The following is a 230,686-nucleotide window of genomic DNA, read 5'->3' on the forward strand; positions in this document are numbered from 1 at the left end:
CTGGCTCGGTTAGAATAGCGTTTCCTGATTATTGGTGTATGTGAATTATGAGTAAAAAATCCGGTTCTCGTTCGCGCGCTGTGTCTGCCAAATCAACGTCGGCATCAGCCAATGTTTTGTCAACGATGCCTCGGGCTGGTTTTCGTCGCCGGCTCGGTGCGTGGGTTATCGATAGTTTGTTGGTGACACCGTTGGTTGTTTTAGCTGGTTACGTAGGATATGGATTAGGTCATCTATTGGTGATCAGTGGGCTCTTATCGTTAGATAAAAATGTCACTACCATAGGCTGGTTGGTGCATCAGTTGTGGTTCAGCCTCTGGTTAGCGGGAGTGTTGTGCAGTTATTTTGTCTGGTTCTGGTGCCGCGAAGGGCAGACCCCCGGAATGCGTCAATTCCAGATCCGTCTGCAAAATACGGATACGAGTTTGCTGTCGATTGGCCAGGCTTTCGTGCGTTTGGGGACATCGGCATTCGGTTTAGGCAATTTGATGGTTGTGTTTGACCGTCGAGAATTTTTGGCATTTCAGGATTACTGGGCGAATTGTGAAGTCGTGGTGACAACGGCGGCTACCGATCATTAATATCCGCGTTGATAACAGGCCGGTCTCAGAACTCAGAGACCGGCCTTTTGTTTAGTGGCGGCGTCGCAGCAGATAAAGGGCTATGCCCATGAAGAAGAGACTGGGCGCACTGGCTCCGACCAGCGGCGGGATGTTAAACACCAGACTGAATTGCCCGAGCACTTGATTACAAACAAAAAATGCAAATCCCATCATGACACCGGATATCAGACGAGCGCCCATACTGACCGAGCGCAAGGCACCAAAAATGGTGGATGCGCCCAGTAACAACATGGCAATGATGCTGATAGGTGCTAGCAATTTACGCCAGAACTCCAGTTCATAATCATCCACTTGCTGACCATTACTCTTCATGTAATGGATGTAGTTATATAACCCTTGTGCAGACAGCTCGTCGGGAGATACCGAAACCACACCCAATTTGTCTGGTGTTAAATTCGTTTGCCACATCCAATCGGTGGGGTGCTGAAACTCGATTTGCTGCTTGTTTTGCAATTGCGTGATTTGAATATCTTGCAGGTGCCAGGCTTTTGCTGTGGGCTGGTAATTAGCTATTCCGGAACGGATGATTTCTTCCAGATCCCCATTCGGATTAAAGCGATATAACGTGATGCCATGCAGACTGCCATCGCGAAACAAGGTATCAATACTGATGAAGTTATGCCCTTCCTTGATCCAGATCCCGTAGCCGGAAGCAGTGATTTTGCCACCCGTGACGGCACTGGTTTTAATGTCATGCGCTTTTTGTTCTCCCAGGGGGGCAACATATTCACCCAGTAACATCACGAGCAACATGGCTGGGATCACCGTTTTCAGTGCGGAAATGACCACCTGGGCACGTGACATACCGGCTGCCTGCAACACCACCAGTTCACTGCTACTGGCTAATTGCCCCAAACCAATGACACCACCCAATAACGCGGCCATCGGGAAAAAAAGCACGATATCGCCGGGAATGATGTAGATCACTCTTAATGCGGCCTGCAGCGTGCCGTAATTACCATTGCCGACACTTTGTAACTGATCGACAAATTTGATCAGGGATGAAAGGCCTACCAAGGTGACGGTGCACATCAGGATTGCCAAAATAACAGTACGGCCGATATAGCGATCGAGAATACCGAACATCAGCATTTCTCCTTATGCCAAAACAGGCGAATACGCTGCCAGAGTCGGGTATTCATCAGGTTCAACGGAACAGAAAAGATCAAGGTAAAGACAAGAGGGATAAGATACAGCCCGGGATGCGTGGGCAGTTGGCCGCGCTCGATGGCAGATTCACCCGCACTCAATAAGAGGAAGTAGCTGAGATAGAGCATGACGGCCGGCAGCAGTTTGGCATAGCGTCCTTGTCGCGGATTGACTGTGGCCATTGGAACGGCAATCAGGGTCAGTATCGGGATGGAAAGCGGGAATGCAATTCGCCATTGCAATTCCGCGATCTCTTTCCGGTCTGTGCTGTGATAAAGCTGAGACGAAGGAATTGCAGCCAGTTTTCGGCTGGATGGTTCGATATCTTTACGTTGCAGTTGTGCCCGGTATTCTTCAAATTCAGAAATACTGAATTTGGTGGTCGGAGGTGTACCGGCATAGCGTTTGCCGTTGCTCAATGTGACCCATGGCGTACCGTGGGCGTCGGTGGTCAGGTGACCACTGCTGGCCACGACGATGGCAGCTTCTTCTGGATCGGTGCTTCGCTGCAAGAGGAATATATGCTGCAGACGTTTCCCATTTTCCTGAACATCTTCCACATAAGCGGTGAGTTGTCCGCCATCCAGACTTAAAAAGCGTCCGCTCTCAAGTGGAATGGATAAGGGGTCGGCCTTGGCGGCATCTAATAATTCTGATTGTTTTTCACGCGCCATGGGGGCCAGCCACAGGGTATTCACAACAGAAACGGCGGTGGTGAGCAATGCCAGCACCAGCGTGATCCGCATGATGTAAGACGGACCAACACCGACAGCCCGCAATACCGTCATTTCGCTGTCAGCGTATAAACGACCATGCGCAAATAAAATGGCGACAAAGAGACTGATTGGCAGCAGCAACAACCCCATATAGGGAATGTTGAGCAGCATCATCTGACCGATCAGTGATGTCGGAACTGAACCATCGGCGGCTCTCGATAAGATCCGGATGAATTGCTGGCTGGTGAAAATGAGCAGCAGGATCAGCAGGATCGAAAGCTGAGTTTTGAGCGTTTCTTTAAATATATAACGGAAAACTATCACGCAGGCCTCGGGAAAACTTGTAATTACTGGCGAATCGCTAAAAAATAGTTGCCTTAATTCCATTTTATAATGTTTTGCGTACCGAGCCTGTTCATCCTGAACAGGTGGGTCGGCCTCTATTATCGACCAATCGGTGGGCTTTGTCTTTAGTAGCAAGGAGTCCTCATGGAATTCGGCGTTAAAAGTGGCAGCCCGGAGAAGCAGCGCAGTGCCTGTATCGTGGTGGGTGTTTTTGAACCACGACGTTTGTCTGCCGTTGCTGAACAACTGGATCGTGTCAGTGACGGTTATATCAGCTCTTTGCTGCGTCGCGGGGATCTGGAGGGTAAAACCGGCCAGATGCTGTTGCTGCATCAGGTTCCCGGGGTGCTGAGTGAACGCGTATTGCTGGTGGGCTGTGGTAAAGAACGTGAGCTGGATGAACGCCAATTTAAACAGATCATCCAGAAAACTATCAGCACGCTGAATGAAACCGGATCGATGGAAGCGGTCTGCTTTTTAACAGAATTGCATGTGAAAGGACGGGATGCCTACTGGAAGGTGAGACAAGCGGTCGAAACGGCGCAAAACAGCTTGTATACCTTTGACCAATTTAAAACCAACAAGGCCGAGCTGCGTCGTCCGTTGCGCAAACTGGTGTTTAATGTCGCAACCCGTCGTGAGCTGGCGATTGGTGAGAAAGCCATTGCGCATGGACTGGCGGTGTCTAACGGTATGAAAATTTGCCGTGACGTGGCCAATATGCCGCCAAATATCTGTACGCCCGCCTATCTGGCTTCGCAGGCGCGTCGTCTGGCGGACAGTTGCCCCTATATCACCACCAAGGTGATTGGTGAGCAGCAGATGGCTGAACTGGGTATGAATGCCTATCTGGCTGTCGCCCGTGGTTCTTCGCATGAAGCGATGATGTCGATCATGGAATATAAGGGGCATCCTGATGCCAAACCGATTGTCTTGGTTGGCAAAGGGCTGACCTTCGATTCCGGTGGTATTTCCATCAAACCAGCCGAAGGCATGGATGAGATGAAATACGATATGGGCGGTGCGGCTTCTGTATTGGGCACGATGACGGCGCTGGCGGAGTTGAAACCGCCGATCAATGTGATCGGGGTGCTGGCGGGGGCGGAAAATATGCCGGACGGTAAAGCCTATCGGCCTGGCGATATTCTGACGTCGATGTCAGGGCAGACCATTGAGGTATTAAATACCGATGCCGAAGGTCGTCTGGTCTTGTGTGACGTGCTGACCTATGTGGAGCGTTTTGAGCCGGAATCGGTGGTTGACATCGCGACACTGACTGGGGCGTGCGTCATCGCACTTGGCAGCCATGCCTCCGGCCTGATGTCAAACCATAATCCACTAGCACATGAACTGCTGAATGCGGCGGAATTGTCGGGTGATAAGGCTTGGCGTTTGCCCTTGTGGGATGAGTATCAGGAACAGATCGAAAGTCCGTTTGCCGATATGGTGAACACCGGTGGCCGTCCGGCAGGTGCCATTACCGCCGGTGCTTTCCTTAGCCGCTTTACCAAAAAATACAACTGGGCGCATCTGGATGTTGCCGGAACGGCCTGGAAGTCAGGTAAAGAAAAAGGATCCACCGGTCGGCCGGTGCCATTGCTGACGCAGTTTTTACTCAACCGCGCCGGTATCGAAGTCGAAGACTAACAGGACGGGGCGGTGACGCCCCTTTACTTTATGCCGCAAGTCACTTTTTATATACTACCCGACGAAACACAGAATTCGGCTGTGGGTGATGCTGGTCAGCAGGTTGCGGCGGCGTTGGCCTGTCGGTTGACCACTGAGCGTTTTAGGCAGAATCAGACCGTATTTATTCTGGCGCAGACGCAAGAACAAGCCGAATTTTTGGACGAAATGTTGTGGCAGCAAGACCCGCACAGTTTTGTGCCACATGGACTTTCCGACGAAGCGACGGTGACACAGGCGCCGGTCGAAATAGGTACCGGTGCACCGAAGCGTCATCGCCAGATCCTGATCAATCTGGCCGACACTATTCCGGCCTTTGCAAATCGTTTTACTCAGATCATTGATTTCGTTCCTGCGGACGAATCACAAAAACAACAGGCGCGCGAACGTTACAAGCAGTATCGGGCGCTGGGTTTCACGCTGGAGACGGTGCCTGCACCGACACTCCCATAATCAGACAGATGAAGACAGATGGAAAAGACGTTTAATCCAAACGCCATTGAACAGGCGATGTATCAGCACTGGGAAAGTCAGGGCTACTTCAAACCGAGTGGCGACACCAGCAACGGCAGTTATTGCATTGTGATCCCGCCGCCAAACGTCACGGGTAGCCTGCACATGGGCCATGCGTTCCAGCAGACCATCATGGATGCGCTGATCCGCTATCAGCGCATGCTGGGTAAAAACACACTGTGGCAGGTTGGTACTGACCACGCAGGGATCGCCACGCAGATGGTGGTCGAGCGTAAGATCGCAGCGGAAGAAAATAAAACCCGCCACGATTATGGCCGTGATGCCTTCATCGACAAGATCTGGCAGTGGAAAGAAGAATCGGGCGGCACCATCACTCGTCAGATGCGTCGTCTGGGTGCGTCGGTGGATTGGGATCGCGAAGCCTTTACCATGGATCCGGCGCTGTCTCATGCGGTGCAGGAAGTGTTTGTACGTCTGTATGAACAAGATCTGATCTATCGCGGTAAACGTCTGGTGAACTGGGATCCGAAACTGCACACCGCGATTTCTGATCTGGAAGTAGAAAACAAAGAAGTCAAAGGCCACATGTGGCATCTGCGTTATCCGCTGGCGGATGGCGAGAAGACGGCTGAAGGCAAAGATTACCTGATCGTGGCAACCACGCGTCCGGAAACCATGCTGGGTGATACCGCGGTGGCGGTCAACCCGGAAGATCCACGCTACAAGGCACTGATCGGTAAATTTATCGAACTGCCGCTGGTGGGCCGTCGTATTCCGATCGTCGCGGACGAACATGCCGACATGGAAAAAGGCACCGGTTGTGTGAAGATCACCCCGGCGCACGATTTCAATGACCATGAAGTGGGTAAACGTCACCACCTGCCAATGATCAACATCTTCACGCTGGATGCACACATTCGTGCCGAAGCGGAAGTGTATGACAGCAAAGGCAATCCAAGTGAGGCGTATCCGGCGACATTACCTGCTGAATTCGCTGGTCTGGAACGCTATGCGGCGCGTAAGGCGATCATTGCCGCGCTGGAAGCCAAAGGGCTGATGGATGAAATCAAAGATCACGTGCTACAGCAACCATACGGCGATCGTGGTGGTGTGCCGATTGAGCCGATGCTGACCGACCAGTGGTATGTACGTGCCGATGTGCTGGCGAAACCGGCGATTGAAGCGGTGGAAGATGGCCGTATTCAGTTCGTACCGAAACAGTACGAAAACATGTACTTCTCCTGGATGCGTGACATTCAGGACTGGTGTATCTCCCGTCAGTTGTGGTGGGGTCACCGTATTCCGGCGTGGTATGACGTCAACGGTAAAGTCTATGTTGGCCGCAATGAGGCGGAAGTGCGCGCTAACTATGCGCTAGCGGCCGATGTCGCACTGCGTCAGGACGAAGACGTGCTGGATACCTGGTTCAGCTCTGCGCTGTGGACCTTCTCCACGCTGGGCTGGCCGGAAAAAACACCGGAACTGGATATGTTCCATCCGACCGATGTGCTGGTGACTGGCTTTGACATCATCTTCTTCTGGGTGGCCCGCATGATCATGATGACCATGCATTTCGTGAAAAACGAAGATGGCACACCGCAGGTGCCGTTCAAGACGGTCTATGTCACCGGTTTGATCCGTGACGAAGAAGGTCAGAAGATGTCGAAATCCAAGGGCAACGTGCTTGACCCGCTGGATATGATTGACGGTATTTCACTGCAGGATCTGCTGGAAAAACGCACCGGCAACATGATGCAGCCGCAACTGGCCGAGAAGATTGGCAAACGTACCGAAAAGCAGTTCCCTGAAGGGATCGAAGCGCACGGTACTGATGCACTGCGTTTCACGCTGGCGGCACTGGCTTCAACCGGTCGTGACATTAACTGGGACATGAAGCGTCTGGATGGTTACCGCAATTTCTGTAACAAACTGTGGAATGCCAGCCGTTATGTGCTGATGAACACCGAAGAGCAGGATTGCGGTTTCGCTGGTGGCGAAATGCAGTTCAGCTTGGCAGATCGCTGGATCACCTCACAGCTGCAGCTGACTATTCAAGAGCTGCGTCATGCGATGGATACCTATCGCTTCGACCAGGCGGCGGGTGTGCTGTATGAGTTTATCTGGAACCAGTTCTGTGATTGGTATCTGGAGCTGACCAAGCCAGTTCTGTGGCATGGCAGCGAAGCCGAACAGCGTGCGACCCGTCATACGCTGGTGACCGTGCTGGAAACTCTGCTGCGTCTGGCGCACCCAATCATGCCATTCATGACCGAGTCTATCTGGAAATCGGTAGCACCACTGGCCGGCATCAACGAAGACACACTGATGCTGATGCCATTCCCGGCTTATGATGCGGCGAAAGTCGATGAAGTCGCGCTGGCGGATCAGGAATGGGTGAAGCAGTTCATTGTCAGCGTGCGTAACATCCGTGCTGAAATGAACGTGGCACCGAGTGTGCCGCTGACCGTCCTGTTGAAATCGGATGCGACCGACAGCCAGCGTGCTGCCGACAACGACGCGTTCCTGAAGTCACTGGCGAAGCTGGAGAGCATCACCGTGCTGGCTGCGGGCGAGGTTGAGCCGTTATCCGTGAAGAAACTGATCGGCAACACTGAGCTGATGATCCCGATGGCGGGTTTGATCGACAAAGAAGTGGAGCTGGCGCGTCTGGCGAAAGAAGTCGAGAAGCTGGAAAAAGAGTGTGGCCGTATCGAAGGCAAGCTGGGTAACGAGGCCTTTGTGGCCAAGGCACCGGAGGCGGTGATTGCCAAAGAGCGTGAGAAGCTGGCCGATTACCACTCGCAACTGGTTAAACTGAAAGAGCAGCAGGAAACGATTAAAGCGTTGTAATCCCTGTGCTGACCAACGCAAAGCCCCGGCCAAATGCCGGGGCTTTTTTCTTTATCCTGCCAGCAGATTAACGCTTAAAGAGCAGATGATGGTGCGGGGTTACTCGTGCTGATCCGTTTCTTTGTTTTGTCCGGTTGGCGGTTGTGTCATCGCCGTACCTTCCTGCTGCTCCGTTACTACTTCTGTGTGGGCGGCTTCGGATTGCGTTTCCGGTGGTTGCTTTTCCGCTGGCTGATTTTCTTGTTGCTCTGCTGCTTGCTGTTTGGCTTCTTGTTGCTCAGCAGCATTTAGCTTGGCCAACTCTGCGCGCAGTGTTTTCAGTTCCCGGCGATAGGCTTCGGCATCACCGTAATCGACAAAACCATCATAGTAGGGGTGAGAGTGCAACACCCGGCGGGCATGTTTGATCGGGCACCAGTACTGCTCTGTTCTGCCGACCACCTCTTTGGCGTAAGACATCAGGCCATTGCCGTAAGAGCAGTACGCGCAGTTGATCTTTTCGATGATATTGAGATAGCCCAGATGGGCGCGGTCGAACACAAAATAATCCCGGCGCCGGACGCGGGGAATGCCATAGATGGGAAAGCAGATATATTGGTAGAGCGTAACGAACAGATCCATCAGCAGCATCGGGAAGAAAACGGAATAAATCACCGGTGCCGAGAGGATATTCCGTAATTTGGCGCGTTTTATATATTTCCGCAGCCCCATCTTGAAGCGGCGCTGCTGTTCCAGTACCTCATGCTCAAACCGAACACGTTTATTTTCAAAGTCGATGTGCAGCTCTTTACGCCGCCGCTCGATTTCTTTTTCTATCTCGTCTTCCAGCTGACGGATACGTTCCAGCAATTCATTGATTCTTGGGTTCATGGTATTCCCTTTTATCGGATTGTCTGGATGAGATTGACGATCTGCTCAGTGACCTTTTCTTCTTAATTGTTGCTGAGTTATGTCTGTTTGTCGTCGGCGGATGTCTGACTTTGTGTCATTTGTTTTTTCCGCTGTTTTTCTGTTCCATTTTTTTAGCCAGAAAATCGAGTAAAACCCGTACCCGATGGGGGATGTAACGATTGCTGGGCAGAATGGCATAAATACCCAATTCTTTGGGTGTGAAGGCTTCCAGTATGCTTTCGACCTGCCCACTGGCCAGATAGTCATTGACGATAAAATCCGGCTGTCGGGTGATGCCTAACCCTTTGGCGGCGGCCTCGGTGAGGGCATCGCCGTTGTTGGCTTTGATGCGGTTATTGATATAGAAGGTTTCATGACGGCCGTTGATGTCAAATGTCCAGCTGGCGCCGCCACTGGTCAGTGTGTAACCGAGACAGTCATGCTCACTCAGTTCACTCGGGTGCGCCGGTCGGCCGTGTGTGTTGAGATAGTCGGGGGAGGCAATGGTCAGTAATTTACAGGTTCCCAGCTTACGCACGATATCGCCGGGTTCCAGTTGTCCGGCGATGCGGATAGAGATATCCATCCCTTCTTCAATCAAGTTCATTTGCCGGTCGTCAAAATCCATTTCCAGATGGATATCCGGATAGAGCTGGGTGAATTCCAGCAACAACGGCGAGAGCTTTTTCAGACCGAAACTGAGTGGCAGGCCAATGCGGATATTCCCTCTTGGCGTCAGACGCTCTTCCATGACGCTGGCTTCGGCGGCCTCAACCAGATCAAGGATCACCCGGCATTTTTCCAGATAGGCACTACCTGCGGAAGTTAGTGACAAGCGGCGGGTGTTGCGCACCATCAGTTTGACACCCAGGTGTGTTTCCAGCGCCGCGATCTGACGGGTCACCACCGAACGGGCCAGATTCATCTGTTCTGCTACAGCGGTAAAACTGCCTGATTCTGCAATTCGCACAAACAGGTGCATGGCATCGAGTCGATTCATTGTTGCTATTCCGGCAATAGATTGTTCGAGTTTGTCTGCTATTTGGCATCAATCATACAGCTTATAGTGTATTCACAAAGCGATAACAAACCTTTTTCACTGTTTTTTGTAAGGAGATTGATGATGCAAGCTATTAACCGTTTTGGCCCTCTGGTTGGCCGTGTACTGATTGCGCTGATTTTTGTCTGGTCTGGTTTCGGCAAGATCATGGGGTTTGCCGGTACTGTCGGTTATATCGCCAGTCAGGGGTTGCCATTACCACAACTGGCCGCGATTGCTGCCATCATTGTTGAACTCGGTGGTGGCATCATGCTGATCCTCGGGTGGAATGCCCGTCTGGCTGCCGCCGCGATGTTTGTGTTTACTGCGATGGCCGCCTTTATTTTCCATGCTTACTGGGCTGCTCCGGCTGCAATGGCGATGAATCAGATGATTCACTTCATGAAGAACATTTCCATGATGGGTGGACTATTGTTTGTAGTGGTGCATGGCAGCGGTGCGCTGAGTCTGGATAAAAGTGCCTCAACTAACTAATCAATGAAGCAGTACGGGTTTCAGGTTAAGCGTTACTGACCGGAACTCGTGACTGGTTCCTCTGCTTTCTGGAGTTTCACTATGCTGGAAATAAGAGCGTCATCAGACCGTGGCCATGCCAATTTTGGCTGGTTACAGTCCAACCATAGTTTTTCTTTCGGGAATTACTACGATCCTAAACAGCTTGGGTTTTCGGATCTGTTGGTGATTAACGATGACAGGGTCAAACCCGGTAAAGGTTTTGATACACATGGTCATCGGGACATGGAAATCTTCTCTTATGTGCTTGAAGGGGCATTAGAGCATAAAGATTCGATGGGAACGGGATCGGTGATCCGCCCTGGTGATGTCCAGATGATGAGCGCCGGGACGGGGATCCGTCACAGTGAATTTAACCATTCACGCGAAGAGCTGGTGCATTTTCTGCAAATCTGGATTGTGCCGGACCAAAAAGGTGTCGTGCCGCGTTATCAGCAACAGCATTTTTCAGATGCCGATAAACGGGGAAAGCTGCGCCTGATTATTTCGCCGGATGGCCGTGATGGTTCGCTGTCGGTTTATCAGGATACACGTGTGTATGCGGGGTTATTTGATGGCGAGGAAACGCAGGACTTCAGTTTGCCGGAAGATCGCTATGCGTATCTGCATGTGGCCCGCGGCAGTATTGAGGTAAATGGTCAGGTTCTGACAACCGGTGATGGTGCACGCATTCGCCATGAACCGTTACTGAGTTTCAGTCATGGCCGTGATGCCGAGGTGTTGCTGTTTGATCTGCGGCCGAATGAATTGGCCTTGGTCTCCTGATAATTCATGTGGTCACCTGCACCGACACCGTGTCGGTTGCAGGTGCCATGATCAAATCGTGCCTGCTTGTGCTGGGATCGCCGCCAGTGTAGCAATCAACAACTGCCAGAAACGTTCGACGGAAGGGATCGATACCCGTTCATCCGGTGAATGGGCTCCTTTGATGGTCGGGCCTATCGACACCATATCCAGCGCCGGATACGCTTTTTTGAACAGACCGCACTCCAGCCCGGCATGGATCACCATGATATTAGCCTTATTACCAAACAGACGCTGATGTTGTTGCTGTGCGATCTGCATCGCCGTTGAATCCGGATCGGGCGCCCAGCCGGAATAATCGCCGGAGAAAAGGGCCGTTGCCTGACAAAGTTCTGCGAGAGCGGCAAATACATTTTTTAACTGCAACCGTCCTTCGTCAGTCAGTGAGCGGACAAACGAGATGGCACTCAGTTGTTGCCCTTCAAGACGGATGATGCCGAGGTTGGTGGAGGTTTCGACGACTCCTTTCAGCGCGTGACTCATGCGGATGACGCCATTGGGCAGTGAGACTAAACCGGCCAGCAGGGGTTTCTGGCTTTGTGGCGTCAGCACCGAAGCTAAGGTCGCGCAGGGTGTGCAATTCAGAGAGATAGCGGCATCGGTCAACTTGTATTCCTGCTTCAGCAAAGCGGCTTCGTCCTGACACCAGCGGACAAACTCGGATTGTTGCCCGGCCGGTATGGCAATCTGGGCTCTCGCTTCCCGTGGGATCGCATTGCGCAGGGTTCCGCCATGGAGCGTGCCCACCTTGAGTGGGAAACACTGTTGCAGGCGAAAGAGAGTCCGGCAAAGCAGTTGATTGGCATTGCCACGCTCTTCATGGATGTCCAGACCGGAATGACCACCTTGTAACCCCCCTATGGTTAACTGATAGCCCAGATAACCGGCGGGCAGCGCCTCATAATCAAGTTTGAAATCCAGGCGTGCCTCCAGACCTCCGGCGCAACCCATGTAGATATCCCCATCCTGCTCGGCATCGGTATTGATCAGCAGTTTGCCTTGTAGCCAGTCGGGTTGCAGCGCAAAAGCGCCGCCCATGCCGGCTTCTTCATCCACGGTAAAAAGCACTTCCAGCGGGCCATGTCTGACGGTCGGATCGGTTAATACGGCAAGGCAAGCGGCAACACCGATACCATTGTCGGCACCCAGCGTGGTGCCTTTGGCCCGCACCCAATTCCCATCGATGTAAGGCTGGATCGGGTCGCGGGAAAAGTCATGTGCGGTGTCATGATTTGCCTGCGGAACCATGTCCAGATGCGCCTGCAGGATCACCGGCTGGCTCTGTTCCATGCCATCGGTGGCGGCTTTACGGATCAGCAGATTGCCTTTGGCATCTTGCAGCAGGGTAAGTTTCTTGGCGTTGGCCAGATTGATGATCCAGTTGCTCAGTGCTGCTTCCTGCTTGGATGGATGCGGGATCTGGCAGATCTGGGCGAAAAAAGTCCAGAGCCGGGATGGCTGTAATCGGGTCAACATCGTCATATATTAGTTCCGTACTCTTAATTATCTGATTATCCGGTTTTTAGTATGTGTCGGGCGACGCGGCCTGTGATTTTGATGACCAGTTCATAAGCAATGGTGCCGATATGACGGGCAACCTCTTCCGCGGGTAAGCCGATGCCCCACAGCGTGACATCATCCCCCACCTGATCCTTGCTGTCAGGCCCCAAATCCACGGTCATCATATCCATTGAGACGCGCCCGACTAACGGTACCTTGCGACCATTGACCAATACGGGGGTTCCTGCCGGTGCCGTGCGTGGATAACCATCACCGTATCCCATGGCAATGACCCCGATCCGGGTATCCCGTTTCGCGATCCAGTGGCCGCCATAACCAATGCTTTCGCCGGCCTTGTGCTCTCTGACCGAAATCAGCGTGCTTTTCAGCGTCATCACAGGCTGCAATCCTTCTGCAATTCCTGTGCTATCTGCACGGGGTGAGATGCCGTAAAGTGCGATACCCGGGCGAACCCAATCAAAGTGAGCGTCGGACCAATACAAAACCCCGGCTGAATTAGACAGGCTTTTTTCACCGGGAAAAGGTGCAGTCGCGTTAATGAAGCGTGCTAATTGTTCCAGCGTCGTAGGCTGGTTCAGTTCATCTGCCTGATAAAAATGACTGACAAAACCGACCTCATCACGCACGTTCGGGGAGTGGGATAATTGCGTCACGTAGTGGGCTACCTGCTCTGGAAATACGCCGATCCGATGCATGCCGGTATCAATTTTCAGCCATACTTTGATGGGGTTAGGCAAAGTGGCTGACAAGATATCCGCGAGTTGCCCGGCATGGTGGATCACCGGCTGGAACTGATGTTGTGCGGCCAGATAGAGATCTTCCAGACAGAAACAGCCTTCCAGCAAGACAATCGGCTGTGGGATCCCGGCTTGACGCAAGGCGACCGCTTCTTCGATGCGAGCCACCGCGAAGGCGTCGGCCTGTTGCAGGGTGTGCGCAACCAGGCTGGCGTCATGTCCATAGGCATTGCCTTTGATGACCGCAATCAGCCTGCTCTTCGGGCTCAAGGCTTTTAGGGTCAGAAAATTATGCTGTAGTGCATTTAAATTAATTTCTGCTCTTGCGGTTAACATGGTTCACTCCGACAAATGATCTGACTATAAATCTGAAATAATATAGTCATACATGCTTACAGATTTTTGTTTGTCATGTCAAAAATGCTGGTTTTTTCGCTCTTAATTTGTTGTTTATTCTGATTTGTTGTGAAATAAAAAATAAAAATCTTATTGGAATGCTTTTTTTATTATTTATTAATTTAAAATATCGAAATAATCTATTTTTTAGCAAAATCGAATAATGAAGCTAAATAGGCAATGGTTTTAAAAATCAATTTTGCACCATATTGGCGATCCGTCTTTGTGTATTTTCCTCTTTTTGGTTAGAAAGTTCATGTAATGCCAGATTGCAATGCGTTTCAATAAAGTGATTTAAAATCAATATGTTGTTGTTTTTGTAAATTATAAAAATCTGGAAATATATATTCTTTAAATTATTTTTGGTTTTTTATTTTTATTTTTTGATAGTTTATGGATGTATGTTCTGGTGTTTTGTTTGTTGATTGGTTTTTAGTTCTGTATTTTTGTTGATATTGACAATATTGTTTTGCTGTATTTATTATTTGCATAACAAAGTGCGACGAGGTTTTTAGCCGACGATATATTTGCCGGTGAGGCATCGCTTTGTCAGTCAATAATATTTCTCTGTGAGGATAAACAATATGGAAATTAAAAAACCTTATCTGCTGTTCTTAGGTGATGCCCATGATGTATTAGCAGCAAAAGTTGCTATTGGTATTAAACAGTGGCACCCGGAATATTGTGTGGGGCAATTGCGCATGGAAGATTGTCATGCCGATTGTGAACTGCCAGATATGGATATCGCCGCAGCCAAGGCCGCTGGGGCAAAAACACTGGTGATTGGTGTTGCCAATCGCGGCGGGATCATCTCGGATAAATGGATTTCCATTCTGAAGGAAGCATTGGAAGCCGGTATGGATCTGGCGTCTGGTCTGCACAATCGTCTGACTGACGTGCCAGAAATCAAAGCACTGGCTGACAAGCTGGGTCGTAAACTGTTTGACGTGCGTCATCCAACGCAGACTTTCCCGGTTGCCAACGGTAAAAAACGCGAAGGCAAACGTCTGTTGCCGGTGGGTACCGACTGCTCTTGCGGCAAAATGTACACCGCACTGGCGATTGAAAAAGAGATGCTGGAACGCGGCATGAAAGCAACGTTCCGTGCCACTGGCCAGACCGGTATTTTGATCAGCGGCGCTGGTGTCAGCATCGATGCCGTGGTGTCTGATTTCGTGGCGGGTGCGGTGGAAGTGCTGGCGCCAGCGAACGATGCCGATCACTGGGATGTGATCGAAGGTCAGGGTTCCCTGTTCCACCCCTCATTTGCAGGTGTTACGACCGGTATTATTCATGGTGCACAAGCGGATGCACTGGTGCTGTGTCACGAACCAACTCGCACTACTATGCGTGGCGTCGATTACCCAATCGTGGATCTGGGTGAGTGCATGGCGCTGAATCTGGCGATGGCCAAACTGACCAATCCAAATGCTCGTTTTGTGGGTATCTCGGTTAACACCGCTAAATTGTCTGAGAAAGAGGCGATTGCACTGATGGCCGATATCGAAGAGAAATATGGCCTGCCTACCGTCGATCCATTCCGTCAGGGAATGGGCCGCATCGTCGATCAACTGTAAGCCAATGGGTGGATGAGTATGGAAATCCGGGTATTTAGCGAAAGCTGGCCGATCCGAGGCTCATTCACCATCTCGCGCGGCAGCAAGACGGCCGCCGAGGTGGTGGTGGTAGAACTCACGCAAGAGGGCGTTACCGGACGCGGTGAATGTGTGCCGTATGCCCGTTACGGTGAGTCTGTATCGGGGGTGATGACGCAGATTGAAGCGTTGATCCCGGCCATTCGCGATGGGTTGGATCGTCAGGCTCTGCAATCGGCGTTGCCGGCTGGGGCGGCGCGGAATGCACTCGATTGTGCCTTCTGGGATCTGGAAAGCAAACAGTACCGGCAGCGGATCTGGCAGCGCCTGCAACAAGCAGAGCCCGAGCCTTTATTGACGGCTTATACCTTGTCGCTGGATACACCGGAAAATATGCAGCGCGCGGCCGAAGAGAACGCGTTCCGCCCCTTGTTAAAGCTGAAACTGGCAGGGGCCGGTGATTTGGAACGTGTGGCGGCGGTGCGGAAAGGTGCACCTGCTGCACGTATCATCGTCGATGCCAATGAAGGCTGGAATGAGCAGATTTACCGCGAGCTGATCCCCGAATTACAGCAGCTGGGTGTTGAGATGATCGAACAACCGCTGCCCGCGGGTGACGACGCCATTCTGGCGGTATTGCCGCGTCCCATTCCCATTTGCGCCGATGAATCTTGTCACGACAGTTCCACCTTGCATGAATTGGTGGGGCGTTACGACATGATCAACATCAAGCTGGATAAAACCGGTGGTCTGACCGAAGCACTTGAGCTGCGTAAGCAAGCGGAAGCGGCTGGCATGAAGATCATGGTGGGTTGTATGTTGGCAACCTCGCTGGCGATGGCTCCGGCCTTTGTGGTGGCACAGGGGGCTCAGGTCGTGGATCTGGACGGCCCGTTACTGCTGCAAAAAGATCGGGAACCCGGTTTTGATTATTCCGATAACCTGATGCAGGCACCCGATGCGGCATTGTGGGGCTAAATTAAATTGAATATTAAGGAGTCGGCCATGAGTCGCATCGTTTATGTTGATGGTCAGTATGTTAATGAAGCCGATGCCAAGGTATCGGTATTTGATCGTGGCTTTCTGTTTGCCGATGCTGTGTATGAAGTGACGGCGGTGTTGAACGGTAAACTGGTGGAATTTGACGGGCACCTTGAGCGTCTGCAACGTTCCTGTCGGGAATTGTCACTGGCAATGCCGGTTGCCGCCGCACAGTTGAAATCGATCCATGAAGAGCTGATCCAAAAGAATCATCTGGTGGAAGGCGGTATTTATCTGCAGATCAGCCGCGGTAATGCCGGCGATCGTGATTTTGCGTTTCCGGGCGCCGAGGTCAAACCGACACTGGTTCTGTTCACTCAGTCGCGGGCAGTGATTGACAGCCCGAAAGTGAAAACCGGGATCAAGGTGGTGACCATGCCGGACATCCGCTGGCATCGCCGTGACATCAAAACGGTCGGCTTACTGGCGCCGTGTCTGGCCAAAGAGTATGCCCACGCCAATGATGCCGATGATGCCTTTCTGGTCGAAAACGGCTTTATCACCGAAGGCAGTTCCAGCAATGCCTACATTGTGCTGGCTGACAACACAGTGGTGACCCGTCCGTTAAGCAACGATATTCTGCACGGTATCACCCGCAAAGCCTTGCTGGAACTGGCGGCGCGCGATGGCATCAAAGTGGAAGAGCGTCTGTTCACACCGGATGAAGCCTATCACGCCAAGGAAGCCTTCATCAGCTCCGCGACCACCTTTGTGTGGCCGGTGGTCAGCATCGATGGCAAACCTGTTGGCGATGGTAAACCCGGCCCGATCGCCTTGCGGTTGCGTGATATTTATGTGGAACTGGCCAAAGCCCAGGTCGCTTAATCGTTATTGCTTGATTTTGTATTCAAAAAGCTCCGTTATGGAGCTTTTTGTGTTTGTGGCGTCAGTCGATTATTTGGTGTATTCAAAGGTTTAAATTTTTATTCTTTGTTGTTACATAGGTAAAACCTATTAAACAAATAGTTCACAACTATTGGCTGAAATTGTCATTCTGGTTCAGTATTAATTCCATCGAGATGCGACGCACTCGAATCGACTAGATAACTCAATGAAGGAGCTCCACATGTCTTTGATTAACACTGAAGTTAAACCATTTGCTGCTACCGCTTATCACAATGGCAAATTTGTACCCGTATCTCAGGAAGATTTGAAAGGCAAATGGTCTGTTGTCTTCTTCTACCCAGCTGACTTCACCTTCGTTTGTCCGACTGAGCTGGGCGATCTGGCTGACAACTACGCTGAATTCCAGAAACTGGGCGTAGAGATCTACGGTGTGTCTACTGACACTCACTTCACTCACAAAGCATGGCACGACACTTCTGACACCATCGGTAAAGTACAGTACCCACTGGTTGGCGACCCAACTGGCGCGATTACCCGTAACTTTGACGTGATGATCGAAGAAGAAGGTCTGGCACTGCGTGGTACCTTCGTGATCAACCCAGAAGGTCAGATCAAACTGTGCGAAATCCATGACAACGGTATCGGTCGTGACGCCAAAGAACTGCTGCGTAAAGTTCAGGCTGCTCAGTATGTTGCCTCACATCCGGGTGAAGTTTGCCCAGCTAAATGGACTCCAGGTGCAGCCACACTGGCGCCATCTTTCGACCTGGTTGGGAAGATCTAATCTAGCGCAACAAAATGCCGGGTTAGCCCGGCATTTTTTTCTTAGCCGTAATTCACGAGACGAGACTCATTATGTTAGACGCAAATGTAAAAACTCAATTAAAAGGCTATCTGGCCAATGTGACTCAGCCGATCGAAATCATCGCGTCCCTTGATGACAGTGATTCCTCTCGCGAGTTACAGTCACTGCTGAACGATATTGCTGAACAATCCGATAAGATTTCCCTGCGTGAGTCTGCTGATGCAGCAGCGCGGAAGCCTTCTTTTGCCTTAAACCGTATCGGTTCCGACATGGGCGTGGCCTTTGCCGGTTTGCCGATGGGGCACGAATTTACTTCTCTGGTACTGGCGCTGTTGCAAGTCGGGGGGCATCCACCGAAAGCCGATGCTGACTTGCTGGAACAGATCCGCACTTTACCGGGGGAATATCATTTTGAAACCTATATTTCGCTGACTTGTCAGAACTGCCCGGATGTCGTTCAGGCGCTGAATATGATGTCAGTGATCAATCCCCGCATTCGTCACACGATGATCGATGGTGCCTTATTCCAAGATGAAGTGAGCGCCCGTCAGATCATGGCAGTACCGACCGTATTTCTGAATGGTCAGGTGTTCGGTCAGGGACGTATGAGCGCGGAAGAGATCGTTGCGAAACTGGATACCGGTGCGTCTGAACGTGAAGCCGTGAAGATCAATGAAAAAGCGCCGTTTGATGTATTAGTCGTGGGGGGTGGCCCGGCTGGTTCTGCCGCTGCTATCTATGCTGCCCGTAAAGGGATCCGCACCGGTGTTGTAGCGGAACGCTTTGGCGGTCAGGTGCTTGACACCATGAGCATCGAAAACTTCATTTCTGTTAAAGAAACGGAAGGCCCGAAACTGGCTACAGCGCTCGAACAACACGTTAAAGAGTATGACGTGGATATCATGAATCTGCAGCGGGCTGCCAAACTGCACCGCGGTGCGGAGTTTGTCGAAGTCACGCTGCAAAATGGGGCTGTACTGAAGAGTAAATCGGTCATTCTGGCCACAGGTGCCCGCTGGCGTGAAATGAACGTGCCGGGCGAGAAAGAGTACCGCAATAAAGGGGTTGCTTATTGCCCACACTGCGATGGCCCGCTGTTTAAAGGCAAACGTGTTGCGGTGATTGGAGGTGGTAATTCCGGTGTCGAAGCGGCCATCGATCTGGCAGGTATTGTGTCGCATGTGACGCTGCTGGAATTCGACAGTAAATTACGTGCCGATGCCGTATTGCAAAGCAAGTTACGCAGCCTGCCCAATGTCACGGTGATCACCGAAGCGTTGACGACTGAAGTGTTAGGCGATGGCAATAAAGTCACGGCCATTACCTACACCGATCGGGCCAGCAACGAAAGTAAAAAGGTAGAACTGGAAGGGATCTTCGTGCAGATCGGTCTGTTGCCGAATACAGATTGGCTGAAAGGCAGCGAAGTAGAATTAAGCAACCGTGGCGAGATCATCGTCGGGGCACATGGTAACACCTCAGTGGAAGGCGTTTTTGCCGCCGGTGATGCGACCATCGTGCCTTACAAACAGATCATCATCGCGATGGGTGAGGGTGCCAAAGCCTCTCTGGGCGCATTTGATTACCTGATCCGCGCTTCAGCGCCGAAGGCATAAATCAGTAATAAAATCAGGGCCTGGACATCATTCGGTGTCTAGGCCGCTTATTTTTCAGGAACGGTGTGTTTTTATTATTCTTGGATTTATTAAAAATAGATGGTGAATTAACTCGCTATTAACAACTACGTGTGTTCTAATCTTCCTCGGCCTGTACATCAGACCTATTTATGAAAGACATTTTGATTGAAGTTAAGACCCTGCCCATTCTTATCGATTGTGCCGTTGTAGTAATATTTTCTCAGTGCCCCATAAGTATCGACAGATAAATCTGGCCATTATTGCCTTTGCGGCACCAATTTATTTCTTAGGAAAATGTTATGTCTAAAGTAACTGGTTCAGTTAAATGGTTCAATGAAACTAAAGGTTTTGGCTTCCTGTCTCAGGATAACGGTGGTAAAGATGTGTTCGTTCACTTCTCTGCTATCGCGTCTACCGGTTTCAAAACTCTGGCTGAAGGTCAGGCAGTATCTTTTGAAATCGAAGAAGGCCAACGTGGCCCATCAGCAGTGAACGTAACCGTTCGCTAACTGATACTGACGTAAGTTTATTACGTTATAAAAAACCTGCTGCGGCAGGTTTTTTTATGGGCGAGTTACAGCTCCGTGAGTAATTGTTTTACATACCCTTCCAGATATTTTCGACGTTGTTTGGCCATGTCCCGACCGGCCTGGGTTTGCATGCCATCGGCCACCTTATAAAGCTTCACAAAAAAATGATCGAGCGCGAATTGCATGTCATCCAGTTGACGATGTTTTGCCAATGGGTCGTACGGATCAAACATATCCCGTTCCATCCGGCCGGAGGTATAAAATACTCGCGCCAGCCCGATGGCACCAAGCGCTTCCATACGGTCGGCATCTTGTAATAATTTGGCTTCCCAGGTTTCTGCTGGCAAGTTGGCAGAAAAACTGTGTGTTTCGATTGCATGGGCCACCGCATTAATTTTTTTCTGCGGGAACCCTAGCTCCAGCAAAATGACGGCGGCTTCCCGGGCGGCCAGACGGGAGCTTAAGTGACGCTCCGGGTGATTTTTCGGCAAACTAACAATATCGTGCAGATAAGCGGCCGCCAGCAAGACCAACTCATCGCCTTGTCCACCCTCAGCCTGATTCAAGGCGCGTGCGGTTTTCCAGACACGGCGGAAATGGGCAATATCGTGGGCACCATCAGTCTCGGTGTGATGCTGCTCCAGCCAGTTTTCCAACTGCTGCTGCCAGAACAAGATTGGGTTTTCGTGAGTTATTTGCATATCCGTCATCAAGTGCACCAAAGTTGATAGAGATTATACGTCGTTATGATTCCGACAGTTTTTTGAACTGGTTAATTTCTTCCGTCAACCAGGCGATAAACAGCTTCAATTCCTTGTGATGACGCGAACGTGGTGGCATGACGAGATAATAAGAGAACGGGCTTTTCAGTTCCTGTTCCTGTGCAAACGGGCGGCATAACAAACCGGAAATCAGTTCATCCTGCACCAGACTGCGTCTGCCCAGAGCAATGCCTTGTCCGGTCATTGCCGCTTTGATCATCATACTGCTGTCGAAGATGGTCAGATAGCGTTTCGGCTGCAAATCGGCTTTGCCAACCAGTGCCAGCCAGCCTTCCCAGTTAAAGTGTTCGCCTGAGTTATCGCGGATCAAGGTGTAATTCGTTAACTCATCCAGCGTTAAATTCTGTGGAAACTGACAGCTCATGACAGGAAAAAGATAGTCATCCATCAGATGGCGGGTGATCAGATCTGGATAATTGCCCAAACCATAGCGGATGCCGGCATCAATATTGGCGCGTTCAAAATCCACCTGCTGGTCGGTCATCGACAGGCGCAGCTCAATCTCTGGATGTTGTGTGCTGAAACGTTCTAAGCGGGGGATCAGCCAGTTGCTGGCAAAGGAGGGCAACACCGAAATCGTCAGTACTTTCTGTGCCGGCTGGCTGGCCTGAGCCCAGCCTTGTTCCAGTTCCGTAAAGCCTTTTTGCAAATGTGATTGCAGATGAACGGCAAGCTCCGTGGGCTGCAGCGACCGGGTTTGGCGGATAAACAACGGCCCTAATTCATCCTCCAACTGCTTGATGTGCTGGCTGACCGCAGACTGCGTCATATAGAGCCTTTCTGCGGCCCGGCTGAATGAGCCGGTTTGCAGCACGGAATCGAGCACATAGAGCGACTTCAGGCGATGGAATAATTTTGACATATAAGTTTATCTTATAGTTTGTTTAGTTAATCTGGTTTGTCTGCATTCTGCCTTGTTTCTATGCTGATTGCCTCTGCACATCAGTAACAAGGAGTCAGTGCTATGCAGAACTGCAAGACAGAAGACCGTATCCACGGCGTCAATACTCACCGCATTATCGGGCATTATATATTAGATAAGCTAACAAAATTTCGCGAAAGGCTATCCCGGTGGCAGCACAACAGAAGGACTCGTTATTATCTGGCTGAAATGCCCGATCATCTGCTGAAAGATATCGGTATGACAGAATCTGAGCGGCAGGAGGAGATAACAAAAAAATTCTGGCAGAAATAATGATTTAAGCCCTTTGGATTGGATCACAGAACAAATTCGACTGATCGTCCAACCTTAAAACGACGTCATTCGATTCTGGATCTTGCTGAGGGAACGCCCATGAAAAAACATGTGTTACTGAATGCGCCTTTGTCTCATGTGATTGCCACCATGGGACATACCGATCAGTTGGTGGTTTGTGATGCCGGGCTGCCCATTCCTGCCGCTCCCGAACGGATTGATTTAGCTGTCAGCCGTGGGGTGCCCAAATTTATGGACGTCGTTCAGGCCGTGACGGCTGAAATGCAGATTGAACAGGTGATCCTGACGCATGAATTTGCAGAAGTCAGCCCGGCGCTGCATATCGAACTGGTGGCTCATCTTGAGCATCTTGCTGAGGAACAGGGGCATACTATTACCTTTGAGTATGTCAGCCATGAGGAGTTTAAAGAGCTCACGCATCTTGGCCGCGCAGTCGTCAGAACGGGGGAGTGTACGCCGTATGCGAATGTGATTTTTGTTTCCGGGGTGGTGTTTTAAGGAGTGGACATGAACAAGAAACTGGTAGTCATGGGCAGTGTTAATGCCGACCATATTCTTTCCGTTCCCCGTTTTCCGAAACCGGGCGAAACGCTGAAAGGGCAGGATTATCAAATCGTGTTCGGTGGTAAAGGGGCCAATCAGGCCGTGGCCTCCGGGCGGCTGGGCGCGGATGTGTCGTTCATTGCCTGCGTGGGCGATGATGATTTAGGGCAGCGCATGTGGACACAATTTACCCTTGATGGCATCGACACTCAGGCGGTCATGTCTGTTCCCGGCATGAATACGGGCGTGGCCATGATCTGGGTGGCCGACAGCGGTGAGAATTGTATCGGTATTTCAGCGGGTGCGAATGCCGCACTGACCATCGAAAGGCTGGAACCCTATTTACCTCTGATTGCCGATGCGCAGATGTTACTGCTGCAACTGGAAACGCCGCTCACCGGTGTGGAGGCGGCGGCAAGACATGCCAGAGCGCATGGCACCCTGGTGGTGCTGAATCCGGCGCCGGCCAGTTCATTGCCGGCCTCGTTGCTGAAATTGGTCGATGTGATCACACCGAACGAAACCGAAGCGGAAGTGTTAACCGGTGTGGCCGTGAAAACCGAGCAGGATGCCCAGCGCGCCGCCGATGTGCTGCATGACTATGGCATCAAAGTCGTGCTGATCACCCTCGGTGCGAAAGGGGTCTTTTTAAGTGAAAATGGTGTCGGCGAACTCATTCCCGGATTTAGTGTCAGAGCTGTGGATACTACTGCAGCAGGGGATACCTTTAACGGCGCGCTGGTGACACGCTGGCTGGAAGGCCGACCGATCCGTGAGGCGATCCGTTTTGCACATGCCGCCGCCGCGATTTCGGTGACGCGAAAAGGCGCGCAACCGTCGGTTCCGACGCGACAGGAGGTGGATGCCTTCTTGCTGGAACAGTCGAATTAATCCCTCTGTCAGAGATGTTGTTCACCCCGACATCTCTGCTCTTTAGCTTCCATCTGCCTCATCAGACCGTGTCTCTTTTTTGAGCAGGTTCCGTTCACCTTCTTTTCCTTGGTTTTATCTTGGCTGTTACATTTTGCTAACACGATTCACCCTCTCTCTTCATCGAAACGTTTCGATGATGATCACAATTCTAAAAATGGAAGGTGGAAAAGCATTTTCTTCTGGTCGAGACTCTTCATATTGCTGTTGCGATTGCTCGATTTAACGATTTTGCAAACTTATCAGGAGAGTCATGGATCATGAAAAAACATGCGTTGTTGAATGCACCGATGTCTCATGTGATTGCCTGCATGGGGCATACCGATCAACTGGTGATTGCCGATGCCGGCTTACCCATCCCGGCGGCCCCGGAACGTATCGATCTGGCGGTTAGTCAGGGCATTCCAAGTTTCATGGATGTGGTACGGGCGACGACCGAAGAGATGCAGATTGAACGCGTGATCCTGGCGAAAGAGTTCAGCGAGGTGAGCCCGGCGTTACACGCTGAATTGTTGGCGCATATGAATCACATCGCCGAAGCGCAGGGCAAACCGATCCACTTTGACTATGTGCTGCATGAAGAATTCAAACAAATGACCCACGCCAGCAAGGCGGTGGTGCGCACCGGTGAGTGCACGCCGTATGCCAATGTGATTTTTGTCTCTGGCGTCGTGTTCTAGGAGGCGTTATGCAGACCTTGCTTCAAATGCAGCGTATCGATAAACAATTTCCCGGTGTGAAAGCGTTGTCCGGTGCATCACTCAGCGTTTATCCCGGTCGGGTGATGGCATTGCTCGGGGAAAACGGCGCCGGTAAATCGACGCTGATGAAAGTATTAACCGGCATTTACAGCAAGGATGCAGGCTCTATCCATTATCAAGATCAGGAAGTGAGCTTTAGTGGCCCGAAACAGTCACAGGAGGCGGGGATCAGTATCATTCATCAGGAGTTAAACCTGATCCCCGGTTTAACCATTGCGGAAAACATTTTTTTAGGCCGTGAATTCGTGACCCCTTTCGGGCGGATTGATTGGAAAAAAATGTACGACGAAGCCGATAAATTGCTGGCGCGTCTGAAAGTGCCTCATTCCAGCCGTAAGTTGGTGGGGGAGCTATCGATTGGCACACAACAGATGGTGGAGATCGCCAAAGCGCTGAGCTTTTCTTCCCGCGTCATCATCATGGACGAACCGACCGATGCCCTGACGGACACCGAAACGGAAGCGTTGTTCTCGGTGATCCGTGAATTGAGAGCCGAAGGGCGGGGCATCGTGTATATCTCCCACCGGTTAAAAGAGATTTTTGAGATTTGCGACGACGTGACGGTGCTGCGAGACGGCCAGTTCATTGCGGAGCGCAGTGTGACCTCGCTGGACGAAGATTCCCTGATTGAAATGATGGTAGGGCGTCGGCTGGAGGAACAATATCCCCGGCTTGAGCTGCCACAGGGTGAACTGCGTTTGCAGGTGAATGGTTTTTCTGGCGCGGGTGTTAAAGATGCCTCTTTTGCCTTGCATCGCAGTGAAATATTAGGCGTCTGTGGCCTAATGGGCGCGGGTCGCACGGAGTTGATGAAGCTGATCTATGGCGCCTATGCCAAAACCGAAGGCGAATTAATTCTGGATGGCGAGCTGCTGCAGATTGGTTCGACTCAGGATGCCTTGGATCACGGCATTGTTTATATCTCGGAAGATCGCAAAGGTGACGGGCTGGTGCTCGGCATGTCGGTGAAAGAAAACATGACGCTGACCGCACTGAATTATTTCAGCTCGGTCTGGGGGCTGAAACATGCCGCAGAACAACAAGCGGTTCAGGATTTTATCCGTCTGTTTAATATCAAAACTCCCAGTATGCAGCAGCCGATCCGCCTGCTCTCCGGTGGCAATCAGCAAAAAGTGGCGATTGCCCGCGGTTTGATGACCCGGCCGAAGGTGCTGATTCTGGATGAGCCGACCCGCGGTGTCGATGTGGGGGCCAAGAAAGAGATTTATCAGCTGATCAATCAGTTCAAACAAGAAGGCTTGAGCATCATTTTGGTTTCGTCGGAAATGCCGGAAGTGCTGGGCATGAGTGATCGGATCCTGGTGATGCATGAAGGCAAAATTTGCGGTGATTTTGATCGCGCTGACGCGACCCAAGAACGACTGATGGCCTGTGCCGTTGGTAAAACGGAAGGACAACAAGCAGCATGAGTACTCAAACCATGAACGTTAAACCTATTTCTGATTCATCCCGCTGGTTCAGCAAACAATGGTGGTTAGAGCAGAAAGCGCTGATCGCGTTGTTAATACTGATCGTGGTGGTATCTGTATTAAACCCTAATTTTTTTACCGCCGATAACCTGCTGAACATTCTGCGGCAGACTTCGGTCAATGCCATTATGGCGGTCGGGATGACCCTGGTCATCCTGACCGCAGGCATTGATTTGTCGGTGGGATCGGTGCTGGCGTTAACCGGCGCTTTTGCTGCCGCGATGCTGGATAAGGAATGGTCGATCTTCCTGACCATACCGGTGGTATTACTTGCCGGCGCGTTTCTGGGAGGTGTCAGCGGCATCATCATTGCCAAAGGCCGGGTGCAGGCATTCATTGCCACACTGGTCACTATGACCCTGTTGCGCGGCGCTACGCTGGTCTTTACCGAAGGACGCCCCATCAGCACCGGCTTTTCCGATGCCGCGGATGCGTTCGCCTGGTTTGGGACCGGTTATCTGTTCGGAATCCCGGTTCCTGTGTGGCTGATGTTGTTCGTGTTCGCTGCCGGCTGGTATCTGCTGAATCATACTCGTATTGGTCGCTACATTTACGCCTTAGGGGGTAATGAAGCCGCGACCAGTCTTTCCGGTATCAATGTCGACCGGATCAAAATCATTGTCTATGCCGTGTGTGGTTTCTTGTCTGCGCTGGCGGGGATCATCGTGACCTCCCGTCTGTCATCAGCACAACCTACCGCCGGTACAGGCTATGAGCTGGATGCTATCGCTGCCGTAGTTCTGGGCGGTACCAGTCTCGCTGGTGGTAAGGGCCGTATATCAGGAACCCTGATCGGTGCCTTCATTATCGGCTTTCTCAATAACGCTCTGAACTTGCTCGATGTTTCTTCTTACTACCAGATGATTGTCAAAGCGACCGTCATTCTGCTGGCAGTATTGATTGATCACAAGAGCAGTAAATAACCCCCCGAATCGAGGATAAACGCTATGAATATGAAAAAATTAGCAACTCTGGTTTCTGCTGTGGTGTTGAGTAGTTCCGTATCAGTTTCCGCTATGGCCAAAGATACAATGGCACTGGTGGTTTCTACCCTGAATAACCCGTTCTTTGTCACCCTGAAAGACGGGGCTGAGCACAAGGCGAAAGAGCTGGGCTATAACCTGCTGGTGCTGGACTCTCAGAATGACCCGGCCAAAGAGCTGGCTAATGTGGAAGATTTAACGGTTCGGGGCGTCAAGATCCTGCTGATCAATCCAACTGATTCTGATGCCGTCGGTAATGCCATTGCTATCGCCAACAAGGCGAAAATGCCGGTGCTGACGCTGGATCGTGGAGCCAATAAGGGCACCGTCGTCAGTCATATTGCTTCTGACAACATTGCCGGCGGTAAGATGGCGGGTGAATTTATTGCCAAAAAATTAGGCGATAAAGCCAAAATCATCGAGCTGGAAGGCATTGCCGGAACCTCTGCGGCCCGTGATCGTGGCGCCGGATTCAAACAAGCAGCGGATGCGCACGGCTTCCAGATTCTTGCCAGCCAGCCTGCCGATTTCGATCGGACCAAAGGGCTGAATGTCATGGAAAACCTGTTAGCTGGTCATGGTGATGTACAGGCGGTCTTTGCCCAGAATGATGAGATGGCGTTGGGTGCACTCCGGGCATTGCAGGCAGCCGGTAAGAACAAGGTGCTGGTGGTCGGTTTTGACGGCACAGATGATGGTGTGAAAGCTGTGCAGAAAGGCAAGATGGCGGCCACAGTGGCACAACAACCTGATCAGATTGGGGCCATTGGTGTTGAAACGGCCGATCAAGTGCTGAAAGGCAAAACTGTACCAGCCAATATTCCTGTCCCACTCAAAGTCGTTTCTAAATAATCACAACCCGTACCCGCCGCAGTGCGGGTACTTTTTTTGCCGGAGCCGAAGATGAGTAAAAAATTGGTCGTTCTTGGTAGTGTGAATGCCGATCATGTGCTGTCTGTTCCCCGATTCCCTAAACCCGGTGAAACCTTGGTCGGACATGGCTATCACATTGCCTATGGTGGAAAAGGCGCTAATCAGGCCGTGGCTGCAGGACGAGCCGGTGCAGACATCGCCTTTATTGCCTGTGTGGGAGACGATGATATTGGTGCCAGAATGAAAGCCCAATTCGCGGCTGACGGCATTGATACCCAGGCGGTGATGGCGGTGGCAGGCAGCACGACCGGGGTCGCCATGATCTGGGTTTCGGCAGATGGCGAAAACTGCATCGGTATTTCCGCCGGTGCCAATGCTGAACTGACGCCGACACACGTCCAACCGCATTTATCATTGATTTCCGAGGCGGATGTGTTGCTGATGCAACTGGAAAGCCCGCTGGATACCATCGAATTTGCCGCACAAGCGGCCAAAGCGGCCGGAACCCAAGTAATTCTGAATCCGGCACCGGCGCAGCATTTGCCTGAGTCGCTGTTGCGTCTGGTGGATGTGATCACTCCGAATGAAACTGAAGCGCAGGCGCTGACGGGGATCGAAGTCAAGACAGAACAGGATGCACAAAAAGCATCCGAGATCCTTCACGCCTATGGTATTACTAGGGTATTAATTACGCTGGGCGCAAAGGGCGTCTGGCTGAGTGAACAGGGAAGAGGCGAACTCATTCCGGGCTTCCGGGTTCAGGCGCTGGACACGACAGCGGCAGGCGATACCTTTAATGGCGCATTCGTCTGTGCACAATTAGATGGGCAGCCCGTACATCAGGCGATCCGTTTTGCCCATGCGGCGGCGGCTATTTCCGTGACCCGGTCCGGTGCTCAACCCTCGATCCCGACACGATCTGAGATAGACGCGTTTTTAGCTGCAAGGAGTTAGCTGCTTTGGCCACCATGAAAGATGTCGCTCGCCTGGCGGGTGTTTCAACTTCCACCGTATCGCATGTGGTGAATAACACCCGTTTCGTCAGTGACGAAATTCGTGAGCGCATCTTGAAAGCGGTGGCCGATCTGAACTATTCGCCATCGGCTCTGGCGCGCAGTCTGAAGCTCAATCAGACGCGCACCTTGGGTATGATGGTGACCACTTCCAACAACCCGTTTTTTGCAGAAGTTGTCGCCGGAGTGGAACGGATCTGCTATCAGCGCGGCTATACGCTGGTGCTGTGCAACACGGAAGGCGATCCTGAGCGGCTGAGTCATAATCTGGAAGTCTTACTGCAAAAGCGGATTGATGGCTTGCTGCTGATGTGCACCGAAGCGCGTTCGGCGTCTGCGGAAGTATTCGGTCGTCATCCGGCGGTGCCTATCGTAGTGATGGACTGGGGGCCGCTGAACACCATTGCCGACCGGATCCAGGACAATTCAGCTCTGGGGGGATATCTGGCAACCCGTCATCTGATCGAACAGGGACACAGTCGGATTGGTCTGATCACCGGCCCGTTGGATAAATTGCCGGCCCAGTCTCGTCAGCAGGGCTATCGTCAGGCGCTGGAAGAGGCGGATATTCCATTCCGGGCCGAATATGTGGTGGAAGGCGACTTTGAATTCACCGGCGGCATCAGCGGAATGCATCAGTTGCTGGCGTTGGCTGAACCGCCGAGTGCTGTGTTTGCCGGTAACGATGTGTCTGCCGTGGGTGTCTATCAGGCGCTCTATCGTGCCGGATTACGCGTGCCGCAGGATATTTCCGTGGTGGGGTATGATGATATTGAACTGTCTCGTTACCTCACGCCACCGCTGACCACCATCCATCAACCGCAGGCTGAGCTGTGTCGACAGGCAGTTGATACCCTGTTGGATCGGATTCAAGGCGCCGATGATGCACCGCGTCTGATCACGCTGGAGCCGAAACTGATTGCGCGTGAATCGGTGCGCTCTCTGAAATAACAAATCTAACAATAAACACGTTTTTTGCTGTTTAAAAATTAAACATTTTCCGCCGTCCGCCGATAACTGAAATGCAGCCCAGTATCTGCATGTCGTATCGCGGGAGCGGTTATGCAAATTACCCAGCAATCATTATCATTCAAGACTCGTTATGAACATCAGCAATCCTCCGTCCGGGAACAGGAAACACTGCCCACCATCGCCAAAGCAGGTCAGCAAGATGTGAGTGTCTCCGTGCATCTGCAAAACCGTGATGAATGGGGTGGCAGTTTAAGCCGGAGTGATTTGCAAAAAGCTGCCGCGAAAAACCGTCAGCCCGCCTTATCATTACCGGCAGGGGCGGATGCCAAGCTGACAAAAAGCAAAGCGACGGCGGGAACATCGGCGGAAACAACCGAGTCAGATGCCAGTCAAAAAACTTCAAATGATGAGTCAGACGACGACTTGTCTCTGGATTCGCATACCCGATTGATGAAAATGCTTCTGGAGTCACTGTTTGGCACCAAAATTCAACTGATGCACCCGATCCGTCAAACGGCAGACAGTGGCAACGGGGCGACCAGTGATGCCAGTGCTCCTGCCTCGCAGCAAACTGCTCCGGCAGAGCCTGATCATCAGGTAAAAATCACGGAAATGACCGCAGAAAATGAACAATTACGGTTTTCTGCCAACGGCGAGGTGCAAACGGCCGATGGGCGAACAATCAAGGTTAATCTCGGGTTTGCGATGTCTTACCAAGACCTTAAATTATCGGAACGGTTAACCAAACAATCTGCGTTGAAAGATCCCTTGGTGATCAATCTGGAAGGGCAGGCGGCCGGTTTAAAAGAGGCTCGGTTTAATTTTGATCTCGACAGCAACGGTACCAAAGAGTCGTTACCGACGTTATCCGAGGGTTCCTATTTTCTGGCATTAGATAAAAATGGCAATCAACAAATTGATAACGGCAGCGAACTGTTCGGTGCACAGAGCGGGAATGGTTTTGCGGAGCTGGCGCAATATGATGAAGATGGCAATGGTTTTATTGATGCTGGCGATTCCATTTATGGACAGCTTTCCATCTGGCGTCCGGGTCAAGGTTTAACGGCCTTGGCGCAGGTGGGGGTGGGGGCGATCTATCTGCATCCGGTCGAGACACAGTTCCAGAATGTGGGCAGCAATACCCAAGGTGACAGTCTCGGGGTATTGCGTTCGAGCAGCGTCTATCTGAAAGAAGATGGTTCATCTGGAACAATCCAACAGCTTGATTTGCGAGCTTAATTTACGCGGATCCCATATTTCGTATGACAATAATTCATCTATTTTGAATGATCTTTTTCCATCTGCTATTCGTTTTATGAATAGTCTTTTTCTATAGGATGGAAATTAATGATGAAAAATAAGTACAAAACGGTTGCAGCGTTTTTGTGCGGTATGTTGTTTACCACCTTTAGTTGGGTTCAGAGTGCTAAGGCGAACGTTCCAGAAAAAGCAGTATCACCGGTTATTTTGACGATAACTGATCAGGCTAGTAAAGATTTTACCCTCGCTGAATTACAAGCGTTGCCACAAAAAACGGTAGTAACCACCACACCATGGACGGATGGTTCGCACTCGTATACGGGGGTGTTATTACGCGATCTTCTCGACAAAGTGGGCTTGCAGCATGCGGTTAAACTGAAAGCGACCGCATTAAATGATTATGTGACGACATTGGCTGTCGCCGACGCCTATAAATACAATGTGTTACTGGCATTCTCCCAAGATGGCAAATTAATGTCCCGTCGGAACAAAGGGCCAATCTGGGTGATTTATCCATTAACCGAACACCCAGAGTTAGACAAGCCGACTTACCACAGTGCGATGATCTGGCAGTTAAGATCTATCAGTGTGAGTCATGAATGAATTTCTACTCTAAATTCATCATATTAGGTGTTCTGATCATCGGTATGGCCGGTGGTATGGTCAGTACGCTGTTTTCTTTTCAAAAAGTGTCGCAGGATATTACTGCGCACACCAATTTAAGTGCCTGGTCATTGGCGCAACTGGAACTCGAATATCAGAAGTTCTGTTCGGAATTACAACTGTATCGGGCGGGGCAGAGCTCTTCGGAAAAATTGAGTCTTGCCTATGATGTAGTCTGGAATCGCATGGATGTTTTTTTGCACGGCTCTGAAAATGAGGCCGTCAGAAAAGCGTTTGGTGCGGAAGTTTTGGTCCAGAACGTATTGAAATCAATTCAGGCTCATGAAGCGTTAATTGATTTACCCGCCAAGCCTGATTCGCCGCAGTTAGCTGAATGGGAAAAGCAACTTCTGCTCTATGAACCAGCCATCCGTCAGTTAATGATACAAAATTTTACTGGCCCGGGCGTGACTCACGGTATTGATAATATTGCGGTGACGATTAAACAAATTTCCTGGGTTTTATCGGTTGTCTCCTTGATCAGTTTGCTGATGAGTTATTTATTATTTCGTGAATCACGCAAACATTGGTATTTATCATTGCATGATCCGTTAACAAAATTAATTAATCGTGCGTATTTTCAGCAACTGTTAAAAGAACGTTGTCACCAGGCAAGAATTAATAAATATTCCGTAAATCTTTGTTTGATTGACATCACTAGATTTCATGAGATTAATAATCTGTTTGGCTATCAGAGTGGTGATGAATTATTACAACAGATCAGTGAAAAACTTAGAAAAACCTTCAGCTCTCAGACGTTAATTGCACGCACAGGGGGTAGTGAGTTTGCACTGTTGCTCACCGATGATGAAATTTATCATCTATTACCGCTGACCTTGCAGCAATTAAAAACAGAAGTGAAACGGTATGATCCGGCCAACCGAATACACCTCTGTTGCGGAATTAGTTTTTTCCCTGAACAATCATCATCTTCTATTGAATTATTCCAGTTTGCTGATTTGGCCTTATCGGCGGCCAAAAAGAATCCCACCCATTTGCAATATTTCAATAGCGTTATGCTGAGTGATTTTCAGCGCCGCCGCGAGCTGGCGACACATCTAAATGTCGAATTAACGAACCCTGACACAACCAGTCTCTATCTGTGCTATCAGCCGATCCATTTACTGGATAATAAAGACAAATTAGGTCTGGAAGTGTTATTACGTTGGAATCATTCATTATTCGGTTATATCGCTCCGCCAGAAATTATTGAAATTGCAGAAGAGCATGGCATGGGGAATGCGTTAGGTGATTGGATATTCCAGCGAATAAAATCAGATTTATCCAAGTTGCCTTTTTGGCAGTTGGAACGATTATCGGTGGCGGTTAATCTCTCTAACTCTCTGTTTAATCTGGATCTGCCAGATCGGATTCAACAGTTAATGGCGCACAGCCCGATAGTTTATGAACAATTAGTTCTTGAGCTAACGGAAACTATTGCATTAAATGATTTTTCGGTGAGTCAGCAAATATTAAAATCGCTCCGCCAAATGGGGATCCGGATTGCGTTAGACGATTTTGGTACCGGGTTTTCATCGCTGGCTTATTTGAAGGATTTATCGGTTGATAAATTGAAAATCGATAAGTCTTTTATTCAGCAGGTTCATCTTGATAGTCGTCAGTTGTCTCTACTGAAACATATCACTGAATTGGCTCACGATCTCGATCTGACTGTGGTGGCCGAAGGTGTAGAGTCGTCTGCAGAGCTGGAGATCGTAACCGCAATGGGGATTGAAGAGATACAGGGTTATCATTACGCCAGACCTCTCGAATTACCTTCCTTGATTAATTATCTGTCTCGCTCTTTTAAACAGGAAACGTCGGTGTAAACCTTGCATCTCCCTCTGATACATTGGATGTTGTGAGGGAATGACATGCACAGCGAATTGGATCGCGCGCTGGGTTGTCTGGTCGGGCTGGCCGTCGGTGATGCGGTTGGCACCACGCTGGAATTCCGGCCAAGAGGTTCATTCAAACCGTTAACCGATATGGTGGGGGGCGGCCATTTCTGTTTACAGAAAGGATACTGGACTGATGATACCTCGATGGCGTTGTGCATGGCACACAGCCTGTTGGCGCGGGGAGGATTTGATGCCGCCGATCAGATGAACCGCTACTGTGACTGGTATGACAATGGCTATCTCAGCAGCATCGGTAACTGTTTTGATATCGGTACCACAGTGTCCAGTGCCTTAAGACGCTTCCAGAAAAGCGGCAATCCCTTTTCCGGCATGACCGCCAGCTGGACGTCAGGCAACGGTTCTATCATGCGGTTAGCGCCGATCCCGATTGCCTTTTCTCAGTCACCGCAACAAGCCATCCACTTCGCCAAACAAAGTTCACGGACAACACACGCGGCACCACTGTGTGTCGATGCTTGTGGCTGGTTGGCCGCTCATCTGATCAATTTGCTGCAGGGGGGCGATAAGGAAAGTGTGTTATCTGTGTCTTATCTGCCACAAACTGATGCAATTGCGACATTGCAGACGTTTGAATTTATCGATAAAAACTACCGGGATCTGAAAGGCACCGGTTATGTATTGGAGAGTCTGGAAGCTGCACTCTGGTGTTTCTGGCATACCCACTGTTATGCCGACTGCATTCTGGCCGCTGCCAATCTGGGCGATGATGCCGATACTACCGCGGCGGTAGCCGGCCAACTGGCGGGGGCTTATTACGGTTATCGGGGCATTCGCGAAGACTGGCGTCAGCATCTTCACTGGCATGATGAGATCTGCGCATTGGCAGAGCGGTTGCACTACCTGCAGCCGAGTATGCAGGAATTAACGCCGGAGTGGCCTGATGCTGCCATTACCTGAAGAACGGAGTTTATTGGCAAAACTGACGTTACCGCTCAATCGCTGTAATGTGCCGGCACCGGTACTGGCCAGTCTGGCGTATCAGCAATATCCCGTTTCATTACAACTGGATGGTATTGAAACTTTTTATCCTGAGTTATTTGAACGACTGGTGGTATGCCCTGATGCGCGTCAGCGGGTCGATATTTTCAACGACTACATGGCGGTTCGTTTTCGGTTGCCGGAGGCACAACTGGCCCCACGTCCGGATGCTGACCCTGTTCCGCGACCACAGAGTCACTACCGGAAGCTACTGCTGGGCTGGTTGTTTGATTCCGACAGTGATGCCGGTGCAGTTTGGCGCCAGTGGGTCGAATCCCGTTTCGGCTTGCGAACCGTTTATCACCATCAACCCATTTCTGATTCTGAATCAGCAGCTTATCTGCGTTATATGCAGGCGTATGCCCGCGCCTCCTACCAGACGAATGATTTGGTGGGACAGTTGGATCTGCTGTATTGTTTTTGCCAATATCAGCTGGCTCATTTGTATCCACTGCAACAACATCTGACCCTCTATCGGGGCAGCACTGAAGCACCGAAATACCAGGTTCAGCAACAGCCGGTGTTATTACTGAATAACCTCAGTTCCTGCAGCAGTGATGTCGACGAAGCATATCGTTTTGGACCCAAAGTGGTCGAGTTACAAGTCCCCCTTACAAAAATCGTCTGTTTCGATACCTTGCTGCCCCGCGGGTTAAATGGTGAGCAGGAGTATATGGTTTTAGGCGGGATCTATAAGGCCAAACAGGTCTGGTGAGCAAATCTGCGTGATCCAGTTCATAACATCATGATTTAGCAGTGAAGCATATACGGTGTTTGCAGCTAACGTTATGTGGCTATCTGTTTTCGTCTTGAATCAGGGAATTTCTATGCGTAATTTTTCTATTCAGTGGAAAATCACTCTGTTGTCTGCTGTCGGGTTATTTTCTGCCGTTGTTCTGCTCATCGGTTTATCTGTTTATGCTTTGCAATCAACCAAAGGTCTGGTGTTGGCGCAGACTGATAAAAAAATCAAAGAAGATGCGGTGCAATTAGTGGAGGGGCGTGCTGAGGCTGAAGTTTCTCGCGTCACCAGCTATCTGCATGAGGCCAGAATTCGAACCTCCATTCTTGCTGCCAGCTTGACCGCTCAAAAACAATATGCGGAACAAAATTATCTGGGTTCCGGCATTTTACGTCGTTCACTGAACAGTCTGGTATTACAGACTGCTAAGAGTACGCCTTATGCGCTGGGCGTTTATAGTGTCATGTTGCCTGCCGCATTAGGCCATGCGGATGATACCTATGCGGGTCAGGGTGAGGATGGTGGTAATGAATCTGGGCGTTTTTCGGTGTACTGGAGTCGCAATGACAAAGGTGAGTTAACACTCGAAAACTTGACGGAAAAAGACATTAAAGACTCAACCGCTAATGAAAATGGTTTTGCTAAAAATGAGTGGTTTAATTGCAGTATCCGTGTGCATGGCCCCTGCTTGCTGAACCCTTATAAAGATACCAGCAACAAAAAAGAACTGCTGATGGTGACCGTGACACAACCGGTGGTCGATGGTGATAATGTGCTTGGCGTGGTCGGGATGGATATTGCGTTAGATTCCATGCAGTCCGCCATCAAGGAACTGGATTCGCAACTCTTCTCCGGCCACGGTAAAGCAGCATTAATTTCCTCTGAAGGCATTGCGGTTTCAGTCAGTGATATGCCGTTTGTGCCTGGCGACAGCATTGCCAAAAAAGATCCAAAACTGGCCGAACAACTGAAAGGATGGCTGAAACAGGCAAAAGTTCAGGTCAACTGGCAGAACGATACCTTGCAGTTGTTTATTCCGGTTAATAATGATGGTTTACCAACCTGGGGTATGCTGCTGGAAATTCCAGGACAAGATGTATTGGCTGCAGCCCATCAGATCAGTGCTTCACTGGATCAGCAAATCAGCAGTGCAGTTTCCCGCCAGATCCTGACCGGGGGTATTGTAACCTTGCTGGTGTTACTGGCGATGTGGTTGAGTGCCAACCGCATTGTGGCACCGATGCGCATGGTGGTTGAACGGTTGAATGAAATTGCCAGCGGGGATGGTGACCTGACACAACGTTTACAGATCCAAAGTAACGATGAAATGGGTGCACTGGCTCGGGCATTTAACCTGTTCCTGGATAAACTGCGCGGCACCATTACCCAAGTGGTGACTGCGGTAGACGGAACTCGTGATACGGCGCAACAAGCCAATTATGTGTCGGGCCAGACCCGCGATCGATTGCAATATCAGTTCCGTGAAATCGATCAGGTCGCAGCAGCATTTGAAGAAATGCATGCCACTTCCGCCAACATTGCGGATCGTGCTGGTCAGGCGGTAGACGCAGCTGATGAAGCGGAACATGCGGCACAGCAGGGTAAGGCCGTTGTCGAAGAGAGCCTGGAGGCCATGGATTCACTGATGCGTTATATCAGTGATGCCAAACCACAGGTTGAGCGCTTGGCGGAAAACAGCAACAACATCAATAAAATCTTGGATGTCATCAAAGGTATTGCTGAACAGACCAATTTATTGGCATTGAATGCGGCCATCGAAGCGGCGCGTGCGGGTGAGCAAGGCCGTGGCTTTGCGGTGGTCGCTGATGAAGTGCGCAATCTGGCTTCCCGTACTCAGGAATCTGTCGGGCAGATCCACGGTGTCATTAATGAACTGCAAACCGGTACTCATCATGTGGTGACGGCGATTCTGGGAAGTCACAAACAAGCCGATGAAACCTTGCATAACGTACAGCAATCGGTTGGTGTGTTGGAGCAAATTACCCGTTCCATCGCCGTGATTCAGGATATGAACACGCATATCGCCCATGCGGTACAAGAGCAAAGCAAAGTCAGCGGTGATATCAGCAGCAGTGTGACGAATATCCGTGATGTCAGCAGTGATATCACCGGTATGGCAGATACTTCTGCAGAAAATGCTGAAAAACTGAATGACCTGGCAAATCAGCAGCAACAGCTCATGTCGCACTTTAAGGTGTGAGGCAATAGTTCAAAGAAAAGGCGTGATGATTCACGCCTTTTTTATTGCCGCTTGAAAAGCGCCCTCAGATTGAAACGCTCTCAGGGGAAATGTCGGCTTATTTTTTCATTTGTGCAAAACAACGTTCGGCGGCCGCAAGTGTTGCAGCAATATCGGCATCGCTGTGAGCCAATGACAGGAACCCGGCTTCATAAGCGGAAGGTGCCAGATAAATACCTTCTGCCAGCATCAGATGATAAAACTGCTTAAAGGCGTGGATATCACACTGTTTGACTTGTTCAAACTGGGTGATTTCAGGTTCGTCGGTAAAGAAGAAACCGAACATGGCACCAACATAATTGACAGCCAGTGCAATACCATATTTGGCGGCCGCCAGTTTCAGACCTTCGGCGACTTGTTGGGTTTTGGCGCTGAGTTGTTCGTATAAACCGGGTTGCTGGATGGCGGTGAGCATGGCCAGACCTGCAGCCATCGCGACCGGGTTCCCTGACAGGGTTCCTGCCTGATACACCGGGCCGGTTGGCGCGATATAGGCCATGATCTCTTTCTTGCCACCAAAAGCGCCGACCGGCATACCACCTCCGATGATCTTGCCCAGAGTCGTCAGATCCGGCGTGATGCCATAATAACCTTGTGCACCCTGCAGGCTGACCCGAAAACCGGTCATGACTTCATCGATAATCAGCAGTGCGCCATGTAGATCACAGAGAGCGCGTAACCCTTCCAGGAAACCGGGAACTGGTGGAATGCAGTTCATGTTGCCGGCGACCGGTTCAACAATGATACAGGCGATATCCGGGCCATAATTGTCAAAGGCGGCAGCGACAGAATTCAGATCGTTATAAGTACAAGTGAGGGTGTGTTTGGCAAAATCGGCAGGAACGCCCGGTGAATTGGGTTGACCTAAGGTCAGCGCGCCCGATCCTGCTTTGACCAGCAGGCAATCGGCATGACCGTGATAGCAACCTTCAAATTTGATGATCTTGTCGCGACCGGTGTAACCGCGTGCTAAACGAATGGCACTCATGGTGGCTTCGGTGCCAGAGTTAACCATGCGCACCATTTCCATGTTCGGCATGATCTCGCGGATCATCTCAGCCATCCGCACTTCATTTTCTGTCGGCGCACCATAACTTAAGCCGTTTTCCACCGCGGCCAACACGGCTGCTTTAATGGCGGGATGATTGTGACCTAACAGCATCGGCCCCCAGGAGCCGACATAATCAATGTAACGATTACCATCGACATCATAAAGATAGGCACCATCTGCCTTTTCGATAAAACGAGGGGTTCCGCCCACGCCGTTAAAGGCTCGCACCGGAGAATTGACGCCACCCGGAATAGATAATTGAGCAGCAGCAAAGAGTTGTTCAGAGCGGGATGTACTATTAGCCATGAAAGATCAGTCCGTATTTCAGTGTGAAATAATCCTTCGACTATAACGCAAAAGCAGATAAAGCAGAAAAGATCTCCCAGTGATACATTATAGGGAAGCGCAAAACTGAGTAATACTTGAACTGTTTAGTCGGGTATTAGATAATTTGCTGAATTGAACGAATAAGTTTACAGCGTTGTTTCTGGCCACAGGCCGAGTGAGGTAGTTATGAGTGAGGTAGCAGTGCAGTTTCCCATTGAGATGACCGATGCGGCGGCGGCGAAAGTAAAAGCGTTGATCACCGAAGAGGAAAATCCGGAACTGAAATTGCGGGTCTATATCACCGGCGGTGGCTGCTCTGGCTTTCAGTATGGTTTTACTTTCGATGAGAAAATCAATGAAACCGATACGGTTGTGGAAAAGAACGGCGTGATCATGGTGGTTGATGGTATGAGCCTGCAATATCTGGTGGGTGGTGTGGTTGACTACATCGACGGTCTGGAAGGTTCGCGCTTTACCGTTAGCAACCCAAATGCGACTACCACCTGCGGTTGTGGTTCCAGCTTCTCAGTTTAATCCTGTACACGGAAACCTGTCAGGCAGTTGGCCTGACAGGCTGATCAGATAGGTTACTTCTTGGTTGCTTCAGTAGCCGGAGCAGCAGAGGTAGCAGTTGCAGCAGAAGTAGTCACTGCAGCAGACGTTGTGGCTGCTTCAGTTTTTGCTGGCGCAGCAGTTGGTGCCGCTGCGGCTGGTTGAGCTGCCGGTGCAGCGGCTTCTTCTTTCTTTTCACACGCAGTCAGAGCTACAACCATCAAACCAGCCAGTATCAGCGCTTTTTTCATCTTGGTATCCTTAGATAAAATTATATTCCCAGTGTTATTTATATTCCGTAAGTTGTGACTCTAATCACAGACTCCGGTAGCGCCATTCTACGCCAACGTTTGATTGCCCCTCAATGGTGCGTTCTAAAATAGTCATTGATACTGTCTGTTGATTAATTTGCCGGATAAAGTGCGCCCAGAATGGTTTTTTGACGCGCTCCTGTCACGGCAGGCAAGTTCCCCGGCCGTTGTTCGCAAAAGCAATGCGCCAGCCAGGCAAAGGCAATGGCTTCGACCCAGTCTGGATGCATTCCCAGTTTTTCCGTCGAATCAACCTGCCAATCGGGTAACAAAGTTGCAATACGCTGGCAAAGTAACGGGTTATGTGCGCCACCGCCACAGAGATAAAGTGCTGCGCTGTCAGATAAAGGGCGGACGGCATCGCAGATGCTTAGTGCCGTCAGCTCCAGCAACGTTCTTTGGATATCAGCCGGCATAATAGACGGATGGGCCGCCAGTTGTTGCTGTAACCATGTCAGGGTGAACGTTTCCCGCCCGGTACTTTTCGGGTAAGGCTGGGCAAAATAGGGGTGCGCGAGCAAATCAGCCAGCAAAGGTGGATGAATGTTGCCACTGGCAGCCCATGCGCCAGAGGCATCATATTGTCCACTCTGATGCTGACGATACCAGTTATCCAACAGGGTATTGCCGGGGCCGGTATCAAAACCGAACACCTGTTCGGCCTGTCCCGGTAAGACAGATACATTGGCAATCCCGCCAATATTCAGAATACAGCGGGCTTCATCGGCCTGGCCAAATACCGCCTGATGAAAAGCCGGCACCAGTGGCGCACCTTGCCCTCCCAAAGCGACATCCTTCATCCGAAAATCGCAGATCACGTCAATCCCTGTCATCGCTGCTAATCGGGCACCGTTACCGATCTGCAGGGTAAAGCCTAACTCCGGACGATGCCGGATGGTCTGCCCGTGTGAGCCAATGGCACTGATCTGGCGGTGATCCACCCCCTGCTGTGCCAATAATTCATGCGTGGCGGCGGCAAATTCTTCCGCTACCCGTTGATCCAGCCAGCCCATACGATCGATTTCGTTTTCACCGGGCGTACAGATGGCGTGAAGTTGTTGCGCCAAATCGTCAGGCCAGGCTCTGGCGTGGGTTCCCCGCAAGACAGGCCGATCATGTTGCGGATCAAACTCGACTAAAGCGGCATCAATACCATCCATGCTGGTGCCGGACATCAGACCAATATAGAGCGCCATATACCTATTCTTTCACCATGAATTGAGTTACCGGCAGTTTACTTGCTTTTCATGTGGACAGCCATTTCGTAAACTGTGCCCCATTTGCAGAATGTATTGGAGTAAAAGCATGTCCGAGTTGGAAACCGCATTAGCTGAAATCAAACGCGGTGCAGAAGAGATTCTGGTTGAAGAAGAGCTGGTAGCGAAATTGAAAGAAGGCCGCCCGTTACGTATCAAATTGGGAATGGACCCTACAGCGCCAGATATTCACCTCGGGCATACGGTTATTCTGAATAAACTGCGTACCTTTCAGGATCTCGGACATGAAGTGATCCTGCTGATCGGTGACTTTACGGCGCTGGTAGGCGACCCTTCAGGTAAGAATGCAACCCGTCCGCCATTGTCGGAAGAGGCGATCAAGGTGAATGCCGCAACTTATGCGGAACAAGCCTTCAAGATTTTGGATCCGGCGCGTACCCGTATCGAATATAACTCTACCTGGCTGAAAGAGCTGGGTGCGACTGGCATGATCAAGCTGGCCGCGAAGCAAACCGTTGCCCGCATGCTGGAACGTGATGACTTCAAGAAGCGTTATGCCAACGGTCAGTCGATTGCGATCCATGAGTTTCTTTACCCGTTACTGCAAGGCTACGATTCCGTTGCATTGAAAGCCGATGTCGAACTGGGCGGCACCGACCAGAAATTCAACCTGCTGATGGGCCGTGAACTGCAAAAAGATGCAGGTCAGCCAACGCAATGCGTTTTGATGATGCCATTGCTGGTGGGTCTGGATGGCGTGAAGAAGATGTCTAAATCGGCGGGCAACTACATCGGTGTGCATGATGCGCCGACAGAGATGTTCGGTAAGATCATGTCCATTTCTGATGAGCTGATGTGGAGTTACTACGAACTGCTGTCGACTCGTCCTCTGGCCGAAATCACCCAGTTCAAGGCCGATATTGCCGACAACAAATTGAATCCGCGTGATGTGAAAATTTGGCTGGCCAAAGAACTCATTGCCCGTTATCACGACGACGCGGCGGCGGAAGCGGCGCACAATGATTTTACTCAACGCTTCTCCAAAAACGCCATTCCTGATGAAATGCCGGAAGTGACCGTAGCGGCGGCCGCAGAAGGGATCGCTGTAGGTAATTTGCTGAAAGAGGCGGCGCTGGTGGAAACAACCTCTGAAGCGCTGCGTATGATCAAGCAAAATGCGGTCAAGCGTGATGGTGACGTGGTGACTGACGGAAAGCTGTTGGTAACAACTGGCACCTCAGTCTGGCAGGTTGGAAAACGTAAATTTGCCCGCGTTACCGTTGCCTGATCCATTACTTTTCTTTGTTAAATCCCGCGTCATGCGGGATTTTTTGATCTCGGTTTTTTAAATCAGCGTAAAATGGCGCTTGGCATTTAAGTATTTTCTCTTATCGGTCGCTGGTTATCACTATAAATGGAGATTTTATGACCCTGAATATCAAGAATAAACTGCTGCTGGCGTTAGTGACGCTACTGGTAGTGATGTCGGGTGTACAACTTTGGTCCAGCAGTCGGACGCAGGCTGAACAGGCAACACACACGGTCGATAATTACGCGCAAACCGTGACGGCTGCGCAGGTGAATTATCTCAAATACTGGTTGGACAACAGCGCGAGCATTGTCGATGCCGCGAAACAGGTTTTTTCCAAAACAGATGCTGATCCGGTACCCGCGCTGATGCAGGCAGAAGCGGCGGGCAAATTCGATATGGTTTATGCCGGAACAGCCGACGGTCGTATGGTAGTGTCTAAGATTGGCTGGAAAGCACCGGAGGGTTACGATCCTCGGCAACGCCCTTGGTATCAAGACGCCGTCAGTGCCAACAAGCTGACCGTGACTGCCCCATATGAAGACGCATCCAGTCATGCCTTGATGATTAGTGTGGCGGAGCCCTATGATTTTGGCGCCAATAAAGGCGTTATCTCAGGTGATGTCGTCATTACCGATCTGATCAACAACGTCAATAAAATTCAGTCTGATGGTGTGAGCGGCCTGTTGGTCGATGGCAGCGGCAATATTGTGGCTTCGAAAGATGCCGCATTGACGCTTAAACCGATTTCTCAGTTGGCAGCGGAACTCAATTTATCCTCCGTTCAGCAAATGGCTCAGGATGGCGCATTACATAAAATCTCGCTGGCCGACCGATCTGCTTTTGTTATTTTCAAACAAATTCCCGGTTACAACTGGTATTTCGGTTTGTTATATGACGAATCGGTTGCGTTACAACATATGAAAACACAACAGATGCACACGCTGGTGTTTGCGCTGATTCAACTGCTGGTGGTGGTGGGAGCGGCATTTGTCATCATCCGCAGCACCTTGCGTCCATTAGACTCGATGGCAGCAGCGGTGGCAGCACTTTCTCGTGGCAATGGCGATTTGACACACCGTCTGGCGATTGCCCAGCATGATGAGATCGGCGTTGTTAGCCGGCATATCAATACGTTTCTCGATAAATTGCACAACATGATGATGCAAATTGCCAATTCGTCGAAAGAGCTGGACAGACAAGCCGGACAATCACGTGACATGGCCGCGCAGAACAATACGTCGTTGCAGCATCAGCAGCAGGAAATATCCCAGATTGCGACTGCTGTGCATGAGATGTCGGCAACGGCCAATGAAGTTGCCAGTAATGCGGAACAAACCGCGCAGGCGGTGCGTGAGTCGGCCCACAGTTGCGAAGAAGGCAAAGAAGTGATTGCCCGTAACCAACAGTCGATTACTCGTCTGGCCGGTGAAGTGGAACAGGCATCGGGCATTATTCGCGAGCTGGAGCAAAACGCGCTACAAATTAATACTATTTTGGCCACGATTCAGGGGATTGCTGAACAGACTAACCTGCTGGCACTGAATGCGGCGATTGAAGCGGCGCGTGCCGGTGAACAAGGCCGTGGCTTTGCGGTAGTGGCGGATGAAGTTCGTGTGTTATCCCAGCGGACACAGCATTCCACCGGAGAAATTCGGGCCATGATCGAGACTTTACAGCGCAACACGCATCAGGCGGTCAGCACCATGGAGCAAAGCCAGACTCTGGCGCAAGACAGTGTTGAAGATGCGCAAAGTGCAACTGCAGCCTTGGAATTGATCACCCATGCGATTACACAAATTTCGGATATGGCGATGCAAATTTCCAGCGCCGCCGAAGAACAGCGTGCAGTCACGGAAGAGGTGGGGCGCAATATTCAGGCGACCAAAGATGTGTCTGACGAGCTGAGCCATATGGCTCGTCGCTCCAATGAACTGGCTGCCGATCTGCACGAAATTTCAAGTGATCTGAACAATCAGGTGAATAATTTCCGCGTATAGCCGATTCAAAAAATTTTTGCTGAAGCGCAATTATTTATTCGTTTCTTTATAAAAATCCCGGACTTTGTTCGGGATTTTTTTTATCTCATCTACAGTTAATAGAGAGGGTTTACATTTGAATTTTACTCTGTGCCGGGGTTGGTTTGACCATTAACACCAAATATAAAATGTGAAACTAAAACTATAACAGCATTTTATATCGTCATGTACAAAGGGAGCTTCTATGACACTGAATATCAAGAACCGGCTATTACTGGCGCTGGTGGCGTTGCTGGTGGTGATGACGGCGATCCAACTGTGGGGCATGAGCCAATCATTGGAGGCACAGGCAAAAACAACGGTCAGTAATTATGCGCAGACGGTCGCCAAAACACAGGTGAATTATCTGAAATATTGGTTGGATAACAGCGGCAGCATCATTGATTCCGCCAAGCAGGCTTTGTCTAAAGCTGGCGGCGATCCGGTGCCAGCTTTGGCTCAGGCCCAAGCGGCAGGCAAATTGGAAATGGTGTATGCCGGGACATCGACCGGGCAGATGATGGTCTCCAATGACTGGAAAGCGCCGGATGGCTATGACCCCCGCATACGAGGCTGGTATAAGGATGCTCGCGCCGCCGGCAAGGCCATACTGACAACTCCGTATGAAGATGCCGGAACCCATAAACTGCTGATCAGTATTGCGGAGCCTTTTGATTATGGCAATAACCAAGGGGTTATCGGTGGCGACATTGTCATTCAAGAACTTATTGATAATGTTAATAAAATTCAATCGGAAGGGATTAGCGGATTGCTGGTCGACAGTGCGGGCAACATTGTGGCGTACAAAGAGGCTGCACTCGCGCTGAAACCGGCAACGGATCTGGCTCCCGAATTGAATTTAGCAGCCGTCCAGAGCATGTCTCAGAATAATGAATTGCATGAAATCACGATCAATGGGATGACCACCTATGTGGTCTTTAAGCAGATCCCGGGTTATGACTGGTATTTTGGCTTGCTGTATGACAAAACCGTGGCCATGCAGAATATGACTCAGCAGCTAGAACACACGGTGCTGTTCGGTTTGATCCAACTACTGGTGGTGGTGGGTGCTGCCTTCGCGATCATTCGGGGGATGCTGCATCCGTTAGATACGATGGCGGAAGCGGTGGCGGCCTTGTCGCGGGGGAATGGCGATTTAACGCAGCGTCTTGCGGTGACCAAGGACGACGAAATCGGTGCGGTGACCCGCAATATCAATGCTTTTCTCGATAAACTGCATGACATGATGCTGAAGATCGCTGACTCCGCCAAGGATTTGGATCGACAGGCGGGTCAATCGCGCGATATGGCGGCGCAAAACAACACTTCGCTACAACATCAGCAGCAGGAAATTTCACAGATTGCCACGGCTGTGCATGAGATGTCGGCGACGGCCAATGAAGTTGCCAGCAATGCCGAGCAGACCGCACAGGCGGTGCGTGAATCCGCGAACAGTTGTGAAGAGGGTAAGGGGGTAATTGCCCGCAACCAGCAATCCATTACCCGTCTGGCCAGTGAAGTCGAACAGGCATCGGGCATTATTCGTGAACTGGAACAGAATGCCCTGCAAATCAATACTATATTGGCAACCATTCAGGGGATTGCAGAACAAACCAACCTGCTGGCGCTGAACGCGGCGATTGAAGCGGCGCGGGCGGGGGAACAGGGGCGAGGGTTTGCGGTGGTGGCAGACGAAGTTCGTGTGTTATCCCAGCGAACACAGCATTCCACCGGTGAAATCAGGAGCATGATCGAGACACTGCAACGTAATACGCATCAGGCCGTGAGCACGATGGAACAAAGTCAGATGCTGGCTCAAGGCAGTGTCGACGATGCCCAGAATGCGACCTCCGCGCTGGATATGATCACGCATGCCATCGCACAAATTGCTGATATGGCAATGCAAATCTCCAGTGCGGCAGAAGAACAACGCGCAGTGACGGAAGAGGTCGGCCGCAACATTCAGGCAACCAAGGATGTGTCGGATGATCTGAGTGATATGGCTCGTCGCTCCAATGAATTGGCGGCCGATCTGCACGAAATCTCGCGGGATTTGAACCAGCAGGTGAACCATTTCCGCGTATAAGCGTTATGTGTTGTACATCGCTATGACCGGCCTCTGCCGGTCATTTTTTTAAGCGGGAGGGTTATTCGTCAACTGTTTCCGTTGATGCGCCTTGCATCATCCGGTCAAACAAACGAACCGGACAATCGGAATGATAGCGATAGATCGTGGCGGGCGAGCCGCGTCCCTGCACGCGTCTACCGGTATCCTGCAAAACATCGGCACTGAGGATCCGCTCGCGGAACGCCCGTTTATGCAGCGGGTTACCTAATACAATTTCATAAATCCGCTGTAGCTCGGGGAGCTTGAGTTCCTGTTCTGCCAGATAAAGTGGCAACGTGCTGTAACGGGCTTTGGTATTCAACCGCTCCAACGCTTTTGCCAGTAATACGGCATGATCAAAGGCCAGTTCCTGCGATTGATTCAGTACGTTCTCGACAGGAACCCAATGTGTATCTTCATGCGTAGAACTGGAACAACTGAACCGGAGCAGAGCCAGATGTAACACCGTCATCGACCAGCCATCTGGATCGCGCTGACGATTGCCGATGGTGGCCACCTGTTCAATGTAATCCGGTTTTAAACCGGCTTTGCGTTCCAGAATTCGGCAGGTTGCCTGTTCCAGCGTCTCGTCGCGATCTTCAAAGACCCACCCTCCTGGTAGCGCCCAGAAACCGGGATAGGCCCGGCTATCCGACGGTCTTTGCCAAAGCAAAACCTGTAATTCGTTATCCGCGATACGCAGTAATACGGTATCAATGGTGGTGATCATGACGTGTGCTCACTGTAAACCGGGTGCGTTGACAGGAATGAGGCAACGCAGGATGTGGTCATGCCGGTGATCGGTTTATGCTGCTTCAATGCGGCACGAAGTTTGGTGCTGCGCACCGAAATGCGCTCTTTGACGACGAGCAACTGCCAGCGACGACGAATGTCATCAGCGCGATAAAATTTATCAAACGAGGCAGCATTATCGGGGCCGATCACCAGAAAAAGCTGATCGTCCGGCTGGATCTGCGACTGCAAAGCAGCCAGCACATCAAAGCTATAGACCGGCTTTTCACCGGCAATTTCATGTTCAAGGGCATGCAGGGTGACGCGAGGATCGGCGAGATCCTGCGTAAACAACTCCACCATTTGGCAACGTACCGGGTAAGGTGCCATCTTTTTCCCCCAGGCATGGCGGAAGGCAGGAACCAGCCATACCTGATCACACTGTTTCAGTGCTTGTTCAATGACATCTTTATGACCCAGTGTGGGCGGGTTAAACGCCGAGCCCATCACAGCAATACGCGACATTCAGCAACCTTCTCTGTTTTTCATCCCGGAAATAATAATTGACATATTGGTTCCTCTGCAATACCTTTTGCGATATTGGTATCTTACAGGAACCAATTCAGGGAGCAAAAATGAAAATTGCCGCAATCGATGTGGATGTGCAAAACACCTTTACCCCCTTGTGCCCGGATGAATTGCCTGTGCCGGAAGGCCACCTGATTGCACAGGCACTGAATGCACAGGCGGGATTAGCCGACTACCGCATCATGACGAAAGATGCACATACCCCGTTAGCTCCCTGGGTCGTGCCATCGCATGCAGAGATGTTTCAACCGGTCGGTTTACCTGAGGCCGATGTAACCTGGGTGGCACATGCAGTACCCGGCAGTCACGGTTTTAACCTCATTGAGGGCTTACCGGCCGTTACGGATTATGATTTTCTGGTCTATAAAGGGGTCGAGCCGACACTGCATCCGTACGGTGCCTGTTATCACGATTTGTCGGAAAAACTCTCGACCGGGCTGATTGAATGGTTAAATCAGCACCAGGTGTCCTCGGTGATCGTGGGTGGTCTGGCGTTGGATTACTGTGTCAAAACGACGGCATTGCAGCTGAAAAAGGCCGGGTTCAATGTGCTGGTCAATCTTTCTGCCAGCCGGGGCATTGCGGATGACACAATACAAGAAGCAATAGAACAAATGCGGCAGTCAGGCATCTTATTACCCGGTGATCTGAACGAACTGAAATGGTTATTGAACACGTAATTCTGTAAAAACGGGAGCAGCCCATGTCTGACACTCTCTGTATCCAAAGTCTCATTGATACCGATTTTTATAAACTCACCATGCAGCAAGCCTATCTGCATCAGTTGCCCAATGCGGAGGGGGTCTGGGAGTTCTATTGCCGCAGTCATGAAGACCTCACGCCCTATATTTTTCAGATCCGCGAGCAATTAGAGGCTTTGGCGGATCTTCAGGCCACCGAATCCCAACTGGCTTTTCTGCACAGCCGGGCACCTTATCTGAAAGACGATTATCTGGCCTTTCTGCGTCTGTTCCGCTTCAATTTGGATCAGCTCGATGTCCGTATTGAAAAAGGGCGCCTGATCATCAGGGTGAAAGGGCCGCAGTTGCATGTATCGCTCTTTGAAATTCCGGTGATGGCCACGGTCAGTGAGATCCGAAATAAAATGCTGTATCCGGGGCTGAGTGAAACGCAGATCCGCAACAGCACCCAACACAAGATTGAGCAACTGAACCGGTTGGGCGATAGCGTCGATTTAGATGATTTCCGTTTTTTTGATTTTGGCACGCGGCGCCGTTTCAGTTATCAGGCGCAGCACATTGTGGCCGAAATGCTGCAACAGGCGGTGCCCAAACAATTTGGTGGTACCAGCAATCCGCATCTTGCCCAGGCATTACAATTACCCTTTTTAGGCACTATGGCTCACGAATGGCTGCAAACGCACCAAGGACTGAATTACCGTCTGGTCGATAGCCAGAAGGCGGCGCTGGAAAACTGGGTGCGGGAATATCGGGGCGATCTCGGTGTGGCGCTGACTGATGTCATCGGCGTCGATGCTTTTTGTCGCGATTTAGATCGTTATTTCGCCAAACTGTATGATGGATTTCGTCATGACAGTGGCGATCCGATCCTTTGGGGTGAGAAAATCATCGCGCGTCTGGAAGCGCTGCGCGTCGATCCGACCCGCAAGATGCTGGTGTTTTCCGACGGACTGGATTTTTCACGGGCTGTACTGATCTATAAACACTTCAAAGGGCGGATACAAACTTCGTTTGGGATTGGCACCTGGCTGATGGCCGATTTTGAGGTGAACAAACCGTTGAATGCGGTCATGAAAATGGTCAGCCTCGGTGGCCAGCCGGTCGCCAAGATTTCGGATAGTCCGGGTAAAACCATGTGCCATGACCGGGCGTTCCTGACCTATTTAATGGACGTTTTTGCAGTTGATGCCGGTGTTCGCGAGCATGTGTTGCTCAACGCCGGACAGGGAGTATAACGAATTATGCGTCAAACACTGACAATCGCTACCGCCAGTATTAATACCACGCCACTGGATCTGGATGGCAATCTGGCCTTGATCCGTGCGGCGGTCGCCGAAGCGGTGCAACAGCAGGCCGATCTGGTTTTGCTGCCGGAACTCGCACTGACCGGCTATGGCTGTGAAGATATGTTTTTCTCGGCGGACTGGGTCGAGGTCATGCCCGCTTATCTGAGTCAATTAGCCGAGAGTTTGCCTCCGTCGCTGATGGTCGCGGTGGGCTTTCCATTGTTGATCCCCGGCGGGCAGGTCTTTAATGCCGTGGCGTTACTGAGTCAGTATCAGATCCACGGGGTAGTCTGCAAACAACATCTGGCCCGTAACGGTATCCATTATGAACCTCGCTGGTTTACTCCCTGGCCTGCGGGTGAAGTGATGACGCTGGATCTGGCCGGACAGAATGTCCCGGTCGGCGATATCGTGTTTGAAGTGGAAGGGATCCGTCTCGGTTTCGAAATCTGCGAAGATTCCTGGGTGGCCTCCCGTCCGGGCCGTAGCCTGTATGAACGTCAGGTCGATGTGATCATGAATCCGTCTGCCAGCCACTTTGCATTGGGCAAACAGAAAACTCGTCGTCAGTTTGTCTGCGAAGGTTCTCGCGCTTACGGGGCGGTGTATGTGTATACCAACCTGCTGGGGTGCGAAGCAGGCCGGGCGGTGTATGACGGCGATGCCATGCTGGCCAGCAACGGCGAACTGGTGATGAGTTCAGATCGTTTAAGTTTTGCGCCGTGGCGCGTGCAGTCAGCCACCGTGGATATCGGGCTGAACCGTTCACAGCGCCTGATCAGCAGCCAGCGTCTGCAACCTTCCGAACAACACGGTATTATTGAAATTCCTTTTAACTGGCAGGCGGAAGACTACTTCCGTGAGCTGTCACCACAAACCACGTTTGCCGATGAAGATCCACATGCGGCGGCTTGTCGCGCGATTGCACTGGGACTGTGGGACTGGCAACGTAAAACCTACACCAGCGGTTATGCATTAAGTCTGAGTGGCGGCGCTGACTCGGCCTTGTGCGGTACGCTGGTCTGGTTTGCACAGGTGCAGGCCGCATTGACGTTAGGTGAAGAGGCTTATCGTCAGGTGCTGGCCCAGGGGCGGATTGATGTGGCTATGCGGGGGGATAAACCGCTGCTGGCTTGGATCCACGATGATGTCATGCCGCATGTTTTAACGACGGTCTATCAGGGCTCGGCCCATAGTGGCAGTGTGACCCGTAATGCGGCGGCAGGTTTGGCCGATGAAATGGGGGCACAGCATCACGACTGGTCGATTGCTGAGCTGGTGGCCGGTTATCTGAAACTGGTCAACGACCTCACACCGGATAACCCGATGACCTGGGAAAAAGACGATCTGGCATTGCAGAACATTCAGGCGCGGGTTCGTTCTCCCGGGATCTGGCTGATCGCCAACCGCCAGAATAAGCTGCTGATGGCCACCTCGAATCTATCTGAAGCCAGTGTCGGCTATTGCACCATGGATGGCGACACCTCCGGGGTTTTGTCACCGATTGGCGGTGTCAGCAAATCCCGCGTGTTACAGATCAATCGTTACATCATGGAGCAGGGCATTCCGCTGCAGGATAGCCCGGATCTGCCGCGTCTGGCGTTAGCCGCGATGGAAGCGATCGTACATCAGGCTCCTACGGCAGAGTTACGCCCGGTTGAACAAACGGACGAAGCTGATTTGATGCCCTATCCGGTAATGGATGCTATCCGTCGCATTAACCAGACGCAGAATGTCACGCCCAAAGGGGTGCTGCAGGTGTTGTTACGCGGTGAATATGCGCAGATGTACAGCAAGGAACAACTGGTTGCCTGGATCAAACGTTACTTTGGTCTCTACTGCCGTAACCAGTGGAAGCGTGAACGTATTGCCGCCAGTTTCCACATTGAAGCTGACAGCGCCGATCCCAAAACCTACCGTCGTTTCCCAATTTTGGCGAATCAGTTAAAACGAGAGCTGGCAGAAATGGAAGCCTTTGCCCGTCAACTCTGATCATCATTGCAGCCTGCCGAATCCGTGCGGGCTGCAACGTTTATGCGGTTAAGCCTTACAGTTCGCTCGGCGTGTAACCGGCTTCATCCAGTAATGTGATCAGCGCAGGCGCGTCGAGTTTGCCATCCACAGTCACTTTATGTTGGCTCAAATCGATCTGTATCTGTGCCGACTGATCCGCCTGTTGGATCAGTTTAGTAATCGTCGCCACGCAATGCTGGCAAGTCATGTCCGGGATTTGCAGTGTGGTCGTCATCAGTGTTTCTCCTCAATACGTTGCTCTGTGATTTTCTCTTAGTCTGAACCTTACCATTGTTGGAAGGTCAAGCCGGAATATTGAATAAATTGTTTAAATAATCAGCTTGACCTTGCCATGATGTCAAGGTCGAAGCTATTACTAGAGTAGATGCAACAGGAGCACAAAAAATGACCGGACAGAAAACAGAACGGCTGGTGTTGCCGATTCAGGGGATGTACTGCGCCGCTTGTGCAACCCGACTGGAAAAAGTATTAGGCAAAATAGACGGTGTGGATCACGTCAGTGTGAACTTGGCGAGTGAGAAAGCACAAATAGAAAGCGCCGTAAAAATAGCACCGGCTTTGCTCATGAGTGCTGTGGAAAAAGCCGGGTTCAGCGTGCCGCAACGTACCGTGACATTGCAAATCAAGGGCATGCACTGTGCAGCCTGTCAGCAACGGCTGGAAAAGGTCTTGAACAAAGAGCCGGGCGTCATTTCGGCCGTCGTGAATCTCGCTAGCGAAAAAGCACGCCTGCAGGTCTTGCCGCAGGTCGATGATGCCCAGTTATTGCGGGCCATTGCGAAGGCGGGTTATGAGGGCATTGTCCCTGATGCAAACGCCAGTGCTGCCGAGCAGGCGCAACCTCCGAGCGATACAGATCGGTATTGGTTGATTGTCGGGGCATTGTGCGTCTTGCCGTTGTTATTCCCGATGATCGCAGGGTTGTGGGGCGCACAGCTTGAGTTACCGGTGTTCTGGCAGTTCCTGCTGGCGTCGGTTGTGCAGTTTGGTTTGGGGTGGCGATTTTATCGCGGAGCCTGGGCAGCAGTGCGGGTCGGCAGCAGTAATATGGATGTGCTGGTGGCGCTGGGAACAACGGCCGCCTATGGCTTATCGCTCTATCAGTGGTTGTTACAGCCCCATCATGCTCATCTTTATTTTGAATCGTCAGCAACTGTGATCACGCTGGTCTGGTTTGGTAAATGGTTGGAACAACGCGCGAAACGCCAGACCAGCGAGGCGATCCGTGCCTTACAGGCCTTGCGTCCGGATCAAGCCTGGGTCGAGCGGGACGGCATCGAACAATGGCTGCCCTTGGCCATGATCCAACTTGGTGATCGCATTCGGGTACGTGCTGGGGAGCGGGTGCCGGTAGATGGCGAGATCGTAGAGGGGAGCAGTCATCTGGATGAGTCATTGCTCACCGGAGAAAGTTTGCCGATCAGCAAAGCCGCAGGCGATAGCGTCAGCACGGGCGCCATGAACGGTGAAGGGTTGTTATGGATCCGCACTGCTGCATTAGGTGAGAAAACCCTGCTGGCTCGGATCATCGCGCGTGTCGAACTGGCCCAGATGGCGAAACCGCCGATCCAGCGAAAGGTGGATCAAATCAGTGCGGTATTTGTTCCGGTGGTCTTGGTATTGGCACTGCTGACCGTGACCGGGTGGTACGTATTCACCGGGCAAGGTGAGGCTGCGCTGATCCATGCGGTGTCGGTGTTGGTCATCGCCTGTCCTTGCGCCTTGGGGTTGGCAACACCAGCGGCGATCATGGCCGGGACGGGAACGGCTGCCCGGCACGGTATCTTGATCCGTGATGCTGAAGTGCTGGAGCAGGCCGAAAAAGTCGACATGGTGGTGTTTGATAAAACTGGCACCCTGACGATAGGCCATCCGGCGTTAATGGCCCAGCATTCTCTTCAGAACCATGATGAACAGGCGTTGCAGATTGCGGCTGCCTTGCAGCAGGGCAGTGCTCATCCGCTGGGTATTGCCTTGCAACAGGCCGCGCAGCAGCAGGGGCTGACATTGCCAGACTTAACGCAACTCACGACCGTGGCCGGGATTGGAGTGCAAGGTCAATGGCTGGCCGATCAGTATGCACTGGTTGGTGCACAGGGTTTAAGCCGGTTCCAAATCACGCCGGATGCGGCATTGCAAACCAGCGTAGAAGCGCAATATCAACAAGGCCGCACGGTTTCTTGGCTCATTGAAAATAATAACGCCGTCGCCTGGTTTGCGTTTCAAGATCCGCCAAAACCGGAAGCAGCTACTGCGATTAAAACGTTGCAGCAAGCGGGTATTAAAGTTGCGTTGCTCAGTGGCGATCATCGGCAAAGTGTAGAGCAAACCGCGCAGTTACTGGGCATTGATGATCTGGCGGCACAGGTATTGCCGGAACAAAAAGCCGAGGCGATCGTGAAATGGCGGAATCAGGGTTTTACGGTAGCCATGGTGGGGGATGGTATTAACGATGCCCCGGCATTGGCAGAGTCAGATCTGGGGATTGCCATGGGGTCGGGTACCGATGTCGCGATGGCCAGTGCCGCCATGACGCTGATGCGTAACGATCCGCGTTCGGTCGCCGATGCGCTGAACATCGCCCGACTGACCAGTCGCAAGATACGGCAAAATTTGTTCTGGGCTTTTATCTATAATGTGGTGGCTTTGCCACTGGCAGTATTTGGATTTCTTGACCCCATGCTGGCTGGGGCTGCGATGGCCTTCAGTTCCGTGAGTGTGGTAACCAATGCCTTGTGGCTGACGCGCTGGCGTCCGGCGCAGTCGAAAGATCAGGAGTAATGAACGATGTCTGATGTTTTTCTCACCATCGGTGAAATGGCCAAACGGAGCGGATTGACGGCGAAGATGATCCGCCATTATGAAAGTTTAGGCTTGTTACCACCGGCGCATCGCAGCGATGCCGGTTACCGACACTATCAGGAACAGGATATTCGTCAGTTACGTTTTATCCGTCAGGCGCGGGAACTGGGTTTTTCCCTGCCGCAAATTGGCGAGCTATTGTCACTTTGGCATGATGAACAGCGTTCCAGCAGCAAAGTGAAACAACTGGCACTGGAACACATCACGATTTTAGATCAGAAAATTGCCGAATTGATGCAGATGAAAGCGGGTCTCGAAAAACTGGCCAGCCAGTGTCATGGCGATGATAATCCGGATTGTCCTATCTTGGATGAGTTGTCCTGCTGTCATTCAGCGGCTACGACGGAGTAATTATCAATGGCATTGTCATCAGCGAACGTTTGACCACCCAATAGAGCATTGGAGCCAAAGGTTTCGCGATATATGGCATAAAAAAAGACAGGCAGATTAGCAATTTACATTGCAGCATCTGCCTGCAGATTGAAATTATTAGTATTGAAATGCTCAGTGATGATGAGCCGGTAACGTGTATTTTCTCACCATCTCATCCATGACTTGAGCGTGCTGGCTGAGTACTTTGCTCGCTTGGCTTAACTCAGTCACCACCTGTTCGGTTTCTTCGACGGAATCGCGAATGGCCACCAAACTGTCAGTGACCTGATTGGCTACGACACCTTGCTCTTCTGAGGCCGCTGCAATCATTTCACTGCGTTCAGCCAGATGGCTGGTTTGTTCTGCAATTTGCTCAAATCCGGTACTGGCTTTCTGGGCATTTTCAACGGCAGTATTGGCGGCATCAATGCTGTTTTGCATCAGAGAGACTGCCTGACGGGTACCTTGCTGCAGACCCGAAATCATATCAGCAATTTCCTGTGTCGCTTGCTGGGTTCGGCTTGCCAGCGTGCGAACCTCATCGGCAACCACGGCAAAACCTCGGCCTTGTTCTCCTGCGCGAGCGGCTTCAATTGCAGCATTTAATGCCAGCAAGTTAGTCTGTTCTGAAATACCACGAATGGTGTCGACCACAGAACCGATCACGGAAGCCTTTTGTTCCACCCCGGTGACAGAATCAGCGCTGGTGGATAAATTATCAAACAGGGTATTCATAGACACGATGGCTTCTCTGATTTGAGCCACACCAGACGCCGCCAGTGAATCGGTACTCCGGGTTGCATCAGAGGCATCATTGGCATTTTTTGCGACATCCCGGATGGTAGTCGCCATTTCTTCCATTGCGGCAGCGACAGAATCGAGGCGTTGACGTTCATCACGTACGGCATGTTCAACCTGATCCATCCCACTATTCATTTGTGATGATGCACTAGCAAGCGAAAGTGACATATCGCGTTGCTGCAACAGCATATTCGCAAGGGTATTACGGGTATCTTCCACGGCATGGTTGATCTGGGCAAATTCATCTTTACCGTTTATGTTCTGTTTCTGACTCAAATCGTGACGGGAAATGAGATTCAAGGCATGCAGTGAGCTTTTTACCTGCTGGCCAATGGCTTTACTGAATAAGGTGATAACGCCGCCGATCAATAACAGCATGATGACAATCAGGATGCCACTTTGCTTGAGATAATCTGCAAAGGCTTTATCGGCACGATCAACATAGACACCTGACACCAGCATGTAATCACCCATTGGGTAGACATGTGCTACTTTCAATATACGTTCTGAAGTGCCGGGTTTGACATAGGGATAAACAATAGATTCTGGAGTATTTCCCTGTCCTACACGGGCGAAAGACTGATTAACATTTTCATCCCGACCTTCCACTTGAACAGGATCTAAAAAACCCCCTTCACGACTGGCATCCGGTGGATAAATGATCAGTTTGCCTTGTCGATCAACCAGGAATGCATAACCGGATTTATCCTGTTCCCAGCGTGAGTCGGTCAATATCTGGCGGGCATTCGCCATAAAATGCGCAGGGTCTCGTTGTTGTGTAGCTTCGAGTTGGGCATGTAACGCAGTAAGCTGATTGATCATGCCATGGACAATTTCTTCACGAATAACATCTCTGGCGGAAAATGCGTTCCAGATATTACCAGCAATGGTGCATAAGATGACTAACCCTAGCAGCAGCATCATTTTGCCAGTAAAACGATAGTTAGCGATAAACCGGTTTATTATTGATTCATGTTGGTTGGAGGGTATTGTGTATGATACCGTCCCATATGAACCTAAATCCCGTGTGTTATTCATGTGATTTCCTTTGTTTATAAAAAATGACATTTGTTGTTGTTTTGTTATGTGCCTTGGTGTTAACACGAATATTCGCTAAGCAACTATTAAGTATAATAATGTTTTTATTATTTATTTTTATCGCACCATTATGGCGAACTCTTAACAAAAGAGAGCTGGATTGTTACAATCCTATGATTTATCAGCTATTTTTGAATAAATCGCATACAGTTTAACGCGGCAAGCTTAAGCGAGTAAAGATCGAATTATATGTTACTAATAGCTTTGTGATCTAAAACTAATCACTGCTTTTTAGTGTCTTGATAGTCGTTAAATCTGAACGTCTTTATTTAAAAATATAAGCTATAACTCTATTTCATAATATCATTACAATATATTTTATTATTTGTTTGTATTGTTTCAATTTGTCACAAATAAAGGTTATTAACATTACCGTTTAAATTTGTCTCTAATGAAACCGTTTACATGGTTTCATGCTATAACATTCGCAATGGATCACAAAATTACGCATGAAACTTTCATTTTTGTTGGTGCCTTTGTTTGACAGCGATAAACTTAAGTTGCAATAGGTAGTGGGTAGTATAGTGACAAGGGCGTAGGCGATGAAACAAAGTAAATCAGGCCAATTTAGTTACGATCTTGAGAACATGTCTTACGCAGAAGAACAGCAATTCTGGGTAGAGTTTGAAACTATGCTGCAACGCTCCAGAGACAGTGGCGCGTTTATGTCAAATACCGATGTAGAAGAAAGTTATACACCGGTAATATTCAGTTCTAACGTGATTCTTCATTAAGTTTTAGTCTATACGGCGCAGCCTCCTCCAATTCATCTCATCTCCATGTTTCGCTAACCTCCCCAAAAGCTGATGCTTTTGCTATTTGTCACGGGACATGGAGAATTATTCTCTGTGAATCAATGCATTATGCTATGTAAATACGCTTATTTATTGTTGTCAGTACAATAAAGTGAAACGGCTCGCAATGGTGATAACATCACTTAAGCTATAACTATATAAGCTTAAATAAAATAATTAGCGGGGGCCTTGGGATGGCGGCTGATAATCCTGAAGTGGTGATCATCATTGCGGATATTTCGCGGCAACAATGGCTGTATGCCTTATTAAGTCGTTATTACCATGTGCGAACTAAACTACCAGATGATGATGCTGTTCGAAAAATAGCATTATATTTGTTCGATGAGCCTGCATTACAGCTGCATCTGCCATGGTTAGAACAGTGGCGACGGTCAATTCAGCCCGATTCACCATCGGTTTTATTATTGAGTGATACTAACCAAACCTCGTTAAGTGAAGAACTACAGGGGCTGGTCGATGAAGTGTTACCAGCGGATATGGAGGCTGAACATTTGCGGGAACACATCAATCAATGGCTTCGCTTACGTGACAGTGTTCAAATCTGGATGAAAGCGTCTAGCAGCAAACAGATACTCGCAGAACCACTCTCTCACCCCACCTCGGTACTAAATAATGTACCAATTAAAAGAAACACCAACGACTCTCTGTTAACTGACATATCGCTACCTGATGGTCTCAAGTCAGATTTGTTGACGTTATTCTTTGAAAGTTCATCGCAGGGAATGTTCATCTGCGACATGCAAGGATGTCTTATTGCCGTCAATCCGGCATTTTCTGCAGTCGTGGGCTATACCCAAGAAGAATTGAAAGGTTCTCAGCCTGATTTTTTATTACCACTGCGGGGTAACGATGATTATTACAAAGAGTTTCGGCGCTTGGTTTATGAACAGAATGGATGGGATGGGGAACTGTCCGGTCGGCGTAAAGACGGCGATATTTTTCCTCTGTGGTTAACATTGCGTTTTTATCCGACACAGCCAGAACTGGTAGAAGGCGTCAAAGAAGGCTATTACATCGGTATTCTGACCGATCTCAGTGTCAGCCGCATGCTGGAAGACAGCGTGATACAACTCTCGCGAACCGACTCCCTCTCTGAACTGAATCGCGTGTTATTGGAAGAACGGTTAACACTCGATATCCGACAAGCTGAACGTCATCAACAAAAGGTCGCTGTTTTTTATATCAATTTACGTCGATTCCGTGCCATCAATGACCGTTTTGGATATGCCATTGGTGATTGGGTGTTGATGGCTCAGTTGCAGCGTCTCCGGAATTTGGTTGGTTGCAACGGCATGGTGTGCCGCCTGTTTGCTAATAATTATGTTCTGGTGTTGCCTGAATTGAATGACCTGGTCCCTGCAATGACGTTGGCAGACACCATTATGGAACAGCTCTCACAACCCTTGTTTTATGATCGCAAAGAAATTGTGTGCCATCCGGTCATTGGGATTGCGGATTATCCGCAACATGGCAATAACGCAGCCGAACTTATTCGAAACGCCGACACGGCCATGGATTGGTGCCGACATAACGGTGAATGTCATATTCAACTCTTCAGTGCCGATTTGCATGCTGATCTGCAACAACGTCTCAATTTGGAACGCGAGTTAAAACAAGCGTTACAAAACAAAGAGTTTTTCCTGGAATATCAACCGCAACTAACGATGAAAAGTGGTGGCGTAAACAGTGTTGAAGCATTAATTCGCTGGCGTTCTTCTCGAGGCGTTATGCAGCCTAAGGATTTTATTTCATTTGCGGAAGAGTGCGACTTGATTATTCCGATCAGCACTTGGGTGTTGAATGAAGCATGTCGGCAGGGCGCCTGTTGGATAGAGGAAGGTTTCAACGTCACGATTGCGGTGAATTTGTCAGCCTCACATTTTCAGAACGACATGTTGGTGGAACAAGTTTCTTCCGCATTACAAAGCAGTGGGTTTCCGGCCAAGATGTTAGAGCTTGAGGTTACGGAAAGCTGCATTATGCTCGAAGTCAGCAAGAGTATTAACACACTCAACGAGCTTAAGGCATTGGGTGTTTCATTATCGGTGGATGATTTCGGTACGGGTTATTCCAGTCTGAGTTACCTGAAACTGTTTCCATTGGACAAGCTGAAAATTGATCAATCATTTGTTCACGACCTATCAGTCAGTAACAGTGATGCCGTCATTGTCAGGGCTATTATTGCGCTTGGTCATGCCATGGGGCTTTCCATTGTTGCTGAGGGGGTAGAAACACAAGAACAATATGCCTTACTACGTTCATGGCAGTGTGATGCGATGCAAGGCTTTTTATTCTCACCACCTACCACGGCCAGTGCGCTGCCTGCGATTGCACAGAAAATTACGGCACAATCCCAAGAACATCCAACATCGCCAACCGTCAAAGAGACCAAACATGTCTTACTACTGGTTGATGACGAACCCTCTATTTTGAACGCTTTGCGTCGAACTCTGCGCAGTGGTGATTATCAGATCATTACGGCGAATGGTGCGGAAGAAGCAATGGATGCTCTGGCTCGCTATGATGTAGGGGTCATCGTTAGTGATAACCGTATGCCGGGCGTCAGTGGTATTGAGTTGTTACGTCAGGTGAAAGAGCGTTACCCCCAAATTATTCGGATCATGCTGAGTGGTTATGCTGATTTTACTTCCCTTTCTGCTGCAATTAATGCCGGGGAGATTTTCCGTTTTCTGAGTAAACCCTGGGAGGATGATCAGATTAAGAGTGCAGTGCGTGATGGTTTTGTGAAGTTCGATGATCAACGCTTACTGAATAAAATATCAAACTAGTCGCATTATTGATGGAAAATAATTGAAGGATCATAAACATGGCTACTCCGTTTACCATTTTGTTGGTCGATGATGAGCCGAATATTCTCAGGGCATTGAACCGTTTGCTGCGACCGGAAGGCTATCATTTACTGACAGCTGGCGGTGGCGCAGAAGCATTGATCACCATGGCCAGAGAACCTGTGGATCTGGTTATTTCTGATATGCGCATGCCTGAAATGGACGGTGCTGTTTTTCTCTCTAATGTGCGAAAAAACTGGCCTGATACGATCCGTTTGTTGCTGACCGGTCATGCGGATATGTCGCAAACCGTATCTGCCATTAATCAGGGGGAAATTTTCCGGTTTATTGCCAAACCTTGGGATGATCAGGAGTTGCTGATCATTGTCCGGCAGGCCCTGGAACAATTGCATTTGCGTCGGGAAAATCAGCGATTACTGAAGTTAACGGCTGAACAGAATGAGGCACTAAAACAGGCCAATAATACATTAGAGCAGAAAGTGGCACAGCGCACGGCGGAATTGAGTCAACTGGTGTCGTTTCTGGAGCTCACTCAAGATGAATTAAAGGATTCATTCAGAACGTCATTGCAAGTGTTTTCCGGCATCATTGAAATGCGGTTTGCTGACTGGGTTGGGCATAGTCGGCGTGTTGTGACCCTCGCCGAAGCACTCGCGAAATATATTGGCTTGAAATCTGAGGAGATTGAGGCTGTTGCATTGGCGGCCACGCTGCATGATATCGGCAAGGTGGCCCTGGCGGATAACCTGCTGTCTAAAGCGCTGGCCAGTCTGAATCGTCAGGAAAAAGCAGAATTCATGGAGCATCCAGCCTTAGGGCAAATGGTGCTGTTACCCATTCCAGCACTAAATCTGGCGGGAACGTACATACGGGGACAGCATGAAAATATGGATGGCAGCGGATTTCCTGATCACTTGAAAGGGAAAGACATTCCTGTTGGTGCCCGCATATTGGCGATTGCGGCTGATTATGATGAATTACAAATGGGGTTGTTGTTGCCACAGAGCATTACGGCAGAGCAAGCCTATTTGTATATTCGGGAAAATGCCGGGCAACGGTATGATCCAGATTTAATTCCAGCATTTCTTAAGGTTGTGGATGCATTAAATGCCCGTGTTAAAGAAAAGGCGTTAACCAGCGCTCAAGTGAAACCTGGCATGGTATTATCTCGCGATTTATACAGTTCCGCTCGATTCCTATTGCTTGCAAAAGGGCGCAAACTAGATCCTTCCATTATCGATCACATCTGCCGTTTTGAACGCACAGAAGGAAAACCCGTCGTCATTTACGTGCGACAGGAATGAACTAAGGAGTGAGCATGGAAAGAATTTTGCTGGTAGACGATGAACCCATGATTCTAAAAGCATTGGTTCGTTTACTACAACGCACACCGTGCTTGTGCGATGGGCGATTGTTTAAACTGGAGATGGTTACCTTTACTGACCCTGTCAAAGCACTCGATTATGCACGGGAAAATCAAATCTCATTGGTTATTTCCGACTACCGGATGCCGGGCATGGATGGTGTTAACTTACTCACATCGATAAAAACATTACAGCCCAATGCTTCACGTATCATTATTTCCGGATATGCCGATCTTAACGCGCTGATCGAGGCGATTAATCGTGCCAATATTTACCGTTTTATTGCCAAACCATGGAACGACTATGAACTGACATCCACGGTCGGACAAGCACTGCGTCACCGACAACTGATGTTGGAAAATCAGTTACTGGCTGATCAGCGACGTGTCGCATTGGGAAAGTTATCGGGTAATGATCTGATGCTAAAGCGCCTGGAGCTGGAAGAACCCGGCATCACGAATGTGAATTGGGGGCCTGATGGTTCAGTCATTCTGGATGATGAGGAATAAGCATGGCATTGGTATGGAATGATGAATATCTCACCGGTATTCCGGAAATCGATGAGCAGCATAAAGGTATTTTCCGTGAGATGGGCTCATTAGCTATGAGCCTGTTGCAGGGCAAGCCAAATGAAGAAGTTCTGGAGGAGTTGAAACATCTGGCAGCCATTCTGCGAGAACATATCAATTATGAAGAACTCATGATGTTTCAGGAAGGATGTTTGCCAGAAGTGATTTGGGGACATTCGGAAGATCATCAGCTTTTCTTGCAGCATTTACATACCGCCAGTACTGAATTGATCACCCGCGATGAGATCCGAGCTTTCCTGCGATATGCCATTTTCTGGATGCGTTACCACATTCTGACCATTGATAAACCCGTATGTTCTCAGTTTTTGGCGATGCGTCAGGGGATGAGTGCAGAGGAAGCACACGAACGTTCAGCTGCCATCGTGATTGAGGCTGTGCCTTTAATTCTTGGCGGATTACATCAGACCTATTCCGAACTCTATGATTCCCAGTTGCATGTGGTGCATCAGAACAGCCATTTACTGGATGTACAGCGAAAACTGAAGCAAACCAACCAGGAATTAGAAGATCGCGTTATTTTGCGTACCAATGAGCTGACGGAAGCGAATAAAAAGCTGCAGGATGAATATGAAAAGCTGCGGTTGCTGAATCAGAAACTGGAGAGCGCACAGGGGCAGCTTTTACAATCGGAAAAAATGGCCGCCATCGGACAGCTTGCTGCCGGGGTTGCACATGAAATCAACAATCCGGTCGGATTCGTTAATGCCAACTTAGGCACATTGAAGAGTTATGTCGAATCTTTATTATCTTTAATTGGTACGTTTGAACAGGTGTCGAACGAGTTGCCTGCCGGAGTGCAGAACCGATTAGATGACATTAAAAAGAATATAGAGTTGGATTACGTCCGGCAGGATATCATCGATTTGTTAGCTGAATCAGCAGATGGTTTAGATAGAGTGAAACAAATCGTGCAGGATCTGAAAGATTTTGCACGTGCTGGTGAATCAGTCTGGCAGAATTCTGATTTGCATCGTGGTTTAGACAGCACGTTGAATGTGGTCTGGAATGAACTCAAATATAAAGCCAAGGTGCATAAAGAGTATGGTGATTTACCCTTGGTGCGTTGCGTGCCGGCACAAATCAACCAAGTCTTTATGAATATTCTGGTGAATGCGGCACATGCGATCGACAACATGGGCGATATTACGCTGAAAACCGGGGTTGAAGGCGATTATGCCTGGATCTCAATTACCGATACTGGACGCGGAATGTCAGACACGGTGCGTAAACGTATCTTCGAGCCGTTTTTTACCACCAAACCGGTTGGGCAAGGTACCGGCTTGGGGCTTTCGCTGACCTATAGCATTATTCAAAAACACAAAGGACGCATTGAGGTTGAAAGTACCGAAGGCGTTGGTACTACATTTAAGATTTATTTGCCTATTGCCGGGTTGGGCGAACAATCACGTGAAGAATCTTCAGTCATGTGACGAAAAATGCTAAACGGTTTTCAAAATATCAATTTGATCATGGCTTATGCTGGGGTTTAATCTGAAATAATTCCAGCTTTTCCAATCCCATTTTATCGTCTTTCAGCCGAAGCAGGCAGGCAAAGGTGACGGGTGGATTTTGTTTTTTGACTTCACCCGTTACCAGCCATTTATGTGCTACGGCCAGTGGTCTGACTTCACTGACCTGAATATCCAGTAATGAGCCCATCCGATAAGCCACGAGCGTCTGACAGGTTTGTTGTGCCAGCTGAGCATAGTTGTTTGTGCTGGCTAGACTCTGTCGGCAAAACAGAACAGTCATAACCAAAAAGAAAGAAGCGAGTATGCGGAATATCGTCATGGTTAATTTTTATGAATAAACAAAGGTGAGAATAATCAAAGCTTAACACGGCCAGCTATTCATTCCTGATAATCCAAACAAAAAACCCTCGCCGAAGCGAGGGTCCAATAGGCATTTTACTTCTGGCTTACGCCATCTGCACAGGCAGATTAGAAGAAGTATTTGAAACGTACGCGTGAACCGTAATCAGTTGGTTTAGCCAGAGCTGCACTAGCTGCATCTTTAGCCAACTGCTGAGTCCAGTATGCACCTAAGTACATGTCGAAGTTGTCTAAGCCCATAACTGATGGGATTTTGTAAGAAGCATATACTTCATGAGCATCTGCTTTAGCATCACCGATAGCTAAATCAGTGTTAGCTTTAACTTTCTCGTTACCGAACAGGTAACCTAACCAGAAGTTCTGGTATTGAGCACCAGCACCAACGCTGAATTGATCGTTGGCAACGGCAGACAGATAAGCGGCACGAGTTACGATGCTCAGGTCTGGGCTAACTTTGAATGTTACGTTACCGCCGACACCATTACGTTTTGACAGGTCAACTGGACCGTTAACACCATCAACCTTGAATGCATCGGTAATAACGTTGAATTCACCACCTAAAGCTGCAGATACCATATCGCCGGTATATGCCATTACTGGACGCAGTACGATTGGGTCATGAGCTTTGTATGCAGCCAGGCCACTGGTCAGATAGTTTGAACCAGCAACAGGCAGTGTATTTGAATTGGTTGAGTCGCCTGAGCTGTAATCACCGTATGAAGCGCCCAGTTCGTAGTACATTGGACCAACCAGTTTGTTGATCATCATAGCACTGTTGTTACGACCACGAGCTTCAGATGCTTTATACATTTCATAACCGCCAGCCCAAGTATCTTGACCAGCTGGAGTCAGGTCATAGGCTTCGAAATGACCGAATTTGTAAGCCCAGTCGTTTTTAACACCGAAGGTTACGAAGGCATCATCAGAAGCCGCAGCACCAGATGAAGTCACTTGAGGTACTACAGTGAAACCGCCGAAGTTGCCATTTGACAGTACACGCTCACCAGAAATGGTCACGTCGATACGGCCACTGTTACCAATATGGTCAGTACCATTGCCATTGCTAGCATGTTGAGTAACAGAAGAGTTGATGTGAGACATGTCAAAGTTGTATTCAACATCACCAGCCAGAGTCAGTTTACCCTGTGGAGTGTCGAAGGTAGCACCAGCGTGAGCGGCAGAAGCTACGAACAGAGCCAGTACGCTAGGTACCAATACGTTCAGTTTTTTCATCGTCATCTTTCCTTGTTATGAGGGATGCCTGATTAACCTCAGGCTTGGTTATTCTTTTGAAAAGTTTTTTTTAATTTATTGGGAACTTTTCTTGAAGTGAACATATCTAACAAGAGACAGCTGTGCAAATGTGCAAGGCATTGGCGTTGTTGTTTTGTGACCCAGTCGGCAATCTGTTTTTCGGGCAAAATTGTTCTGTGATCCTGATCTGCCTTTTATAGCCTGTCGTATTAATCCTCGCCTTTTTATTTAATTGCACATTTTTAATGCACTATCGATTGATCGTGTCAGCAGGCTTGCGTACCATTTCGCTTTCCGCTTACACCATGGAATGGTGTAATATGCATATATATCCACTCTCGTCGCTTGGATACTCATTTTTGATGACCAGCACCATGATCAGGAACACAGCATGATCCCGAGACTGACACCTCAAGACAGCCTGAAACAACCGTATATCGCTTTTCTGACCGCATTAGCTCGCGCCGGATTCAGTGGCGATATTGATTCTTCTTATTCCAGCCGTTTAGCCGTTGCGACTGATAACAGTGTGTATCAGTGGTTACCACAGGCGGTGGTGCATCCAAAAACGACAGAAGATATCGCTCTGATGCTGAAATTGGCTGCAGAGCCTGTTTATCGTCAGATCACGTTTTCTCCGCGCGGTGGCGGTACAGGCACGAACGGGCAGTCACTGAGTGACGGCATTATGGTTGATCTTTCCTTATATATGACTGCGGTGTTGGAACTCGACAGCGCTGCTCGTCGTGTGAAGGTGCAAGCTGGTCTGGTAAAAGACAAACTGAATGTGACCTTGAAGCCACACAATTTGTTTTTCTCTCCGGAACTCTCTACCAGTAACCGTGCCACCATCGGCGGCATGGTCAATACTGATGCATCCGGTCAAGGCTCTCTGAAGTATGGTAAAACCTCTGACCATGTTCTGGGTGTGCGTGCGGTGTTGATGGATGGCTCTGTCATTGATGCTTTTCCAGTGAGTGGTGAGGCATTACAGGCAAAACTTGAGCAATTAGATCGAGAAGGGGATATCTACCGTCTGGTATGGGATATTGCACGCGGCAAACGTGCCGATATTGAAGCGACGTTTCCTCAGCTGAACCGCTTTCTCACAGGCTATGATTTAACCCATGTTTATGACCCTACCACTGAAACGTTGGATCTGAGTCGTTTATTGTGTGGTTCGGAAGGCACGTTGGCGTTTATTACCGAAATCCTGCTTGATTTGACCCCGATCCCAACCTACCGCGCGCTGGTTAATATCAAATTTGATAGCTTTGAATCTGCACTGCGTAATGCTCCGTTGATGGTTGAGGCTGAAGCGCTGTCAGTAGAAACCGTTGATTCACGAGTATTAGAACTGGCTCGCGCTGACATCGTTTGGCATTCCGTGAAAAACTACATCACGGATGTAGCTGATAAAGAGATGATGGGATTAAACATCGTCGAATATGCCGGTGCAGAAGCGGCAGAGCAACAGCCTAAAATGCAGGCATTATGTAAGAAGCTGGATGAGTTAATGGCAGCCGGTAAGGCCGGTATTATTGGCTATCAGACCACCGAAGATTTAGCCAGCATCGAAGCCATCTATGCGATGCGTAAAAAGGCGGTCGGTCTGTTGGGGAATGCGCCGGGTCGTAAAAAGCCCGTTGCTTTTACCGAAGATACAGCGGTGCCGCCGGAAAAACTGGCTGATTTTATTATGGAGTTCCGGGCATTACTGGATGCAAACCAGCTGACCTATGGCATGTTTGGCCATGTGGATGCAGGGGTATTGCATGTCCGCCCAGCTCTGGATATGTGCGACCCGCAACAAGAAGTGACGTTGCGTAAGATTTCGGATCAGGTGGTGAAACTGACGGCCAAATATGGTGGCCTGATGTGGGGCGAGCACGGTCGGGGTTTCCGTTCTGAATATGGGCCGGAATTCTTTGGCGATTTGTTTGTCGAACTGCGCCGTATTAAAGGTGTGTTTGATCCGGATAATCGCCTGAATCCGGGCAAAATTTGTACACCACTCAATTCTACTGATGAATTAGTTTCGGTTGATGCGACCAAGCGTGGTGCCTACGATCGCCAGATCCCGGTGCGGATCCGTGATTCGTTCAAAGAAGCGTTGGAATGTAATGGTAACGGGCTGTGTTTTACCTTTGAAACCAGTTCACCGATGTGCCCGTCATTTAAATTAAGCGGTGATCGTCGTGAATCACCGAAAGGCCGTGCCGGTTTGATGCGTGAATGGCTGCGTCAGCTGGAGGCGCAGGGTGTGGATGTCTTGAGTGAAGAAGCTGCACTTGAACATGGTGTTTTCCGCTGGAAAGACTTGGTTGATCGGGCTCTGAATACATTTGCCAAGCGCCGTGGCGACTATGATTTTTCGCATGAAGTCATGGATGCCATGCAAAGCTGTCTGGCGTGTAAAGCCTGTTCCAGCCAATGTCCAATCAAGGTGGATGTGCCTTCTTTCCGTTCGCGCTTCATTCAGCTTTATCATCAACGCTATCTGCGTCCGGCAAAAGATTATTTTGTCGCAACCGTTGAAGGCTATGCGCCGTTAATGGCGAAGACGCCGGGCATGGTCAACTTTTTCCTGAAAAAACAGTGGGTACAAAAACTGACCGAAAAAACCATCGGTATGGTCGATGTGCCGATTCTGAGCCAGCCAACGTTGAAACAACACTTGGCCGGTCACGAAGCCTTGTTATTCCAGTTGGAAAAACTGGAAGCCATGTCACCGGATGCCCGCAGCAAAGTGGTGTTGGTGGTGCAGGATCCATTCACGTCATTCTACGATGCTGATGTCGTGCGTGATCTGATCCTGCTGATCGAAAAACTGGGCTATCGTCCGTTACTGCTGCCATTTAAGCCGAACGGTAAACCGCAACATATTAAAGGATTCCTGCGCAGTTTTGCTCGTACCGCCGCAGATAGCTCACAGTTCCTGAATCGTCTGCATAAACTGGGCGTGCCGATGGTGGGTCCTGATCCGGCGATGGTGCTTTGCTATCGTGATGAATATGTGCGTGCCCTAGGTGATGCCCGTGGTGATTTTAAAGTGCAATTGCCACAGGAATGGTTGCTGTCGGTGTTGGATTCCTTACCGCAAAAAGAAGTTGGTACTGAAACCTTCTATCTGATGGGACATTGTACCGAGAAAACGGCAGAGCCAAGCAGTAACAGCGACTGGGCGAAAGTCTTTATGCAGTTCGGGGCTAAGTTACAATCGGTGGCTGTGGGTTGTTGCGGTATGGCCGGAACATATGGGCATGATGTCAAACATCTGGATGATTCTCGTCAGATTTACAAAAACAGCTGGCAGCCCGCTTTGGCGAAATTACCGACGGCGTATGCGCTGGCGACCGGTTATTCCTGCCGCAGCCAGGTGAAGCGTATTGATGGTAATAAGCTGAAACATCCGATTCAGGCTTTGTTATCATTATTATAAGTAAGTATCCCCAGGCTTTACCGGGGGATACCTGATTGATTTAAGGTAAAACAAGAGGTTATTGCGGTGATTTGGCAACGGGATTTTACGCTGGCGAGTTTGAATGCAGGTTCTCTGAATACACTGGTCGCGCATCTTGGTATCGAATACACCGCAATCGGTGATGACTATCTGCAGGCGACCATGCCGGTAGATAGTCGAACTCACCAGCCGATGGGATTGCTGCACGGTGGTGCCTCGGTTGTCTTGGCGGAAACATTGGGTTCGGTGGCTGGTAATCTGTGCGTACCGCGGACTCACTGTTGTGTGGGGTTGGATATTAATGCCAACCACTTGCGGGCAAAACGAGACGGTGTGGTGACTGGCATTGCCCGGCCGGTTCATCTGGGCGCAACGACCCAAGTCTGGCAGATTAACCTGCAAGACGAACGCGAACGGCTTTTATGTACCAGTCGCCTGACATTGGCTGTGCTTTCACAGAAAAAACGAAGTGGAAGAGAATAGTTTCAAGCAAAAAATGTGAATTGATTGTATAATAACCAAGTTGAGTCAGAGACAGTGTAAGCCCACCTGTGCGAAAACTCCTGAAATTGCTGCGATAACTATCACATTTTTGACGACATTTGTCGTGAAATGTGTATAATCGCCACCCTTTTCTTTGTCGGGCCAGCAGCGTCTCCCTCGCTAAGTGCCCATCCTTGTAGAGTAGTGAAATAAAATATGACTGATACTGAAAATTTGCCAAGCTTTAGCGAGCTGGGGTTAGCTGCGCCTATTCTGAAAGCTGTGGGAGCTGTTGGATACGAAAATCCTTCTCCAATCCAGGCGGCGGCCATTCCGCCACTGTTGGAAGGTCGTGATCTGTTGGGGCAGGCACAAACAGGTACAGGTAAAACAGGTGCATTTGCTTTACCGATCCTGTCGCGTCTGAATTTAACTCAAATGGATACACAGGTATTGATCCTGGCTCCTACCCGTGAACTGGCGATTCAGGTTGCCGAAGCTTGTCAGAGCTACGCACAATTTATTCCTGATTTCCATGTACTGCCAATCTATGGTGGTTCATCTTACGATTCACAGATCCGCGCATTGCGCCGTGGTGCTCAGGTTGTTGTGGGCACGCCAGGCCGTGTGATGGACATGATGCGTCGCGGCAAGCTAGATTTGTCTGCACTGAAAACACTGGTGCTGGATGAAGCAGATGAAATGTTGCGTATGGGCTTCATTGATGACGTGGAATGGGTGATCGAGCAGTGCCCATTAGATCGTCAGATCGCCTTGTTCTCTGCAACTATGCCGGAACAGATCCGCCGTATTGCGCACCGTCATCTGAAGACGCCGGTGGAAATCAAGATCGCTTCTAAAACCAGCACCGCGGCAAACATTCGTCAGCGCTACTGGTTAGTGTCTGGTTTACATAAACTGGACGCCATGACTCGTATGCTGGAAGTTGAGCCTTACGATGCATTGCTGGTATTTGTCCGTACCAAAACAGCAGCGGAAGAACTGGCTAGCAAATTGTCTGCTCGCGGTCATGCTTGTGAAGCATTGCATGGTGATATTCCACAGAAATTGCGTGAACGTACAGTTGAAAAACTGAAAGCTGGTCAGCTGGATATTCTGATTGCGACCGACGTGGTTGCACGTGGTCTGGACGTAGAACGTATTACTCACGTAGTGAACTACGATATTCCTTACGATACAGAATCTTATGTTCACCGTATTGGCCGTACCGGTCGTGCGGGCCGTACTGGTGACGCGATCCTGTTTGTTGCACCGCGTGAGCGTCGTATGCTGCGTATCATCGAGCAGGCCACTCGCCAGCCGATCGAACCAATGCAGATGCCAACAGCGAAAGATATTAACAAACATCGTCTGGAACGCTTCAAGCAACAGATCCGTGAAACGCTGGAATCTGAAGAAGATCTGCAGCCGTTCCACCAGATCATCAATGAGTTTCTGGAGGATGAAAACACCGATCCGTTGGATCTGTGTGCCGCGCTGTGCAAGATGATTCAGGGCGAAGAGCCGTTGTTCATGAATGAAAATGAGCCGGAACCGCGTCAGCGTTTTGATGACAACAATGATCGTGGCAACCGTCGTGAGCGTAACGATCGTTTCGAACGCGGTGACCGTTTTGAGCGTGGCGATCGCCCAGAGCGCAGCGAACGTCGTTCCCGTGCACCGGAAGGCCCGACAGCGCGTTATAAAGTGCATGTAGGTCATGAACATGGCGTGAAACCAGGCCAGATCGTGGGTGCTATTGCCAACGAAGCGGGTATCGACAGCAAATATATCGGTCACATTGAAATCTATGATGATTTCACGACTGTTGATTTGCCGGAAGGTATGCCAACCGAAGTGATGAACACACTGAAAAAAGCGCGTGTTTGTCAGCGTCCGCTGGATATTGAATTGTTCACTGGTGAAGTGCCGGAACAGTCACGTCGTGCACGCCCATCTTTTGGCGATCGCCGTCCGCCTCGTAACGAGGGTCGTGGCGAATTCCGCGGGGAAGGTCGTGACCGTCCATTCCGTGGCAATCGCGACAACCGTGATAACCGTGGTGGTAATGATCGTGGCGAACGTTCTCATCACCGCAGTGAGCGCGATGGCGGTAAATTCCGTCGTGACCGTTAATCTGTACTGATAAAGTTAAAACTGAAAACCGCACAAATCACTGTGCGGTTTTTTTTCGCCTGTGATTTACAGCATTACAGCGGAAATGAAAAAGGCGCAATCAATGCGCCTTCGGAAGAGTTCGACAATCTCAATCGGAAAATCAGTTACGCTGCAGCAATGCCATATAGAAACCATCAAAACCGGTCTGCGCGGGGCTGATACTTTGCTCCTTTAACAGGCTGAACTGGCCATCACATTCATTGATAAATTTGGCTACCTGATCCTGATTTTCTGCCGGCAATAAACTGCAGGTGGCATAGACCAGTTGCCCCCCAACTTTCACCATTTTGCTGTAGCGCCGCAGAATATCGGCCTGCAATTCGAGCAAGACCGGTAACCGTTCTGCGGTATCGCGCCATTTGGTATCGGGATTGCGTTTTAACACGCCTAAACCGGAGCAGGGAACATCCAGCAACAGCCGATCGGCACTTTCCTTCAGGCGTTTGATGGTTTTGCTGCTTTCGATCAGTCTTGGTTCAATATTATGCGCACCGGCACGACGGGCGCGCAGGCGCAGGTTGTCCAGTTTCCACTGTTCTACATCCATCGCTAACAGACGCCCTTTGCCTGCCATTAATGCTGCCAGATGCAGGGTTTTGCCACCGGCACCGGCACAGGCATCGATCACGCGCATTCCTGGTTCAACACCAAGGAAGGGGGCAATTTGCTGAGAACCGGCATCTTGCTGTTCAAACCAGCCATCTTTAAATGCCTGTGTGCGGAATAAGGAACCATTGGAGGTGACTTCCAGTGCGCCGGGTACGCCGTCTACCAGGCGGGTATCAATATGTTCCTGCTGCAGGCGATGTTGCAGCTGTGTTTCATTACATTTCAGTGCATTGACACGAATGTAGCGTTTAGCAGCTTGCGTGAGAGCCGCCCGTTCGGCGGGCCATTGCAGGCCCAATTGCGCCTGCCCCAATTGTTCGAGCCATTCAGGGCAACCATCCCATAGTGCAGGTTGCTGGCGTGCCAGTTCACGGCGTGTTTCAAATACTTTTAAATCACACTGATCGGCAACACGAAGGTTTGGCAATTGACGATTCTGTAACATGTGCCATTGGCAGATCAGTGATTGTACGGCAATACCCGCTTGTGCCACCGGTACATCCGCGAGAAAGGCCAGCAAACTCAGCCGACGGAGTATATCACCGACGGCATCAATGACATGAAGCTGGGCCGTTTCGGGCATGCGTTCCATTTTGAATTCCTGAGCAATCGCACGATCAACCGGGGACTGTTCATTCAAGACCGCAGACAAGATCGCCTGCACAGAACCGCATTCCAGCGGGGTAAGAGCATAGGTACGCATGGATAAAACCTGAATAATTTGAATGAGAAGATCATAGAAGGTCGTTCGCGCAGAGACAAGTAACATTACCGCTTTGCAGCCAATATCACAGACTTGTGATCAACTCTTCTGCGGCGCACAATGTTGGCATTGATACCGAGGGGATGAACACAGAGATGGATATTGCTGATTTACGGCGCGAATATTTGAAAGGTGGCTTGCACCGAGAGGATTTACCGAGCGATCCGATGGTGTTGTTTGAAAAATGGTTGCGTCAGGCCTGTGATGCCCGTCTGGTTGACCCGACAGCTATGAGTGTCGCCACGGTGGATGAAAATGGGCAGCCATTTCAGCGCATAGTATTACTGAAGCATTATGATGCGGATGGCTTCGTGTTCTATACCAATTTAGGCAGTCGTAAAGCGCAACAGATCAAACAAAACAACCATGTGAGCTTGTTGTTTCCATGGCATACGTTGGAACGTCAAGTGCATGTGACGGGAGTTGCGGAACAGCTTTCGGCACTGGAGGTCGTGAAATATTTTCATTCCCGTCCGAAAGACAGCCAGATCGCGGCCTGGGTCAGTCAGCAATCCAGCCGGATTTCTGCCCGTAGTATGTTGGAAAGCAAGTTCATGGAGATGAAAGCGAAATTTGCCAATGGTGAAGTGCCGTTACCGAGCTTCTGGGGCGGCTATCGTATTCGTTTCGATAGCATTGAGTTCTGGCAGGGCGGCGCGCATCGGCTGCATGATCGCTTTTTATATCAGCGGCATGGTGATACTTGGCATATTGATCGCTTGGCGCCTTAATATCTGAAAAGAAGAAAGCCCCCTTTTCTCGGGGGCTTTCTGTTTGATGACACTCTATTTTTCTACGTTATTTCTTTTCCTGATCGGGAGCCTGATTGGCGGTATCAACTGTGGTTGCCGCTGCGCCCGCTGCTGCAGTGGCAGCATCAATGCTGACGACATCACCATGCGCATTCTTCAGGGTGACTTCCACCTGATTGAACGCAATATTGATCCCGTTTTCTGCAAACAATTTATCTATGCGGCGGTTCAGTTCATCCAATGCCGGATTACGATCACCCAATTCGCGGACAAAGAAACGCATTTCATGATCCAGTGTACTGGCACCGAATGTCAGGAAATAGACACTGGGTTCCGGCTCTTTCATGACGCGCGGATTTTCATGCGCCGCCTGCAGTAACAACTTGCGGGTCAGATCCAGATCGGAACCGTAAGATACCCCGATCCGCAATACCACACGGGTTACAGTATCACTTAATGACCAGTTGATCAGACGCTCGGTCACAAATGCGCGGTTAGGGATAATGATCTCTTTGCGGTCGAAATCGGTAATGGTCGTGGCTCGGATACGGATCTTATTGACGGTACCGGAGAAGCCGGAAACCGTAATGGTATCCCCGATGCGCACCGGACGTTCGAAGAGAATGATCAAACCGGAAACAAAGTTGGCGAAGATTTCCTGCAAACCAAAACCGAGACCTACCGATAACGCAGCGACCAGCCACTGTAGTCGGCTCCATTCCATGCCCACGGTCGACAGTGTGGCGATCGAACCGACGGCGGTGATCAGATAAGAGAGTACCGTGGTAATGGCATAGGAGGTTCCCTGTGCCAGTTGCAGGCGCGACAACACTAAGACTTCAAGCAGACCGGGTAAGTTGCGGGTCAGAATATAGGTGACGATCGCAATCACACCGCCGGCTAGCAGATCACGCAGGCTCACGGCTTCCAGTACGGCGTTAGAATCCGTACCCACGGTATGGTGCCACAGCGTAATGCTGTCCAGGTAGGCAAATACGGCGACTAAATCAGACCACAACCAGTAGAATGCACCGGCAAAAACCAACATCAGCGCAACATTGACCAAGCGCAACGTTTGTTCATTGATTTGTTCCAGTGAGATTGGCTTATCATCGGTCACTTCCACATTGTCGCTATTTTCAGTTCGTTGCTGGCGTTTCGCCAGTGCCCGGCGGTAGGCCAGACGGCGAGCAGCAACGGACAAGCCACGCAGTGCGGTTTCATAGAGCAATACCCAGACTGCGACCAGATAAAATGTCTCGATCAGACGGGCGCTGAGTTTCAATGCCGTGTAGTAATAACCAAACACCAGCAGACCAATCAATACCAGCGGCAGGAGGCCAAGAGCCAGCGCAGTCAGACTGCGCCACAGGCTGGTTTGTTTGTTATGTGGGTGTTTGCGTACGATGGTAAACAGTTCCACCGACAACAGTAGTAAACTCACCAGGCAGATGATCTCGCCGGCGACATCATTAGCCAGACGGGTTGGATCGAGTTCACCCAGGGTCGCGATAAAAATCAGCGGTAACAGGGTATACCAGATGTTTCTCAGGGCTTTGCGTAGATGTGCGATAGTCAGGTGGTTGTGGCCAAAATGTTTCTGTGCCAGCCCTTCTGGCTTTAGCATCCGACGGATGGAACCAAATGCCATATAGGCCAGTGCCATTCGGAAGGATAGTTCACCAATCACCAATGGCGATAAAAGACCACTGAACAACAGCAGCGAACCAGTACTCATGATCAGCAAGGCACCAGGGATCGTGCGCAGGAATACCAACAAAATGGCTTTAGGTGTATGTGAATGAGTATCTGAGCGCAGATGCCCGACCTCGCCGGCCAGTTGTTCAAATCGTTGCTGAATAGCTTGGCGTCGCCAGATCATGATCCCTGCCAGGGTCAGCATCACCAAGGCGGCTGGGAAAATCTTGAAAGAGTCTGCCAACCAGTTTCTTAGATTAATACTCAGACTGACAGCTTGCCACTGCGACAATAAAGCCCCGGGTAATGCGGTTAACCATGAGATATCGATAGGTTTGTTACTGCTGACCCAGAAAATTTGCTGTTGCAGTGTCGATTGCAATGAATTACTGACGCGCTCCAGCTGTTGCTGATTCAGTTGCAGGTTGATGGCTAAGTTCAGTTCCTGCCCGAGTTGTTTATTTAGCTGATCCAGCAACTGCTGGCGGCCATCCAACGTTTCTGTCAATGTTGCCATTTGCTCAGTGGTTAGTGCATCACCTTTGTTTTTTTCTAACAACTTGCTGATGTATTCATCGCGCTGATAAAGCTGATCACGTTGCTGGTTGATATCAAACTGGGCCAGTCGCAGGTCAGCGATATGTTCTTCGGAACCTCGAGCTAGATCGTTAGAGTCCGGTAGCATCTGGCGTTGTTGATAGAGAATTTTTGATAGTAGCAGTGTGCCCTTTAGCACTGAAATCTGCTCATTCAGGTTCTGTTCTGTCTGAGTCGTACGATCCAGCCAGTTCTTAACTTTGATATTTTCCTGTACCAGCGTGTTAACGCCTTGCGTGGTATCAATGAGTTGCTGACTAAGCTGTTGATTAATTTTCATCTCTTTTTGCAGCACGGGGGGCAGAGTTTGGGCATTGGCTCCGGCTGACCCACTTTCTTCCACCGTTTTTTCAGTGAGAGTCAGGCGCTTATTATTCACCTGCTGCTGCAATAGTTGCACCCAGTTATTCAGTTGTGCGATCTGGGCGGTCAGATAATCACGCTGTTTGTTATAAAGTTCTTGCTGACTGGTATTGCTATCCAGATCTTTCTGGCGCTGTTCCTGACGTAGCTGTAATAGTGTGAGTTCGGTATTCAGACGCACGCGTAAGGAAGGCGTAATTTCACTATTCTGTTTGCTACTTACACCGCTTAAGCGATTACGAATATCCTGCATACGCTGGTAGTCCTGACTCATCGCAGCTTGCGTACGCTCAGGCAGGGTTTGCAGGAAGGTGATCTGGCTATTTACATTTCCCAAATCATTTTGGGCATTTTGTAGCTGACTTAACAAATCGGTTAGACGGCTGTCGAGTTGTGTCTGAGATAAGCGGCTCAGATCGGTTTTTAACTGTTCCGTGTCTTGTGCATCATTTTTATGTATTTGGTCTAATAACCGTACAAACTCTTTTAATTTCGCCGGTGTTTTGGTGAGTGAACGATCCTGATCTTTGACTTTGATTTTTTCTTTTTCGATAGAATCCAGAAATGAAAGGGTTTGCTCAATATCCTCTTTCTGTGCTTTTTCGGCGACAGTGAGTGTATCGCGTTTATTCAAACTGGCTAGTTTACTATCAAGACTGGCTCGTGTTGGTAACTCTGGTTGCTCAACGGCAAAGAGAGTTGTGCTGATCAGAAGAAGGCATCCGGATAACAGAGTGCGGAGAATTCGCTGTTTCTGCATAGGCTATGTTCACCGTTAGTAATTTGTTGAGTCAATGTTGGCAAGAGGTAATTAACTTGCACCAAACCAGCGAGAGGATATAGCAAAAAGCGACCTGACGCACAAAAAAGCATGATTTACTGGATAAAAAAACGCCGGTCCACAAAGAACCGGCGTTGAGGAATCACTGTAACGGACTGAAAGATTACAGTACGTGAACAGATGCAGTATTGGTTGTACCGCTTGGTACCAGCGCACCAGATACCATGACCACGATGTCGCCTTTAACAGCCAGACCAGAGGCCAGAGCCACTTCTTTACCCTGCACGTAGAATGCATCGGTAGAAGCCAGTTTATCAACCAGAACTGGTGTTACACCTTTGGTCAGGATCAGCTGCTGAGCAGTTTTGGCGTTAGAAGTCAGCGCCAGGATGTTCGCTTTAGGGAAGTATTTGCGAACAGCACGAGCTGATTTACCGCCTTCAGTGGCAACAACGATCAGCGGAGCGTCCAGTTTCTCAGTAGTTTCTACCGCACCTTTACATACTGCTTCGGTGATGCTCTTACGATCGTTAGCATTTTCGATAGTCAGGTTAGAAGGCATAACTGGGTCAGTACGGCCACAGATAGTTGCCATGATAGAAACAGCGTTCAGTGGGAATTTACCCTTAGCTGATTCACCTGACAGCATCACTGCATCGGTACCGTCCAGGATCGCGTTCGCAACGTCGCCAGCTTCAGCGCGGGTTGGACGTGGGTTTTTGATCATGGAATCCAGCATCTGAGTTGCAGTGATAACTGGTTTGCGTGCTTTGTTACATTTCTGAATCATCATCTTCTGAGCGAAGATAACTTCTTCAACCGGGATTTCTACACCCAGGTCGCCACGGGCAACCATGATACCGTCTGATGCTTCCAGGATTTCGTCGAAGTTGTCCAGACCTTCCTGGTTTTCGATTTTAGAGATGATCTGGATGTTTTCGCCACCGTGAGCTTTCAGGTGTTCACGGATAGCCAGAACGTCTTCTTTCTTACGGATGAAAGAAGCAGCGATGAAGTCAACGCCTTGTTCACAACCGAATACCAAGTCAGCTTTGTCTTTTTCAGCCAGAGCTGGCAGTTTGATAGAAACGCCTGGCAGGTTAACACCTTTGTTTTCACCCAGGTCGCCGTTGTTCATAACTTTACAAACAACTTCAGTGTCAGTAGTAGAAATAACTTCCATACCGATCAGACCGTCGTCAACCAGCACAGTGTTGCCAGCTTTCAGGTCGCGAGCGAAACCTTCGTAAGTCACAGCAACGCGCTCAGCGTTACCCACTACAGTTTTGTCGGTAGTGAAAGTGAAAGTCTGACCAGCAACCAGAGAGACGTCGTTACCGCCTTCCAGTTTGATAGTGCGGATTTCTGGACCTTTGGTATCTAACAGGATCGCAACACGTTTGCCGGTTTCAGCACAGATTTCACGAACAGTCTTGATACGACCACCGTGCTCTTCAAAGTCACCGTGAGAGAAGTTCAGGCGCATTACGTTCATGCCTGCTTCAATCATTTTAGCCATGACTTCTTTTGGCTCAGACTTAGGACCGATAGTACATACGATCTTGGTTTTTTTCATGGAAGGATAACTCCAACAGTTCAGGGATATAAAAATAATGGTGAAATATGGCGCGCATTATACAGGGAATAATGACATTTGATGATGTCAGAAAATATTTTTCTGCTTTTTCCTGATCTAACACAATAGATTTGAGCAAATACGCTTCAATTTGAGCTAAACCGGGTTAGCTGTCCGATAATTTATCGAGATTATGTGCGCTTTATCACATTGTCGTTTCTGTGTGGCATGTCCGTCATATTCTGTCGGTCTTCGACAATCGTTAAAATCATTATATTTCATTGTGTTATGTATATTTGTTGTCTGCGGAGTGATGTTTGCATCTTCACGACAAAGACAGGGCAGAACAAGGCAGACATAACATGGATAACAATACCCCGGTAATGCGACAACAATGTGGCAGTCAAAGTAAAGGCAACCGCTGTGGCAGCAGTTCACACAGTGCGACCGATTTCTCGATGGCACAGGCAGAAAAGGTGGCACATCATCCGTGTTATTCCCCGAGTGCACATCATAAATATGCTCGGATGCATCTGGCCGTTGCCCCGGCTTGTAACGTGCAATGTCATTACTGTAATCGTAAATACGATTGCGCCAATGAATCCCGTCCGGGCGTGGTGTCGGAATTATTAAATGTCGAACAAGCCTTGCAAAAGGCCAGAGCTGTGGCTGCGGCCATTCCACAACTTTCCGTGATTGGTATTGCTGGCCCTGGCGATCCTTTGGCAAACCAGACCCGCACCTTCGACACGCTGGAAGGGCTGCGTTCGGCATTGCCTGATGTGAAATTGTGTGTGTCCACCAATGGGTTGGCATTACCGCAGTCGGTGGATTCACTGGTCGAACTGGGCGTGGATCATGTCACTATTACTATGAATGCGATTGATGCCCATGTCTCTGCCGGTATTTATGACTGGATCTATTTTGATGGTGTGCGCTATCGCGGCAAGGAAGGGGCGCAGATCCTGATCGACCAGCAGATTGAGGGCATGCGCAAGCTGATGGAAAACGGCGTGCTGGTGAAGATCAACTCGGTATTGATTCCCGGAGTGAATGACCTGCATCTGGCGGAAGTCAGTCATGCGATCCGTGACATGGGGGCTTTCCTGCACAACATTATGCCGCTGATTTCAAAACCGGAGCACGGCACTTATTACGGATTGAACGGACAACGTGAGCCGACGGCTGACGAGGTGGCACAGGTTCGTGAACGCAGTGGTGCCTTTATGCCGCAAATGGCACATTGCCAGCAATGTCGCGCTGATGCGGTCGGTATGCTGGGCGAAGATCGCAGTCAGGAGTTCAATTTGTCTGCGTTGGCGCCACAGGAAAATGATTATGCACCCGTGATGCAACAACGGACAAAAATTCAGGCGGCGATTGCCAGTGCCGGTGCGTCGGAAGAGGCAGATTCCCGTCTGGTGGCGGTTGCGACGCAGCAAGGGCAAGTGATCGATCAACATTTTGGTCATGCCAAGCGGTTCCATATCTACAGTGTCAGCAGTGAAGGGGTTACGTTGGTTGGCGAACGTCATGTGGCGCAATATTGTCACGGACAGGTTGAGTGTGACGATCATGATGACGTGATGGCTGACACACTCACTTTACTGGCGGATATGGATGCAGTGTTCTGTTCGCGCTTAGGGCTGGGCCCATGGCAAAAACTGGAAGCCGCTGGAGTACAGCCAGTGGTGGATTACGCCTGGCAACCGATCCGTGATGCGTTATCGGCCTGGTGGCAATTGCAGCCAAAAGCCACCGAGGTGAAACTGCATGTACGCGGGGTTGCCTGATGAGTTGCACGATTACCGAAAAATGTGTCGGCTGTTTCAGTTGCCTGGAGGTTTGTCCGAAACGGGCAATTCGTGAGCAGGACCGAGTCTTCTCGATCTCAGTAAAACGCTGCAATGAGTGCAAAGGGCATAGTGTCGGACCGCGCTGTATTCAGATCTGTCCGGTTGAGGGAGCAATTCATTATGAACCAGGCCATCAGAGTTAACATGCCGTTAGACGTGATAACGCCGGAGCACGAACAGCCACGCACCCCCCAGGACTGGCTGACGGATTTGCTTTGGCGTTTTCAGACCGGCATTTGCCCGCTGCCCCGATACATGGGGTTAGGTACAGAACAATATCAGCAGTTGCTGGTGCGCTGTAATGTCCCATCGGCTGTGATGGGGTTATTGCAACAGCAGCGACAGGCCGTGCTTTCTGAGCTGCTAGCCATGCGTGAAGCTGAATGTCAGGCCTTAGAGCACTGGCTGGCGGAATATGCGCATCCGGAAGCGAGGCTTATGGCTAGGATCATTGCAGTGGCCTGCATGGGCTATAACCATCTCTGGCAGGATCTCGGCTTGGATTCCCGCGCCAGTTTGCGCGAATTAATGCAATGCTGTTTTCCTGAACTAGTGGAGATGAACAGCCAGAACATGCGCTGGAAGAAGTTTTTTTATCGACAGCAGTGTGCGCTGGGCGGTAACTATGTCTGTCGTTCTCCCAGTTGTGATGACTGTGTAGAGCGTGCAGGTTGTTTTGCGCCGGAAGAGTGAAAGTGATGTTAGAATCAGACCCCGCTTATTTCTGTTTCGGAGATGATGATGTTGGGTTTGGACACTTTTCTGTTATTTCTGACGGCGTCGTTTATACTCTGTCTGGCTCCCGGCCCAGATAATATCTTTGTGCTCACGCAATCCATGCTGCGGGGAAGCGCTTCCGGCATTCTGGTGACCTTGGGTTTATCTACCGGATTACTGGTTCATACCTCCGCAGTTGCACTGGGGGTTGCGGTCATTTTTCAGCAATCGCTGCTGGCCTTCACAGTGCTGAAACTCTGTGGGGCTGCCTATCTGTTATATCTGGCCTGGGGCGCGTTCCGCGCCGGTGCGGGTGGGCTAGGGGCTTCCAAAGCGATCTCGCTGAATAAATTAGCCCTGTATCGGCGGGGTATCGTCATGAACATTACCAATCCGAAGGTTTCTATTTTCTTTCTGGCATTTCTGCCGCAATTCACTAATCCGGCCAAGGGGCATTTGACGCTCCAGTTATTGCAACTTGGCGCGGTATTTATTATCTGTACGCTGGTGGTATTCGGGCTGATCAGTCTGTTGGCTGGAAAACTGGGTAATTGGTTCAGTCAAAGCCCTCAGGCTGAAATCGTGATGAATCGAGTCGCGGGCAGTGTGTTTGCTGCGCTGGCGATAAAACTGGCGCTGACGGAACGCTAGGTTGTTCTTCGATGAAGGAGGGGATTACCCCTTCTTTCTTTCTCTCAGTTTTTCTTGTTTTTTAGCATAAAGTATCGCTTATGAAATGGTTGTTGCGCCAATCTGATGCTTTTAACATTTTCTGTGCTTTATTCTGTTCCTCCTCTCACGTATGCTTGCACCCCTTTTCAGACCTTTATTGTTGTTCGCAGCCATGGATGGTTCGTGCGCTCCGATTGGTTCTTTGCCTGACAGGATATCAGTGGCAATCAACCGTAAGTGGAGTTAATTTTGAAACAATCTATGACTCGGACCGATCTGTTAGGTCTCGGTTTTATGACATTTGCCTTCTTTCTGGGGGCAGGCAATATCATTTTCCCGCCTATGGCCGGTTATCTGGCCGGTGAAAATATGGGTTCCGCCATGTTGGGTTTTCTCATCACTGCAGTGGGATTACCGTTGGCAACCATTCTTTCTATTGCGTTTGCAGGTGGCGGTCTGATGACCATGACACGCCTGCTGCCTAGATGGGCCGGGTTGTTTATTGCGATTGCCACTTACATCATCATTGGCCCTGCTTTTGCGACGCCACGTACGGGGCTTGTTACCTATGAGATGGCGGTAAAACCATTTATTGGTGCCTATGACAGCCACATGATGTTGATAGCATTCAGTGTGATTTACTTTGCACTGACGTTATTTTTGTCGCTCAATCAAGGCAAGCTGTTGGATGCAGTCGGTAAAATTCTGACTCCTATTCTGGTGTTGTTATTGGCCGTACTGGGCATTGCGGTATTGATTGCACCCCAAGGAACGGTACCATCGGTTGCCCCGGACTATATGAATCATCCGGTTGTGAAAGGGTTGTTGGAAGGTTACAACACCATGGATACGTTTGGCGCACTGATGTTTGGTATGCTGATTATCGACGTGTTGAAATCCAGAGGTATTGAAAACACCCAACAGCAAACCCGTTATCTGGCGGTGGCCAGTGTGATTGCGGCAAGCGGATTGGCGCTGGTTTACATTGCACTCTTCCAGCTGGGTGGCACAGCGGGTGGCATCATGGCGCATCCGCAAAACGGTGGTGAATTGGTGGCGTCCTATGTGGCACACCTCTTTGGGCCGATGGGGTCAGTGGTGCTGGCCGGGATCGTGGGTCTGGCTTGCCTGACGACCTCTGTGGGTTTGACTTCTGCCTGTGCTGACTTTTTCCACACGCTGTGGCCGCGATTCAGCTATCGGCAATGTGCCATGGCGATTGCCGTATCCTGTGCGGTTGTTGCCAATGTTGGTTTGACGCAATTACTGACCATTTCGATTCCGGTGTTAGTGGCCATTTACCCGGTGGCGATTGCGCTGGTCGCGGTGACCTTCATGCGTGCCTGGTTCTTTAACCAGAGTCTGGCCTATCGACTGGTGCTGAGTGTGGCCTTGCTGTTTGGTTCATTAGACGGCCTCAAGGCAGCCGGCGCTGATCTGAACATTTTTAGCTTTTTACCGCTGTTCGACATGGGGCTGGCTTGGTTGTTGCCGACGCTGGCGGCTATCGTCGTCAGTTTATTATGGCGCGCATCTGAAGCAACGGCTGTCGCGGCAGAATAAATCACAGCAAACGGATTAACCGGCATGCCTAAGTGCCGGTTTTTTCTGTTGTCATTATTTTGTTATCCCTTCTTCAACGAATTGTCATTCTCTGCCTCTAGCTTGTTAAACAGCACCAGTGACGGAGAGATCGATGCAGTTTATTCAACGTTGGGATCAACGAACCAGTCAACTTTTCTTGTCTCACGGATATAACCAATTTCAGGCCAGAATCAGTCGTTGTGTTTCCCGAACGGGTGATGGTCCGTTTTATTTACTGATTGGGATCATTCTTGCTTGGTGTGATGGCGCACGCGGCAAGGATTTTTTTTTATGCACGCTCATGGCATTTGCCATTGAACTTCCCGTGTATTGGCTGCTGAAAAATGGTTTTAAGCGAGAGCGCCCACGCAATTTACCTGTGTTTATTACCCCATCTGATCGTTACAGCTTGCCCTCTGGCCATACGGCGGCCGCTTTTCTGATGGCTGAATCCGTTTCGGCTTTTTATCCCATGGTGTTGTGGGTTGCGTTTATCTGGGCCGGATGCATTGGTGCATCACGTCTGTTACTTGGCGTGCACTATTTAACGGATCTGATTGCCGGTGCGGGATTGGGTCTGCTGGCTGCCTGGTTTGTATTGCCTTAAGGTATTCATGATGCGCATTTTATATGGGGTGCAAGGGACGGGAAACGGGCATGTTTCTCGTTGCCGCTTGATAGCAAAAGCCCTGCAGGCGGAAGGCGTGAGTGTTGATTATGTGTTCAGTGGCCGAGAGACACAGGCCTATTTCGACATGCAGGCGTTTGGTGATTACCGCACGTTACCTGGTCTCACGTTTGCGACACGTGATGGCGCCATTGATCTGTGGAACACCGTTCACCAAGCCAAACCATTGCAACTGCTTAGAGATATCCGTCAGTTGTCGCTGGATGATTATGATTTCATTGTCAGTGATTTTGAACCGGTGACCGCGTGGGCGGCAAAACGGCAAAAACGTCCCGTGCTGGGGATAAGCCATCAGGCTTCGTTTCATTATGAGGTTCCACAAGCCGAGGGCAACCCCGTGGCCCGCTTTACCATGCGGAATTTCGCCCCGATCCAGCAGGCGGTCGGTTTACACTGGTTTCATTTTGGCCATCCGATTTTACCCCCGATTATCGAAAGCTTGCAGCCGAGTCAGGACAGTGGCGACATTCTGGTGTATCTCCCCTTTGAATCACCACAAACCATTTATGAGCTGTTATCGCGTTTTAAATCCGTGCGTTTTATCTGTTTCCATCCGCAATTCACAATTCCGGTTGAACAGAAAAATCTGCGATTTATGCCGCTGGGTCGTGAAGGCTTCATCAAGGTATTACGGGGTTGTGATGGTGTGATCTGCAATGCCGGTTTTGAACTAGCCTCCGAAGCCTTAACGCTGGGCAAACGGTTGTTGCTGAAACCCTTAAAAGGTCAGTTTGAACAGGCATCTAATGCCATGACATTAGAATTGCTCGGTCTGGCGCATGTTATGCGGCAATTGGATCCGGGAAAGATTCGGCAATGGCTGAATTCAGAAAATTGCGGGCAGCTCTATTACCCGGATGTCGCGTCTGTCGTGGCTGTTTGGCTGGCGAGTGGACGGGAAGAAAGTGTGGCGTCATTGGCGGAACGCTTATGGCGACAGGTGATCTTTCCTGAACCGGTACTGGAACGTATTCATGAATTAGGCATGGGGGCTGATTTATTCAATCACCACTTGATGCGAGCCTAAAAATAAATTAAACATTTCATATTATTAGCCGTTAACACAGGAATATGTTAACGGCTATTTTATTAGTCTGGAGTCTAACCCGGCAAAGAAAGTGCTGATTTGATGCACACAGGCGGTAAATTTTGCCGTCACAGGATTTTTTTCTCAGTTTAAGAAAATGATTGGGCTCAAACTAGGCAACAAATTGTAAAGTAATCGGCATTCATGCTGTCTTTTCCGTGTTATCTATCCCTGAGATCCTTTCGCTAATTTCTTGTTATTTCTATCTATTTACCTAATCTCACAAAACCTAACCGCACTTTACCATCCCATTGATTAATAAAGATATTTTTTGGCCGATACCTTGCTCAGGTAACCTTGCGATGTCGGTGTGCGTAAAAAATAGCATACCGCGTTTACAGGGATTCCTTCAGGGGTAGTAACCCGTTTATCAGTGCACGATGACACTGTATTTGCCAGGAGAAAGATGATGTCTATGAGTATATCAGGAACGAGTTCGCTCACATCAATGTTCCAAACTAGCAGTACCACTAGTAATCAACAGGTAGACGCTCAGGATGGACAGATGCGGCCACATCACCATCATGGTGAACAAGGTGGCGGTAAGCTTATGTCAGCACTGACAAGTGCGTTATCCCAAATGGGTATTTCATTGGATGGAGTTAGTGGCACATCCAGCACATCCAGCACTGCCAGTTCGTCCAGCAGTAGTGATACCTCCAGTACTTCGAGCACGTCCAGTACATCGGATTCTTCCAGCACCAGCAATTCGGCGGTAAAAGATTTCATGCAAACCCTGATGGCTGCACTGCATGCCCAAGGTAAAGCGAATTCAGGTTCCGGTGGCGACGGGGATGGTGACAGCGATGACAACAATAGCTCGTCAGCCGTCAATTCTTATAAAAGTGGAAACCCCATGAAAAAGGATCTGGATAGCTTAATTAGTCAATTAACGGGTGCCAGTAGCTCCAGTTCTTCCAGCAGCATAAGCAGCACCGACAGCACCACCTCTGACTTGCAGACTAAATTCGCAGCGATGATTTCCAGCCTGGGTGGCGATTCATCAACTGCGTCTTTGGGCGATTTTCTTAAAAACTTCTCCAGCAGTTTGTCCGATCATGCGTCTTCACAAGGCAATATGATTAGCACACAAGCCTAAGACCTGCGGGGATCGTCATATCCGTCGCGTTATGATGATCTCCGGCTTCGATTTTCATGACTTATCCCGCGTTTTTAGTCTATCTCCGATCACTCGTTGTCACTTGGCGATATAGTGAAATAGTCCTGAAGAGATGATGCCTGTTGGCGTAGCGGCAAAGAATCGTTAGGATAGAACCCCTATTGCGGCAAGCGGATGTACTCTTCCACCCGAATAGGTAACGTTATTCAGACTTCAGCGGGTCGTAGCGCGGGAGTCGTGATCCGTTACCGGGAGCCTCCGCAAAGCCCGTCAGTTTCCTGTTAAGGATGAACAGCGAGGCATGAAGTCCGCATCAGGCGGCAGCGCGAGCAAACTTCAAGTAATCGAGAAAAGCCTGGGAGGGCTTAGCATGGAGATGTTATCAGGCGCGGAAATGGTCGTTCGAGCGCTCGAAGACGAAGGGATTGAGCATATTTTTGGTTATCCCGGCGGGTCTGTGCTCGATATTTATGATGCCCTTTTCGAGAACAGCAAAATCGAGCATATTCTGGTTCGTCATGAGCAGGCAGCGGTTCATATGGCGGATGGTTATGCGCGCGCAACCGGTAAAGTCGGGGCAGTCTTAGTGACTTCAGGTCCGGGTGCCACCAACTGCATCACAGGTATTGCCACAGCCTACATGGATTCAATTCCGCTGGTGGTCTTGTCTGGTCAGGTGCCAACCAGTCTGATTGGGAATGACGCGTTTCAGGAAACCGATATGATCGGGATCTCCCGTCCGGTAGTGAAACACAGCTTCCTGTGTAAGGAAGCGGCCGACATTCCACAGGCGATCAAAAAAGCATTTTATATTGCCTCAACCGGTCGTCCTGGCCCAGTGGTGGTTGACCTGCCGAAAGATGTGCAAAATCCGGCAATCAAAGTGCCGTATGAATATCCGGATGAGGTTCACCTACGCTCCTACAACCCGACCAAGTCTGGTCATAAAGGGCAGATCAAACGTGCAGCAAAATTGCTGGCGGAAGCGCGTAAGCCGGTCATGTATATCGGTGGCGGCGCGATCGCGGCCAATGCCAGTGAACAGGTCATGCGCATCGCTGAATTGTTCAGTCTGCCAGTGACCTCGACGCTGATGGGGCTGGGGGCATTCCCTTGTACGCATCATCAATTCATCGGCATGCTGGGTATGCACGGTACCTTTGAATCCAATAATGCGATGCATCATGCTGATTTGATTCTGGCGATTGGTGCTCGCTTTGATGATCGCGTTACCAACAATGTCGCCAAGTTCTGTCCAGATGCCAAAATCATCCATATTGATATTGATCCGACCTCAATCGCGAAAATCGTACCGGTAGATGTGCCAATCGTCGGGGCTGTCGACACAGTGTTGGAACAGATGCTGGATGCCATCAATGAGATGGAGCTGGATACCGACAATGATGGTCTGGCGGATTGGTGGGAACAGATCGATGGCTGGCGTGCCCGCCGTTGTCTGGGCTATCAGACCGAAGCGGCTGTGATCAAACCGCAACAGGTTATCGAAGCACTGTATCGGGTGACCGACGGCAATGCGATCGTCGCATCAGACGTTGGTCAGCACCAGATGTTCGCGGCGCTCTATTATCCGTTTAACCGTCCACGTCAGTGGATCAATTCAGGTGGCCTTGGCACCATGGGCTTTGGTTTCCCTGCTGCGATGGGAGCCAAGCTGGCCTGCCCGGATCAGGTTGTCTGCTGTGTGACGGGTGATGGTTCTATTCAGATGAATATTCAGGAATTGTCGACCTGTCTGCAATATGGCATTCCCGTGAAGATCATCGCGCTGAACAACCGCTCGTTAGGGATGGTGAAGCAGTGGCAGAAGATGTTCTATGGTGGTCGTCAGAGCCATTCCTATATGGATTCGCTGCCTGATTTTGTCAAACTGGCTGAAGCCTATGGTCATGTAGGTATTCGTGTGGATCATCCGGATGATCTGGAAGGCGCACTGGAGCAGTGTTTTGCACTCAAAGATCGTCTGGTGTTTATGGATATCGCCGTTGATCCGGATGAGCACGTTTATCCGATGCAGATCAAGTTCGGTGCGATGAACGAAATGTGGCTGAGTAAAACGGAGCGTACCTGATGCGACATATCATTTCTGTCCTGCTGGAAAACGAAGCTGGCGCTCTGAGTCGTGTCGTCGGTCTGTTTTCACAACGAGCTTATAACATTGAGTCTTTGACGGTTGCACCAACGGAAGATGCAACTTTGTCACGCATGACGATCGTGACCAGTGGTGAAATTCAGGTGATTGAACAGATCACGAAACAATTGCACAAATTGGTCGATGTACTGAAGGTTTCCGATATCACTGAAGGTGCTCATATCGAGCGTGAAGTGATGCTGGTTAAAACCCGTTGTACAGGTGGTTCACGTGATGAAGTCATGCGTTTGGCTGAAATTTACCGTGGTCAGATCGTCGATGTCACACCTGAGCTTTATACGGTACAACTGGTAGGCAGCAGCGATAAGCTGGATGCTTTCCTGAATACGTTAGCGCAGGTGACTGATATCGTGGAAGTGGTGCGTAGTGGCGTCTGCGGTATTGCCCGCGGTGATCGTTCATTACACGCCTGACATATTTGTTATACGGATACAAAAACGGCCTCTAAAAAGAGGCCGTTTTCTTATGCAGACTGGTTAATTCTGGCTGATCTGGAATTGTCCGGTTAATGCTGCCAAGCGATTAATAGAGTGTTCGGTATCGCTGACACTTTGGGTAAATTGGGTCAATGCAGACTGCATCCCTTCCGTGACTCGATGAATGGTCGAGGTCTTGTTGGCATGATCCTGACCTTGCTCGGTGAGATCCTGAATTGTAGCCAGTAATTTCTCTACGATCAGATGATGCTCTCGCTGATCATCGGAAGAGTTTTCGGCCAGTTGCAGGCCTGCTTCCATGTTCTGCATACTGACATTCATGATCTCCACCGCATTCGTTGCCTGCTGTTGTACGGTCGCAATCATCTCTTCTATTTCATTGGTCGACTGGCTGGTACGGGCGGCCAGATTTCTGACCTCATCGGCCACCACGGCAAAGCCACGACCAGCTTCTCCCGCCCGAGCCGCTTCAATGGCGGCATTCAGTGCAAGTAAATTGGTTTGGGCAGCAATGCCCTGAATCACACTGACAATGTTACCAATCGCCTTTGCACTCTGATTTAACTGCTCAATGGTTTCTGTCGATGCACTGACCGTGGTGCGAATGTCCCGCGTTCTGGCGGAAACCAATTGCAGTTGCTTCCGGGCATTTTCAGCCTGTTGTTTCATGGCTTCACGCATCTCATTGGCAATACCGTTGGCATTGTCCAATTGCTGCATTTGTATCTGCAATGAGGTTTGAGTTTCCTGCATCGCATTCATAACATGGTTGGTTGCTCTCACGGCGGAGCTGTTTTGTTGCTGCATATCGCCGTTATTACGTTCCAGAATTCGGCTGGTGGAAATGACTTGTCCGAGAATGCCATCTAGATGATCAATCAGGCTGTTGACCCAGGTGGCCATCATGCCGCTCTCATCGTTGGTGGTTTGCTCCCGAGGGATCCGCAGACGTAAGTTGCCGCCGCCTTCCACGATTTGTCGCAACAGCGCAATCGTATCGCGCAAGCGATGGGAGAGCGGTTTGCTGAGCCAGCGATTAAAGGCCAGTACCCCCAATAATTGCAGAACAAAGTAACATAAGATGGTTTCTGTCACGGTGGGTTGAATGGCCAGATGCAATCCGGAGGCAATGATGGTCGCTCCGATGGCTGTCATCAGATAACCACCCGTCAGACGCTGGCTGATCGAACGATAACGATAGGCTTCTTCCAGATCGGCTTCACACATCATCCCCCAGACATCAGGTGAGCCGGGAAGCTGAAAGGTGACCCCTTTTCCGATCACAGGAATATGGCGGTAATCGGAGTAGCCGGGATAACTGACAAACAGATTTTCCCCGTGCCGGATCGTTTCTCTGACACCGGGATGGAGACGTCCGGTGGAAGGATCATTAAAAATAAGCTCAAACTCAGTGTGATTTTTTACCTGTACCACCCCAAACGGGGTATTGATGCCATCTTTCAGGTTATCGCCACCCGAGAAGGTTCGATCTTCAAAGCGCGAGCGGGAGAGGGCAACCCCCTGCGGCAAGGCAGGATCAAAATTGGATTTCACCATGAACAGGTAATTATCGCCAGATTCATGGAAGATATGACCCGCTTCCCGTTGGATCAAATCCCCCACCACATCATTAGGCACGCGGGCACACAGGAAACCCAGCAGTTGGCCATTTTGAACTAATGGCTGATAGAACATCAGGGTGACTGCATCATGAAAGGTGGATGTACTTTTGCCTAGCGAGAGCGTGACGGCATCGATATAGGGGCCATGTAAAAATGGTTGGCCAGCGGCATATTGCAATATTTTATTATTAACAGCAGGGGCTGAGGTTCGCCCGCGGGAACTTTGCTGCAGTTCCCCTTGTTTGTTTAAAACAAATAATTCATTGCAATCTGGCAGCAGATTACTTTTTTCTTTTAAAACAGAAACCGTCAGTTGTTCGAGCTGCGCGGTATTCTGTGCGATGGCAGACAGAATCCGCCACTGATGATTGGTCCATTCTTTCAGTAGGTTAACGCGATAACGGGCAAAGTTTTCAAAGGCGTTTTCCATTGCCTGATAACGATCCCGATTCAGATAACAGGCCCAACGCATGGCCAGTTTTCCAGTTTTACCAAACCACGGACGCCAATGTCGTTCTTGTGACGACAACGCCATGCTATTACTTTTAAGTTCCATTTATTAATGTCCTTTGCAAATCTCAGATGAAGCTTTTTAGTCTGTTATTTTGAATAATTATTTATTTTTATAGCCAGACTATATAGCGATCTTTCAACGAATTGGATTAATACGTATAAATCAAATCTAATTCACATTGATAATACTTAATTTATAAATGTAACCCATTGTTTTATATAGGTGCCTTTAGATTGAATTGCTTACACTTGCACCGAAATGATGATTTGTTAATCAATTGAAGTGGGTTCAGACTATTTCCAGTTGACAGTCTCGGAGGCTATCCCTATTATTCGTGTCGCTTCTGTAACAGGAAGTATCCAGCATTGTGGGGTTATAGCTCAGCTGGGAGAGCGCTTGCATGGCATGCAAGAGGTCCGCGGTTCGATCCCGCGTAGCTCCACCAAATTCTGATTTAAAAATCAGATAGATACCGAATTTCGGGGTTATAGCTCAGCTGGGAGAGCGCTTGCATGGCATGCAAGAGGTCCGCGGTTCGATCCCGCGTAGCTCCACCAAATAAAAAAGCCTGTCTGATGAAGACAGGCTTTTTTATTATCTGCGTTTTTATTTTTAAGTGGCTCAGGCTTACTCATCTTTTCCCAGATGAAAAGTGGGCAGCGATAAGTGCAGAAAAATGGCTGGCACACGCACGCACAACAGGCTCAACATGCTGGCAAACATGGAAGCCACGTGGCCCAGCCCCAGATCCAGCAGAATGACGTAGATTGAACCGCTCAGTATGCAGGCGGTGACATACACCTCCTTACGCAATACCATCGGTATTTCACCAGCCAGAATATCTCGAATAACACCGCCGGCCACACCGGTCATACAGCCCATGATCACGGCAATAACACCTGACGTACCAAAGGTCAGTGCCTTTTGTGCGCCAATGACGACAAACAAGGCCAAGCCGATAGCATCTAACAGTGGTAATAGATACCAGGGAAAACGATGCTGAATTCGGGCAACCCCCATGCCTGCGACAGCAGTCAGGGCAATGGTCAGGAGATAATGCGAGTCTTTGATCCAAAAAACCGGAGTGGCGCCAATTAATAAATCACGGATTGTGCCACCACCAATGGAGGTCACCGCCGCAAGCACTAATACGCCAATAATGTCCATCTTCAAACGTCCGGCCACTAGCACCCCTGAAAAAGCAAACACGACAGTACCTAACAGGTCGATAAAATAGATAAGACTATCAATAAAAGAAGGCTGCATGTTGCTCTCGGTTGACAATGATTTTCAGGGTGGCGATTGTAAATATTATGTTAATCCAGCTCAATGACTTTGCTGTTAATGCCGGTTTTTTACGACGTCATCTATCTGACCACACATTTGTGCAATCCCTAATAAAATGCGCGGCGATAATCGGTGTAACCAGTCCGCATTCAACTGATACAAATGCTTTTGTTTTACGGCTGCAAGTTGGGGCCACTTTGACCAGTGCTGCAGATCGCTACCATGTTGCGTGCTGAATATGATCTGAGGGTCGGCAGCTAAAACGGCTTCTTCACTCAGTTGCGGATAAGGTGTGTTACTGTTGGCAAAAGGGTTTTCCGCACCACACATCGTCATTATTTCCTGAATAAAAGAACCGTTGGCAACCGTGGTCAAAGGCGGATACCACAGTTGATAAAAGGCGGTTACTTTGGGGCGGTGTTGGCTGCGTAACCGATAATCGGCAAATTTATCGGCTATCTGGGTGGCGAGCTGATTGGCCTGTGCGGTGTGGCCGGTTTGTTCCCCTAACAAACGCAGCTCTTTAGGCAAATCATCTAATTTTTGCGATTGTAGCAATAGTAACGGAATGCCCAGTTTTTTTATTTGTTGCTGCATTAATACTTGTGTTGCCCCCCAGGCGACCACCAGATCAGGTTTTACCGCGAGCAAACTTTCACTATTCAGACTTTGATAGTTAGCGACTTTGGGGAGTTTTTTGACGTCAGCAGGATAATCGCTGGCCTGATCGATCGCGACAACTTGAGAGCCAGCGCCAATGGCAAACAGCATTTCGGTAATATGCGGTGTCAGACTGACGATTCGTTGCGGAACGGCCTGCACGGTGAGCGGTAATACTAAAATGAACAGATAACCTAAGCGGTTACGACACCAAGTGAACATAGACGAACCATCCATAGAAAACCGCTAATGACATCCAGCAAAACCAGCCCAGATGAATAAGGCGGCGATAACCACTCAGGAGTGCCGAAGGCTCGGGATCACGTTGAGTACCGATACGTGCATAACGGATTTTTTCACCTTGATACAAACGCGGACCGCCCAGACCAATTCCCAGACTGACGCCAGTACAATTCAATAGCAGGCCACTTGTGACGGCGGGCCAGTGACGTACTTGCTTGAAAGCTGTTTTCAGAGCGCTGAAACCATGAGGTAAAGGTAACTGCAGCAACAACAGGATCAACACCGGAATGGTATTGAAGGTTTGCAGCATTCGAGCTGTAAATTCGCCACAAATACGATTTACCGTGAGTTTCATATTACAGCTTTGCGCGACAAGCTGGATCAGGCGACAGAACAATGCGCCGTGAATGCCCAAGAGTAAATAGATCATGGCAACGCTAAACCATTGACTGAGTAAGCGCAGAATACTCATTTCAATGGCCGCTTTACAGACCCCCATTGCACTCAGCGTCTGCGTATCACGTAGCACCCAGCGACTCAGTTGCAGACGGGCCAACACTAGCTTGTCTTGTTGCAATAACTGTCGTATTGCCAGTAAAACTTCCTTGATGGGCTGGCTTTCCAGCAGCCAGCTCAGCAGCAGAATATCGAATAACATGTCCCACGGGGCCAGATTCCGGACGGACCAACTGGCGACCAGGCTGGGGAAAATAACCACAAACGGCAGTAACAAGCCGGTCGTCCACTGTTGTTGTGGCGATGCATTCTTACGATGAACTCGGCTCACCAGACGTTGCAACAAGGGAACTAAGGCCGATGGTTTCCAGCGGGCAGGCATTGGCAGCCAGCTCTCCAATAAAACCGCCGCTAATAAAATCAGCGGCGGCGTATTCAGTAGCGGCTCAATTTTGTCGACGGTCAGCATCAGAGTTGTTTCAACATCGCGACGATCATGGCTGAGGAATTTTTGGCAGCGACTTCGAGGTATTCTTCAAACGTGCTGGGCGATTCCGTGCCTGCAATATCAGACAACGAACGGATCACCACAAACGGCACCTTGAATTGATGGCAAACCTGCGCAATTGCCGCGGCCTCCATTTCTACAGCCATCATGGTCGGAAAGGTTTGTCGCAGTTGTGCAATACGTTGTGGATCGCACATGAACTGATCGCCGGTACAAATCAGACCAATCCGGCTTTGCAGATCTGGAAACTGGTGCATCACCTGTTCAGCCACGCCAATCAATTTACGATCGGAAGCAAACGCTGCTGGTTGTTGTGGCAACTGACCTGGTTCATAACCAAAGGCGGTCACATCGACATCGTGATGACGTACATCATCAGAAATGACCACATCGCCCACCCGTAATGCAGGATCAAAGCCACCGGCGGAACCAGTATTAATCACACAATCGGGTGCATAGCGCTCCAGCAGAATGGTTGTTGCGATGCTGGCTGCCACTTTACCGATACCTGAGCGGGTCAGTATCACGTCATGTCCGGCTAATTGGCCCAGATAAAATTCACAACCCGCAATAGTGACGGTTTCACGGTGACTGATTTGTTCGCGCAAAATCGCAACTTCCGGCTCCATTGCGCCGATGATTCCTACTTTCATCACTACCTCGAAGAATGTGCCATGTCGTGATGGCAAATAATATTGCCAATGATCATAGCAATATCCATGCAATGTGACGAGTCGTAGCGATGCGACACGAATGCTTTTCCCTTACAATATTGCTGCTTATTTCGGGAGTTGGCATGCAAATACATCTTTTGGTGAATACCTTTGGTCAGGATCTGTTACATCGTTATGGTGAGAAAATTCATAAACTGACGCTGCATGGCGCGTTTACCTGTCCCAACCGTGATGGCACCTTAGGTAAAGGGGGGTGTACATTCTGCAATGTGGCCTCTTTTGCTGATGAAAACACCCAGCAACTCTCCATCAGTGAACAATTATCAGCCCGCAAAGATGAAGTGGCGCGCGCCCGTCGTTATCTGGCTTATTTTCAGGCTTACACCAGCACCTACGCCGAAGTGGCATATCTTAAAAAGATGTATGAAGAGGCGTTGCAGGTTGCCGATATGGTGGGGCTGTGTGTTGGAACCCGTCCGGACTGTGTACCGGATGCCGTGCTGGATTTATTGAGTCATTATCAGCAACAAGGCCGGGAGATCTGGTTAGAACTTGGTTTGCAGAGTGCGCATGACGAAACCTTAAAACGAATCAACCGGGGCCATGATTTCCGTGCTTATACAGATGCGGTGGCCCGCGCGAAAAAGCGGGGTCTGAAAGTCTGTACCCATCTGATCGTTGGCTTGCCGAAAGAGGGACAAGAGGCATGCTTATCCACCGTGGAGAAAGTCGTCGCAACCGGCACTGATGGCATCAAGTTGCATCCACTGCATATCGTGGATGGCAGTACCATGGCAAAAGCGTGGCGTGCGGGCCGTTTGAATGCGTTAACGCAAACGGAGTATGTGGAAATCGCAGCCGAGATGATTCGGCACACACCGCCGGAGGTCGTGTTCCATCGTGTGACCGCATCAGCTCGTCGGCCCACCTTACTTGCACCGGATTGGTGTGAAGGGCGCTGGGGAGTGATGATTGAAATGGATCGATATCTGAAGCAACACGGCTCGCAGGGGAGTGCGCTGGGTCGCCCCTTTCAATTTCCAAGCTAGGAAGCCTGCGCATTACCCGCTATGCTGATCTCGTTAGATTTTTTCGCCATGGGCATAGGAATGGGATAGCGCAATGCGACAAATAAAAACATGGGTACAGCTTTACGTCGACTGGATCACCCGCATCGGTATCATCCGATTCAGTCTGTTGTTGGCCTTCTGTATCATTTCTATTGCTGTCGTCATTCAGGGCACGATCACACTGTTATTACGAGGTGTAGTGGATGTCGTCGATTTAGTTCGTTCAGTCTTTTTCGGGTTGTTGGTAACTCCATGGGCGGCCTATTTTCTGACCGCCGTGATTGATGAGCTGGAAGACTCCCGGCGTCGTTTGACTGACATGGTGCATAAACTGCAAATCATGCGTGAGCGCGACCAAGCCTTAAATCAGCGATTGCAGAGCAATATCAGTCAGTTAAATAATCAAATTGAAGAAACCCGTCGGGCCGAAGCGGCAAGATTACGTGTGTTAAGTGAACTGGAAGCCGAAGCCATTCAGCGTGAAAAGGCACAGAAAGAACTGGAAGAGCAAAGTGCGTTATTGCGTTCCTTTCTGGATAGCTCCCCCGATCTGGTGTTTTACCGCAATGAACGTGAAGAGTTCTTAAGTTGTAACCGGGCGCTGGAAACCTTACTGGGGCGCAGCCGTGACGACATCATCGGTCGGACTCCTTATGGCGTCTATGAACCGCAGATGGCGGAGCAGATCATCAGCCGTGACCGGGAGGTTTTTGAGAAAAATCAACCGATCACCTACGAACTGTGGTTTCCGTATCCGGATGGGCGTCGAGCCTGTTTTGAAATGCGGCAGGTTCCTTTCTTTGCCGCGCATGGTGAGCGACTGGGCCTGGTCGGCTTTGGGCGTGATATTACTGAACATAAGCAATATCAGGATGAGCTGGAGAAAGCCAGTCGGGATAAAACCACGTTCATTTCAACGATCAGCCATGAGTTGCGGACTCCCCTAAACGGTGTGGTCGGGTTAAGTCATATCCTGCTTGATACCCCGTTAAATGATTTACAGCGGCAGTATCTCAATACCATTCATTTAAGTGCTGTCACCTTAGGCAATATTTTTAACGACATCATCGATCTCGATAAAATCGAGCGCCGCAAATTGAAGATCGCCAGAAGTAAAATTGATTTACGGCAACTGCTGGCCGATTTACAAACACTCAGTTCGCTCATGGTCGAGGCCAAAGGGCTGTATCTGCACTTTGATATCGACGGCGATGTCCCGCACTGGATCATGGCCGATGGCACCCGCTTGCGTCAGATCCTGTGGAACGTATTGAGTAATGCGGTCAAATTTACCGCCGAAGGTGGCATCACGTTCGGCGTACAGGTGTCACCTTCTGAAGAGAACAAAGTCTATCTTCGGTTTGATATTGAAGACACCGGCATCGGGATCCCGGAACATGAACAGCAGAATATTTTTGCCATGTATTATCAGGTGCCCGGTACAAAACGTGCCGTGGGCACGGGGATCGGTCTGGCGATCACCAAGCAATTAGTGGAAACCATGGGTGGTTCCATTCATGTGGATAGCGAGCTTGGGCATGGCTCTTGTTTCACGATAGAGCTGGAAGCAACCGTGCTGCCGGATTCGCAAAATGATGAAGCCGAAGCCATGTTGGCACAAGAACTTCCTCCGTTACGCATTTTGCTGGTCGAAGATATTGCACTCAACATTACCGTTGCTACTGCGATGCTGAATAAGCTAGGGCATCAGGTTGACGCTGCGATGACAGGGCGTGAAGCACTGGCTAAATTCCAGCCGGAACGTTATGACCTGGTATTGCTGGATATCCAGTTGCCAGACATGACCGGTTTTGACATCGCTGACGAGTTACGACAGCGTTATCCTGAAAAATTACCACCTTTAGTAGCGCTGACAGCTAATCTGATCAATGACCCGAGTCAATATCAACAGCATGGCATGCAGGCTGTGATTGGCAAACCGCTTGCGCTGGGTAATTTACGTAAAACATTAAATGAGTTATTTGTCGGATGTGCGCTGCCATCGGAATCAGAAGTCGTCGTCGAGGCGCCAAACAAATATGTGCTCGATCTTCCGTTCCTGGAGGACTTCACCGGGGTGGTGGGGTGTGATGTCATGGTTTCGGCCATTGATCTCTTCGCGCAATCGATGCCGGAATATCTGAAGATCCTCAACAGCGCCCTGACAGCCCGTGATAAACAAGGCATAGTAGAAGAAGCCCATAAAATAAAAAGTGCCGCCGGGGCGATTGGCTTAAAACGGATTCACCAATTGGCACAACAGGCTCAATCACCGGATCTCCCTGCCTGGCAGGAAAATATTAATGATTGGATAGACAGTATTTGTGCTGAATATCAAGGTGATCTTGAATGCTTGCGCCAGTGGGTGCAGCAACAACGTACTGAAACTCAGACGGCACAATGACGGTCATATTCTAAGGAGTCGGTCATGTTGCATTATCCGCATTTGCTCCAGTCAGAACGCTATTATCCCGAAGAGTCAGCGTCATTGCTGGCGGCAACGGAACTGGATCGAACCCGGATTGTGCAGAGTGCACCAGTCAGACGATTACAGCAGAAGACACAAGTCTTTCCGCTGGATGTCAAAGCCTCCGTGCGTAGTCGCCTGACGCACTCATTGGAGGTGCAGCAGGCGGGTCGCCAGATCATCTTTGCCATTCGCGAGATGAATGTTTCCGACTGGCCAGAGCAGGTGGTCTCCAATCTTGTCGAGATGTCATGTTTACTGCATGACGTGGGTAACCCGCCGTTTGGTCACTTTGGCGAAGCGGTCTTACGAGAATGGTTGCACGATGAATTAGACAGTTTGTTTGCAGCTGCACTGGCGACATCAGCCAGCGAGCAATGGCAAAAAGTGTTAGCCCCCGATCTTTGCTGTTTTGATGGCAATGCACAAAGCTTGCGGCTGGTGCATTCGTTGCAGCGTTTGAATCTGACACTCAGTCAATTGGCCTGTATTATTAAATATCCCCGCGTCATTGATGAATCAGTGATTGCGACTGACAGTAAGATCGGTGTGTTTATTAGTGAGCGCCATCTTATTGAACGTATCCGCGATGTGTTGCATTTGCCGGCGGGGGTTCGGCATCCGCTGGTCTTTATCATGGAAGCCGCCGATGACATCTCCTACAGTATTGCTGATGTGGATGATGCCGTAGATCGTCATCTACTGACAGTCGATGAAGTATTACGTTTTCTGCTCGACCATGTGGATGAGGCGACTAAAGCCTATGTGCAGCCACTGCTGGATGATGCCTTGCAGAATGAACAAGGTTTTTTCCCGCGATTCCGTTATCTGCTCACCAACGACTGGGTACAATTGGCCGCAGAGTCTTACCGGGAACATCGGAATGACATTCTGGCTGGCCGTTTTGTCGGACACCTGTTGGAATGTGAGCATCCGGCAATTACCGTCCTGAACTCGCTGAAACAGTTGGCGCGGCAATCCATCTTCGGACAAGCAGAAGTCGAAAGTCTGGAGCTATCAGGTTATGCGGCGATGCGCGGTGTGTTGCTTACCTACAGTGAATTATTGGCATTGCCGGCCACGACATTCCGACAATTATTGACTGGGGAAGGGCAGCTCCGTCATCAGCATGCATTGCGCTTGTGTCACCGTCTCTCGCGCCGCCACGTGACGGCCTATTTGAAAGCAACTGAGACACCGGATATTTTCTTTTTACGTCCGGCGGAACAAGAATGGTATTACCGTGTCAGATTATTACTCGATTTTATCAGCGGCATGACCGATACCTATGTGCTGGAAGAATATCGCCTGCTAAACGGCTGGGTCTGAGATTAGGAAACGGCATGTCTTCGCTCTCAACGCGAGAGAATGCCGTGACAGAGCATTTCTTTAACTGGCGTTCAGACAGCTGAAACTTTTATTTTCAATGCTGGCACAGACATCCTGATGCAGCATAGATAGCAACAAAAAGGCGCGCTGATTACCGTCAGGTTCTTGATATATCGCTTGTAGCCCGGCAAATGGGCCCTCTTCGATGATCACTTTCTGGCCGGGTTTCGGCAGTTTGCAAACCTCATCTCTGAGTTCATCACTGTCTTCATTGCGCATCAGTTGATAGATCAGCTCTGGGGGAACTTTATCCCAGCTCGAACCATGGCCCACAATATGGTGAATGCCGCGGGTTGAATGAACTTTAAGCGGTGAAAATTCGTTGATATCCAAATGAACAAAGAGATATCGAGGGAACATAGGTTCAATTTTTTCGGTGATTTTCCCACGGACAATCTTACGGGCCAAAACCAAAGGATAATAACTGTCTACGCCTTGATTTCGTAAATGCAGTTTTGCTCGCTCTTCCTCTTTGGGACGGCAGTAAGCCAGATACCAGTACTTCATGCTGGCTCCTATTTATAATTTTTTATGTAAACCATCGTGTGCTTATATAAACCATAGTACAGACCAGCAGCACAAACAGGTGCGCAAGTCTCAGAACCGCCATCAATCTAGCTTGTAGAAACTGAAAAGGCCAACACTGGTTGGCCTTTTTAACGGTCGGTTTTAACAATACTTAACTAACTGTTCGTTTCTTGTTCTAACTCAGCACAGAACCGATAGCCTTCACCGTGAATTGTGGTGATCAATTCTGGTGTATCTGGGTAATCTTCAAAATGCTTCCGGATGCGACGGATGGTGACGTCTACGGTACGATCATGCGGTTTCAATTCACGGCCCGTCATTTTCAATAATAAGTCAGCTCGCGTTTGAATTTGGCCTGGGTTTTCACAGAAATGCAGCAGCGCCCGGAATTCAGAACGGGGCAGGCGATAAGCAACGTTCGATGGGTTGATCAAAGAACGGCTATTGATATCCAATCGCCAGCCATTAAACAGGTAGGCTGAAACGTTACCTGCGATCACTTCCTCGACCGGCTCGCCACGCAGCGTGCGGCCCAGTAAATTGCGGGCACGAATCGTCAGCTCGCGTGGATTGAATGGTTTGGTGATGTAGTCATCGGCACCGATCTCCAAACCCAGAATACGATCCACATCATTATCCCGGCCAGTCAGGAAGATCAGGCCCATTTCACCTTTCTCCCGGATTTCCCGTGCCAGCAATAAACCGTTTTTACCTGGCAGGTTGATGTCCATGATCACCAGATCAACGCGCTGGCTGGCTAATATATGGTGCATTTCATCACCATTGTTAGCTTCTAATACATGGTAGCCTTCTGCTTCAAAGATACTTTTCAGGGTATTCCGTGTAACAAGCTCGTCTTCAACGATCAAGATCTGTGGTGTCTGCATGGAAATTCTCTGTGGTAAATGAAATTGTTCTGATTTTAACATATTTGCTGCATTCATATGACAGTAGATCTGTTTTTTCAATCTTGTTAACAATAATGAAGGTTTTTGCAGCCTGAAGACGTTGTTGATGAGGTTGTGCATAATACCGAAACATCAATTGTTACAGAATTTTGTTGACAGAAAGACACCTAATCCGGTATTGGTATGTCACTTTTTATTCGAAGTCCGATTATGCTGTCTATTATTGCTACCCGCACAATTATTATCATTACCGGCACCACAATTGGTGGTACTGGCGCGGGCTGATGCACGAATAACAGAAAAAATTCACGAAGCCCGTCCCCTAACCAGGTACGGGCTTTTTCGTTACAGGGAGAGGTATATGCGTGTACTTAAGTTTGGTGGTTCTTCACTGGCAGATGCGGAGCGGTTCCTGCGAGTTTCCGATATTGTAGTGAACAATCAACAACAGGTTCAGGTGGCATTGGTGTTATCGGCACCGGCCAAAGTGACTAACCTGCTGGTGGCATTAGTGGCTCAGACCAGCAAAGGTGAAGATGCCAGTGCAACATTGGCTGAAATCGAAGGTATTTTCACGCGTCTGATCACCGGGCTGAAAACACGTTATGCCAATTTCGCTGACGAAGTGCTGATGCAACGTCTGCAACAAGAACTGGGTACCATCCGCAGTAAAATGCAGGGTATTCAGTTGCTGAATCAGTGCCCGGACAGTGTACAGGCGTTGATCCTAAGCCGAGGTGAAGCGCTATCCATTGCTTGCATGGAACAATTGCTGCTGGCGCGTGGCGAAAAAGTCACCCGGATCAATCCAGTGGAAATGTTACTGGCGGAAGGTAGCTTCTTAGAATCGCACGTTGATATTGATGTTTCCCGCGCGCGTTTTGCCGCAAAACCAGTGAATGAAGGTCATGTTTACCTCATGGCGGGTTTCACCGGTGGTAATGCAAACGGTGAGTTGGTGCTGCTGGGCCGTAACGGTTCTGACTATTCTGCTGCTGTGTTAGCAGCCTGTGTGAATGCCGATTGCTGTGAGATCTGGACTGACGTAGACGGGGTTTACAGTTGTGATCCACGTCTGGTACCGGATGCGGTACTGCTGAAACGCATGTCTTATAAAGAAGCGATGGAGCTGTCTTACTTCGGCGCTAAAGTATTGCACCCGCGTACCATCGCACCGATTGCCCGTTTCCACATTCCATGTCTTATCAAAAACACCTTTAACCCACAGGGTGAAGGTACGCTAATCAGCGCCGATCACGGTGATGATCAATATCCGGTGAAAGGTATCTCTGATCTGTCCGGTATCTCCATGATCAACGTCAGCGGCCCCGGCATGAAAGGCATGGTTGGCATGGCTGGCCGTATGTTCACTGCGGTTTCCCGTGCGGGTGTCTCGGTGGTTTTGATTACCCAGGCTTCTTCTGAATACAGCATCAGCTTCTGCATCCACACCTATGATGCCGAAAAAGCGCTGAAAGTGCTGAATCAGGAATTTGAGCTGGAATTAAAAGCGAACTTGCTGGAAGAGATCGAAATTCGTCACGATCTGGCTATTTTGTCTCTGGTCGGTGATGGCATGCGTACCATGAAAGGGATCGCTGCCCGTTTCTTTACTTCGCTGGCGCAAGCTGCCATCAATATCGTTGCTATCTCTCAAGGCTCCAGCGAACGCTCAATCTCTGCGGTCGTGGGTAACAAAAAAGTTACTGAAGCTATCAAGGCGTGTCACCAGAACCTGTTCGGTACCCAGCAATTTATCGATATTATTCTGGTAGGGCTCGGTGGTGTAGGCGGTGCACTGCTTCAACAGATCCGTCGTCAACAAGCCGTGCTCAGCAAACAAGGCATCGGTTTACGAGTCGTTGGTTTGGCCAATTCTCGCAAAATGGCGTTATCCAAAGACGGTCTGGATCTGGAAAATTGGCAAGCCGCGCTGGAAGTGGCCACTGAACGTTTCAACCTGCAAGCGATCAAACAACTGGTGGATGACAGCCATTTGATCAACCCGGTCATTGTAGATTGTACTTCTGATGAAACCATCTCTGGCCAGTATGCCGATTTCCTGGCAGCAGGTTTCCATGTGGTTACCCCGAATAAAAAAGCGAATACCAGCTCGATCCAGTATTACCGTGAATTACGCCGTACGGCACAGGCTACCCGTCGTAAGTTTCTGTACGAAACCAACGTGGGTGCGGGTCTGCCAGTTATCGAAAACCTGCAGAATCTGATCAAAGCAGGTGATAAACTACAGGCCTTTAACGGTATTCTTTCTGGTTCACTGTCATTCATCTTCGGCAAGCTGGACGAAGGCTGCAGTTTCTCTGAAGCCACACTGACTGCAAAAGGCAATGGCTTTACTGAGCCGGATCCGCGCGATGATTTAAGTGGTATGGATGTCGCCCGTAAGCTGCTGATTCTGGCCCGTGAAGCAGGAATGCCATTGGAACTGAGTGATGTGATCGTTGAACAGGCATTACCACCAGGATTCGATGCGTCTGGTTCTACAGATGAGTTCATCAAGCGTCTGCCAGAAGCTGATGCGTGGTTCCGTGAGCGTGTTGCTGCTGCTAAAGAAGCCGGTAAGGTGCTGCGTTATGTCGGCAGTATCGAAAATGGTCAGTGCAAAGTGGCCATTAAAGAAGTCGATGAAAACGATCCGTTATTCAAAGTGAAAGATGGTGAAAACGCGTTGGCGTTCTTCTCTACCTACTATCAACCGATTCCTTTGGTCTTGCGCGGTTACGGTGCGGGCACTGAAGTAACAGCGGCAGGGGTCTTTGCGGATCTGCTGCGCACCCTGAACTGGAAGCAAGAGGTATAATTCATGACCGTAGTAGCATACGCTCCGGCCTCGATTGGTAATGTCAGTGTTGGTTTTGATGTATTAGGTGCCGCACTGGCACCTATCGATGGCGCTCTGTTGGGTGATCGGGTGGAAGTGGCCGATCACGATGCTCCGTTTGCGTTGAGCTGTCAGGGCCGCTTTGCCCATAAGTTACCGGCAGAGGCTGAGAAAAACATCGTTTACGACTGCTATCTGGGTTATGCCGCCGCACTGAAAAAACGTGGATTAAGCATTAAACCTCTGCGCATGGTGCTGGAGAAAAACCTGCCGATCGGTTCGGGTCTGGGTTCCAGTGCCTCCAGCATTGTGGCCGCTCTGGCCGCATTGAATGCTTTCCATGACTATGCTTTGGATAAGGATGAAGCCCTGTTGCTGATGGGCGAGTTGGAAGGTCAGATTTCCGGTTCGATCCATTACGACAACGTGGCACCATGCTATCTGGGTGGCCTGCAGCTGATGATAGAAGAAGAAGGTATCATTAGTCAGTCGGTGCCGACCTTTGATAACTGGTACTGGGTGTCTTGTTATCCAGGGATCAGCATTTCTACAGCGGAAGCCCGTGCTATTCTGCCTGCCCAATACCGTCGCAGTGATTGTCTGACTTATGGTCGTCGTCTGGCTGCGTTTGTTCATGCCAGCCATACTGGTCAGGAAAAACTGGCGTCTGCGATGCTGAAAGATGTCATCGCTGAACCATATCGTCAGGCACTGATTCCGAAATTTAATGAAGTGCGCCAGCATGCCGCGATGTCAGGTGCCTTAGCCACCGGTATTTCCGGTTCCGGCCCGACTGTCTTTGTTGCTATGACTGATAAGCAACAGGCCTTACGTATGAAAGAGTGGCTGGAAGCCAATTTCATCCAGAATGAAGATGGTTTCTGCCACGTGTGCAAGATTGATCGTCAGGGAACACAAATTACAGGACAAGGATTATGAAGCTTTACAACATCAAAGATCATTCAGAACAGGTCAGCTTTGCCCAAGCGGTGAAACAAGGTCTGGGTCGCGAACAAGGGTTATTTTTCCCTGAACAGATTGCACCGTTAGCCGATGTGGATGCATTGCTTGATCAGCCGTTGGTGGAACGTTCAGTGGCGATTCTGAAGCATTTGATCGGTGATGAGCTGTCACAGGAAAAGCTGCAGGAAATGGTGGCAACGGCGTTCTCTTTTCCGGCTCCGCTGGCGAAAGTAGCTGAGAACACCTATGCGCTGGAGCTGTTTCATGGCCCAACACTGGCATTCAAAGATTTCGGTGGCCGTTTCATGGCGCAGTGTCTGACGGCATTCAGCACTGGTGAGAAAATTACAATCCTGACTGCGACTTCAGGTGATACAGGGGCTGCAGTAGCTCATGCATTCTATGGTCTGCCAAACATTGAAGTCGTGATCCTGTATCCGGAAGGCAAAATCAGCCCGCTGCAGGAAAAACTGTTCTGCACCCTGGGCGGTAACATTCGTACCATTGCGATCAAGGGCACCTTTGATGATTGTCAGGCGATGGTGAAAAATGCCTTTGATGATGTAGAGCTGAAAAAAGCGATTGGCTTGAACTCTGCCAATTCCATCAATATCAGCCGTCTGGTTGCACAGATTTGCTATTACTTTGAAGCGGTTGCCCAACTGCCTAAAGCCCAGCGTGAACAAGCCGTGATTGCCGTCCCGTCTGGTAACTTCGGTAACCTGACTGCAGGGCTGATTGCAAAGGCATTAGGCTTGCCGGTTAAACGTTTCATTGTTGCTACCAATGCTAATGATACTGTGCCTCGTTATCTGGCTGAGGGCACTTGGTCGCCTAAAGAAACCGTGCCAACGCTGTCAAATGCGATGGATGTGAGCCGTCCTAATAACTGGCCACGTGTTGAAGAGCTGTTTAAAGTAAAAGGCTGGGATCTGAAATCTCTGGGTTATGCAGCCCGTTCAGATGAAGAAACCCGCGCAAGCTTGAAAAAACTGCATGCGGCTGGATATCTGTGTGAACCTCATGGTGTGATCGCATGGGATGTACTGCAATCTCAACTGGCTGCTGATGAAGTGGGTATTTTCCTGTGTACCGCTCATCCGGCTAAGTTTAAAGAAAGCGTGGAAGAGATCCTGAACATTGAGCTGTCGCTGCCAAAAGAATTGGCTGATCGCGCAGATCTGCCTTTGCTGTCGACCTTCATGCCTGCTGACTTTGCCAAATTGCGGGAATTTCTGTTGGCTTAAGTGATCCGTCATACTATAGAAACCCTCTTCGGAGGGTTTTTTTGTATCCAGAACTTTTAAAGGGAAGCGTTATTTTCTAATCCGCAATAAAAAAGCCGACTTAAAAAGCCGGCTTTTCCACAACCCAGAGGGTTATTATTTCTTGATGCGCAGTACTGGGGTTTCGCCCAGAGTCACTGGACCAGACAGTTTGGTCAGTGATTTCACGTCATCCATGTTAGAAATAACAACTGGAGTCAGAGTTGATTTTGCATTGCTTTGCAGGAATGCCAGATCGAATTCGATAATGGTATCGCCTGTCTTAACCTGCTGGCCTTCCTGCGCGATGCGGGTAAAGCCTTGGCCTTTCAGTTCTACAGTATCAATACCAAAGTGAACGAACAGTTCGATACCTGAATCTGATTCCAGAGAGAATGCATGATTAGTTTCGAAGATCTTACCGATCACGCCATCACATGGAGCAACCATCTTGTTGCCGGTTGGCTTGATAGCAATACCATCACCGACGATTTTCTCAGCGAAAACCACGTCCGGTACATCTTCAATCGGTACAATCTCACCAGACAGCGGCGCAAAAATTTCGATACCAGCAGTATCGGTTGCGCTGTTGTCAGAAGAGACCATCTTCTTCAAAAAATCAAAAAAGCCCATGGTTTAGCTCCTGAATTATAATGTGATCAATACGATTCTATCAGACTGCTCTGTTCTTAACAAAGTACTCATCTACAATCGCTTCAACCTCAGCAGCTGTAGCTGATGCCAATGCGCGGTCAGCCAGATCTTTCGCAACAGCATAGCTAGTGTTACGAACCAGTTGCTTCACTCGAGGAATAGAGATAGCACTCATTGAGAACTCATCCAGACCCATACCCAACAGCAGTACAGTAGCACGTTCATCACCTGCTAATTCACCACACATACCGGTCCATTTACCTTCAGCATGTGATGCGTCGATAACTTGCTTGATCAGGTTCAATACCGCAGGAGACAGCGGATTGTACAGGCGAGAGATCATTTCGTTACCACGGTCGACAGCCAGTGTGTACTGAGTCAAGTCGTTGGTACCGATACTGAAGAAATCTGCTTCTTTTGCCAGATGGCGAGCCATCACAGCAGCAGCAGGGGTTTCAATCATGATACCCACTTCGATGTTTTCATCGAAAGCAATACCTTCATTACGCAGCTCTTCTTTCAGCTCTGCCAGTTCAACTTTCAGCGAACGGAATTCTTCAACTGAAATGATCATTGGGAACATGATACGCAGCTTGCCGAAAACGGAAGCTCGCAGAATTGCGCGTAACTGAGTGTGCATGATGTCTTTGCGATCAAAGAAGATACGCACAGCACGCCAGCCCAGGAACGGGTTCATTTCTTTCGGGAACTTCATGTAAGGCAGTTCTTTGTCGCCACCGATGTCCATGGTACGGACAATGATAGGCTTGTCAGGCATGGACTGAGCCACTTCTTTATATGCCTGGAACTGTTCCTGCTCGGTTGGCAGAGAATCACGATCCATGAAGAGGAATTCGGTACGGTACAGACCAACACCTTCGGCACCGTTACGGTGTGCACCATCCATATCTTTGATGGTACCGATGTTGGAGCAAACTTCTACCTGATGACCGTCGGTCGTCGTTGCTGGCAGCTCACGCAGTTTAGCCAGCTCTGCTTTTTCAGCCAGGAACTTAGCTTGCGCAGCTTTGGTTTTAGCCAGTACTTCTTCAGATGGGTTGATGTGTACCTGATTATGGATCGCATCCAGGATCAAGTAATCCCCGCTCTGAACTTGTTTGGTTACGTCGTTTGTACCCACAATCGCTGGCAGTTCCAAAGAACGAGCCATGATTGAAGTATGAGAGGTACGGCCGCCGATATCTGTTACGAAACCACGCACGAAGTCCAGATTAATCTGTGCTGTTTCAGAAGGAGTCAGGTCATTAGCAACCAGGATCACTTCTTCATCGATAGTGCTCAGGTTAACAATTTCCATGCCCAGCACGTTTTTGACCAGACGACTACCGATATCACGGAAATCGGTGGCGCGTTCGCGCAGGTATGGATCATCCAGTTCGGCCATCATAGAAGCGTATTGTTCAATAGCTTGGTGGATGGCGCGATCTGCACTGAACTGTTCATCGCGAATGAGAGTCAGAATATCCTGTTCGAGTTCTTCGTCCTCGAGCAGCATGATATGGCCTTCGAAAATAGCCTCTTTCTCTTCACCGAAAGTCTTACCCGCCATTTCTTTGATGGCTTCTAGTTGTTGTGCAGACTTGGTGCGAGCTTCGTAAAAACGAGCAACTTCGCTATCAACCTGAGAGGAAGAGATTGGAGCCTGATTGATAACAATGTGTTGTTCTTTCAGCACCAGGGCCTTGGCAAATGCAACGCCAGGTGATGCCAGGATACCAGAGATCATAGCCGTACCTATATTGTGTTAATAGGGATAAAAAAAGTGCAAAAACAGAAAGAGCCGGATTATTCCAGCTCGTCCATCAGTGCTACCAATTTATCAACAGCTTTTTTCTCATCACTGCCTTCAGCGCGGATAGTGATAGTAGTACCTTTGGTCAGACCCAGAGTTTGCAGTTTGAACAAGCTCTTGGCGCTGGCAGATTTGCCGCCACTGATAACGGTTACTTCGCTTTGAAATTCTTTTGCTTCTTTAACGAATTGAGCAGCAGGACGTGTGTGCAGGCCGTTTTCAGCAGTAATCAGTACAGACTTCTCGTACATTTGTTCACCCCAAATTAAATAAATCCATATTGTCGAGCGCGCTAAGGATAGCATTACACAGCTGCTGAGATAAACGATTTTGCATATTAAATCGAGATTTTTTGAATAATGTTACCGAGATGTTATTGATAAAATAACGAGTTGTAGTGCTTAAATAGTTGCTTCGTTAATCAAAGAGTGCATGTTTTGCCATATAGGTTATTGAATGTTGACTAACTTGATAAAAGTAAACGATATGGAATAAAAAAAGCACGCTGTCGCGTGCTTTAAATGTAAGAGATAAGGGCTGAACTTATGATTGCAGCTCTTGTTCCGTGAAAATACCTTGGAACAATACGCTGGAGAGGTAACGCTCACCGGAACTTGGCAGAATGACAACAATTGTTTTGTTTGCAAATTCAGGCAATTCAGCCAAACGGTTGGCAGCAACCACGGCGGCACCAGAACTGATACCGGCAAGAATGCCTTCTTCTTCCATCAGTCGACGGGCCATGGCAATGGCATCATCACTAGTCACTTTTTCTACCCGATCCAGCAGCGAGAGATCCAGGTTGCCAGGAATAAAGCCGGCACCAATGCCTTGAATTTTGTGTGGGCCCGGCTTCAGCTCTTCACCGGCCAGTTTTTGGCTGATCACGGGCGATTCGGCTGGCTCAACAGCCACGGAGATGATTTGCTTGCCCTGTGTTTTCTTGATGTAGCGGGAAATCCCGGTAATTGTACCGCCAGTACCAACACCGGCTACTACGACGTCAACCTGACCATCGGTATCATTCCAGATCTCCGGGCCTGTTGTCTTTTCGTGAATTTCAGGGTTTGCCGGATTTTCAAATTGTTGCAGCAGTACATATTTTTCCGGGTCAGCATTAACCAGCTCTTCTGCCTTGGCAATGGCGCCTTTCATTCCCAAAGGGCCTTCGGTTAACACCAGATTAGCACCTAATGCTTTCAATAGCTTACGCCGTTCAAGACTCATGGTCGCAGGCATGGTCAGCGTAATGCCGTAACCGCGTGATGCCGCAACAAAAGCCAGTGCAATCCCGGTATTACCACTGGTTGGCTCAATAATTTCTTTGCCTGGTTTCAGAATGCCTTTTTTCTCAGCATCCCAAATCAAATTGGCACCGATACGGCATTTCACGCTAAAGCTTGGATTCCGACTTTCAACTTTTGCTAATACATTGCCTTTACTGACGCGGTTCAGGCGAACCAGAGGCGTATTACCAATGGTCAGTGAGTTATCTGCATAGATTTTGCTCATGTTCGCTCCTGCGAGTAGGTCTTTATTGGAAGTAGGTTAATCTTAAATGCAAGGATAGGAAATGCTGTTTTGTTATAACCATATGTAATAACAAGATATAGACCATTACCCAATAAATGCTATTTCTTTGCCGCGTAAAATAATCAGCGCATGCGGCATTGTTTTAGGCATAATTACATCTATTCAAAATAATAGCGTATTACTTACCCCTGCAAATTCTTCAGAAATAACGTCAGGGCTAAGGAGGAAAGGAATGCGTGGTAAATTAATGTCGACAGCAGCGGTAGCCCTGTTGGCATGGAGCAGTAATAGTTTTGCTGTTAATGTTGAATATCAAGGAACATTAACTGATTCGACCTATGAAGCCAAAACGGCCCTGCCGTTGCCTTCTGTTGCCGTTCGGGCTGAATTAACCCAGCAGTTGATGGAAATTGCCATTACTGGCATTCATCCTGTTTTTTCTGATAGCTGGATTCAGTTAACCAAACAGCCTGCCTTGGCGCAAAATCCTGAAACCTATTACCGGATATATTCGCTGTTATCGCAATTTCGTCGCAATTGGCATGCCTTGGATTGGGATTCCAGACAGCATTTCCATCTGAAAAATTTCCGCCCGGATATATCTTCGGTCAGCCGTCATGACTATGCCGCGTTATTACAAGCCAGTGATGTTGAAAGCCGTATTGATAAATTGAGACCGCAGACGGAAAACTACCTGGCCAGCCGTCGGGTATTACTTTCGCTTCTAAATGATTCGCGAAAAGCACCCTGGCCGAAGTTGCCTGATCTAAGAATCAAACCGGGTGATACGCATGAGGCTTTACCTGTCATTCGTGATGTCTTGATGCGCAGTGGTGATTTGCAGGCAGAAACATGGACTGCTGAACAAATGAAAAGCCCTGTTTATGATGATCAAACCGTATTGGCTGTTGAACATTTTCAGAAACGTCATGGTCTGGATGCTGATGGTGCTATTGGACATCGGACATTGAGCTGGTTACGCCTGCCACCCCAGATCCGAGCTGTGATTTTGGCTCGCAGTATTTTACGCGGCGATATTCCACAAAATGTTTCATCTCATCGTTATGTACTGGTCAATATTCCTGAGTTTCGTTTGCGGGTGCTAGACAAGCAGCAGGAAATTTTTACCAGTCGCGTTATTGTCGGAAAAACAGAACGTCCGACCCCGATTTTATCCAGTGAGATATCTAGTATTGTTGTAAACCCTGCATGGCATGTTCCATCACGGATACTACAACAGGATTTGGTTCCTAAGTTATTAAAAGACAAGCACTTTCTTGATAAGGGACAATATGAAGTGGTGAACTCACAAGGGGAGACGGTTGATCCTTCTGAGGTGGTTTGGGATGGCAGCGAAGAGAATTTTCCTTATCGGTTACGGCAAAAACCAGGCGACCACAATGCACTGGGGCGCTATAAATTTTATTTACCTAACAACGATGCCATCTACTTACATTCAACATCATCGCCGGGATATTTTAAACGTGACTTACGGGCGCTGAGCTCAGGATGTGTGCGGGTTGAAGAAGCGGATAGTCTGGCTCGTTTGCTGCTGAAAAACTCCAAATGGGATATGAGTAAACTTGACCAGTTCTTGAAGGAAGATACGACCAAGTGGCTGCCTGTGGTAGACCCTATCCCTGTTTATACAGTTTATTGGCGTAGTTGGGTTGATAAGAAAGGGCAGTTACAGCTCAGAGACGATATTTATCAATTTGATGACGATGCCAAAATGGCAAATACGGCCGTTGTGAATAGTCTGATCGGGCATGGTTAAGCGTTTTGTTGGATGTAAAAAAGGGAGACGATGAGTCTCCCTTTTTAATTTTCATCGAGTTAAACAGATTGGTCTTTCTGGTCATCGATCCACATGGCGGTACTGGCACATATAGCCATCGGCATCAGGAACAAATTGAGGAAGGGGACCGACCCCAAGAGCACAATTAAACCGCCAAATGAGAGATGGCGCCAACGTCGGCGAGCCAGGAGATGGCGCATGTCCAGAAAAGAGACCCGGTGATTGTCATAGGGATAATCACAATATTGAATTGCCATCATCCATGCAGAAAATAACAGCCAGATCCACGGGGCAACGAATTGACCGACGACTGGAATAAAAAACAAGATAATGCAAAGCAGTGTCCGGGGTAACCAATATTTGAGTTTTTGCCATTCCCGATGAAAGGCATTGTGAATTTCCTTCCAGAGTGGTCGTTCATCGACCTGATGCAGATCGGATACCAGATATTGTTCCACACGTGCTGCCAACATGCCGTTAAACGGTGCCGCCAGCCAATTTGTAGCCATACCAAAGACAAAACTGAACATAAATAAAATCACTAGAATCGCAATTGGCCATAACAGGAAAGTCAGCCAATGCAACCAGTCTGGTAACCACGCATTTAATGCATGCATGGCAATATCAAATCGCTGAAACAATAGATAAAAACCGAATGAAAAAAGTAATGTGTTGATTAATAAAGGAAACCAGACATAACGTCTGATACCTGGGCGCATCATAAGGTGCATGCCTTGAAGCAGATAACCGACTGCACTAAGGGGTTGAATATTTACCATTGTTGTTTTTCCAACAGCCATACTTATGCCGACTATTACAGATAGCCTGATATTTTGGTAGAGTCGAAGGAAGGAGATTTCATTGAAATACGTGATTATCTGTGAATAAGCGTTGTCAGCCAGCACTGCAAAACGGATAATGTGAATCAGGAACAAGTACTTATCGTTTATGACGACTAAGCTATAATCGGGTTATGGCAAAAGAAAGCAACTTAATCTGTCTTGACTGATTTCAGGATCGATTGACATGGTTTCTTATCAGGACTGTTTTAATGATGAGACATGCCGGATTGCGGGAAAATGCAAGGCGCTGTCTGTAGTCACTGATAAAGGGATGTCAACAACCAATTAAACATATATAGAGCAACGACAAATGCAGGATTTGCGAATTGTACTGGTTATTGTGGGCGCACTGGCCATTGCCGCACTGGTAATTCATGGCTTATGGACAAATCAACGTAACAAACGGGCGCATCAGAAAAACACCATGCCCAAAGTAGCTCCAGCCAGTAAGAGGAGCGCAGAATCCCGTGATGTCGATGGATTTGATGCCGATGGCATTGGTAAGGTGCGTGTCGTGCCTCGAAACGGTGGTGCGCCGGTGCGGGATGCAGAACCGGTTATTTCCTCTGTCCCTGAGTTTTCGGCTGGTGGAGAAGACGATGAAATTGTTGCCGAGCACATTGAGGAACCGGTGACTTCACCATCAGAACCTGCTGTTGCTGTTAAAGGTAATTGGAAGGATGTTTATGTCATCAACATTTCAGCGCGCGATGGGGCTTATATTTACGGGCGCGACCTAAAACATGCGTTACGTATTTTAGGTTTCCGCTTTGGTGAGATGGATATTTACCACCGCCATCTGGAAATGGACGGTCAGGGTGAAGTGTTGTTCAGTCTGATCAATATGATCAAACCGGGGACGTTTGAACCGAGTAAGATGGATCGTCTGATGACGCCAGGGATTTCTCTGTTCATGCAATTACCTTCGGCGGGTCGTGCGTTAGCTCATTTTGATCTGATGCTGAAAGCTGCAGATAAATTAGCCAGTGAAGTAGATGGTATTTTGCTTGATGCATCGCGACAGCCATTGAATGAATATTATCTGACACAATGTCGTGAAGAATTAAAAGCTTACGACCATCAATAACCCGCGATAGGGTGTTATGAATAAAAAAGAAGTGCGGCGTTGGCCGCACTTTTTGTCTGTAATAAAAACGCTCTGACAGTTTGAGACATCTGATATGAATGAAATCCAGTCACGTATGCATGCGTTGCAGCAGTTACTCGAACGGTATAACCGTGAGTATTATCTGAATGATGCGCCTTCAGTTCCTGATGCAGAATATGATCGTCTGATGAAAGAGTTGCGGGATTTGGAAATGACAAATCCTCAGTGGCTGGATCCTAATTCCCCAACGCAACGCGTGGGCGGCGCTGCACTCAGTGCTTTTGGTTCTGTTCAGCATGAACAACCGATGTTGTCACTGGACAATGTATTTAATGCTGAAGAACTGATGGCATTTGGGCGGCGCATTCAGGAGCGTTTATACACTAGTGACACCATTACGTTTTGCTGTGAACCGAAACTGGATGGTTTGGCTGTCAGTATTTTGTATGAACAGGGCGAACTGAGCCGAGCATCCACCCGAGGCGATGGCGTTACGGGTGAGGATATCACGCAAAACGTGCGTACTATCCGAGTTATCCCATTGAAATTACAGGGTGATGACCTACCTTCACGCATTGAGGTTCGGGGGGAGGTGTTCATGCCCAAGGCGGGGTTTGAACGCTGGAATGAACTGGCGTTATTACGTGGCGATAAGGTGTTCGCCAACCCGCGTAATGCTGCGGCCGGGAGCCTGCGTCAGCTTGATCCTGCCATTACGGCACAACGTCCACTGGCTTTTTATGCCTATGGTATTGGGGTGGTGGATGAGAATACATCATTGCCGGATTCACATTACGAACGGATGCAATATCTGAAACAATTGGGATTACCGATCAGTGGTGAGATTCGTCAGGAACAAGGCGTCGAGGGTTGTCAAACTTATCACGATTCTATTTTGGCAAAGCGCGATGCGTTGCCGTTTGAAATTGATGGAGTCGTCTTCAAGGTTGACTCAATCACGCAACAACAGACACTCGGTTTTGTTTCACGAGCACCTCGCTGGGCGGTGGCTCACAAATTTCCGGCGCAGGAAGAATTAACCCGACTGAATGATGTTGAGTTTCAGGTTGGCCGTACTGGCGCCATTACGCCTGTGGCCCGGTTAGAGCCGGTACAGGTTGGCGGGGTCACAGTTTCCAATGCGACACTACACAATGCGGATGAGATTGAACGACTCGGGGTCAAGATTGGTGACTGGGTCATCGTGCGCCGGGCAGGTGATGTAATTCCGCAGATTGTCGGAGTGGTGCTGGAAAGACGCACAGCAGAATGTCATGACATCTGTTTTCCGGAAAAATGTCCGGTCTGCGAGTCTCTGGTTGAACGTCTGCCGGGAGAAGCGGTCGCACGTTGTTCTGGTGGACTGTATTGTGCGGCACAACGAAAAGAGGCGCTGAAACATTTTGTCTCCCGTAAGGCGATGGATGTGGATGGTCTGGGCGATAAGCTGATTGAGCAGTTGGTGGATCATGAACTGGTTCATACGCCTGCAGATCTGTTCGTATTGAATAAACCACAGTTGCTGGGGCTGGAGCGGATGGGCGAAAAGTCAGCAGATAAATTACTGGCGGCATTGCAACAGGCGCGTGCAACGACCTTGGCCCGCTTTCTTTTTGCATTGGGGATCCGTGAAGTGGGTGAAACCACAGCACAAACCTTGGCACAACATTTTTCTGATTTACCTGCATTGCAGGAAGCAACAGTCGAGGCCTTGTTGAAGGTAGCGGATGTCGGTGAGGTGATGGCCAAGCATATTTATTACTTCTTCCGCCAGCAACATAATCTGGAGGTGATCCAACGATTGTTGGCACCGGTCAGTGAAGGTGGGGCTGGTATTCATTGGCAACCGGTAGAAAAGGTGGCGGTTGATGCGTTACCACTGCATGGTAAAACTCTGGTATTGACAGGAACGCTCTCACAGCTGAACCGGGATGCCGCTAAACAGGCATTGCAAGCTTTGGGGGCTAAAGTGGCGGGTTCTGTTTCTGCAAAAACCGATTTGGTGATAGCAGGTGAAGCGGCGGGTTCTAAACTGGACAAAGCACAGCAGCTTGGAGTGCCGGTTTGGGGCGAAGATGAACTGGTGGTGTTATTGCGTGATCCGGTTGGGATCGAACTTCCAGTTAAGCCGTGATGAATGTGTGAGTATGCCGTTTGTTCTCATGACAAACGGCGTTTGCTGGATTTAAGCTTGTTCGCAGATCAGAAAGAACGAACGATGGCGGTGCAGCGTCTTACGGTGTCGGGCAATACGCGCCACCAGACGTCTCACGCCACTTTGTAGCTTAGGTGTTTTACGTAAACGAATTCTTCGTCTGTTTAACATAGGGCTTCCCCCCTTTGTAATTGTTGTTTTGTTGTTATCAAGGTAGTGATAACACATTCGGAATGAGAAAGAAAAGAGAAAAGCGCGGCTTGTTACATAGTTTCAGCCTCATTCCGATATTTAATCGCATAGTTCCGTGACAGAACGCTGCTTTTCGGTCGACAGTACCCCTCCCGCCTTCCTATAATACGCGCACTGCAATTTCCCCCCTCTATTACTTAGTGAGAGAACTGGCAACATGGAAATCTTACGAGGTGCGCCTGCGCTATCCGAGTTTCGTATCAGCAAATTGAAGGATGCATTTGCTGAAAAATCCTTACCTGTGCATGATGTCTATGCCGAATATATGCACTTTGCCGATGTCTCGGCTCCCCTCTCGGAGGCGGAACGGGTAATACTGGAAAAATTGTTAACCTATGGCCCGACTATCGCAGAACATACGCCGACAGGCTTGCTGGTTCTGGTTACTCCCCGCCCTGGTACTATCTCCCCCTGGTCATCGAAAGCAACAAACATTGCACACAACTGTGGTCTGAAACAAATCAGCCGTCTGGAACGTGGCATTGCCTATTACATTACGGCAGATGCGTTAACGGCGGAACAGCAGCAAACCATTGCCGCACTGTTGCATGACCGGATGATGGAAAGTGTGTTTGCCGATCTGAATGCAGCTACGGCACTGTTTGCTCACCACGAACCACGCCCACTGACATCAATTGATGTACTGACGGGGGGCCGTGATGCTCTGGTGAAAGCCAACATCGAACTGGGTCTGGCACTGGCAGAAGATGAAATTGACTATCTGCTGGAAAGCTTCAAAAAGCTGGGTCGCAACCCGAACGATATTGAGCTTTATATGTTTGCGCAGGCTAACTCTGAGCACTGCCGTCATAAGATTTTTAATGCTGACTGGACGATTGATGGTCAGAAACAGGATAAATCCCTGTTCAAGATGATCAAAAATACGTTTGAGCAGCACAACGACTATGTACTGTCTGCGTATAAAGACAATGCGGCGGTGATGGTGGGCAGTGAAGCGGGTCGCTTCTTCCCAAGCCCGGAAACCGGTGAATATCAATATCATCAGGAGCCGATTCACATCCTGATGAAAGTGGAAACCCACAACCATCCGACTGCGATTTCTCCGTTCCCAGGTGCCGCAACTGGCTCTGGTGGTGAAATTCGTGACGAAGGTGCGACCGGTCGTGGTTCCAAACCAAAAGCGGGCTTGAGTGGTTTCACCGTCTCTAACCTGCAGATCCCGGGGCATCGTCAACCATGGGAAACGGATTTTGGAAAGCCAAGTCGTATTGTCAGCGCACTGGACATCATGATTGATGGCCCACTGGGGAGCGCTGCCTTTAACAACGAGTTTGGTCGTCCGAACATTCTGGGTTACTTCCGTACCTATGAAGAAAAAGTGTCGAGCCACAATGGTGAAGAGATCCGTGGTTATCACAAGCCAATCATGCTGGCGGGTGGTTTAGGTAATATTCGCGGCGAGCATGTGCAGAAAGGTGAAATTTCTGTCGGCGCGAAACTGGTGGTGCTGGGTGGCCCGGCGATGAATATCGGTCTGGGCGGTGGTGCTGCCTCTTCCATGACCTCTGGTCAGTCAGCCGAAGATCTGGATTTTGCATCAGTACAACGTGAAAACCCGGAAATGGAACGTCGTTGCCAGGAAGTCATTGATCGTTGCTGGCAGATGGGTGAACACAATCCGATCCTGTTTATCCACGACGTGGGTGCAGGCGGGTTGTCAAACGCGATGCCTGAGCTGGTGAACGATGGTGGCCGTGGCGGTAATTTCTCACTGCGTGCCATCCCGAATGATGAACCGGGCATGACCCCGCTGGAAATTTGGTGTAACGAATCGCAGGAACGTTATGTTCTGGCTGTGGCGGCGGATCAGCTGCCATTGTTTGAAGATTTGTGCCGTCGTGAACGAGCTCAATATGCAGTAATTGGTGAAGCGACAGCAGCACAACACCTGACACTGCAAGACAGTCATTTTGACAATAAACCGATCGATTTGCCGCTGGATGTGTTGCTGGGTAAAGCACCTAAGATGCATCGGGATGTGACCAGTCTGCAGGTTCAGGGTAAGCCATTGGATCTTACTGGTGTAACGGTGAAAGATGCAGCGGAACGTGTGATGCGTCTGCCGACCGTTGCGGAAAAAACCTTCCTGATCACCATTGGTGACCGTACCGTAACTGGTCTGGTTGCTCGTGACCAGATGGTTGGCCCTTGGCAGATCCCGGTAGCGGATTGCGCGGTAACGGCGGCGTCTTACGACACTTATGCCGGTGAAGCGATGTCAATGGGTGAACGCACACCACTGGCATTGCTGGATCATGCTGCATCTGCCCGTATGGCAGTCGCGGAATCACTGACCAACATTGCTTCTGCACAAATCGGTGAAATGAAACGCGTTAAGCTGTCTGCAAACTGGATGGCTGCAGCGGGTCATCCGGGCGAAGATGCCGGTCTTTACGCCGCAGTTAAAGCGGTGGGTGAAGAGTTGTGCCCTGAGCTGGAACTGACTGTACCGGTTGGTAAAGACTCTATGTCGATGAAAACCCGCTGGCAGCAAGATGATGAACAAAAAGAAGTGATTGCTCCGTTGTCACTGATTATCTCTGCCTTTGCCCGTGTGGATGATGTGCGTAACACCGTCACACCGCAACTGCGTACCGATAAAGGCGAAACCGACCTGATCTTTATTGATTTGGGTAATGGTAAAAATCGTCTGGGGGCTTCTTGTCTGGCGCAGGTTTACAAACAGCTGGGTGATAAGGCGCCGGATGTTGAGTGTCCATCTCAGCTGAAAGGCTTCTTCAACGCGATGCAGACATTGGTTGCTGAACGCAAATTGCTGGCTTACCACGACCGTTCCGACGGTGGTCTGTTTGTCACTCTGGCGGAAATGGCCTTTGCCGGTAAAACAGGGATCAGTGTACAGCTGGATCAGCTGGCTACCGATGATCTGGCCGTCTTGTTCAACGAAGAGCTGGGTGCAGTGATCCAGGTGCGTCGTGAAGAGAAGGAAGAGATCCTGACCACGCTGGCCGGACACGGCCTGGCAGCCAATGCCTATGTGATTGGTACCCTGAACCAGAAAGATACACTGTGCTTTACTCGTAACGATCAAATCGTGATGTCAGAGCCTCGTGTTTATTTCCGTAAAATCTGGGCGGAAACCACACATCTGATGCAACGGATGCGCGATAACCCGGCTTGTGCTGACAGCGAACATCAGGCCAAACAGGATGTGAATGATCCGGGTCTGAATGTAAATCTGACCTTCGATCTGAATCAGGATGTCGCAGCGCCGTTTATTGCCAAACGAGCTTATCCGAAAGTGGCTATCCTGCGTGAACAGGGCGTGAACTCGCAGAGCGAAATGGCGGCGGCGTTTGATCGTGCTGGTTTCAGTGCGATTGACGTGCACATGAGCGATATCCTCGAAGGTCGTTTGGATCTGGCTGAATTCCAGGGGCTGGCCGCGTGCGGTGGCTTCTCTTATGGTGACGTGCTGGGTGCCGGTGAAGGTTGGGCAAAATCGGTGTTGTTTAACAGCCGTGCGCGCGATGCGTTCCAGAGTTTCTTCCATCGCAATGACACCTTTGCATTGGGGATCTGTAACGGTTGTCAGATGATGTCAAACCTGCGCGAGCTGATCCCGGGGGCTGATCTGTGGCCACGTTTCGTTCGCAATGAATCTGAACGTTTTGAAGCCCGTTTCAGTCTGGTCGAAGTGCAACAGTCACCATCTGTATTCTTCCAGGGCATGGCTGGTTCCCGTATGCCGATCGCCGTTTCACATGGTGAAGGCCGAGTAGAAGTTCGCGATGCTGACCATCTGTCTGCTATCCAGAACAGTGGCACTGTCGCGGTACGTTTTGTGGATCACTACGGTGTTGCAACAGAACGTTATCCGTTCAACCCGAATGGTTCACCTGCAGGTATTACCGGTCTGACTACCACCGATGGTCGCGTCACGATCATGATGCCGCATCCGGAACGTGTCATGCGTACCGTTGCCAACTCATGGCATCCGGATGAATGGGGTGAAAACAGCCCATGGCTGCGCATGTTCCGTAATGCGCGCGTGTTTATCGGGTAATCGGTCAAGGTATATAAAAAGCCGCTCATCAAAGAGCGGCTTTTTTATTTCTGAATCTTTTTATTTTCGAGAACTGAGTATTCGACGTTAACTCTATTGCGACAGACGGCGGGCCTGCCAGTAACTACGTTGCCAGTAGGGTTGATTCAGATCAGAAATCATGACGCCTTTTGTGGTGGAGGCGTGCAGGAATCTGTTTTTTTCCACCATCACACCCACATGGCGAGTGCGTTTGCCGATATTGAAAAAGACCAGATCGCCGGGGCGTAATTGTCGGCTGGAAATTGCATGGCCGAGTTGTGCCTGACTACCGGTATCGCGGGGTAACTGCATGGCAAATTGCTGACGGAATGTCAGTTGGACAAAGCCGGAACAATCTACCCCTCTGCGGCTTTCGCCGCCATCTCGATAAGGTACGCCCTTCCAGGCCTTGTATTGGTCATAGAGTGCGGTACGCGTATAAACCGGATCGCTGAGCCCTGATGAATAGTGGGGTGGTGATTCTATCTGACTTTGGCAACCAGCAAGGAACAGCGTCAACAGTATGACTCTGCGTAACAAAGTGGGCATCACGAATCGTGAAACAGGATTCATTGTGCCGCTCCTGTTTTATGGACATCTGTGTGTAATCGCAACTTGCCCGGTAGAAGTTCAAAGCGGGTGACATGCTGTTTCAGCCAGCGTTGATCTTTGTCATGTGTATTAAGGACATAGGCCGGTTGTTGAGCCAGCCGGCTTTGCAACCCCTGCACCAGATAACCGACTAACGGTGCAAACTCTTCCTGTACTTCGGTGGGTTTGATTTGATAATGCGTGAGGGTGAAATTGTCGAGATAGACTGCACCACTTTGTATCTGATATCGCGGTTTTGCTTCAAAATCAGCGCTGATTGTTCCATCGACTGCCGGTTTACCGGGTAAACTAAGAGTAAAGTGGCCGTTGCTTTGTACTTGTGCCATCCCGGCTTTTTGTCGGCCAAGCAACACTTGCATTGAGTCGATATTAACATCTACATCAAACAGGCCGGGTAAGCCGTATTGTTGTTGATATTTTGCATTTTGATTTACATAGCGGGTGAGTTCTTGTTCCGTAATGTCGATAGGGCCGCCAGCCTGGCTGCTAAGAGACAGAGTCAACAGAAGAGCATGCAACATGATATCGCCTTATCAAATAACCTGAATGCAGGCTCATCATATCATTCGTTGCAGCTCACACCAGCGTCTAAGTGATAAGGATAATGAAATGAAAACTCAGATGAACCTGCTGGATGTGTTGTACGACTTGCTGGGTTTTCTGGCGTTTGGTTTTTATGTCATCGTGGTAGTTGTTGTTGTCTTTCGCGTCATTATGAAACGTCGTCCGATCGGGGTTTCGCTGGCTTGGCTCTCATTAATTCTGGCCATTCCGATTGTGGGAATTTCGGCTTATCTGATCCTGGGCGAGGTGAAGCTGGGACGGCGACGTGCCAAATTGGCGCAGGCCATGTATCGTCCCTATATCACTTGGTTACAGCGTCTGGTTGCGGGTTTTTCTGAACAACCGGTTGTTCCTTCGGCTAAGGCCAATCCGCTGGTTGCCCTTATCAAATCAAGGCTGGGTATGCCCCTGCTGGGTGGTAACCGCATCATGTTGCTTTCCAAGCCGGAGGCCATCCTCGATCAACTTATTAGTGATATTCAGCAGGCGCAGTACACCTGTTACCTGGAATTTTATATCTGGCAACCGGGCGGCAGGGCTGATGTCGTCGCTGAAGCCCTGATGCAAGCCGTACAACGCGGAGTGGATTGCCGGATTTTGCTGGATTCAGTGGGGAGTGACGACTTTTTTGATACGGAGTGGCCAACCCGGTTATTGGATGCGGGCGTCAGGGTGGTTGAGGTATTACCGGTCAAAACCTGGCGGATACCGTTACACCGTCAAGATCTTAGGATGCATCGTAAACTGGTCATCATTGACGAGAAAATTGCGTATACAGGCTCCATGAATCTGGTTGATCCGGCACTTTTTAAGCAGTCCAGCGGCGTGGGGCAATGGATTGATGTCATGGTTCGTGTCATGGGACCGGTGGTTTCAGTGATCTGGTCATTATTTATTCGTGACTGGGAGATGGAAACCGGAGAGCGACTACTTGACGCCCGTGAACACAAACCGGAATACTGGATCGAAGAGGGGCATCATGTGCAACTGATCCCGTCGGGGCCGTTCGTCGGGGGGGATTGTATTCAGCAGATCCTGCTACAGGCAATCTATCAGGCTGAAAAGAATCTGGTGCTGACGACCCCCTATTTTGTACCGGATGACCCGTTGGTCGCGGCATTGCAATCGGCTGCGGCGCGAGGGGTGTCGGTGCAGTTGATTATTCCTGAGCGGAATGATTCCCGAATGGTTAACTTTGCCAGTAATGCCTTTCTGGAAGAGTTATTGGTTTCCGGTGTTGAAATCTATCGCTTCCAAAAGGGGTTATTACACACCAAGAGTGTATTGGTCGATGATGCCCTGGCACTAATTGGGACGGTGAACCTGGATCGGCGTAGTTTATGGCTGAATTTTGAAGCCACGTTGCTGATTGATGATCATGCTTTTGCCACTATGCTTAAAGAGTTGCAGCAAGATTATATTCACCAGGGACATCGGCTTCAGTTGGCCGATTGGCAGCATCGCCCGTGGAAACAACGAATGCTGGAAAATGTGTTTTATCTGTTTAGCCCACTGCTGTGAATGTTGGGATGTGATGTAGAAATATCGGGGTTACGGACAGCTTCAGAATAAGAAGGATCACGTCATGGGTTCAAAAATTATGCTCACGGTTGTTGGCTTGTTGCTGGCAATTGTGGTGTCTGCCATTGGTGCCAGTTGGTATACCGCCCAGAAAATGGACGAATACATCCAGCTCAGCCTGGAAAATATCAACCGCAGTAATGTGATGAAAGCCAGTTGGTATCCTAAATCCTCCTGGCCTTTTACCCGAAATGGCGTGTTGCATGTCGTGATATTTAATCAGCATATGCGAAGCAATGCCGAGGCGGGGCCGATAAACATTGATGATCCTCGCTCCTTGGAACGGGCCAAAGAACGGGCGGCGGCACCTTTGCCAAAGCGGAACGATGAACCTGTGCAGCTTTTCATTAATGTGTCCAATTCCATGTTTCCTTTTATGGTGAGTGGCAATGCGGCACTGGATATGTCACGCGGCACCGCCAGTGAACTGGTGAAACAAAAATCGATCCCGGCGGAATTGCCGATTGCCTTTACCTGGAAATACTCCGCATTGACGCAGGCTTTTAAAATGCGACTGAGCATGGATCATTGGTCGATCAATCAACCACATCAATCAGTTGATGTCGGTGCGGCCGAGGTATCTCTCAAAGGGGATATCAATGATGAGCTTGAACTCGATTATGGCTGGAGAGGACTCAAAGTTGTTTTTAGCCAATCACTGCAAAACGGTTTTGAGGTGTTACCGATCGAAGGTAACTCATTGATCCGTAACTTTTCAGGTATTTTGATCGCGCCTGAAGGTCATATGATACTAAATGGTTTTCGACTGTCTGCGCCTGATCTGAAGGTGGACATGGGTAAACTGCAATTTGATTCGGTGATGTATGAGGTTTTGGCTGAAACGAGTCCCTTACTAAATATGAAACACAACATTGCACTGGATAAATTTCTGTTTGATTCGCCCCAAGAACATTTCCATTTGAATGACTTGTCGTTCGGTCTGGTTTTTAGCGGGTTGAACAAACAGGGGGTTGAAGAACTGGTGCAGGAGATGCGTGCAGAGCAACCCGACTTCGTACAGGTCATGAAAAGCCTGAATAAGATTACGTCCAAAGTATTACGACTTGATTTGGCTAATTGTCAGATGAAATTGAATCAGGGCAGGGTCACAGCCAGCGGTTATTTAGCATCGCTGCCATTTGAGGTGGAGCAATTGATCCGCGCACGCGCCGCCGCGACACCGGATCCGCTGAAGTTTATGTTGCAGGGCGATCTGTCGATTTCGGCAGAAACCAATGCCTTAACGGCGTTACCTGCCGATATGCGACAACAGCTCGATCAGCTTCGTCAGCAAGGATTTGTAAAGGCCGATAGCAAAGGCGTTAGCAGTCACTTGTTACTCAGAGGTGGTGCATTGACTGCCAATGACAAACTTATTCCGATGAGTGCTCCAAATCCATAGCATGTAATGCATGTGACGCCATGGAAAATACAAAGGGCGACAGTTATGTCGCCCTTTTATTTGTTGAAGACCAGCAGCTGTTATTTGAATACGACGGTTTTGTTGCCGTAAACAAAGACGCGCTCTTCTGATACTGCAGTGAGTGCCTGATTGAGCACGGAACGTTCCCCATCCCGGCCGGCTTTGGCCATGTCCTCGGCAGAGAAGTTATGGTCAACCCGGATCACACCCTGTTCGATGATCGGACCTTCGTCCAGATCGTTGGTAACAAAATGCGCGGTCGCCCCGATGATTTTCACACCTCGGTCAAAGGCCTGCTGATACGGACGAGCACCGATGAAGGCGGGCAGGAATGAATGATGAATGTTGATGATGCGATAAGGATAAGCAGCGACAAACTCAGGTGTCAGCACCCGCATATATTTTGCCAGCACCACATATTCGGGCGCATATTCATCGATGATGGCACGCATTTGGGCTTCGTGTTCTTCACGGCTTAAGCCTTCATGGCTGACATGATGAAATGGAATATTAAATTTGGCCGTCAGATCTGCCAATACATCGTAGTTACCAATGACTGCGACTACATCCAGATTCAAGGCACCTTCATAGCATTTGATCAGGATATCACCCAGACAATGCGCTTCTTTGGTAACCATGATGACGACGCGTTTTTTCCCGACTGGAACTAAACGACGGCTCGCACCTTGCGGCAGGGTATCATCCAAATCACCCAGCAGTGTTTCATCATTGAAACGACCTTCCAGTTCGGTACGCATGAAAAAGCGACCGTGGGTATGATCAACAAACTCATCGTTCTTGATGATATTCAGCTGGTGTTTGTAACAAATATAAGTAATTTTCGCGATCAGTCCCTGAGCATCAGGGCAGTCAGTCAGAAGGATTTTGCGTTTCATCCCGAGGTTTTCCTTAGAAAAGGGCCACGACCAATAATGGCGCAACACTATGCCACAAAACGGCGGTTATAGCAGCGAAAAATCCCGTAATTACACCAATTCCAGCCTGAGACGGGAGTAGGTGAAGTGGGCAAGATACGTTACTATTTAAAAGAATGTTATCGCCAGATGAGAAGAATGTTATGTCTGCTGAAATGAACTCTGAATCGCGTTTTATTCGTACGATTGCCGCATTTGATCAGGCGAATGCAAATGACCCTCGTCAGGAGCGGGATGAGAATGGTCTTGAGGTGGCTTATGAGGTGTTGTATGCCCGCCGGATGAGCGAGATGTTACGGCATTTTTGTCCGCATGCATCAGAAGCCCTGCAACTGGCGGCCCGTAGCCAGCATATCGAGCGCTGGTTGTTACCGCGTGAGCTTTATCCGCTGGATCGCAAAGGATATTTGCAATGGCGCAGTGAGCTCAAAGAACGTCATGCCATCCGCGCCGGTGAAATCATGCAAGCGGAGGGGTACGACTCGGTGATGTGCGATCGGGTTGCGGCGTTACTGAAAAAAGAGAAGTTGAAAAGTGATGACGAAAGCCAGACGCTGGAAGATGTCATTTGTCTGGTATTCCTGCAGTTTTATTTTTCGGAATTTGCCAAGGCACATGACGAAGCCAAGTTGATTGATATTTTACAGAAAACATGGCGCAAAATGTCAGATGCCGGACATCAGGCCGCATTGAAATTACCGTTGTCGGAAGATGAACTGGCTTTAGTGACCAAGGCTTTATCGTAAAAATAAATTGACCCGTTCCACGGGAATTAACCCGAAAGAAGTAACATCAGGAGTTGTAGTATGCTGAAGTGGTACCGCTGTGTGTTGACAGCCATAGCATTAACGTTGACAGGGTGTGCGGCGTTGCAGCCCAAATTGGAAGCGCCGTCGGTGGCTGTCAATTCGGTGAAGGTCATGCCGGGGCAGGGGTTAAATCTGCGTTTTCTGATTGGTCTGCATGTTCAGAATCCGAATGCGATCCCGTTACCGATCCACGGTATTAATTATACCGTCGCATTATCCGGTCAGCCGGTTGTTTCTGGCAATTCGCAGAACCAACCGACCATTCCTGCACACGGCGAGCAGGATGTAGAGATCGAAGCGGTGGCTGATCTGGTCAATGGGCTGTCGCTGGCCAATACCTTGTTAAGTAATCCTCTGCAACAGGAAGTGCCTTATGCGGTGAAAGCGGCCGTGGATGTGGGGGCATTTCTGCCCAATATTCCGGTACAAAAAAGCGGTACGGTTAATCTGACGACCGGCACTATTCGCTAAATCGGGTGAGGAGCCCAGACAAGCGGTTTGGGCTCTTCATAATGACAGCGTACTTTGCGGGTCATAAACCCTAATTCCCCGTTTCCCACCTTGTTTTACCTGATACATGGCCAGATCGGCACATTCAAAAGCACTCGTAAATGTGGCTGCATGTTCCGGACAGATGGCAATACCGATGCTGGCACCGACGTTGGCGGTTTTCCCTTTGCCAATGTCGATCGGTTCACTGATTTTCTGCAAAAAGCGTTGGGCCAGTAATCTGGCAATGTCTTGCGTCGCATCGGCAAGGGCAAGCACAAACTCATCACCGCCCCAACGCGCGACAATATCGGTTTTTCGGGTCAACAGGCTTAACCGGTTGGCGACTTCAATCAAGACTTTGTCTCCCGCATCATGACCTTCGATGTCATTAACGCTTTTGAAACCATCCAAGTCGATCACGATTAAGGCGATCGGTTGATAATTTTTGCTGGCTGCCTGAATCATTTGATCCATTTGCTGTTCGGCAACCCGGCGATTTTTCAGATGGGTCAGATGATCATGGCTCGCTTCATGTTTTGAGGCGTTAAGTGCTTCATGCTGACGAGTGATATCATTGATAAAGAACAAAATCACATTTTCACCAGCGTCATTGATGGCCTCTTTCGCTGTGACGCTCACCCAGCGGCGCAGCCCATTTCCCTGCGATAACAATTTGACGTCAAAGCTGGTATCGCTTTTTTCCTCCAGAATGGTGGCTATTTTTTCCATAAATTCGTCAGGATTTTTGACCAGCAGACTGATCCATTCTGCGGTGTGGAGTAAATGTGGTTGTGATGATGTCGATGCGATCATCTTCTGGAAAGAGGGATTATAAGCCAGCAGATTCAACGCTCTGTCAGTGATCGCAAGCGCATTGATCGAAAGCTCAAACACCGTGCGAAAATTATTAGCGGTGAGTTCCAGTCGATCTCGTAATTTTTTTTCATCGTAAATTTGTTGTTGCACCTGATCCAGCAATTGATTCACGGTTTGCGAGAAGGTTTCTAGCTCTGTTTCCTGTAGCAGTTGCGGAATGAGTAGTCGTTTTGCATCACCCGGATGAATATGATGCAGCTCTGCCGTGAGCTGGCTGACCGGCCGTGTGATAAACAGCCAGATCACCATGATAAGAAACAGCAGTGTCAGTATGACGATAAAAAAGGTGAAAACACTCATTTCTAACGCCGTATCTTGCGCCTGTTGCTGCACAAATTCCTGATCAGGGGTGACGATTAGGCTGCCAACATATTCTCTTTTTCCAAACGGCGAATAGAGTGATCGTGTGATAGCGGGAAAAGCTGAGCTGTTCGTTTGTCCGTCTTGCAGAATATATTGATCTGTTTTGATGGTGACACTGTGGATGAGCTTATTCTGTGACAAACCGTTTAAGACATCCTCAGCAATCAGTTTATTACCAGTGTATGCTGCAATTTCTGCGGTTTTGAGGACGGTAGTGATTAATTGTGAGATGGCCTGCTGGCTGCGGGCCTGTTCGCGGTTATAAGCAAAATGATAAAAACGATAAGACCCTGCCATCGTTACCAGTGTAACGAACAGAGCGACGAGCAGTGACAGACGCAGATGAAGGTTGAGCTTCATGGATAAAATCCTTATGAATCATCATGTGCGATAACATATAGTTATTATTTCTATTTGTTATTCTGTACTCGTGCTCTGTAAGGTGTTGCCTTGATCTAAGTATGGCAGGGGATAGCCATTTTCCAGGAAATTAGTGGATAAATGGCTACCTGATGTGTGATCAGCAATATTCGCCTTCAATCAAGAACTCATCAATGATGTCGGTGAATTCCGGCCATAACTCTTCCGGCACGGCGGCTTCAGGATCGTCTTCATTGTCACCGTAGTCATCCCAGAAATAGCTGCGCAGCGCGTTGGCAAATTCATCATCGATCTCGGCCAGTTGCGCCAGAGTACCGAACCAGACAATACGGCGCAGACTCTCAGTCAGATCATTTAATTGTTCCATGAGTTCCTGATCATGCCGGCTTTGCTCAATGAGCAATTCAAAACGAGCACGTGCATTTTCGGTCTGATCTTCGTCGAGTTCCCCGGTATCGGCCAGCAGGTAAATGTAATCATTCAGCAGGTATTCAATCAGATCATCTCGCTGATGAAACCAGTGCCACTGGCTCCCTTTATTACCAAGTAAGGATGCGTCAAAGGAACTGTCTACATGGCAAAGTGCCCACTGATTTTCCATCGCTTGTTCTCCACTCAATTAAATCTGGGATGGGGATTGAAATTGCGCAGCGAATATAAGGCATTTTCCCTGCCTGCTCTATCTTCTTTTGTAGTCGTTCAATAACCGCGATGTCGATCGACCTGCCCGGGTACGGGTAACCCGTTGGCCAATAGCTGCATGTTGGCCGCAATCTGGGCGACCGCCTCTTCCGGAATGGTGTCAGCAGCAATATGTGGAGTGATCAGCACCGACGGATGCTGCCAGAATGGGTGCTCGGCAGGCAGTGGTTCTTCGGCAAAGACATCGAGCAACACAAAGCGCAGATGTTGCTGATTGAGCAGATTGAGGAGTGCTTCCTGATCAATCAATGTACCGCGCCCGGCATTAATCAAGGCGGCGTTTTTGGGTAATAACGCCAGACGTCTGGCATCCAGTAAATGCTGGGTTTCATCGGTGGCAGGTAATATGCTGAACAGAACATCGGTTTCAGGTAATAAGCGATCCAGTGCGTCGCAGCCATGGACACAATGTACATGTTCGATGCTTCTGGCCTGACGACTCCAGCCACTGACCGGATAACCCAAGCGAGCCAGATTTTGTGCAACCTGCATTCCCAACTGACCTAACCCTAGGATCGTGACCCGGGTCTGTTTGGCCAGTCGGGTCGGTTGCGGCTGCCAAACACCTACCTGCTGTTGCTGACGATAGATATCCATTTGTCGTTGGTAGTGCAACAGACCATACAGAGCATATTCCGTCATTTGTTGTGCCATGCCGGCATCGGTAAGGCGAATGAGGGTCACGTGTTCCGGAATATCATCACGGTGCAGAAATTTATCAACGCCCGCACCCAGCGTGAAAATAACCTGCAGATTTGGAAAACGCTGAAAGAAGGCGACTGGAGGCTTCCAGGCCACCACGTGGGTGACGGCTTCTGCATTGACTTCCTGCGGCCAGCAAGCAATCGACCAGTCAGGGAGCGCTTCTTGTAACAGACGATGGTAGTGATCCTGTTGATCAGGGGCATACAGATAGAGCATAGACGGGTTCGCTATGTGGGATGGAGTTGTATATGCAGTATAGCAAGACAGGCTGTGGGTGACAGAGCCGAGAGGGTTGTGGTGACAGTGCCGTGTCTGACTGGGTTGTCACGTTTCAGACACGGCGCCGCAGAGATCTGTCTACCGGAAATTATGCCAGCACTTTCAGTGCGGCATCGTAATCAGGTTCGTGAGTGATTTCTGTCACCAGCTCGGCATGCAGTACTTTATCGGCTTCGTCCAGCACGACAACCGCACGTGCGGTCAGACCAGCCAGCACGCCATCGGTAATATCAACACCGTAAGCCTGCTTGAATTCAGCGCCACGCAGGGTGGAAAGGGTCACGACATTATCCAGACCTTCAGCGCCGCAGAAACGAGCCTGTGCAAACGGTAGATCGGCAGAGATACACAGCACGACGGTGTTTTCCAGTTTGCTGGCCGCTTCGTTAAAACGACGCACAGAGGCGGCACAAACGGAGGTGTCGACGCTTGGGAAAATGTTCAGTACTTTACGTTTACCGGCAAACGCGGCCAGTGACACATCCGCCAGTTCTTTGTTAACCAGAGCAAACGGTTTGGCTACCGCGCCAGCTTGTGGGAAGTTGCCGTTCACAGTTACCGGATTGCCAGCCAGAGTTACAGTTGCCATGTCACTATCTCCTTGCAGATGAAAAATGAATTGTGCGCAATTTAATTGCTGTCAATTAATGTAACCGATTTAACAGATATTCAACAAGTATATTTGGTTTTAAACGAAACGCAGGGAGATCAAACACAGAAGCAGAAATGAGACTGCCAACACGGGGTTGGCAGTCTGTGGTGTCTTTTCAACAATTAGTGGGCTGGTGTTCCTCCCCATACCACCATGACTTTATCCTGCTGGTATTGTCGGCTGAAAGCATAATAGTGCGGATCATGCTGTGAGGTTTGCAGACCTTCACCGATCGCCGGATGACGGGCGCGGAACTGGCTGATTTTCTGCCAGTGTGCCAGCAACGCGGCGTTGTCGCCGGTGATGTCTTTCCAGTTCATATCAGAGCGGGTGCCCTGGATCGGATCAGAACCGGTCGGCCCGAACTTACGACCACTTTCATCACCGTAATAGATCTGCACGGCGCCAGGAGCCAGTAGCAGCAGATTGCCAGCCATTTCCTGTTTATGGATGTCATTTTTGGCATCATCATTAAAGAACAGGCGAGTGTCGTGTGACGAAATATAACTGAGTACATTCATGGATTGCAGTTTTTCAGCCATCTGTTGATAGGTGTTATCAATAGACGCATAACAACCGAGTGCCTGCTTGGCCTGATCCTGAAAATCGAAATTGATCATGCTGTCAAAACCATGCTGGAAATAGTCGCTTTTCATGACGCCGTGTCCCCAGGCTTCACCGGTCATCCAGAAAGGAGCATTATCCAGCGCTTCCTGCGGATGGGCTTTTTTCCATTCGGCCAGCGCTTCGGTGGCTTGTTTTTTCAGTTGATCCCAAGCCGGTTTTTCCACATGTTTGGCGGTGTCGACGCGGAAGCCGTCAATGCCATAATCCCGCACCCATTGACTGAGCCAGTGCGTGATGTAATCGCGCGGGGTATAACCCGGGATCTCTTTGGCATTGGTATCTTTTTTATAGCGGAAGAAATTCGGTAACCCACTCGGTTGGGTAGATTCGGTTTTCACATCCGGCAGAAAGGCGAGCGACATGGTCAGATCGTCGTAACCAGGGGCATCATAATTGCCGATACCGCTGCGAACCCATTTCTTACCCCACCAGTTTTCCCAGGCCGGGCCATCACTGAAGTTGATGTAATTGTTAAAGCTGTGCCAGTTTTCGCCTTTGCCCGGTTTCCAGTCAGTCCAGTGTTCGCCGAGTATTTTTTTCTGTTCCGCCGGATTCAGGTGTAAGGCGCCAAAGTGGAATTCCTGCATGTCGGCCAGTGTCGCATAACCGACATGGTTCATGACAATGTCAAACAAGATGCGGATGCCGCGCTTATGCGCTTCGCTGACCAGTGTTTTCAGATCCTGCTCGGTACCCATGTTGGCGTCGAGTTTGGTCCAGTCCAGTGTGTAGTAGCCGTGGTAGGCGTAATGCGGGAAATCGCCGTTGTTGCCGCCGCCAATCCAGCCGTGGATTTGCTCCAGCGGAGAGCTGATCCAGAGTGCATTGACGCCGAGCTGTTGCAGGTAATCGAGTTTGCTGGTGATCCCGGCCAGATCGCCGCCGTGGAAGGTGGCAATTTCCTGCTGACCATCACTTTTTCGGCCATAGCTGTGATCATTGGCGGGGTTGCCGTTGGCGAAACGGTCGGTCAGCGCAAAATAGACCGTGGCGTTATGCCAGTTGAACGGCGCGTTTTGTGTGGTAGCTGCCGATTCGAGCAGCAGTAAACCGCCGCTTTCTTTCGCCGGTTGCATGGTGATTTTACCCTGCTGTACGACGGCGGTTTGCCCGCTGTAATAGTCACGGACGGTCTCGCCGTCTTTGAAGGTCTTGCTGACATCGACTGTCAGCGGTTTGCCGTCTGAAACCGGGCATTGCTGGGTCAGGTTGGTCGTGTTACTGACCGCCGTGGTTTTTACGCTCAGCAATACGGTGGGGGTCCCGCTGCGAGTATCAATTTTTATCTGATAATCCCCGTCGCGATAGAGGTGCCAGTCCACCACCGGCTGTGAGCCGCACGGTTGCAGCGACAGCATCTGGTTCAGCTTGGGGGCGCTGGTGGGTTGCCAACATTGATTGTCGGCTTTAAAGCGTAACGGGTAGGTTCCTTTATTCAGCGTCGCGGTGCTGGTAAAGATCCCGCTGGGGTCTTCTTTGAATGCCGGGAATTTGGGCAGATCCCATTGGGCGAAGGCTGCCGACGGTAAAAGGAATAACAACGGAAAAGCGAGACGTTTCATTCTGTTTCCTCAGACAAAAAAATAGATTGGGGCCAATCTAGTCTGCCTATAACCCAAAAATCAGCCTCCTCCTTCGGATTTAGGCTTGGGGGAGGAGAACATGGGGGGAGAAAAAGACAATGTTGAGCTGGATCGCGTTATGGGTTTGGGGTTGGCCTATAAGTTTGAAGCAGTTCACAAAGCTGACATTCCCTTGTCCATTTCCATACAAAAAGTCAGAGTTTGTATCGATCGTTTCTGCGACATAAATCACGATCTTCGTGATAATCCTTTATTTTCAATAGGTTGCTATGTTTGGCCTGATTGGTACGTAGCGTGCACATAGTAATACGTCAACGTCATTCAGAGGAGAAACGACATGGCCTTACGTCAATGTGCAATCTACGGTAAAGGTGGTATCGGTAAGTCTACCACTACTCAGAACCTGGTTTCTGCATTAGCAGAAATGGGCAAAAAAGTAATGATCATCGGTTGTGACCCGAAAGCGGATTCTACTCGTTTGATCCTGCACGCAAAAGCGCAGAACACCATCATGGAAATGGCGGCCGAAGTCGGTTCTGTTGAAGATTTGGAACTGGAAGATGTACTGCAGATCGGTTACGGCGGAGTTCGTTGTGCTGAGTCTGGTGGTCCAGAGCCAGGAGTAGGTTGTGCTGGTCGTGGTGTTATCACCGCTATCAACTTCTTGGAAGAAGAAGGCGCTTACGAAGAAGATTTAGACTTCGTGTTCTACGACGTACTGGGTGACGTTGTGTGTGGTGGTTTCGCGATGCCAATTCGTGAAAACAAAGCACAAGAAATCTACATCGTTTGTTCAGGCGAAATGATGGCGATGTACGCGGCGAACAACATCTCTAAAGGGATCGTTAAATACGCGAAATCAGGTTCAGTTCGTTTAGGTGGTCTGATCTGTAACTCTCGTAAAACTGACCGTGAAGATGAATTGATCATCGCTCTGGCTGAAAAACTGGGCACTCAGATGATCCACTTCGTACCACGTGACAACATCGTTCAACGCGCTGAAATCCGTCGTATGACCGTTATCGAATACGATCCGAAATGTCAGCAAGCTGACGAATACCGCACGCTGGCTCGTAAGGTAGTTGATAACAAACTGCTGGTTGTGCCAACTCCAGTGACTATGGATGAGCTGGAAGCGCTGCTGATGGAATTCGGCATCATGGATGCTGAAGACGAATCCATCATCGGTAAGACCGCGGCAGAAGAAGCTGCTTCAGCCTAAGGTTTTGCATCGGCGGCTGGCAGGGATGCTGCCAGCCCGGATTGTCCGCCCATTCAAGGAATTACTGCTATGACTAACAGAACTCGCGAAGAGAATCTGGCGTTAATTCAGGAAGTGCTCGAAGCCTATCCGGAAAAAGCGCGTAAGGATCGTAAAAAACACCTGACGGTTAACGACCCATCGCTGGAAAAAGCCAGCAAGTGTATTACTTCTAACCGTAAGTCGCTGCCGGGCGTCATGACCATCCGTGGTTGTGCCTATGCAGGGTCAAAAGGGGTAGTGTTCGGCCCAATCAAAGACATGATCCATCTGTCGCATGGTCCTGTAGGTTGTGGTCAATATTCCCGTGCTGGTCGTCGTAACTATTACACTGGTCTGACTGGTGTGAACAGCTTCGGTACCATGAACTTCACTTCTGATTTCCAGGAAAAAGACATCGTTTTCGGTGGCGATAAAAAACTGACGAAAATCATTGAAGAGATGGAAATGCTGTTCCCGTTATCAAAAGGGATCACCGTGCAATCTGAGTGTCCGGTTGGTCTGATTGGTGACGACATCGAATCAGTAGCAAAACAAGCCAAAGCGAAAATCGGTAAATCAGTGGTGCCAGTTCGCTGTGAAGGTTTCCGCGGTGTGTCTCAGTCTTTAGGTCACCACATTGCGAACGACGTCGTTCGTGACTGGATCCTGGGTAACCGTGATGAGCAAGAATTCGAAGGGACTCCATACGATGTCGCCATCATCGGTGACTATAACATCGGTGGTGATGCTTGGTCTTCTCGTATCCTGCTGGAAGAGATCGGTCTGCGCGTGGTAGCACAGTGGTCTGGTGACGGTACGCTGGCGGAAATGGAAAATACGCCAAAAGTGAAAATGAACCTGGTGCACTGCTACCGTTCAATGAACTACATCTCTCGCCATATGGAAGAAAAGTATGACATCCCATGGATGGAATACAACTTCTTTGGCCCAACCAAAATTGCTGAATCACTGCGCAAAATTGCAGCTCAGTTTGACGAAACTATCCAGAAAAAAGCGGAAGAAGTGATCGCCAAATATGAAGCGCAGACTGCGGCGGTGATTGCGAAATACAAACCACGTCTGGAAGGCAAGAAAGTCATGCTGTACGTCGGCGGCCTGCGTCCACGTCACGTGATCGGTGCTTACGAAGACTTAGGTATGGAAATTGTCGGTGCCGGTTATGAATTCGCGCACAACGATGACTACGACCGTACGCTGAAAGAGTTGCCAGAAGCAACCCTGCTGTTCGACGACGTGACCGGTTATGAATTCGAAGAATTCGTGAAAGCGGTGAAACCTGATCTGATCGGTTCTGGTATCAAAGAAAAATTCATTTTCCAGAAAATGGGTATTCCGTTCCGTCAGATGCACTCCTGGGATTACTCAGGACCTTATCACGGCTATGACGGCTTTGCCATCTTCGCCCGTGACATGGATATGACACTCAACAACCCATGCTGGTCAAAACAGACTGCGCCATGGAAGAAAAGCGCGTAATGGCCCCGGTAGTTGATTCCATTACCCCGTTAGTTCACAGATGAGTGGCGCGGGAAGGAGAATGTTATGAGTCAGAATATTGAGAACATCAAATCCTGTTATCCGCTGTTTGAACAGGACGAATACCAAAACCTGTTTGCCAGCAAACGTGCGAACTATGAAGAAGCGCACGATGCAGCGAAAGTCCGTGAAGTGTTCGAGTGGACAACCACTGAAGAATACAAAGAGCTGAACTTCAAACGTGAAGCACTGACCATTGACCCGGCTAAAGCCTGTCAACCACTGGGTGCAGTATTGTGCTCACTGGGCTTTGAGAAAACCCTGCCATATGTGCACGGTTCACAAGGTTGTGTGGCTTACTTCCGTACTTACTTCAACCGTCATTTCCGTGAGCCAGTAGCTTGTGTCTCTGACTCCATGACTGAAGATGCAGCCGTATTCGGTGGTCACGCGAACATGAACGATGGTCTGCAGAATGCGTTAGCACTCTACAAACCAGAAATGATTGCGGTATCAACCACCTGTATGGCGGAAGTTATCGGTGACGACCTGCAAGCGTTCACCAACAACGCCAAAAAAGACGGTTTTGTACCACAAGATTTCCCAGTGCCTTACGCACATACCCCAAGTTTCGTCGGTAGCCATATCACTGGTTGGGACAACATGTTTGAAGGTTTCGCCAATACCTTCACTGCAAAAGATGTTGAATACAAACCAGGTAGCAACGGCAAACTGAACATCGTGACCGGTTTTGAAACCTATCTGGGTAACTACCGCGTGATCAAGCGCATGCTGACCGAAATGGGCGTGCCATTCTCCATGCTGTCTGATCCGTCAGAAGTGCTGGATACCCCATCGGATGGTCAGTACCGCATGTATGCTGGTGGTACGACTCAGGCTGAAATGAAAGATGCGCCAAACGCGATCGATACCCTGATGCTGCAACCATGGCACCTGGTGAAAACCAAGAAAGTGGTCAAAGAAACTTGGGGCCAGCCTGGCACTGAACTGAACATTCCAATGGGTCTGGAATGGACTGATGAGTTCCTGATGAAAGTGTCTGCACTGACTGGCAAAGCGATCCCGGCTTCGCTGGAACTGGAACGTGGCCGTCTGGTTGACATGATCACCGACTCTCACACCTGGTTGCACGGCAAGAAATTCGGTGTCTATGGTGACCCTGATTTCGTCGAGGGCTTAGTTAAATTCCTGCTCGAACTGGGCTGTGAACCAACCGTGATCCTGTGCAACAACGGCAGCAAAAAATGGAAAAAATCCATTGAGAAAATGCTGGCCGATTCACCATACGGTCAGGGCAGTGAAGTTTATGTCGGCAACGATCTGTGGCACTTCCGTTCACTGATGTTCACCAACAAACCAGACTTCATGATTGGTAACTCTTACGGCAAATTCATTCAGCGTGACACGCTGGCGAAAGGCAAAGCGTTTGAAGTTCCATTGATCCGCCTGGGCTTCCCGATTTTCGACCGTCATCACCTGCATCGCATGACCACCCTCGGTTACGAAGGGGCTATGTACATGCTGACCACACTGGTTAACGCCGTGATGGAAAAACTCGACAGCGAAACGATGGAACTGGGCAAAACCGATTACAACTTCGACTTGGTTCGCTAAGCGAAGTTGGCATCCGAGGCAGGGTAACCTGCCTCTACCAAGCCCGGAACCGTTCTTGCAACGAACGTTCCGGGCTTATTTATCTTAATCGTATTGATCATAAGAAATTCAAGTGGTTGCAAAGGGAAGGAGTTGTCATATGCCTAACATAATGTTCCGTCAGCACGATGATGGTCTGTATTGCTACATCGCCAAGCGCGATCTGGAAGCGAAGGTTGCAAAGCTTGAATTCGAAGCGGATGACAACTGGGGCGGACGTGTCGATCTGGATAACGGTGAAGCCTATTTTCTGGCTCCGCAGGAAAAACCTTCATTGCCCATCACGCTGCGTCTGAAACGCGCGGGTGAAGACGATTAATTTAAGAGACGGGAGGCTGTGATGAAAACTCTGCTAGAAAGTCAGGTTTACTGGCGTCTTATCGCGTTGGCACAGGCAGTACCGGAGGTAGAACAGGGCATTCTGTTTGACTGGATCAGCGGCGCGCTGAACGGTCCGCTGACGACAGCCCAGTTAGAAAAACTCACGGTTGAAGCATTGAAATCTTCCGCTCCGTCTGAATTGTCGGGATTTAGTCAGGCGCGCTGGCAGGTGTTGCTGGAATGTCTGCAGGGCGAGTTGCCTGTGCATCTCGATCCGAAACCGGCCGTCGCCGAACCGGATGCCTTGCGGGTGGCCTTTTCTTCCAATGATGGTCTGCATGTGAATGGTCATTTTGGCAATTGTCATCTGTTTTTCATCTATCAGGTGACCGAGGCGGGTTCGCAACTGATCGACATCCGCCACTTTGTCGCTGATGAGACACAGGAAGATAACGAAACCCGTGCCCGTCTGTTGCAAAACTGCCATCTGCTGTTCTGTGAGGCGATTGGCGGGCCAGCGGCGGCACGCATCATTCGCCACGGCATCCACCCGGTCAAAATCAAGAAAGACAACCGGATCAGCACCCAGTTGGATGCTCTGCAAGAGCTGATGCAAGGGCAACTGCCGCCTTGGTTGGCGAAAGCATTGGGTCGCAAAGACGATCTGGGTAAACGTTTTAACGACGAGTTGTCTGAACTGGAGTAACGGCTCCGTGAATCAGGTTGCTATCAGGAATCAAAGCTATCGCCCTTGTTGATTTGGCTGGGGGGTGAAATCTGCAAGGGTGATAGCGTCCTGTATGTCGAGTTTGTTGTGAATATGACAAACACAAAATCATTTAAATCAATATGTTATGGATGGACTGCTCCTTGCACCTCTCAAAATTGAGAGCTCGCGCACATTTCAGGAGGGAGCGATGAAAGGCAACGAAATAGCGGCATTGATGGATGAGCCCGCCTGTGGCCATAACAGTAAAGCCAAATCGGGTTGTAGTGCGCCGAAGCCAGGCGCAACGGCAGGTGGCTGCGCCTTTGATGGTGCGCAAATCACGTTGTTACCGATCGCTGACGTTGCACATCTGGTGCATGGCCCGATCGGTTGCACTGGCAGTTCGTGGGATAACCGGGGCGCCCGCAGTTCCGGCCCGTCACTTTACCGGTTAGGGTTTACCACTGATTTAAATGAACAGGATGTGATCATGGGGCGCGGTGAACGCCGTCTCTATCACTCCGTCAAACATATCGTTGAGAAATACCATCCAGCGGCGGTATTTGTTTACAACACCTGCGTACCAGCGATGGAAGGGGATGACATCATCGCCATCTGCAAGGCAGCAGAAAGCAAGGTGGGTGTGCCGGTGATCCCGGTCGATGCCGCCGGTTTCTATGGCAGCAAGAATTTAGGTAACCGTATCGCTGGTGAGGTGATGGTCGATCGCGTCGTGGGTACCGCCGAACCGGCACCGTGGCCGGCGGAGTGTGCGATCCCCGCCGAACGTGGTCACGATATCGCCCTGATCGGCGAATTCAACATTGCCGGTGAATTCTGGAACGTGCAGCCGCTGTTTGATGAACTCGGCGTGCGCATTCTCTGTACGCTGGCCGGTGATGCCCGTTTTCATGAAGTACAGACCATTCACCGCGCGGAACTCAACATGCTGGTCTGCTCCCGTGCACTGATCAATGTGGCGCGCAAACTGGAAACCAAATACGGCACGCCGTGGTTTGAGGGCAGTTTTTACGGCGTCACCGATACCTCCAAATCTTTACTGACCGTCGCCGAGATGTTGGGCGATGCCGATCTGATCGCCCGCACCAAGGATCTCATTGCCCGCAAAGAGGCCGAAACCGAAGCGCAGCTCGCACCGTTCCGGGCCCGTCTGAAAGGCAAGCGCGTGCTGCTGTATACCGGAGGGGTGAAATCCTGGTCAGTGGTAGCGGCCCTGCAGGATCTCGGCATGGAAGTGGTGGCCAGCGGTACCCGCAAATCGACTGAAGAAGACAAGGCCCGTATTCGTGAGTTGATGGGTGACAACGCCCTGATGCTGGAAGACGGCAACGCCCGCAATCTGTTGGATGTGGCCTATCAATACCGCGCGGATCTGATGATTGCCGGTGGCCGCAATATGTTTACTGCTTACAAGGCCCGACTGCCGTTTCTGGATATTAATCAGGAACGTGAACATGCGTATGCCGGCTATGAAGGCATGGTTGAGCTGGCACGTCAGATTTGCCGCTCGCTGGAAAGCCCGATCTGGGCGCAAGTCAAGCAACGCGCGCCTTGGCAATAACGCAGGAGACCCCCCTATGGCTCAAGTTATCAAAACACACAAACCGCTAGCCACCCAACCGATCAAAAGCGGGCAACCGCTCGGTGCGATTCTGGCAAGCCTCGGTATTGAACGCTGCATTCCGCTGATCCACGGTGCTCAGGGTTGCAGCGCCTTTGCCAAGATTTTCTTTATTCAGCATTTTAACGAGCCGATCCCGCTGCAATCGACCGCGATGGATCCGATCACCACTGTGATGGGCTCTGACGACAACATCATTCAGGCGCTGGCGCATCTGTGTGAAAAGAGTAATCCGCGACTGATCGTGCTGCTGAGTTCCGGGCTTTCAGAAGCACAGGGTTCCGACATGAACCGCGCGCTGAAAGAGTTCCGCAAACAATATCCAAAATTCGAGCGCAACGAGATCGTCACGGTCAATACCCCCGATTTCTATGGCTCGCTGGAAAATGGCTACAGTGCACTGGTGGAGAGCCTGATCACGCAACTGGTGCCGGAACAGAAGCTGCGCAGCATCCGCAAGAAACGCATCAATTTACTGCTCAGTCACATGCTGACACCGGGCGACATCGAATTGATCCGCCAATACGTGGAAGCCTTCGGCTTACAGCCGATCCTGGTGCCGGATCTTTCCCGCTCGATGGATGGGCATCTGGTGAAACAGGATTACCTTTCCGTCAGTCAGGGTGGTGCCGATGTCAACATGCTGCGCCAGCTCGGACAGAGCAGTCTGACCTTGGTGGTGGGACCTTCCATGCAGCGAGCCGGGCAATTGTTGAGTACCCGCAGCGGGGTGGAGAGTGTCTATTTTCCCCATCTGATGACGCTGGCCGAGGTCGATCGTTTTATTCACACCCTGCAACAGCTTTCCGACCGTCAGGTGCCGGAATGGATTGAACGCCAGCGCGGGCAGGTGACCGACACCATGATCGACACCCACACCTGGGTCAACGACACCCGTATTGCCATCGGTGCAGAAGCCGATTTGTTGGTGGCCTGGATGGCCTTTGCCGAATCGGTCGGGATGAATGCCGTCTCTGTGGTCGCGCCGGTCAATCAACCTTGTCTGGCCGCCCTGCCGGTTGAAAAAGTGCTGATTGGGGATTTGGAGGATCTGCAACAACAGGTGGAAGAAAAGGGCTGCGATCTGCTGCTGGCCAATTCGCATGGGGCGGTGATGGCAGAGACACTGCATCTGCCGCTGATGCGGATTGGTTTCCCGATCTTTGACCGCTTTGGTGAGTTTCGCCGGGTTCGTCAGGGGTACGCCGGTATCCGCGATAATCTGTTTGAAATTGCCAACTATCAGCAGCAAGCCTGTCATGGACGTCCGGTCTATCACTCACCACTGAAACAACCGTTTGCACAATCTGCATTGCATACCGAGGAGGAAGTGGCATGAACCATCTGCAACGACACCTGCGGGTCAGTGATTATCACGTTCCGCATTTAAAGGTGGCCTTCGCCAGTTCGGACATGAAAACCGTAGACCAACATTTCGGCTCTTGTGAAAGCCTGCTGGTGTACGGCGTTGAGCCGGATGGTTATGAATTGCTGCAAGTCGCGGAGTTTCAGGTGGTGGAAGGTCATCTGCCTGCCAAAGTCGCTAGCCGCATTGAGGTAATTGAAGGCTGCTTTGCCGTGTATTGCAATGCGGTTGGCGAGGCTGTTTTTCGTCAGTTAATGGCGGCGGGGATCCGTGCCATTCGCGTCGAGCATGGCACCAGCATCACTAGCCTGATCCAGTCGTTGCAGGATCAATGGCCACAACGCATTCCCCAAAAACAGCGGCAGACCGACTTGGCGGATAGTCTGGCCGATGCGTTGGAAGATGCGGGCTGGGACGAGTAATTATCGATACAACAGAAAAAACTTAGCTCAGAGGAGAGAAATATGAGTGGATTTATTACCGGTATTACTCGTGGCGGTGCTGCCTGGACACCGGAATTCGTAACTGCAGTGGATGCCCATACCTGTATTGGTTGTGGTCGTTGCTACAAAGTCTGTTCCCGCGATGTGTTCAACCTTGTCGACAAAGCCGATCTGGTGGATGAAGACGAGCTGGATGATGATCAGGATGATGTGATGATGGTGATGACGGTGGCCAATGCCGATGACTGCATCGGTTGTGGTGCCTGTTCTCGGGTTTGCCCAAAAAACTGTCATTCCCATGCGGCCATGTCAGCCTGATTCATTTTACTGAGTCCTTTGCAATCTTGGGTGGCAACACCCGACTGCGTTTTCGCCCGGGTTCGCCCGGGCTTTTTTATCTCAGTGCATGATGTTGGTCAGGCAGAGGTTGGTTTGCTGCACAAAATGCGTAAAGCTGAAAAAGTCTTCACTGGTCAACGGGCGACCACTGGTGGCGCGATCGGCATAAAACAGACCGATGCTTTGCTTGTCCAGCACGATCGGCGAGAGGAAAAATCCTTTGGCGCAACTGATGCTCTTGGTGGTTGCCGGGAGCAAGTGCGACCAATGTAAATCGGTATGACTCTTGATCCACACGGTTTCATGTGTCTGCAAACAATGGTGAAAGATCGAGCGCAAACCGCCTTCCAGCTCAATGATAAAAATCTCTTTTAACGGGCTTTGGTCCAGTGCGGCGGCGAAACGGGCCTGCAACTGTGTTTTTTCCCGATTCAGCATCAGGATCGCCACCCGATCCATACCGACACCCTGATAAATTCCATGCAGAGATTTCTGCATGATGAGATTGATATCGGCCTTTTCATACGCCAGCGTAGTCAGTTCGCGCAGCGTTTTAAGTTGTATCAGATCATCCGGTTCATTCGGCTGCTGTACGGTCTTTTCTGCTGTCAGGAAGGGGGCCAGACTGGCATCCAGATAAGGCGAAAGCATCAACGCGCCATAGGTATAGGCCAGTTTGATAGTTTCCTCACCGCATTGACGAACACGCTGTCGCAAGATTCGGGGCTCGATTTTCATTGTTTTAGCCATGGCGTTCATTTGCTGTTCAATCTGCGCCGGAGTGGCTTTAGGATCTTGCAACAAGGCACTGAACTGATTGGCTTCCGCGATCGCCTGCAGTTCCGGTGTACGGCGGTCCGGATCTTTTAAGGACAGCTGCAGCAGACTGCCCATATTCCAAGAGTTGGCCAGACCGGCACTGATTTTATTAAATGTGGTGCCCAGCATGTCCCGGACGATGTCGTTTTCGTTGCCCTGCGCCTTACGGAGTTTATCATCCAACTGTTCGGTAATCGGGCCACCCATACTCCAGAAGGTGCTCTCACCGATGTTATGCAGTAACGCCGCGATATAGGCCTCTTCACGGGTATCTTCGTCATAATCGGCCAGCATCATTTTTGCCAGCATGGCGGCATGAAATGATTGCGCCATGAGGCGCAACAGCCGTTCATACACCATTTGCGAGATGTCGTGACTTTTCAGCAGGCTGTCGACCAGTTTGGCGGTAATACAAATCTGTTTCAGCGCATTAAACCCGAGCAGCACGACTGCCCGGCTGATGGTGGTGACCGGGGTGTTGCCGCGATTATAGGTCACGCTGTTGGCAACCCGCAGAATGCGGGTGGTAAGCCCATGATCGTGCAGGATCGATTTACCCAGATCGGCCAGCGACATATTGTCATCTTTGGCCATTTTTTCCAGCATGCGCACGGTCGCGCAAAGCGCAGGCATTTCCTGCACATTGATCCGTTCGATCCAGGCATCGGTACCACGAGTTGATTGAATCGCCATCGTCCTGATTTTCCGTCGCTATTTCCATTTTCCTAAACTAAGCATAGCGAAAATGAGCAAACTGTCTGCTGCTTTTCTTTACTCTTGTGCGTTAAGCCACTCTAAGATGCCGTGACTGGCCACATAACCGCTGGCAAAACAGCCAGTCAGCAGATAGCCACCGGTGGGTGCTTCCCAATCCAGCATTTCACCGGCACAAAACAGTCCGGGAAAACGTTGCAGCATTAAGTGTTCATTTAGCGCGGAAAAACAAACCCCGCCAGCGGTGCTGATGGCTTCATCCATCGGGGTGGTCTGTGACAGATGTAACGGCAGTTGCTTGATGGCTTGCGCCAGCAGTTTTTCCTGACTGAAGATTTCTTTGGTAAGACATTCCCGCAGCAAACCGGCCTTTACACCATCAATGCCCACTTTGTTTTTCAACTGGGTCGAGAGTGATTTCGAGCCGCGTGAGCGCAACTCCTGTTCAATACGTTCAACACTTTTATTGGGCAATAAATCTAAATACAGGGTGGCGCTGCCATTCAGTTCCAACTGTTCGCGCAGTTCGGCGGCAAACACATAAATCAGGCTGCCTTCGATCCCGCGCTCGGTGATGACAAATTCCCCCTGGCGTTGCGTGGTTGCCCCTTGCGCGTCGGTCAGTGTCGCAATGACGGTTTTGACGGGGGTGCCGGCAAAACGCTGGCGAAAATCGTCAGACCAGGCACAGATAAAGCCACAGTTGGCGGCTTTGAGGGGGGCCACTGCAATGCCTTTTTCTTCCAATAACGGTACCCAGGCACCGTCAGAACCCAGACGAGACCAACTGCCACCGCCCAGTGCCAGCAACACCGCATCGGCCTGTACGCTGATTTCACCATCGGGGGTGGCGAACACCAACTGCTGTGCTTCATTCCAGCCCATCCAGCGATGGCGGACATGGAATCGAACACCCGCTTCACGCAAACGCTGCAGCCAGGTGCGTAACAGCGGTGCGGCGCGCATATCGGTGGGGAACACCCGGCCGGAACTGCCGACAAAGGTGTCAAAGCCCAGCTGGTGTGCCCATGCGCGGAGTTGGTCTGCGCCGAAGGTTTGTAACAAAGGGCGCATTTCTGTTTGTCGCTGGCGATAACGGTTAAGAAATGGTTCAAACGGTTCGGAGTGGGTGAGATTCATGCCGCCTTTACCGGCTTGCAGGAATTTGCGGCCGACCGAGGGCATGGCATCAAACAGATCGACCTGGATATTATGCTGGCTGAGTTGTTCCGCCGCGATCAAGCCGGCTGGCCCTCCGCCGATGATCACTACCTGTTTGGTTGCTGTTGTCGCCACCCTGCACCCCGTTGGTCATGCTGCTCAAAGAAAGCCGCGATTGTAACATTCATTCCATGATGCTGCAGGGCCAGAAGTGCTGGTGAGGAGATGAGAAAGGTAAACGGAGGGCATAAAAAAACCGTCTGGGTAGACGGCTAAACATGTCTGCTATGCAGTGTCACTATTCTAAATTCTAATTTTATTCGCCTTTCACGGTGACGGTGTACGTTCCGATCAAGCCGAGGATGTTATTTGATTTCTGGTCAACATGGCTGACACGGGAGATGTTGCCGTTTTTCTTGGCGGCATCAATTGAACAATCGCCAATTGCCACCATGGCCAGATAGCTCTTACACGTTGCAGTACCCGTTTTACTGGCTTCTGCATTTGACGTGGCGGTCACTGGGGCATTGATATCTGTGTAAATGGCACCGATAGGTTGAGAAGTGGCACAACCTGTCAGGGCGAATGCGGTGGCAAGCAGGCTGCCGATGATCATCTTGTTCATGTTTTATCCCGAAATAATTACAGAAATGAGTTGCCGTAAGGCGGGCGGGAATTTATAGCAAGGATTCATTAATAGCCATTGGAAATCGGCCTTCCTGTCAGCTTTGCCAGCCTAACCGTCATTTGTCCTGATGGTTTTTTATCGTGATTTGCACGGCTTTCGACATCCTGTCTTAACTGCGACAAAAGCTGACAAAGCCTGTCTGCTTGTCAGACAAAACGCCTTTTATTCTGTTTTATCACTTTGAAAAATAATGATTTTATATGTGGCACCTCATTTGCAGCTTTGTGATCACGGTCACAGGGAGAAACGTCATGATTCAAATCGAAGAAAACGCAGTGATGCAATTACAACGTCTGCAGCAACAGTTGGTGCAGGAGTGCGTCGGTTTGCGTCTGATTGCCAAAGGCGATCCCTGCTCGGGGATCAAGGTCGAAATGGGCTGGACTGCGGCCCAGCAGCCGGACGATGTGTTGTTCCGTCAGGATGGGTTGGTCTTTCTGGCCGATCGCCGTCAGTGGCCTCTATTAAAAGATTGTCAAATTTCACTGGCAGAACGTCAGGGGCAACCGGGCTTCAACATTCAGCCGCAACCGGCAGATTGCAAATGCAGTCATGGCAGTTGCAGCCCGGCCCAGTCAAGTCAATGTTCATCTGGCACCAGTGTGAATTAAAAATACGCGCAAAGGAGACGAGTCATGTGGAACTATTCAGAAAAAGTTAAGGATCACTTCTTCAATCCACGCAATGCCAAGGTCATTGCCGATGCGAACGCGGTGGGTGATGTCGGCTCGATCAGTTGCGGTGATGCACTGCGGTTGATGCTGCAGGTCAATCCGGAAAACGAGATTATCGAAGATGCCGGTTTCCAAACTTTCGGTTGTGGCAGCGCGATTGCTTCTTCTTCTGCCCTGACGGAAATGGTGATTGGCAAGACACTGGATGATGCGCTGAAGATCAGCAACATGGATATTGCGGATTACCTCGATGGTCTGCCACCGGAAAAAATGCACTGCTCAGTGATGGGACAGGAAGCCTTACAGGCGGCGATTGCCAACTTCCGCGGTGAGGAATGGCATGACGATCATGAAGAAGGCGCGTTGATCTGTAAATGCTTTGCGGTCGATGAAGTCAAAATCATCAAGGCCGTCAAAGAAAACGGTCTGACGTCGATTGCCGATGTCATCAACTACACCAAAGCGGGTGGCGGTTGCGGTGCCTGTCATGAAAAGATCGAACAGGCCTTACAGAAAGTGCTGGCTACTCAACCATGCAATGAAGCGCGTATCGCCACCACCAGTCTGGAGCGCAGCAAGGTAGCTCCGCATGTCGATCTGGCGAAGAAAGATGAAAACTGGCGCACCGTGGCTGCGGTGCTGGAAGAGATGCGTCCGCGCTTGCAGGCCGATGGTGGCGATGTCACGCTGATCAGCGTGACCGAATCGAAGGTGGAAGTTGCCCTTTCCGGCAGTTGCCTGGGCTGCATGATGACCGATATGACCTTGTCTTGGATCCAGCAGACCCTGATGGAAAAAATGGGCCGCTACATGCAGGTCGTTAGTGTTACTCAGGCTGAGACCACACTGGTTTAAGGAGACGGAACATGAAAGCGATCTATCTGGATAACAACGCCACCACCCGTCTTGATCCGATGGTGCTGGAAGCCATGATGCCGTTTATGACCGAGCATTACGGTAACCCGTCTTCGATTCATGGTTTCGGCGAACCCGTGCGCAAAGGCATTGAACGGGCCCGCGAACAAGTGGCGGCCCTGTTGGGGGCGGCGCACGACAGCGAAATTATTTTTACCTCTTGCGCGACTGAGGCGAACAGCACGGCGATTCTTTCTGCCGTGGAGGCCTTGCCCGAGCGCACGGAGATCATCACGACCGTGGTAGAACATCCGGCCATTCTGGAGGTGTGTGAACACCTGGAGCGCCGTGGTTACACCATCCACCGTTTGCCCGTCGATGGTCAGGGTCGTCTGGATTTAGACCATTACCAGTCGCTGCTCAGTGACAAGGTGGCGCTAGTCACGGTGATGTGGGCCAACAACGAAACCGGCACCGTATTTCCGGTGCAGACAATGGCGACCATGGCTAAGGAAAAAGGCATTCTGTTTCACACCGACGGGGTGCAGGCGGTCGGCAAATTCCCGATCCATCTGGCGAGCAGCGACATTGATCTGCTCTCTTTCTCCGGTCACAAGTTGCATGCCCCGAAAGGTGTCGGTGCCCTGTATGTCAAACGCGGTACGCGATTCCGCCCACTGCTGCGCGGTGGTCATCAGGAACGCGGGCGCCGTGCCGGTACCGAAAATGCTGCCGGTATTGTCGGCCTCGGTATGGCCTGTGAGCTGGCTGAAGTGCATATGCCGATGATGTCGCATTTGGCAGAACTGCGGGATGAATTGCAGGCTGGCTTACTGGAAAAAGTTCCTTGTTCCATTGTGACCGGCGATGTGGAAAACCGCACGCCGAACACGCTGAACATCGCCTTTGAATATATCGAAGGGGAGGCGATCCTGCTGATGCTGAATCAACTCGGGATCGCGGCATCGAGCGGCAGTGCCTGTACCTCCGGCTCGCTGGAACCGTCACATGTGATGCGGGCGATGAACATTCCCTACACCGCGGCGCATGGCAGCGTGCGTTTCTCGCTGTCGCGTTATACCCGCCAGAAAGAGATCGATTATGTGCTGGAAAAACTGCCTCCGGTGATTGAACGCCTGCGTTCGCTGTCACCTTACTGGATGCAGAACAAACCCGATCTGGAAAAACTGGGTGAGTTTTCACCGGCGTATGGTTAAGCCTGAGTGCTGTGATTGCGTTGTTTCAATAAAGCCTGCGCGATATGTGCAGGCTTTTCGTTATTTTACAGCCCGGCAGTTCTGGTTCAGAATGAGAACATCGTCTATCACTCTTCAGGATGAAGTTTATGTTCCGTTCCTTTGCCAGCACTCTGTTGCTCGGTGCCGGACTGTTGTTGCTGGTGGCTTGCCAGAGCACGGCAGAAAAAGAAAAAAGCAAAACTCCCGTCAAACACACACCGTCTGAACTCTTCGTCAACGATCTCCGGCAGAACGGCGATAAGCTGCTCTGTAACCAGCCGGCCTATCTGAAATGTTATCTGCAAACGCCCAGTCGTTGCGTCAAGGATCTCTCCGGCTTTAAAGAGGCTTGTCTGAATGAGGCACTGCAAAAAAACAATGGACAGGTGACAGCAGCCAACTATAAGCAAGTCGGCAACGATTTTACGCTCTGTATGCTGGTCAAACATGCACTGCTTTATCCGAAGAAAGCCGAAGCTATCGGACAATGTCTGGATAAAAGTCGCTTTGAAAATAAACCACGTCTGAATTAATTCTTCCTGACTCTTTTCCGACAAGACCCAGCCTGTGGGTCATTGGGACTCAGTGGCATCTTTGCGTTCGGCCATCTATGCTGAAATTATTTGCGGGAAGGAGATGCCGTCTTGAAATCAACGACCACGGGAACTGTTGCAGCAGTCGGGACGATCACCATTGATGAAAAGGGATGTATTACGGCATTTGATGAGGTCGCGGTGCGTCTGTTCGGGTATGAATCTGCGGAGGTGGTCGGGAAAAACGTGTCGGTGCTGATGCCGGAACCTTACCACTCCCAGCATGATGATTATCTGGCCCGTTATCATCAAACGGCCAACCCGCATATTATCGGCAAAGGTCGTGAAGTTACGGGACAGCGCAAAGACGGTTCGCTGTTCCCGGTCTGGCTGGCGGTCAATAAGGTCACGTTCGGTGATCAGCATCTGTTTGTCGGCTGTATTGTGGATCTGTCCGATCTGAAAGCGACTGAAGCCAGCCTGAGTCGCAGTACCGAAATGACCCGTGCCATTCTTGATACGGCGGTAAACCCGATCATTACCATTGATGCCAAAGGGTTGATCCGCACGGTCAATCCGGCGACAGAGCGTCTGTTTGGCTACACTGCCAGTGAAACCATCGGGCAAAACGTGAAGATCTTGATGCCGATGCCTTATCGGGAAGAACATGATCACTATTTGTCCCGCTATCTGCAGGAAGGCAACCCGCGCGTTATCGGCGTCGGGCGTGAGGTCAGTGCGCAGCGTAAAGACGGCTCCATTGTGCCGATCCACCTGTCGGTCGGTGCGATGCAGATCAACGGTGAACCGATGTTCGTGGGGATCATCTCCGATCTGACAGAACAAAAACGCCATGAGGCCGAATTGCAGGACAAAAGGGCCGCCGAGGCGGGCTCGCGGGCGAAATCGGCTTTTCTGGCACACATGAGCCATGAAATCCGCACGCCGATGAATGCCATCATCGGTTTCACCGAACTGGTCTTGCAGGATAAAACGCTCTCGCCACAAACCATGCAGCATGTAGATACGATCCACGGTTCAGCGAAGGCCTTGCTGACCATCATCAATGACATTCTGGATGTATCCCGTCTGGAAGCCGGTAAATACAAGCTTGAACGTATCGCGTTCAATCTGCCCAACATGATCACCGATACGGTTGAACTGATGCACCAGCGGGCGGCAGAAAAAGATCTGATGATTGGCATTGAATATGATAGTCGTTTGCCGCTGCGGGTCATGGGCGATCCCACCCGGTTGCGTCAGGTCATGTTGAATTTATTGAGCAATGCGGTGAAATTCACCAATGAAGGTGCGGTTAGAGTGGTGATCCGGGCGACAGAGCAGGCCGACCTAGTGCTGTTTGAGGTGCTGGATACCGGCATCGGCATGTCGGAAGCGGAAGTGGCCAAAATTTTTGAACCCTTCACGCAGGCCGATAATTCTATTTCCCGCCGTTTTGGCGGAACCGGTCTGGGTACCACCATTTGCAAGCAAATCATCGATCTCATGGGTGGGCATATCTGGCTGGAGAGCAAACTGGGCGTGGGCACGTCGGTGTTTTTCACTATCCATCTGCCAGAAGCCGAACCGGGTGTCACCTGTCTCTATGAAGAAGCCCGCACACTGAACGAGGCTTTTATTCCGCCGCGTTTGTTCAATGTGTTGCTGGTTGAGGATGTGGAGAATAATGCCTATCTGGCTACTATCCGGCTCAGGCAGGCCGGGCATGTGGTGGAGTGGGCCAGAAATGGGTTTGAAGCCGTCGCGGCGAATCAGAAAGGCGACTATGACATTATTCTGATGGATGTCATGATGCCGGAAATGGATGGGCTGGAAGCCACCCGGCTGATCCGGCAGTCAGAAACCGGCAGCGATTTGCACATGCCGATCATTGCACTGACGGCCAGTGTGATGAAAGAGGACGAAGCGAAATACCTCGATGCGGGGATGGATGCCATCGCCGCCAAGCCGATCGAATTCGATCAACTGTTCTCCCTGATGGAAAAATTGGTACCCCCGGAAAAAGGTCATACGAATAACGCAATCATGTTATCTGTTCCCGGTAATAAAGAGGTGGATCTGACCCCGCTGGATGCTGTTGCCGACTATACTAAAGCAATCAGGAATTGGGGTGATATTTACGCCTACATCAAAGCATTGACCAATTTCTCCCGGCAACAAACCCTGGATGCCGACACCATGCAACATCTGCTGCTACAACACCCCGACGATGTCGAACCGGCCAGATCGGTGGCACATGCCCTGAAAGGGCTGGCGGGGAATTTGTCGCTGAAGCAGGTGGCGGAGCTGGCCATCAAAATTGATATGTATTTAAAAAACAGGCAGCGCGATGCCGCAATAACATTATTACCCTCATTAAAACAGGCTCTGCATGAGGCGAGTGATGCCATTCAGTCATTGCATGTTCCCGGCGATTGGGAACGGGTGCTGAAAGAGTTTGATCAGGTCGTGGTACAGGATTTGTTCCGGCAGCTCGCGGTGGCGCTGGATCAACTGAACCCTGATAAAACCGAACCAGTCATGAAGCAGCTTGCCGAATATGTCCGCAGCAGCGATATGGCCGCAATCAATAATTATATTGAACGATTTGATTTTCGCGGTGCCAAAGAGGAGCTGAAGAAGTTAGAGCAAGAGCTGTTGTCTAACCGGAGATCGGGATAATGGAAAAAAAAATTCTGTTGGTGGATGATGAACCGAACAATCTGCAGTTGTTACGGCAGATCTTGCGAGACGACTACCAATTGCTGTTCGCACATAACGGGCAGACGGCACTGGATGCGGTGACAGCCCATCATCCTGACTTGATTCTGCTGGACGTCATGATGCCGGATCTCGACGGCTATGAGGTGTGTCGTCGTTTGAAGGCCAACCCACTGACGAGCGATATTCCGGTCATTTTTATTACCGCGATGGGCGAGGTGGACGACGAAGCAGCCGGGTTTGACGTCGGCGCGGTCGATTATATTCATAAACCGGTCTCACCGGCGATTGTGAGCCGGCGGGTACAAACACACCTGTCGCTGGTGCATATCAAAGAGCTGGAGGACAGCCAGCGCGAAGCGATCTACATGCTGGGGGCGGCCGGTCACTATAACGACAACGATACCGGCTTGCATATCTGGCGTATGGCGGCCTATGCGCGTGCCATCGCGGAAGCGGCTGGTTGGCCGGAAGACTTGGCCGAACGCATCGAGTTAGCCGCGCCATTGCATGATACCGGCAAGATCGGGATCCCTGACGGCATTCTCAAAGCCCCCCGCAAATTGACCGCTGAGGAATGGGTGATCATGCGCCAGCATACCACTATCGGTTATGACATCCTGCAGCGCAGCGATACCCCCATCTTTAAAATGGCGGCAGAAATTGCGTTGCATCACCACGAAAAATGGGATGGCAGCGGTTATCCCAATGGGTTGGTCGGTAATCAAATCCCCGCATCAGCACAGATTGTGGCATTAGCCGATGTGTTTGATGCGCTGACGATGAAACGTTCTTACAAGGAAGCCTGGAGTGCGGAGGAGGCGGTAGCAGAGATCCGGGCAAACAGCGGCACGCATTTCAATCCGGCACTGGTTGAGCTGTTTCTGAACATCCAGCCGCGGATAATCGAGATAAAAGATAAATGGAATCAAGAGGAATAATGTAAAGAACGCTGTTCAATTTGTGACTTAAATCGTTGGTTTCAGCACTTCAAGAAAAAGAAATTAGCGTCCGGGGATAACATTTGGCGGAGCCATTTTGTTGTTTTTTATTTCTCTGGGGAATCCAGTCTCGGTACGTACCGCTTGAGAGGTCACTGGCGTGATGTCGGTGGCTTGAGCTGCACTAACATCCAGCGTCACTATTCTATTTGCGGTTTGGCTGTTTGTGGCGTGTCTGTTTTCCTGCTTGGCGTCATCAGCAGAGCAGGCCGCAATCATTAAGGCGCAAATGGTCATTCCTGAAGCTATTTTTTTCATTGCCCCCGCCTTGTTTGATCATTTCGCTTTAGCGCAACGGCGTTTTACAACAGCGGCAAGACCCGCCAGCGCAATCCACTCGATACCAAAACTACCACCGCCGCTTGAACTCGTCGTGGTTGTAGAGCCTGAACTTGTATTAGTGCCTGTGGTTGCACTAATCAATGTACCATTCACATAGCAATCATAACCGCTGATGCATGATGTTACCGCTTTCGCATTGGCGTTCATCACGGTACGTAACCAGGTATAGAAGGCCCCCACATCGGTATAAGATGACGCTGTGCTTGTGCCACAATATTGTGTGACACCATAACTGGTGATGCCGACTTCTGTACCTGCCGAATTTAGCAGCGGGCCACCACTATCGCCAGAACAGGTATCCTGACCAGTCGCGCCCGACCAAATCTGTTTGTTAACCGTATCCAGACTGACGAATGGCACCGTGCCTTCCATCAGAACCGTAGACAGATTGCTTGAGGTTGCGTTATTCACATTCAGTGTTGGATCGGTCACGCCCCAACCATAAATCGTCTGTGTTTCTCCTACTGTAAAGGTTGACGCCGTCGAGGCGGTTTTTGCCGTCAACACAGGGGTGACAGGAACATCACGAGTGCCTGAATACAGCGGGTTAGTCAGTCGCAGTAAGGCAATATCATTGCCCTGAGATATATTCGCTTTGTTAAAATTTGGGTTAGCCACATACATATCAGCATAATCCCGATATTGCTGATTATCACGGATAACCCCAGAGCCGGAGTTGTAAATTTTGCGACCTTGTGAGTCAGTAATATAGGAATCATCATCGACTTGCACTGAAACAAAGGCTACCGTCAAAGGATTACCGTTACCATCTTCCAGTCCTGACAGACAATGCGCTGCCGTCATCACCCAAGCCTCATTGATCAACGTACCACCACAAAAGAACTCAAAAAAATGGGCAGTATCGCTTGTCATATACCCTGAGCTATTAGTTGGGCAACTGGTTACACCATTGGTGGTCGTTGGGTTGTTGCAGGCGCCAACCAGAAGGTTTGACATCCATTTAGGGGCGGGGTTGGTGTAATTATATGTACCAATCCCATTGGCATCATAGGTAATAGAGGGGGAGCTCAAGCCAGAACCATCGCCTGTAGCTGTGCCACCAATGATCTTGGTATAGACCCCATTAGCGGGTGTTGACGCCTGGCCTGTACGGATCAGATTCGTGGCTTGACTGGCATTGAGTTCTGTCAATGTCACTGGCTGCAAATTACCGGCAAATGAGCCGTTTTCAGCCTCCAGCAGATACACAGTGTCGTTCATTATTTTACCGGTGTTGATTGGCGCGGATAATGACACTGTGTTTGTTGAAGACACCGAAGTCGCATGTACATAAAAAGTTAATCCAGTAAAGATAACGATAATCTTGGCTATAAAATTTTTACTTTTCATGAAGTTATCCATGGTGGTTTTATTTGGTGTCTGCATGTTTTGAGTTACTGATTAGGGTTCATGCTCGGTATTAACTATTTGATTGCGACTCAAGCAAGAGTAAGCAATAGTTAAAGTATAACGATTATTATTTATTAGTGTTGGTCGATCCTGTTGCAGAAGTCGTACTTAATACAAGGAATAAAACTTGGCTATGTATCACATTGTGTATCACAAAACTGAAATACTCAGAAGGTAACTTAATTAATAATCTATATTTATCATATAGATATTGGCTTTTGATTATTTGCGTATGTTGTGGCTGACATGAATTTGTCATCTGGCACATCAGGCCAAAGGAGGCTGCCTATGGATAGCGATGAACGTAAACTCTTCATCCTTGATACCAACGTGTTATTGCACGAACCCCTCTCCATCTACTCCTTTCAGGAACACGACATCGTCATACCGATGACGGTGCTTGAAGAACTCGACAATATCAAAGACCGCCAGAAAGATGTCAGCCGTGAAGCGCGGGTCGCGATCCGCACGCTGGAAGATTTGTTCCGTGATGCTACCCCCGAAGAAATTACCAGCGGCATCTGTCTGAAAAATACCGCCGGTGGTGGTTGCAGTGGTCTGATCTCTATCGTGACCGATCACCATTTACCGGGCGGCGAAGAAGTTTTCACCAACAAAGAAGCGGATAATCGCATCATCAATCTGGCGCTTTACCTGCAAAATGTGCGTAAAGATCGTCAGGTCGTGCTGGTGACGAAAGACATCAACATGCGTCTGAAAGCCAAAGGCGCCGGGCTGGCAAAAGTCGAAGATTATCGCACTGACCAGTTGATTGATGATGTGCGTTTGCTATCTAAAGGATTTCAGAGGATACCCGGTTCCTTCTGGGATCAGGTTGGGCAGTGTGAGACGATTTCCCATGGTCGCGATGTATTCCAACGGATTGATGAAAACATCCTGCAAGGGACGCACATTAATCAATATCTGATTGATGAAGCAGAAAGCTTCGCCGGGCGAATACAAAAACGCGAGGAAGGTTCGTTATTCATCAAGGATATCGGGTACGAACGCCTGATGAACCGTCACGCTTGGGGTGTGCATCCGAAGAATATTTATCAGGGAATGGCGTTAGATGCTTTGCTGGATCCGACCCTGGATTTGGTGATCCTGACCGGGCCGGCGGGCTGTGGTAAAACCTTGCTGGCGGTAGCGGCCGCACTGGAATTGGTGATTGAGCGCGGGATCTATGAACGCATCATCGTGACACGCAATACGCCGGAAATTGCGGAAAGTATTGGTTTCCTGCCGGGTTCCGAAGAGGAAAAAATGTTGCCTTGGCTGGCTGCGGTCACCGATACGCTGGAGGTGTTGCATAAGCACGATGAAAGTCGCGAAAGCTCGCTGCAATACATCATGGAGAAGGCCAATATCCAGTTTAAATCGGTGAACTTTATGCGTGGCCGCAGTTTCCAGAATACTTTTGTATTGCTGGATGAATGTCAGAACCTGACGGCATCACAGTTGAAAACTATCATCACCCGTTGTGGTGAAGGCACCAAGATTGTCTGTTCCGGTAACTTGGCGCAGATTGACTCCAATTATCTGACACCGGTAACGTCCGGTCTGACCTATATCGTCGAGCGGTTTAAAGACTTTGAAGGAAGTGCGAATATCTTCCTGAATGGTGTTATTCGCAGTCGTTTGGCTTCATTTGCTGAGGAAAATCTGTAGCTTCTGATCAGGCCCCTGTGTTAGGGGCCTGCCAATCAACGTGCCAGTGGTATCCCCAGATAGGCGGCAAATGCCTCACTGGGTGGTAGCGTCAGTGCATTCATCGGGGCGGTAAATTGCAGTTTCCCCTCATCAACAAAACCGAGCCAGTCGGCGTTGTCTTTGGCTTCCTGTGGCTGGTGTGAGACAAGCAAAACGCCGATACGCTGTTCCGTGGCCAGACGCCGGACTTCCTGCATCATCTCCTGACGTAATGCAGGATCGAGTGCCGAAAAGGGTTCATCGAGCAATAAATAGGGTTTACGTCGCACCAGACAGCGGGCGAGCGCCACGCGTTGTTGCTGTCCGCCAGATAACGACGCCGGGTATCGGGCTAACAAATCTTGAATTTGCAGCCGTTCCGCCGCCTCCAGCAGGGTATGTTGTTCCAGCCGGGAGAGTTTCAGGTTGGCCCGAATGCCCAGCCCGATGTTTTGCTGTACGGTTAAGTGTTCAAACAAATTATGTTGCTGGAACAGCATCGTAAACGGCCGTTCCGCGGGTGGCAGTTGCTGAATAGGCTGCCCTTCGGCTAACAAAACACCATCAGTCATGGGCAGAAAACCGGCCAACAGCTCCAGCAAGGTAGATTTGCCACTCCCAGAACGCCCGAGTAACAGACCGATCTCTCCCGGCTGCAAGCGCAGGGAAAACTCAAACAGACGCCCTTGACGCCGGGTTTGCACTTTTTCAACAAATAACATGCTTACTCCAGCAAAGAGGGAGGATCACGCTGTTCATTGCGGCTGGCGAGCCATTCAACCAGCCAGAGCAGCGTGATGCAAAGTAGTAATAATATCAGCGCGGTCGCGGAAGCCGCTGCCATCTGATAATGCCCGAGTTGCTGATACAGCAGCCAGGGCAGAGTTTGCAGGTTATCACTGCCAAACATGGCAATCGCGGCCAGATCGCCCAACGAAAAAATCATGCCCAGAGCCAGAGCGCGTCCGGCTGGGCGGCAAAGCAGCGGCCATTCCAACCAGCGCAGCCGCGACATTCCGCACAACCCCAGACTGTCGGCTAACCGGTCATAGCGAACCAGCAGATCTTGCATCGGTTCTTGTAAGGCGCGCAGCGTATAAGGTAGGGCTGCCAGTGCATTCAGCAAGATCACCAACCAGAACCCTTGCGCAAACAGATCAACGCGTGCCTGTAGCAGAATAAACAAGCCGGTACTGAGTACTGATGTCGGGATCAGCAAAATCAAGGAACCGGTGCCGGCAAGGAGTCGTCCCCACTGCGGGGAGTGCAGACGCACACTTAAATGCTGACCGGTGAGTAACAGCCCGATACTGAAACTTAACGCAAGGAGTCCGGCACAAGCGGCAATGGACAACGATTGCCGGGTTGTCTGTAACAGCAGCGACTGCTGCCAGCTTTGGTTAAGCAGGGCTTGCAGTCCATACCAGAAAATAGCCAGCAGTGGGGGCAGAAACAGCGCCAACCCCGTCAATAATGCAAACAAATCGGGAAGCAGCGCATGGGGTTGATAGCGCACATACTGGCCTGAGGTGGTAGTCAGATGGGGTGATGAAGGTTTCAGCCAGCCATAACAGGCGACCACGATGGTGCCCAGCACCAACTGCCAGCAGGCCAGTTGTCCGGCGGCGGCCAGATCAAAATCAAAGCGCAGCGCCTGATAAATGGCAACCTCCAGTGTGGTGGCCTGCGGCCCGCCGCCCAAGGCCATGACGATGGTGAAACTGGTAAAACAGAGCATAAAGATCAGGCTCGCCAACCCCGGCAACAATCGGCGCATGGCAGGCCATTCCAACAAATGAAAACGGCTCCATTCTGTCATGTTGAGTTGTGCTGCCTGCCGCCAGTAATTGTGAGGGATCTGCTCCAGCGACTGTACCAGCCAGCGTGTCGCCAACGGCATATTAAAAAAGACGTGGGCCAGCAGAATGCCGGAGAGGCCAAACAAATAATCGGGCAATGTCAGCCCAGCCCATGACGCCAGTTGCCTCAGCCAGCCTTGTGCACCATGTACTGCGACCAGCCCGAACAAGGCTATGATGACCGGTAATACCTGCGATAAGCCGAAAAGATGTAAGAGCAATGTCTTGCCGGGGAATTGACGATGAAACAACGCACGCGCCAGCGGTATCGCCAGACATAAACTCAGCAGTGTGGAGAGTGTGGCCTGTTTCAGACTGAACCAGACCACATGCAGCAGATAACTGTCTTGCCAGAGCTGAACGGAGGTCGTTTCCGGCTGGGCCAGCAAAGCCGTCAACGGGCCCAGTGTGACCGATAAAATCAGTGCGGCCACCAACGAGCCAGAACACCACCAGAAACGCCGCCGCATCAGTGACTGACAGCCTGTAACCACTCTTTGATCCAGCGTTTACGTTCGCCCAGTTTCTGCGGGTCGATCTGTAACGTTTTCGCTGGCGTTTCGTGTTGGTTAAAGCCATCAGGCAGTGGAATGTTTGTCACGGGATACATCCAGTTACCTTCCGGAATTAATTTCTGAAAACGATCTGTCAGCAGGAACTGCATAAACTGCTGCGCCAATTGCGGTTGTTGGGCATTTTTCAATTGTGCTGCTACTTCAACCTGACGCAGATGACCTTCGCTGAACATGGCCGCGTGATATTGCTGTTTGTTTTCCGCCAGACGATGATAGGCCGGCGAGGTTGTGTAAGAGAGCACCAGATCGGCTTGTCCTTTCAAAAACATGCCATAGGCTTCACTCCAGCCTTTGGTGACGGTCAGCGTTTTTTTCGCCAGTTGCTCCCAGGCCGCGGGAGCCTGATCGCCATAAACCTCTTTCACCCACATCAGCAATCCTTGTCCGGGGGTACTGGTCCGAGGATCTTCATAAATGATTTTCAGATCGTTGCGAGAGACCAGCTCCTTCAGGCTTTGCGGAGGGTGTTGCAGCTTATTCCCGTCATAGACAAACGCGAAATAGCCGTAATCAAACGGCAAAAAGGTCTCATCGTGCCAGCCACCGGGTAGGCTCAAACTTTTCAGATCCGCATGGTGAGCGGTAAATAATTGACTGTTCCGCGCATCAGCCAGCATACCTTCATCCATTCCCAGCGCCACATCGGCTTTAGTATGAGCGCCTTCCAGCTTCAGACGATTCAGGATCGCCACGCCATCTTCCAGTGCCACCCATTTCAGTTCGCACTGACATTCAGCTTCAAAGGCCTGTTTGACTTTCGGGCCCGGCCCCCAGTCACTGGCAAAGGAATCATAGGTGTAAACCGTCAATACCGGTTTGGATTCGGCGGCCTGAACGAGTGTCGAGCCGGTTAGTAAGACGGCGGTCAGAAGCCATGACCCAAAATGACGCATGCTATACTCCATTTATATCTGTGTAGGTAGCGGTTGTGCAGGCGTCAATTTCTGAGCATGGCCGAAGGATGAATGCGCCACTCTCAAATCCCTACGCCAGTATGAACTGGATCAGGTTCACCGGGTATGATCTCAGCGGACGCCCGCACCCCGTTTGAGAAACATTGTTATTTTAGTAACGAAATGGCCGTAAAACCAGTGACGTAATAATGGAGTGATGCTAGGTTTTTACTATACCTGATTAAATATATCGAAGTTGAAAACGTTTTCTAACCCCTATTCAAGGAGATAACTATGCTGACAACCACCCGCGAACGACGCACTTTCATGCGTATGGTGATCAATGCGCCTGTTACTCTGATTCGCGGTTCTGAACATATTCTCGCTACTTGCCGGGATCTCAGCGCCAACGGCATGGCCATTGAGGTGGAGACCGATACTCAGTTTACGCTGGAGGAAATCCTGAGTGTGAGTTTATCGACGAACAGCAATGCATTACCGCCTTTTGTTGCCGATGCCAAAATAGTGAGGTTGGAAACGATCGATGAGATAGTTCAATTAGGGGTCGAATTTGTCACTGTCGGGTGAAAACGCTCATATTGATACTCATGGCTGCGAAGATACAGACGACTTTTTTCTCCCAATACACCGGGTGCCAATTCGGCCGGGCCGGTAACCTCCAGGGGCAGAAAGGGCTGCCCTTCAATAGCAACTGTCTCTTCATTTCCGCTATAAGCAGGAAGCGCAACGGCCAATAAAGCGTGATCCGGAATATACACAATCGCTTGTGGCAAGTCGGGATAAAGCGCTGCCAGTAAGGCCATCATCAGGGCGCTTTTACTATCACAGTCGCCACGATTTTGTGCCAGCACCTGCTCCGGCATCAGAAACGTCACGCCTCGCAAACCATCACTGGATTGCAGGGGGTCATAAGGAATCGATTGCACAAAATCTAACAGACCGGCTGTCACCAGCGATTTTTCATCGTTCGGATAGCGCTTTTTCTGTTCTTCTGTGGCAGACGCGACGATGACTCGTTGTAGCGTCTGTGCGATTTCCTGTAATTCAGGGCTGCTGTCGGCCGCGATCCGGACATGATCAGGTCGGATTAAATGACTGTCGTTACCGCCATGCCGTTTATAGTAGTGCTGATCCAGATAGGCATTGAAGAGCGTGGATTGTTGCTGTGCCAGCCAGCTTTTGATCTGCGGGAGCAGCTTTTCGTCGCTGGTTTGATAATCAACCCGGCCACCGTCGGCCGTCTGACGAAAACGGAAGCTGACATCCGGATACTGTTCCCGGGCATCACGCACCAATTGCTGAAATACAAACGCATCTGCCTGCGCAGAGCGCCATGCACTCCAGGGTGGTAAGGCGGTCTCTGCAGGTAACGTGAGCGTAAAGGCCTGAGTCGATGCATTATCGTATTTCCAGACATAATGCAGTTGCAGGCCTTCGCGCGAGAAGGCTTGTTGTTGCGCACTGGCTGTGCCGTTAAGCAACGCCAGTGCTAAACACAGCGGGATCAGGCGAATTGCCATTGTCCGTTTGCTTGCCATAACAGGGTCTTCTCATGGAACGGTTGCAATGTGCTGCGATGACCGACACTGACGATGATGGTGTGCGGCAGCTCTTTACGCAGCAATTGATAGAGCTCGGCTTCACTCTGTTCATCCAGCGCCGAAGAGGCTTCATCTAAGAATAGAACATTGGGTTCAACCAGCAGTATGCGGGCAAAGGCGACGCGCTGCTGTTCACCGAGACTGAGGATTTGTCCCCACATTTCCACATTGTCCAGTTGGGCGGTCAGTTTTTCCAGGCCGACGAGCTGCAACACTCTGGCCGCTTCGGTATTGCTGACTTCGGCCAATGGATAGCTCAACGCCTGACGCAGGCTGCCCAGCGGCAGGTAAGGTTTTTGTGACAGGAACAGCGACTGGCTATTTTCAGGATAGTTCACTTTGCCGCTGGCAAACGGCCATAACCCTGCCAGGGTACGCAGCAATGTTGATTTGCCACAGCCTGACGGGCCTTGAATCAATAATGAATCGCCCGCTGTCAGTTGCCAGTTGGCATTTTCCATCAGACAGGTGCCATCTGGTTGAGTGATGCCAACCTGCTGCAGTTGCAATGCATGACCCGTTTTCTCGGGTTGCAGGCGAGGCAGATTTTCAGCCTGCTGCAAGCCCTGTTCAAAAGTAGCAAGACGGTCGACGACCGATTTCCAGCGGGCCAAATCGGTATAGTTGTCGATCAGCAATGACATGGAACCTTGCACAATGCCAAATGCAGACAACGTCTGCATCAAATCGCCCAGGGTGATTTGCTTGGCAAAATAGAGTGGAGCGCCTAACACCACAGGGAAAATCACTGCGGTCTGATTAAAGCCCAGGGTAAAAAAGCCCAGTACTTTTTGACGTTTCATCAGAGCATAGAAATTATCGACCACCTGCAGGAAGCGGTTACGCAGATATCCACCTTCTTCCTGAGATCCCTGATACAGGGCGATGGCTTCGGCATTTTCGCGCATACGAACCAGAGAAAAACGGAAATCTGCTTCGTAACGCTGCTGGTTAAAATTGAGTTTGACCAACGGGCGACCAATCCAGAAAGTCAGTATCGTGCCAAAGACGGAATAGGCTAGGGCGGCCCAGACCATATACCCCTGCGACAAATGGAACGAGGTATTGCCGATAGAGAGAGTGGAGGGCTTTGATAATGTCCACAACACGCTCAAAAAAGTAAACAGTGTGGCAATCTGTGACAGAAAGCCGATCGACAGCGATAGTGTTGAGCCGACAAATTCGTTGATATCTTCTGCAATACGTTGATCGGGGTTATCCGTCTGACGGTCGGTCAGTTGCAACCGGTAAAAGTTATTGTTGGCCAGCCAGTGCGAGATCCGATGTTGCGTCAGCCAGCGGCGCCAGATGATTTGTAACATCTGATTGAAGTAAGTGCGATGAACACCCACCAACACCCAAATGGCCGCCAGCCAGCAAAAGGTCAATAACAGACTTTTAAATTGAGGAAAATCATACCCCTGAATGGAGTTATAAAACTGGTTATGCCAGCTATTCAGGACTTTCTGTAAATAAACGGAACCTGCGGAGAGTGCCAGCACAACCAATAAAAGTAATAGGCCTTTGGTTTTGCCTTCTTTCGATGCCCAGAATGGTTTTAACAGCATCAAGAAGTTGCGCCACAGGTGTTTCACCGGTGGAGTCGGTGTCATGAGTTTACTCCCGTTACGACATCATATTGCGGCTCATGTTGCCAGAGTGGAGCCGGAAAGCAATCAGATGTGAATGCAAATGCCTGGCAACTGAGCGGCGACAACCCTGAATTCCGGTGATTTTTATGCTATTGATAACGGGAGAAAACAGCACCCTGTGCCCGATTTGAGCCAACGGTATGCATTCAACCGCGGAGAATCTATGTCGAAAAAACAGTCAGCCCGCTGCTACTGGGCCAGTGAAAATGCGGTCACCCTGCAGGCGCCCGCGCCGGTTTCATTCGCTCATCAGCAAAAGATCTGGGCATTGGGGGCATCTTATCAACAGATGCCGGGGATCACTGAAATTGTGCCGGGCATGAATAATCTGACACTGCAGTTTGATGCAACCCAACAGGATGGCACCGCCTTGATGGCGAGTTTGTTGCGCGGATGGGAGCAGATCGATGCGTTGTCGCACACCGCACGGCACATCGAACTTCCGGTGAACTATGGCGGTGAGGCTGGGCCGGATCTGGCAGAGATTGCACAGCAGACCGGGTTGAGTCAGCGAGAGGTGGTGCGTCTTCACAGCGAAGCGGAATACACGGTATTTTTTCTCGGTTTCCAGCCGGGCTTTGCCTATCTGGGCGGAATGTCAAAAAGGCTGACGACACCAAGACGGGCTTCGCCGCGGCAGGTGGTACCAGCAGGTTCAGTCGCGATTGGTGATGAGTATACGGGCGTCTATCCGCAAGCTTCACCGGGCGGCTGGCAAATTATCGGACACACCGAGGCTGTGTTATTTGACCCACATCGCGATGCACCTTCGTTATGGCTGCCGGGCGATCGAGTGCGGTTTGTGATCAACGGAGCCTGCTATGATTGAAATTTTACAGGCCGGGCCACTGGTCTCAGTACAGGATCTGGGGCGTCATGGCTTGCGGCATCAGGGGGTGAGTCAGGCGGGGGCGTTAGACGGCTTATCTTTGCTAATTGCCAACCGGTTACTGGCAAATGATGACCATGCGGCGGGGCTGGAAATGTTTTACGGCCTTACGCAAATCAGATTTCATAAAGACACCTGGTTTGCACTGGCAGGGTGTGAATGTTTTGCCACGCTGAATCAGAAGCCCGTGCTGTTAGGTTGGGCAAGAAAAGCCAAAGTTGGCGACATACTGACCCTGAATTCACCGCGTAACGGCCTATGTGCTTATCTGGCTGTCGCCGGGGGCATTGATGTCCCGTCGCTGATGGGCGCGCGGGCCACAGATGTACAAGCCGGGTTTGGTGGTTATGCTGGCCGGAAATTGCAGAATGGCGATCAACTGCTGCTCGGGAAAAAAGCGCACCGCAAACTGATGGCCCGAGGCGTGTTATTGCCCCCCTTGAATCAGGCAATCCGCGTACTGGCCGGTGCGGAGTGTCATGAATTTACGGACGAGGCACAGCAGGCCTTTTTTAATCACGGCTGGCGGGTATCGAGCGACAGTAATCGGATGGGCTTTCGGCTGGAAGGGGAAACACTCAGCCGTACAGTACAAAGCGAGTTGTTGTCACAGGGTGTTTTCCCCGGCGTGATCCAGGTGCCGCATAATGGCCAGCCCATTATGCTTGCTGCGGAAGCACAAGCGACGGGAGGATATCCGCGCATTGCCACCATCATTCAGGCGGATTTGTGGAAATTAGGGCAACTCAGACCGGGCGTCGATGTGCACTTCAAACTTGTCTCACGAGCTGAAGCCGCCTCTGCGCTGTCGGTTCAGCAACGTTATTTGGCGCGAATTTCACTTGGCCTGAATAAGGAATAAAACGAATGGCGCAGATCGATTTGAATTGTGACATGGGCGAGAGCTTTGGCGTCTATTCATTAGGTGCTGATTTGCAACTCATGCCGCTGGTCAGCTCCGTCAATATTGCCTGTGGCTTTCATGCCGGAGATCCCTCCGTAATGCGAAAAACACTGGAAGCGGCGGTGGTGCATGGCGTTGCGATTGGAGCACATCCGGGATTGCCGGATTTGGCGGGGTTTGGCCGTCGTAATATGCTGGTTTCCCCGCAGGAAGTGTATGACCTGATGGTGTATCAGTTGGGGGCATTGCAGGGGTTTGCGACCGTATCCGGTGTTGCACTGCATCATGTCAAACCCCACGGTGCATTGTATAACATGGCGGCAAAAGATCCGGCGCTGGCGCGGGCCATCGCCTGTGCTGTACGGGATGTGGATGCCTCATTACTGCTGTATGGTTTGGCGGGCAGTGCATTGGTGGCCGAAGGCAAAGCGGCGGGGTTACGGGTAGCCAGTGAAGTGTTTGCCGATCGCTCCTATCAGAGTGATGGTTCGCTGACGCCACGTTCACAACCCAATGCGTTGCTACAATCGGATGAGGAAGCCGTGCAACAGGTAGTGAGCATGGTGATAGAACAGCGGGTAAAAACTGCAACCGGAGCGTGGATTGACGTGGCAGCCGACACGATCTGTATCCATGGTGATGGTACTCATGCCGTGAGCTTTGCAAGCAAAGTACGCGAAGCGTTGTTACAGGCGGGTGTGGAAATTAGGGCTGGTTAGATTTCGCGCGCAAAGAAAAAGGGAATCAGCAGATTCCCTTTTTTATCTCGTGATGAGTCAGAAAAGAATTACAACCAGGCCGGTTGTTTCGCTTCATACGCATCAATGGCATCGGCGTGCTGCAGCGTCAGGCCGATGTTGTCCAGACCGTTCATGATGCAGTAACGACGGAAGTCATCGATTTCAAACTTGAAGCAGTAATCCGCCGCACGTACTTCTTTGGCTTCCAGATCAACCGTGATGGTCTGGCCTTCGTTGGCTTCGACCAGCTTGAACAGCGCATCGACTTCGTCTTCTTTCAGACGCACCACCAGCAGACCGTTGTTCAGCGAGTTGCCGTAGAAGATATCCGCAAAACTCGGTGCGATCACGGCTTTCAAACCGAAATCAGCCAGCGCCCATGGCGCATGTTCACGGCTGGAGCCGTTACCGAAGTTCTCCCGTGCCAACAGGATGGAAGCACCCTTGTAGCGAGGAAAGTTCAGTACGAAATCCGGATTTGGCTGTGTACCGGCATCATCCAGAAAACGCCAGTCGTGAAACAGATTCTGACCAAAACCGAGTTTGGAAACGCGTTGCAAAAACTGTTTCGGAATGATTTGGTCGGTATCGACATTGGCGCTGTCTAACGGAGCGGCCAGACCAGTGTGTTGTTTAAACTCTTGCATGGCGGTTCTCCTTACAATTCACGAACATCAACGAAGTGACCGGCAATCGCGGCCGCAGCTGCCATCGCAGGGCTGACGAGGTGAGTGCGACCACCACGACCCTGACGGCCTTCGAAGTTACGGTTGCTGGTGGCGGCACAACGCTCGCCCGGTTCCAGACGGTCGTTGTTCATCGCCAGACACATAGAGCAACCTGGCAGACGCCATTCAAAACCGGCTTCGGTCAGGATCTTATCCAGACCTTCCGCTTCCGCCTGTGCTTTTACCTGTTGTGAACCAGGAACCACCAATGCCTGCACACCTGCTGCTACTTTGCGACCTTTCGCAACGGCAGCCGCTGCACGGATATCTTCGATACGACCGTTGGTGCAAGAACCGATAAAGGCTTTGTCGATCTTCACGTCAGACAGTTTCTGACCAGCTTTCAGATCCATATACTCCAGCGCTTTCTGCGCAGAGCTGCGTTCAACGGGGTCTGTAAAATCTTCCGGTGCTGGGATCGGCGTGTTGATGCTGATCACCTGACCAGGGTTGGTACCCCAAGTCACTTGTGGTTCGATAGCATTACCGTCTAATACCAGTTCAGCATCGAAGTGTGCGCCGTCGTCGGTTTTCAGCGTTGACCAGTAGGCCACTGCGGCATCCCAATCAGCACCTTCCGGTGCAAACGGACGACCTTGCAGGTAATCGAAGGTAGTCTGGTCTGGTGCGACCATACCCGCTTTGGCACCCAGTTCGATCGCCATATTACAGACGGTCATACGTTCTTCCATGGTCAGTGCCTGGATGGCAGTACCACAGAATTCGACAACATAACCGGTGCCGCCGGCTGTACCGGTTTTACCGATAATTGCCAGCACGATGTCTTTCGCCGTCACACCTGGACCCACTTTACCGGTGACTTCGATTTTCATCGTTTTCGCCCGGTTTTGTTTCAGAGTCTGGGTTGCCAGCACGTGTTCTACTTCAGAAGTACCGATACCGAACGCCAGTGCACCGAATGCACCGTGAGTGGCGGTGTGTGAGTCACCACAAACGATGGTGGTGCCCGGCAGGGTCAGGCCGATTTCTGGGCCCATAACGTGCACAATGCCTTGCCATTTGTGGTTCAGACCATACAAAGGTACACCGAAATCTTCGGCATTTTTCATCAGGGTCTGCATCTGGATACGGGCCATTTCACCTGACGCGTTGATGTCGTTGGTGGTAGTGGATACGTTATGATCCATGGTCGCCCAGGTACGATCAGTACGACGTACTTTACGACCCTTTTCACGCAGGCCATCAAATGCCTGTGGGCTGGTCACTTCATGCACCAGATGACGATCGATATAGATAATCGGTGTTTCGCCAGCCGTTTCATAAACGACATGCGCTTCAAATACTTTCTGATACAGCGTCTTAGCCATGTTTAGATCTCCCGGATGCGTGACGCAATCTGTGAACCCATATCGCTGGTGCTTTGCACCGGATGTTTGCCTGCGCCCTGTGTCAGATCGCCAGTGAAATAGCCATCCGCCAGTGTTTCAGCAATCGCGCGCTCAATCGCCTGAGCTGCTTTCTCTTCTTTGAAGCTGTAACGCAGCATCAGTGCGGCAGACAGGATCTGCGCAACCGGGTTAGCAATACCTTTACCGGCGATATCTGGCGCAGAACCGCCAGCTGGTTCATACAGACCGAAACCATCGGCATTCAGGCTGGCTGAAGGTAACATCCCCATAGAGCCGGTGATCATCGCGCATTCGTCAGACAGAATGTCGCCGAACAGGTTAGAGCACAGCAGAATGTCGAACTGTGAAGGGTCTTTCACCAACTGCATGGTTGCGTTGTCGATGTACATATGACCCAGTTCTACATCCGGATAATCTTTCGCCACTTCAGTGACCACCTGGCGCCACAGAATGGAGCTCTGCAGGACGTTGGCTTTGTCGATAGACGTCACTTTTTTACGGCGCACGCGCGCTGATTCGAACGCGATCTTGGCAATGCGTTCGATTTCATAGCGGTGATACACCTCGGTATCAAATGCTTTTTCCATTGCACCTTCGCCTTCACGACCTTTCGGCTGACCGAAGTAAATACCGCCAGTCAGTTCACGCACGCAGACGATATCGAAACCGCGATCGGAGATATCGGCACGCAGCGGTGACAGCGCGTTCAAACCCTTGTGGATCTGTGCTGGGCGCAAATTACAGAACAGTTTGAAATAACCACGTAATGGCAGCAGGGCACCACGCTCTGGTTGTTCGTTTGGTGGCAGATGTTCCCATTTCGGGCCACCGACTGAGCCGAACAACACCGCATCTGCGGCTTCACAGGCTTCCAGCGTACTTTTTGGCAGCGGACAACCGTGATTGTCGATGGCAATACCACCGACATCATGCTGACTGAATTTGAATTCGATGCCAAAAACGGACTGAACCTTGTCCAGCACCTTGATCGCTTCGGCCATTACTTCCGGACCGATGCCATCACCGGGCAACACCGCGATTTGGTAACTTGCCATTACAGAGTCTCCATGACTGATTTTTGTGCGAAACGTTCTTTATGCTCTGCGACCTGCAAAGCACGATAAATATTGTTGATCACATGCACCAAGGCTTGTGCTGATGATTCGACGATGTCAGTCGCCAAGCCCATACCGTGGAATTTACGGCCCTGGAATTCCGCGACGATATCGACCTGACCCAGTGCATCTTTGCCAATGCCTTTGCTCTTCAGATCATACTTACTGATATTGATTTCATAACCGGTAATACGGTTGATGCATTGATATACCGCATCGACCGGACCATTGCCGGTCGCAGCTTCGGTCACTTCTTCCTCACCGACTTTCATGCGGACACTGGCAGTCGCCATCACGCTGCCACCAGACTGCACGCTCAGGTAGTTCAGTTTAAAGTGTTCCGGCTCTTCCTGGATCTGAGAGAAGAACAACAAAGCTTCCAAATCATAATCGAAGACCTGACCTTTTTTATCAGCCAATTGCAGGAAGCTGGTGTAAATCTGATCCAAATCATAAGAGCCTTCCGGATAACCCAACAGGGCCAGACGGTGCTTGATGACATGGCGGCCAGAACGGGAAGTCAGATTCAATGTGTTCTGATTTAAGCCGACGCTTTCCGGTGTAATTATTTCGTAGGTGTTCTTCGCTTTCAGGACGCCATCCTGATGAATACCGGAGCTGTGCGAGAAGGCATTGGCACCGACAATGGCCTTGTTTGGCTGTACCGGCATGTTGCACAACTGGCTGACCAACTGGCTGGTGCGGTGAATTTCCTGATGCTTGATGTTGGTATGCACACCAATCAGATCCTGACGGGTTTTCAGGATCATCGCGACCTCTTCCAACGAAGTGTTACCGGCACGTTCGCCGATACCGTTGATGGTACATTCGATTTGGCGTGCGCCCATTTGCACTGCGCCAATAGAGTTGGCAACCGACAAGCCTAAATCATCATGGCAATGCACCGAGATAATAGCTTTGTCGATGTTAGGCACACGGTTGAACAGGTTGTGGATGATGCCGCTGAATTCAGTCGGAATAGTGTAACCCACGGTATCCGGAATGTTGATAGTACGGGCGCCGGCGTTGATCGCGGCTTCCACCATACGGCACAAATTATCGATAGGCGTACGACCCGCATCTTCGCAAGAAAACTCCACGTCATCAGTAAAACGACGCGCGTATTTCACGGCATTCACGCCCATTTCCAACACGTCTTCAAAGCTTTTCTTCAATTTGCTTTCCACGTGAATGGTGGAAGTTGCCAAGAAGGTATGAATGCGGAACTGATCGGCGACTTTCAACGCTTCGGCGGCGGCATCGATGTCTTTTGGCAACGCGCGCGACAAGGCACACACGCGGCTGTTTTTGATCTGACGTGCGATAGTCTGTACTGATTCAAAATCACCAGGTGAAGAAACCGGGAAACCCACTTCCATCACATCAACACCCAGCCGTTCCAGTGCCAGCGCGATCTGCAATTTTTCACGTACAGTTAAGCTGGCTGGCAACGCCTGTTCGCCATCCCGCAATGTGGTATCGAATATGATGACGCGATCTGACATATCTTTATCCTCGATAACTGGTTTCGTGCACTGGCGGCATAAAAAAACCCGCGCTCTCTGCACGGGTTTTTATGTTTTTGCCTTAATTCTGGCTGCTACATACCCGCGCGATGATTCGCGATAAGCAGGAGTAGAAGCAGAGAAGTTAAGCGCATAAACGTGTCCTTTTTGAACTGTTAGATTATGTGTACGCCTTTTATCGAAACTTGTCAAACGTCACGTGCATGACTTGCTCTATTTTTGATGAAAGATAGCGTTTTTTTATTATTTTTGAAATTTAATTGCGCGTTTTTGCCATTTAATTGCAATAACCAAGATTTGTCTTGATGCGGTGCGAACATAAGAAACAGCGATTTTCCGGATAATGTGATCACTCCTGCTTCGTTTTCGTATAGCTGAGTATGAGTCTTTTCGTGAATTGTCGCTGCGCCATGACCGCATTTTATTTTGATAACCGTTTTATTCATGAACTTCCAGGCGATCCATCGCTGCAAAACCAGCCCCGGCAGGTATTGGGGGCGTTCTGGAGTCCGGTGGTTCCACAGCCTGTGGAAACTCCACAATTGATTGCCTTTGCCAGTGAGGTTGCGGTTTTACTGGGGATACCAGAAGCAGAATTGACAGCGGGCGCATGGTTGAATGCTTTATCCGGCAATGCTGTCTTGCCGGGGATGACTCCCTTTGCCACCTGTTATGGCGGTCATCAGTTTGGTCAGTGGGCCGGGCAGCTTGGCGATGGCCGGGCCATCAGTCTGGGAGAACTGATTTACAACCAGCAGCGCTGGGAGTTGCAACTGAAAGGGGCGGGCGTCACCCCTTACTCTCGCCGTGGCGATGGCAAAGCGGTGCTGCGCTCCTCCATTCGCGAATTTCTTTGCAGCGAAGCCATGTATCATCTTGGCGTACCGACGACGCGAGCGTTAAGTCTGGTACTGACCGGGGAGTCGATCTGGCGCGATATGTTTTATGACGGAAATCCAAAGCAGGAACCTGGTGCGATTGTCTGCCGGGTTGCCCCTTCTTTTATCCGCTTTGGACATTTCCAACTGCCCGCCATGCGCGGTGAACATCAGCTACTCAATCAGCTCATCGATTTCACCATCGATCGCGATTTTCCGCATTTATCCGGCGAACCTGCAACGCAACGTCGTGCGCGATGGTTCCATGAAATCTGCCGGGCTACGGCAACGCTGATGGTGGAATGGATGCGGGTTGGTTTCGTGCATGGCGTGATGAACACCGACAACATGTCGATCCTTGGGCTGACACTGGATTATGGTCCGTATGGCTGGGTGGATAATTTTGATCTGCACTGGACACCCAACACCACCGATGCGGAAGGGCGGCGTTACTGCTTTGGCCGGCAACCGGCAATTGCCCGTTGGAACTTACAGCGGTTGGCGGAAGCGCTGGGCACGGTGATGAGCGATCATGCGGTTCTGGAAGAGGGTTTATCCCAATTTGATCAGGCTTTTGCCCGCGAGATCGGCGAGATGCTGGCAGCAAAACTAGGGTTTACACACTGGCAGGAAAACGACAGTGCGCTGGTCGATCGTCTGTTTGCCTTGTTACAGCAGGCGGAGGTGGATATGACACTGTTCTTCCGGCAACTGGCAGTGGTAGAGCCGCATACGCCGGATCTTACCGTGCTGGCCGATGTGTTTTATCGTGACGATTTGTTTCAGCAGTATCAGGTCGATTTTCAGTCGTGGCTTCAGGATTATGGCCAACGTGTGCTGGCCGACGGCCAACCTGCGCAAGAACGGCTAGCCAAAATGAATCGGGTCAACCCACTCTATGTTTTACGCAACTATCTGGCACAGCAGGTTATTGAGGATGCCGAGCAGGGCAATTACCAGCCGATTGCAGAATTATTGGAGGTTCTGCGTCATCCTTATACCGAACAATCCGGCAAGGAAGCGTATGCGCAAAAACGGCCGGATTGGGCCCGAGAGAAAGCCGGCTGCTCGATGCTCTCCTGTAGTTCATAAATACTGACGCCAGTTGTCGTATTTCTTTGGTTCTTAATCATCACGCATAGAACCGTTGAGCCATTTACTCAGCAAGCGGGAGGATGCCGGACATAGCGCAGAAAACTGAGAGGTCTGCTGAATAACATCCGGCGTCTCTTTACGTGCCACCAGTTGGTAGCCTTGCTGGATGAAAAACGTATCCGCCGTTTGGGTGAGTAAATAAAGCTGGTGGATCCCGCTGTCGCTCGCTTGCTGTTCGAGGTAAGCCACCAGTTTTTGTCCAATACCTTGTTGCCGTTCGCTGGGTTGAACAGCTAAAGAACGCAATAAACCAATATGTCCATAACGTTCCAAACCAATAATTCCCGTTAATTGTTCACCGGTAAAATATCCCCATAGCGAAAGATTCGGCTGCTGAAGATCGCTGCTGTTCAAACCAGAAGCTTGTAATAACTGATGTACGACGGCGTCGTCGGAGGTTAATTCGCGAATATTGAATCCGGTTTGGATCAATAGCCGATCGAGTGTTTCAATTAGTTGATTCAATGCAGTTAATAATGCGCCGGAACCTGAGGCCGGAAATGACAGAATCTGATTAAGCTGCTGTTCCATCTCTTGGGGTAATAGGGGGGCTTGCTGGTTTAAGATGGCCAGGATCTTTTTTTCACCGGGATGTTTGATTTTATTCAGCGCAAAAATAATATCGAAATAGCTGGCAAGAAATGCGGCAATACGATGATTTACAGAAATCAGATCGTCTCTGAGCAGGGCTTTTTTGATCTGACCAAAATAAGAGGGCATTTTTCCGCGTAACAAATCCCGGTTCTTATTGATGATATTCCGCTGTAATTGAACCGGATATTCAACATTGTAGCGCTGCTGTAATTTTCTGAATTGCTGGTGGCGATCAAACAACACCTCACTATGGATCACATTCGCCCAAAAACAGGTGCTGTAACCCGTTTCGGCCTGATACTCGATGACAGTGTGTTTTAATCTGTTTTCGAGCCAGTCAAAACTCCGGTAGATGAGTTCAATTTCCTTGCCGTTCAGTAAAACGCCATCGTCTTCCGTTTCCCAATACTGATTATTGAACTCCATATATGAGTAAAGACCTGCCAGTGCCTGTTTACGTTGTGTCAGTTCAAGCGGGGCCGAGCTATAAACGTACACGTCATAATCAGAATGATTATCGCTGGTATGGGTGGCAGATGATCCGGCTAAGACAATGGCTTCGACTTCAGCTAACTCACTCAAATGCTGTACGATCGTTTGGAGCTGTTCATCCTGAAACATGGCGATTTCCATTTGTAAAAATATTCCCGATTGAGGCTTTTTATCACGTATATATGCTTAAAAAAGGGGGGAAGATCAAATCGTCGGCAATGAGCATGGCTGATGTCTGCTCTATTCTTTGGTGTCTTGCTCGCGTTCATGATGAAAGGACCCCAAAACGGATTTTTTGGGGGGCAGAAAACGGGAATGGTCGACACCCATGGATAAGCTCAATGGGCTCGATACAGGGCTACCATGTGAAACCAGAGGTAGCGGTATCGCCGGGACGGAATTTCAGTTGAATGCCTTTAAGAAAATTCCGCAATATCTGATCTTTGCATTCGCGATAATTTTTATGTTCGGGGTTGCGGAAAAAAGCGCTCAATTCATGTCTACTGATTTTAAAATCTGCCAGTTCCATGATTTTCAAAATATCGTCATCTTTAAAATCCAATGCAATTTTCAGTTTTCTGAAAATGATATTATTGTTTAACGACTTTTCAGGTTCAGGCTGGCTACCCTCTTTTTTACCGCGTCGTTTATTAATAAAACCATTGAGGAAAAGGGCAAATGTAGCGTCATGGCATGACTGATAATCCGGATCATCATCATTTTTCAACCAGTTGCTAATTTGCGCTCGGGTTACCGGATGATCCACTAAAGCAAAAATATCAATCATTTGGGAATCATTAAAACTGAAGGTATAGCGTAGACGACGTAAAATATCGTTATTGGTCACAATATATCCTGATTAGGAATTGCAGTTTTTCAAGACGATTCACTGCGGGAAAGTTGAGCGATTTTAGCAGATATTCGGTGGTTGAAGCAGTTTTTAGAAAAGAACCGGATGGAAGACATCCGGTCTTGAATCATCATGCTTTTTTAACAAATTCAGACTTTAATTGCATGGCTCCAATGCCATCAATTTTGCAGTCAATATCGTGATCGCCATCGATCAAACGAATATTTTTTACTTTAGTGCCGATTTTCACCACTAAAGAAGAACCTTTTACTTTCAGGTCTTTGATGACAGTGACCGTATCACCGTCTTTTAATTCGTTGCCATGGGCATCACGATACACTTTGGTTTCTTCAGTGCTTGCAACGGCATCCTTTGACCATTCATTAGCACACTCAGGGCATACATACATGCTGCCATCTTCGTATGTGTATTCCGAATTACATTTCGGACATTGAGGTAAACCGCTCATTTTGCACCTTTACTTGATTAAATATGTGACCCGGAAGATGAAAACCGTATCATCGCCGAGTTGATTTGCTTTACATGCACATAATATTAGCATGTTTTATCCCATCGATTAAATAACTCCGTTTCTTCCTCGGTCGCCATGACTGTTAATTACAACGACACCATACGGTTTGAAATGTCCTTGCTCATGACCTGTCATCTTTTACAGGATTCATTTATTTAAAATAAAATCAAAAGGTTAGTTTAACTCTACTTGCATTGACCAGATAAAAAATTCTGGCATCAGAGGAAAATTTAGTAACATCAAAAGAACTGTTTTTATATACAGGCTTGCTCTGATATGCAGAAACCATCATCCCCTTTTTTGGCATCAATCTTTGAATATATGGTGACTAGACAATATTCACACAGCTCGATCGAGGCCTATATTTATTGGATCCGTTATTTCATTCGCTTTAATCAGAATCAGCATCCTTCAGAAATGGGCGATATGGAGGTTGAACATTTCTTGTCATTTTTGGCAAATGAACGACAAGTGGCGGTAAAGACTCAGGCACTGGCTCTGAACGCATTGGCGTTTTTATATAAAGATTTTCTCGATAACCCACTGACACTGGCGCTGAATTTTCAGAAAAGCACGAAGGGACGTAAATTACCCACAGTCATGACACCCAGCGAGATCCGCTCGCTATTGGCGGTGTTACCAGCCCATTTGCGATTACCGGCACAGTTGATGTATGGCAGTGGTCTGCGTTTAATGGAAGCCATGCGGCTACGAGTGCAAGATGTTGATTTTGATTATCTTTCACTCATGGTCTGGAATGGCAAGGGCGGTAAACATCGACGGGTGACGTTGGCAGCCGAATTAGTTCCCGCCTTACGCGAACAGATCCGACAGGTAGAGTTTTATCATCAGCATGATCTGGCACATCCAGAATATGCGGGGGTCTGGATGCCGTTTGCGCTGGCGAGAAAAATGCCCGAAGCCCCAAGGTCATTACTGTGGCAATTTTTATTTTCAGCCCGTAGCTTAAGTCGTGATCCGGAGAATGGAGCATTGCGCCGTCATCATATTGATCCCAGCTCTGTGCAAAAAGCGGTAAAACGAGCGGCATTCGAGGCAAAAATAGAGAAGAACGTCAGTTGTCATACCCTGCGTCATTCTTTTGCCACACATTTATTGGGCCGAGGAATGGATATCCGTACCGTGCAGGAACAGTTGGGTCACAGTGATGTGAAAACAACACAGATCTATACCCATGTTTTGCAGCATGGCGCCAGTGGCGTGCGCAGTCCGTTTTCTGATTTGTAGTTATTCGCTGCGTAACTGACTTTTAAATTGGTTCTCATAGGCGGCAGTGTGTTCAGGAAATAAACTTGCATATTCAGTTTTAGGAATGCCTGCGACTTCAATTTCAAAGCTGTCGCTGTCAAAACCACGAATCGTGGTGGTGGCACCGTTGACCTGCACATCATGCGCGTCAAATACGCCAAGCCCGCGAATCGATTCAGCATCAATGAATTTAAAATCGGGGTAATCCACGTTGATTTGTGCTTCCGTTTCTTTGCAGTACACAGAAAAAAAGTCATAGCCGGAATCGATATTTTGCAATTCCATTTTCCCTGCCACCATGCCTAATGGTGGGTCGGCTTTCTCCAGTTGGGTATGGCCAATGACAATATCGTAGAGTTTTACTGAATATGTTGCGGACACCCCAAACCCCTTAAATCATTTTAATTCTATGGAATAACAAATTTTTACGGTGGAGCATGATTATGCTGATCAACGCGCAATACAGGTTACGGGATGAGGGATAAATTTTGCAAACAGAACTGATTCAAATCGGATGATCTGGATCAAAGGTCTGAATAAAGAGCAGATATTGCCGTTTTCGTGATAGGTCATGTAACCAATCATAGATGGTTGTTATACCGAGAGGAGGTAAAAACAAGCGGGTTTTCATGATTTAAAACTCAATAACAGCCAGTCAGAATTCATTTAATCTGCGGATCTTCAGTCATTTTCTATGAAATGATAGGGACGTTTTAGTTTTCTCCATTTAATACAGATGTTGCGCCTGAGCTTGCTTTGCGACGCCCAATCATTCTTTGGTGGGGAACCAATGAAAATACAAATGGTTTGATAAGACGATACATCCCCAGAAAAGAATATTGAGTTGTTGAGCCAACAGAATCGCAGTGACTTAGCCAGAAGATTAAACAAGAGATCAAGGAAAGCCCTTGGATTTAAAACTCCGGAGAAATTTATCCGTGAGTATCGTTAAGCTATGTTGAACTTCAAACTTGAAGCTACACCGTGAGCAATAAGATATTATGCCAAGCATGAATTATGCGGATAGGATAAAAGAGTGAGTACGGCGAGAGATGTTGCTAAATTTGCGGGTGTATCCATTGCTACTGTGTCGAGAGTGATGAATTTCCCCGAAGCCGTGAAACCCATCACACGAGCAAAAGTAGAAGCCGCCATGTTAGCGTTGAATTTTCGACCTAATCAAATGGCCAGAGCATTGGCAACAAACCGTAGTGGTGTTATTGCTATTTTGGTTGACTATGTTGGCGGTGGCTATTATTCGATGCTACTTGATGCACTAGAACAAAAAGCTCGTCAGCGTGGTTTTCAAACTATTATCCGATGTGGCAATAGCAATGCTGATGATATTTATCGTTCCGTAAAACAACTGTCCGGTGGTCAATGTGATGCTATTGTTGCTTGTGTCCCATTTATGAAAGAAAACGAATTAAAGCAACTTCTGCAGTTACAACCAAATACAGTTTTTATGAATTGTGTAAGTACTGCATATCGACAACACGCCATTGTGGTTGATAATCAATTGGGAACGACACTTGCGCTTGAGAATCTCTATCAACATGGTCATCGCTGTATTGGGATCATGACAGGTGTCGAAGATAATGTCGAAAATATCGAAAGGCTCTCTGCTGTAAAGGCTTGGTTTGAAAAAAAAGCACTGAGATTCTCAGATAAATGGCTTATTTCAGGCAATTTTTGCGCTGAAAATGCCAGACATGCCATTCATCAATTATTAAATCAAGCGCCAGAACTAACTGCATTATTTTGTTTCAATGATCAAATGGCATTAGGTGTGATGAGCTATTTACAGCAACAAGGTGAACAGCTTCCGGAACGACTTTCTATTATTGGTTTCGATAACACAGAGGCCTGCGCATTTACTCACCCTACATTGACATCAGTTGAACAACCGATCCAAGAGATGGCTCATCGGGCTATGAACATTATCGAAAATATGCTCAATGAACGATCGCTTCAGGAACAGCTGCCACTGGTTCCCTCATTGATAAACCGTCATTCAGTAGCTTCATTATCTAAATCAATGTAATCCACACTAGCAGTTCCTGTTCACAACCTGCTCTAAGGTGCGAAACTGAACTCCACTGTAAAATGTAAGCGGATACATTTTACAGTGGAGTTCAGCTATAGAGTTTATCAATCTGTCACAATTCTTGTTATATAAGCATCTATACAATCAACAAGATGAAAAGACATGAAAATCCAATCTAACAAATAAATAAATCTATAAAAATCATCATGTAATTATATTTTGTACCTGTGCGGCTTATCTAAGGCATCTGATGACACCTTGTTTGTGTTTTTTCTGACAATTAGAAATTTTGTGTTATTGATCATAATTCAAGCAATGCAGATCTAAACATCTTTTGATTTCAAATTTTTTATAATTAAAATGTATCCGGTTACATTTTAATTATAAGTAAAAATAAAAAACATTATAAATCAATGAATAATAAGTTCTTATACAAGAAACCGCATACAATAAACAAGGATGGTCATCGTGAAACTTAAAATTCGCCATTCGTTAATAGCGATAGCTATTGGCGCTTCACTCTTAACCGGATGTCTAGTCAATAAACCATCGGAATCATTTAGTTCGGTTCCTTATTACAAAACTTGGCCAAAAATAAACAGCGCGATTAAAACAGATGCTGCGCAGGAACAATTTATTACTGGGATTTTGTCTCAAATGACACTTGAGGAAAAGGTTGGACAAATGATACAGCCTGATCTAACTCAAGTGACACCGGAAGAGGCCGCACAATATAAGCTAGGTTCATTGCTTAATGGTGGCGGTAACTATCCGAATGGAAACAAACATTCAACCGCAGCAGATTGGGCCAAAGAATCTGATAAATATTATTTAGCAGTTAAAACAGCGTTCGATGGGCGTGGATTTTGGATTCCATTCATGTGGGCTACTGATGCTGTTCATGGTGATAATAATGTTTACGGTGCAACCTTATTCCCACACAACATCGGATTAGGTGCAGCGCATGATCCTGATTTGATTTATAAAATCGGCCAAGCGACAGCCCAGGAAATCGCGGCCACCGGTTTAGATTGGACATTCGCACCAACAGTCACCACACCAAGAGATGACCGCTGGGGACGAGTCTATGAGGGTTATTCCGAAGATCCGGAAATTGTTCACACCTATGCTGGAAAAATGGTTGAAGGGATCCAAGGTTCAGCAACTGATCTGAAAGGTGATCAGCATGTCATTTCGAATGTAAAACATTTTGTCGGTGATGGCGGAACACTCAACGGAGTCGATCGTGGCGAAAATCATTACAGCGAAGACTACCTGCGTAATATTCATGCGACAGGCTATTTCTCTGGTTTGGACGCAGGTGCTCAAGTCGTTATGGCCTCATTTAATAGCTGGAATGACGACACTAACTACTCAGTACCCGATGAGACGAGGGGTGCTCATGCCACTGACTATAACTACAAGATCCATGGCAGCAAATATCTGATCCACGATGTGTTAAAACAACAAATGGGTTTTGATGGTCTCGTAGTTTCTGACTGGAATGGTCATCAAGAGGTTGCTGGTTGTAGCAGCAATAGTTGTCCTGCCGCTGTCAATGCCGGTATTGATATTTTCATGGTCACTGCCAATGCCGATTGGAAAGCGTTTTACCAAGATGTTATCAATAAAGTTAAAAGCGGCGTGATCCCACAAGAACGTATTGATGATGCTGTCACTAGAATTCTGCGTGTCAAAGCGCGTGCCGGGTTATGGGATAAACCACAGCCAAGTTTACGATCTTTAGCGGGTAAACAGGAAATTCTTGGTTCAGCTGAGCACAAAGCACTTGCTCGTGAGGCCGTCAGCGAGTCGTTAGTGCTCTTAAAAAATAATGCCAATATTCTGCCATTAGCGCGTAATCAAAAAATTCTGTTAGCAGGTAGTGCTGCTAGTGATATTCAAAAACAAACAGGCGGCTGGAGTTTAACTTGGCAAGGTACAGGCAATACACTTAATGATTTCCCTGGCGCTCAAACTGTTGAACTTGCATTAAAAGAGGCTATCGGAACAGACAACGTTGTCACAAATGCCGCTGATATGCCGACAGGAGGGGTCGCACTGGTTGTCATTGGAGAAGACCCCTACGCTGAAATGTATGGTGATATTAAGAACTCACAAACACTGGAATTTGCCGCTTTAAAAACTAGCTATAAAGCTGATCTTGATAAAATAAAAGAATTAAAAGCTGCTGGGTTCAAAGTGGTGACTGTATTCTTCTCAGGTCGACCACTCTATGTAAATGATGAAATTAACCACTCGGATGCTTTTGTCGCTGCATGGTTGCCCGGCACAGAGGCGGGTGGTATTACCGATGTGCTGTTTAAAAATGCCAACGGTTCGGTCAATAAGCCTTTCACAGGAAAGCTGTCATACACTTGGCCAAATAAAAAATGTGCCACTACAATAAATAAAATACCAAGCAATATACCAAACTATACTCTGCCTGATTTTGAACAAGCGTTAGACGCAGATAATGTCTTATTTGCATATGGTTATGGGCTGACTAATGGTGAAATATCTACACAAGATCTGAACAATCTCACATTGGACGATCGCAGTTTCGGTTGTAATCAAACTGACCCATCTAATGCTGGCATCGCGACTGATGCGATGGAAATCTTTGGTAAATTAGCCACTGGTGAACATGTATTACGATTGGGAGATCCGAGTAATTGGAATGGTACAGATTCAGTGATTGCTGATACTGCACTTCCCAATATAAAAACAACGGCTATCAACTATCAGCATCAATATGATGCGCGTGAAGTTACCTTCTTAGGAACCGGACCTGCGCAAATTTATGCACAAACAGTTGATCAAAAAGGTGTTGATCGAACTCCATATTTGAATGCAGAGTCCACACTTCAATTTGATGTAAAAATACATGAATACCCATCGAAGAGCGTAAACCTGGATGTTCATTGCGAATACCCTTGTCTTTCTGAGGTCAAATTAACCTCAGTCATGAATTCGCTACCAACTGAAATCTGGAAAACGATTAAGGTTCCTTTAGCGTGTTTTAGTGGCTTGGATTATACAAAAATAAATACTCCATTTTTGTTGTATACCGATGGCACCGCACATTTTGATCTGGGCAATATTCGTTGGGTCCCCAAATCAGTAGATGCTGCCGCAGACGCAGTAAGTTGTGATAAGTTACAAGAAACATTGACGCCACTTGACGAATCACCATCAAATCTCTTTGTAGGTGGCACCTTCAGCAGTACATGGAATGCTTATCTCGGTACATGGACTGCACACACTGACAGCGACTGGAGCCCTGTAGACGGCTTAATTACTACCTCTGTGAATGGTGATGAAATTGATATTCAATATGCGGATGCGCCGGCTGGTGATAAAGGGTTGGTGTTTATTCAAGGTGACCCACAAAACCTAACCAATTATTTGGCCGCAGGTAAACTGGAGTTCGAGTTGTATGTTGATTCTTATGCCCAAAATACCACAGGGTTAACCGTTAAAATGGAAGGAACAAAAGGTACCGGGCCTGATCACCCGCTAGGAGCTGGCTTAGCTCTTGGCGCTTGGACACCTGTTTCTATCAACCTCAGTGATTTAGGTATTGATGATAAGATCACTTCTATTAACAAACCTTTTGCTATCTTGCCTGCATGGGGTGAAGCACAAGGTAATGTTAAGTTCAGAGTGCGCAATATCCGCTTAGTCAAATAAACAAAGGCTGATATACGGCAGACATACAAAAGCCCCCACTGATGTGGGGCTTTTTATCTGTGGTCGGTGATAAAGGATCTGAACCCTTGACGCTCTGTTTTACCAAAGCATTACCACTGTTTTGTCGTTTGCGGATTTAAAAAAAGAAAAAGACCAGCTTAAAAAGCTAGTCTCTTTATCGGGATAATTTGGTCGGCGCGAGAGGATTTGAACCTCCGACCCCTGACACCCCATGACAGTGCGCTACCTGGCTGCGCTACGCGCCGAAATTAAACAAAATCATTGCTTAACGGTTGCAGAGTCTATGTTCCACCCTTGAGCCTGTCAACCGTACGTCGTGCAGCAAAGCATCAATTGCTGAAGTTCTGCACAATTAATGACGATCAAATTGCAGGCGTTGGCCAAATCGCTCAGTCTGAATTTGTCCATTTTGGTAGGCGATTGTGCCATTGACCAAGGTGGTGTGAATTCGACTACGGAATTGATAACCTTCAAACGGTGACCAGCCACATAAATAGAGTGTATTTTCCGGTGTGACCAGATAAGGGCTGTTGAGGTCAACCAATACCAGATCGGCAAAATAACCCTCACGGATGTAACCCCGTTCACGGATTTGATAGCGTTCGGCCACTGCATGCGCAGTGCGTTTTACGATTGTTTCCAGTGAGAATATGCCGTTGTGATAATGTTCCAGCAGTGACACTAAGGCGTGCTGACACAGTGGCAATCCTGACGGGGCCTGAAAATAGGTATTCTGCTTTTCCTGCCAGGTATGTGGAGCATGGTCGGTCGCAATAATATCAATAACGCCGCTGTTGACTGCAGCCTGTAAGGCTTGCTGGTCAGCTGCCGTTTTAATCGATGGGTTGCATTTAATTAAATGACCCAGACGGTCGTAATCTGCCTGATTAAAGAACAGATGATGAGCGCACACTTCCGCGGTGATGTTTTTACGGGCCAATTCACTGAGTGACTGGCTGGCGGTAAAGAGTTCGAGTTCCTTGGCTGTGGTAATGTGCAACACATGCAGCTTGGCATTGTATTTTTTGGCCAGTTCAACGGCCATGCTGGATGAGGCATAGCAGGCATCTGCAGAACGAATATTGGCGTGCTCCCGGGCCGGAACGTCGTCACCGTATTTCTTCCGCGCCTCATCTTCCAAAATTTTGATCATAGGGGTGTTTTCGCAATGTGTTGCGATCAACATTGGTGCTTCACGGAAGATAGCCGCCAGTGTATCGGCATTATCCACCAGCATATTACCGGTGGAAGCACCCATAAATACCTTGATACCACAGGTCTGGTTGGCATCCAGCAGTTTGATCTGTTCTAAATTATCGTTCGTAGCACCAAAATAGAAACTATGATTGGCAATCGCTTTTTGACTGGCCAATGCATATTTGGCTTCCAGTGCATCCACTGTTATTGTTTGCGGATTGGTATTCGGCATTTCCATAAAACTGGTTGTGCCTCCGGCGACAGCCGCACGCGATTCGCTGGCCAAAGTGCCTTTATGTGTCAGTCCCGGTTCACGAAAATGAACCTGATCGTCGATCATGCCCGGCAGCAGATATAATCCGCTGGCATCGATGAGTTGGCTCTGGCCATCATGCTCAATTGTGGTTGCGATTTTTTCGATTCGCTGATTGACGATTAAGACATCAGCTTGCTGTTGACGATCTTCATTGACCAGGGTGGCATTTTTAATTAACAGTCTGTTCATGGAAGTCACATACTTATTGGCAGGGATATTGTAATAATGATAAACGCAAATACGCCTGTCAGATACTCAAGATTAATAGGGTTATCACATGATTTTATTTGTACGCGACCTGACCGTCATCGATGCGGCTTACTTATGTCCTCACCGCGGTATAGTGGGTGACAGTTGGTTAGTGGATGTTGAGTTAACCGGTGAACTCAATGAAATGAGCATGCTGTTTGATTTTGCCAGGGTAAAAAAACAGCTTAAAGCCATTATTGATACGCATGTGGATCATCGTTTGCTCGTGCCTCAAAAAGCGCCTGAAACAATGATTGAACCGGCAGTAGCAGGGTATCTGTATGTCGATTTTCTCTCTGATGACCATACCATCCATTTGCATTGTCCGGATCAGGCATTTGCCATCATTCCAGATGCTGAAATCACGACCGAATCGGTCACCGACTATCTGCTAGCACTGATCCGTGAACAGTTGCCGGGCAATATCGACGGATTGACCATTACCTTACGCCATGAAGCGATTCCGACGCCGAGTTATCACTATACGCATGGCTTGAAGAAACATGACGGAAATTGTCAACGCATCGCGCACGGTCATCGTTCGATGATTGAGTTGTGGGTTGATGGTGCTCGCGATCATTCGCTGGAGCAATATTGGGCAACTCGCTGGCAGGATATCTATTTGGGCACGGCAGAAGATCTAGTCTCGTTGTCTGAACTGGAACTGAGTGAAACCGGTCTGGAATTAGCCAATGATGAACAGCATTATTGTTTCCGTTATCGTTCTGCTCAAGGTGATTTCCAACTCGCTATTCCAAAAGAAAGTTGTGAAATTATCGATACAGATACGACGGTTGAACTGTTGGCTGCTTATATCGCCCGCCAGTTGAAACCTCAGCTCGACCACAAAAAGTTGAAAGTAGTGGCGTATGAAGGGGTAGGGAAAGGGGCGATAGAGTTGTGCTAAATGGGCTCAGTCATTTTGTACTGTATTGAAAAAATGACTGTGCCAGAATAGACGACATTTTTTGTTTGAGTCTCATTATTTTATTGATTAAGGATGCACCATGGCCGAGGAAACAATTTTCAGTAAAATCATCCGTCAGGAAATTCCGGCAAAACTACTGTATCAGGATGAGCTGGTCAGTGCTTTCCGTGATATTCATCCGCAAGCACCTACCCATATTTTGATTGTGCCCAACAAGGTGATCCCGACGGTCAACGATGTTTCAACGGAAGATGAAGTGGCCCTGGGACGTCTGTTTACCGTGGCGCGCAAACTGGCTGCCGAAGAGGGCATTGATGAGTCAGGCTACCGTTTGGTCGTAAATTGTAACCGTGATGGCGGACAGGAAGTCTTTCATTTACATATGCATTTGCTGGGCGGCAAACGCATTGGTCGGCTGGTACAGGTTGACGCCTGATGATGACATTTCGTATGCACCGGGAAAATGCCTGTTCAGGATTACTATTGCTGGGCGCCCTGGTGTTGGCGGGCTGTAATACCACGCAATATCAATCATCCGGCAAAGGTTCTGGCGGGCAGATCATCACTACGGGCAGTGTGCAAACTCAGGCACCACAGAAAATAAAACCTGTTGATTTTCAGCCGTTAGCAAAACGTGCTGCCGTGGCGGTGGTAAAACGAAGTGCCAAACTGGATCTGGGATCAAAACCTACCTTATACGTCGATATGATCCGCAACAGTACGCCTAACACCCAAGATATGGACAAGGTTACGGCTGTATTGCATAAAGAGCTGGCTAGATCGGGTCGTTTTCAGTTAATTCCGCTGGAAAAAAACGCTGCTTATCAGCAATCGCTGGATTATCAGCAAAGCGAAGGTTCAATGAACCCGTCTATTGCCGTGCAACTGGGCAGACAAACGGGAGCGGATTTAATGTTATACGGTGCAGTAACCCATCTTAAAAAGAGCAATACCTATCAACTGACAACCCACATGATGAATCTGAAATCTGGCGAGTTGTTATTCACTGATAAGCAATACGCTCGTAAGTGATCATGTCTGGATTGCCGGCGCCCTATCTTTACGCCGAAAGAACACTGTTGGGATCTGGGCTAACCAACAGTGCCTTTCGCCTTACCCATCAAAACCAACATTACTTTTATCGTCAGGGCATTGCGCACCCGGAGGCGTTGTATATTGACCGGGAACAGGAGCGTCAGGCATTACAGATCGCTTATGCCGATGGATTGATTCCTGAAATTCTCTATTCCTCAGACGATGGGCAACAATTGGTCATGGCTTGGTGTGAGGAACCGGTGTGGCAAGTTGATTATTTTTCTTCTGCTGCCGGTATTGCCCGGTTGGGGCAACTCACAGCCCGAGTGCATGCATTAGCAGGTCAGCTCAAGGTATTGGATCTTTCAGACTATCTTCAGCGGTTTATGGATGATTTGCCCCGGCTGGATACCGCATTAAAACAGCAGGTGGTTCAATTACAAACGATGCTCAGGGCATCTGCTCCCTGTCGGCCGGTTTTCTGTCATAACGACATTAACCCTTCCAATTTGTTGGGGGAAAAGCCCTGGCTGATTGACTGGGAATATGCCGCGATGGGCGATCCGGCATTTGAATTAGCCGGTATTTGCCGCGCCGGAATGTTCGATGCAGCCCAACAACAGCTATTGATTCGGGTTTATCAGGGAGCTGGTGGTGATTGCAGCATCGAGCGAGTTAAGCGAATGTTGCCGGTGGTAGACATGGTGAGTTTACTGTGGTGTGAAAAAATTCAGTTACAGCGGGCAGATAAACGCTATGAATTGCTGCATCGGCAATTAGAGCAACAGGTGTTTGATGCGGAGCGGCAATAAAAAAGCGCGTCATGTGACGCGCTTGGGAATACAGATAAATCAGAACATGGCGGCCATGGAATTCTGGCGATGCGCATTTCTGTTGCGACGGGCATCTGGGCGATGAATATGTCGAATGATCTGACGTTCCAGTTTTTGTTCTAATGCATTTATAGCTGCATAAAGATCTTCATGTTCAGCTTCAGCAAATAATTTACCAAATGGGATCTGAATTCTGGCTTCAATAACGTAACGTTCACCTTCCTTGCCAACATATACATGTGGAGAAATCATCGGGACCTGCATGCGTTCCAATTTTTCAAATTTGGATGTCACATACTCGCGGATGGATGGGGTTACATCAATAATTTTGCTGGTAATTTCGAGCAGCATAGTCGCATCCTCCTGCTTTGTTTTCTACAACCCACATATTCAGAATAGTGATTTGAAAAACAAATTTTGTGACAATCATCACCATATTAGAGGGAAAATGTTGGAATTTATTAATGTGTGATCCTGGTTGGCAGCAGCTTGTGTGTGGGGTTGCCAGATAAATGACACCTGTGTCATAGTTGAACAAATTAAATGACTAGTGTGATGCGCTAGTTCAGTGAGAAGTTGCAATAAGAACAGGCTATCAAGCGAACATGATGTTATCTGCGCCAGTATCGAGTCTGTTGTCTTATCAAAATATTGATAGCTTGTCCGTGGCGGCTTTTGAAGCGCATATCAGACAACTATGTCAGATGATGCAGACGTTATTAAGAGCTGGAAAGGTGACTTTCTGGGTGTATCACCCTGCAACTCAGGAAACTATCTGTTTGCAGGATATTACTCAGCCTGAACGGATTGGTCTTAGTATTCCCATCAGTGCTGCACCTGCCATCGCTGAATCCTTTGCCAAAGAATCAATTCTGGAACTGCCCGCCGCACATTTAGATGAGCGCTTACGTGATACCCCGATTGGCGATGAGCCCGTTGATATTATTCTTGCCCGTGTAACCTGTGATGAAGAAAGACAAGGCGTATTGGTTTGCAGAAAGAGCCAGGAAAGCCACTGGCCGGATAATTATCGAGTCTTGATTGGTCACTTCGTTGAATTGGCGGTTCAGGCGTTGCACATGTTAAAACCGGATACGGCGTCCTGGTATCGTCTTTTATGGCAACAATCGCTTAACCAGCTAACCTATCAACTGGCTACCCGAACTGGTCATGCTTTTTTTAATGAGCTGGTAACTCAACTGGCTGAGAAAACAGGGGCTGAATCGGTTTGGATCGGCGAACGAATGCAGGTAGGTCATGGCCCTGCATCCATTAAAATCATTGCTGAACATGGTTTACCCACATTCGAACAGGAACATCACAGTTATCTGCTACAGGAAAGCAGTTGTCATCAACTTTATTTGACCGGTAACTGGATTGTTCAGGCAAAACCTGATGTGCCATTAAGTGGGATTAATCAACCCGAGTGGCTTATTGCAGTGCCGCTGAGACATAGCCAACAGCGCATTGTGGGGCATCTGGCATTGACATTTGTCACCAGCCCTCCCGAACCAGCTGATTTAGTCAGGGCATTGCAGCCTTTACTGGCACGAATAGAAGCTGAATTACTTCGTTATCAGAATGAACTTGAACTGCGTCTGGCATCGGTTGCTTTTGATACTAATAAGGGCTGTATTATCACCGACCCGTCACTCACCATCGTGCGGGTCAATAAAGCGTTCAGCGATATTACCGGATGGCGTGCCGGAGAAGTGGTGGGCTCGGTGCTGGGTTATAACTTCTGGACGTTCTCTGACACCCACTATGCTTCGCTACTCAAAGGCGAGCCTTGGAGCGGGGAAGTAGAGCGTCGCCGTCAGGATGGCGGGTTATACCCTCAATGGGAAAACTGGACACCGGTACACGATGAGGCCGACCGCCTCATGTATTATGTGATCAACATTGATGATCTTTCCGAGCGGGTTCGAACCAGTCAGCGGATTCAGGCATTAGCCTATTATGATGAGTTGACTGGGCTTGCCAATCGTCGGCGTTTGCTGGAACAGGTCAATGTGTTGTTTGCACAGGCAAAAGCACAGGATGAAGTTGGTGCTTTGCTGTTTATCGATCTGGATCATTTCAAGGATATTAATGATTCCCTGGGGCATGCTGCGGGCGATTGGGTTTTGCAGCAGGTTGCTGAACGATTGAAACCTTTTTTCCATAAAGATGATGAATTAGCCCGTCTGGGCGGCGATGAATTTGTTGCGTTATTACCGGGATTATCCAGTAATCCACCACAAGCAGAAATGCATGCAACCATGTTGGCGGAACAGGTGATCGAGGCAGTATCAGCGCCTTATTATTATTCAGATCAAGTGCTGCACCTGGGGGCAAGCGTCGGTATTACGCTTTACCCTACCCGAGACCAGACCCCCGGTGATTTACTGAAACAGGCTGATACTGCGATGTATCAGGCCAAAGCCGATGGTCGCAGCACGGTTCGGGCATTTGATGCAGGAATGCAGCGGAAGGTGGATAAGCGTCTGCGTATTCATAACCAATTGCGGGATGCCTTACGTAACCATGAGTTGTCGTTGCATTATCAGCCTCAGCATATGGTGGCGACTGGCGAATTGATCGGTGCCGAGGCACTGATCCGCTGGCAGACAGCCGAAGGTGTGATGGTTAGCCCGGTTGAGTTCATTCCGATTGCCGAAGAAACCGATCTTATTATTGATATCGGGCGGTGGGTGATGGAAGAGGCCTGCCAGCAATACATGTGCTGGTATGACATGAATATCAAATTGCCGCAGCTCTCAGTGAATGTCAGTGCGAAGCAATTCCATCATTCCGGTTTTATCGATAGTGTTTATGAAGTGTTGGATAAAACCGGCATGTTTCCGGAAGCCCTGAATCTGGAAATTACCGAATCAGCCGTGCTGGAAGGGCTGGAAAACACCATACAGAAAATGACCGAATTAAAGTCGATCGGTGTAAGTTTCTCGATTGATGATTTTGGTACGGGATATTCCTCGCTGGGCTATTTAACGCGTTTACCCGTGAATGAATTGAAAATAGATCGTACCTTTATCAAAGGTATTCCCAGCGATGTCAGCAATATGGCCATCGTCGAAGCGGTGCTGGCTATGGCGCGTCATCTTGGTTTTAATGTGACAGCTGAAGGGGTGGAAACGCGCCAGCAGCTGCAATTCTTAAAACAGCAATCCTGCCATTTTTATCAAGGGTATCTGGCCAGTAAGCCGTTGGCAGCAGAGGTGATGGGCGAATACGTCTCAGTGCATCTCAATAAAAATAAGTCTGTCCGGAACCTATAAATTTTCTGTCGGTGCACAAGTGCTGAGTTTATAATTCTCTCGTTACAGCCGGAGTTGTGCTGTTGTATCGTTATACCCGGGATGGATTGCATCTTCATGAATATGCGAATAGTGGTGCTGTTACTCAGCGGATTGATGGCATTCAATGTGATGGCATCATCATCGTTATCGGCTCAACGCGCCCGTTTTATGTCTGTTTCCCAGCAAGTTAAAGACGGTAAGTTCAATTCGCTGGCTTCAGCTAAAGAAGAACTCGCAGATTACCCTTTATTACCCTATCTGGATTACTACGCGCTTTCTTATCAGCCAGATATTAACCGTCTGGCTGAGGTGCAGCATTTTGTGGCGCAATATCCGCAAAGTTATCTGTCAAGCCGACTGACGGAGCGGTATGCCTATCTGTTGATGCAGAATAATATGTGGCATGAATATTTGCAGTTACAACCCGATGAGCCGCAATCCATGACGCTGCGCTGTGCCTGGCATATGGCGCAATACCAGACCGGACAAACAGATAAAGCCGTCAATTTTGCCCGCAGCATCTGGTTTTACGGCCATTCCCGACCTGCAACCTGTGATAGCTTATTCGCGCTATGGAAAGAGTCGGGTGGGGTTACTGAAGAAGATGTGTGGAAACGCATGGTCTTGGCATTCAAAGCCGATGACTTGCGTCTGATGAATCATCTGTTGCAACAGATGAGCAGCAGCAATGGTATTTACCAAGCCAGCAAGCTCATATCTGTTTATTCACAACCTGAAAAAGTGGAAACCCTGTTACCTGTTACCAGCGGAGCAAGAACGCGCGAAATTGCCAGCCTGGCATTACAGCGTTGGGCCGACAACAGTACGGAATCAGTGCTGGGGCGTTATCTCTCTATCAAGGCGCGTTATCAGTTAAGCGAATCAGATCTGGTGGCAGTCAAAACCCAGATTGCCCGTGACATGATGCTCGAACGCATTAAGACATCGCGTTCGTGGCTGGACAGTACATTATTGCAATTACGCAACAATGATTTGCTGGAGTTACGAGTGCGTCTTGCATTGGCTGAGATGGATTGGGCCGGAGTGAAGAAATGGATCAATCTGATGCCTCGGGCTGGCAGGGATGATATTCACTGGTCTTACTGGCTGGCACGGGCAGAACAACAGCTAGGCAATCAATCCCATGCCAAGGCCCTATTTCAGCAAGCGAGTTATGATCGCAGTTATTATGGTTTCATGGCGGCTGAACAAGCGGGGATGCCAATTCATATTACCGAAGACAATCTGCAACCCGAATACAATTGGAAAGAAGCTGTGCGTTTGTGGCCTGCCTTATCTCGCATCGAGGAATTGATTGCGCTGGATGAAACCGGAATGGCACGCAGCGAGTGGTTGTTCCTGCTAGATCAGGCCAATTATGACAATAAGCTGCAATTAGGGTTGGTGGCACAACAACGCGGCTGGGCACATTTAGGTATCCAGGCTAGTATTCGAGCCCGGGCTAAAAATGCATTGTCGTTACGCTTTCCAACCCCGAAACAAGCGGTGTTTAGCCGCTATGCCAAAGCACACGATGTGGACATGAGTCTGTTATATGCGTTAGCGCGTCAGGAAAGTGCCATGTATGAACGCGCGCAGTCACAAGTGGGGGCTTCAGGGTTAATGCAGTTAATGCCATCGACGGCAGCGCTCACAGCGAAAAAATTAGGTGAAACGCCACCGTCTCCACTGGCATTAACCAATGCGGATACCAACGTGCGTTTGGGCAGTGCCTACATCAAAGGATTACTGGATCAATACGATGGTAATCGGGTGTTGGCGACAGCAGCCTACAATGCTGGGCCGGGCCGGGTGAAAAAATGGCGGCAACAAAGTAGTGGGCAGCCTGTCGATTTGTGGGTAGAAAACATTCCATATCGAGAAACTCGGAATTACGTACAAAATGTTTTGGTTTACAGCGCGATCTATCAGGAACGTTTAAACCGGCCAATCAATTTTCTGACTGACAGTGAACGCCGACTACGCTATTAACCCCGGAGCCAGCATGGTGACTTGTGATATTTCCATTATTGGTCTCGGCTGGCTGGGATGGCCTTTAGCTAAACGCTTGGCAAGCGATGGTTTTCGGGTTCAGGGATCGGTCACCAGTGTGACCAAGCAACAGCAATTATCTGCGGAAGAAACGGATGTCGCGGTGGTTTGCTGGCAAGCAGGGGAGCAGACATCGCTGCCAGAGTCTTTGCTGGCGCCGATGATGATTATCACGATCCCGCCCGGAAAAACACCGCATTACGTTGCTACGCTGCAAAGACTGATCACACAGGCTAAGCAGTGTGGGGTCAGGCATCTGATCTATATCAGCTCAACATCAGTTTACGGCGGCAATGGTCATTGTAACGAATTATCCCCCTTGCAGCCTGAAACTACACAAGCAGAATCCTTGGTACAAGTCGAACAGTATGTGCAACAAGCTGGTTTCTCCTGTTGGCATATTCTGCGTCCTGCCGGATTGTTTGGCCCCGGACGCTATCCTGGCCGGTTTCTCAGCAGTAAAACGCTGGATGGCGGTGGGCGGGTTGTTAATCTGGTTCATCAAACCGATGTGATAGGCTGTATCAGGGCCTTATTGTCTTGTACCCAGAGTGATATCTTTAATCTGGCGGCGCCTACGCACCCAACGCGGGCTGCCTTTTATCATCAGGCTTGTCTGCTCGCAGGGTTACCCGAGCCGCACTTCAGTGATATGAATGATGATGGTCGCTGGATTGAAGCTGACAAAGTAGAACGAGCACTGAATTATCGTTATCAAATCACAGATCTTTTTCAGTGGTTACAACAGCATGCCGCAGGTGAGCAATGAAATTAGGTGTTTTAATCGGTGTCATTGCTGCTGTTTTTTTGAGTGGTTGCTTAGAGATCCCATCGCATGAAATCCTCTCCAGCAACAACGGAACTCGTTTAATCGAGCGTTGTCCGGATATCATCCCCAGTGTCAAACCAGCGGGGAGCGGTTTAAAATCGACCTTCCATGTCACTACCTGGAATTTACATAAATTTCAACGAGCCAACTGGCAAAAAGAATTAACGGTATGGTCGCAGCGCAGCGACGTGTTATTGCTTCAGGAAACCATGGGGCGTCCGGCATTTTCACAATTGTTGCAAAAAGCCCGTTTAAATTGGTTACAGTTGCAGACCTTTCAAGTGGAAGGAGAGACGACAGGGGTTTTAGCTGCAACAGCTAATCAGGCGTTATATGCGTGTTCCTTGAAGGACTTGGAACCGGTCAGTCGTTTGCCCAAGTCGATATTACTGACACTTTATCCGCTGGAGAACAGCCACTATCCGCTCTTGGTCGCGAATGTTCATGGTATCAATTTTGAACTGGGAATGGCGGCCTACATTCGCCAGATGACCCGGGTATTTCAAATTGCTAATCATTATCCCGGACCTGTGATTGTGGCGGGCGATTTTTCCAGTTGGGGTCATAGACGAGTTCATTATTTATCGAAACTGGCACAGTTAAACCGATTCGATGAGGCGTTGCCGTCGCCCGATCTGCGAGTCAGAGAGATCTCTGAACCCGTTGACCATATTTTTTATCGTAAACTCACTTTACGGCGTACAGAATCCCGATCAACCAATACCTCAAGTCACAACCCGTTATGGGCTGAGTTTTCGACGATACCGGATTAAGCACATCAGTTGTGATATCCTTGTGCTTAATGTGGTTAAAAAATAACCATCGCCAAGCTGCCTGACACGGGCTATAATCCGCCGCCATTTTTATCAGTGATGTAGAAAGCCATGATCCAACCAGAAACCTTACTCTTTGATTATCCAAAATATTGGGCTGAATGTTTTGGACCTGCACCTTTCCTGCCGATGTCTCGTGAAGAGATGGAGCAATTAGGCTGGGATAGTTGTGACATCATTGTGGTTTGTGGTGATGCCTATGTGGATCATCCTAGTTTCGGGATGGCGATTGTCGGTCGCTTTCTGGAAGCGCAGGGTTTCCGTGTCGGTCTGATTTGTCAGCCAGACTGGAACAGCAAAACAGATTTCATGAAGCTGGGCAAACCGAACCTGTTTTTCGGCGTCAGTGCCGGTAACATGGATTCGATGATCAATCGTTATACCGCTGATAAAAAATTACGCCATGACGATGCTTACACGCCGAATAACGAAGGGGGTAAGCGCCCGGATCGCGCCACGCTGGTTTATTCGCAACGCTGTAAAGAAGCGTATAAAGATGTGCCGGTTGTTCTGGGGGGCATTGAAGCGTCATTGCGTCGCATTGGTCACTATGATTACTGGTCAGAAACCATTCGCCGTTCCGTCTTGGTCGATGCCAAAGCGGATATTCTGGTATTTGGTAATGCGGAACGCCCATTGACAGAAATTGCGCACCGTTTTGCTCGTGGTGAGACGGTGGCAGAAATGCAGGATATCCGAGGTACGGCGGTAATGCGCAAAGGGCCGCTGCCGGAGTGGAAAGGGGTCGATTCTTCGCGTATCGATCAGATTGGTCATATCGATCCGATCCCGAATCCGTATATGGAAAATGCGCCCTGTGCCACCGATGCGGCACCGGTCGAGCCTGAAAAACCGAAAGCCATTATGGTGCAACCGCCCAAGCCGAAACCATGGGAAAAAACCTATGTGCTGCTGCCCTCTTATGAAAAGGTAAAAGCGGATCGGGTGTTGTATGCCCATACATCACGTATTCTGCATCACGAGACTAACCCGGGTTGTGCCCGTGCATTGCTGCAACAGCACGGGGATAAGACGGTATGGGTCAATCCACCGGCATTGCCACTGAACACGGAAGAAATGGACTGGATATTTGCACTGCCATTCCAGCGCGTGCCACACCCATCCTATAAAGGCGCAAAAATTCCCGCGTATGACATGATCAAAACCTCGGTCAATATCATGCGTGGTTGTTTTGGTGGTTGCTCATTCTGTTCCATCACTGAACACGAAGGGCGTCAGATCCAGAGTCGTTCGCATGAATCGATCCTTACGGAAATTGAAGAGATCCGCGACAAAGTGCCAGGTTTCACAGGCGTGATTTCCGATCTGGGTGGCCCAACCGCGAATATGTATAAACTGCGTTGTAAGAGCCCTCGCGCCGAAGAAACCTGTCGCCGTGCATCATGTGTATTCCCAAGCATCTGCCCGCATATGGATACCGATCATACCCCGACGATCGAACTTTACCGCAAGGCGCGTGATCTGAAAGGCATCAAGAAGATCCTGATCGCTTCTGGTGTACGTTACGATCTGGCGGTACAAGATCCACGTTATGTCAAAGAATTGGTGAAACACCACGTCGGTGGTTATCTGAAAATCGCGCCGGAACATACCGAGGAAGGCCCGTTATCGAAGATGATGAAGCCGGGTATGGGCAGTTATTACAAATTTAAAGAGCTGTTTGATAAGTATTCAAAAGAGGCTGGAAAAGAGCAGTTCCTGATCCCGTATTTTATTTCCGCGCATCCGGGCACCACCGATGAAGACATGGTGAACTTGGCCTTGTGGTTGAAGCAAAATAACTTCCGTCTGGATCAGGTGCAGAACTTTTATCCATCGCCTTTGGCAAATGCCACGACCATGTATTACACCGAGTTGGACCCGTTGCATAAGGTGGATTACAAATCGGATAAAATGTTTGTGGCGAAGGGTGAAATTCGTCGCCGTTTCCATAAAGCGGTGCTGCGTTATCATGATCCGGCTAATTGGCCTAAATTGCGCGAAGCATTTTTGGAGCGAGGCTGGGGCCATCTGATTGGCAAGGGGCCAGGCTGTCTGGTGCCGGAAGAAAGCAAAACACCGAGCCGTCAACGCAAATTGGCATCGTTCCAGAAAACCGGACAGGTTGCGTTAACCCGTCATTTGCCGATGGAACAACAAAGACGTAGCGCAGAAACGTCGCATAAAACAGAAACGCCACATAAAAAGGCTAAACCGGCGGGGGCGGCAAATTCCAAGCCAGCATCGGGTAAGAAGCCGGTGATGGCAAACCATGCCGCAGCAAAACCTGCCCAGACATCGAATGGCGGCAAACCTTCGCGGAATAAACCCGCCGCCAGCGGTAAACGTCCGCAAACTGGGGCTTCACGCCCGCGTTAACGGGCGTTATGCTAACAGTAGGTATTCATACAGGTCAGAATTATGAGTCAATGGATGTGCCGCCTGCTGTTGATTAGTATCGGTTTATTGTCGTCGTCTGTTTTTGCGGCAGAAGACAGTGCGTTAACCCTTGCCGATGTGATGGGGGGCAAGCAGCAATTTAATTTACTCAGTCATCAGGTGCTGAACAGGATGATCCGCCAGCAACCGGAATTAGCGCGCTATCAGTCGGTTGTTCAGCAATGGGGAAAAGAGAGTCTGACTTGGGAACGGATGCGAGTGGAATTGGCCCGATCATATCACAGCCATTTTTCCGAGCAGGAAATTCACGATTTTATCCTGTTTTTCCGTACTTCATCCGGACAGAAATACTTGCGTTATTCACCGCTGCTGCAGGAAGAAACGGTCAATATAGGCCAGCGCATTGCGCATGAACAGCAACCCCGGCTCATGCAAATGCTGCAACAGGCAAAGCAGAAATCACAGCCCAACCACTGATATTTCCGGTGCTGCCTCGGTTAACGTAAAGTCAAAACGCTGATTATCAAGACAGTAAAGATGGCCCGGTGTGCCTTTGGCCCGGTGTTTGGCGGTACTGAGCGATGTGCTGACCTGACTGGCGGTCAGTTGCAGATCCGGTGTATACGGGAATATACCCACCGACAGGTCGACCAGTGGAAACTTACGGGCGTTGCCGTCCCGATCTTTGCCGTAAATGCCATTATTGATAATGTCTTCGCTGCGATAGTAGTGCAGCCTTTGGCGACGAAACTCCGCCTGTAATGCCTTAATGGATGGGATCCATTCTTGCTGACGGAACAAAAGAATAAAATCATCGCCACCCAAGTGACCAATAAAATTGGTGGGTTGGCCGAAATACTGGCGCAGGAGGCGTGCGACCAGTTTAATCATCATATCGCCGCGCTCATAACCGCAAACATCGTTGTACGGTTTAAAATCATTCAGATCGCAATAAGCCAGCAGGAATGGTTTGTTTTCATTGAGCGCTTTTTCAATCGCGCGCTGGATCGGCACATTACCGGGCAGTAACGTGAGTGGATTTGCATAGCGAGCCATCGTCAGTTTGTATTGTGTCAGCTTGCGCATTAAATCACGCAAGCGTCCAAGCCCGAGGTATTTCCCTTCGTCGCAAATGATAAACCAGGCATCCAACTCTTCCTGTTCTTCGTGCTCAACCAGTTGCTGGCTTACTTTCAGCAGCGATTGATGAACATCGACAATGATAGGTTTATCCATCAATTTGCTGATCTGGCTTCTGGCATATAACGAATGACCAAAGGGTTCAGCAAAATGACTCATCAGGCTATGTCGTTTTAATATTCCCAACGGCATCGCATTTTGGTCTAACACCGGGAAACAGTGGATCTCCGGATGTTGCTTGAATAATTCCATGGCCGCGATCCCTGTAATATCGGGATCTATGCTGGGCACATGCACGAGTAAATCTTGCAACGGAGCTGTCGGATGAGGATCTGTAGCATGGTCAACCAGCAATTCGGCGGGGAAGGGCGACGGGATCGCTGCGGGTTTTCCAAACAGATAACCCTGGCAGTAACGAATGCCGATGTCACAGGCAACCAGATATTCTTCTTTGCGTTCAACGCCTTCCAGAATCATATTGCAACCCAGTTTCCCGGCCAGATCACAAAGGCTGGCGACAAACTGACGCTTGGTGGCATCGTTATCAATATTCGCCGCGAAGTAAATATCCAGCTTCACAAAATCCGGCCGGAGCTCCGACCAGAGTCTTAAGCCTGAATTGCCAGCACCCAAATCATCAATAGCCACCATGAAACCTTGCTCTTTCAAGGCGTGAACCATGCGGATGATGTCATCACCCGATGCGGCTGGGTGGTGTTCGGTCAGTTCAATCACCACCAGAAAAGGCGACATGCCGGCTTCCCGGGTCGCTTGTAGCAGCGGTTCTGTTCCGAGGGTCAGCAATACCGAAGGTGAAATATTCACAAACAACTTGCCATTCAGTTGCTGGGCAACAAAACGTTGCATTGCCAGTGACATGCAAAGCAGTTCTAATTCCGCCTGTTTTTTTTCAATCTCGGCATGTCGGAACAGTTCCAGCGGCGAATGCAGCAGGCTGTCAGAAGGGCCTCGGCTGAGTGCTTCATATCCGAGAACACAGCGTTGCAGATTATCAAAAATAGGTTGAAACAGCGTTTGTATCTGAGACTGGGCCAAAATGGCATCTAATTCTGTCGTCACGATAACCATTCCGCATAAAGATTGAATAGTGTGATGCCGGTCATGCTAGCCTGCTCGTGTGACATTTTTATTGCTGCTTTTCACTGCTCCATATTTTGCAAGCAATGCCTGGGTCTCTCTGATAAAATGCGCGTCAGTTTTTGGTGTACGCAGGGAGCTCATGTGGTCTGGATTGATTATGCAATCATGGCGGTGATTGGTTTTTCATCCCTGATCAGTTTGATTCGCGGTTTCGTTAAAGAAGCCCTTTCTCTGGTAACTTGGTTTGCCGCATTCTTTGTTGCTAGTCGCTTTTTTGGTGATCTGGCCGTCTACTTCACTTCTGTTTCCGACAGCATGATTCGAAATGGTATCGCCATCGCCGCGTTGTTTATTGCAACGTTGATCGTGGGCTCCATCGTGAATTATGTGGTCAGTGTTTTGGTGAATAAAACAGGTTTGTCTGGGACGGATCGCGTGTTGGGGGTCTGTTTCGGTGCTATTCGTGGCGTATTAATTGTAAGTGCGTTGCTGTTTTTTATGGATACTTTTACCAGTGCACACGATGCACTTTGGTGGAAACAATCCATACTTATTCCAGAATTTGGTGTGGTGGTGAAGTGGTTCTTTGAATTCATGAAACACTCATCAAGTTTTATTAAGTGATTATTGGCATTTCGAGGAAGAAAAGAGATGTGTGGTATTGTCGGCATTGTTGGCACCAGTCCTGTCAACCAGGCCTTATATGATTCACTGACGGTGTTACAACACCGCGGGCAGGACGCCGCAGGGATCGTGACTATCAGCGATAACATGTTCAAGCAGCGTAAAGCCAATGGTCTCGTTAAAGACGTGTTTGAAACACGTCATATGCAACGTCTGAAAGGCAATATCGGTATTGGCCACGTTCGTTATCCAACCGCAGGCAGCTCCAGCGCGGCAGAAGCACAACCATTCTATGTAAACTCGCCATTCGGTATTGCATTGGCTCACAACGGTAACCTGACCAATGCCAAAGAATTGCGAGAACTGCAGATGCTGCAGACGCGTCGACACATCAATACCACCTCTGATTCTGAAGTTTTATTGAACACGTTCGCGTATGAACTCGACAAGACAGAAGGTACTGAACTGTCTGCTGTTGAAATTTTTGAAGCTGTCAGCCGTGTGCATTCCCAGATCCGCGGTGCCTATGCGGTGGTCGCTGTCATCATCGGCCACGGCTTACTGGCGTTCCGCGATCCGAATGGTATTCGTCCATTGGTCTTGGGTCGTCGCAAATCCGAAGACGTCGCGGGTCGCTATGAATATATGGTGGCTTCCGAAAGCGTAGCGCTCGATGTTCAGGGTTTTGAAGTCATGCGCGATGTGGCACCTGGTGAAGCGGTGTATATCTCAGCGGCGGGTGAACTGTTTACCCAGCAGTGTGCCAGTGCCAATCATTGCCCATGTATCTTTGAATATGTTTATTTTGCCCGTCCGGATTCATTCATTGATAAAGTGTCTGTCTACGCTGCACGTGTGCATATGGGGCAGAAACTGGGTGCGAAAATCGCGCGTGAATGGAAAGATCTGGATATCGATGTCGTGATCCCGATCCCTGAAACATCGTGCGATATCGCGCTGGAAATCGCCCAGATCCTAGGTAAACCATACCGTCAGGGCTTTGTGAAAAACCGCTACATCGGTCGTACTTTCATCATGCCGGGCCAGACGCAGCGGAAAAAATCAGTACGCAATAAACTGAATGCCATCTCTTCCGAGTTTAAAGGCAAACGCGTACTGCTAGTGGATGACTCGATCGTGCGTGGTACCACCTCAGCTCAGATCGTTGATATGGCACGTGAAGCTGGTGCTGAGAAAGTTTACTTTGCCTCAGCCGCACCAGAAATTCGTTATCCGAATGTCTATGGCATCGACATGCCGGTTGCCAGCGAATTGATCGCCTATGGCCGTGAAGTGAATGAAATTTGTCAGTTGATCCGAGCGGATGGTCTGATTTTTCAGGATCTGGCTGATTTGGAAGCGGCGGTTCGTGAATGTAATCCGGAGATTAAGCAATTTGAAACCTCCGTATTCAATGGTAAATATATTACCGGCGACATCAATGACACCTACCTCTCTTATCTGAACAATTTGCGTAACGATGATGCCAAAGCAGATCGGGAGTGGAGTGAATCTACAGCCGATTTAGAGTTATATAACGGCGAAAATTAATCGCTGATCAGAGCCCCGATTCGGGGCTCTGTCGTTTCAGCAGCACTCGATTTCAACCACATCCAACAACGCCAACGCAATATCATCTTCATAGAGTTCAAACAGTTCTCTGATTTGATTCAGATTACTGTGGATCAGAAACAAGTCATCGGGTTTCGGGCCACTGCCACCTTCTGCCTTTTGTTTGAAATATTCCCAGAACTTATTCGTTTTGTTGGGATCATCAATGTGTTTACGGATGAGCGTCATCAGTTGTCGCGCATTGCCATCACAATCAATGTCGTCAAACGTTACATAGCGATCGGGGGTGGTGGATGGTGTCTTTTTCTTCTGTTTACAACTGCAGGGCATAAGATCACTCCTTGGATAAGGGTAAGAAGGAATCGCCAGCCAGAATGAAATTGTCTTGGATCGGAGAAAATGGAACAAAAAGGACAATTTAACTATTACAAAAGGATGCTGGCACCAGATTACTCATTTGCTCTGCGTAAACTGTGCCAGCCAGATCATATTACCTGTGTTCTCAGTGACGATCACTCAAGCAGACTGCGTAACATCCAGGCAGTTTTCTCGTGCAATTGAATGCGCTGGGTCAAGAGGTCGGCAGAGGCTTCATCACCTGCTTTTTCAATTAAAGGGAACAGTGAACGGGCGGTGCGCACGACGGCTTCCTGACCGGCGACCAGATTTTTAATCATCTCTTGCGCCTTCGGTACACCATCGTCTTCCTGGATGACAGTCAGTTTTGCAAACTCTTTATAGGTGCCCGGTGCATAGACACCTAATGCACGGATGCGCTCTGCGATTAAATCCACGGCAAGTGACAACTCGGTATATTGTGTTTCAAACATCAGATGCAGCGTGTTGAACATCGGACCAGTGACGTTCCAGTGATAGTAATGGGTTTTCAAATATAAGGTGTAGCTGTCTGCGAGAAAACGGGATAGACCGGCTGCAATTTCCAAGCGGTCATTTTCAGAAATACCGATATCAATAGGTTGATGTGACATGATGCGCTCCTTGGTTTTATTTGATTTTCCGAGACATACAGGGGTATCCCTGAGCTATGTCTAAATAGTAGGCATAAAGTATGGGCATATCCAATCGGAAAAACAGAATACTTTGATAGGTTTAACTTATTGATTGGCGGGGATGAGATAACCGTTTGTGTCTCTTAACGGCTACCTCATCAGTGGTCAGTTAGAACTCAGAATCTTTGTCTTTGCTATCTGATTCGTAAGGGAATTTGACATGGCCATAACGGATCACCAGCACGGTGATGGCGAGCAGGAAGGCACTGGCGGAAACGCCTACCAATTGCCAGGCATCCATCGATTTCATATCCAGGATCAGATAACGGGCGAGGGCGACAATGGCGATATAGAGCGGGATGCGGATTGGCATTTTCCCTGACTCCAGATACATGGATACCATCGCCAAGACTTCAAGATAGATAAACATCAACAGTAAATCAGCCAGTGCGACCTTCTGGTCATAAATCATGGTGATCACTTGGGTGCCGATGGCAAAGATACTTGCAATAGCAATGATCATTAATCCGATATGCTGTGCACTTTCCAAGATGTTTTTTATTAAATCATTAATTTTTTGCATATAAGGCCCTAGGTCATATCTGTGCTGCCGATCACAATATAAACACAATAAATCAAAATTGTTACTTTTTTGTAACATTTCGGGGCGGCAGGCCAAGGATTTTCAGCAATTTAATGGTAGCTGAAGGCAGAGTTTGTTATGTTACAAGTAACATTTAATGAATTGGATAATAAAAACATGAGCACCAAACCCCGTCGTCCAACGTTACAGGATGTGGCCGACCGAGTTGGGATCACCAAAATGACGGTCAGTCGGTATTTAAAAGATCCGGCTCTGGTTTCGTCTGCAGTTCAAGAAAAAATAGCTGTCGCGCTGGATGAACTGGGTTATATACCAAACCGGGCGCCAGACCTGTTATCCAATGCAAAAAGCAAGGCCATAGGTGTTTTGTTACCATCACTGACGAACCAGGTTTTCGCTGAGGTGATCCGTGGTGTGGAAGCGGTAACTGATCCTGCCGGATATCAAACGATGCTTGCGCACTACGGCTATAGTGCCGAGGTTGAACAAGAGCGTATCGCCTCGTTGCTTTCTTATCATGTCGACGGATTGATCCTCTCGGAAAGCCATCATACGGAACGCACGTTGCGCATGATCCAGACGGCGGGCGTGCCGGTGATTGAAATTATGGATTCCCGTTCTCCAGCTATTGAACAGGCGGTTGGGTTTGATAACGCGGCGGCCAGTTATGCCATGACGGAGCTGATGCTACAGAAAGGCTATCGCCGGATTGTCTATTTCGGTGCCCGGATGGATGCGCGCACCAAACTGAAAATGGACGGTTATGCGGCCGCGATGCAGGCGCATGGCCTGGAGCCGATCAATATGGCGACTGATACGGCGTCGTCATTTTCACTTGGTGCTAAATTGCTGCAGGAAGCGCGTCAGCGTTATCCGGATATGGATGGCGTGATTTGTACCAACGATGACTTGGCGGTCGGTGCAGTGTTTGAATGTCAGCGTCAGGGCATAAAAATACCTGAACAGATTGGGATTGCTGGTTTCCATGGCCATGATATTGGTCAGGCGATGGTGCCGAAACTGGCCAGTGTCATTACCCCGCGCGAAGCGATCGGCAAGATTGCAGCCGAGCAGTTATTAGCCCGGATTAATGGTTCGGTATTAACTGAGCCAGTGATTGACCTAGGATTTGAACTGTCGGCTGGGCAGAGTATTTAGTTTTTGTGTTTGTTTAACGCCAGTTATAGGTAATAAAACACGGACGCGCTGTAAATCCATCCATGGACGCTTAGGCGGCGGCATCCTTGCCGCCGACGGTCCGCTTATTTATTGCCTACAACTGTCTTCACTTCGGCGTCGTATCACTTCCGGCTATCTTTAGACCCAAACTTGATAGCCTATTTTTTCAGGCCATTAATCAGCGCTATCGCTTCGGCTGATAGCTGAGTAATGCCATCCCAATCACCGGCTTTGACCTTATCAGCCGGGATCATCCAAGAACCACCTACGGTCGCTACACATTTCAGTGCCAGATAAGCCGCGACATTTTTCGGGCTGATACCGCCAGTCGGGCAGAATTTTACTTGTGCCAGTGGTGCCGAAATAGCGGCTAATGCAGGAGCACCGCCATTGGCTTCTGCCGGGAAGAATTTCAGATGGGTATAACCCATCGCCAGTGCGGTCATGATTTCCGAAGGCGTGCTGACCCCCGGAATTAATGGAACGGCATTGGCGGCAGCATGCGCCAGTAATTGATCGGTAAAGCCGGGAGAGATGATAAATTGGGCTCCTGCTGCCACGGCCTGATCATATTGTTGCGGGTTCAGAATGGTGCCGGCACCGACCAATGCATTGGGCATCGCTTCACGAATGGCTCGGATGGCATCCAGTGCAGCCGGAGTACGCAGCGTGATTTCAAAGACGCTGATGCCGCCAGCGGCCAGTGCGCGAGCCATAGGAACAGCATCTGCCACTTTATCGATCACCATGACCGGTACAACCGGTGAAGCGGCAAATACGGTTTCAGGAGACAAAGTCCAGTTCATGTCGTAATCCTTATCAATCATTATCAGAAAATAAAATGGAAGCACCTTGTTCGGCACTGGTGACAATATGGCGGAAGGCACCAAACAGTTCGCGACCCAGTCCAAAATGCTGTGCTTTCAGGTTACTACGTGCCAGTGGCCGCTGACGAATATCGTCCAATACATGCAATGTGCCTTTGGTGGCATCGAGCCGGATCCGGTCACCGGTTTGCAGTTGTGCCAGCGGGCCGCCCTTGGCGGCTTCCGGGGTCACATGAATGGCGGCCGGGATCTTTCCGGAGGCACCGGACAATCGGCCATCGGTAACCAGCGCCACTTTGTGACCGGCTTTTTGCAGGTTGCCCAGTATCGGCATCAGTTTGTGCAATTCAGGCATGCCGTTGGCGGCAGGACCGTTGAAGCGCACGACAATGATGGCATCCCGGTTTAGCTCACCCGCCTTATAGGCTTTTTCGACATCATGCTGTGAATCAAAAACCACCGCTTCGGCATCGATGTAGTGATACTGTTCGGCGACGGCGCTCACTTTGATGACACAACGTCCGAGATTACCTGACAGCACTTTGAGACCACCCGATTGATTAAAGACGCTCTCGTTATCGGATAATACAGTCGGATCTTGGGTTGTGGTGACTGGAGTCCAGGTCAGCCGGCCGTTATCCAGCGATGGATGCTGCAGATAATCCTGCATGTTGCCGGTCAGCGGTGTGGCATCCATGTGCAACAAACCGCGATTGGCCAGCCCACGCAACAACAACGGCACACCACCTGCCTGATGGAAGGCATTAATATCGGCTGGGCCATTCGGATAAACCTTGGCCAATAGTGGTACCACATCTGACAGGTCGCGGAAATCATCCCAGGTCAGTATCAGGCCAGCGGCTCGGGCGACGGCCACCATATGCATGGTATGGTTGGTACTGCCGCCAGAAGCCAGTAAGGCGACCAGACCATTCACCAGTGATTTTTCATCGACCATCTGCGATAACGGACGGTAATTGGTCGAGCCAGCCACCAAACTTGGTAACAGAGTTGATACTTCATCGGTCAGGGCGTGGCGCAATTCTGAGTCAGGAGACACAAAAGCTGAACCCGGCAGCATCAATCCCATCGCTTCAAATACCAACTGGTTGGTATTGGCGGTGCCATAAAAGGTGCAGGTGCCGGGGCTGTGATAGGCCTGATTTTCCATTTCCTGCAGAGCGGATTTATCGAGTTCGCCAGCCGCATATTTCTGTCGGATACGCACTTTTTCATCGTTACTGATACCGGTGTTCATGGGGCCGGCAGGGACAAAGGCGGTCGGTAAATGACCGAATGCGAGCGCCCCAATAAGTTGACCGGGGGCGATCTTGTCGCAGATCCCCAGCAACAAGGTCGCATCGAAAGCATTGTGGCTCAGTGAAACAGCCGTCGCCTGGGCGATCACATCGCGCGAAAACAGCGACAGATCCATGCCGGGCTGACCTTGCGTAACGCCATCACACATGGCGGGAACACCACCTGCAACCTGAGCACTGTGACCTTCTGCGGCAAGCACCGCTTTAATTTGATCGGGGTAGTGCTGATAGGGCTGATGGGCACTCAACATATCATTGTAGGCGGTCACAATTGCGACGTTGACGCGGGTCATGTCCATCAGTGTGTTTTTCTGGGCATGTGAACAGGCGGCTAAGACATGGGCCAGATTGCCGCAAGCCAGCGTGCCCCGGGGGCGGCCAGCCGCCGCTTGTGCCTGCATTCGAGCCAGATAGTCGGCTCGCAATGCAGCGCTGCGTTCACGAATACGTTCAGTTACTTGAGTGATCACTGGGTGCATGTTTCTTCCCCTTGTAATGCGGCCACACAGCGGTTGACCACAGTGGTTAAATCGCCATCAATACTGACATGTAACACATCAGATTCTTGTTCAGTCGGGACTTCTAACGCTTCAAACTGGCTTTTCAATAAGCCTGTTGGCATGAAATGTCCGGCTCGTGCTTTCATTCGGGCGGCAATCAGCTCATAACTACCGTGCAGATAGATAAAATGCAGAGTTGGGTTGCCTTCACGCAGACGATCACGGTAACGGCGCTTCAATGCCGAACAAACGATGATGCCGGTTTCGTTTTTGTGGCACAGACTATATGCGGCATCGCTGATGCGCTCTAGCCAAGGTGCCCGATCATCATCGTTCAACGGGGAACCGCCGGCCATTTTCTGGATGTTGGCGCGAGGGTGAAGATCGTCTCCATCAATAAATTTTGCATTCAAGGCTTTGCTTAACGCTGCGCCAACGGATGATTTACCGCAACCTGATACACCCATCAGAATAATGCTGTGTCCTGCCATAATTTGACCTCAGTCCCAAAATTGATCTTTGTCCGTGGAAGATGGTTGTACCTTACCATGTTACCGGTATCATGTTACCGGTAACAAAGAGATTTGTGAAGCGCGCCACAAATTGCATTTGAACCGTCACCTAAAGAGAGACAACTATGTTTGCAGATACCGACATTATGCCAATATCGCCGCCGCCATGCATCCTGAGCTCGATTTCAGTGTGTATCTTCCGCGCTTTTACAGGAGTTTAGTCATGCCAATAATTATTGTTGCGCTCGGAGTCGCCTTGTTACTCCTGCTGATGTTACGTTTTAAACTCAATGGATTTTTGGCTCTGCTACTGGTGGCGCTGGCCGTAGGGCTGATGGAGGGCATGCCGATTGCCAAAGTGATGGCTTCGGTTAAAAACGGGGTCGGAGGAACACTGGGCAGTCTGGCGCTGGTATTAGCATTTGGTGCCATGCTGGGCAAACTGATGGCCGATTGTGGTGGTGCGCAACGCATTGCGACAACATTGATCGCCTGGTTTGGCGTAAAACGCATTCAGTGGGCGGTGGTGCTTACCGGATTTGTGGTCGGATTTGCACTATTTTATGAGGTTGGCTTTGTGCTGATGATCCCGCTGGTCTTCACCATTGCGGCATCAGCGCGTATTCCTTTGCTTTATATCGGGGTGCCGATGGCGGCTGCACTGTCAGTGACGCATGGTTTCCTGCCGCCACACCCTGGTCCGACAGCGATTGCGGCAGTGTATGGCGCTGATATGGGTAAGACGCTGTTATACGGAATTATTCTGGCAGTTCCTACCGTGATTATTGCAGGCCCGATGTTTGCGATGACGCTGAAGAAAATGGATAAACCTATTCCAGCCGGTTTATATAATCCGAAAGTTTTTACTGAGGAAGAGATGCCGGGTTTTGGCGTGAGCGTTTTTACCGCACTGGTCCCGGTTATTCTGATGGCGGTGCAGGCGATTGCCAAGATGACCCTGCCAGCCAGTTCTGCCATTCTGGGTTATACCGGCTTTTTCGGTGACCCGGTCATCGCGACCATGTTGTCCGTGCTGATTGCCATTTTCACATTTGGTCTGCATCGCGGCAAAGAGATGAAAGAGGTGATGGGAACCATCTCTGAGTCTATCAGTGCGATTGCGATGATTATTCTGGTCATCGGTGGTGGTGGTGCGTTTAAACAGGTACTGGTCGATAGTGGCGTGGACAAATATATCGCGGCCATGATGCATGCCAGCGGGGTATCGCCCATCATTCTGGCTTGGGGCGTCGCGGCTGTGCTGCGTTTGGCGCTGGGTTCAGCCACGGTGGCGGCGATGACCACCGCCGGTATTGTGGCGCCTATCATTGCCACGACAGGGGTTAGCCCGGAGTTAATGGTGATTGCTACCGGAGCGGGCAGTGTGATTTTCTCGCACGTTAATGATCCGGGTTTCTGGATTTTCAAAGAGTATTTCAACCTGTCGATCCCTGAAACGTTTAAATCTTGGTCGATTCTGGAAACGCTGATTGCGATTTGTGGACTGGCCGGAACGCTGTTACTCAGTCATATGATTTGATTTGTAGGATTTTGAGGGCATCCGCTAGCGGATGCCCTTTCTCTTGCTTGACCCGGAACGGTTCTATCAATACGCTAGTGTCGTCTGGTTAACCAATGAGGCCCTCTATGGACGATAGCAGTCGTCACTCGGACTACTATTCAGCTAATTTCTGTTTTTTTTATTCTTTCCCCATCGATTCAGATCATCCAGCTATATCGATTGAATTTTTATCGACTTGCGATCATCAATTCGTAAAACGGAATGCGTACTCTATCGGGTCGGAGGCGCAACATGTTTGAATGGATGCTTGACCCCACCGTGTGGCTGGGGTTATTGACACTGGTTGTACTGGAAATCGTACTCGGTATCGACAATTTATTATTTATAGCCATTCTGGCTGAAAAATTACCACCGGAACAACGTGATAAAGCCCGTTATTACGGTCTGGCCATGGCGCTGTTAATGCGCTTCGTATTGCTGGCTGGGTTATCACACATGGTGAGTTTTACCCAGCCACTGTTTACGCTGCTAGCGATACCGCTTTCGGGCCGGGATTTGATTTTGCTAACCGGGGGCTTTTTCCTGCTGTTTAAGGCGACCCGTGAATTGCATGGCCGGATTGAAGGTGTCATCCACAGTGATGATCAGAAAAATGTGTATCTGGGTTTTTGGGTTGTTGTAACACAAATCGTCGTGTTGGATGCGGTCTTCTCGCTGGACGCCGTGATCACGGCGGTAGGCATGTCCGACCATCTGGTCGTGATGATGGTTGCGGTGACAATTGCCATCCTGATCATGATGTGGGCCAGCAAACCGCTGACACTGTTCATCAACCGCCATCCGACCTTAGTGATCCTCTGCCTTGGCTTCCTGTTGATGATCGGCTTCAGTCTGATGGCCGATGGTCTGGGTTTCCACGTTCCCAAAGGCTATCTCTATGCCGCCATTGGTTTCTCGATCCTGATTGAATTCTTTAATCAACTGGCCCGGGCTAATCAGGAAAAACTGTTTAAAGGCAAGCTGCGCCGTCGCGAACGTACCGCTGAAATGGTCATGAGTTTGCTGGGGGCGAAACAAGAACAGCTTCAGCATCAGAATGAGGATCAGGAGCATATCTCGCAGAAACCGGAAGCTGTGTTCAGCGAAGAAGAAAAAGACATGGTATCGCGGGTATTACAACTGTCGTCATTACCGATCCGGGCTGTCATGACGGTACGCCGTGATATCGAAATGTTGGATCTCACCGCGCCTTACCAGGATATTTTACAACTGCTGGCGCAGACACCACATTCGAGACTGGTAGCGACCCGGGACAATAATCGCGATGCACCACTGGGTATCATTCGCAAGCGTGATGTATTGGCGCAACTGCTGGAAGATAAAAGCCTGCGGGTGGAATCGCTGATCCAGCCGGCGCTGTGTTTACCGGAAACGATCTCTGTGCTGAATGCTCTGGAACAATTCCGTCAGGCAAAAAACTATCTGGCCTTTGTGGTCGATGAGTTTGGTAATTTTGAAGGGCTGGTTTCTATCCGCGATATTATGGAGGAGATCGCCGGTAAGTTGCCGGAAACGGGTGAAGAAGAATCAGAATATGTCATGCTGGCACCGGGTAGTTTCCGGGTGAGTGGTGATATGTTGTTAAGTGATCTGCAGCGGGAGCTGGCATTCCCGGCGGCGGCAACGGAACATTATCATACTCTGGCGGGTTGGTTGCTGGAGTGGCTACAACGGTTACCCATTATTGATGAAGTCATCGAATACGAGGGCTGGCAGATCACGGTGACAGATATTCGTGCACACCGGATTGAGTCGGTCTGGCTGACGCGTCAACAATCAGAAGAATAACCATAAATTGGAATCATGATGACGAAATTGACACAACGCTGGCAACAAGTCAGTCAATATCTGGCTGATGGGCGAGATACGCTGCTGGCAGTAGAAACGGCGCTGCAACAGAAAGATAACTGTGGGAACTGGTTGAGCTGGCTGCTGCCTTCACTCTTGGGCTTACTGTTTGTGCTGCAAAACCCGTTACTGTACGGCATGGCCCCCGCCTACGATGCCTCGTTATTTGCCACGATGGGAAAAATGTGGGCCGACGGCGGTGTGCTGTATCGAGACATGATTGATATCAAGGGGCCCGTGATTTTCCTGCTGGATGCCATCGGCTATGCTGCGGGCGGTTTTCAGGGGATCTGGTTACTGGAAACCATTTTGCTGATCTGGGGGCTGAATGCACTCTACCGGACGTTGGCATTATGGGGCGTTGCGCCATTAAGCCGGCTGGCGGGGATGCTGGCTTGGTTGTGCTTGTATGCCTACCGTTATTACTACGGCAACATGACCGAAGACTATACCTTCTGTCTCGGGCTGATTGCGCAATATTACTTTGTTCGCATGTTGCTGGCGGTGCATTTCCGCTGGCAGGATGCGCTGATCCCGGCGTTTACCTTTGGCCTGATTGCCATGCTGCGCATGAACAATGCCGCCATGTGGTGTGGCTACTATTTTGCACTGTTTGTCTATTGGCTATGGCAACGACGCTGGCAGGATGCCGTGAAGCTGACAATCAGTGGCATTGTCGGATTAATGATCGTGGTGCTGCCATTATTGGCCTATTTTATTTGGCACGGCGTGCTGAAAGATTTCTGGTTCTATTCGTTCGGAATTTTCTTTGGTAACAGCTATGGTAATGGCCATTCGCTGATGGTCGGTTTCCTTGGCTTAGCCAGAACCGGGTTACTGTTACTGCTGCCCGTATTGATTGCACTGGTTTGGCAACAGCGAACAGAAAGTGGAACGCAGCGGCCATGGGGTGCCTTAGTAGCAACACAGCTAGCAGGAATCATCATGGGGATCGTGGCCAATTCGGTTTCCGGACATACGTATGAACATTATGAGATCCTGTTTTTTACCTCGGCTATTTTGATCCTGCCGATGGTGATTCAGGTTGCTCGCAGTGGGGGAATGGCAGGGCAGATCGGACATCAGCGGATGCAGCAGGCTGGCATCGTGACCTTGTTGCTGCTGGTAGGTTATATATTGGCCCAGCATATCATTTTTACCTGGTCGCGCTTCGAGTCACCGATCCCTAAACTGAGTCATGAGCTGACGGTGAGTTTGGCTGCCAGTATCATCGTTACCATGGTGGTAGTTGGCGGCTGGCTGATGAGTCGTGGTCGTCAGCTTTATTTACCGGCCATGTCATTACTGGTGGTACTGAGCGTTCTCATGCTGGTGTTGCCGCTGGAGCGAGGCTTGATCAAAGGTCGTCCGTTTGATGATGTGTCGGCACAAATGGTCAATTACATTAAGGCGAATAGCAGCTACAACGACCTGATCTGGGTGGATGGGGTCGTTCCGCAATATTATGTCTGGACGGAACGCCGACCTGCGTCTTCTTATCTTTTCTTTGATAATGTCACGCCGCCCTATGATGTGCGCACGCGTATGGTTGACGATCTGAAGCGTAATAAACCGAAGTTTATCATCGTCAAATTGACACGAATGGAAACGGTGATGGGAGGGAAAGATAAAGACAGTACCCCGTCTTTTATCAATTATTACCGCTACATCACGGAAGCCTATCAACCGGTGTCTGCTGATTTGCCGCGGCTCTATCAACTTAAACCATGATGAATAGATAAAACAAAACGGCCCTTTCGGGCCGTTTTGTTTTACGGTTGTAACACGCCGAAATTATCCATCGCATATTTCACGCGCTCAGCCACACTCATACGTTTGATATCAGTGTCGGCCATTTTTTCTATTTTCCGTACCCGGGGTAATAAGCCTGCACCATTGGCAATCTGAATTGACAGACCTGGACGTGCATTTAATTCCAGCAGCAATGGCCCGCGCTTTTTATCCAATACAATGTCGGTTCCGATATAACCAAGGCCGGACATCTCATAGCAGGCAGCAGACAGATTCAGCAGTTTTTCCCAATGTGGCACTTGCAACTCGTACAGGTCGCGTCCTGTATCCGGATGATAGCGCATCGGACTATTGTATTGTACGGCCCGCAGTGCCTTACCGGTACGCAGACAAAGACCTACCCCGACAGCGCCTTGGTGCAGGTTTGCCTTACCATCCGACGATGCCGTGGATAGACGCATCATCGCCATTACAGGAAAGCCTTTGAAAATGATGACGCGGGTATCAGGCACACCTTCATAGGAGTAACCATCAAATACGTCGTCGAACATGATCAGGTCTTCAACCAGTACAAAGTCAGGTTTGCCGCCTAATGAGAACAAACCGGCCAGAATATTGGTGATATGGCGTTCCAGATCATTGGTGGTACAGCTACTGCCGTTGGGTTTGTAATACAGACCATCTGCATGGCGCATGATGACCAGAATACCTTTTCCCCCTGAGCCACGGGCTGGCTTGATACAAAAGCCCGGCCATTCTTTCACCATTTCAGCAATCTTGGTGACTTCATGCTGATGTTGTATGGTGCCGATCAATTTCGGCACCGTGACACCCGCATCGACGGCAATGCGTTTTGTTTTCAGTTTGTTATCGACCAATGGGTATAACGAGCGCGGATTATAGCGCCCGATATAACTGACATTGCGCTGGTTCATGCCCATGATGCCGAGCTTGCCCAGTTTGAATGGTGAGGTGTACTTCTCAAAAAACCACATGGCATTACTTCTTATGCAGTTCATCGGCTAATGGTTTGAAGCGTTTCAGCTCAGACAAACGATAGCCAGTGTAGTTACCCATCAGCAAGACAGTTGCCATGATGATCAGCTGTAACCCCAGGAAGTTAAAGGTCAGATGCTGGATCAGGCCGTTGTTCATGGCCAGATAGGCCATTATTGCGACCAGCAATGAGCCACCACCTTGTTTGAATACCTCTTTCGGGCCTTCTTCTTCCCACAGGATCGACATACGTTCGATAGTCCAGGAAAGAATGATCATCGGGAAGAAGGTAATTTTCATCCCCTGGGTAATGCCCAATTTATAGGTCAGTACCGACAGGCCACCGATAATACAGATAACGGTAATGATGATGGCCGAGATACGGGCGACCAGCAGCAGGTTCAGTTTCGATAGCCAGGAGCGGATCACTAAACCCACACCGACGATGCTGAGGAAGCCCAGCAGACCGGTTAATAACTGGGTCTGCAGGAATGCCACCGCGATCAGAACGGGCATGAACGTACCTGAGGTGCGCAAGCCACAGATAATCCGCAGGAAGACCACCACCATGACGCCGATCGGGATCAGCAGGATACCTTTAAACAGAGCCTGCTCTTCAACCGGTAACATATCTACCGAGAAATTCAGCAGTTCGGTATGTTCAAATTTGGCTTGTAGTGCCTTACTGACCGGAACCATTTTCTTGATGATCGAGAACGAAACCTGAGATTTACTGGCTCCGGTCACATCCAATAATGGTACGGAGTTGTATTCCCACAACAACAGGTTATCAGGACGCCCCTGAACACCGGTGACCGGGTCAAATAAATCATATTTATCACCGTTGAACACCTGAACGTAATCAACCAGTCGTTGACGACGGCGGCCATCTTCCAGATTCAAGGCACGAACCACGCGCGCAGGAATATCAGCCTGATTCAGGATTTCGACTAGCAGATAAGCCGGTTTTTTGTTCTGTTCCAGTAAGGCTGCATTCTGGGCCTGGATCTGAAACTCTTTGACGATTTCACGAGTCAGGGTAAAAGCATCGGCGGAACGACTTTTGGCTGCCGTCAGAATTTGATTGATGGCAAAGGCGATCGGCTGTTTTTCCAGCGACTTATCAATCGGCGGTATGGTTGTGGGTAAGGCTTTGGCATAAGGGTCGCTGAGCATATCCGCACGGTAGTAAAGCTCCTGATGTCCGGTTGCACTGCTGATAGACCATTCAGCGCGAGCCACCCCATCTTTGGTGACAAAAGAGAGACCATAACCTGGGCTTGCCGTATTTTCGCCGACACGCGTAAAGCCTTCTTGTGTGTCAGGAACAGCCAGTGACGCAATGACTGGGCCGCCATTGGCATCAAACTCGACTTTTGCTTCTGCTGACCAGACATTGCGGTATTCACCCGGCCACAAGGGAACATTGAAAGCCAAATGACGATATGCCACTAAAGCGAGCCCTATGATATAGAGCAGCGCGACAACAATATAAAACGGGCGGCGTGAGACCATGATAGTTACTGCTTATCCTTGTTGACATCGGAAGTCGTTGCAGCTGCTGAGCTGGCTTTAACGGGTTCAGCATCTGCCGGGAGGGCTGTTTTTACAGGTTCTTTACTCGGTTTTTTTAAATCAACGGTCGGCTTCACGTCTGAAACGGAATCATTTTTTGGTGTCTCTTTCTTCAGACTGCTGTCTGTTGCAGAGACTGCATTTCCTGATTCGTCTTTGACGGGTACTTTTTTGACCGTTAGAACTTTATCACCTTCTTTGACGGTGTTGGCCGCGTTGTTGGTTTTCGTTTCGGTTTCGCTTGCTTTCAGGTTTTTGACGACCTGGAGCTGTTTAGGTTTTGCTGAGGCTTGAACCGCATCAGCTACTTTAGGTTTGCCTTGCACGTTTTCACGGGCAACGTCGACAACGGCCACATCTTTCATGAATTCACGACCCAATAGTACCGGGAAATCCATATTGGAACGGTCGGTTAAACTGAAGTCAGCTTTCTCTGTTACTGAACCCAGACGAATGGTCATACGCACAATTGGACGATCTTCCAGACCATTTGCCTGACGGATACGAATGTATTTTACAAAGGGCACTTCAACATTGATTTCTTTGCCGCCATCGATTGGCATGATGAATTTAACCCAACGACGGCCTTCACGTTCAAACACGGTAACATCGTGGGCGCTGATGGAGGAGGTCGTGGCCCCGGTATCCACACGGCTCATAAAATTACCGTTGGCTTCTTCAACATAAATCCATTCCGTTTCGCCGAGGATCATCTTACCGTCAGGTGTGGTTTTACCTGGTTCGGCAGGGATACATGATTCAGCACTTTCTTTTTTGTTTGATTTTTTATATAGCGCAGGCTGTGAAACTGGGGTCAGTTGCTTGCCGAGTTGTTGCTGCAGATTCTTGATTTCATTCAGCTGTTTGGCTGTGTGGCCTTGCTGATCAAGTAACATGCTGAGGCGCGTATTCAGTTGATTGGTTGCATCCGCTTGTTGTTTTAACTGTTGAACTACTGCTTCGCAGCTGGCTCCGGTGGCCTCGTTGGCTAATACATATCCAGAGAACAGACTCAATGTGAGCAGGGATAAACCCGGTAATGCTTTCTTAATCATGGTATAGGTTCGATCTGGTTAACAAAAAATTGATGTAAGTTTATATCAGATAACAATCAGGGGACTAGTCTTCTGAGCCTCTGGTCGCAACAAAAACGGCGCGTTTGGGTGCCGGATAGCCTTCTATGGTCTTGGTCGGATCATCTGGCATCAGATATTGTGCCAGCGAATCGTTCCGCATCCACTCTGTTTTGCGTTGTTCATCGGTGGTGGTGACGGCTTCATCGACCATGCGGACATCCTGAAAGCCACATTTATTCAACCATTTGATCATCGCAGCTGGTGACGGCAGGAACCAGACATTATTCATCTGGGCATAACGATCATCCGGCACTAACACCGTATTTTCATCTCCATCGACAATCAGGGTTTCCAGAACCAGTTCTCCGCCATCACGGAGCTGGTCTTTTAACTGATAAATATGATCAATCGGTGAACGACGGTGATATAACACCCCCATCGAAAAGACGGTATCAAATGCTCGTAACGGTGGGAGCTCCTGAATGCCCAGAGGTAAAAAATGAACCTGAGGGTCATTTCCGCCTAACTGTTTTACGGCAGTAAATTGACAAAGGAAGAGGGCGGCGGGGTCAATCCCGACAGCCAGCTCGGCGCCTTCACCACGCATCCGCCACAGGTGATAACCGCTGCCACAGCCCACATCCAGCACATAACGGTTTTTGAGCGGGCTGATATGCGGCAGGACACGATCCCATTTCCAGTCGGAACGCCATTCGGTATCGATATGAATACCGAATAGATCGAAGGGGCCTTTGCGCCACGGATGAAAATGCTGCAACAGGTTTTCCAGTTTTTTGGTTTCACCGTCGCTTAACTCGCCAGCCTTACCGATTTCCACCCGATCTTTCAGATTAATGTGCGAGCTGGAGTAGTGTTCCAGCTTTGTGAGCACCCGTTGCCATTTCGGCAGGTTACCGTGACGTTCGCTGTTTTCCCAGGCATTCAGTTGGGCAGGCAGTGTGTGCAACCAATGACTGAGCCGACTTTTGGCGATCACTTGATAGAAGGAGGCAAAATCGATCATGCACTGGCGCCTTTATCTTTAATGGCAACGATGGAGCCAAAATTGAAACATTGAAACCAGAGATCAATATGCTCAAAACCGGCTTGCTGCAGGCGTTGTTTATGCGATTCCACGCTGTCAGCGCGTAGCACGTTTTCCAGCATGGTTCGCTTCTGGCTGATTTCCAGTTCGCTATAACCGTTGGCACGTTTGAAGTCGAGGTGCAGTTCGACCAGCAGATCACTGATTTCAGCATCCTCAAAACGGAATTTTTCACTGAGGATCAAGATGCCACCCGGCCGCAAACCGGTATAGATACGGCGAAGCAAGGTCAGGCGTTCTGCTGGTTCAATAAATTGCAGCGTAAAATTCAACACGACGACCGAGGCATTCTCAATGGCGACGTTTTGAATATCATCCTGCCGAATTTCAACCGGCACATGGCTTTTATAGGCCGCGAGATGCTGACGGCAACGTTCAACCATGGGGGCTGAATTATCGATACCGATGATCCGGCAATCGGTTGGCGTTACATTGCGACGCATCATCTGCGTGGCGGCACCCAGTGAGCAACCCAGATCGTACAGATTGGAACCCGGTTGGGCAAAGCGGGCAGTCATCATGCCGATGGCTGACAGGATATTGGAATAACCCGGTACAGAGCGCTGGATCATATCCGGGAAGACTTCGACGACTTTTTCATCGAAGCAGAAATCGCCCAGTTGATCGATCGGGGCGGCAAACAGTTGATCTTTCATGGTGAAAAAACCGGAGCAGAACAGAATGCGAAATTGCTGCGCATGTTAGCAGATATCCCGCCGGAGGTCAGTGTTATCCCATGACGTTCTCTAAGGTTATCGTTAAGATAGGCTATGACGTCTTGAAAGACAGGATCGGTTGTGGAACAGAATTCGACGCATTTTGATATCGCAGTGGTTGGTGGTGGCATGGTAGGCGCTGCTGCAGCCTGTCTGCTGGCTCAGCAAGGCTGGCAAATTGCGGTGATTGAGCAGGCGGAGCCAGAACCGTATGCACCGGAACAAGCCATGGATTTGCGGGTTTCAGCCATCAGCCCGGCCTCGGTGAGTTTATTGCAACAAGCTGGTGTCTGGGAGGCAATCACGGCCATGCGAGTGTGCGCCTACAAAGAACTGGCGACCTGGGAAATTGCGGGGCTGGAAACGCATTTTACCGCTCAGGAGGCGGGGATTGCCGAGCTGGGGTTTATTGTTGAGAACCGGTTGATCCAACTGGCGTTATGGCAGCAATTGCAACAGTTCCCCAATGTGCAGTTATTGTATCCGGCCCAGATCAGCGCGTTATCGCAACATGATACGCAGGCATCGCTTTCCTTAACTAATGGTCAGACAATCACGGCCTCCTGGTTGCTGGCGGCAGATGGTGCCCACTCTAAATTGCGTTCACTGGCCAACATTGGTATCACGCGCTGGGATTACCGACAGGACTGTCTCTTGATCAATGTGGATTTAGAGGCTGACGCGCCGGAAATTACCTGGCAGCAGTTTTATCCGGCTGGACCGCGCGCGTTCCTGCCACTGGCCGGGAAAAAGGGATCACTCGTTTGGTACGACACTCCGGCCCGTATTGCGCAGTTGGCTGCATTATCTCCGGCACAGCTTGAAAAAGAGGTCAGGCGGCATTTCCCGGCACAATTACCGGCTTGCAAGGTGACGCACAGCGGCTGTTTTCCACTGACGCGTCGTCATGCGCAGCACTATTATCAGCAGCGGGTGATTTTACTGGGTGATGCCGCACACACCATTCATCCGCTGGCCGGGCAAGGGGTGAATCTGGGATTTAAAGACGTCGCCTGTCTGGTCAAACTCTGGCAAAACGCCCGGCAAACAGCGCAGGGCTTTGGTTTGGCAGAGTTGAAAGAGTATGAACAGCAACGCCTGTGCGACAACACGATGATGCAGTCGGCGATGGATCTCTTTTATGCCGGATTCCGCGTGCAACATGCGCCCGTAAAAGTGCTGCGCAATCTGCTGCTGTTGGCTGCTGAAAACGCAGGCTGGCTGAAACAGAAAGCACTGCGTTATGCGTTAGGACTGTAATTCGGCAGCCACTCGTCGTTCCACCTCCAGAAATACGCTCAGGCTACGGGAGAGGTGTTTCTGTTTGTGGCGGATCAGGTAAAGCGGGCGCATCATGCGCCCCATTCCTTCGAGCTGCAAGGCGGCCACACGGCCGGTTTCCAGTTGCTCTTCGATCACGACTTTGGACAGGCAGCTGACGGTTTGGCTATGACTGACCGCGTGCTTGATCGCTTCGGAATTCCCGAGCTCCATGACCAGGTTGAGATGATGCAAGCGGGGCAAGAGTAACTGTTCGACGACTTCTCGGGTACCGGAACCACCTTCGCGCAAGATCCACTGACATTGCGCCAGCTGTTCTTCAGTCACGGTTTTTCCTGCCAGCGGATGATTGGCGGCGCTGAATAGCACCATTTCATCCTGTCGCCAGAGTTGACTCTCTAGCTCCATGCGATGACAAGGGCCTTCGATAAAACCAATGTCGACGTCGAAATTGGATACCGCCTCGGCGATATCGGCACTGTTGGCGACCCGTAATTCCAGTTGAATGCCTGGGAGTTGTTCACGATAACGGGCGATCACGGCAGGCAGCAGGTAATTGCCGATCGTGCTACTGGCCCCGATGCGTAACACGCTGCGCCCATCGGCAAACAGATTTTCCAGCTCTTGCGCCTGCTCTAGCAGCGCCTGTGCGCGAGGAAACAGCAGACGTGCATTTTCATTGACGATCAGGCGTTTTCCGGCGCGCTCGAATAATTGCACCCCGAGTTGATTTTCAAGATCAGCCAACGCACTGCTGACAGCAGATTGGGACAATGCCAGCTTTTCAGCGCCACGTGTCGTGGACTGTGTATCGATAACGGCCAGAAAGACCTCTAATTGACGCAGGGTAATATTCATACTGTTATCATTTTTTTGGATTGATTAGTTAAATATAATCATTTTTACTGATAAAAACATCTTATTGATGACAGATAAATAGCAAATCTACTTTCGCTGGCATGTTGTTGCAGGAATAGTTGACGCAAACAGTTAACCATTCCATTATCGATAATGTCAGGGTAATGGGTCTTCCAATCAAAGGAGATACAATGAAACTGTATTATTCGCCTGGTGCTTGCTCACAGGCTTCTCATATCGCATTGCGTGAAGCGGGTCTGGATTTTCAGTTAGAGAAAGTGGATTTACGTCAGAAACTGACGGCTTCTGGTGAAGATTACCGTAACATCAATCCGCTCGGTTATGTGCCAGCCTTACAATTGGATAACGGCGATGTGCTCACTGAAGGCCCAGCCATTATGCAGTTTATTGCCGATCAGGCCCCGGCTGCCCGGTTGCTGCCCGCCGAAGGCGCTGCTCGCTATCATGGCATTGGCTGGCTGAACTTTGTGGCGACTGAGTTACATAAAACCTGTTCGCCATTATTTGCACCGACGCTGACCGACGAACAGCGCAAACCGATCATCGACCGTGTTGCTACACGCCTGGATGCGTTAGAGAAACACTTCGCCACCAGCAGTTATTTATTAGGGGCACAGTTCAGTGTGGCCGATATCTATCTGTTTGTCGTGACTGGCTGGTTTGGTCGCTTGAATATTCCACTGAAAAAATGGCCTCACATCGAGCGTTTCCGCGAAGTCATGGCGGCCCGGCCTGCGGTGCAGGAAGCTCTGGAAGCTGAAGGTCTGATCTGATTTCATTCTGCGCCACAAGAAAGCCCGTCTGCGGGCTTTCTTCTATCCTTTCGTTTTTTCTCTTTAGCGTTTTTTCCCTTTAGCTTTCGATTTTTCTTTCTGTGATGGCTTTGGCACAATGCGGCTATTCAGAGTTATGGAGAGATATTTTGTCCCATCTGCCGATTGATGAGGTGTTACCGCAGATAGCCCAGGCTTGCCAGACATCTAATCAGCTGATCTTGCAGGCAGCGCCAGGCGCCGGTAAATCGACCGTGGTACCGCTCTTTTTGCTGCAACAGTTACCGGGCTCGGGTCGCCTGATCATGCTGGAACCCCGGCGTCTAGCGGCGCGTAATATTGCGCTGTATCTGGCGCAGCAACTCAATGAGCCGGTTGGACAGCGGGTGGGATATCGTGTGCGCGGGGAGCAGAAAGTCAGCGCAGCGACCCGGCTGGAGATTGTCACCGAAGGTATTTTGACGCGTATGCTGCAGCAAGACCCGGAGCTTTCGGGGGTTGATCTGCTGATCTTTGATGAGTTTCACGAGCGTAGTCTGCAGGCGGATACGGCCTTAGCCTTTGCGCTGGAAAGTCAGGCTGCCTTGCGACCCGATTTGAACATCGTGGTGATGTCCGCGACCCTGGATGGTTTGCCATTAGCGCAGTTAATGCCCGATGCCGTGATCTTGAACTGTCCGGGCCGAACCTATCCGATCACCTATCAATATCGTCCGGTGAACCGTCAACAAGCCTTGGTGCCCCAATGGGGCGCCGCGGTGCTGACGGCGCTACAAAATGAATCGGGCAGCGTGCTGGTCTTTTTACCCGGCGCGAGCGAAATTGAACGAATGGCGGAATGGCTGCAGACGCGACTCCCGGCGGACATCGCGATTTTACCGTTGTATGGCCGGTTACCTTTTGCCGAACAGCAACGCGCGATTTTGCCGTGCGAAGAAGGGCAACGAAAGGTCGTGCTGACCACTAATGTGGCGGAGACGTCATTGACGATTGAGGGGATCCACATTGTTGTCGATTCCGGTCTGGAGCGCCGCAGCAGTTTTGACCTGAAAAGCGGGGTGACCCGCTTAGAAACCCGCCAGATAGCCAAGGCTTCAGCTACACAACGTGCAGGTCGGGCTGGGCGTCTTGGTCCGGGCGTCTGTTATCGGCTCTGGAATGAAGAGCAGCAAAGCCGCTTGGATGAACAGTCACCACCGGAAATTCTGCGCAGTGATCTGTCGTCTTTGTTGCTGGAAACAGCATTATGGGGATGTGCCCCGGAAACCTTACCTTTTCTGGATAAGCCTCCCGCTGCTGCGCTGGCGGCTGGGCGACAGTTATTACGTTGGCTGGAAATTTTTGATGACCAAGATCGTCTGACAGCAAAAGGCCAGCAACAGGCCTTATTACCTTGTGAACCACGCCTGGGGCATCTGTTGTTCAGTGCCAAAGAGCTGGAATTGCAAGGCTATCAGGGCGCAGTAGCGACGGCCTGTTATCTGGTGGCTTTACTGGAAGAGCGCGTGCTGGGGGATGACCCCGTTTCAGTGCAATTGCAGCGCTTTAGTCAGCGGCTACGTCCGGCGGCACAACGCTGGTGGCAGCGCATGAAGATGGCGGGAGCGCTGCCTTCCTGTTCTTGCGCGCAGGTTGATATTCTGGCGGCACTGGCCTGGCCGGATCGGATTGCCCGCAAAAGCGGTGAATTACGGTATCAACTGGCAAATGGTCAACGGGCCGATTTGTCGCCCGATCACCCCTGTCAGGGCCAGGAATGGCTGGTGGCTGTGTCGCTGCAGCAGAGCGAACAGGGACTGCGTATTTTCACTGCGGAATCACTGGATGTGGCGATGCTGGAAAAAACCGCCTCGCGCTTATTTCGCGAAGAAACCAGTTTGGGCTGGGACAGCAAAGAGGAGCGGGTCAGAGCAGAAAAACAATACTGTCTGGGTGCGATTGTGTTAAGGCGCCAGCCCCTAACCACGCTCACGGCAGAACAAAAAGCCCAATGTCTGCTGGCCGGGATACGTGTTCATGGTCTGGGTTGTTTACCGTGGAGCGAACAGAGTGAACAATGGTTGCAACGCTGGCAATGTGCGGTGGAATGGCTCCCTGAACTCGGGCTGCCTGCCATCGATGACGCCACTCTGTTAGCAACATTAGAGGAGTGGTTGTTGCCACATCTTGATGGCGTCTCGCGTCTGGATGAGTTAAAACGTCTGCCGTTGCTGACGATTTTAAAAAATCGCCTGACCTGGTCGCAGCAGCAACAACTGGATGAATTACTGCCGGTCTGTTTTACTGCACCGACTGGCAGTCAGATCACCTTATGCTATGAGGCGGGGCGTTCACCGGTGCTGGCGGTTCGTATTCAGGAAATGTTCGGTCAGCGAGAAACGCCCACGGTTGCACAAGGGCGTATTGCACTGCAGATTGAACTGTTGTCACCAGCCCGACGCCCGTTGCAAATCACGCAGGATTTACTGGCGTTCTGGCAGGGGGCCTATAACGACGTAAAGAAAGAGGGGAAGGGTCGTTATCCCAAACATTACTGGCCTGATGATCCGCTGCAGGCTATGCCTACCAAAACTGTTAAACGATTAATGTAACAGGAATTATTATCTCGTGGCTAAGAAACCAAAAAAGAATACCGCGCCGGTTTATCCTTTCTGGCACTGGCGTCGCTGGATTGGACTGGCAATCAAACTGGGCTTGGTCGGCATCGCCTTCATGGTGTTGTTCGGCATTTATCTCGATAGTCTGATCCACAGCAAATTTGATACAGGGCAGAAATGGCAACTGCCTGCAGTGGTTTACAGTCGGCCGCTGGAATTATTCCCCGAACAGCGTTTGTCGCTGAAACAGATGCTGCATGAACTCAAGCTGCTGAATTACCGTGAAAGCCCGAATCCGAAAGGCCCGGGACAGTATGCCGTCAACGGCCAGCGCATGGTGGTGATCCGTCGCTCATTCAGTTTCGCTGATGGGATGGAAAAGGCGCGGCCACTGCTGCTGACCTTCAACGGCCAGCGTTTGGTCAACATCAAGAGTGCAGACAACCTGCACGATCTGGCCTATGTGCGCATGGATCCGGTGTTGTTGGATCGTCTCAGCAATGATGAGATGGAAGATCGTATCCTGCTGCATATCAATCAGGTGCCCCAGTCTTTTATCAACATGCTGCTGCTAGTGGAAGATCGTGATTTCTATACGCATGGCGGTGTGTCTCTGCTCTCGATTGGCCGTGCTTTTCTGGCGAACCTGCGTGCCGGCCATGCGGTTCAGGGGGGAAGTACGCTGACCCAACAGTTGGCGAAAAATTACTTCCTGACCCGAGAACGCAGTATCTGGCGTAAGGTTCAGGAAGCTTACATGGCGGTGATCATTGATTACCGTTATGACAAAAATCAGATCCTCGAAACTTACATGAACGAGATTTATCTCGGCCAGAATTTCGCGCAGGGGGTCTATGGATTTGGTCTGGCTTCCTATTTCTACTTTGGGATGCCATTGAATGAGCTGGAACCGGATCAGATGGCGCTGCTGGTGACCATGGTTCGTGGGCCTTCTTACTATGATCCGTGGCGTTATCCGGAACGGGCACAGCAGCGACGGGATATGATCCTGCGGCTGATGCTGGACAATAATCAGCTGTCACCAGATCAATACCAGACCTATCTGGCCCGTCCGCTCGGATTGCTGGAACGCGGTCAGATGACGTTTGGCCGCACCCCGGCCTTCATGAGTCTGCTCCGCCGCGAATTACGTCAGCGCTTTGGTGATGCCTTCCTGAAACAGTCCGGGCTGAAAATTTTTACTAGTTTGGATCCGGTCGCGCAACAGGCAGCCGAGGAGGCCGTGGCATCACAACTGGATAACATTGAGACACGGACGAAACACAAAGGCTTGCAAGGGGCCATGGTGGTGACCAATCGTCACTCCGGGGAAGTGTCTGCACTGGTTGGCGGTCGGGATGCCAACTATGCCGGTTTGAACCGGGCCTTGGATGCGCGTCGTCCGATTGGTTCACAGGTGAAACCGGCAGTCTATCTGACTGCGCTGGATCAGGGCTTCCACCTGGCGACGCCGTTGAAAGATGAACCTTTGGAGTTGCGTAATCAGGGCGGGAAAGTCTGGGCACCACAGAACTACGACCGGACTTTCCGAGGCAATGTCCCTTTATACGCGGCGATGGCTAATTCCCTGAACGTGCCGACGGTCCGTCTGGGCATGGCGGTCGGCATTCCGGCGGTGGCCGAAACGTTGAAGAAAATGGGAGTGACGCAGGAGATCCCGATGTTCCCTTCCTTGTTCCTCGGCATTCTGGAACTCTCACCGTATGAAGTGAATCAGGCATTCCTGACACTGGCAACGGAAGGGTTATATCAGCCGCTGACCGCCATTCGTACGATTCTGGACAGTAATGATAAAGTGATTTATCAGCGGGCCGAGAAGGCGGAACGCAGGCTGGATAGCCAGTCTGCTTATTTGACCCTGTTTACCATGACGAAAGTAGCCAGCGTAGGTACGGCAAAGGTGTTGGCGTCGCAATTCCCTGGTGTGGTGCTGGCCGGTAAGACCGGTACCACGGATAACCTGCGTGATGCCTGGTTTACCGGTATGGATAACGATGAATTGATCACGACCTGGGTTGGCCGTGACGATAACCAGCCGGCCGGATTAACCGGTGCGAACGGTGCGTTACCCTTGTTCAGTGACTATATGAAACGTCGTGGTGTGAATTCACTGCGTCTGCCGGTGCCACAGGGTATTTCCATGGTGAACTTCAATATCGAAGGTAAACCGGTTGCCGGTGGATGCGGCGGGGCCATGATGTTGCCTGCTCGCACCGATAAATTACCACCGGCAGAAGCGTGCACCACCACACCGGTGGATTGGCTCAAACACATCTTCTCCAGCGGGGAATAAGCGGTTGGATGGATGCGCCGCATAAGGCGGCGCATTCTCAGCTGATGAGTGGGTGACCAGTCATGTGAGGCTAGCCCAGCATATCTTTCCGTACCTTGTCTGCGGTCTCCTGTCCTTGCAAGGCAGCCAGAATGGCCAATGCAAAATCAAGGCTGGTGGCCGGGCCCTGGCTAGTGATGAGTTTATGGGCCTTATCTATTACAACTCGCTCCTGACTGACCTGACCTGCGGGGAGTTGGCTTTGTGTGCCCGGATACCCGGTGACTTTGGCCGTACCGATCAAATCATGATGTGCCAGTACAAAGGCGGGAGAGGCGCAAATGGCCGCCCGCCACAACGCTTGTGCCTGCTGTTTTTTCAAAAGTTCAATGACTAACGGGTTATCACGTAAATATTCCGCGCCGGGAATACCGCCGGGTAAGACCAGCACATCAAATGTTTCGTGTGCGACCTCTTCCAGTAAATGATCGGCGACCAGATGAACACCGCGTGAGGCGACTACATCCCGTTGTTTATTGGGATTGATGGATGCCACCGTCACTTTGACATTGCCCCGGACCAGCGTATCGATGCTGGTCACCGTTTCAATTTCTTCGCAACCCGGAGCGATAATTACCAGTGCTCTTTTACTCATTAGCGTATCCTCACTAAGTGGTGAATGTTGACTCTAATTTTTTGATTTTAAGATATAAATCCTGATGCAGTGGCAGTTTAATACCGATTTTTTCTGCCTGTTGCAGCAGATAGCCGGTGATATAGTCAATCTCGGTTTTACGCTGATGCGCGAGATCCTGCTGCATGGAGGAATAGTTCTGTGCGGTCTGTTCTGCCACCTTAAAAATCACCTCACACCATGCCGTGACCGGCTCGGTAAAACTCTCGGCAATCAGCAAAGGATGCAACTCTTCACACAGCGCGTTCACTTCAGCCTGGTGCTCCGACAACATCCCATTGGGTTGATTATAGAGGGCCGTGAGCGGGTTGATGATGGCGTTGACTACCAGTTTTCGCCATTGCCGTTCGCGGATCTGATCACTCCAGGCGGCATGGCCCAGTGCATTTGCCAGCGGCGGGATTAGTGATTGGTAGTGCGTTCCAGCTTCATTCAGCGCGCCAAGCCAGGTTTCGCCCAGGCCGGTATGCTTGATGTGATGGGGATCTTTTTTGAAAGCCCCGCAGCTGGTGACGCCGGTTAAGAGCGGGTTTTGAGGAAAGTGCGTCAGCAGCCATTCCTCGGGGCCCATGCCATTATGCAGCAGCACGATCGGGCATGAATGGGGGAGTTTGCCAACCAGCGCCTCCAGCGCCGGGATCACCTGCCAGACTTTCGTCGTCACCAACAGCAGCGTAAGGTCGGAGACAGCCTGATGACTGATGCAGGGCAGTTCACACATGCAGAAAGAGCCATCCAACAGTTCCAGCATCATCGGATGCGAGGCGTGTTGCCGGGCGCATCGGGTATCCAGCAGATTCACATCTTGTCCGGTGCGTAGCAGATGAGTGGCAAACAAGGAGCCAATCGCTCCGGCACCCAGGATCGTCCATTGCATAAGCAGGTTAACTCGCTGTCGTATTTAACAATAATAATAGGATGCTAACCGAGATCCGCTCGCTTTAGCAGGGGATTACCTTCATTCAGACTCGGATTTCTGCTAAATTTAGCGGCAATTTGTAATCAGGAGAATCCTCTATGCCGTCTTTTGACATTGTATCTGAAGTCGCGATGAACGAAATTCAGAACGCGGTAGAAAATGCGAACCGCGAAATCCAGAGCCGCTTTGATTTTCGTGGCGTTGATGCCTCCTTTGAATTGAACAAAGAAGAGATCAAAATGGGCGCGGATGCGGATTTCCAACTGAAACAGATGATCGATATTCTGCGGGACAAAGTGACCAAGCGCGGTATTGATATCAACTGTCTGGATGTTGGCGAGGTGGAACATTCCGGTAAGCGTTACTTCCAGGTGATCAAACTGAAGCAGGGCATTGAAACGGATGTGGCCAAGAAACTGATCAAAATGATCAAGGATGCCAAAATCAAAGTGCAAACCGCTATTCAGGGTGATGAAGTGCGGGTAACGGGCAAAAAGCGTGACGATTTGCAGGAAGCGATTGCGTTGATTCGTCAGGCTGAGTTGGGTCAGTCCTTCCAGTTTACCAATTTCCGGGATTAATGCCCCGGCGATAAAAACCTAGCCTCCTGAGTGCAAGTGCCTCCGGAGGCTTTATTTTTAGGGAGCCGTCATGCCGCAACTGCACTGGTCGCAACAACTGTTTACCCGCCGTATGCTGATTTGTGTGTTTACCGGGTTCAGTTCTGGCCTGCCGCTTTATCTGCTGCTGAATTTGATCCCCGCCTGGTTGAAAACAGAACAGATTGACCTGAAGGCGATAGGTTTACTGTCGCTGGTACAGTTTCCCTATACCTGGAAATTTATCTGGTCGCCGTTGATGGATCGTTTTCCGATTTTAGGATTGGGGCGGCGTCGCGGCTGGATGTTGGTTTCTCAGTTGGCTTTAGTGCTGGCGATCGGTCTGATGGGGTTTCTGTCGCCCCAAACCTCCTTGTGGAGCATTGCCTATCTGGCGCTGGGCATTGCCTTTTTCAGTGCCAGCCAAGATATCGTGCTCGATGCCTATCGCCGTGAAATTCTCAGTGATCGGGAGTTGGGGCTAGGCAATTCGGTGCATGTGAATGCCTATCGCATTGCCGGGTTGGTGCCGGGCTCATTGTCATTGATTCTGGCCGATCACTTGCCATGGCACTGGGTTTTCCCGATCACGGCCTTGTTTATGTTGCCGGGGCTGATGCTGACACTGCTGTGTCAGGAGCCGGTGGCTGTCCGCTCACCGCGTACTTTACGAGAGGCGGTCATTGAACCTTTTCATGAGTTTATCCAGCGTCAGGGTGTACAAAATGCCTTACTCATTCTGGCCTTTATCTTTCTGTATAAGCTCGGTGACAGCATGGCTACTTCGCTGGCAACCCCGTTTTATCAGGATATTGGATTTAGTAAAACCGAGATTGGTCTGATTGCAAAACATGCCGGACTCTGGCCGAGCGTCATCGGTGGCATGCTGGGTGGGATCTGGATGCTGCGCTTAGGGATCAACCGTGCACTCTGGTTGTTTGGGCTGGTACAGATACTGGCGATCTTCGGATTTTATTTTCTGGCCGGAATAGGGCACGACCGTATGGCGCTGGCGGGTGTAATTGGTTTTGAGGCATTTGGTGTCGGTATTGGTACTGCTGCTTTCACCGCGTTTATTGCCCGGACAACCGATCCTCGTTATACCGCCACGCAATTTGCTTTATTTACCAGCTTGGCAGCTGTTCCCCGTACTTTCTTCAATGCCAGTACCGGCTGGCTGGTCGAATCGTTCGGGTGGCAGCATTTCTTCCTGCTATGTGCGGTACTGGCGATCCCCGGTATGTTGTTGCTGCTGAAAGTGGCGCCGTGGCAAGCAGAGGCGAATCGGGAATAAAAAACCGGCAAGGTTTCCCCTACCGGTTTGATTCATGCAAAACGTGCTATTAATTCAGACGTGTGACCTTGGTGATCACGATAGGGTCTGTCGGAACATCACTGGCCCGTAATTTTGGATCTACCGTAGTGGGTTCATCCGCAATTTTTTCCAGTACATCCATACCGGAAACCACGGTGCCGAATACGGTATATCCCGGTTGCACATTGGCGTCTAATGACAGGTTGTCATTCAGATTAAAATAGAACTGGCGGGTCGCACTGTTCGGATCGCTCATCCGCGCCATCGCCAAGGTGCCACGGCGGTTTGACAAACCATTATTCGATTCGTTTTCTACCGGGTTGTGGGTAGGTAATGGCGTGAAATCTGAGTTATAGCCACCACCTTGCGCCACGAAACCCGGGATCACACGATGAAACAGCGAATGGTTGTAGCTGCCGTCATCGACATAACTCAGGAAGTTAGCCACCGTTTTAGGTGCCTTATCGGCTTCCAGTTCAACAACAATGTTACCAAGATTGGTTTGCATTTCTACACGCGGACCGCTTGCCCAGACGAAACCAGGCAGTAACGCAGCCAGCAGTGCCAAGGTCTGACACTTCATTAAAATTGTCCTTTAATAGCACCGCGGATCTGATTATCAGCCAGAGCCTGAGACAGGATCTCAGAGAGCTGTTCGTTCAGCAGCACCTCAAGATCGTGTATATCCGGACGGGTTACACTGTCTTGGGATGAAGAGCGGTTATATTCTTTATTCAGAATATTCCCGTTGTTGGTGATCGTCAGTTTAATGCGGCTTTTGGCATTGGAATTAAACATCAGGCCGGGTTTGGTCAGTGTGGCCTGTAACTCCTCGATCACGACATTGACCGTAATATTGGACTGTGAACCACGGGCAATACCTTGTTGCAGAAAACCATCCTGCAGACGCTCGGCTAACAGTTGCTGTGGTGCGATCTGATTCGGGACCAATGTCACCGGGCTGTCAGGCAGCGCAATTTTGATGATCTGACTACCGGCTCGTTCATCTTTACCATCCACGCTGATATCGATCCCTGGCTGATAGAGACCATCCAGCTGATCATCCACGACCGGATTCAGATTGGCTTTTTGCGGCCAGGATGCAGCACAACCCACAAACAGGATGGCGCTGAGGAGTAGCATTATCTTTTTCATGGAAGCTCCTATCGGTTTATGGTTCGTAAAATAACAAATTTACTGTTGCTGGCAATACATTCTGCACCGCCAAACAGACGTTTTAACTTAATGTGATAATTTAAATGCCGATTGCCGACAATCCAGAGTTCGCCGCCCCGTTTCAGGCAGCGTTTGGCATCTTTAAACATCTGCCAGGCAATTTCATCGGTGATGGTTTGCAGTTGATGGAAGGGCGGATTACACAGGATCAGATCGACGCTGTGACTCTCAATGCCACTCAGCGAATGGCTGGCGCGAAACTGACAGCGCGCCAGATCCTGCGGACGGTTTTGCGCCACATTTTGCTGACTGGAAGCGACCGCCATAAAGGACTCATCCAGAAAACATAATTCGGCTTCCGGGTTATATTCCAGTGCCATCAGGCCCAACACCCCATTGCCACAACCGAGATCGATCATCACCCCTTTTTTCTGTCTCGGCAGATTTTGCAGCATGAAGCGGGCACCGATATCCAACGAGGCACGGGAAAACACATTGGCATGGTTGGTAATCTGATAAGAACTGTTCTCTAATGGCCAAACCGTCGGATACGGGTTGGCGATGGGCGCCTTCTCTTCAACGTCGGCATAAATCAATCGTGCCTTTTTCCAGGCCAGCGAGGTGGTGGTTTTACCGAAGATTTGCTCAAACAACGCCAGCGTGGAGTTGTGTATCTCTTTGGCTTTGCCCGCTGCAATAATCCGCGTTTGCGGCGTCACTACATCGCGCAGACGTAACAACTGATATTCCAGCATCGCCAGAGTTTTCGGCACTTTAATGATCACCAGCGACGGAGCTTCGGGTAATGGCGCCAGTACATCCTGCAAATGCAGTTGCTGTTCATCCAGTTCGTTGCTTTGCCAGTTACGCCGGGTTGCCTCCTGACTGAGGAAGGAATCGCTGATCGCGACGGGCTGATAATCGGCCAGTCCGCAGGCGAGTGCGCCGAAACTGTCATTGAGGATCAGAATCGGCCCTTGTTCTGTGGCGGCTTTTAATTGCTCGGCGGTCAGTTCCCGTAACAGATATTCATCAGCCGCATCCCAGGCTTGCAGGTTGGGATCGGTCGTAGAAGGATAACGATGCAGCGTTAAACTGCGTGTTTCCAGCGTCAACAAAGTCATGTGGCTTCCATCTCATCAAATTGGCGCTATTCTACCTGTCATCATCTCTGAGACCAAACAAGCGGAGCAGAAAATGCCATTGGAACGCCAATTGCTGCCGGATGC

196 protein-coding genes, 3 tRNA genes and 1 riboswitch (1 of these 200 only partly in view) are annotated in these 230,686 nt (G+C 49.7%); of the genes, 117 read left to right on the forward strand and 82 right to left on the reverse strand.

What is annotated here, in order from left to right; translation table 11 throughout:
* Positions 1-47: 47 nt before the first annotated feature.
* Positions 48-581, forward strand: a complete 534-nt coding sequence (locus tag H027_RS0111120; protein ID WP_038149257.1) for an RDD family protein — start codon at positions 48-50, stop codon at positions 579-581.
* Positions 582-632: 51 nt separating this feature from the next.
* On the opposite strand, the gene lptG is transcribed toward H027_RS0111120, so the two are convergent.
* Positions 633-1,709: an LPS export ABC transporter permease LptG gene (gene lptG, locus H027_RS0111125; RefSeq protein ID WP_038149259.1), complete on the reverse strand. Its 1,077-nt coding sequence runs from the start codon at positions 1,707-1,709 to the stop codon at positions 633-635.
* Entirely contained in the window at positions 1,709-2,812 is a 1,104-nt protein-coding gene (gene lptF, locus H027_RS0111130; protein WP_024872535.1) for an LPS export ABC transporter permease LptF, read from the reverse strand. Before lptF ends, lptG begins: the two co-directional genes overlap by 1 nt.
* A gap of 165 nt (positions 2,813-2,977) precedes the next feature.
* Between lptF and pepA the strand changes: the two genes are divergently transcribed.
* Genes pepA through H027_RS0111145 form a run of 3 tightly spaced genes read left to right on the forward strand, consistent with a single transcriptional unit; the run spans position 2,978 to position 7,843 of the window.
* Positions 2,978-4,480, forward strand: a complete 1,503-nt coding sequence (gene pepA / locus H027_RS0111135; RefSeq protein WP_024872536.1) for a leucyl aminopeptidase — start codon at positions 2,978-2,980, stop codon at positions 4,478-4,480.
* Between the two features lie 30 nt (positions 4,481-4,510).
* On the forward strand, positions 4,511-4,972 hold the full coding sequence (locus H027_RS0111140) for a DNA polymerase III subunit chi (RefSeq protein ID WP_024872537.1): 462 nt from the start codon (positions 4,511-4,513) through the stop codon (positions 4,970-4,972).
* 18 nt (positions 4,973-4,990) lie between these two features.
* The gene (locus H027_RS0111145) at positions 4,991-7,843 is read left to right on the forward strand and encodes a valine--tRNA ligase (RefSeq protein WP_024872538.1); all 2,853 of its coding nucleotides are present in this window, start codon (positions 4,991-4,993) and stop codon (positions 7,841-7,843) included.
* 99 nt (positions 7,844-7,942) lie between these two features.
* On the opposite strand, the gene H027_RS17765 is transcribed toward H027_RS0111145, so the two are convergent.
* Positions 7,943-8,713, reverse strand: coding sequence for a hypothetical protein (locus H027_RS17765; RefSeq protein ID WP_024872539.1), 771 nt, complete (start codon positions 8,711-8,713; stop codon positions 7,943-7,945).
* Between the two features lie 115 nt (positions 8,714-8,828).
* Positions 8,829-9,734 (reverse strand): LysR family transcriptional regulator, encoded by a 906-nt coding sequence (locus H027_RS0111155; RefSeq protein ID WP_024872540.1) that lies wholly within the window; start codon positions 9,732-9,734, stop codon positions 8,829-8,831.
* Positions 9,735-9,854: 120 nt separating this feature from the next.
* Here H027_RS0111155 and H027_RS0111160 point away from each other — a divergent pair, with 120 nt between their 5' ends.
* Complete coding sequence (locus H027_RS0111160) at positions 9,855-10,268, forward strand: DoxX family protein (RefSeq protein WP_024872541.1); 414 nt, start codon at positions 9,855-9,857, stop codon at positions 10,266-10,268.
* Positions 10,269-10,349: 81 nt separating this feature from the next.
* Entirely contained in the window at positions 10,350-11,072 is a 723-nt protein-coding gene (locus H027_RS0111165) for a pirin family protein (protein ID WP_024872542.1), read from the forward strand.
* 51 nt (positions 11,073-11,123) lie between these two features.
* Here H027_RS0111165 and H027_RS0111170 read toward each other — a convergent pair whose 3' ends face one another.
* Positions 11,124-12,593: an aminoacyl-histidine dipeptidase gene (locus H027_RS0111170; protein WP_024872543.1), complete on the reverse strand. Its 1,470-nt coding sequence runs from the start codon at positions 12,591-12,593 to the stop codon at positions 11,124-11,126.
* Between the two features lie 29 nt (positions 12,594-12,622).
* Positions 12,623-13,705, reverse strand: a complete 1,083-nt coding sequence (gene alr / locus H027_RS0111175) for an alanine racemase (protein ID WP_024872544.1) — start codon at positions 13,703-13,705, stop codon at positions 12,623-12,625.
* Positions 13,706-14,349: 644 nt separating this feature from the next.
* Between alr and dgcN the strand changes: the two genes are divergently transcribed.
* From dgcN to cspE, 6 genes are all read left to right on the forward strand, one after another.
* Positions 14,350-15,342: an N-acetyltransferase DgcN gene (gene dgcN / locus H027_RS0111180; protein ID WP_024872545.1), complete on the forward strand. Its 993-nt coding sequence runs from the start codon at positions 14,350-14,352 to the stop codon at positions 15,340-15,342.
* 18 nt (positions 15,343-15,360) lie between these two features.
* On the forward strand, positions 15,361-16,338 hold the full coding sequence (gene dgcA / locus H027_RS0111185; RefSeq protein ID WP_024872546.1) for an N-acetyl-D-Glu racemase DgcA: 978 nt from the start codon (positions 15,361-15,363) through the stop codon (positions 16,336-16,338).
* Positions 16,339-16,365: 27 nt separating this feature from the next.
* Entirely contained in the window at positions 16,366-17,226 is an 861-nt protein-coding gene (locus H027_RS0111190) for a D-amino-acid transaminase (RefSeq protein WP_024872547.1), read from the forward strand.
* Positions 17,227-17,467: 241 nt separating this feature from the next.
* Entirely contained in the window at positions 17,468-18,031 is a 564-nt protein-coding gene (ahpC, locus tag H027_RS0111195) for an alkyl hydroperoxide reductase subunit C (RefSeq protein ID WP_024872548.1), read from the forward strand.
* Positions 18,032-18,102: 71 nt separating this feature from the next.
* Positions 18,103-19,668: an alkyl hydroperoxide reductase subunit F gene (gene ahpF / locus H027_RS0111200; protein ID WP_024872549.1), complete on the forward strand. Its 1,566-nt coding sequence runs from the start codon at positions 18,103-18,105 to the stop codon at positions 19,666-19,668.
* Between the two features lie 320 nt (positions 19,669-19,988).
* Positions 19,989-20,198, forward strand: a complete 210-nt coding sequence (gene cspE, locus H027_RS0111205; protein ID WP_024872550.1) for a transcription antiterminator/RNA stability regulator CspE — start codon at positions 19,989-19,991, stop codon at positions 20,196-20,198.
* Between the two features lie 65 nt (positions 20,199-20,263).
* On the opposite strand, the gene H027_RS0111210 is transcribed toward cspE, so the two are convergent.
* Entirely contained in the window at positions 20,264-20,929 is a 666-nt protein-coding gene (locus H027_RS0111210; protein ID WP_237657946.1) for an HD domain-containing protein, read from the reverse strand.
* 34 nt (positions 20,930-20,963) lie between these two features.
* Entirely contained in the window at positions 20,964-21,863 is a 900-nt protein-coding gene (locus H027_RS0111215) for a LysR substrate-binding domain-containing protein (protein ID WP_024872552.1), read from the reverse strand.
* 102 nt (positions 21,864-21,965) lie between these two features.
* Between H027_RS0111215 and H027_RS17770 the strand changes: the two genes are divergently transcribed.
* The 15 genes from H027_RS17770 (at position 21,966) to H027_RS0111290 (ending at position 37,568) form a co-directional block, all read left to right on the forward strand.
* Positions 21,966-22,196 (forward strand): DUF1127 domain-containing protein, encoded by a 231-nt coding sequence (locus tag H027_RS17770; protein ID WP_024872553.1) that lies wholly within the window; start codon positions 21,966-21,968, stop codon positions 22,194-22,196.
* A 99-nt stretch (positions 22,197-22,295) separates the two neighbouring features.
* Positions 22,296-22,715, forward strand: coding sequence for a D-ribose pyranase (gene rbsD, locus H027_RS0111225; RefSeq protein ID WP_024872554.1), 420 nt, complete (start codon positions 22,296-22,298; stop codon positions 22,713-22,715).
* Between the two features lie 9 nt (positions 22,716-22,724).
* A complete protein-coding gene (gene rbsK, locus H027_RS0111230) occupies positions 22,725-23,651 on the forward strand; it encodes a ribokinase (RefSeq protein WP_024872555.1) in 927 nt (308 codons plus the stop codon).
* Between the two features lie 299 nt (positions 23,652-23,950).
* On the forward strand, positions 23,951-24,370 hold the full coding sequence (gene rbsD, locus H027_RS0111235; RefSeq protein ID WP_024872556.1) for a D-ribose pyranase: 420 nt from the start codon (positions 23,951-23,953) through the stop codon (positions 24,368-24,370).
* Positions 24,371-24,378: 8 nt separating this feature from the next.
* On the forward strand, positions 24,379-25,881 hold the full coding sequence (rbsA, locus tag H027_RS0111240; protein WP_024872557.1) for a ribose ABC transporter ATP-binding protein RbsA: 1,503 nt from the start codon (positions 24,379-24,381) through the stop codon (positions 25,879-25,881).
* A complete protein-coding gene (gene rbsC / locus H027_RS0111245) occupies positions 25,878-26,864 on the forward strand; it encodes a ribose ABC transporter permease (protein WP_024872558.1) in 987 nt (328 codons plus the stop codon). Before rbsA ends, rbsC begins: the two co-directional genes overlap by 4 nt.
* A 30-nt stretch (positions 26,865-26,894) precedes the next feature.
* Positions 26,895-27,776: a ribose ABC transporter substrate-binding protein RbsB gene (gene rbsB / locus H027_RS0111250; protein WP_202593482.1), complete on the forward strand. Its 882-nt coding sequence runs from the start codon at positions 26,895-26,897 to the stop codon at positions 27,774-27,776.
* 51 nt (positions 27,777-27,827) lie between these two features.
* Positions 27,828-28,751 (forward strand): ribokinase, encoded by a 924-nt coding sequence (rbsK, locus tag H027_RS0111255; protein ID WP_024872560.1) that lies wholly within the window; start codon positions 27,828-27,830, stop codon positions 28,749-28,751.
* A 5-nt stretch (positions 28,752-28,756) separates the two neighbouring features.
* On the forward strand, positions 28,757-29,761 hold the full coding sequence (locus tag H027_RS0111260) for a substrate-binding domain-containing protein (RefSeq protein ID WP_081741473.1): 1,005 nt from the start codon (positions 28,757-28,759) through the stop codon (positions 29,759-29,761).
* Positions 29,762-29,872: 111 nt separating this feature from the next.
* Positions 29,873-31,021, forward strand: coding sequence for a hypothetical protein (locus H027_RS17775; protein ID WP_024872562.1), 1,149 nt, complete (start codon positions 29,873-29,875; stop codon positions 31,019-31,021).
* A gap of 108 nt (positions 31,022-31,129) precedes the next feature.
* A complete protein-coding gene (locus tag H027_RS0111270; RefSeq protein ID WP_081741474.1) occupies positions 31,130-31,645 on the forward strand; it encodes a putative pterin-binding protein in 516 nt (171 codons plus the stop codon).
* A complete protein-coding gene (locus H027_RS0111275) occupies positions 31,642-33,534 on the forward strand; it encodes a putative bifunctional diguanylate cyclase/phosphodiesterase (protein ID WP_024872564.1) in 1,893 nt (630 codons plus the stop codon). Before H027_RS0111270 ends, H027_RS0111275 begins: the two co-directional genes overlap by 4 nt.
* Positions 33,535-33,579: 45 nt before the next feature.
* Positions 33,580-34,524 (forward strand): ADP-ribosylglycohydrolase family protein, encoded by a 945-nt coding sequence (locus H027_RS0111280; RefSeq protein WP_024872565.1) that lies wholly within the window; start codon positions 33,580-33,582, stop codon positions 34,522-34,524.
* Positions 34,508-35,320, forward strand: a complete 813-nt coding sequence (locus tag H027_RS0111285; RefSeq protein ID WP_024872566.1) for an NAD(+)--dinitrogen-reductase ADP-D-ribosyltransferase — start codon at positions 34,508-34,510, stop codon at positions 35,318-35,320. Before H027_RS0111280 ends, H027_RS0111285 begins: the two co-directional genes overlap by 17 nt.
* Before the next feature lie 112 nt (positions 35,321-35,432).
* Positions 35,433-37,568, forward strand: a complete 2,136-nt coding sequence (locus H027_RS0111290; protein WP_024872567.1) for a methyl-accepting chemotaxis protein — start codon at positions 35,433-35,435, stop codon at positions 37,566-37,568.
* 97 nt (positions 37,569-37,665) lie between these two features.
* Here the strand turns inward: H027_RS0111290 and hemL are convergent, their stop codons facing one another.
* On the reverse strand, positions 37,666-38,964 hold the full coding sequence (gene hemL / locus H027_RS0111295; protein WP_024872568.1) for a glutamate-1-semialdehyde 2,1-aminomutase: 1,299 nt from the start codon (positions 38,962-38,964) through the stop codon (positions 37,666-37,668).
* Between the two features lie 207 nt (positions 38,965-39,171).
* On the opposite strand from hemL, the gene erpA reads away from it, so the two are divergent.
* Positions 39,172-39,519 carry an iron-sulfur cluster insertion protein ErpA gene (gene erpA, locus H027_RS0111300; RefSeq protein WP_024872569.1) on the forward strand — a complete coding sequence of 116 codons (348 nt, stop codon included), beginning with the start codon at positions 39,172-39,174 and terminating at the stop codon, positions 39,517-39,519.
* 53 nt (positions 39,520-39,572) lie between these two features.
* Here erpA and H027_RS0111305 read toward each other — a convergent pair whose 3' ends face one another.
* The gene (locus tag H027_RS0111305; protein WP_024872570.1) at positions 39,573-39,788 is read right to left on the reverse strand and encodes a hypothetical protein; all 216 of its coding nucleotides are present in this window, start codon (positions 39,786-39,788) and stop codon (positions 39,573-39,575) included.
* 152 nt (positions 39,789-39,940) lie between these two features.
* Entirely contained in the window at positions 39,941-41,044 is a 1,104-nt protein-coding gene (locus H027_RS0111310) for an anhydro-N-acetylmuramic acid kinase (protein ID WP_024872571.1), read from the reverse strand.
* Between the two features lie 109 nt (positions 41,045-41,153).
* Between H027_RS0111310 and tyrS the strand changes: the two genes are divergently transcribed.
* The 3 genes from tyrS to H027_RS0111325 all read left to right on the forward strand — a co-directional run bounded on the left by tyrS (position 41,154) and on the right by H027_RS0111325 (position 46,478).
* Positions 41,154-42,353: a tyrosine--tRNA ligase gene (gene tyrS, locus H027_RS0111315; protein ID WP_024872572.1), complete on the forward strand. Its 1,200-nt coding sequence runs from the start codon at positions 41,154-41,156 to the stop codon at positions 42,351-42,353.
* Between the two features lie 137 nt (positions 42,354-42,490).
* Positions 42,491-44,374 carry a methyl-accepting chemotaxis protein gene (locus tag H027_RS0111320; protein WP_024872573.1) on the forward strand — a complete coding sequence of 628 codons (1,884 nt, stop codon included), beginning with the start codon at positions 42,491-42,493 and terminating at the stop codon, positions 44,372-44,374.
* Between the two features lie 223 nt (positions 44,375-44,597).
* A complete protein-coding gene (locus tag H027_RS0111325) occupies positions 44,598-46,478 on the forward strand; it encodes a methyl-accepting chemotaxis protein (protein ID WP_024872574.1) in 1,881 nt (626 codons plus the stop codon).
* 61 nt (positions 46,479-46,539) lie between these two features.
* Here H027_RS0111325 and H027_RS0111330 read toward each other — a convergent pair whose 3' ends face one another.
* A complete protein-coding gene (locus H027_RS0111330) occupies positions 46,540-47,229 on the reverse strand; it encodes an NUDIX hydrolase (RefSeq protein ID WP_024872575.1) in 690 nt (229 codons plus the stop codon).
* Entirely contained in the window at positions 47,226-47,756 is a 531-nt protein-coding gene (locus H027_RS0111335; protein ID WP_024872576.1) for a nicotinate-nicotinamide nucleotide adenylyltransferase, read from the reverse strand. Before H027_RS0111335 ends, H027_RS0111330 begins: the two co-directional genes overlap by 4 nt.
* A 110-nt stretch (positions 47,757-47,866) precedes the next feature.
* On the opposite strand from H027_RS0111335, the gene H027_RS0111340 reads away from it, so the two are divergent.
* The 3 genes from H027_RS0111340 to nadE are packed head-to-tail and all read left to right on the forward strand — an operon-like array spanning position 47,867 to position 51,798.
* On the forward strand, positions 47,867-48,499 hold the full coding sequence (locus tag H027_RS0111340; protein ID WP_024872577.1) for a nicotinamidase: 633 nt from the start codon (positions 47,867-47,869) through the stop codon (positions 48,497-48,499).
* A 23-nt stretch (positions 48,500-48,522) separates the two neighbouring features.
* A complete protein-coding gene (gene pncB / locus H027_RS0111345; protein ID WP_024872578.1) occupies positions 48,523-49,755 on the forward strand; it encodes a nicotinate phosphoribosyltransferase in 1,233 nt (410 codons plus the stop codon).
* 6 nt (positions 49,756-49,761) lie between these two features.
* Positions 49,762-51,798 (forward strand): NAD(+) synthase, encoded by a 2,037-nt coding sequence (gene nadE / locus H027_RS0111350; RefSeq protein ID WP_024872579.1) that lies wholly within the window; start codon positions 49,762-49,764, stop codon positions 51,796-51,798.
* Between the two features lie 55 nt (positions 51,799-51,853).
* Here the strand turns inward: nadE and H027_RS0111355 are convergent, their stop codons facing one another.
* Positions 51,854-52,054, reverse strand: a complete 201-nt coding sequence (locus H027_RS0111355; protein WP_024872580.1) for a heavy-metal-associated domain-containing protein — start codon at positions 52,052-52,054, stop codon at positions 51,854-51,856.
* 170 nt (positions 52,055-52,224) lie between these two features.
* Here H027_RS0111355 and H027_RS0111360 point away from each other — a divergent pair, with 170 nt between their 5' ends.
* Entirely contained in the window at positions 52,225-54,621 is a 2,397-nt protein-coding gene (locus H027_RS0111360; protein ID WP_024872581.1) for a heavy metal translocating P-type ATPase, read from the forward strand.
* 6 nt (positions 54,622-54,627) lie between these two features.
* On the forward strand, positions 54,628-55,053 hold the full coding sequence (gene cueR / locus H027_RS0111365; protein WP_024872582.1) for a Cu(I)-responsive transcriptional regulator: 426 nt from the start codon (positions 54,628-54,630) through the stop codon (positions 55,051-55,053).
* 153 nt (positions 55,054-55,206) lie between these two features.
* On the opposite strand, the gene H027_RS18400 is transcribed toward cueR, so the two are convergent.
* Positions 55,207-56,913 (reverse strand): methyl-accepting chemotaxis protein, encoded by a 1,707-nt coding sequence (locus tag H027_RS18400; RefSeq protein WP_024872583.1) that lies wholly within the window; start codon positions 56,911-56,913, stop codon positions 55,207-55,209.
* Between the two features lie 602 nt (positions 56,914-57,515).
* Between H027_RS18400 and H027_RS0111375 the strand changes: the two genes are divergently transcribed.
* The 5 genes from H027_RS0111375 to H027_RS18685 all read left to right on the forward strand — a co-directional run bounded on the left by H027_RS0111375 (position 57,516) and on the right by H027_RS18685 (position 63,982).
* Positions 57,516-57,707 carry a hypothetical protein gene (locus tag H027_RS0111375; protein WP_024872584.1) on the forward strand — a complete coding sequence of 64 codons (192 nt, stop codon included), beginning with the start codon at positions 57,516-57,518 and terminating at the stop codon, positions 57,705-57,707.
* A 254-nt stretch (positions 57,708-57,961) separates the two neighbouring features.
* The gene (locus H027_RS17785; protein WP_024872585.1) at positions 57,962-60,577 is read left to right on the forward strand and encodes an EAL domain-containing protein; all 2,616 of its coding nucleotides are present in this window, start codon (positions 57,962-57,964) and stop codon (positions 60,575-60,577) included.
* A 38-nt stretch (positions 60,578-60,615) separates the two neighbouring features.
* Positions 60,616-61,902 carry a response regulator c-di-GMP phosphodiesterase, NosR family gene (nosR, locus tag H027_RS0111385; RefSeq protein ID WP_038149263.1) on the forward strand — a complete coding sequence of 429 codons (1,287 nt, stop codon included), beginning with the start codon at positions 60,616-60,618 and terminating at the stop codon, positions 61,900-61,902.
* A 14-nt stretch (positions 61,903-61,916) separates the two neighbouring features.
* The gene (locus tag H027_RS0111390; protein ID WP_024872587.1) at positions 61,917-62,471 is read left to right on the forward strand and encodes a response regulator; all 555 of its coding nucleotides are present in this window, start codon (positions 61,917-61,919) and stop codon (positions 62,469-62,471) included.
* A gap of 2 nt (positions 62,472-62,473) precedes the next feature.
* Complete coding sequence (locus H027_RS18685) at positions 62,474-63,982, forward strand: ATP-binding protein (RefSeq protein WP_024872588.1); 1,509 nt, start codon at positions 62,474-62,476, stop codon at positions 63,980-63,982.
* Positions 63,983-64,019: 37 nt separating this feature from the next.
* Here the strand turns inward: H027_RS18685 and H027_RS0111400 are convergent, their stop codons facing one another.
* Both H027_RS0111400 and H027_RS0111405 read right to left on the reverse strand, forming a co-directional pair.
* The gene (locus H027_RS0111400; RefSeq protein ID WP_237657947.1) at positions 64,020-64,343 is read right to left on the reverse strand and encodes a hypothetical protein; all 324 of its coding nucleotides are present in this window, start codon (positions 64,341-64,343) and stop codon (positions 64,020-64,022) included.
* A gap of 149 nt (positions 64,344-64,492) precedes the next feature.
* Positions 64,493-65,617, reverse strand: coding sequence for a carbohydrate porin (locus H027_RS0111405; protein ID WP_024872590.1), 1,125 nt, complete (start codon positions 65,615-65,617; stop codon positions 64,493-64,495).
* A gap of 412 nt (positions 65,618-66,029) precedes the next feature.
* Here H027_RS0111405 and ydiJ point away from each other — a divergent pair, with 412 nt between their 5' ends.
* The 3 genes from ydiJ to H027_RS0111420 all read left to right on the forward strand — a co-directional run bounded on the left by ydiJ (position 66,030) and on the right by H027_RS0111420 (position 71,720).
* Entirely contained in the window at positions 66,030-69,080 is a 3,051-nt protein-coding gene (gene ydiJ / locus H027_RS0111410; RefSeq protein WP_024872591.1) for a D-2-hydroxyglutarate dehydrogenase YdiJ, read from the forward strand.
* Positions 69,081-69,140: 60 nt separating this feature from the next.
* A complete protein-coding gene (locus H027_RS0111415; RefSeq protein ID WP_038149265.1) occupies positions 69,141-69,584 on the forward strand; it encodes a hotdog fold thioesterase in 444 nt (147 codons plus the stop codon).
* A gap of 216 nt (positions 69,585-69,800) precedes the next feature.
* Positions 69,801-71,720 (forward strand): DEAD/DEAH box helicase, encoded by a 1,920-nt coding sequence (locus H027_RS0111420; RefSeq protein ID WP_024872593.1) that lies wholly within the window; start codon positions 69,801-69,803, stop codon positions 71,718-71,720.
* A 142-nt stretch (positions 71,721-71,862) separates the two neighbouring features.
* Here the strand turns inward: H027_RS0111420 and H027_RS17790 are convergent, their stop codons facing one another.
* Complete coding sequence (locus H027_RS17790) at positions 71,863-73,074, reverse strand: RsmB/NOP family class I SAM-dependent RNA methyltransferase (RefSeq protein WP_051449034.1); 1,212 nt, start codon at positions 73,072-73,074, stop codon at positions 71,863-71,865.
* Between the two features lie 155 nt (positions 73,075-73,229).
* On the opposite strand from H027_RS17790, the gene pdxH reads away from it, so the two are divergent.
* On the forward strand, positions 73,230-73,865 hold the full coding sequence (pdxH, locus tag H027_RS0111430; RefSeq protein ID WP_024872594.1) for a pyridoxamine 5'-phosphate oxidase: 636 nt from the start codon (positions 73,230-73,232) through the stop codon (positions 73,863-73,865).
* A gap of 67 nt (positions 73,866-73,932) precedes the next feature.
* Here pdxH and mscK read toward each other — a convergent pair whose 3' ends face one another.
* Positions 73,933-77,304, reverse strand: a complete 3,372-nt coding sequence (mscK, locus tag H027_RS0111435; RefSeq protein WP_024872595.1) for a mechanosensitive channel MscK — start codon at positions 77,302-77,304, stop codon at positions 73,933-73,935.
* Positions 77,305-77,488: 184 nt separating this feature from the next.
* Positions 77,489-78,901 carry a pyruvate kinase PykF gene (pykF, locus tag H027_RS0111440; protein ID WP_024872596.1) on the reverse strand — a complete coding sequence of 471 codons (1,413 nt, stop codon included), beginning with the start codon at positions 78,899-78,901 and terminating at the stop codon, positions 77,489-77,491.
* Positions 78,902-79,263: 362 nt separating this feature from the next.
* On the opposite strand from pykF, the gene nifB reads away from it, so the two are divergent.
* The 6 genes from nifB (at position 79,264) to H027_RS0111470 (ending at position 85,445) form a co-directional block, all read left to right on the forward strand.
* Positions 79,264-80,694 carry a nitrogenase cofactor biosynthesis protein NifB gene (gene nifB, locus H027_RS0111445; protein WP_024872597.1) on the forward strand — a complete coding sequence of 477 codons (1,431 nt, stop codon included), beginning with the start codon at positions 79,264-79,266 and terminating at the stop codon, positions 80,692-80,694.
* 183 nt (positions 80,695-80,877) lie between these two features.
* The gene (locus H027_RS0111450; RefSeq protein WP_024872598.1) at positions 80,878-81,450 is read left to right on the forward strand and encodes a nitrogen fixation protein NifQ; all 573 of its coding nucleotides are present in this window, start codon (positions 80,878-80,880) and stop codon (positions 81,448-81,450) included.
* Between the two features lie 48 nt (positions 81,451-81,498).
* A complete protein-coding gene (locus H027_RS0111455) occupies positions 81,499-82,125 on the forward strand; it encodes a LysE family translocator (RefSeq protein ID WP_024872599.1) in 627 nt (208 codons plus the stop codon).
* 270 nt (positions 82,126-82,395) lie between these two features.
* Positions 82,396-83,709, forward strand: coding sequence for a branched-chain amino acid transport system II carrier protein (gene brnQ / locus H027_RS0111460; RefSeq protein ID WP_024872600.1), 1,314 nt, complete (start codon positions 82,396-82,398; stop codon positions 83,707-83,709).
* A gap of 133 nt (positions 83,710-83,842) precedes the next feature.
* Positions 83,843-84,337 carry a phosphatase PAP2 family protein gene (locus tag H027_RS0111465; protein ID WP_024872601.1) on the forward strand — a complete coding sequence of 165 codons (495 nt, stop codon included), beginning with the start codon at positions 83,843-83,845 and terminating at the stop codon, positions 84,335-84,337.
* Positions 84,338-84,347: 10 nt separating this feature from the next.
* The gene (locus H027_RS0111470; RefSeq protein WP_024872602.1) at positions 84,348-85,445 is read left to right on the forward strand and encodes an MJ1255/VC2487 family glycosyltransferase; all 1,098 of its coding nucleotides are present in this window, start codon (positions 84,348-84,350) and stop codon (positions 85,443-85,445) included.
* Positions 85,446-86,027: 582 nt separating this feature from the next.
* Here H027_RS0111470 and H027_RS18990 read toward each other — a convergent pair.
* The gene (locus tag H027_RS18990; RefSeq protein ID WP_051448985.1) at positions 86,028-86,234 is read right to left on the reverse strand and encodes a hypothetical protein; all 207 of its coding nucleotides are present in this window, start codon (positions 86,232-86,234) and stop codon (positions 86,028-86,030) included.
* On the opposite strand from H027_RS18990, the gene H027_RS18995 reads away from it, so the two are divergent.
* The 3 genes from H027_RS18995 (at position 86,233) to ilvN (ending at position 89,208) form a co-directional block, all read left to right on the forward strand.
* Positions 86,233-86,604 (forward strand): hypothetical protein, encoded by a 372-nt coding sequence (locus H027_RS18995; RefSeq protein ID WP_051448986.1) that lies wholly within the window; start codon positions 86,233-86,235, stop codon positions 86,602-86,604. The genes H027_RS18990 and H027_RS18995 overlap by 2 nt on opposite strands.
* Before the next feature lie 391 nt (positions 86,605-86,995).
* Entirely contained in the window at positions 86,996-88,714 is a 1,719-nt protein-coding gene (locus tag H027_RS0111480) for an acetolactate synthase 3 large subunit (RefSeq protein ID WP_024872604.1), read from the forward strand.
* Positions 88,714-89,208: an acetolactate synthase small subunit gene (gene ilvN, locus H027_RS0111485; protein WP_024872605.1), complete on the forward strand. Its 495-nt coding sequence runs from the start codon at positions 88,714-88,716 to the stop codon at positions 89,206-89,208. Before H027_RS0111480 ends, ilvN begins: the two co-directional genes overlap by 1 nt.
* A 63-nt stretch (positions 89,209-89,271) precedes the next feature.
* Here the strand turns inward: ilvN and H027_RS0111490 are convergent, their stop codons facing one another.
* Positions 89,272-91,410, reverse strand: coding sequence for a methyl-accepting chemotaxis protein (locus tag H027_RS0111490; protein WP_024872606.1), 2,139 nt, complete (start codon positions 91,408-91,410; stop codon positions 89,272-89,274).
* Positions 91,411-91,737: 327 nt separating this feature from the next.
* On the opposite strand from H027_RS0111490, the gene H027_RS0111495 reads away from it, so the two are divergent.
* Both H027_RS0111495 and H027_RS0111500 read left to right on the forward strand, forming a co-directional pair.
* Positions 91,738-91,813 (forward strand) — tRNA-Ala (locus H027_RS0111495).
* Positions 91,814-91,849: 36 nt separating this feature from the next.
* Positions 91,850-91,925, forward strand: a tRNA-Ala gene (locus tag H027_RS0111500).
* A gap of 70 nt (positions 91,926-91,995) precedes the next feature.
* Here the strand turns inward: H027_RS0111500 and H027_RS0111505 are convergent.
* The 4 genes from H027_RS0111505 to mtnN form a co-directional block, all read right to left on the reverse strand.
* The gene (locus tag H027_RS0111505; protein ID WP_038149269.1) at positions 91,996-92,634 is read right to left on the reverse strand and encodes a trimeric intracellular cation channel family protein; all 639 of its coding nucleotides are present in this window, start codon (positions 92,632-92,634) and stop codon (positions 91,996-91,998) included.
* Positions 92,635-92,709: 75 nt separating this feature from the next.
* Positions 92,710-93,537, reverse strand: a complete 828-nt coding sequence (locus H027_RS0111510; RefSeq protein ID WP_024872608.1) for a cobalamin-binding protein — start codon at positions 93,535-93,537, stop codon at positions 92,710-92,712.
* Complete coding sequence (locus H027_RS0111515) at positions 93,518-94,483, reverse strand: cobalamin biosynthesis protein CobD/CbiB (protein WP_024872609.1); 966 nt, start codon at positions 94,481-94,483, stop codon at positions 93,518-93,520. The genes H027_RS0111510 and H027_RS0111515 overlap by 20 nt, the downstream gene beginning before the upstream one ends.
* The gene (gene mtnN, locus H027_RS0111520) at positions 94,483-95,175 is read right to left on the reverse strand and encodes a 5'-methylthioadenosine/S-adenosylhomocysteine nucleosidase (protein WP_024872610.1); all 693 of its coding nucleotides are present in this window, start codon (positions 95,173-95,175) and stop codon (positions 94,483-94,485) included. Before mtnN ends, H027_RS0111515 begins: the two co-directional genes overlap by 1 nt.
* A 143-nt stretch (positions 95,176-95,318) precedes the next feature.
* Between mtnN and mnmL the strand changes: the two genes are divergently transcribed.
* From mnmL to dgt, 3 genes are all read left to right on the forward strand, one after another.
* The gene (gene mnmL, locus H027_RS0111525; RefSeq protein ID WP_024872611.1) at positions 95,319-96,245 is read left to right on the forward strand and encodes a tRNA modification radical SAM protein MnmL/YtqA; all 927 of its coding nucleotides are present in this window, start codon (positions 95,319-95,321) and stop codon (positions 96,243-96,245) included.
* Between the two features lie 73 nt (positions 96,246-96,318).
* Positions 96,319-98,670, forward strand: coding sequence for an aerobic respiration two-component sensor histidine kinase ArcB (gene arcB / locus H027_RS0111530; RefSeq protein ID WP_024872612.1), 2,352 nt, complete (start codon positions 96,319-96,321; stop codon positions 98,668-98,670).
* 24 nt (positions 98,671-98,694) lie between these two features.
* Positions 98,695-100,062 carry a dGTPase gene (gene dgt, locus H027_RS0111535; RefSeq protein WP_024872613.1) on the forward strand — a complete coding sequence of 456 codons (1,368 nt, stop codon included), beginning with the start codon at positions 98,695-98,697 and terminating at the stop codon, positions 100,060-100,062.
* 60 nt (positions 100,063-100,122) lie between these two features.
* Here dgt and rfaH read toward each other — a convergent pair whose 3' ends face one another.
* Both rfaH and arcA read right to left on the reverse strand, forming a co-directional pair.
* On the reverse strand, positions 100,123-100,629 hold the full coding sequence (gene rfaH / locus H027_RS0111540; RefSeq protein WP_024872614.1) for a transcription/translation regulatory transformer protein RfaH: 507 nt from the start codon (positions 100,627-100,629) through the stop codon (positions 100,123-100,125).
* A gap of 176 nt (positions 100,630-100,805) precedes the next feature.
* Positions 100,806-101,537 (reverse strand): two-component system response regulator ArcA, encoded by a 732-nt coding sequence (gene arcA, locus H027_RS0111545; RefSeq protein ID WP_024872615.1) that lies wholly within the window; start codon positions 101,535-101,537, stop codon positions 100,806-100,808.
* Positions 101,538-101,919: 382 nt separating this feature from the next.
* On the opposite strand from arcA, the gene thrA reads away from it, so the two are divergent.
* From thrA to thrC, 3 genes are read left to right on the forward strand one after another with little or no spacing between them, the layout of a single operon-like run.
* The gene (gene thrA / locus H027_RS0111550; protein ID WP_024872616.1) at positions 101,920-104,379 is read left to right on the forward strand and encodes a bifunctional aspartate kinase/homoserine dehydrogenase I; all 2,460 of its coding nucleotides are present in this window, start codon (positions 101,920-101,922) and stop codon (positions 104,377-104,379) included.
* A gap of 3 nt (positions 104,380-104,382) precedes the next feature.
* Positions 104,383-105,339, forward strand: coding sequence for a homoserine kinase (gene thrB / locus H027_RS0111555; RefSeq protein WP_024872617.1), 957 nt, complete (start codon positions 104,383-104,385; stop codon positions 105,337-105,339).
* Positions 105,336-106,610 (forward strand): threonine synthase, encoded by a 1,275-nt coding sequence (thrC, locus tag H027_RS0111560; protein ID WP_024872618.1) that lies wholly within the window; start codon positions 105,336-105,338, stop codon positions 106,608-106,610. The genes thrB and thrC overlap by 4 nt, the downstream gene beginning before the upstream one ends.
* Positions 106,611-106,745: 135 nt before the next feature.
* Here thrC and crr read toward each other — a convergent pair whose 3' ends face one another.
* From crr to cysK, 4 genes are all read right to left on the reverse strand, one after another.
* The gene (gene crr, locus H027_RS0111565) at positions 106,746-107,261 is read right to left on the reverse strand and encodes a PTS glucose transporter subunit IIA (protein WP_024872619.1); all 516 of its coding nucleotides are present in this window, start codon (positions 107,259-107,261) and stop codon (positions 106,746-106,748) included.
* A 40-nt stretch (positions 107,262-107,301) separates the two neighbouring features.
* Positions 107,302-109,029: a phosphoenolpyruvate-protein phosphotransferase PtsI gene (gene ptsI, locus H027_RS0111570; RefSeq protein ID WP_024872620.1), complete on the reverse strand. Its 1,728-nt coding sequence runs from the start codon at positions 109,027-109,029 to the stop codon at positions 107,302-107,304.
* A gap of 59 nt (positions 109,030-109,088) precedes the next feature.
* A complete protein-coding gene (locus tag H027_RS0111575) occupies positions 109,089-109,346 on the reverse strand; it encodes an HPr family phosphocarrier protein (RefSeq protein ID WP_024872621.1) in 258 nt (85 codons plus the stop codon).
* A gap of 292 nt (positions 109,347-109,638) precedes the next feature.
* Positions 109,639-110,607 (reverse strand): cysteine synthase A, encoded by a 969-nt coding sequence (cysK, locus tag H027_RS0111580; protein ID WP_024872622.1) that lies wholly within the window; start codon positions 110,605-110,607, stop codon positions 109,639-109,641.
* Positions 110,608-110,860: 253 nt separating this feature from the next.
* Here cysK and H027_RS0111585 point away from each other — a divergent pair, with 253 nt between their 5' ends.
* On the forward strand, positions 110,861-112,405 hold the full coding sequence (locus H027_RS0111585; RefSeq protein WP_024872623.1) for a L,D-transpeptidase family protein: 1,545 nt from the start codon (positions 110,861-110,863) through the stop codon (positions 112,403-112,405).
* 59 nt (positions 112,406-112,464) lie between these two features.
* Here H027_RS0111585 and cysZ read toward each other — a convergent pair whose 3' ends face one another.
* The gene (gene cysZ / locus H027_RS0111590; protein ID WP_024872624.1) at positions 112,465-113,205 is read right to left on the reverse strand and encodes a sulfate transporter CysZ; all 741 of its coding nucleotides are present in this window, start codon (positions 113,203-113,205) and stop codon (positions 112,465-112,467) included.
* Between the two features lie 373 nt (positions 113,206-113,578).
* Between cysZ and zipA the strand changes: the two genes are divergently transcribed.
* Together zipA and ligA are read left to right on the forward strand one after the other, a co-directional pair.
* A complete protein-coding gene (gene zipA, locus H027_RS0111595; RefSeq protein WP_024872625.1) occupies positions 113,579-114,355 on the forward strand; it encodes a cell division protein ZipA in 777 nt (258 codons plus the stop codon).
* A 94-nt stretch (positions 114,356-114,449) separates the two neighbouring features.
* Positions 114,450-116,510 (forward strand): NAD-dependent DNA ligase LigA, encoded by a 2,061-nt coding sequence (gene ligA / locus H027_RS0111600; RefSeq protein WP_024872626.1) that lies wholly within the window; start codon positions 114,450-114,452, stop codon positions 116,508-116,510.
* 51 nt (positions 116,511-116,561) lie between these two features.
* Here the strand turns inward: ligA and H027_RS18920 are convergent, their stop codons facing one another.
* Positions 116,562-116,702, reverse strand: a complete 141-nt coding sequence (locus H027_RS18920) for a hypothetical protein (RefSeq protein WP_161632456.1) — start codon at positions 116,700-116,702, stop codon at positions 116,562-116,564.
* A gap of 238 nt (positions 116,703-116,940) precedes the next feature.
* Here H027_RS18920 and purL point away from each other — a divergent pair, with 238 nt between their 5' ends.
* Positions 116,941-120,831, forward strand: a complete 3,891-nt coding sequence (purL, locus tag H027_RS0111605) for a phosphoribosylformylglycinamidine synthase (RefSeq protein ID WP_024872627.1) — start codon at positions 116,941-116,943, stop codon at positions 120,829-120,831.
* A 93-nt stretch (positions 120,832-120,924) separates the two neighbouring features.
* On the opposite strand, the gene H027_RS0111610 is transcribed toward purL, so the two are convergent.
* Together H027_RS0111610 and H027_RS0111615 are read right to left on the reverse strand one after the other, a co-directional pair.
* Positions 120,925-121,425 carry an NlpC/P60 family protein gene (locus H027_RS0111610; protein ID WP_081741483.1) on the reverse strand — a complete coding sequence of 167 codons (501 nt, stop codon included), beginning with the start codon at positions 121,423-121,425 and terminating at the stop codon, positions 120,925-120,927.
* On the reverse strand, positions 121,422-121,985 hold the full coding sequence (locus H027_RS0111615) for a YceB family lipoprotein (RefSeq protein ID WP_024872629.1): 564 nt from the start codon (positions 121,983-121,985) through the stop codon (positions 121,422-121,424). The genes H027_RS0111610 and H027_RS0111615 overlap by 4 nt, the downstream gene beginning before the upstream one ends.
* A gap of 88 nt (positions 121,986-122,073) precedes the next feature.
* On the opposite strand from H027_RS0111615, the gene cls reads away from it, so the two are divergent.
* Positions 122,074-123,549 (forward strand): cardiolipin synthase, encoded by a 1,476-nt coding sequence (gene cls / locus H027_RS0111620; protein ID WP_237657948.1) that lies wholly within the window; start codon positions 122,074-122,076, stop codon positions 123,547-123,549.
* A gap of 64 nt (positions 123,550-123,613) precedes the next feature.
* Positions 123,614-125,011, forward strand: a complete 1,398-nt coding sequence (locus tag H027_RS0111625) for a DUF945 family protein (RefSeq protein ID WP_024872631.1) — start codon at positions 123,614-123,616, stop codon at positions 125,009-125,011.
* Positions 125,012-125,091: 80 nt separating this feature from the next.
* On the opposite strand, the gene purU is transcribed toward H027_RS0111625, so the two are convergent.
* Positions 125,092-125,928 carry a formyltetrahydrofolate deformylase gene (gene purU / locus H027_RS0111630; RefSeq protein WP_024872632.1) on the reverse strand — a complete coding sequence of 279 codons (837 nt, stop codon included), beginning with the start codon at positions 125,926-125,928 and terminating at the stop codon, positions 125,092-125,094.
* 182 nt (positions 125,929-126,110) lie between these two features.
* Between purU and H027_RS0111635 the strand changes: the two genes are divergently transcribed.
* Both H027_RS0111635 and H027_RS0111640 read left to right on the forward strand, forming a co-directional pair.
* Positions 126,111-126,713 (forward strand): DUF4202 domain-containing protein, encoded by a 603-nt coding sequence (locus H027_RS0111635; RefSeq protein ID WP_081741484.1) that lies wholly within the window; start codon positions 126,111-126,113, stop codon positions 126,711-126,713.
* Positions 126,714-126,773: 60 nt separating this feature from the next.
* Positions 126,774-127,247: an LEA/WHy family protein gene (locus tag H027_RS0111640; RefSeq protein ID WP_024872634.1), complete on the forward strand. Its 474-nt coding sequence runs from the start codon at positions 126,774-126,776 to the stop codon at positions 127,245-127,247.
* 36 nt (positions 127,248-127,283) lie between these two features.
* Here the strand turns inward: H027_RS0111640 and H027_RS0111645 are convergent, their stop codons facing one another.
* The 5 genes from H027_RS0111645 to H027_RS0111665 form a co-directional block, all read right to left on the reverse strand.
* Positions 127,284-128,867, reverse strand: coding sequence for a sensor domain-containing diguanylate cyclase (locus H027_RS0111645; RefSeq protein WP_024872635.1), 1,584 nt, complete (start codon positions 128,865-128,867; stop codon positions 127,284-127,286).
* A gap of 160 nt (positions 128,868-129,027) precedes the next feature.
* Positions 129,028-129,489 carry a hypothetical protein gene (locus H027_RS0111650; protein WP_024872636.1) on the reverse strand — a complete coding sequence of 154 codons (462 nt, stop codon included), beginning with the start codon at positions 129,487-129,489 and terminating at the stop codon, positions 129,028-129,030.
* Positions 129,490-129,587: 98 nt separating this feature from the next.
* Positions 129,588-130,511, reverse strand: a complete 924-nt coding sequence (locus H027_RS0111655; protein ID WP_024872637.1) for a 2-hydroxyacid dehydrogenase — start codon at positions 130,509-130,511, stop codon at positions 129,588-129,590.
* 151 nt (positions 130,512-130,662) lie between these two features.
* The gene (gene tpx, locus H027_RS0111660; RefSeq protein ID WP_024872638.1) at positions 130,663-131,163 is read right to left on the reverse strand and encodes a thiol peroxidase; all 501 of its coding nucleotides are present in this window, start codon (positions 131,161-131,163) and stop codon (positions 130,663-130,665) included.
* 185 nt (positions 131,164-131,348) lie between these two features.
* Positions 131,349-133,415: an alpha-amylase gene (locus H027_RS0111665; protein WP_024872639.1), complete on the reverse strand. Its 2,067-nt coding sequence runs from the start codon at positions 133,413-133,415 to the stop codon at positions 131,349-131,351.
* A gap of 358 nt (positions 133,416-133,773) precedes the next feature.
* Between H027_RS0111665 and nifH the strand changes: the two genes are divergently transcribed.
* From nifH to fdxB, 9 genes are all read left to right on the forward strand, one after another.
* Complete coding sequence (gene nifH / locus H027_RS0111675) at positions 133,774-134,658, forward strand: nitrogenase iron protein (protein WP_024872641.1); 885 nt, start codon at positions 133,774-133,776, stop codon at positions 134,656-134,658.
* A 69-nt stretch (positions 134,659-134,727) separates the two neighbouring features.
* Positions 134,728-136,176, forward strand: a complete 1,449-nt coding sequence (gene nifD, locus H027_RS0111680) for a nitrogenase molybdenum-iron protein alpha chain (RefSeq protein WP_024872642.1) — start codon at positions 134,728-134,730, stop codon at positions 136,174-136,176.
* 66 nt (positions 136,177-136,242) lie between these two features.
* Positions 136,243-137,811 (forward strand): nitrogenase molybdenum-iron protein subunit beta, encoded by a 1,569-nt coding sequence (nifK, locus tag H027_RS0111685; RefSeq protein ID WP_024872643.1) that lies wholly within the window; start codon positions 136,243-136,245, stop codon positions 137,809-137,811.
* A 139-nt stretch (positions 137,812-137,950) separates the two neighbouring features.
* The gene (gene nifT / locus H027_RS0111695) at positions 137,951-138,169 is read left to right on the forward strand and encodes a putative nitrogen fixation protein NifT (protein ID WP_024872644.1); all 219 of its coding nucleotides are present in this window, start codon (positions 137,951-137,953) and stop codon (positions 138,167-138,169) included.
* Positions 138,170-138,190: 21 nt separating this feature from the next.
* Complete coding sequence (locus tag H027_RS0111700) at positions 138,191-138,877, forward strand: NifB/NifX family molybdenum-iron cluster-binding protein (protein ID WP_038149271.1); 687 nt, start codon at positions 138,191-138,193, stop codon at positions 138,875-138,877.
* 211 nt (positions 138,878-139,088) lie between these two features.
* Positions 139,089-140,462 (forward strand): nitrogenase iron-molybdenum cofactor biosynthesis protein NifE, encoded by a 1,374-nt coding sequence (gene nifE / locus H027_RS0111705; RefSeq protein ID WP_024872646.1) that lies wholly within the window; start codon positions 139,089-139,091, stop codon positions 140,460-140,462.
* Positions 140,463-140,478: 16 nt separating this feature from the next.
* Positions 140,479-141,861, forward strand: coding sequence for a nitrogenase iron-molybdenum cofactor biosynthesis protein NifN (gene nifN / locus H027_RS0111710; protein ID WP_024872647.1), 1,383 nt, complete (start codon positions 140,479-140,481; stop codon positions 141,859-141,861).
* Entirely contained in the window at positions 141,858-142,310 is a 453-nt protein-coding gene (locus H027_RS17795; RefSeq protein WP_024872648.1) for a NifB/NifX family molybdenum-iron cluster-binding protein, read from the forward strand. Before nifN ends, H027_RS17795 begins: the two co-directional genes overlap by 4 nt.
* A gap of 42 nt (positions 142,311-142,352) precedes the next feature.
* Complete coding sequence (fdxB, locus tag H027_RS0111720) at positions 142,353-142,649, forward strand: ferredoxin III, nif-specific (protein ID WP_024872649.1); 297 nt, start codon at positions 142,353-142,355, stop codon at positions 142,647-142,649.
* 81 nt (positions 142,650-142,730) lie between these two features.
* Here the strand turns inward: fdxB and H027_RS0111725 are convergent, their stop codons facing one another.
* The 3 genes from H027_RS0111725 to H027_RS0111735 form a co-directional block, all read right to left on the reverse strand.
* Complete coding sequence (locus H027_RS0111725; RefSeq protein ID WP_024872650.1) at positions 142,731-144,182, reverse strand: HDOD domain-containing protein; 1,452 nt, start codon at positions 144,180-144,182, stop codon at positions 142,731-142,733.
* A gap of 78 nt (positions 144,183-144,260) precedes the next feature.
* The gene (locus H027_RS0111730; RefSeq protein ID WP_024872651.1) at positions 144,261-145,499 is read right to left on the reverse strand and encodes a TIGR03862 family flavoprotein; all 1,239 of its coding nucleotides are present in this window, start codon (positions 145,497-145,499) and stop codon (positions 144,261-144,263) included.
* Between the two features lie 181 nt (positions 145,500-145,680).
* Positions 145,681-145,989: a TRL-like family protein gene (locus H027_RS0111735; protein WP_024872652.1), complete on the reverse strand. Its 309-nt coding sequence runs from the start codon at positions 145,987-145,989 to the stop codon at positions 145,681-145,683.
* Positions 145,990-146,303: 314 nt separating this feature from the next.
* Between H027_RS0111735 and H027_RS0111740 the strand changes: the two genes are divergently transcribed.
* From H027_RS0111740 to H027_RS0111765, 6 genes are all read left to right on the forward strand, one after another.
* Positions 146,304-146,663, forward strand: coding sequence for a HesB/IscA family protein (locus H027_RS0111740; protein ID WP_024872653.1), 360 nt, complete (start codon positions 146,304-146,306; stop codon positions 146,661-146,663).
* Positions 146,664-146,687: 24 nt separating this feature from the next.
* Complete coding sequence (gene nifU / locus H027_RS0111745; RefSeq protein WP_024872654.1) at positions 146,688-147,581, forward strand: Fe-S cluster assembly protein NifU; 894 nt, start codon at positions 146,688-146,690, stop codon at positions 147,579-147,581.
* Between the two features lie 11 nt (positions 147,582-147,592).
* Positions 147,593-148,798 (forward strand): cysteine desulfurase NifS, encoded by a 1,206-nt coding sequence (nifS, locus tag H027_RS0111750; RefSeq protein ID WP_024872655.1) that lies wholly within the window; start codon positions 147,593-147,595, stop codon positions 148,796-148,798.
* 128 nt (positions 148,799-148,926) lie between these two features.
* On the forward strand, positions 148,927-149,352 hold the full coding sequence (locus tag H027_RS0111755; protein WP_024872656.1) for a hypothetical protein: 426 nt from the start codon (positions 148,927-148,929) through the stop codon (positions 149,350-149,352).
* A 111-nt stretch (positions 149,353-149,463) separates the two neighbouring features.
* Complete coding sequence (locus H027_RS17800; protein WP_024872657.1) at positions 149,464-152,034, forward strand: PAS domain-containing hybrid sensor histidine kinase/response regulator; 2,571 nt, start codon at positions 149,464-149,466, stop codon at positions 152,032-152,034.
* Positions 152,034-153,014, forward strand: coding sequence for a response regulator (locus H027_RS0111765; protein ID WP_024872658.1), 981 nt, complete (start codon positions 152,034-152,036; stop codon positions 153,012-153,014). Before H027_RS17800 ends, H027_RS0111765 begins: the two co-directional genes overlap by 1 nt.
* A 63-nt stretch (positions 153,015-153,077) precedes the next feature.
* Here the strand turns inward: H027_RS0111765 and H027_RS0111770 are convergent, their stop codons facing one another.
* Entirely contained in the window at positions 153,078-153,332 is a 255-nt protein-coding gene (locus H027_RS0111770; RefSeq protein ID WP_024872659.1) for a hypothetical protein, read from the reverse strand.
* An 18-nt stretch (positions 153,333-153,350) separates the two neighbouring features.
* Entirely contained in the window at positions 153,351-154,766 is a 1,416-nt protein-coding gene (locus tag H027_RS0111775) for a S1 family peptidase (protein ID WP_161632457.1), read from the reverse strand.
* Between the two features lie 348 nt (positions 154,767-155,114).
* On the opposite strand from H027_RS0111775, the gene H027_RS0111780 reads away from it, so the two are divergent.
* Entirely contained in the window at positions 155,115-156,497 is a 1,383-nt protein-coding gene (locus H027_RS0111780; protein ID WP_024872661.1) for a PhoH family protein, read from the forward strand.
* A gap of 35 nt (positions 156,498-156,532) precedes the next feature.
* Here the strand turns inward: H027_RS0111780 and thiQ are convergent, their stop codons facing one another.
* From thiQ to thiB, 3 genes are read right to left on the reverse strand one after another with little or no spacing between them, the layout of a single operon-like run.
* Complete coding sequence (gene thiQ / locus H027_RS0111785) at positions 156,533-157,240, reverse strand: thiamine ABC transporter ATP-binding protein (RefSeq protein WP_024872662.1); 708 nt, start codon at positions 157,238-157,240, stop codon at positions 156,533-156,535.
* Positions 157,241-157,242: 2 nt separating this feature from the next.
* Positions 157,243-158,847 carry a thiamine/thiamine pyrophosphate ABC transporter permease gene (gene thiP / locus H027_RS0111790; protein ID WP_024872663.1) on the reverse strand — a complete coding sequence of 535 codons (1,605 nt, stop codon included), beginning with the start codon at positions 158,845-158,847 and terminating at the stop codon, positions 157,243-157,245.
* A complete protein-coding gene (gene thiB, locus H027_RS0111795; protein ID WP_024872664.1) occupies positions 158,847-159,845 on the reverse strand; it encodes a thiamine ABC transporter substrate binding subunit in 999 nt (332 codons plus the stop codon). Before thiB ends, thiP begins: the two co-directional genes overlap by 1 nt.
* A gap of 71 nt (positions 159,846-159,916) precedes the next feature.
* Positions 159,917-160,008: riboswitch (TPP riboswitch) on the reverse strand.
* A 131-nt stretch (positions 160,009-160,139) separates the two neighbouring features.
* Between thiB and H027_RS0111800 the strand changes: the two genes are divergently transcribed.
* Positions 160,140-160,433 (forward strand): PilZ domain-containing protein, encoded by a 294-nt coding sequence (locus H027_RS0111800; RefSeq protein ID WP_024872665.1) that lies wholly within the window; start codon positions 160,140-160,142, stop codon positions 160,431-160,433.
* On the opposite strand, the gene H027_RS0111805 is transcribed toward H027_RS0111800, so the two are convergent.
* Together H027_RS0111805 and H027_RS0111810 are read right to left on the reverse strand one after the other, a co-directional pair.
* Positions 160,400-161,404 carry a hypothetical protein gene (locus H027_RS0111805; protein ID WP_152536719.1) on the reverse strand — a complete coding sequence of 335 codons (1,005 nt, stop codon included), beginning with the start codon at positions 161,402-161,404 and terminating at the stop codon, positions 160,400-160,402. The genes H027_RS0111800 and H027_RS0111805 overlap by 34 nt on opposite strands.
* Entirely contained in the window at positions 161,371-163,080 is a 1,710-nt protein-coding gene (locus H027_RS0111810; protein WP_024872667.1) for an ABC transporter ATP-binding protein/permease, read from the reverse strand. Before H027_RS0111810 ends, H027_RS0111805 begins: the two co-directional genes overlap by 34 nt.
* Positions 163,081-163,282: 202 nt before the next feature.
* Here H027_RS0111810 and pxpB point away from each other — a divergent pair, with 202 nt between their 5' ends.
* Genes pxpB through H027_RS0111825 form a run of 3 tightly spaced genes read left to right on the forward strand, consistent with a single transcriptional unit; the run spans position 163,283 to position 165,631 of the window.
* A complete protein-coding gene (gene pxpB / locus H027_RS0111815) occupies positions 163,283-163,948 on the forward strand; it encodes a 5-oxoprolinase subunit PxpB (RefSeq protein ID WP_024872668.1) in 666 nt (221 codons plus the stop codon).
* A complete protein-coding gene (locus tag H027_RS0111820; protein ID WP_024872669.1) occupies positions 163,941-164,870 on the forward strand; it encodes a 5-oxoprolinase subunit C family protein in 930 nt (309 codons plus the stop codon). Before pxpB ends, H027_RS0111820 begins: the two co-directional genes overlap by 8 nt.
* Positions 164,871-164,875: 5 nt before the next feature.
* Positions 164,876-165,631 (forward strand): LamB/YcsF family protein, encoded by a 756-nt coding sequence (locus H027_RS0111825; protein ID WP_024872670.1) that lies wholly within the window; start codon positions 164,876-164,878, stop codon positions 165,629-165,631.
* Positions 165,632-165,699: 68 nt separating this feature from the next.
* On the opposite strand, the gene leuD is transcribed toward H027_RS0111825, so the two are convergent.
* The 5 genes from leuD to H027_RS18835 form a co-directional block, all read right to left on the reverse strand.
* Positions 165,700-166,299 carry a 3-isopropylmalate dehydratase small subunit gene (leuD, locus tag H027_RS0111830; RefSeq protein WP_024872671.1) on the reverse strand — a complete coding sequence of 200 codons (600 nt, stop codon included), beginning with the start codon at positions 166,297-166,299 and terminating at the stop codon, positions 165,700-165,702.
* 11 nt (positions 166,300-166,310) lie between these two features.
* Positions 166,311-167,708, reverse strand: coding sequence for a 3-isopropylmalate dehydratase large subunit (gene leuC, locus H027_RS0111835; protein WP_024872672.1), 1,398 nt, complete (start codon positions 167,706-167,708; stop codon positions 166,311-166,313).
* A 2-nt stretch (positions 167,709-167,710) separates the two neighbouring features.
* Entirely contained in the window at positions 167,711-168,805 is a 1,095-nt protein-coding gene (gene leuB, locus H027_RS0111840) for a 3-isopropylmalate dehydrogenase (RefSeq protein WP_024872673.1), read from the reverse strand.
* Complete coding sequence (gene leuA / locus H027_RS0111845) at positions 168,805-170,370, reverse strand: 2-isopropylmalate synthase (RefSeq protein WP_024872674.1); 1,566 nt, start codon at positions 170,368-170,370, stop codon at positions 168,805-168,807. The genes leuB and leuA overlap by 1 nt, the downstream gene beginning before the upstream one ends.
* A gap of 209 nt (positions 170,371-170,579) precedes the next feature.
* Positions 170,580-170,837 carry a hypothetical protein gene (locus H027_RS18835; protein WP_152536720.1) on the reverse strand — a complete coding sequence of 86 codons (258 nt, stop codon included), beginning with the start codon at positions 170,835-170,837 and terminating at the stop codon, positions 170,580-170,582.
* Here H027_RS18835 and H027_RS0111855 point away from each other — a divergent pair.
* A complete protein-coding gene (locus H027_RS0111855; protein ID WP_024872675.1) occupies positions 170,802-172,361 on the forward strand; it encodes a protein adenylyltransferase SelO in 1,560 nt (519 codons plus the stop codon). The genes H027_RS18835 and H027_RS0111855 overlap by 36 nt on opposite strands.
* 33 nt (positions 172,362-172,394) lie before the next feature.
* Here H027_RS0111855 and arsN2 read toward each other — a convergent pair whose 3' ends face one another.
* From arsN2 to H027_RS0111875, 3 genes are all read right to left on the reverse strand, one after another.
* Positions 172,395-173,639, reverse strand: a complete 1,245-nt coding sequence (arsN2, locus tag H027_RS18695; protein ID WP_024872676.1) for an arsenic resistance N-acetyltransferase ArsN2 — start codon at positions 173,637-173,639, stop codon at positions 172,395-172,397.
* A 229-nt stretch (positions 173,640-173,868) separates the two neighbouring features.
* Complete coding sequence (locus tag H027_RS0111870; RefSeq protein ID WP_024872677.1) at positions 173,869-174,357, reverse strand: YehS family protein; 489 nt, start codon at positions 174,355-174,357, stop codon at positions 173,869-173,871.
* Between the two features lie 133 nt (positions 174,358-174,490).
* Positions 174,491-174,829, reverse strand: coding sequence for a zinc ribbon domain-containing protein YjdM (locus H027_RS0111875; RefSeq protein ID WP_024872678.1), 339 nt, complete (start codon positions 174,827-174,829; stop codon positions 174,491-174,493).
* 339 nt (positions 174,830-175,168) lie between these two features.
* Between H027_RS0111875 and H027_RS0111880 the strand changes: the two genes are divergently transcribed.
* Complete coding sequence (locus H027_RS0111880) at positions 175,169-176,140, forward strand: integron integrase (protein ID WP_024872679.1); 972 nt, start codon at positions 175,169-175,171, stop codon at positions 176,138-176,140.
* On the opposite strand, the gene H027_RS0111885 is transcribed toward H027_RS0111880, so the two are convergent.
* Positions 176,141-176,542 (reverse strand): hypothetical protein, encoded by a 402-nt coding sequence (locus H027_RS0111885; protein ID WP_024872680.1) that lies wholly within the window; start codon positions 176,540-176,542, stop codon positions 176,141-176,143. It lies immediately after the preceding gene.
* A 655-nt stretch (positions 176,543-177,197) separates the two neighbouring features.
* Here H027_RS0111885 and H027_RS0111895 point away from each other — a divergent pair.
* Positions 177,198-178,205, forward strand: coding sequence for a LacI family DNA-binding transcriptional regulator (locus tag H027_RS0111895; RefSeq protein WP_081741489.1), 1,008 nt, complete (start codon positions 177,198-177,200; stop codon positions 178,203-178,205).
* A 471-nt stretch (positions 178,206-178,676) separates the two neighbouring features.
* Positions 178,677-181,901 (forward strand): glycoside hydrolase family 3 protein, encoded by a 3,225-nt coding sequence (locus H027_RS0111900; protein ID WP_237657950.1) that lies wholly within the window; start codon positions 178,677-178,679, stop codon positions 181,899-181,901.
* A gap of 189 nt (positions 181,902-182,090) precedes the next feature.
* Here the strand turns inward: H027_RS0111900 and H027_RS0111905 are convergent.
* Together H027_RS0111905 and H027_RS0111910 are read right to left on the reverse strand one after the other, a co-directional pair.
* A tRNA-Pro gene (locus H027_RS0111905) sits at positions 182,091-182,167 on the reverse strand.
* Positions 182,168-182,274: 107 nt separating this feature from the next.
* Positions 182,275-183,624, reverse strand: coding sequence for a dihydroorotase (locus H027_RS0111910; protein ID WP_024872683.1), 1,350 nt, complete (start codon positions 183,622-183,624; stop codon positions 182,275-182,277).
* Between the two features lie 88 nt (positions 183,625-183,712).
* On the opposite strand from H027_RS0111910, the gene H027_RS0111915 reads away from it, so the two are divergent.
* The 4 genes from H027_RS0111915 to H027_RS0111930 all read left to right on the forward strand — a co-directional run bounded on the left by H027_RS0111915 (position 183,713) and on the right by H027_RS0111930 (position 186,459).
* On the forward strand, positions 183,713-184,591 hold the full coding sequence (locus tag H027_RS0111915) for a 6-carboxytetrahydropterin synthase (protein ID WP_024872684.1): 879 nt from the start codon (positions 183,713-183,715) through the stop codon (positions 184,589-184,591).
* Positions 184,592-184,691: 100 nt separating this feature from the next.
* Complete coding sequence (locus tag H027_RS0111920) at positions 184,692-185,048, forward strand: HIT domain-containing protein (RefSeq protein ID WP_024872685.1); 357 nt, start codon at positions 184,692-184,694, stop codon at positions 185,046-185,048.
* Positions 185,048-185,644, forward strand: a complete 597-nt coding sequence (locus H027_RS0111925; RefSeq protein ID WP_024872686.1) for a hypothetical protein — start codon at positions 185,048-185,050, stop codon at positions 185,642-185,644. The genes H027_RS0111920 and H027_RS0111925 overlap by 1 nt, the downstream gene beginning before the upstream one ends.
* A gap of 2 nt (positions 185,645-185,646) precedes the next feature.
* Positions 185,647-186,459, forward strand: a complete 813-nt coding sequence (locus tag H027_RS0111930) for a choline/ethanolamine kinase family protein (protein WP_038149272.1) — start codon at positions 185,647-185,649, stop codon at positions 186,457-186,459.
* 39 nt (positions 186,460-186,498) lie between these two features.
* Here H027_RS0111930 and hpf read toward each other — a convergent pair whose 3' ends face one another.
* Positions 186,499-186,831 carry a ribosome hibernation-promoting factor, HPF/YfiA family gene (hpf, locus tag H027_RS0111935; protein ID WP_024872688.1) on the reverse strand — a complete coding sequence of 111 codons (333 nt, stop codon included), beginning with the start codon at positions 186,829-186,831 and terminating at the stop codon, positions 186,499-186,501.
* A gap of 254 nt (positions 186,832-187,085) precedes the next feature.
* On the opposite strand from hpf, the gene H027_RS19260 reads away from it, so the two are divergent.
* The 6 genes from H027_RS19260 to H027_RS0111965 all read left to right on the forward strand — a co-directional run bounded on the left by H027_RS19260 (position 187,086) and on the right by H027_RS0111965 (position 196,370).
* Positions 187,086-189,758: a putative bifunctional diguanylate cyclase/phosphodiesterase gene (locus tag H027_RS19260; protein WP_024872689.1), complete on the forward strand. Its 2,673-nt coding sequence runs from the start codon at positions 187,086-187,088 to the stop codon at positions 189,756-189,758.
* A 96-nt stretch (positions 189,759-189,854) separates the two neighbouring features.
* The gene (locus tag H027_RS0111945) at positions 189,855-191,771 is read left to right on the forward strand and encodes a transglycosylase SLT domain-containing protein (RefSeq protein ID WP_051448987.1); all 1,917 of its coding nucleotides are present in this window, start codon (positions 189,855-189,857) and stop codon (positions 191,769-191,771) included.
* A gap of 13 nt (positions 191,772-191,784) precedes the next feature.
* A complete protein-coding gene (locus tag H027_RS0111950; protein WP_024872691.1) occupies positions 191,785-192,600 on the forward strand; it encodes an NAD-dependent epimerase/dehydratase family protein in 816 nt (271 codons plus the stop codon).
* Entirely contained in the window at positions 192,597-193,433 is an 837-nt protein-coding gene (locus H027_RS0111955) for an endonuclease/exonuclease/phosphatase family protein (protein ID WP_024872692.1), read from the forward strand. Before H027_RS0111950 ends, H027_RS0111955 begins: the two co-directional genes overlap by 4 nt.
* Positions 193,434-193,547: 114 nt before the next feature.
* Positions 193,548-195,872 (forward strand): YgiQ family radical SAM protein, encoded by a 2,325-nt coding sequence (locus tag H027_RS0111960; protein WP_024872693.1) that lies wholly within the window; start codon positions 193,548-193,550, stop codon positions 195,870-195,872.
* A 42-nt stretch (positions 195,873-195,914) separates the two neighbouring features.
* On the forward strand, positions 195,915-196,370 hold the full coding sequence (locus tag H027_RS0111965) for a DUF2059 domain-containing protein (RefSeq protein WP_081741494.1): 456 nt from the start codon (positions 195,915-195,917) through the stop codon (positions 196,368-196,370).
* On the opposite strand, the gene H027_RS0111970 is transcribed toward H027_RS0111965, so the two are convergent.
* Positions 196,353-198,113: a GGDEF domain-containing protein gene (locus tag H027_RS0111970; protein WP_051448988.1), complete on the reverse strand. Its 1,761-nt coding sequence runs from the start codon at positions 198,111-198,113 to the stop codon at positions 196,353-196,355. The two genes, H027_RS0111965 and H027_RS0111970, sit on opposite strands and share 18 nt — an antisense overlap.
* A 162-nt stretch (positions 198,114-198,275) precedes the next feature.
* On the opposite strand from H027_RS0111970, the gene H027_RS0111975 reads away from it, so the two are divergent.
* Together H027_RS0111975 and purF are read left to right on the forward strand one after the other, a co-directional pair.
* Positions 198,276-198,758 carry a CvpA family protein gene (locus H027_RS0111975; RefSeq protein WP_024872696.1) on the forward strand — a complete coding sequence of 161 codons (483 nt, stop codon included), beginning with the start codon at positions 198,276-198,278 and terminating at the stop codon, positions 198,756-198,758.
* Positions 198,759-198,785: 27 nt separating this feature from the next.
* Positions 198,786-200,309: an amidophosphoribosyltransferase gene (gene purF / locus H027_RS0111980; RefSeq protein ID WP_024872697.1), complete on the forward strand. Its 1,524-nt coding sequence runs from the start codon at positions 198,786-198,788 to the stop codon at positions 200,307-200,309.
* Positions 200,310-200,345: 36 nt separating this feature from the next.
* Here purF and cowN read toward each other — a convergent pair whose 3' ends face one another.
* From cowN to H027_RS0111995, 3 genes are all read right to left on the reverse strand, one after another.
* Positions 200,346-200,660, reverse strand: a complete 315-nt coding sequence (cowN, locus tag H027_RS0111985; protein WP_024872698.1) for a N(2)-fixation sustaining protein CowN — start codon at positions 200,658-200,660, stop codon at positions 200,346-200,348.
* Positions 200,661-200,842: 182 nt separating this feature from the next.
* Complete coding sequence (locus tag H027_RS0111990) at positions 200,843-201,319, reverse strand: Dps family protein (RefSeq protein WP_024872699.1); 477 nt, start codon at positions 201,317-201,319, stop codon at positions 200,843-200,845.
* 190 nt (positions 201,320-201,509) lie between these two features.
* Entirely contained in the window at positions 201,510-201,923 is a 414-nt protein-coding gene (locus H027_RS0111995) for a phosphate-starvation-inducible protein PsiE (protein WP_024872700.1), read from the reverse strand.
* A 138-nt stretch (positions 201,924-202,061) separates the two neighbouring features.
* Between H027_RS0111995 and gntR the strand changes: the two genes are divergently transcribed.
* The gene (gene gntR, locus H027_RS0112000; protein WP_420804636.1) at positions 202,062-203,102 is read left to right on the forward strand and encodes a gluconate operon transcriptional repressor GntR; all 1,041 of its coding nucleotides are present in this window, start codon (positions 202,062-202,064) and stop codon (positions 203,100-203,102) included.
* 179 nt (positions 203,103-203,281) lie between these two features.
* On the opposite strand, the gene H027_RS0112005 is transcribed toward gntR, so the two are convergent.
* From H027_RS0112005 to H027_RS0112015, 3 genes are read right to left on the reverse strand one after another with little or no spacing between them, the layout of a single operon-like run.
* Positions 203,282-203,929 carry a bifunctional 4-hydroxy-2-oxoglutarate aldolase/2-dehydro-3-deoxy-phosphogluconate aldolase gene (locus tag H027_RS0112005; RefSeq protein ID WP_024872702.1) on the reverse strand — a complete coding sequence of 216 codons (648 nt, stop codon included), beginning with the start codon at positions 203,927-203,929 and terminating at the stop codon, positions 203,282-203,284.
* 13 nt (positions 203,930-203,942) lie between these two features.
* Positions 203,943-205,748, reverse strand: a complete 1,806-nt coding sequence (gene edd / locus H027_RS0112010; RefSeq protein ID WP_024872703.1) for a phosphogluconate dehydratase — start codon at positions 205,746-205,748, stop codon at positions 203,943-203,945.
* Positions 205,736-206,260: a gluconokinase gene (locus tag H027_RS0112015; protein WP_024872704.1), complete on the reverse strand. Its 525-nt coding sequence runs from the start codon at positions 206,258-206,260 to the stop codon at positions 205,736-205,738. The genes edd and H027_RS0112015 overlap by 13 nt, the downstream gene beginning before the upstream one ends.
* 244 nt (positions 206,261-206,504) lie before the next feature.
* Between H027_RS0112015 and gntT the strand changes: the two genes are divergently transcribed.
* From gntT to H027_RS0112030, 3 genes are all read left to right on the forward strand, one after another.
* Positions 206,505-207,821 carry a gluconate transporter gene (gntT, locus tag H027_RS0112020; protein ID WP_024872705.1) on the forward strand — a complete coding sequence of 439 codons (1,317 nt, stop codon included), beginning with the start codon at positions 206,505-206,507 and terminating at the stop codon, positions 207,819-207,821.
* A 273-nt stretch (positions 207,822-208,094) separates the two neighbouring features.
* Positions 208,095-209,651, forward strand: coding sequence for a TerC family protein (locus tag H027_RS0112025; protein WP_024872706.1), 1,557 nt, complete (start codon positions 208,095-208,097; stop codon positions 209,649-209,651).
* 18 nt (positions 209,652-209,669) lie between these two features.
* Positions 209,670-211,442: a hypothetical protein gene (locus tag H027_RS0112030; protein WP_024872707.1), complete on the forward strand. Its 1,773-nt coding sequence runs from the start codon at positions 209,670-209,672 to the stop codon at positions 211,440-211,442.
* A gap of 41 nt (positions 211,443-211,483) precedes the next feature.
* Here H027_RS0112030 and H027_RS0112035 read toward each other — a convergent pair whose 3' ends face one another.
* The 5 genes from H027_RS0112035 to cmoA all read right to left on the reverse strand — a co-directional run bounded on the left by H027_RS0112035 (position 211,484) and on the right by cmoA (position 216,871).
* Positions 211,484-212,458, reverse strand: coding sequence for an alpha-L-glutamate ligase-like protein (locus tag H027_RS0112035; protein WP_024872708.1), 975 nt, complete (start codon positions 212,456-212,458; stop codon positions 211,484-211,486).
* 4 nt (positions 212,459-212,462) lie between these two features.
* Complete coding sequence (locus H027_RS0112040; protein WP_024872709.1) at positions 212,463-213,974, reverse strand: inactive transglutaminase family protein; 1,512 nt, start codon at positions 213,972-213,974, stop codon at positions 212,463-212,465.
* 5 nt (positions 213,975-213,979) lie between these two features.
* The gene (locus H027_RS17815; RefSeq protein ID WP_024872710.1) at positions 213,980-215,089 is read right to left on the reverse strand and encodes an ATP-dependent zinc protease family protein; all 1,110 of its coding nucleotides are present in this window, start codon (positions 215,087-215,089) and stop codon (positions 213,980-213,982) included.
* Between the two features lie 64 nt (positions 215,090-215,153).
* A complete protein-coding gene (cmoB, locus tag H027_RS0112050; RefSeq protein ID WP_024872711.1) occupies positions 215,154-216,134 on the reverse strand; it encodes a tRNA 5-methoxyuridine(34)/uridine 5-oxyacetic acid(34) synthase CmoB in 981 nt (326 codons plus the stop codon).
* On the reverse strand, positions 216,131-216,871 hold the full coding sequence (gene cmoA / locus H027_RS0112055; protein WP_024872712.1) for a carboxy-S-adenosyl-L-methionine synthase CmoA: 741 nt from the start codon (positions 216,869-216,871) through the stop codon (positions 216,131-216,133). The genes cmoB and cmoA overlap by 4 nt, the downstream gene beginning before the upstream one ends.
* Before the next feature lie 141 nt (positions 216,872-217,012).
* Here cmoA and H027_RS0112060 point away from each other — a divergent pair, with 141 nt between their 5' ends.
* The gene (locus tag H027_RS0112060; RefSeq protein WP_024872713.1) at positions 217,013-218,191 is read left to right on the forward strand and encodes an FAD-dependent oxidoreductase; all 1,179 of its coding nucleotides are present in this window, start codon (positions 217,013-217,015) and stop codon (positions 218,189-218,191) included.
* Here H027_RS0112060 and H027_RS0112065 read toward each other — a convergent pair.
* Complete coding sequence (locus tag H027_RS0112065) at positions 218,180-219,070, reverse strand: LysR family transcriptional regulator (RefSeq protein ID WP_024872714.1); 891 nt, start codon at positions 219,068-219,070, stop codon at positions 218,180-218,182. The two genes, H027_RS0112060 and H027_RS0112065, sit on opposite strands and share 12 nt — an antisense overlap.
* Before the next feature lie 191 nt (positions 219,071-219,261).
* Between H027_RS0112065 and gstA the strand changes: the two genes are divergently transcribed.
* From gstA to mrcB, 3 genes are all read left to right on the forward strand, one after another.
* Entirely contained in the window at positions 219,262-219,864 is a 603-nt protein-coding gene (gene gstA / locus H027_RS0112070) for a glutathione transferase GstA (RefSeq protein WP_024872715.1), read from the forward strand.
* Between the two features lie 149 nt (positions 219,865-220,013).
* A complete protein-coding gene (gene hrpB, locus H027_RS0112075; protein ID WP_024872716.1) occupies positions 220,014-222,455 on the forward strand; it encodes an ATP-dependent helicase HrpB in 2,442 nt (813 codons plus the stop codon).
* A 16-nt stretch (positions 222,456-222,471) separates the two neighbouring features.
* Positions 222,472-224,775: a penicillin-binding protein 1B gene (gene mrcB / locus H027_RS0112080; protein WP_024872717.1), complete on the forward strand. Its 2,304-nt coding sequence runs from the start codon at positions 222,472-222,474 to the stop codon at positions 224,773-224,775.
* A gap of 70 nt (positions 224,776-224,845) precedes the next feature.
* Here the strand turns inward: mrcB and H027_RS0112085 are convergent, their stop codons facing one another.
* Positions 224,846-225,409: a DJ-1 family glyoxalase III gene (locus H027_RS0112085; protein WP_024872718.1), complete on the reverse strand. Its 564-nt coding sequence runs from the start codon at positions 225,407-225,409 to the stop codon at positions 224,846-224,848.
* A 13-nt stretch (positions 225,410-225,422) separates the two neighbouring features.
* The gene (locus H027_RS0112090; RefSeq protein WP_024872719.1) at positions 225,423-226,325 is read right to left on the reverse strand and encodes a ketopantoate reductase family protein; all 903 of its coding nucleotides are present in this window, start codon (positions 226,323-226,325) and stop codon (positions 225,423-225,425) included.
* A 140-nt stretch (positions 226,326-226,465) separates the two neighbouring features.
* Here H027_RS0112090 and H027_RS0112095 point away from each other — a divergent pair, with 140 nt between their 5' ends.
* Positions 226,466-226,948, forward strand: coding sequence for a YajQ family cyclic di-GMP-binding protein (locus tag H027_RS0112095; RefSeq protein ID WP_024872720.1), 483 nt, complete (start codon positions 226,466-226,468; stop codon positions 226,946-226,948).
* A 70-nt stretch (positions 226,949-227,018) separates the two neighbouring features.
* Positions 227,019-228,260, forward strand: coding sequence for an AmpG family muropeptide MFS transporter (locus H027_RS0112100; RefSeq protein ID WP_024872721.1), 1,242 nt, complete (start codon positions 227,019-227,021; stop codon positions 228,258-228,260).
* 49 nt (positions 228,261-228,309) lie between these two features.
* Here H027_RS0112100 and H027_RS0112105 read toward each other — a convergent pair whose 3' ends face one another.
* The 3 genes from H027_RS0112105 to H027_RS0112115 are packed head-to-tail and all read right to left on the reverse strand — an operon-like array spanning position 228,310 to position 230,581.
* Complete coding sequence (locus H027_RS0112105; RefSeq protein ID WP_024872722.1) at positions 228,310-228,864, reverse strand: peptidylprolyl isomerase; 555 nt, start codon at positions 228,862-228,864, stop codon at positions 228,310-228,312.
* A complete protein-coding gene (locus tag H027_RS18420) occupies positions 228,864-229,436 on the reverse strand; it encodes a YajG family lipoprotein (RefSeq protein ID WP_024872723.1) in 573 nt (190 codons plus the stop codon). The genes H027_RS0112105 and H027_RS18420 overlap by 1 nt, the downstream gene beginning before the upstream one ends.
* 8 nt (positions 229,437-229,444) lie before the next feature.
* Positions 229,445-230,581, reverse strand: coding sequence for a methyltransferase (locus H027_RS0112115; protein ID WP_024872724.1), 1,137 nt, complete (start codon positions 230,579-230,581; stop codon positions 229,445-229,447).
* Positions 230,582-230,654: 73 nt separating this feature from the next.
* Here H027_RS0112115 and H027_RS0112120 point away from each other — a divergent pair, with 73 nt between their 5' ends.
* Positions 230,655-230,686, forward strand: partial view of an alpha-ketoglutarate-dependent dioxygenase AlkB family protein gene (locus tag H027_RS0112120; protein WP_038149812.1) — the start only. Its footprint extends 553 nt past the window's final position; the window shows 32 of its 585 coding nt (coding positions 1-32); its start codon is at positions 230,655-230,657; its stop codon lies off the right edge, out of view.

The sequence above is a fragment of the Tolumonas lignilytica genome (assembly GCF_000527035.1).
Taxonomy (GTDB): domain Bacteria; phylum Pseudomonadota; class Gammaproteobacteria; order Enterobacterales; family Aeromonadaceae; genus Tolumonas; species Tolumonas lignilytica.

Bases quoted from the DNA above. Each gene is read 5' to 3' on its own strand.
- cls (WP_237657948.1), top strand. From the start codon at position 122,074: ATGAAAACTCAGATGAACCTGCTGGATGTGTTGTACGACTTGCTGGGT.
- H027_RS0112030 (WP_024872707.1), top strand. From the start codon at position 209,670: ATGACGAAATTGACACAACGCTGGCAACAAGTCAGTCAATATCTGGCT.
- leuC (WP_024872672.1), bottom strand. From the start codon at position 167,708: ATGGCTAAGACGCTGTATCAGAAAGTATTTGAAGCGCATGTCGTTTAT.
- H027_RS0112105 (WP_024872722.1), bottom strand. From the start codon at position 228,864: ATGAAGTGTCAGACCTTGGCACTGCTGGCTGCGTTACTGCCTGGTTTC.
- H027_RS18420 (WP_024872723.1), bottom strand. From the start codon at position 229,436: ATGAAAAAGATAATGCTACTCCTCAGCGCCATCCTGTTTGTGGGTTGT.
- H027_RS0111285 (WP_024872566.1), top strand. From the start codon at position 34,508: ATGCTGCCATTACCTGAAGAACGGAGTTTATTGGCAAAACTGACGTTA.
- pxpB (WP_024872668.1), top strand. From the start codon at position 163,283: ATGTCGAAAAAACAGTCAGCCCGCTGCTACTGGGCCAGTGAAAATGCG.
- rbsC (WP_024872558.1), top strand. From the start codon at position 25,878: ATGAGTACTCAAACCATGAACGTTAAACCTATTTCTGATTCATCCCGC.
- H027_RS0111800 (WP_024872665.1), top strand. From the start codon at position 160,140: ATGCTGACAACCACCCGCGAACGACGCACTTTCATGCGTATGGTGATC.
- H027_RS0111505 (WP_038149269.1), bottom strand. From the start codon at position 92,634: ATGCAGCCTTCTTTTATTGATAGTCTTATCTATTTTATCGACCTGTTA.
- ligA (WP_024872626.1), top strand. From the start codon at position 114,450: ATGAATGAAATCCAGTCACGTATGCATGCGTTGCAGCAGTTACTCGAA.
- nadE (WP_024872579.1), top strand. From the start codon at position 49,762: ATGCGTCAAACACTGACAATCGCTACCGCCAGTATTAATACCACGCCA.
- mscK (WP_024872595.1), bottom strand. From the start codon at position 77,304: ATGCAGAAACAGCGAATTCTCCGCACTCTGTTATCCGGATGCCTTCTT.
- cysK (WP_024872622.1), bottom strand. From the start codon at position 110,607: ATGAGCAAAATCTATGCAGATAACTCACTGACCATTGGTAATACGCCT.
- nifN (WP_024872647.1), top strand. From the start codon at position 140,479: ATGGCTCAAGTTATCAAAACACACAAACCGCTAGCCACCCAACCGATC.
- nifB (WP_024872597.1), top strand. From the start codon at position 79,264: ATGGATAACAATACCCCGGTAATGCGACAACAATGTGGCAGTCAAAGT.
- H027_RS0111355 (WP_024872580.1), bottom strand. From the start codon at position 52,054: ATGACGACCACACTGCAAATCCCGGACATGACTTGCCAGCATTGCGTG.
- H027_RS0111955 (WP_024872692.1), top strand. From the start codon at position 192,597: ATGAAATTAGGTGTTTTAATCGGTGTCATTGCTGCTGTTTTTTTGAGT.
- H027_RS0111170 (WP_024872543.1), bottom strand. From the start codon at position 12,593: ATGACGATGTTGACCCGATTACAGCCATCCCGGCTCTGGACTTTTTTC.
- nifK (WP_024872643.1), top strand. From the start codon at position 136,243: ATGAGTCAGAATATTGAGAACATCAAATCCTGTTATCCGCTGTTTGAA.
- H027_RS0112090 (WP_024872719.1), bottom strand. From the start codon at position 226,325: ATGCAATGGACGATCCTGGGTGCCGGAGCGATTGGCTCCTTGTTTGCC.
- H027_RS0111755 (WP_024872656.1), top strand. From the start codon at position 148,927: ATGTTCCGTTCCTTTGCCAGCACTCTGTTGCTCGGTGCCGGACTGTTG.
- edd (WP_024872703.1), bottom strand. From the start codon at position 205,748: ATGCACCCAGTGATCACTCAAGTAACTGAACGTATTCGTGAACGCAGC.
- H027_RS0111945 (WP_051448987.1), top strand. From the start codon at position 189,855: ATGAATATGCGAATAGTGGTGCTGTTACTCAGCGGATTGATGGCATTC.
- cspE (WP_024872550.1), top strand. From the start codon at position 19,989: ATGTCTAAAGTAACTGGTTCAGTTAAATGGTTCAATGAAACTAAAGGT.
- arsN2 (WP_024872676.1), bottom strand. From the start codon at position 173,639: ATGTTTCAGGATGAACAGCTCCAAACGATCGTACAGCATTTGAGTGAG.
- thiB (WP_024872664.1), bottom strand. From the start codon at position 159,845: ATGCGTCATTTTGGGTCATGGCTTCTGACCGCCGTCTTACTAACCGGC.
- H027_RS0111340 (WP_024872577.1), top strand. From the start codon at position 47,867: ATGAAAATTGCCGCAATCGATGTGGATGTGCAAAACACCTTTACCCCC.
- H027_RS0111655 (WP_024872637.1), bottom strand. From the start codon at position 130,511: ATGCTCTATCTGTATGCCCCTGATCAACAGGATCACTACCATCGTCTG.
- H027_RS0111510 (WP_024872608.1), bottom strand. From the start codon at position 93,537: ATGTTCACTTGGTGTCGTAACCGCTTAGGTTATCTGTTCATTTTAGTA.
- H027_RS0111950 (WP_024872691.1), top strand. From the start codon at position 191,785: ATGGTGACTTGTGATATTTCCATTATTGGTCTCGGCTGGCTGGGATGG.
- H027_RS0111480 (WP_024872604.1), top strand. From the start codon at position 86,996: ATGGAGATGTTATCAGGCGCGGAAATGGTCGTTCGAGCGCTCGAAGAC.
- pykF (WP_024872596.1), bottom strand. From the start codon at position 78,901: ATGAAAAAAACCAAGATCGTATGTACTATCGGTCCTAAGTCTGAGCCA.
- H027_RS0111915 (WP_024872684.1), top strand. From the start codon at position 183,713: ATGATTTTATTTGTACGCGACCTGACCGTCATCGATGCGGCTTACTTA.
- cmoB (WP_024872711.1), bottom strand. From the start codon at position 216,134: ATGATCGATTTTGCCTCCTTCTATCAAGTGATCGCCAAAAGTCGGCTC.
- cowN (WP_024872698.1), bottom strand. From the start codon at position 200,660: ATGCCCTGCAGTTGTAAACAGAAGAAAAAGACACCATCCACCACCCCC.
- arcA (WP_024872615.1), bottom strand. From the start codon at position 101,537: ATGCAGACACCACAGATCTTGATCGTTGAAGACGAGCTTGTTACACGG.
- nifT (WP_024872644.1), top strand. From the start codon at position 137,951: ATGCCTAACATAATGTTCCGTCAGCACGATGATGGTCTGTATTGCTAC.
- thiP (WP_024872663.1), bottom strand. From the start codon at position 158,847: ATGCGGCGGCGTTTCTGGTGGTGTTCTGGCTCGTTGGTGGCCGCACTG.
- thrC (WP_024872618.1), top strand. From the start codon at position 105,336: ATGAAGCTTTACAACATCAAAGATCATTCAGAACAGGTCAGCTTTGCC.
- H027_RS0112025 (WP_024872706.1), top strand. From the start codon at position 208,095: ATGTTTGAATGGATGCTTGACCCCACCGTGTGGCTGGGGTTATTGACA.
- H027_RS0111810 (WP_024872667.1), bottom strand. From the start codon at position 163,080: ATGACACCGACTCCACCGGTGAAACACCTGTGGCGCAACTTCTTGATG.
- H027_RS0111875 (WP_024872678.1), bottom strand. From the start codon at position 174,829: ATGAGCGGTTTACCTCAATGTCCGAAATGTAATTCGGAATACACATAC.
- H027_RS0111450 (WP_024872598.1), top strand. From the start codon at position 80,878: ATGAACCAGGCCATCAGAGTTAACATGCCGTTAGACGTGATAACGCCG.
- H027_RS17815 (WP_024872710.1), bottom strand. From the start codon at position 215,089: ATGATTAAGAAAGCATTACCGGGTTTATCCCTGCTCACATTGAGTCTG.
- gstA (WP_024872715.1), top strand. From the start codon at position 219,262: ATGAAACTGTATTATTCGCCTGGTGCTTGCTCACAGGCTTCTCATATC.
- zipA (WP_024872625.1), top strand. From the start codon at position 113,579: ATGCAGGATTTGCGAATTGTACTGGTTATTGTGGGCGCACTGGCCATT.
- tpx (WP_024872638.1), bottom strand. From the start codon at position 131,163: ATGGCAACTGTAACTCTGGCTGGCAATCCGGTAACTGTGAACGGCAAC.
- H027_RS18400 (WP_024872583.1), bottom strand. From the start codon at position 56,913: ATGAATAACACACGGGATTTAGGTTCATATGGGACGGTATCATACACA.
- H027_RS0111925 (WP_024872686.1), top strand. From the start codon at position 185,048: ATGATGACATTTCGTATGCACCGGGAAAATGCCTGTTCAGGATTACTA.
- H027_RS0111360 (WP_024872581.1), top strand. From the start codon at position 52,225: ATGACCGGACAGAAAACAGAACGGCTGGTGTTGCCGATTCAGGGGATG.
- H027_RS0111165 (WP_024872542.1), top strand. From the start codon at position 10,350: ATGCTGGAAATAAGAGCGTCATCAGACCGTGGCCATGCCAATTTTGGC.
- H027_RS0111725 (WP_024872650.1), bottom strand. From the start codon at position 144,182: ATGGCGATTCAATCAACTCGTGGTACCGATGCCTGGATCGAACGGATC.
- nifU (WP_024872654.1), top strand. From the start codon at position 146,688: ATGTGGAACTATTCAGAAAAAGTTAAGGATCACTTCTTCAATCCACGC.
- ahpF (WP_024872549.1), top strand. From the start codon at position 18,103: ATGTTAGACGCAAATGTAAAAACTCAATTAAAAGGCTATCTGGCCAAT.
- H027_RS0111640 (WP_024872634.1), top strand. From the start codon at position 126,774: ATGCTGAAGTGGTACCGCTGTGTGTTGACAGCCATAGCATTAACGTTG.
- H027_RS0111210 (WP_237657946.1), bottom strand. From the start codon at position 20,929: ATGACGGATATGCAAATAACTCACGAAAACCCAATCTTGTTCTGGCAG.
- gntR (WP_420804636.1), top strand. From the start codon at position 202,062: ATGTTACAAGTAACATTTAATGAATTGGATAATAAAAACATGAGCACC.
- H027_RS0111160 (WP_024872541.1), top strand. From the start codon at position 9,855: ATGATGCAAGCTATTAACCGTTTTGGCCCTCTGGTTGGCCGTGTACTG.
- gntT (WP_024872705.1), top strand. From the start codon at position 206,505: ATGCCAATAATTATTGTTGCGCTCGGAGTCGCCTTGTTACTCCTGCTG.
- cysZ (WP_024872624.1), bottom strand. From the start codon at position 113,205: ATGGTAAATATTCAACCCCTTAGTGCAGTCGGTTATCTGCTTCAAGGC.
- leuB (WP_024872673.1), bottom strand. From the start codon at position 168,805: ATGGCAAGTTACCAAATCGCGGTGTTGCCCGGTGATGGCATCGGTCCG.
- arcB (WP_024872612.1), top strand. From the start codon at position 96,319: ATGCGACAAATAAAAACATGGGTACAGCTTTACGTCGACTGGATCACC.
- H027_RS0111665 (WP_024872639.1), bottom strand. From the start codon at position 133,415: ATGAAACGTCTCGCTTTTCCGTTGTTATTCCTTTTACCGTCGGCAGCC.
- H027_RS0111325 (WP_024872574.1), top strand. From the start codon at position 44,598: ATGACACTGAATATCAAGAACCGGCTATTACTGGCGCTGGTGGCGTTG.
- thiQ (WP_024872662.1), bottom strand. From the start codon at position 157,240: ATGTTATTTGTTGAAAAAGTGCAAACCCGGCGTCAAGGGCGTCTGTTT.
- H027_RS0112115 (WP_024872724.1), bottom strand. From the start codon at position 230,581: ATGACTTTGTTGACGCTGGAAACACGCAGTTTAACGCTGCATCGTTAT.
- H027_RS0112035 (WP_024872708.1), bottom strand. From the start codon at position 212,458: ATGTGGTTTTTTGAGAAGTACACCTCACCATTCAAACTGGGCAAGCTC.
- H027_RS0111140 (WP_024872537.1), top strand. From the start codon at position 4,511: ATGCCGCAAGTCACTTTTTATATACTACCCGACGAAACACAGAATTCG.
- H027_RS0111275 (WP_024872564.1), top strand. From the start codon at position 31,642: ATGAATTTCTACTCTAAATTCATCATATTAGGTGTTCTGATCATCGGT.
- mnmL (WP_024872611.1), top strand. From the start codon at position 95,319: ATGCAAATACATCTTTTGGTGAATACCTTTGGTCAGGATCTGTTACAT.
- H027_RS0111190 (WP_024872547.1), top strand. From the start codon at position 16,366: ATGAGTCGCATCGTTTATGTTGATGGTCAGTATGTTAATGAAGCCGAT.
- nifH (WP_024872641.1), top strand. From the start codon at position 133,774: ATGGCCTTACGTCAATGTGCAATCTACGGTAAAGGTGGTATCGGTAAG.
- H027_RS0111920 (WP_024872685.1), top strand. From the start codon at position 184,692: ATGGCCGAGGAAACAATTTTCAGTAAAATCATCCGTCAGGAAATTCCG.
- cmoA (WP_024872712.1), bottom strand. From the start codon at position 216,871: ATGAAAGATCAACTGTTTGCCGCCCCGATCGATCAACTGGGCGATTTC.
- H027_RS0111575 (WP_024872621.1), bottom strand. From the start codon at position 109,346: ATGTACGAGAAGTCTGTACTGATTACTGCTGAAAACGGCCTGCACACA.
- H027_RS0111825 (WP_024872670.1), top strand. From the start codon at position 164,876: ATGGCGCAGATCGATTTGAATTGTGACATGGGCGAGAGCTTTGGCGTC.
- H027_RS0111820 (WP_024872669.1), top strand. From the start codon at position 163,941: ATGATTGAAATTTTACAGGCCGGGCCACTGGTCTCAGTACAGGATCTG.
- crr (WP_024872619.1), bottom strand. From the start codon at position 107,261: ATGGGCTTTTTTGATTTTTTGAAGAAGATGGTCTCTTCTGACAACAGC.
- dgcA (WP_024872546.1), top strand. From the start codon at position 15,361: ATGGAAATCCGGGTATTTAGCGAAAGCTGGCCGATCCGAGGCTCATTC.
- H027_RS0111405 (WP_024872590.1), bottom strand. From the start codon at position 65,617: ATGAAAAAACTGAACGTATTGGTACCTAGCGTACTGGCTCTGTTCGTA.
- H027_RS17785 (WP_024872585.1), top strand. From the start codon at position 57,962: ATGGCGGCTGATAATCCTGAAGTGGTGATCATCATTGCGGATATTTCG.
- rbsD (WP_024872556.1), top strand. From the start codon at position 23,951: ATGAAAAAACATGCGTTGTTGAATGCACCGATGTCTCATGTGATTGCC.
- H027_RS0111515 (WP_024872609.1), bottom strand. From the start codon at position 94,483: ATGCTGACCGTCGACAAAATTGAGCCGCTACTGAATACGCCGCCGCTG.
- H027_RS0111930 (WP_038149272.1), top strand. From the start codon at position 185,647: ATGTCTGGATTGCCGGCGCCCTATCTTTACGCCGAAAGAACACTGTTG.
- rbsK (WP_024872555.1), top strand. From the start codon at position 22,725: ATGAACAAGAAACTGGTAGTCATGGGCAGTGTTAATGCCGACCATATT.
- pdxH (WP_024872594.1), top strand. From the start codon at position 73,230: ATGGATATTGCTGATTTACGGCGCGAATATTTGAAAGGTGGCTTGCAC.
- H027_RS0111880 (WP_024872679.1), top strand. From the start codon at position 175,169: ATGCAGAAACCATCATCCCCTTTTTTGGCATCAATCTTTGAATATATG.
- H027_RS0112040 (WP_024872709.1), bottom strand. From the start codon at position 213,974: ATGGTCTCACGCCGCCCGTTTTATATTGTTGTCGCGCTGCTCTATATC.
- ilvN (WP_024872605.1), top strand. From the start codon at position 88,714: ATGCGACATATCATTTCTGTCCTGCTGGAAAACGAAGCTGGCGCTCTG.
- H027_RS0111910 (WP_024872683.1), bottom strand. From the start codon at position 183,624: ATGAACAGACTGTTAATTAAAAATGCCACCCTGGTCAATGAAGATCGT.
- H027_RS0111740 (WP_024872653.1), top strand. From the start codon at position 146,304: ATGATTCAAATCGAAGAAAACGCAGTGATGCAATTACAACGTCTGCAG.
- dgcN (WP_024872545.1), top strand. From the start codon at position 14,350: ATGGAAATTAAAAAACCTTATCTGCTGTTCTTAGGTGATGCCCATGAT.
- H027_RS0111320 (WP_024872573.1), top strand. From the start codon at position 42,491: ATGACCCTGAATATCAAGAATAAACTGCTGCTGGCGTTAGTGACGCTA.
- pncB (WP_024872578.1), top strand. From the start codon at position 48,523: ATGTCTGACACTCTCTGTATCCAAAGTCTCATTGATACCGATTTTTAT.
- leuD (WP_024872671.1), bottom strand. From the start codon at position 166,299: ATGCAAGAGTTTAAACAACACACTGGTCTGGCCGCTCCGTTAGACAGC.
- H027_RS18835 (WP_152536720.1), bottom strand. From the start codon at position 170,837: ATGAATAAAACGGTTATCAAAATAAAATGCGGTCATGGCGCAGCGACA.
- H027_RS19260 (WP_024872689.1), top strand. From the start codon at position 187,086: ATGATGTTATCTGCGCCAGTATCGAGTCTGTTGTCTTATCAAAATATT.
- purU (WP_024872632.1), bottom strand. From the start codon at position 125,928: ATGAAACGCAAAATCCTTCTGACTGACTGCCCTGATGCTCAGGGACTG.
- H027_RS0111805 (WP_152536719.1), bottom strand. From the start codon at position 161,404: ATGGCAAGCAAACGGACAATGGCAATTCGCCTGATCCCGCTGTGTTTA.
- H027_RS0111615 (WP_024872629.1), bottom strand. From the start codon at position 121,985: ATGTTGCATGCTCTTCTGTTGACTCTGTCTCTTAGCAGCCAGGCTGGC.
- H027_RS0111215 (WP_024872552.1), bottom strand. From the start codon at position 21,863: ATGTCAAAATTATTCCATCGCCTGAAGTCGCTCTATGTGCTCGATTCC.
- H027_RS0111965 (WP_081741494.1), top strand. From the start codon at position 195,915: ATGAGTCAATGGATGTGCCGCCTGCTGTTGATTAGTATCGGTTTATTG.
- rbsD (WP_024872554.1), top strand. From the start codon at position 22,296: ATGAAAAAACATGTGTTACTGAATGCGCCTTTGTCTCATGTGATTGCC.
- H027_RS0111375 (WP_024872584.1), top strand. From the start codon at position 57,516: ATGAAACAAAGTAAATCAGGCCAATTTAGTTACGATCTTGAGAACATG.
- rbsK (WP_024872560.1), top strand. From the start codon at position 27,828: ATGAGTAAAAAATTGGTCGTTCTTGGTAGTGTGAATGCCGATCATGTG.
- H027_RS0111310 (WP_024872571.1), bottom strand. From the start codon at position 41,044: ATGGCGCTCTATATTGGTCTGATGTCCGGCACCAGCATGGATGGTATT.
- rfaH (WP_024872614.1), bottom strand. From the start codon at position 100,629: ATGAAGTACTGGTATCTGGCTTACTGCCGTCCCAAAGAGGAAGAGCGA.
- lptG (WP_038149259.1), bottom strand. From the start codon at position 1,709: ATGTTCGGTATTCTCGATCGCTATATCGGCCGTACTGTTATTTTGGCA.
- purL (WP_024872627.1), top strand. From the start codon at position 116,941: ATGGAAATCTTACGAGGTGCGCCTGCGCTATCCGAGTTTCGTATCAGC.
- nifD (WP_024872642.1), top strand. From the start codon at position 134,728: ATGACTAACAGAACTCGCGAAGAGAATCTGGCGTTAATTCAGGAAGTG.
- H027_RS17770 (WP_024872553.1), top strand. From the start codon at position 21,966: ATGCAGAACTGCAAGACAGAAGACCGTATCCACGGCGTCAATACTCAC.
- H027_RS0112015 (WP_024872704.1), bottom strand. From the start codon at position 206,260: ATGGCAGGACACAGCATTATTCTGATGGGTGTATCAGGTTGCGGTAAA.
- H027_RS0111585 (WP_024872623.1), top strand. From the start codon at position 110,861: ATGCGTGGTAAATTAATGTCGACAGCAGCGGTAGCCCTGTTGGCATGG.
- thrB (WP_024872617.1), top strand. From the start codon at position 104,383: ATGACCGTAGTAGCATACGCTCCGGCCTCGATTGGTAATGTCAGTGTT.
- H027_RS18990 (WP_051448985.1), bottom strand. From the start codon at position 86,234: ATGAAATCTTTTACCGCCGAATTGCTGGTGCTGGAAGAATCCGATGTA.
- H027_RS0111270 (WP_081741474.1), top strand. From the start codon at position 31,130: ATGATGAAAAATAAGTACAAAACGGTTGCAGCGTTTTTGTGCGGTATG.
- rbsB (WP_202593482.1), top strand. From the start codon at position 26,895: ATGAAAAAATTAGCAACTCTGGTTTCTGCTGTGGTGTTGAGTAGTTCC.
- H027_RS0111650 (WP_024872636.1), bottom strand. From the start codon at position 129,489: ATGGAAAATCAGTGGGCACTTTGCCATGTAGACAGTTCCTTTGACGCA.
- rbsA (WP_024872557.1), top strand. From the start codon at position 24,379: ATGCAGACCTTGCTTCAAATGCAGCGTATCGATAAACAATTTCCCGGT.
- tyrS (WP_024872572.1), top strand. From the start codon at position 41,154: ATGTCCGAGTTGGAAACCGCATTAGCTGAAATCAAACGCGGTGCAGAA.
- H027_RS0112085 (WP_024872718.1), bottom strand. From the start codon at position 225,409: ATGAGTAAAAGAGCACTGGTAATTATCGCTCCGGGTTGCGAAGAAATT.
- H027_RS0112005 (WP_024872702.1), bottom strand. From the start codon at position 203,929: ATGAACTGGACTTTGTCTCCTGAAACCGTATTTGCCGCTTCACCGGTT.
- H027_RS0112095 (WP_024872720.1), top strand. From the start codon at position 226,466: ATGCCGTCTTTTGACATTGTATCTGAAGTCGCGATGAACGAAATTCAG.
- H027_RS0111455 (WP_024872599.1), top strand. From the start codon at position 81,499: ATGTTGGGTTTGGACACTTTTCTGTTATTTCTGACGGCGTCGTTTATA.
- H027_RS0112065 (WP_024872714.1), bottom strand. From the start codon at position 219,070: ATGAATATTACCCTGCGTCAATTAGAGGTCTTTCTGGCCGTTATCGAT.
- H027_RS0111625 (WP_024872631.1), top strand. From the start codon at position 123,614: ATGGGTTCAAAAATTATGCTCACGGTTGTTGGCTTGTTGCTGGCAATT.
- ahpC (WP_024872548.1), top strand. From the start codon at position 17,468: ATGTCTTTGATTAACACTGAAGTTAAACCATTTGCTGCTACCGCTTAT.
- H027_RS0111330 (WP_024872575.1), bottom strand. From the start codon at position 47,229: ATGATCACCACCATTGATACCGTATTACTGCGTATCGCGGATAACGAA.
- nosR (WP_038149263.1), top strand. From the start codon at position 60,616: ATGGCTACTCCGTTTACCATTTTGTTGGTCGATGATGAGCCGAATATT.
- H027_RS0111855 (WP_024872675.1), top strand. From the start codon at position 170,802: ATGACCGCATTTTATTTTGATAACCGTTTTATTCATGAACTTCCAGGC.
- dgt (WP_024872613.1), top strand. From the start codon at position 98,695: ATGTTGCATTATCCGCATTTGCTCCAGTCAGAACGCTATTATCCCGAA.
- ptsI (WP_024872620.1), bottom strand. From the start codon at position 109,029: ATGATCTCTGGTATCCTGGCATCACCTGGCGTTGCATTTGCCAAGGCC.
- H027_RS0111280 (WP_024872565.1), top strand. From the start codon at position 33,580: ATGCACAGCGAATTGGATCGCGCGCTGGGTTGTCTGGTCGGGCTGGCC.
- H027_RS0111775 (WP_161632457.1), bottom strand. From the start codon at position 154,766: ATGAAAAGTAAAAATTTTATAGCCAAGATTATCGTTATCTTTACTGGA.
- H027_RS0111290 (WP_024872567.1), top strand. From the start codon at position 35,433: ATGCGTAATTTTTCTATTCAGTGGAAAATCACTCTGTTGTCTGCTGTC.
- H027_RS18685 (WP_024872588.1), top strand. From the start codon at position 62,474: ATGGCATTGGTATGGAATGATGAATATCTCACCGGTATTCCGGAAATC.
- H027_RS0111700 (WP_038149271.1), top strand. From the start codon at position 138,191: ATGAAAACTCTGCTAGAAAGTCAGGTTTACTGGCGTCTTATCGCGTTG.
- H027_RS17775 (WP_024872562.1), top strand. From the start codon at position 29,873: ATGCAAATTACCCAGCAATCATTATCATTCAAGACTCGTTATGAACAT.
- nifS (WP_024872655.1), top strand. From the start codon at position 147,593: ATGAAAGCGATCTATCTGGATAACAACGCCACCACCCGTCTTGATCCG.
- H027_RS0111400 (WP_237657947.1), bottom strand. From the start codon at position 64,343: ATGACGATATTCCGCATACTCGCTTCTTTCTTTTTGGTTATGACTGTT.
- hpf (WP_024872688.1), bottom strand. From the start codon at position 186,831: ATGCTGCTCGAAATTACCAGCAAAATTATTGATGTAACCCCATCCATC.
- leuA (WP_024872674.1), bottom strand. From the start codon at position 170,370: ATGTCAGATCGCGTCATCATATTCGATACCACATTGCGGGATGGCGAA.
- H027_RS0111645 (WP_024872635.1), bottom strand. From the start codon at position 128,867: ATGAAGCTCAACCTTCATCTGCGTCTGTCACTGCTCGTCGCTCTGTTC.
- H027_RS0111990 (WP_024872699.1), bottom strand. From the start codon at position 201,319: ATGTCACATCAACCTATTGATATCGGTATTTCTGAAAATGACCGCTTG.
- erpA (WP_024872569.1), top strand. From the start codon at position 39,172: ATGAGTGAGGTAGCAGTGCAGTTTCCCATTGAGATGACCGATGCGGCG.
- H027_RS0111780 (WP_024872661.1), top strand. From the start codon at position 155,115: ATGGATAGCGATGAACGTAAACTCTTCATCCTTGATACCAACGTGTTA.
- H027_RS0111145 (WP_024872538.1), top strand. From the start codon at position 4,991: ATGGAAAAGACGTTTAATCCAAACGCCATTGAACAGGCGATGTATCAG.
- H027_RS18995 (WP_051448986.1), top strand. From the start codon at position 86,233: ATGCAAACCCTGATGGCTGCACTGCATGCCCAAGGTAAAGCGAATTCA.
- H027_RS0111470 (WP_024872602.1), top strand. From the start codon at position 84,348: ATGCGCATTTTATATGGGGTGCAAGGGACGGGAAACGGGCATGTTTCT.
- H027_RS0111390 (WP_024872587.1), top strand. From the start codon at position 61,917: ATGGAAAGAATTTTGCTGGTAGACGATGAACCCATGATTCTAAAAGCA.
- H027_RS17765 (WP_024872539.1), bottom strand. From the start codon at position 8,713: ATGAACCCAAGAATCAATGAATTGCTGGAACGTATCCGTCAGCTGGAA.
- H027_RS0111770 (WP_024872659.1), bottom strand. From the start codon at position 153,332: ATGAAAAAAATAGCTTCAGGAATGACCATTTGCGCCTTAATGATTGCG.
- alr (WP_024872544.1), bottom strand. From the start codon at position 13,705: ATGTTAACCGCAAGAGCAGAAATTAATTTAAATGCACTACAGCATAAT.
- ydiJ (WP_024872591.1), top strand. From the start codon at position 66,030: ATGATCCCGAGACTGACACCTCAAGACAGCCTGAAACAACCGTATATC.
- H027_RS0111155 (WP_024872540.1), bottom strand. From the start codon at position 9,734: ATGAATCGACTCGATGCCATGCACCTGTTTGTGCGAATTGCAGAATCA.
- H027_RS0111420 (WP_024872593.1), top strand. From the start codon at position 69,801: ATGACTGATACTGAAAATTTGCCAAGCTTTAGCGAGCTGGGGTTAGCT.
- pepA (WP_024872536.1), top strand. From the start codon at position 2,978: ATGGAATTCGGCGTTAAAAGTGGCAGCCCGGAGAAGCAGCGCAGTGCC.
- cueR (WP_024872582.1), top strand. From the start codon at position 54,628: ATGTCTGATGTTTTTCTCACCATCGGTGAAATGGCCAAACGGAGCGGA.
- mtnN (WP_024872610.1), bottom strand. From the start codon at position 95,175: ATGAAAGTAGGAATCATCGGCGCAATGGAGCCGGAAGTTGCGATTTTG.
- H027_RS0111995 (WP_024872700.1), bottom strand. From the start codon at position 201,923: ATGCAAAAAATTAATGATTTAATAAAAAACATCTTGGAAAGTGCACAG.
- H027_RS0111335 (WP_024872576.1), bottom strand. From the start codon at position 47,756: ATGTCGCGTATTGCTGTGATGGGCTCGGCGTTTAACCCGCCCACACTG.
- H027_RS0111635 (WP_081741484.1), top strand. From the start codon at position 126,111: ATGTCTGCTGAAATGAACTCTGAATCGCGTTTTATTCGTACGATTGCC.
- nifE (WP_024872646.1), top strand. From the start codon at position 139,089: ATGAAAGGCAACGAAATAGCGGCATTGATGGATGAGCCCGCCTGTGGC.
- H027_RS0111490 (WP_024872606.1), bottom strand. From the start codon at position 91,410: ATGGAACTTAAAAGTAATAGCATGGCGTTGTCGTCACAAGAACGACAT.
- purF (WP_024872697.1), top strand. From the start codon at position 198,786: ATGTGTGGTATTGTCGGCATTGTTGGCACCAGTCCTGTCAACCAGGCC.
- H027_RS0111120 (WP_038149257.1), top strand. From the start codon at position 48: ATGAGTAAAAAATCCGGTTCTCGTTCGCGCGCTGTGTCTGCCAAATCA.
- fdxB (WP_024872649.1), top strand. From the start codon at position 142,353: ATGAGTGGATTTATTACCGGTATTACTCGTGGCGGTGCTGCCTGGACA.
- H027_RS18920 (WP_161632456.1), bottom strand. From the start codon at position 116,702: ATGTTAAACAGACGAAGAATTCGTTTACGTAAAACACCTAAGCTACAA.
- H027_RS17790 (WP_051449034.1), bottom strand. From the start codon at position 73,074: ATGCGTACCTATGCTCTTACCCCGCTGGAATGCGGTTCTGTGCAGGCG.
- H027_RS17795 (WP_024872648.1), top strand. From the start codon at position 141,858: ATGAACCATCTGCAACGACACCTGCGGGTCAGTGATTATCACGTTCCG.
- hemL (WP_024872568.1), bottom strand. From the start codon at position 38,964: ATGGCTAATAGTACATCCCGCTCTGAACAACTCTTTGCTGCTGCTCAA.
- H027_RS0111765 (WP_024872658.1), top strand. From the start codon at position 152,034: ATGGAAAAAAAAATTCTGTTGGTGGATGATGAACCGAACAATCTGCAG.
- thrA (WP_024872616.1), top strand. From the start codon at position 101,920: ATGCGTGTACTTAAGTTTGGTGGTTCTTCACTGGCAGATGCGGAGCGG.
- H027_RS0111610 (WP_081741483.1), bottom strand. From the start codon at position 121,425: ATGAATCCTGTTTCACGATTCGTGATGCCCACTTTGTTACGCAGAGTC.
- H027_RS0112100 (WP_024872721.1), top strand. From the start codon at position 227,019: ATGCCGCAACTGCACTGGTCGCAACAACTGTTTACCCGCCGTATGCTG.
- H027_RS0111465 (WP_024872601.1), top strand. From the start codon at position 83,843: ATGCAGTTTATTCAACGTTGGGATCAACGAACCAGTCAACTTTTCTTG.
- H027_RS0111735 (WP_024872652.1), bottom strand. From the start codon at position 145,989: ATGAACAAGATGATCATCGGCAGCCTGCTTGCCACCGCATTCGCCCTG.
- H027_RS0111305 (WP_024872570.1), bottom strand. From the start codon at position 39,788: ATGAAAAAAGCGCTGATACTGGCTGGTTTGATGGTTGTAGCTCTGACT.